General features: G+C 60.3%; 213 protein-coding genes, 4 tRNA genes and 3 pseudogenes (2 of these 220 only partly in view). 130 read left to right on the top strand and 90 right to left on the bottom strand.

The window, feature by feature from the left end; all coding sequences use genetic code 11:
* The 10 genes from K5K89_RS24225 to K5K89_RS24180 all read left to right on the top strand — a co-directional run.
* Window positions 1-253, top strand: partial view of a hypothetical protein gene (locus tag K5K89_RS24225; protein WP_093128354.1) — the 3' portion only. 35 nt of this gene lie to the left of the window's left edge; only the last 253 of its 288 coding nucleotides appear in the window; its start codon lies beyond the left edge, outside the window; its stop codon occupies window positions 251-253.
* A 176-nt stretch (window positions 254-429) separates the two neighbouring features.
* Entirely contained in the window at window positions 430-1,641 is a 1,212-nt protein-coding gene (locus tag K5K89_RS24220) for a methyl-accepting chemotaxis protein (protein ID WP_093128358.1), read from the top strand.
* Between the two features lie 9 nt (window positions 1,642-1,650).
* On the top strand, window positions 1,651-2,019 hold the full coding sequence (locus tag K5K89_RS24215) for a response regulator (protein ID WP_058423391.1): 369 nt from the start codon (window positions 1,651-1,653) through the stop codon (window positions 2,017-2,019).
* A 23-nt stretch (window positions 2,020-2,042) separates the two neighbouring features.
* Window positions 2,043-2,330, top strand: coding sequence for a lipid asymmetry maintenance protein MlaB (locus K5K89_RS24210; protein WP_058423390.1), 288 nt, complete (start codon window positions 2,043-2,045; stop codon window positions 2,328-2,330).
* 40 nt (window positions 2,331-2,370) lie between these two features.
* Entirely contained in the window at window positions 2,371-4,410 is a 2,040-nt protein-coding gene (locus tag K5K89_RS24205; RefSeq protein WP_222540390.1) for a chemotaxis protein CheA, read from the top strand.
* 29 nt (window positions 4,411-4,439) lie between these two features.
* Entirely contained in the window at window positions 4,440-6,098 is a 1,659-nt protein-coding gene (locus K5K89_RS24200; protein ID WP_093128366.1) for a methyl-accepting chemotaxis protein, read from the top strand.
* Window positions 6,099-6,137: 39 nt separating this feature from the next.
* Window positions 6,138-6,677, top strand: a complete 540-nt coding sequence (locus K5K89_RS24195) for a chemotaxis protein CheW (protein ID WP_058423387.1) — start codon at window positions 6,138-6,140, stop codon at window positions 6,675-6,677.
* A gap of 9 nt (window positions 6,678-6,686) precedes the next feature.
* Entirely contained in the window at window positions 6,687-7,496 is an 810-nt protein-coding gene (locus tag K5K89_RS24190; RefSeq protein WP_092249251.1) for a CheR family methyltransferase, read from the top strand.
* Entirely contained in the window at window positions 7,493-8,026 is a 534-nt protein-coding gene (gene cheD / locus K5K89_RS24185) for a chemoreceptor glutamine deamidase CheD (RefSeq protein WP_092249248.1), read from the top strand. The genes K5K89_RS24190 and cheD overlap by 4 nt, the downstream gene beginning before the upstream one ends.
* Window positions 7,989-9,065 (top strand): chemotaxis response regulator protein-glutamate methylesterase, encoded by a 1,077-nt coding sequence (locus tag K5K89_RS24180; protein ID WP_093128371.1) that lies wholly within the window; start codon window positions 7,989-7,991, stop codon window positions 9,063-9,065. The genes cheD and K5K89_RS24180 overlap by 38 nt, the downstream gene beginning before the upstream one ends.
* 219 nt (window positions 9,066-9,284) lie before the next feature.
* Here the strand turns inward: K5K89_RS24180 and K5K89_RS24175 are convergent, their stop codons facing one another.
* Window positions 9,285-9,536 (bottom strand): hypothetical protein, encoded by a 252-nt coding sequence (locus tag K5K89_RS24175; protein WP_222540389.1) that lies wholly within the window; start codon window positions 9,534-9,536, stop codon window positions 9,285-9,287.
* Between the two features lie 1,057 nt (window positions 9,537-10,593).
* On the opposite strand from K5K89_RS24175, the gene K5K89_RS24170 reads away from it, so the two are divergent.
* The 5 genes from K5K89_RS24170 (at window position 10,594) to K5K89_RS24150 (ending at window position 16,907) form a co-directional block, all read left to right on the top strand.
* Window positions 10,594-12,021, top strand: coding sequence for a hypothetical protein (locus K5K89_RS24170; protein ID WP_222540388.1), 1,428 nt, complete (start codon window positions 10,594-10,596; stop codon window positions 12,019-12,021).
* Window positions 12,022-12,428: 407 nt separating this feature from the next.
* On the top strand, window positions 12,429-13,169 hold the full coding sequence (locus K5K89_RS24165) for a DUF1353 domain-containing protein (protein ID WP_024072729.1): 741 nt from the start codon (window positions 12,429-12,431) through the stop codon (window positions 13,167-13,169).
* A 55-nt stretch (window positions 13,170-13,224) separates the two neighbouring features.
* Complete coding sequence (locus tag K5K89_RS28760) at window positions 13,225-13,776, top strand: hypothetical protein (RefSeq protein WP_257102735.1); 552 nt, start codon at window positions 13,225-13,227, stop codon at window positions 13,774-13,776.
* 714 nt (window positions 13,777-14,490) lie between these two features.
* The gene (locus K5K89_RS24155; RefSeq protein WP_222540387.1) at window positions 14,491-15,609 is read left to right on the top strand and encodes a nucleoid-associated protein; all 1,119 of its coding nucleotides are present in this window, start codon (window positions 14,491-14,493) and stop codon (window positions 15,607-15,609) included.
* 5 nt (window positions 15,610-15,614) lie between these two features.
* A complete protein-coding gene (locus tag K5K89_RS24150) occupies window positions 15,615-16,907 on the top strand; it encodes a hypothetical protein (protein WP_024072732.1) in 1,293 nt (430 codons plus the stop codon).
* A gap of 118 nt (window positions 16,908-17,025) precedes the next feature.
* Here K5K89_RS24150 and K5K89_RS24145 read toward each other — a convergent pair whose 3' ends face one another.
* From K5K89_RS24145 to K5K89_RS29085, 5 genes and pseudogenes are all read right to left on the bottom strand, one after another.
* A complete protein-coding gene (locus K5K89_RS24145) occupies window positions 17,026-17,235 on the bottom strand; it encodes a hypothetical protein (RefSeq protein WP_257102734.1) in 210 nt (69 codons plus the stop codon).
* A 62-nt stretch (window positions 17,236-17,297) separates the two neighbouring features.
* On the bottom strand, window positions 17,298-18,140 hold the full coding sequence (locus K5K89_RS24140) for a chromosome segregation protein SMC (RefSeq protein WP_222540386.1): 843 nt from the start codon (window positions 18,138-18,140) through the stop codon (window positions 17,298-17,300).
* A gap of 98 nt (window positions 18,141-18,238) precedes the next feature.
* A pseudogene (locus tag K5K89_RS24135) lies at window positions 18,239-19,189 on the bottom strand (DNA/RNA helicase, superfamily II protein); the annotation flags it as partial.
* A 166-nt stretch (window positions 19,190-19,355) separates the two neighbouring features.
* Window positions 19,356-20,180, bottom strand: coding sequence for an IS3 family transposase (locus tag K5K89_RS24130; RefSeq protein ID WP_409996326.1), 825 nt, complete (start codon window positions 20,178-20,180; stop codon window positions 19,356-19,358).
* Between the two features lie 8 nt (window positions 20,181-20,188).
* Complete coding sequence (locus K5K89_RS29085; RefSeq protein ID WP_014717988.1) at window positions 20,189-20,491, bottom strand: transposase; 303 nt, start codon at window positions 20,489-20,491, stop codon at window positions 20,189-20,191.
* Window positions 20,492-20,819: 328 nt separating this feature from the next.
* Between K5K89_RS29085 and K5K89_RS24125 the strand changes: the two genes are divergently transcribed.
* Window positions 20,820-21,128 carry a DUF3077 domain-containing protein gene (locus tag K5K89_RS24125; RefSeq protein WP_222540385.1) on the top strand — a complete coding sequence of 103 codons (309 nt, stop codon included), beginning with the start codon at window positions 20,820-20,822 and terminating at the stop codon, window positions 21,126-21,128.
* Window positions 21,129-21,292: 164 nt separating this feature from the next.
* Here K5K89_RS24125 and K5K89_RS24120 read toward each other — a convergent pair.
* Window positions 21,293-21,377 (bottom strand) — tRNA-Leu (locus tag K5K89_RS24120).
* 108 nt (window positions 21,378-21,485) lie between these two features.
* On the opposite strand from K5K89_RS24120, the gene queA reads away from it, so the two are divergent.
* From queA to K5K89_RS24090, 6 genes are all read left to right on the top strand, one after another.
* On the top strand, window positions 21,486-22,535 hold the full coding sequence (gene queA, locus K5K89_RS24115; RefSeq protein ID WP_222540384.1) for a tRNA preQ1(34) S-adenosylmethionine ribosyltransferase-isomerase QueA: 1,050 nt from the start codon (window positions 21,486-21,488) through the stop codon (window positions 22,533-22,535).
* A 5-nt stretch (window positions 22,536-22,540) separates the two neighbouring features.
* A complete protein-coding gene (tgt, locus tag K5K89_RS24110) occupies window positions 22,541-23,656 on the top strand; it encodes a tRNA guanosine(34) transglycosylase Tgt (RefSeq protein ID WP_003175976.1) in 1,116 nt (371 codons plus the stop codon).
* Window positions 23,657-23,699: 43 nt separating this feature from the next.
* The gene (gene yajC, locus K5K89_RS24105; RefSeq protein WP_003175975.1) at window positions 23,700-24,038 is read left to right on the top strand and encodes a preprotein translocase subunit YajC; all 339 of its coding nucleotides are present in this window, start codon (window positions 23,700-23,702) and stop codon (window positions 24,036-24,038) included.
* Window positions 24,039-24,100: 62 nt separating this feature from the next.
* Window positions 24,101-25,972, top strand: coding sequence for a protein translocase subunit SecD (secD, locus tag K5K89_RS24100; protein WP_071489243.1), 1,872 nt, complete (start codon window positions 24,101-24,103; stop codon window positions 25,970-25,972).
* Window positions 25,973-25,981: 9 nt separating this feature from the next.
* Entirely contained in the window at window positions 25,982-26,896 is a 915-nt protein-coding gene (gene secF / locus K5K89_RS24095; RefSeq protein ID WP_071489244.1) for a protein translocase subunit SecF, read from the top strand.
* Window positions 26,897-27,019: 123 nt separating this feature from the next.
* Window positions 27,020-27,562 (top strand): glycine zipper 2TM domain-containing protein, encoded by a 543-nt coding sequence (locus K5K89_RS24090; protein WP_015885750.1) that lies wholly within the window; start codon window positions 27,020-27,022, stop codon window positions 27,560-27,562.
* 224 nt (window positions 27,563-27,786) lie between these two features.
* Here K5K89_RS24090 and suhB read toward each other — a convergent pair whose 3' ends face one another.
* A complete protein-coding gene (gene suhB / locus K5K89_RS24085) occupies window positions 27,787-28,602 on the bottom strand; it encodes an inositol-phosphate phosphatase (RefSeq protein WP_003175971.1) in 816 nt (271 codons plus the stop codon).
* Window positions 28,603-28,747: 145 nt separating this feature from the next.
* Here suhB and trmJ point away from each other — a divergent pair, with 145 nt between their 5' ends.
* The 21 genes from trmJ (at window position 28,748) to K5K89_RS23980 (ending at window position 47,532) form a co-directional block, all read left to right on the top strand.
* Window positions 28,748-29,518, top strand: a complete 771-nt coding sequence (trmJ, locus tag K5K89_RS24080) for a tRNA (cytosine(32)/uridine(32)-2'-O)-methyltransferase TrmJ (protein ID WP_092249224.1) — start codon at window positions 28,748-28,750, stop codon at window positions 29,516-29,518.
* A 2-nt stretch (window positions 29,519-29,520) separates the two neighbouring features.
* Window positions 29,521-30,303, top strand: a complete 783-nt coding sequence (gene cysE, locus K5K89_RS24075) for a serine O-acetyltransferase (RefSeq protein WP_058423379.1) — start codon at window positions 29,521-29,523, stop codon at window positions 30,301-30,303.
* A gap of 281 nt (window positions 30,304-30,584) precedes the next feature.
* On the top strand, window positions 30,585-31,076 hold the full coding sequence (gene iscR, locus K5K89_RS24070) for a Fe-S cluster assembly transcriptional regulator IscR (RefSeq protein ID WP_003194020.1): 492 nt from the start codon (window positions 30,585-30,587) through the stop codon (window positions 31,074-31,076).
* Between the two features lie 50 nt (window positions 31,077-31,126).
* Window positions 31,127-32,341: an IscS subfamily cysteine desulfurase gene (locus tag K5K89_RS24065; protein WP_058423378.1), complete on the top strand. Its 1,215-nt coding sequence runs from the start codon at window positions 31,127-31,129 to the stop codon at window positions 32,339-32,341.
* A gap of 99 nt (window positions 32,342-32,440) precedes the next feature.
* Window positions 32,441-32,827, top strand: a complete 387-nt coding sequence (iscU, locus tag K5K89_RS24060) for a Fe-S cluster assembly scaffold IscU (protein WP_028617851.1) — start codon at window positions 32,441-32,443, stop codon at window positions 32,825-32,827.
* A gap of 28 nt (window positions 32,828-32,855) precedes the next feature.
* Window positions 32,856-33,179 carry an iron-sulfur cluster assembly protein IscA gene (gene iscA, locus K5K89_RS24055; RefSeq protein ID WP_003175963.1) on the top strand — a complete coding sequence of 108 codons (324 nt, stop codon included), beginning with the start codon at window positions 32,856-32,858 and terminating at the stop codon, window positions 33,177-33,179.
* Window positions 33,180-33,187: 8 nt separating this feature from the next.
* On the top strand, window positions 33,188-33,709 hold the full coding sequence (gene hscB, locus K5K89_RS24050) for a co-chaperone HscB (RefSeq protein ID WP_028617850.1): 522 nt from the start codon (window positions 33,188-33,190) through the stop codon (window positions 33,707-33,709).
* Window positions 33,710-33,762: 53 nt separating this feature from the next.
* Window positions 33,763-35,625 carry a Fe-S protein assembly chaperone HscA gene (gene hscA, locus K5K89_RS24045; RefSeq protein WP_222540383.1) on the top strand — a complete coding sequence of 621 codons (1,863 nt, stop codon included), beginning with the start codon at window positions 33,763-33,765 and terminating at the stop codon, window positions 35,623-35,625.
* A gap of 3 nt (window positions 35,626-35,628) precedes the next feature.
* A complete protein-coding gene (gene fdx, locus K5K89_RS24040; RefSeq protein WP_003175958.1) occupies window positions 35,629-35,970 on the top strand; it encodes an ISC system 2Fe-2S type ferredoxin in 342 nt (113 codons plus the stop codon).
* A gap of 14 nt (window positions 35,971-35,984) precedes the next feature.
* Window positions 35,985-36,185, top strand: a complete 201-nt coding sequence (gene iscX, locus K5K89_RS24035; protein WP_016977667.1) for a Fe-S cluster assembly protein IscX — start codon at window positions 35,985-35,987, stop codon at window positions 36,183-36,185.
* Between the two features lie 91 nt (window positions 36,186-36,276).
* Complete coding sequence (gene ndk, locus K5K89_RS24030) at window positions 36,277-36,702, top strand: nucleoside-diphosphate kinase (protein ID WP_003175956.1); 426 nt, start codon at window positions 36,277-36,279, stop codon at window positions 36,700-36,702.
* 29 nt (window positions 36,703-36,731) lie between these two features.
* Window positions 36,732-37,880, top strand: a complete 1,149-nt coding sequence (gene rlmN, locus K5K89_RS24025; protein WP_071489247.1) for a 23S rRNA (adenine(2503)-C(2))-methyltransferase RlmN — start codon at window positions 36,732-36,734, stop codon at window positions 37,878-37,880.
* A gap of 12 nt (window positions 37,881-37,892) precedes the next feature.
* On the top strand, window positions 37,893-38,651 hold the full coding sequence (pilW, locus tag K5K89_RS24020; RefSeq protein ID WP_222540382.1) for a type IV pilus biogenesis/stability protein PilW: 759 nt from the start codon (window positions 37,893-37,895) through the stop codon (window positions 38,649-38,651).
* On the top strand, window positions 38,651-39,622 hold the full coding sequence (locus K5K89_RS24015) for a helix-turn-helix domain-containing protein (protein WP_071489249.1): 972 nt from the start codon (window positions 38,651-38,653) through the stop codon (window positions 39,620-39,622). Before pilW ends, K5K89_RS24015 begins: the two co-directional genes overlap by 1 nt.
* A 2-nt stretch (window positions 39,623-39,624) precedes the next feature.
* Window positions 39,625-40,734 (top strand): flavodoxin-dependent (E)-4-hydroxy-3-methylbut-2-enyl-diphosphate synthase, encoded by a 1,110-nt coding sequence (gene ispG, locus K5K89_RS24010; RefSeq protein WP_071489250.1) that lies wholly within the window; start codon window positions 39,625-39,627, stop codon window positions 40,732-40,734.
* A gap of 21 nt (window positions 40,735-40,755) precedes the next feature.
* Window positions 40,756-42,045, top strand: coding sequence for a histidine--tRNA ligase (gene hisS / locus K5K89_RS24005; RefSeq protein ID WP_071489251.1), 1,290 nt, complete (start codon window positions 40,756-40,758; stop codon window positions 42,043-42,045).
* A gap of 41 nt (window positions 42,046-42,086) precedes the next feature.
* Window positions 42,087-42,728, top strand: coding sequence for a YfgM family protein (locus K5K89_RS24000; RefSeq protein ID WP_032890712.1), 642 nt, complete (start codon window positions 42,087-42,089; stop codon window positions 42,726-42,728).
* Window positions 42,721-43,872 (top strand): outer membrane protein assembly factor BamB, encoded by a 1,152-nt coding sequence (gene bamB / locus K5K89_RS23995; protein WP_071489252.1) that lies wholly within the window; start codon window positions 42,721-42,723, stop codon window positions 43,870-43,872. Before K5K89_RS24000 ends, bamB begins: the two co-directional genes overlap by 8 nt.
* Window positions 43,873-44,006: 134 nt before the next feature.
* Window positions 44,007-45,476, top strand: a complete 1,470-nt coding sequence (gene der / locus K5K89_RS23990) for a ribosome biogenesis GTPase Der (RefSeq protein ID WP_058423368.1) — start codon at window positions 44,007-44,009, stop codon at window positions 45,474-45,476.
* 128 nt (window positions 45,477-45,604) lie between these two features.
* A complete protein-coding gene (locus K5K89_RS23985; protein ID WP_092249203.1) occupies window positions 45,605-46,753 on the top strand; it encodes a pyridoxal phosphate-dependent aminotransferase in 1,149 nt (382 codons plus the stop codon).
* The gene (locus K5K89_RS23980) at window positions 46,741-47,532 is read left to right on the top strand and encodes an amidohydrolase (protein WP_071489517.1); all 792 of its coding nucleotides are present in this window, start codon (window positions 46,741-46,743) and stop codon (window positions 47,530-47,532) included. Before K5K89_RS23985 ends, K5K89_RS23980 begins: the two co-directional genes overlap by 13 nt.
* Before the next feature lie 164 nt (window positions 47,533-47,696).
* Here the strand turns inward: K5K89_RS23980 and leuA are convergent, their stop codons facing one another.
* The 4 genes from leuA to K5K89_RS23960 all read right to left on the bottom strand — a co-directional run bounded on the left by leuA (window position 47,697) and on the right by K5K89_RS23960 (window position 52,806).
* Window positions 47,697-49,376: a 2-isopropylmalate synthase gene (leuA, locus tag K5K89_RS23975; RefSeq protein WP_071489254.1), complete on the bottom strand. Its 1,680-nt coding sequence runs from the start codon at window positions 49,374-49,376 to the stop codon at window positions 47,697-47,699.
* A gap of 324 nt (window positions 49,377-49,700) precedes the next feature.
* Window positions 49,701-50,522 carry a M23 family metallopeptidase gene (locus K5K89_RS23970; RefSeq protein WP_222540381.1) on the bottom strand — a complete coding sequence of 274 codons (822 nt, stop codon included), beginning with the start codon at window positions 50,520-50,522 and terminating at the stop codon, window positions 49,701-49,703.
* A 3-nt stretch (window positions 50,523-50,525) separates the two neighbouring features.
* Window positions 50,526-51,905, bottom strand: coding sequence for an exodeoxyribonuclease VII large subunit (gene xseA, locus K5K89_RS23965; protein WP_093513878.1), 1,380 nt, complete (start codon window positions 51,903-51,905; stop codon window positions 50,526-50,528).
* Between the two features lie 10 nt (window positions 51,906-51,915).
* Window positions 51,916-52,806 (bottom strand): LysR family transcriptional regulator, encoded by an 891-nt coding sequence (locus K5K89_RS23960; protein ID WP_222540380.1) that lies wholly within the window; start codon window positions 52,804-52,806, stop codon window positions 51,916-51,918.
* Between the two features lie 99 nt (window positions 52,807-52,905).
* Between K5K89_RS23960 and K5K89_RS23955 the strand changes: the two genes are divergently transcribed.
* From K5K89_RS23955 to guaA, 4 genes are all read left to right on the top strand, one after another.
* Complete coding sequence (locus K5K89_RS23955) at window positions 52,906-53,673, top strand: sulfite exporter TauE/SafE family protein (protein WP_222540379.1); 768 nt, start codon at window positions 52,906-52,908, stop codon at window positions 53,671-53,673.
* 125 nt (window positions 53,674-53,798) lie between these two features.
* Window positions 53,799-54,347: a sugar ABC transporter ATPase gene (locus K5K89_RS23950; RefSeq protein WP_092249189.1), complete on the top strand. Its 549-nt coding sequence runs from the start codon at window positions 53,799-53,801 to the stop codon at window positions 54,345-54,347.
* Window positions 54,348-54,451: 104 nt separating this feature from the next.
* Window positions 54,452-55,921 (top strand): IMP dehydrogenase, encoded by a 1,470-nt coding sequence (gene guaB / locus K5K89_RS23945; RefSeq protein ID WP_010207937.1) that lies wholly within the window; start codon window positions 54,452-54,454, stop codon window positions 55,919-55,921.
* An 80-nt stretch (window positions 55,922-56,001) separates the two neighbouring features.
* Window positions 56,002-57,579, top strand: coding sequence for a glutamine-hydrolyzing GMP synthase (guaA, locus tag K5K89_RS23940; protein ID WP_092249186.1), 1,578 nt, complete (start codon window positions 56,002-56,004; stop codon window positions 57,577-57,579).
* Window positions 57,580-57,653: 74 nt separating this feature from the next.
* Here the strand turns inward: guaA and treR are convergent, their stop codons facing one another.
* The gene (gene treR / locus K5K89_RS23935) at window positions 57,654-58,358 is read right to left on the bottom strand and encodes a trehalose operon repressor (RefSeq protein WP_093513880.1); all 705 of its coding nucleotides are present in this window, start codon (window positions 58,356-58,358) and stop codon (window positions 57,654-57,656) included.
* A 237-nt stretch (window positions 58,359-58,595) separates the two neighbouring features.
* Between treR and treP the strand changes: the two genes are divergently transcribed.
* From treP to K5K89_RS23910, 5 genes are all read left to right on the top strand, one after another.
* Complete coding sequence (treP, locus tag K5K89_RS23930) at window positions 58,596-60,038, top strand: PTS system trehalose-specific EIIBC component (RefSeq protein WP_071489265.1); 1,443 nt, start codon at window positions 58,596-58,598, stop codon at window positions 60,036-60,038.
* 118 nt (window positions 60,039-60,156) lie between these two features.
* A complete protein-coding gene (gene treC / locus K5K89_RS23925; protein WP_071489266.1) occupies window positions 60,157-61,803 on the top strand; it encodes an alpha,alpha-phosphotrehalase in 1,647 nt (548 codons plus the stop codon).
* A 69-nt stretch (window positions 61,804-61,872) separates the two neighbouring features.
* Entirely contained in the window at window positions 61,873-63,093 is a 1,221-nt protein-coding gene (locus K5K89_RS23920) for a maltoporin (RefSeq protein ID WP_222540378.1), read from the top strand.
* 49 nt (window positions 63,094-63,142) lie between these two features.
* Window positions 63,143-65,659, top strand: coding sequence for a phosphoenolpyruvate--protein phosphotransferase (ptsP, locus tag K5K89_RS23915; protein WP_222540377.1), 2,517 nt, complete (start codon window positions 63,143-63,145; stop codon window positions 65,657-65,659).
* Window positions 65,660-65,661: 2 nt separating this feature from the next.
* Window positions 65,662-65,940 carry a PTS transporter subunit EIIB gene (locus K5K89_RS23910; protein ID WP_071489269.1) on the top strand — a complete coding sequence of 93 codons (279 nt, stop codon included), beginning with the start codon at window positions 65,662-65,664 and terminating at the stop codon, window positions 65,938-65,940.
* Between the two features lie 123 nt (window positions 65,941-66,063).
* Here the strand turns inward: K5K89_RS23910 and mltF are convergent, their stop codons facing one another.
* Window positions 66,064-67,524 (bottom strand): membrane-bound lytic murein transglycosylase MltF, encoded by a 1,461-nt coding sequence (mltF, locus tag K5K89_RS23905; RefSeq protein ID WP_071489270.1) that lies wholly within the window; start codon window positions 67,522-67,524, stop codon window positions 66,064-66,066.
* 287 nt (window positions 67,525-67,811) lie between these two features.
* Here mltF and purL point away from each other — a divergent pair, with 287 nt between their 5' ends.
* On the top strand, window positions 67,812-71,708 hold the full coding sequence (gene purL / locus K5K89_RS23900; protein WP_222540376.1) for a phosphoribosylformylglycinamidine synthase: 3,897 nt from the start codon (window positions 67,812-67,814) through the stop codon (window positions 71,706-71,708).
* Window positions 71,709-71,712: 4 nt separating this feature from the next.
* Window positions 71,713-72,024 carry an NGG1p interacting factor NIF3 gene (locus K5K89_RS23895; RefSeq protein ID WP_222540375.1) on the top strand — a complete coding sequence of 104 codons (312 nt, stop codon included), beginning with the start codon at window positions 71,713-71,715 and terminating at the stop codon, window positions 72,022-72,024.
* Window positions 72,025-72,197: 173 nt separating this feature from the next.
* Here K5K89_RS23895 and nagE read toward each other — a convergent pair whose 3' ends face one another.
* The 7 genes from nagE to K5K89_RS23860 all read right to left on the bottom strand — a co-directional run bounded on the left by nagE (window position 72,198) and on the right by K5K89_RS23860 (window position 80,683).
* Window positions 72,198-73,904 carry an N-acetylglucosamine-specific PTS transporter subunit IIBC gene (gene nagE, locus K5K89_RS23890; protein WP_222540374.1) on the bottom strand — a complete coding sequence of 569 codons (1,707 nt, stop codon included), beginning with the start codon at window positions 73,902-73,904 and terminating at the stop codon, window positions 72,198-72,200.
* A gap of 27 nt (window positions 73,905-73,931) precedes the next feature.
* Window positions 73,932-76,442 carry a phosphoenolpyruvate--protein phosphotransferase gene (gene ptsP / locus K5K89_RS23885; RefSeq protein WP_222540373.1) on the bottom strand — a complete coding sequence of 837 codons (2,511 nt, stop codon included), beginning with the start codon at window positions 76,440-76,442 and terminating at the stop codon, window positions 73,932-73,934.
* Window positions 76,443-76,471: 29 nt separating this feature from the next.
* Window positions 76,472-77,494 (bottom strand): SIS domain-containing protein, encoded by a 1,023-nt coding sequence (locus K5K89_RS23880; protein ID WP_092246726.1) that lies wholly within the window; start codon window positions 77,492-77,494, stop codon window positions 76,472-76,474.
* Complete coding sequence (gene nagA, locus K5K89_RS23875) at window positions 77,475-78,581, bottom strand: N-acetylglucosamine-6-phosphate deacetylase (RefSeq protein WP_222540372.1); 1,107 nt, start codon at window positions 78,579-78,581, stop codon at window positions 77,475-77,477. The genes K5K89_RS23880 and nagA overlap by 20 nt, the downstream gene beginning before the upstream one ends.
* A gap of 10 nt (window positions 78,582-78,591) precedes the next feature.
* Window positions 78,592-79,350: a GntR family transcriptional regulator gene (locus K5K89_RS23870; RefSeq protein WP_071489278.1), complete on the bottom strand. Its 759-nt coding sequence runs from the start codon at window positions 79,348-79,350 to the stop codon at window positions 78,592-78,594.
* A 263-nt stretch (window positions 79,351-79,613) separates the two neighbouring features.
* The gene (locus K5K89_RS23865; protein WP_071489279.1) at window positions 79,614-80,117 is read right to left on the bottom strand and encodes a murein L,D-transpeptidase family protein; all 504 of its coding nucleotides are present in this window, start codon (window positions 80,115-80,117) and stop codon (window positions 79,614-79,616) included.
* Between the two features lie 17 nt (window positions 80,118-80,134).
* The gene (locus K5K89_RS23860) at window positions 80,135-80,683 is read right to left on the bottom strand and encodes an NUDIX hydrolase (protein WP_071489280.1); all 549 of its coding nucleotides are present in this window, start codon (window positions 80,681-80,683) and stop codon (window positions 80,135-80,137) included.
* 149 nt (window positions 80,684-80,832) lie between these two features.
* Between K5K89_RS23860 and K5K89_RS23855 the strand changes: the two genes are divergently transcribed.
* From K5K89_RS23855 to purT, 5 genes are all read left to right on the top strand, one after another.
* On the top strand, window positions 80,833-81,435 hold the full coding sequence (locus K5K89_RS23855) for a CoA pyrophosphatase (RefSeq protein ID WP_071489281.1): 603 nt from the start codon (window positions 80,833-80,835) through the stop codon (window positions 81,433-81,435).
* A 36-nt stretch (window positions 81,436-81,471) separates the two neighbouring features.
* A complete protein-coding gene (locus K5K89_RS23850; RefSeq protein WP_222540371.1) occupies window positions 81,472-81,996 on the top strand; it encodes a gamma carbonic anhydrase family protein in 525 nt (174 codons plus the stop codon).
* Window positions 81,993-82,208, top strand: a complete 216-nt coding sequence (locus K5K89_RS23845; RefSeq protein WP_071489283.1) for a DUF1289 domain-containing protein — start codon at window positions 81,993-81,995, stop codon at window positions 82,206-82,208. Before K5K89_RS23850 ends, K5K89_RS23845 begins: the two co-directional genes overlap by 4 nt.
* A 162-nt stretch (window positions 82,209-82,370) precedes the next feature.
* Window positions 82,371-82,838: a VUT family protein gene (locus K5K89_RS23840; RefSeq protein WP_032890779.1), complete on the top strand. Its 468-nt coding sequence runs from the start codon at window positions 82,371-82,373 to the stop codon at window positions 82,836-82,838.
* 69 nt (window positions 82,839-82,907) lie between these two features.
* Window positions 82,908-84,089, top strand: coding sequence for a formate-dependent phosphoribosylglycinamide formyltransferase (purT, locus tag K5K89_RS23835; protein WP_065939222.1), 1,182 nt, complete (start codon window positions 82,908-82,910; stop codon window positions 84,087-84,089).
* A gap of 103 nt (window positions 84,090-84,192) precedes the next feature.
* On the opposite strand, the gene K5K89_RS23830 is transcribed toward purT, so the two are convergent.
* From K5K89_RS23830 to K5K89_RS23820, 3 genes are all read right to left on the bottom strand, one after another.
* Complete coding sequence (locus K5K89_RS23830; RefSeq protein ID WP_071489284.1) at window positions 84,193-85,506, bottom strand: MFS transporter; 1,314 nt, start codon at window positions 85,504-85,506, stop codon at window positions 84,193-84,195.
* Window positions 85,507-85,782: 276 nt separating this feature from the next.
* Window positions 85,783-87,021 carry a transporter associated domain-containing protein gene (locus tag K5K89_RS23825; RefSeq protein WP_071489285.1) on the bottom strand — a complete coding sequence of 413 codons (1,239 nt, stop codon included), beginning with the start codon at window positions 87,019-87,021 and terminating at the stop codon, window positions 85,783-85,785.
* A 12-nt stretch (window positions 87,022-87,033) separates the two neighbouring features.
* Window positions 87,034-87,846, bottom strand: coding sequence for an inner membrane protein YpjD (locus K5K89_RS23820; protein WP_071489286.1), 813 nt, complete (start codon window positions 87,844-87,846; stop codon window positions 87,034-87,036).
* Window positions 87,847-88,066: 220 nt separating this feature from the next.
* Between K5K89_RS23820 and ffh the strand changes: the two genes are divergently transcribed.
* The 9 genes from ffh to thrC all read left to right on the top strand — a co-directional run bounded on the left by ffh (window position 88,067) and on the right by thrC (window position 96,431).
* Window positions 88,067-89,443 (top strand): signal recognition particle protein, encoded by a 1,377-nt coding sequence (gene ffh / locus K5K89_RS23815; protein ID WP_003193965.1) that lies wholly within the window; start codon window positions 88,067-88,069, stop codon window positions 89,441-89,443.
* 251 nt (window positions 89,444-89,694) lie between these two features.
* Window positions 89,695-89,946 (top strand): 30S ribosomal protein S16, encoded by a 252-nt coding sequence (gene rpsP, locus K5K89_RS23810; RefSeq protein ID WP_003175899.1) that lies wholly within the window; start codon window positions 89,695-89,697, stop codon window positions 89,944-89,946.
* Between the two features lie 5 nt (window positions 89,947-89,951).
* Entirely contained in the window at window positions 89,952-90,488 is a 537-nt protein-coding gene (gene rimM / locus K5K89_RS23805) for a ribosome maturation factor RimM (RefSeq protein WP_053135622.1), read from the top strand.
* The gene (gene trmD, locus K5K89_RS23800) at window positions 90,470-91,243 is read left to right on the top strand and encodes a tRNA (guanosine(37)-N1)-methyltransferase TrmD (RefSeq protein WP_016971933.1); all 774 of its coding nucleotides are present in this window, start codon (window positions 90,470-90,472) and stop codon (window positions 91,241-91,243) included. The genes rimM and trmD overlap by 19 nt, the downstream gene beginning before the upstream one ends.
* Window positions 91,244-91,288: 45 nt before the next feature.
* Entirely contained in the window at window positions 91,289-91,639 is a 351-nt protein-coding gene (gene rplS, locus K5K89_RS23795) for a 50S ribosomal protein L19 (RefSeq protein ID WP_003175895.1), read from the top strand.
* A gap of 113 nt (window positions 91,640-91,752) precedes the next feature.
* Window positions 91,753-92,649: a site-specific tyrosine recombinase XerD gene (xerD, locus tag K5K89_RS23790; RefSeq protein WP_093125056.1), complete on the top strand. Its 897-nt coding sequence runs from the start codon at window positions 91,753-91,755 to the stop codon at window positions 92,647-92,649.
* 139 nt (window positions 92,650-92,788) lie between these two features.
* The gene (locus K5K89_RS23785) at window positions 92,789-93,520 is read left to right on the top strand and encodes a thioredoxin fold domain-containing protein (RefSeq protein WP_010207987.1); all 732 of its coding nucleotides are present in this window, start codon (window positions 92,789-92,791) and stop codon (window positions 93,518-93,520) included.
* Window positions 93,521-93,649: 129 nt separating this feature from the next.
* Window positions 93,650-94,954 carry a homoserine dehydrogenase gene (locus tag K5K89_RS23780; RefSeq protein ID WP_071489287.1) on the top strand — a complete coding sequence of 435 codons (1,305 nt, stop codon included), beginning with the start codon at window positions 93,650-93,652 and terminating at the stop codon, window positions 94,952-94,954.
* A gap of 67 nt (window positions 94,955-95,021) precedes the next feature.
* Window positions 95,022-96,431, top strand: coding sequence for a threonine synthase (gene thrC, locus K5K89_RS23775; protein ID WP_222540370.1), 1,410 nt, complete (start codon window positions 95,022-95,024; stop codon window positions 96,429-96,431).
* 88 nt (window positions 96,432-96,519) lie between these two features.
* Here the strand turns inward: thrC and K5K89_RS23770 are convergent, their stop codons facing one another.
* Window positions 96,520-96,720 carry a hypothetical protein gene (locus K5K89_RS23770; protein ID WP_043205840.1) on the bottom strand — a complete coding sequence of 67 codons (201 nt, stop codon included), beginning with the start codon at window positions 96,718-96,720 and terminating at the stop codon, window positions 96,520-96,522.
* A gap of 314 nt (window positions 96,721-97,034) precedes the next feature.
* On the opposite strand from K5K89_RS23770, the gene K5K89_RS23765 reads away from it, so the two are divergent.
* Entirely contained in the window at window positions 97,035-97,319 is a 285-nt protein-coding gene (locus tag K5K89_RS23765) for a DUF3509 domain-containing protein (RefSeq protein ID WP_071489289.1), read from the top strand.
* Window positions 97,320-97,545: 226 nt separating this feature from the next.
* Here K5K89_RS23765 and K5K89_RS23760 read toward each other — a convergent pair whose 3' ends face one another.
* Window positions 97,546-98,745 (bottom strand): CaiB/BaiF CoA transferase family protein, encoded by a 1,200-nt coding sequence (locus K5K89_RS23760; RefSeq protein ID WP_222540369.1) that lies wholly within the window; start codon window positions 98,743-98,745, stop codon window positions 97,546-97,548.
* A gap of 136 nt (window positions 98,746-98,881) precedes the next feature.
* Between K5K89_RS23760 and K5K89_RS23755 the strand changes: the two genes are divergently transcribed.
* Window positions 98,882-99,424, top strand: coding sequence for a YaeQ family protein (locus K5K89_RS23755; RefSeq protein ID WP_032858231.1), 543 nt, complete (start codon window positions 98,882-98,884; stop codon window positions 99,422-99,424).
* Between the two features lie 60 nt (window positions 99,425-99,484).
* Window positions 99,485-101,194, top strand: coding sequence for a single-stranded-DNA-specific exonuclease RecJ (gene recJ / locus K5K89_RS23750; RefSeq protein WP_222540368.1), 1,710 nt, complete (start codon window positions 99,485-99,487; stop codon window positions 101,192-101,194).
* Between the two features lie 77 nt (window positions 101,195-101,271).
* Here the strand turns inward: recJ and K5K89_RS23745 are convergent, their stop codons facing one another.
* The 4 genes from K5K89_RS23745 to K5K89_RS23730 all read right to left on the bottom strand — a co-directional run bounded on the left by K5K89_RS23745 (window position 101,272) and on the right by K5K89_RS23730 (window position 105,832).
* Window positions 101,272-102,552, bottom strand: a complete 1,281-nt coding sequence (locus K5K89_RS23745) for a virulence factor family protein (protein ID WP_071489292.1) — start codon at window positions 102,550-102,552, stop codon at window positions 101,272-101,274.
* Window positions 102,552-105,194: a bifunctional lysylphosphatidylglycerol flippase/synthetase MprF gene (gene mprF, locus K5K89_RS23740; RefSeq protein WP_071489293.1), complete on the bottom strand. Its 2,643-nt coding sequence runs from the start codon at window positions 105,192-105,194 to the stop codon at window positions 102,552-102,554. Before mprF ends, K5K89_RS23745 begins: the two co-directional genes overlap by 1 nt.
* A 279-nt stretch (window positions 105,195-105,473) precedes the next feature.
* A tRNA-Met gene (locus K5K89_RS23735) sits at window positions 105,474-105,550 on the bottom strand.
* A gap of 205 nt (window positions 105,551-105,755) precedes the next feature.
* A tRNA-Met gene (locus tag K5K89_RS23730) sits at window positions 105,756-105,832 on the bottom strand.
* A gap of 279 nt (window positions 105,833-106,111) precedes the next feature.
* Here K5K89_RS23730 and dinB point away from each other — a divergent pair.
* Window positions 106,112-107,170, top strand: coding sequence for a DNA polymerase IV (dinB, locus tag K5K89_RS23725; protein WP_222540367.1), 1,059 nt, complete (start codon window positions 106,112-106,114; stop codon window positions 107,168-107,170).
* Between the two features lie 130 nt (window positions 107,171-107,300).
* On the opposite strand, the gene K5K89_RS23720 is transcribed toward dinB, so the two are convergent.
* From K5K89_RS23720 to K5K89_RS23705, 4 genes are all read right to left on the bottom strand, one after another.
* Entirely contained in the window at window positions 107,301-108,254 is a 954-nt protein-coding gene (locus K5K89_RS23720) for a hypothetical protein (protein ID WP_222540366.1), read from the bottom strand.
* 20 nt (window positions 108,255-108,274) lie between these two features.
* The gene (locus K5K89_RS23715) at window positions 108,275-109,990 is read right to left on the bottom strand and encodes a proline--tRNA ligase (protein ID WP_071489295.1); all 1,716 of its coding nucleotides are present in this window, start codon (window positions 109,988-109,990) and stop codon (window positions 108,275-108,277) included.
* Window positions 109,991-110,172: 182 nt separating this feature from the next.
* A complete protein-coding gene (locus K5K89_RS23710; protein WP_071489296.1) occupies window positions 110,173-111,705 on the bottom strand; it encodes an AmpG family muropeptide MFS transporter in 1,533 nt (510 codons plus the stop codon).
* Window positions 111,706-111,748: 43 nt separating this feature from the next.
* The gene (locus K5K89_RS23705; RefSeq protein ID WP_071489297.1) at window positions 111,749-112,102 is read right to left on the bottom strand and encodes an MGMT family protein; all 354 of its coding nucleotides are present in this window, start codon (window positions 112,100-112,102) and stop codon (window positions 111,749-111,751) included.
* A gap of 154 nt (window positions 112,103-112,256) precedes the next feature.
* Between K5K89_RS23705 and K5K89_RS23700 the strand changes: the two genes are divergently transcribed.
* The 5 genes from K5K89_RS23700 to groL all read left to right on the top strand — a co-directional run bounded on the left by K5K89_RS23700 (window position 112,257) and on the right by groL (window position 116,883).
* On the top strand, window positions 112,257-113,264 hold the full coding sequence (locus K5K89_RS23700) for a DUF481 domain-containing protein (RefSeq protein ID WP_071489298.1): 1,008 nt from the start codon (window positions 112,257-112,259) through the stop codon (window positions 113,262-113,264).
* Between the two features lie 106 nt (window positions 113,265-113,370).
* Entirely contained in the window at window positions 113,371-114,102 is a 732-nt protein-coding gene (locus tag K5K89_RS23695) for a HugZ family protein (protein WP_071489299.1), read from the top strand.
* 66 nt (window positions 114,103-114,168) lie between these two features.
* A complete protein-coding gene (locus tag K5K89_RS23690; protein ID WP_016975517.1) occupies window positions 114,169-114,645 on the top strand; it encodes an FxsA family protein in 477 nt (158 codons plus the stop codon).
* 247 nt (window positions 114,646-114,892) lie between these two features.
* A complete protein-coding gene (locus tag K5K89_RS23685) occupies window positions 114,893-115,186 on the top strand; it encodes a co-chaperone GroES (RefSeq protein WP_003193940.1) in 294 nt (97 codons plus the stop codon).
* 50 nt (window positions 115,187-115,236) lie between these two features.
* Window positions 115,237-116,883, top strand: coding sequence for a chaperonin GroEL (gene groL, locus K5K89_RS23680; RefSeq protein WP_071489300.1), 1,647 nt, complete (start codon window positions 115,237-115,239; stop codon window positions 116,881-116,883).
* A gap of 75 nt (window positions 116,884-116,958) precedes the next feature.
* Here the strand turns inward: groL and K5K89_RS23675 are convergent, their stop codons facing one another.
* The 4 genes from K5K89_RS23675 to K5K89_RS23660 form a co-directional block, all read right to left on the bottom strand.
* Entirely contained in the window at window positions 116,959-117,306 is a 348-nt protein-coding gene (locus K5K89_RS23675) for a hypothetical protein (RefSeq protein ID WP_222540365.1), read from the bottom strand.
* Between the two features lie 120 nt (window positions 117,307-117,426).
* On the bottom strand, window positions 117,427-118,725 hold the full coding sequence (locus K5K89_RS23670) for an ATP-binding protein (protein ID WP_222540364.1): 1,299 nt from the start codon (window positions 118,723-118,725) through the stop codon (window positions 117,427-117,429).
* Entirely contained in the window at window positions 118,715-119,413 is a 699-nt protein-coding gene (locus K5K89_RS23665) for a response regulator transcription factor (protein WP_071489303.1), read from the bottom strand. Before K5K89_RS23665 ends, K5K89_RS23670 begins: the two co-directional genes overlap by 11 nt.
* A 77-nt stretch (window positions 119,414-119,490) precedes the next feature.
* Window positions 119,491-121,440 carry an LTA synthase family protein gene (locus K5K89_RS23660; protein WP_071489304.1) on the bottom strand — a complete coding sequence of 650 codons (1,950 nt, stop codon included), beginning with the start codon at window positions 121,438-121,440 and terminating at the stop codon, window positions 119,491-119,493.
* A gap of 200 nt (window positions 121,441-121,640) precedes the next feature.
* On the opposite strand from K5K89_RS23660, the gene colR reads away from it, so the two are divergent.
* The 5 genes from colR to K5K89_RS23635 all read left to right on the top strand — a co-directional run bounded on the left by colR (window position 121,641) and on the right by K5K89_RS23635 (window position 125,411).
* On the top strand, window positions 121,641-122,324 hold the full coding sequence (gene colR, locus K5K89_RS23655; protein ID WP_003175870.1) for a two-component system response regulator ColR: 684 nt from the start codon (window positions 121,641-121,643) through the stop codon (window positions 122,322-122,324).
* Window positions 122,314-123,594 carry a sensor histidine kinase gene (locus K5K89_RS23650; RefSeq protein ID WP_071489305.1) on the top strand — a complete coding sequence of 427 codons (1,281 nt, stop codon included), beginning with the start codon at window positions 122,314-122,316 and terminating at the stop codon, window positions 123,592-123,594. Before colR ends, K5K89_RS23650 begins: the two co-directional genes overlap by 11 nt.
* Before the next feature lie 188 nt (window positions 123,595-123,782).
* Window positions 123,783-124,463 (top strand): class I SAM-dependent methyltransferase, encoded by a 681-nt coding sequence (locus K5K89_RS23645; protein ID WP_071489306.1) that lies wholly within the window; start codon window positions 123,783-123,785, stop codon window positions 124,461-124,463.
* 4 nt (window positions 124,464-124,467) lie between these two features.
* On the top strand, window positions 124,468-125,187 hold the full coding sequence (locus tag K5K89_RS23640; protein ID WP_222540363.1) for a lipopolysaccharide kinase InaA family protein: 720 nt from the start codon (window positions 124,468-124,470) through the stop codon (window positions 125,185-125,187).
* Window positions 125,184-125,411 (top strand): hypothetical protein, encoded by a 228-nt coding sequence (locus K5K89_RS23635; protein WP_028617789.1) that lies wholly within the window; start codon window positions 125,184-125,186, stop codon window positions 125,409-125,411. Before K5K89_RS23640 ends, K5K89_RS23635 begins: the two co-directional genes overlap by 4 nt.
* A gap of 82 nt (window positions 125,412-125,493) precedes the next feature.
* On the opposite strand, the gene K5K89_RS23630 is transcribed toward K5K89_RS23635, so the two are convergent.
* Genes K5K89_RS23630 through K5K89_RS23620 form a run of 3 tightly spaced genes read right to left on the bottom strand, consistent with a single transcriptional unit; the run spans window position 125,494 to window position 129,117 of the window.
* Complete coding sequence (locus K5K89_RS23630; RefSeq protein ID WP_222541747.1) at window positions 125,494-126,591, bottom strand: DUF1513 domain-containing protein; 1,098 nt, start codon at window positions 126,589-126,591, stop codon at window positions 125,494-125,496.
* Window positions 126,592-126,593: 2 nt separating this feature from the next.
* Window positions 126,594-127,658: an imelysin family protein gene (locus K5K89_RS23625; protein ID WP_071489310.1), complete on the bottom strand. Its 1,065-nt coding sequence runs from the start codon at window positions 127,656-127,658 to the stop codon at window positions 126,594-126,596.
* A 31-nt stretch (window positions 127,659-127,689) separates the two neighbouring features.
* Window positions 127,690-129,117, bottom strand: a complete 1,428-nt coding sequence (locus K5K89_RS23620) for a di-heme oxidoredictase family protein (protein ID WP_071489311.1) — start codon at window positions 129,115-129,117, stop codon at window positions 127,690-127,692.
* 140 nt (window positions 129,118-129,257) lie between these two features.
* Between K5K89_RS23620 and K5K89_RS23615 the strand changes: the two genes are divergently transcribed.
* Window positions 129,258-129,821, top strand: a complete 564-nt coding sequence (locus K5K89_RS23615) for an NAD(P)H nitroreductase (RefSeq protein WP_222540362.1) — start codon at window positions 129,258-129,260, stop codon at window positions 129,819-129,821.
* Between the two features lie 63 nt (window positions 129,822-129,884).
* On the opposite strand, the gene K5K89_RS29080 is transcribed toward K5K89_RS23615, so the two are convergent.
* The 8 genes and pseudogenes from K5K89_RS29080 to gap all read right to left on the bottom strand — a co-directional run bounded on the left by K5K89_RS29080 (window position 129,885) and on the right by gap (window position 138,846).
* On the bottom strand, window positions 129,885-130,640 hold the full coding sequence (locus tag K5K89_RS29080) for a methyl-accepting chemotaxis protein (protein WP_370468593.1): 756 nt from the start codon (window positions 130,638-130,640) through the stop codon (window positions 129,885-129,887).
* Window positions 130,641-130,742: 102 nt separating this feature from the next.
* Window positions 130,743-131,750 (bottom strand): annotated as a pseudogene (locus tag K5K89_RS29075) (HAMP domain-containing protein); the annotation flags it as partial.
* A gap of 411 nt (window positions 131,751-132,161) precedes the next feature.
* Window positions 132,162-132,563, bottom strand: coding sequence for a YbaN family protein (locus K5K89_RS23605; protein WP_071489314.1), 402 nt, complete (start codon window positions 132,561-132,563; stop codon window positions 132,162-132,164).
* Between the two features lie 146 nt (window positions 132,564-132,709).
* Window positions 132,710-133,318 carry a biliverdin-producing heme oxygenase gene (locus K5K89_RS23600; protein ID WP_071489315.1) on the bottom strand — a complete coding sequence of 203 codons (609 nt, stop codon included), beginning with the start codon at window positions 133,316-133,318 and terminating at the stop codon, window positions 132,710-132,712.
* Window positions 133,319-133,451: 133 nt separating this feature from the next.
* Window positions 133,452-136,016, bottom strand: coding sequence for a TonB-dependent receptor (locus tag K5K89_RS23595; protein WP_222540361.1), 2,565 nt, complete (start codon window positions 136,014-136,016; stop codon window positions 133,452-133,454).
* 115 nt (window positions 136,017-136,131) lie between these two features.
* On the bottom strand, window positions 136,132-137,100 hold the full coding sequence (locus K5K89_RS23590; protein WP_222540360.1) for a FecR family protein: 969 nt from the start codon (window positions 137,098-137,100) through the stop codon (window positions 136,132-136,134).
* Between the two features lie 74 nt (window positions 137,101-137,174).
* Complete coding sequence (locus tag K5K89_RS23585; RefSeq protein ID WP_016975497.1) at window positions 137,175-137,693, bottom strand: RNA polymerase sigma factor; 519 nt, start codon at window positions 137,691-137,693, stop codon at window positions 137,175-137,177.
* 151 nt (window positions 137,694-137,844) lie between these two features.
* A complete protein-coding gene (gene gap, locus K5K89_RS23580; protein WP_058426789.1) occupies window positions 137,845-138,846 on the bottom strand; it encodes a type I glyceraldehyde-3-phosphate dehydrogenase in 1,002 nt (333 codons plus the stop codon).
* Between the two features lie 221 nt (window positions 138,847-139,067).
* On the opposite strand from gap, the gene edd reads away from it, so the two are divergent.
* The 4 genes from edd (at window position 139,068) to K5K89_RS23560 (ending at window position 144,140) form a co-directional block, all read left to right on the top strand.
* Window positions 139,068-140,894 carry a phosphogluconate dehydratase gene (gene edd / locus K5K89_RS23575; protein ID WP_222540359.1) on the top strand — a complete coding sequence of 609 codons (1,827 nt, stop codon included), beginning with the start codon at window positions 139,068-139,070 and terminating at the stop codon, window positions 140,892-140,894.
* Window positions 140,891-141,847 carry a glucokinase gene (locus K5K89_RS23570; RefSeq protein WP_071489321.1) on the top strand — a complete coding sequence of 319 codons (957 nt, stop codon included), beginning with the start codon at window positions 140,891-140,893 and terminating at the stop codon, window positions 141,845-141,847. The genes edd and K5K89_RS23570 overlap by 4 nt, the downstream gene beginning before the upstream one ends.
* A gap of 99 nt (window positions 141,848-141,946) precedes the next feature.
* Window positions 141,947-142,681, top strand: coding sequence for a response regulator (locus K5K89_RS23565; RefSeq protein WP_058423302.1), 735 nt, complete (start codon window positions 141,947-141,949; stop codon window positions 142,679-142,681).
* On the top strand, window positions 142,671-144,140 hold the full coding sequence (locus tag K5K89_RS23560) for an ATP-binding protein (protein ID WP_222540358.1): 1,470 nt from the start codon (window positions 142,671-142,673) through the stop codon (window positions 144,138-144,140). The genes K5K89_RS23565 and K5K89_RS23560 overlap by 11 nt, the downstream gene beginning before the upstream one ends.
* Before the next feature lie 60 nt (window positions 144,141-144,200).
* Here the strand turns inward: K5K89_RS23560 and K5K89_RS23555 are convergent, their stop codons facing one another.
* On the bottom strand, window positions 144,201-145,130 hold the full coding sequence (locus K5K89_RS23555) for an AraC family transcriptional regulator (protein ID WP_222540357.1): 930 nt from the start codon (window positions 145,128-145,130) through the stop codon (window positions 144,201-144,203).
* 327 nt (window positions 145,131-145,457) lie between these two features.
* Here K5K89_RS23555 and K5K89_RS23550 point away from each other — a divergent pair, with 327 nt between their 5' ends.
* Complete coding sequence (locus K5K89_RS23550; RefSeq protein WP_010208042.1) at window positions 145,458-145,799, top strand: antibiotic biosynthesis monooxygenase family protein; 342 nt, start codon at window positions 145,458-145,460, stop codon at window positions 145,797-145,799.
* A 9-nt stretch (window positions 145,800-145,808) separates the two neighbouring features.
* Window positions 145,809-146,087, top strand: coding sequence for a hypothetical protein (locus tag K5K89_RS23545; RefSeq protein ID WP_083351504.1), 279 nt, complete (start codon window positions 145,809-145,811; stop codon window positions 146,085-146,087).
* 125 nt (window positions 146,088-146,212) lie between these two features.
* Here K5K89_RS23545 and K5K89_RS23540 read toward each other — a convergent pair whose 3' ends face one another.
* A complete protein-coding gene (locus tag K5K89_RS23540) occupies window positions 146,213-146,845 on the bottom strand; it encodes a flavin reductase family protein (protein ID WP_092246825.1) in 633 nt (210 codons plus the stop codon).
* A gap of 160 nt (window positions 146,846-147,005) precedes the next feature.
* Here K5K89_RS23540 and K5K89_RS23535 point away from each other — a divergent pair, with 160 nt between their 5' ends.
* Window positions 147,006-147,761, top strand: coding sequence for a hypothetical protein (locus tag K5K89_RS23535; protein WP_071489326.1), 756 nt, complete (start codon window positions 147,006-147,008; stop codon window positions 147,759-147,761).
* A 53-nt stretch (window positions 147,762-147,814) separates the two neighbouring features.
* Here K5K89_RS23535 and K5K89_RS23530 read toward each other — a convergent pair whose 3' ends face one another.
* From K5K89_RS23530 to K5K89_RS23515, 4 genes are all read right to left on the bottom strand, one after another.
* Window positions 147,815-149,134, bottom strand: a complete 1,320-nt coding sequence (locus tag K5K89_RS23530) for an MFS transporter (RefSeq protein ID WP_071489327.1) — start codon at window positions 149,132-149,134, stop codon at window positions 147,815-147,817.
* A gap of 284 nt (window positions 149,135-149,418) precedes the next feature.
* Window positions 149,419-150,744, bottom strand: a complete 1,326-nt coding sequence (locus tag K5K89_RS23525) for a sigma-54-dependent transcriptional regulator (protein ID WP_222540356.1) — start codon at window positions 150,742-150,744, stop codon at window positions 149,419-149,421.
* On the bottom strand, window positions 150,738-152,504 hold the full coding sequence (locus K5K89_RS23520) for an ATP-binding protein (protein ID WP_071489329.1): 1,767 nt from the start codon (window positions 152,502-152,504) through the stop codon (window positions 150,738-150,740). The genes K5K89_RS23525 and K5K89_RS23520 overlap by 7 nt, the downstream gene beginning before the upstream one ends.
* A 195-nt stretch (window positions 152,505-152,699) precedes the next feature.
* Window positions 152,700-154,223 carry a fumarate hydratase gene (locus K5K89_RS23515; RefSeq protein ID WP_027605509.1) on the bottom strand — a complete coding sequence of 508 codons (1,524 nt, stop codon included), beginning with the start codon at window positions 154,221-154,223 and terminating at the stop codon, window positions 152,700-152,702.
* Window positions 154,224-154,439: 216 nt separating this feature from the next.
* Between K5K89_RS23515 and K5K89_RS23510 the strand changes: the two genes are divergently transcribed.
* Entirely contained in the window at window positions 154,440-155,372 is a 933-nt protein-coding gene (locus tag K5K89_RS23510) for an iron-sulfur-binding ferredoxin reductase (RefSeq protein ID WP_222540355.1), read from the top strand.
* Between the two features lie 30 nt (window positions 155,373-155,402).
* The gene (locus K5K89_RS23505) at window positions 155,403-156,152 is read left to right on the top strand and encodes an enoyl-CoA hydratase (protein WP_222540354.1); all 750 of its coding nucleotides are present in this window, start codon (window positions 155,403-155,405) and stop codon (window positions 156,150-156,152) included.
* Window positions 156,153-156,313: 161 nt separating this feature from the next.
* On the opposite strand, the gene pyk is transcribed toward K5K89_RS23505, so the two are convergent.
* Window positions 156,314-157,765 (bottom strand): pyruvate kinase, encoded by a 1,452-nt coding sequence (gene pyk / locus K5K89_RS23500; protein ID WP_071489332.1) that lies wholly within the window; start codon window positions 157,763-157,765, stop codon window positions 156,314-156,316.
* A 173-nt stretch (window positions 157,766-157,938) separates the two neighbouring features.
* Between pyk and K5K89_RS23495 the strand changes: the two genes are divergently transcribed.
* Entirely contained in the window at window positions 157,939-158,313 is a 375-nt protein-coding gene (locus K5K89_RS23495) for a hypothetical protein (protein ID WP_071489333.1), read from the top strand.
* A 224-nt stretch (window positions 158,314-158,537) separates the two neighbouring features.
* Window positions 158,538-158,897, top strand: a complete 360-nt coding sequence (locus tag K5K89_RS23490) for a PilZ domain-containing protein (RefSeq protein WP_071489334.1) — start codon at window positions 158,538-158,540, stop codon at window positions 158,895-158,897.
* A 76-nt stretch (window positions 158,898-158,973) separates the two neighbouring features.
* Here K5K89_RS23490 and K5K89_RS23485 read toward each other — a convergent pair whose 3' ends face one another.
* From K5K89_RS23485 to K5K89_RS23460, 6 genes are read right to left on the bottom strand one after another with little or no spacing between them, the layout of a single operon-like run.
* On the bottom strand, window positions 158,974-160,305 hold the full coding sequence (locus K5K89_RS23485) for a DUF58 domain-containing protein (RefSeq protein ID WP_222540353.1): 1,332 nt from the start codon (window positions 160,303-160,305) through the stop codon (window positions 158,974-158,976).
* A 7-nt stretch (window positions 160,306-160,312) separates the two neighbouring features.
* Entirely contained in the window at window positions 160,313-161,308 is a 996-nt protein-coding gene (locus K5K89_RS23480; protein WP_071489518.1) for an AAA family ATPase, read from the bottom strand.
* Entirely contained in the window at window positions 161,305-162,474 is a 1,170-nt protein-coding gene (locus tag K5K89_RS23475; protein ID WP_222540352.1) for a DUF4350 domain-containing protein, read from the bottom strand. The genes K5K89_RS23480 and K5K89_RS23475 overlap by 4 nt, the downstream gene beginning before the upstream one ends.
* Entirely contained in the window at window positions 162,471-164,000 is a 1,530-nt protein-coding gene (locus tag K5K89_RS23470) for a DUF4129 domain-containing protein (protein WP_222540351.1), read from the bottom strand. Before K5K89_RS23470 ends, K5K89_RS23475 begins: the two co-directional genes overlap by 4 nt.
* Window positions 163,987-164,967 carry a stage II sporulation protein M gene (locus K5K89_RS23465; RefSeq protein ID WP_071489373.1) on the bottom strand — a complete coding sequence of 327 codons (981 nt, stop codon included), beginning with the start codon at window positions 164,965-164,967 and terminating at the stop codon, window positions 163,987-163,989. Before K5K89_RS23465 ends, K5K89_RS23470 begins: the two co-directional genes overlap by 14 nt.
* A complete protein-coding gene (locus K5K89_RS23460; RefSeq protein WP_222540350.1) occupies window positions 164,964-165,656 on the bottom strand; it encodes an RDD family protein in 693 nt (230 codons plus the stop codon). Before K5K89_RS23460 ends, K5K89_RS23465 begins: the two co-directional genes overlap by 4 nt.
* Before the next feature lie 167 nt (window positions 165,657-165,823).
* Here K5K89_RS23460 and sbcB point away from each other — a divergent pair, with 167 nt between their 5' ends.
* On the top strand, window positions 165,824-167,251 hold the full coding sequence (gene sbcB, locus K5K89_RS23455) for an exodeoxyribonuclease I (RefSeq protein ID WP_222540349.1): 1,428 nt from the start codon (window positions 165,824-165,826) through the stop codon (window positions 167,249-167,251).
* 88 nt (window positions 167,252-167,339) lie between these two features.
* Here sbcB and mvaT read toward each other — a convergent pair whose 3' ends face one another.
* Window positions 167,340-167,714: a histone-like nucleoid-structuring protein MvaT gene (gene mvaT, locus K5K89_RS23450; protein WP_016970296.1), complete on the bottom strand. Its 375-nt coding sequence runs from the start codon at window positions 167,712-167,714 to the stop codon at window positions 167,340-167,342.
* A 351-nt stretch (window positions 167,715-168,065) separates the two neighbouring features.
* On the opposite strand from mvaT, the gene purU reads away from it, so the two are divergent.
* Together purU and K5K89_RS23440 are read left to right on the top strand one after the other, a co-directional pair.
* The gene (gene purU, locus K5K89_RS23445; protein WP_071489376.1) at window positions 168,066-168,914 is read left to right on the top strand and encodes a formyltetrahydrofolate deformylase; all 849 of its coding nucleotides are present in this window, start codon (window positions 168,066-168,068) and stop codon (window positions 168,912-168,914) included.
* Between the two features lie 86 nt (window positions 168,915-169,000).
* Window positions 169,001-169,171, top strand: coding sequence for a hypothetical protein (locus K5K89_RS23440; protein ID WP_165447918.1), 171 nt, complete (start codon window positions 169,001-169,003; stop codon window positions 169,169-169,171).
* Here K5K89_RS23440 and K5K89_RS29070 read toward each other — a convergent pair whose 3' ends face one another.
* Together K5K89_RS29070 and K5K89_RS29065 are read right to left on the bottom strand one after the other, a co-directional pair.
* Window positions 169,172-169,936 (bottom strand): methyl-accepting chemotaxis protein, encoded by a 765-nt coding sequence (locus K5K89_RS29070; RefSeq protein WP_371322068.1) that lies wholly within the window; start codon window positions 169,934-169,936, stop codon window positions 169,172-169,174.
* A 93-nt stretch (window positions 169,937-170,029) separates the two neighbouring features.
* Window positions 170,030-171,061, bottom strand: a pseudogene (locus K5K89_RS29065) (cache domain-containing protein); the annotation flags it as partial.
* A 204-nt stretch (window positions 171,062-171,265) separates the two neighbouring features.
* Here K5K89_RS29065 and K5K89_RS23430 point away from each other — a divergent pair.
* Window positions 171,266-172,744, top strand: coding sequence for a helicase HerA-like domain-containing protein (locus tag K5K89_RS23430; protein ID WP_222540347.1), 1,479 nt, complete (start codon window positions 171,266-171,268; stop codon window positions 172,742-172,744).
* Between the two features lie 4 nt (window positions 172,745-172,748).
* Here the strand turns inward: K5K89_RS23430 and K5K89_RS23425 are convergent, their stop codons facing one another.
* A complete protein-coding gene (locus tag K5K89_RS23425) occupies window positions 172,749-173,204 on the bottom strand; it encodes a DUF721 domain-containing protein (RefSeq protein WP_071489378.1) in 456 nt (151 codons plus the stop codon).
* 303 nt (window positions 173,205-173,507) lie between these two features.
* Between K5K89_RS23425 and secA the strand changes: the two genes are divergently transcribed.
* The 3 genes from secA (at window position 173,508) to K5K89_RS23410 (ending at window position 178,542) form a co-directional block, all read left to right on the top strand.
* On the top strand, window positions 173,508-176,243 hold the full coding sequence (secA, locus tag K5K89_RS23420; protein WP_071489379.1) for a preprotein translocase subunit SecA: 2,736 nt from the start codon (window positions 173,508-173,510) through the stop codon (window positions 176,241-176,243).
* Window positions 176,244-176,366: 123 nt separating this feature from the next.
* Window positions 176,367-177,584: a bifunctional glutamate N-acetyltransferase/amino-acid acetyltransferase ArgJ gene (argJ, locus tag K5K89_RS23415; RefSeq protein ID WP_071489380.1), complete on the top strand. Its 1,218-nt coding sequence runs from the start codon at window positions 176,367-176,369 to the stop codon at window positions 177,582-177,584.
* A 13-nt stretch (window positions 177,585-177,597) separates the two neighbouring features.
* The gene (locus K5K89_RS23410) at window positions 177,598-178,542 is read left to right on the top strand and encodes a Nudix family hydrolase (protein WP_071489381.1); all 945 of its coding nucleotides are present in this window, start codon (window positions 177,598-177,600) and stop codon (window positions 178,540-178,542) included.
* A 127-nt stretch (window positions 178,543-178,669) separates the two neighbouring features.
* On the opposite strand, the gene K5K89_RS23405 is transcribed toward K5K89_RS23410, so the two are convergent.
* From K5K89_RS23405 to K5K89_RS23395, 3 genes are read right to left on the bottom strand one after another with little or no spacing between them, the layout of a single operon-like run.
* Window positions 178,670-179,248 (bottom strand): cob(I)yrinic acid a,c-diamide adenosyltransferase, encoded by a 579-nt coding sequence (locus K5K89_RS23405; RefSeq protein ID WP_071489382.1) that lies wholly within the window; start codon window positions 179,246-179,248, stop codon window positions 178,670-178,672.
* A 2-nt stretch (window positions 179,249-179,250) separates the two neighbouring features.
* Window positions 179,251-181,287, bottom strand: coding sequence for a sensor histidine kinase (locus K5K89_RS23400; RefSeq protein WP_071489383.1), 2,037 nt, complete (start codon window positions 181,285-181,287; stop codon window positions 179,251-179,253).
* A gap of 46 nt (window positions 181,288-181,333) precedes the next feature.
* Window positions 181,334-182,251: a putative 2-dehydropantoate 2-reductase gene (locus tag K5K89_RS23395; RefSeq protein ID WP_222540346.1), complete on the bottom strand. Its 918-nt coding sequence runs from the start codon at window positions 182,249-182,251 to the stop codon at window positions 181,334-181,336.
* 123 nt (window positions 182,252-182,374) lie between these two features.
* Between K5K89_RS23395 and K5K89_RS23390 the strand changes: the two genes are divergently transcribed.
* A complete protein-coding gene (locus K5K89_RS23390) occupies window positions 182,375-182,860 on the top strand; it encodes a YajQ family cyclic di-GMP-binding protein (RefSeq protein WP_071489385.1) in 486 nt (161 codons plus the stop codon).
* A gap of 135 nt (window positions 182,861-182,995) precedes the next feature.
* Window positions 182,996-183,838 (top strand): mechanosensitive ion channel family protein, encoded by an 843-nt coding sequence (locus K5K89_RS23385; RefSeq protein WP_092246869.1) that lies wholly within the window; start codon window positions 182,996-182,998, stop codon window positions 183,836-183,838.
* A gap of 191 nt (window positions 183,839-184,029) precedes the next feature.
* Here K5K89_RS23385 and K5K89_RS23380 read toward each other — a convergent pair whose 3' ends face one another.
* On the bottom strand, window positions 184,030-185,310 hold the full coding sequence (locus K5K89_RS23380) for an OprD family porin (RefSeq protein ID WP_222540345.1): 1,281 nt from the start codon (window positions 185,308-185,310) through the stop codon (window positions 184,030-184,032).
* 745 nt (window positions 185,311-186,055) lie between these two features.
* Here K5K89_RS23380 and K5K89_RS23375 point away from each other — a divergent pair.
* Together K5K89_RS23375 and K5K89_RS23370 are read left to right on the top strand one after the other, a co-directional pair.
* Complete coding sequence (locus K5K89_RS23375) at window positions 186,056-186,481, top strand: HIT domain-containing protein (protein WP_071489388.1); 426 nt, start codon at window positions 186,056-186,058, stop codon at window positions 186,479-186,481.
* Between the two features lie 3 nt (window positions 186,482-186,484).
* Window positions 186,485-186,691 (top strand): SlyX family protein, encoded by a 207-nt coding sequence (locus K5K89_RS23370; RefSeq protein ID WP_015885618.1) that lies wholly within the window; start codon window positions 186,485-186,487, stop codon window positions 186,689-186,691.
* Window positions 186,692-186,759: 68 nt separating this feature from the next.
* On the opposite strand, the gene K5K89_RS28825 is transcribed toward K5K89_RS23370, so the two are convergent.
* The gene (locus K5K89_RS28825; protein WP_058423272.1) at window positions 186,760-187,362 is read right to left on the bottom strand and encodes a cold-shock protein; all 603 of its coding nucleotides are present in this window, start codon (window positions 187,360-187,362) and stop codon (window positions 186,760-186,762) included.
* A gap of 414 nt (window positions 187,363-187,776) precedes the next feature.
* Here K5K89_RS28825 and K5K89_RS23360 point away from each other — a divergent pair, with 414 nt between their 5' ends.
* From K5K89_RS23360 to nadA, 20 genes are all read left to right on the top strand, one after another.
* A complete protein-coding gene (locus K5K89_RS23360; RefSeq protein ID WP_003193874.1) occupies window positions 187,777-188,250 on the top strand; it encodes a Dps family protein in 474 nt (157 codons plus the stop codon).
* 180 nt (window positions 188,251-188,430) lie between these two features.
* Complete coding sequence (locus tag K5K89_RS23355) at window positions 188,431-188,775, top strand: ribbon-helix-helix domain-containing protein (protein WP_071489390.1); 345 nt, start codon at window positions 188,431-188,433, stop codon at window positions 188,773-188,775.
* Between the two features lie 163 nt (window positions 188,776-188,938).
* Window positions 188,939-189,160, top strand: coding sequence for an FmdB family zinc ribbon protein (locus K5K89_RS23350; RefSeq protein WP_003209804.1), 222 nt, complete (start codon window positions 188,939-188,941; stop codon window positions 189,158-189,160).
* Window positions 189,161-189,267: 107 nt separating this feature from the next.
* Window positions 189,268-191,043: an aspartate--tRNA ligase gene (gene aspS / locus K5K89_RS23345; RefSeq protein WP_071489391.1), complete on the top strand. Its 1,776-nt coding sequence runs from the start codon at window positions 189,268-189,270 to the stop codon at window positions 191,041-191,043.
* Between the two features lie 136 nt (window positions 191,044-191,179).
* Window positions 191,180-191,926: a YebC/PmpR family DNA-binding transcriptional regulator gene (locus tag K5K89_RS23340; RefSeq protein WP_071489392.1), complete on the top strand. Its 747-nt coding sequence runs from the start codon at window positions 191,180-191,182 to the stop codon at window positions 191,924-191,926.
* 157 nt (window positions 191,927-192,083) lie between these two features.
* Complete coding sequence (ruvC, locus tag K5K89_RS23335; RefSeq protein ID WP_016975450.1) at window positions 192,084-192,608, top strand: crossover junction endodeoxyribonuclease RuvC; 525 nt, start codon at window positions 192,084-192,086, stop codon at window positions 192,606-192,608.
* 66 nt (window positions 192,609-192,674) lie between these two features.
* Window positions 192,675-193,286 (top strand): Holliday junction branch migration protein RuvA, encoded by a 612-nt coding sequence (gene ruvA, locus K5K89_RS23330; protein WP_071489393.1) that lies wholly within the window; start codon window positions 192,675-192,677, stop codon window positions 193,284-193,286.
* Window positions 193,287-194,345 (top strand): Holliday junction branch migration DNA helicase RuvB, encoded by a 1,059-nt coding sequence (ruvB, locus tag K5K89_RS23325; RefSeq protein WP_003193867.1) that lies wholly within the window; start codon window positions 193,287-193,289, stop codon window positions 194,343-194,345. It abuts the gene before it with no gap.
* A 139-nt stretch (window positions 194,346-194,484) separates the two neighbouring features.
* A complete protein-coding gene (gene ybgC, locus K5K89_RS23320) occupies window positions 194,485-194,940 on the top strand; it encodes a tol-pal system-associated acyl-CoA thioesterase (RefSeq protein ID WP_025854760.1) in 456 nt (151 codons plus the stop codon).
* A gap of 1 nt (window position 194,941) precedes the next feature.
* Complete coding sequence (gene tolQ, locus K5K89_RS23315) at window positions 194,942-195,637, top strand: protein TolQ (protein WP_015885609.1); 696 nt, start codon at window positions 194,942-194,944, stop codon at window positions 195,635-195,637.
* Between the two features lie 23 nt (window positions 195,638-195,660).
* Window positions 195,661-196,113: a protein TolR gene (gene tolR, locus K5K89_RS23310; RefSeq protein ID WP_161793227.1), complete on the top strand. Its 453-nt coding sequence runs from the start codon at window positions 195,661-195,663 to the stop codon at window positions 196,111-196,113.
* Window positions 196,113-197,186, top strand: a complete 1,074-nt coding sequence (gene tolA, locus K5K89_RS23305; RefSeq protein ID WP_222540344.1) for a cell envelope integrity protein TolA — start codon at window positions 196,113-196,115, stop codon at window positions 197,184-197,186. The genes tolR and tolA overlap by 1 nt, the downstream gene beginning before the upstream one ends.
* 17 nt (window positions 197,187-197,203) lie before the next feature.
* Window positions 197,204-198,484, top strand: a complete 1,281-nt coding sequence (gene tolB / locus K5K89_RS23300; protein WP_071489395.1) for a Tol-Pal system beta propeller repeat protein TolB — start codon at window positions 197,204-197,206, stop codon at window positions 198,482-198,484.
* A gap of 55 nt (window positions 198,485-198,539) precedes the next feature.
* A complete protein-coding gene (pal, locus tag K5K89_RS23295; protein WP_003209827.1) occupies window positions 198,540-199,040 on the top strand; it encodes a peptidoglycan-associated lipoprotein Pal in 501 nt (166 codons plus the stop codon).
* Window positions 199,041-199,046: 6 nt separating this feature from the next.
* Complete coding sequence (gene ybgF, locus K5K89_RS23290) at window positions 199,047-199,877, top strand: tol-pal system protein YbgF (protein ID WP_058423266.1); 831 nt, start codon at window positions 199,047-199,049, stop codon at window positions 199,875-199,877.
* Between the two features lie 166 nt (window positions 199,878-200,043).
* The gene (gene queE / locus K5K89_RS23285) at window positions 200,044-200,691 is read left to right on the top strand and encodes a 7-carboxy-7-deazaguanine synthase QueE (protein WP_058423265.1); all 648 of its coding nucleotides are present in this window, start codon (window positions 200,044-200,046) and stop codon (window positions 200,689-200,691) included.
* Window positions 200,692-200,707: 16 nt separating this feature from the next.
* On the top strand, window positions 200,708-201,382 hold the full coding sequence (gene queC / locus K5K89_RS23280; RefSeq protein ID WP_071489524.1) for a 7-cyano-7-deazaguanine synthase QueC: 675 nt from the start codon (window positions 200,708-200,710) through the stop codon (window positions 201,380-201,382).
* Window positions 201,383-201,445: 63 nt separating this feature from the next.
* Window positions 201,446-201,521: transfer RNA gene (locus K5K89_RS23275), tRNA-Lys, on the top strand.
* Between the two features lie 317 nt (window positions 201,522-201,838).
* On the top strand, window positions 201,839-203,125 hold the full coding sequence (locus tag K5K89_RS23270) for an OmpP1/FadL family transporter (protein ID WP_092246886.1): 1,287 nt from the start codon (window positions 201,839-201,841) through the stop codon (window positions 203,123-203,125).
* A gap of 235 nt (window positions 203,126-203,360) precedes the next feature.
* The gene (gene nadA / locus K5K89_RS23265; protein ID WP_060754176.1) at window positions 203,361-204,419 is read left to right on the top strand and encodes a quinolinate synthase NadA; all 1,059 of its coding nucleotides are present in this window, start codon (window positions 203,361-203,363) and stop codon (window positions 204,417-204,419) included.
* 4 nt (window positions 204,420-204,423) lie between these two features.
* On the opposite strand, the gene K5K89_RS23260 is transcribed toward nadA, so the two are convergent.
* The 12 genes from K5K89_RS23260 to arcD (K5K89_RS23205) all read right to left on the bottom strand — a co-directional run bounded on the left by K5K89_RS23260 (window position 204,424) and on the right by arcD (K5K89_RS23205) (window position 218,741).
* A complete protein-coding gene (locus K5K89_RS23260; protein WP_071489399.1) occupies window positions 204,424-204,912 on the bottom strand; it encodes an RDD family protein in 489 nt (162 codons plus the stop codon).
* A 96-nt stretch (window positions 204,913-205,008) separates the two neighbouring features.
* Window positions 205,009-205,224: a cold-shock protein gene (locus tag K5K89_RS23255; RefSeq protein ID WP_071489400.1), complete on the bottom strand. Its 216-nt coding sequence runs from the start codon at window positions 205,222-205,224 to the stop codon at window positions 205,009-205,011.
* Between the two features lie 392 nt (window positions 205,225-205,616).
* Window positions 205,617-206,741 carry a glycine cleavage system aminomethyltransferase GcvT gene (gcvT, locus tag K5K89_RS23250; protein ID WP_222540343.1) on the bottom strand — a complete coding sequence of 375 codons (1,125 nt, stop codon included), beginning with the start codon at window positions 206,739-206,741 and terminating at the stop codon, window positions 205,617-205,619.
* 39 nt (window positions 206,742-206,780) lie between these two features.
* The gene (locus tag K5K89_RS23245) at window positions 206,781-208,157 is read right to left on the bottom strand and encodes an L-serine ammonia-lyase (protein ID WP_222540342.1); all 1,377 of its coding nucleotides are present in this window, start codon (window positions 208,155-208,157) and stop codon (window positions 206,781-206,783) included.
* A gap of 160 nt (window positions 208,158-208,317) precedes the next feature.
* A complete protein-coding gene (gcvP, locus tag K5K89_RS23240; RefSeq protein ID WP_222540341.1) occupies window positions 208,318-211,158 on the bottom strand; it encodes an aminomethyl-transferring glycine dehydrogenase in 2,841 nt (946 codons plus the stop codon).
* A 10-nt stretch (window positions 211,159-211,168) separates the two neighbouring features.
* Complete coding sequence (gcvH, locus tag K5K89_RS23235) at window positions 211,169-211,552, bottom strand: glycine cleavage system protein GcvH (RefSeq protein ID WP_010208126.1); 384 nt, start codon at window positions 211,550-211,552, stop codon at window positions 211,169-211,171.
* A 371-nt stretch (window positions 211,553-211,923) separates the two neighbouring features.
* Window positions 211,924-213,435: a sigma-54-dependent transcriptional regulator gene (locus K5K89_RS23230; RefSeq protein ID WP_071489404.1), complete on the bottom strand. Its 1,512-nt coding sequence runs from the start codon at window positions 213,433-213,435 to the stop codon at window positions 211,924-211,926.
* 111 nt (window positions 213,436-213,546) lie between these two features.
* Window positions 213,547-213,909 (bottom strand): DUF5064 family protein, encoded by a 363-nt coding sequence (locus K5K89_RS23225; protein ID WP_058423256.1) that lies wholly within the window; start codon window positions 213,907-213,909, stop codon window positions 213,547-213,549.
* Window positions 213,910-213,927: 18 nt separating this feature from the next.
* Window positions 213,928-214,857, bottom strand: coding sequence for a carbamate kinase (gene arcC, locus K5K89_RS23220; RefSeq protein WP_071489405.1), 930 nt, complete (start codon window positions 214,855-214,857; stop codon window positions 213,928-213,930).
* 156 nt (window positions 214,858-215,013) lie between these two features.
* Window positions 215,014-216,024, bottom strand: coding sequence for an ornithine carbamoyltransferase (locus tag K5K89_RS23215; protein ID WP_058423254.1), 1,011 nt, complete (start codon window positions 216,022-216,024; stop codon window positions 215,014-215,016).
* A gap of 12 nt (window positions 216,025-216,036) precedes the next feature.
* Complete coding sequence (arcA, locus tag K5K89_RS23210; RefSeq protein WP_071489406.1) at window positions 216,037-217,293, bottom strand: arginine deiminase; 1,257 nt, start codon at window positions 217,291-217,293, stop codon at window positions 216,037-216,039.
* 20 nt (window positions 217,294-217,313) lie between these two features.
* On the bottom strand, window positions 217,314-218,741 hold the full coding sequence (gene arcD / locus K5K89_RS23205; RefSeq protein WP_071489407.1) for an arginine-ornithine antiporter: 1,428 nt from the start codon (window positions 218,739-218,741) through the stop codon (window positions 217,314-217,316).
* Window positions 218,742-219,177: 436 nt separating this feature from the next.
* On the opposite strand from arcD (K5K89_RS23205), the gene arcD (K5K89_RS23200) reads away from it, so the two are divergent.
* Window positions 219,178-220,605, top strand: coding sequence for an arginine-ornithine antiporter (gene arcD, locus K5K89_RS23200; protein WP_071489408.1), 1,428 nt, complete (start codon window positions 219,178-219,180; stop codon window positions 220,603-220,605).
* Window positions 220,602-221,465: a DNA-3-methyladenine glycosylase family protein gene (locus K5K89_RS23195; RefSeq protein ID WP_222540340.1), complete on the top strand. Its 864-nt coding sequence runs from the start codon at window positions 220,602-220,604 to the stop codon at window positions 221,463-221,465. Before arcD (K5K89_RS23200) ends, K5K89_RS23195 begins: the two co-directional genes overlap by 4 nt.
* Window positions 221,466-221,580: 115 nt before the next feature.
* Here K5K89_RS23195 and K5K89_RS23190 read toward each other — a convergent pair whose 3' ends face one another.
* From K5K89_RS23190 to K5K89_RS23180, 3 genes are all read right to left on the bottom strand, one after another.
* Complete coding sequence (locus tag K5K89_RS23190) at window positions 221,581-222,930, bottom strand: CoA transferase (RefSeq protein WP_222540339.1); 1,350 nt, start codon at window positions 222,928-222,930, stop codon at window positions 221,581-221,583.
* A gap of 40 nt (window positions 222,931-222,970) precedes the next feature.
* On the bottom strand, window positions 222,971-224,314 hold the full coding sequence (locus tag K5K89_RS23185) for a sensor histidine kinase (RefSeq protein WP_092246915.1): 1,344 nt from the start codon (window positions 224,312-224,314) through the stop codon (window positions 222,971-222,973).
* Window positions 224,315-224,382: 68 nt separating this feature from the next.
* A complete protein-coding gene (locus tag K5K89_RS23180; RefSeq protein WP_071489412.1) occupies window positions 224,383-224,847 on the bottom strand; it encodes an LTXXQ domain protein in 465 nt (154 codons plus the stop codon).
* 357 nt (window positions 224,848-225,204) lie between these two features.
* Here K5K89_RS23180 and K5K89_RS23175 point away from each other — a divergent pair, with 357 nt between their 5' ends.
* Together K5K89_RS23175 and K5K89_RS23170 are read left to right on the top strand one after the other, a co-directional pair.
* Window positions 225,205-225,687, top strand: a complete 483-nt coding sequence (locus K5K89_RS23175; protein WP_071489413.1) for an ImmA/IrrE family metallo-endopeptidase — start codon at window positions 225,205-225,207, stop codon at window positions 225,685-225,687.
* Window positions 225,684-226,100: a hypothetical protein gene (locus tag K5K89_RS23170; RefSeq protein ID WP_071489414.1), complete on the top strand. Its 417-nt coding sequence runs from the start codon at window positions 225,684-225,686 to the stop codon at window positions 226,098-226,100. The genes K5K89_RS23175 and K5K89_RS23170 overlap by 4 nt, the downstream gene beginning before the upstream one ends.
* Before the next feature lie 57 nt (window positions 226,101-226,157).
* Here the strand turns inward: K5K89_RS23170 and K5K89_RS23165 are convergent, their stop codons facing one another.
* The 4 genes from K5K89_RS23165 to K5K89_RS23150 form a co-directional block, all read right to left on the bottom strand.
* Window positions 226,158-226,835, bottom strand: coding sequence for a response regulator transcription factor (locus K5K89_RS23165; protein WP_222540338.1), 678 nt, complete (start codon window positions 226,833-226,835; stop codon window positions 226,158-226,160).
* Between the two features lie 7 nt (window positions 226,836-226,842).
* Window positions 226,843-227,250: a translation initiation factor 2 gene (locus K5K89_RS23160; RefSeq protein WP_071489416.1), complete on the bottom strand. Its 408-nt coding sequence runs from the start codon at window positions 227,248-227,250 to the stop codon at window positions 226,843-226,845.
* A gap of 106 nt (window positions 227,251-227,356) precedes the next feature.
* Window positions 227,357-227,656, bottom strand: coding sequence for a YciI family protein (locus K5K89_RS23155; protein WP_071489417.1), 300 nt, complete (start codon window positions 227,654-227,656; stop codon window positions 227,357-227,359).
* 1 nt (window position 227,657) lies between these two features.
* On the bottom strand, window positions 227,658-228,254 hold the full coding sequence (locus K5K89_RS23150) for a septation protein A (protein WP_071489418.1): 597 nt from the start codon (window positions 228,252-228,254) through the stop codon (window positions 227,658-227,660).
* Window positions 228,255-228,341: 87 nt separating this feature from the next.
* On the opposite strand from K5K89_RS23150, the gene K5K89_RS23145 reads away from it, so the two are divergent.
* Window positions 228,342-228,763, top strand: the 5' end (the start) of a protein-coding gene (locus K5K89_RS23145) for a PHP domain-containing protein (protein WP_071489419.1). It continues 442 nt past the right edge of the window; the window shows 422 of its 864 coding nt (coding positions 1-422); it begins with the start codon at window positions 228,342-228,344; its stop codon lies beyond the right edge, outside the window.

Here is a 228,763-nt window from a genome sequence, read left to right as displayed (position 1 = left end):
GTTTACACCGGTGGCGATGGTGCTGCTATTGATGGGGCTGTGGCCCGACCCCAGCGTCAAACCCGGCAACACATCGCTGATGCAGGTGTTGCTCGGCTTCGGGGTGGGGTCAGCGATCAACACCCTGCTGGGCTTTGTACTGAACCGACAACCGCACGTCGATGGCGTGCGCCACCACTTCTTTTTCATGCCAATGCAATGGCCGGCGTTGGCGATCACGGTGGTCTGCGCGCTGATTGCCTTGTTGAAATAACCCTACCGGCCGCCCGGCAAGGGCGGCCTCAAGGAATGCCTGCCTCAGGTCCACGGGTCATTAACATATCGGTCATAAACCAGACGGAAGGCACTCAACAGACCTAAAGTTGAGGCGCTAGGGGCGGATAAACACTATGTCGTTTATATCCGCAACACTGTTCAAGGACCGAACTCATGCCCCAGCGCCTATCCAGCCGCATGCCCCTTCCCGTTTATCCTCGTTTCCGTTGGTTCGCCTTGATCCCGGTCGTGCCGGCCGTTTTGTGGATACTCGTGCAATCAACCTCGCCGGCCAATCTGCTGGCCTGCGCGGTACTGGTGGTGATCGGCCTCGGTGCCTGTGCCTGGAGCGCGGCTTCACAGCGCAACGCACTGCAGCGAGCGATTGCGCAGGCGCAGGCAGACCAGTCGAGTGCGCATGCACATGACGGCTTGGCCTCGCGTGCACAGCTCGATGAGGTATTGCTGGGTGCCATGCCCATCTGGGCCAAGCAGGTGGAAAGCTCGCGCCATCAGACCGAGGAAGCGATTGTGAGCCTGGTGAACCGTTTCACCGGGATCGCCACTCGCTTGGAGGAGACGGTACAAGCGTCGCAGCACGCGGCCGGCGAGCTGGACGGGCAGGCCGCTGACGGCGCGCTTGAGGTGCTGGCGCGCAGTGACAGCGAGTTGAGCCAGGTGATCAATTCGCTCAAGGCCACTCAAACCAGCCGTGACCAGACCCTGGCGCAGGTGCGCAGCCTGACCGCCTACACGGGCGAACTGCGTACCATGGCCGCTGATGTGGCAGCGATTGCCGCACAAACCAACCTGCTGGCCCTCAACGCGGCCATCGAAGCGGCGCGCGCCGGTGAGGCCGGTCGCGGCTTCGCGGTGGTGGCCGATGCGGTGCGCAGCCTGTCGAGCAAATCCAGTGAAACGGGCCAGCAGATGTCGGCCAAGGTCGACATCATCAACAACGCCATTACTCAATTGGTGCAGGCCGCGTCCAGCAGTGCCGACCAGGATAGCCATTCGGTGGCCGAGTCCGAAAACAGTATTCAAATGGTGCTCACACGCTTCCAGAACATCACTGGGCGCCTGGCCGAATCCGCCGATCTGCTCAAGCAGGAAAGCTACGGCATCCGCGATGAGATGACCGAGGTGTTGGTCAACCTGCAATTCCAGGACCGGGTCAGCCAGATCCTCAGTCACGTGCGCGACAACATGCACGCCCTGCATGACCATCTGCAACAGGCCAACCAGACCCCGGACCAGCCGCTGGCCATCGACGCCCGCCAATGGCTGGCGCGCATGGAAACCACCTATGCCACTGACGAGCAACGACGCCTCCATCGCGGCGAGGCGGCTGTGCAGTCGAATTCCCAAGACATCACTTTCTTTTAGGAGCACATCATGGCGAAGAATGTATTAGTGGTCGACGATTCCAGCAGCGTGCGCCAAGTGGTCGGCATCGCCTTGAAAAGCGCCGGTTACGACGTGATCGAGGCCAGCGACGGCAAGGACGCCCTGAACAAGCTGACCGGACAAAAAGTGCACCTGATCATCAGCGACGTGAACATGCCCAACATGGATGGCATCACCTTCGTCAAGGAGGTAAAGAAGCTGGCCAACTACAAGTTCACACCGATCATCATGCTGACCACCGAGTCTCAGGAATCGAAGAAGGCCGAAGGCCAGGCCGCGGGCGCCAAGGCGTGGGTGGTCAAGCCGTTCCAGCCGGCGCAAATGCTGGCGGCGGTCTCCAAATTGATCCTGCCCTGACACCCGGCGCCAGGGAGGCCACCATGCCGATCACTCACGAAACAATCGACGACACCGCCCATGTGGGCATCGACGGCGAACTCACGATCTACACCGTCGCTGAACTGGCGGGCGCGTTGTTGTCGCAGATGGGCGCGGCCCCGCGCCTGGAACTGGACCTGTCCCAGGTGACGGAAATGGACGGTGCCGGCCTGCAGTTGCTGGCCGTCATCCAGCGTGAAGCCGGCATTGCCGGTACCGCCTTGAGTGTGACCGGCCAGAGCCAGGCAGTCATGCAGGCGCTCCAACTGTGTCGCAGCGCCGCGCTTTAAGCGGCACTGTCCCGTTCATTGATCGACAAGGAAAGTCCAGGTGAGCATCAATCTCGATCAGGCACTGCAGACCTTCATCGTCGAGGCGCGCGAGCTGCTGCAGGCCATGGAGCAATCCCTGCTGCAGTTGGAAAGCGACCCCGGTGACCAGGATGCCATCGGCGCGATTTTCCGCGCCGCGCACACTATCAAGGGGTCCGCCGGGCTGTTCGGCCTCGCGTCGATCGTGGGGTTCACGCATATCGTCGAAGACGTTCTCGACCGCCTGCGCGATGGCAGTGTGGCGGTGGACGCGGCGTTGATCGCGCTGCTGCTCAAGTGCGGCGACCACATGCTTGAACTGATCGACGTGGTCGCCAGTCGTGGTGAGACGCCGACCCCGGCCGCGCTGGAGCGCGGTGAGACCTTGCGCGAGGCGCTGAGCGACTACCAGCCGCTGCGCACCGCCACCGCCGATGTCGTACCCGCTGCGGTGCACGACGACGGGGGGGCCGATGTGCTTTGGCATATTTCTCTGCGTTTCGGCGTGGACGTGTTCCGTAATGGCATGGACCCGCTGTCGTTCCTGCGCTACCTCGATACGCTGGGGCAAATGGTGCAGGTCACCACCCTGACCGACAGCATCCCCGCCCTGGAGCACTGGGACCCGGAAAGCTGCTACCTGGGCTTCGAGATCGACCTGCGTTCGACGGCCAGCCATGCCACGCTCAACGAAGTGTTCGACTTCGTGCGCGACGACTGTGACGTGCACATCCGCGCCGTCGACGAAACGCCCGAAAGCAGCGTCGCCATCGGCAGTGACCTGACCGCGCAAGTCGAGCCAGGCCTGGCCCCCGCGTCGCCCCAGCGCCAGCCAGCGAACAGCGAGGCGAAAACCCGCGACGGCAGTTATGTTCGGGTCAACGCCGACAAGCTCGACGAGTTGATCAACCTGGTCGGCGAATTGGTGATCGCCAGCGCCGGCGCAAGCCTGTTGGCGCGCTCCTGTAACAACGACCCGCTGCAGGAGGCCACCTCGACGGTGTCGGGGCTGGTGGAAGAGATCCTCGATGGTGCCCTGCACCTGCGCATGATCCCCATCGGCGACACGTTCAACCGCTTCCGCCGCGTGGTGCGCGATGTCAGCCAGGAACTGGGCAAGGACATCGAGCTGATCATCAGCGGCGCGGAGACCGAGCTGGACAAGACCGTGGTCGAGAAGATCGGCGACCCGCTGATGCACCTGCTGCGCAACGCCATGGACCACGGTATCGAAAGTGCCGATGCGCGACGTGCGGCGGGCAAGTCGAGCAAGGGCCATCTGAGCCTGAATGCCTACCACGACTCTGGAAGCATCGTCATCGAAATCGCCGACGACGGCGCCGGGCTCAACCGCGACCGCATTCTGGAAAAAGCCCAGGAACGCGGGCTGGTGGCCAGCGGCGCGGTGCTCACCGACCAGGAGGTCTACAACCTGATCTTCGAAGCGGGCTTCTCTACCGCCGAGGCCGTCACCAACCTCTCCGGGCGGGGCGTCGGCATGGACGTGGTCAAGCGCAATATCACGCTGTTGCGCGGCACCGTGGACCTCGACAGCCGCCCAGGCCAGGGCACGGTGGTGCGCATTCGCTTGCCGCTGACCCTGGCGATCATCAATGGCTTCCTGGTCGGCATCGACCAATCCACCTACGTGATTCCGCTGGACATGGTCCAGGAATGCGTCGAGCTGGATGAACGCCAGCGCCAGTCCAGCCGCGATCAGGGCTATCTGGACCTGCGTGGCGAGGTGCTGCCCCTGGTGGACCTGCGCGACCACTTCAGCCACGAAGGCCCGGCCGCGCGCCGTCAGAACGTGGTGGTGGTGCGCTATGCCGAGCACAAGGCCGGGCTGGTGGTCGATGACCTGCACGGCGAGTTCCAGACCGTGATCAAGCCCCTGGGCAAGCTGTTCGGCGCACTGCGCGGTATCAGTGGCTCGACCATTCTGGGCAGCGGCGCGGTGGCCTTGATCCTGGATGTACCGGCGCTACTCAATCAAATCGTACAACTGGAAGCCCGCACGGCCCAGGCGCCTCAGTCGCCACCGCTCGTCGCCCGCTGACGTCTTTGCAATTCCATGGAGGTTCCCCGATGAAATGGTTCTACGATCTTAAAATTTCCACCAAGCTGATCAGCTCGTTCCTGGTGGTCCTGGCCCTCACCGGGGCCATGGGCGCCTTCGCTATCCTTCAGCTCGGTGCCGTCAACCAGGCCGCCCAGGACATCAAGGGCAACTGGATGCCCTCCATGCGTGCCGCCGCAGGCATGCGTTTTTTTGCCGCCAACTATCGCTTGAAAGAAAACCGCCACATCGGTACCGAGATTCCCGAAGAAAAGGCCCAGGCCGAACGCGAAGCCGCCGAGGCGCGCCAGCAGTTCGAAACCCGCATGCAGACCTACGAGCAATTGCTGTCGAACGATGAAGATCGTCAACTCCTGCTTAGCGTGAAAAGCGCATGGGACGCCTACATTGCGAGCAGCAAGCAGGTCCTGGAGTTTTCCCGTCAGAACCAGGAAGCCCAGGCGCGCAGTTTGCTCCGGGGTGAATCCAAAGGGCATTTCGATGAGGTGACCAGCCGCCTGCAGAAAATGGTCGAGCTCAATGACGCCGGCGCCACTGCCGCGGGTGACAAGGGCTCGGCGCTGTATGAAAGCTCACGCGTGTCGATCATCGCGGTACTGGCCGCATCCCTGCTGATCGGTCTGGGCCTGGCGATATTCATCGCGCGGATCATTTCCCGGCCGTTGCGCCAGGCGGCGAGCGCCGCCGAGCAATTGGCCGAAGGCAACCTTAATGCGCACATCGAGCCAGGTGGCAAAGATGAAACCGGCATGGTGCTCAACGCCATGCGCAACATGGTCGGCAAGCTGGCCCATATCATCGGCGAAGTGCGTAACGCCTCCGATAACCTCGCCAGCGCCTCCGAACAAGTCAGCGCCACCGCGCAATCGATGAGCCAGGCCACCAGTGAACAGGCCGCCAGTGTCGAGGAAACCAGTGCGTCGGTCGAACAGATGAGCGCCAGCATCAACCAGAACACCGAAAACGCCAAGGTCACGGATGGCATGGCCAGCAAAGCGGCCAAGGAAGCCACCGAGGGCGGCGAATCGGTACAGCAGACGGTGGTGGCGATGAAGAAAATCGCCCAGCGCATCAGCATCATCGATGATATCGCTTACCAGACCAATCTGCTCGCGCTCAATGCCGCCATCGAGGCCGCCCGGGCCGGCGAGCACGGCAAGGGGTTCGCCGTGGTGGCCGCCGAAGTGCGCAAGCTGGCCGAACGCAGCCAGGTCGCCGCCCAGGAAATCGGCGAACTTTCTTCCAGCAGCGTGGAGATGGCCGAGAAAGCCGGCAAGTTGCTCGACGAAATGGTGCCTTCCATCAACAAGACGTCCGACCTGGTGCAGGAAATCAGCGCGGCGTCCGAAGAACAGGCCGCCGGTGTCGCGCAGATCAACACGGCGATGACCCAGCTCAACCAAGTGACCCAGCAAAACGCCTCAAGCAGTGAGGAACTGGCGGCCACGGCCGAAGAAATGAGCAGCCAGGCCGAGCAACTGCAACAGGCCATGAGTTTCTTCGTGCTGGATTCAGCGTCCAAGGCTGCGGTGCAAAGCACCGGCGTGGACAGCTCCGGCAGCACGCCCAACCGTCAACCGCCGCGCACTAAACCAACGCCGCCGCGCAAGGCGTTCGCCTACACCATGGCCAGTGCCCCGGACGAATCGGATTTCACCCGCTTCTGATCGCACGATCGATGCGGGCCTACAAGGGAGAGTAGTGACATGGGCGCAGTAATGACGACTCGGCAGACCGCGGTGGCGGTCGATGAGGATGCGCAGTACCTGACCTTCATGCTGGGCGGCGAAATGTTCGCCATCGGCATCCTGGGGATCAAGGAAATTATCGAATACGGCAGCCTGACCGTGGTGCCGATGATGCCCGCTTTCGTGCGCGGGGTGATCAACCTGCGCGGCGCAGTGGTGCCGGTGGTGGACTTGTCGGCGCGCTTTGGGCGGGCCAACTCGGCGATCACCCGGCGTTCCTGCGTGATCATCATCGAGGCGAGTACCGAGGACGGTCAGCCACAGGACATCGGGCTGCTGGTCGATACGGTATCTGCCGTGCAGGAGATCCCGGCCACGCAGATCGAACCGCCACCGAGTTTCGGTGCGCGCATTCGCGCCGATTTCATCAGTGGCATGGCCAAGGTCGAGGGCAAATTCGTGATCGTGCTGGAAGTGGACAAGGTGCTGTCCATCGACGAGATGTCCAGCCTGGCCGAGGCCGGCCAGGCGCCGGCCCCTGACCTCGACCTGCGTTGAGGCTCGATCATGTCAGACACCGTCTCCATCGACGATCATGAATTCGGTCAGTTCCAGACCTGGCTGTACCGGGCGGCCGGCATCAACCTGTCGCCCGCCAAGAAAGCCCTGGTGGCCGGGCGCCTGTTCAAGCGCCTCAAGCACTATGAGCTGCAGAGCTATGGTGAGTATTTCAAGCTGATCATGAATGACCAGCGCAAGGGCGAACTGCAGGTTGCGCTGGACTTGCTGACCACCAACGAAACCTATTTTTTTCGCGAGCCCAAGCACTTCGACTTCCTGCGTCAGCACGTGCTGCCCCAGGCCGCGCCGGGCCGGATGTTTCGCGTGTGGAGCGCGGCCAGTTCCACCGGCGAAGAGCCCTACAGCCTGGCGATGACCCTGGCCGAAAGCCTCGGCACCACGCCCTGGGAAGTGATCGGCTCGGACATCAGCTCCCAGGTACTGGCCAAGGCGCGCACGGGGCATTACTCAATGGAACGCATCGAGACATTGCCCCAGCCGCTGCTGGTCAAGTACTGCCTCAAGGGCATGGGGCGTCAGGAGGGCACCGTCCTGATCGACAAGACCTTGCGCAATCGCGTCAATTTTATCCAGGTCAACCTTAACGAAGCGCTGCCGGCGCTGGGGGAGTTCGAGGTGATTTTCCTGCGCAACGTGATGATTTATTTCGATCAGCAGACCAAGAGCCAGGTGGTCGCGCGTCTGTTGCCGCTGCTTAAACGCGGTGGTTATTTGATCATCAGTCACTCCGAAAGCCTCCACGGCGTCAATGACACCTTGAAGCTGGTGGCGCCGTCGATTTACCGCAAGCCATGAAAAAGCCTGTGGGTACGACCGAAGTGGTATTGGCGCCTGGCCAAGTCAGTTTTGCAACGCGGCCGACGCGCCTGCGGACCCTGCTCGGCTCCTGCGTGGCGATCACCTTTTGGCATCCGCAGCGGCTGATCGGCGGCATGTGTCACTTCATGCTGCCGGGGCGCCTGCGCAACCATCAGCCCCTCGATGGCCGGTATGCCGACGAAGCCCTGGAACTGCTGCTGCGTCACGCGCAAATCAATGGCACGCATGTACGGGATTACCAGGTCAAGCTGTTCGGCGGCGGCGAGATGTTTCCTGATCTGCAACGTCGTCTGCCGACGCAGGACGTCGCCAGCCTGAATATTCGCGCGGCGCTGGCCCTGGCCGAGCGTCATCACCTGCACCTGACCGCCCAGGACATGGGCAGTACCGGTTACCGCACGATCATGTTCGACCTGTGGAACGGCAACGTCTGGGTTCGGCACCAACCAATGGGAATACTTCAAGAAGATGCCTACCAAAAAAATCAGTGTGCTGCTGGTCGATGATTCGGCCGTGGTGCGCCAGGTACTGCTGGCGATTCTCAGCGATACGCCGGATATCCACGTCATGGGGGCGGCTTCCGACCCGATTTTCGCCATGGACAAACTGGCGCGGGAATGGCCGGACGTGATCGTGCTGGACGTCGAAATGCCGCGCATGGACGGCATCACGTTTCTCAAGAAAATCATGAGCGAGCGGCCAACGCCGGTGGTGATCTGCTCCTCGCTGACCCAGAAAGGCGCGGAAACCTCCCTGCAGGCGCTGTCGGCGGGCGCTGTGGAAATCATCACCAAGCCCTCAACCGGCCTGAAGAGTTTCCTGATTGAATCGGCGGCCGAGTTAGTGGCCGCGATCCGGGCCGCCGCAAACTCCAACGTCAGGAACCTGGGAAAACGCAGCGTCAGCCCGCCCTTGGTTCCAGCCAGCAAGCTCAGTGCCGATGCGATCCTGCCCGCCGCCAATGGCCATGCCATGGCCCAGACCACCGAGCGCATCGTCGCCATCGGCACCTCCACCGGCGGCACCCAAGCGCTGGAGGCCGTGCTGACGGCACTGCCGCGCGTGTGTCCGGGTATGGTGATCGTGCAGCACATGCCCGAGAAGTTCACCGCTTCGTTCGCCGAGCGCCTCAACAGCGTGTGCGAAATCGAAGTGCGCGAAGCGCGCAACAACGACCGTATCCTGCCTGGCCTGGCCCTGATCGCACCCGGCGGTAAGCACCTGATGGTCAACCGCAGCGGCGCCTATTACCACGCTCAGGTGATCGATGGACCGCTGGTCAACCGCCATCGCCCCTCCGTGGATGTGCTATTTCGCTCGGTGGCCCGCTACGCCGGCAGGAATGCCACCGGCATCATCATGACCGGCATGGGCGACGACGGCGCACGCGGGCTCAAGGAAATGCTCGAGGCCGGGGCCGCGACCGTCGCCCAGGACGAAGCCAGTTGCGTGGTGTTCGGCATGCCCAAGGAAGCCATCAAACTCAACGCCGCTCAGCGCATCATGGCGCTGGAGGATATTTATCGGGCGATCTTGCATAAGTGAGGGGGGAGGGGGAAGGGGCGGGTGTGTAGGTAGGTGAGTTGTTGTTGCGTCGACGAGCCACTTTTCTACAGGCGAAAAAAAAGACCTTGAATTTCAAGGTCTTTTTTTAAGATGGTGCCCGAGGGAGACTGGAGTCTTCTAGTAAACTCAAGGCCTCCAGAGAGGTTTGCTGTTTAGGGATACATGTAGGGATACACGATCTCTTTTGCTGGGCCTATTCTAATGTGCTTTCGCGGACCTCAGTAATCGGCTGAAGCTGGAAATTGCGAGGTGTATGTCATCTCGGGTATCTCCATCCCATTCCTCAACCGTTTCGAGCTCTGCTCGTAGCTTGGCAATACGGTGTTCGATCTCTTCGATTTCTGGGGCGCCACATTGCTGGGCGATTGCCTGCCAACGGTCATCAGAGATTTTTTCCTGTACAGATAAACCGGAGCGGGCATCTGCGATTAGCTTTTGGAGGTTACTCATCTGAGATCTCGGATCGGGTTACAGAAAAAGACGCCGGGGACCCTGACGATATCCTGATCATACGGGGTCAGAAACCCGCGGGATCGTGGTAGCGGCAGCCGTACCAGCTTACTGAAATTTCAACGTTGAAATTGAAAGGATCTTGAAGAGAAAAGTGCATCCTTACCGGATGTGTAACGGTCATGGGTTTCGTTCAGAATAGTGAACGATTGGCCTGGTCAACTCGGTCAACCAGTCAACTAACTTTGGAGCCCAGCCACTAACGAGATCCGGCGGGTTCTATGCCCCGTGTCTATCCGAAATGCCCAGGGTCCCCAGCGGCTTTCCGATTCATAGGGCAAATGCACTGGTGAACAGCTGTTCACCCGGTTCAACTGTTCACTAAGCTGGGCACCTTTCCGCTGCCACGATCACGCGGGTTTCCTACCCCGTGACAAACCAACATGCGCAGGGACCCCGCTGTCTAATCAAAGCCAAGAACATGATCGATCTCCTTTCGCTGGAGGAGCAATACTGATGGGGCTAGGGGGATACCCTAATAAAACCGTGTTACGGGTGTTACGGGTGTTACGATATTTATTAAGTATATGTTTTTAAATGATTTATTTTGCGTTACACAGCTGTGTTTCGTTTGCCGATAGACGTGTTACACGGCAAATAGGTGTTACATCAAGAACTGCTCTGCGAGGAGCGGCTTATGATGATTGGACTACAGTCTTTAACTTAGAAGGGCTGCTACCGGCCAAAAGCGGACTTTGATGGCGTGTTCGCTCAAGATAGCCTACGCAAGCTGGTACTGGCAGAATGCATCCACGTTTTGACAAGGACAGGTCCTATGCAAGTTACCAAGCAGTCGTCCCCCAGCTGGCACGCTTCACCCAGGTGCGAAACAATCCGCTTCGTCTGTCTTCACCGATAGTCCTGGCGATCGGGCCGTTTTCGCCGCGGAAGGCATCTGAATATGTAGCCAAGAGCTAGAAAACATTACAAGCAGCATGCTCTTGCATCACTACAGGACACCAAGCCAGCATCACCCGCTAACTGGAGGGAATCATCGATGAACAACCTAATTACAAAACCACAAATGCAGCTAGTTGATCCACAAGCACAGATGATCGTTGAGGTCCTGCAAAGCATTGGGCTCCCACATGACAATATTATTGCGTCCGCTGAAGACAGAGCCATTATTGGGCATAGCTTGCTGGCACTTATCGAGTCACTTCCTCCCGAAGCGAAGCAAGGAGCTAGATATCTCTCAAAATTTGTGGTGGGCGCAGGATTCGGTCTTTTCGATTACTCCCTCAATGCGATCTGGAATGAAGTAGTCCTAGACCTTCACAAAAAAGTCGTAGCTTACGGTCTTGATATATTCTACGACGCAGCTATTGGCGGGAAAAACAGAGAGTTTTATCAAACAGAGGAGGATCTTCGCTCCGTAAAAGATTCAACCCTACTTGATACCTGTCGTAAGCTTGAACTAATCAGCGAGACCACATCAAAAAAATTAAAGCATATGCTCGATATGCGAAATGACATAGGTATCTCGCACCCCACTAATTACACCATCAATGCTTACGAACTATTAGGCTGGCTAACAAACTGCATCAAAGACGTTCTGAAAGACCGACCTACAGAGTCTGCACTACAGGTTCAGGCATTTATTCAAAATTTACGCAGCTATACGCAACCATTAGACGCCGCCAATCTTGCAGGAATAATCGGAAAAATCAACGAGCTCGCTTCTCACCACTGCGGGAACGTACTGAGAACAATGTTTGGGATATACGTCGCTCAGGATACGGATCCACAGGTCCGAAAAAACATTTCACTTTTATCTGTATCTGTTTGGCAAGCGAGCAATGACGATTTCAAATACCGCTTAGGCTTAACATTAGAAGGATATAATACAAATCTTCACAAGGATAAATATGATCTCGGTGCTCAGTTTTTCCAAGTCGTCAACGGTAATGCCTTCCGCTCCAACGCAGAGCGGGCAATAATAGTTGATGGTTTGGTCGATACATTGCTAGAAAAACATCATGCTTGGGATAACTATCATCATGAAGCACCCGTAGCTGCCGAAATCATGTCGTATATCCACAACCAGCAAGATATCCTGCAAAACTTTGGCCCTAAACTCATAAAAACTTTTCTCATGTGCCGTATCGGGAATGGGCGAGCCTATTACAACGGAGTTTCACCAAGAGGTGCAGGGTATTACGACCAGCTTCTTGTTTTACTAGGCGACACGTGGGCTCCATCGGCACTGGTTGCTTTAACCTCCTACGAAATACAGCTTCAGCTAAGCCAAGAAGTTTGCAGAAAACAAGCATGCATCGCGCTAGAAAAGCTAAAATCAGGTGTAGTCAATCAGCGATTACTTGAATGCATCGACTTCCTCATCGCCAATCTGCCTGGTAATGGCAAAGCTCCACTTGATAGCCGGTTCAAGCAGCTGACTGCGGGATACCTAACTTGGTCATAATGCTGTGTCATAAAACCAGCGCACTCACCTAGATAAAGCAATTTCAAGCGTCTCAACACATCGATTGTGCTTTCGAGTCACCGGGAAAAGCCTCTCAATCCATTGAAAACTGGTGCGAGAGGCTTTTTTTTTTCCACCAGCACATGCGGGCTCCGATTTGGCATGGGTTGGTCTTGCCATAACTGTTTAACGACCGAATCTGTTCTACCATCTCTGATGGCCGAACATCGCAACACTGCGTCTGAAGTGATCATAAGTTCAGCGCCCGTTTTTGGCCGTGATCTGTCATTGTGCTAGGTGACTTTCTCGCCGCGAACATGGGGGGCTTGGACAAGATGACGGCCATTTACTACTGTCACCTCTTGAAAAGGTGATCTCTGCCAACGAACGCGTTCAAGGAGGGGCTAATGAAGTCAGCCATTGCGGCAGCTACGATCCTGCTTGCTGCCAGCGTGCAAGCACAAGACTGGGGAAGATTCTCGGAACCACTGAACGTGGAGCTTTTGAACGAAAAAAACCATGCCAGGCTCTTGATAGACTTCACATACAAGGGGCCGGGGCCGGAGGAACTTTTCTGGTTGGCGCCTAAGGACACTATCACTGACGGAGCTTCGATCCCTCGCGTTGCTTGGAGTGTAATAGGGGCGCCGTTCGAAGGTCAGTATCGAAAAGCCGCCATCATTCATGATGTCGCATGTGTGGAACGAACCAGGGATTGGCGAGCCACACATCGGGCGTTCTATACCGCCATGCGGGCTGCTGGTGTGGGTGAAACTCAGGCAAAGATCATGTACGCAGCGGTGTACCATTTCGGCCCTAGATGGGCAGAGCCGAAAAGCATAATGCTACCTCGCACTGAGGCGGCGTTGATTGCGCCGAAGCTGGAAAAGCTGAAAGCAGAACTTCCTGTTGGTATGGAGGCCGTTCTCGCAAGCGACGGAAGGCTCGTTTCGAGGACAATTTCAACTGGTTTGCTGAAGCGCGAGAAGGTGGAAGAAGTTGTAGGTGCGGTCTTCGAGGTACGCGTGGTCCAACCCTCATCATCAGAGGCAGAGTTCCAGCGGATGAAGGCTACGATTGAACAGAAGAACCTGAGTCTCGCAGAGATCGAAGATATCCAAGTCGCCGAACTGAGCGAAATCAGATAGCGTGGACCTGTGACGCTATGCACCGACGTTGTCCATTTATAGTTAGGCGCTAAATATGATCGAGTCCTATTACTGGCGCGCAGAGCTTAGAAATGATCTCATTTGGCTCCGCAAGAAACGTAAGTACAAACGCTGGTCTGAAAAACAGCATGTTCTCTATGAGAGAAAACTGATGATAGTTGCTTTCCAGGTTCGCTCGCTCCTGGAACGACCAAAAGTAAATGATCAAGCCCGCGGAACTTGCCTCCCAGTACTACGTTACAAAAAGATCGGAAATCGACCGTTTACTATCACGGGTGCGGGCTGGCCTGAAGAACGATTCGAAATGGAGCATCCGGAGCCTCATACCCTCTCTGCACTTGAGGTGTGCAACCAGCTAATTCATTACTACTGGATGCAAACAATTACTGAAGGTACATCCTTTGCATCGATGCTAGTTTTCTCAGACTATCAGCGGCATAAATGGGCATATGAGATTAGAATCGACGCTCTTTTGAGTTTCTTTGGTGTATTCTGTGAAGAGTCATCTGCGATAACTAGCGCCTCATTTAAGTGGTGCGACAAAAAGCAGGATTACTTACTGGTGGAAGCAAGCGGTCCTGGGTAACAACAGCCTAACAAATAGTTTAAACCGTTCGCTTCGCTTCACTTAACGGGACAGCCTGGAGCCCGTTCCTAAACGATCTCGTCTTGGCAGGCGATAGTTATTTGCTTTGCGCTCGTTTTTGCCTCTGTTGACCGGCCGCTTCTGGCCGATTCTGTTGAAAAAGTCGGACGCGGTTCTTAGGGCAGAAAAGTAAGCGCGTGAGATTGAAATCTTAAATGGTCGTACAAGTATTCGGACAAAGATTTCACGTAGCCGCGCGAAAAACAGGCTCCTACAACACTCAGATTCCGGGCAATCCGGGAGAACCGACTTTTGCAACAGAATCGGCCGATTGCTGCCCGTCACAAACGGCAAAAATCGGCCAAAAGCTACCACTCTGTCTCTGATAATCGCGACGAGTTATTCGCCTATTTCGACCGGCATAAGTCGTTGGCAGCGAGTAGCTTTTTTTGCATTTCGGCTCCATCCGCATGGGGTCAGATATCCCTGAGAAGCCCTTGGGATTCATGTGCTGACTGGTTAGCCAAGTCTGTGGCTGATGCTGCCTTCTGTCGAAAAGCACGCGGTGGGCAATTGCACTCTTGGCTGTTCATCCATACAGTAGTATGTGTGACTCGAATGCAAGGCCGAAAACAATCAGCTTGAGGCAGATTGACATCATGAGGTAAATTCGGTGACTTAACGAGGTTATTTGTCGAAAACAAGGAAGTATATATGGACGTAAAGGTAAATTTCGCGGTTGTTCATGAATTAATCAAAGAACAATTTAAAGATATTCAAAAATCCGATATTCGTGAGGTAGTGCTCAAGAAAGATAAGCCGGCTGTAAATAAGCTGATAATTGGTGCGACGTCTATTTACGGCAAGAAGAACAATGCTACTCACTACGGGATATTTGCAAAAAAGACCGTTAGTGATTTTCCTAAAGATTTTGATGCCTATTCAAAGATCGAGATTTCGGAAAAATCTTTTTTGGAGATTACTGAGTCGGCAATGGTAGAGCTTTTCGCCGCAGCAAAAAAAACGACAGCGTCTTCTGGTGGTTATATTTTGTTTGTAGATTACGAGAATAGCCAAGGGCGGTTCTTGCTAATTGCAATGCTTAAAAAGCGTGATGGTTTAAGGCTGAACGAGCACCTCGAACCTGAAGAGTTAATTGAGTTAGATCTGAGCAGCCTGTATCACGCAGCTCGCATTAATTTCAACAAATATAATGAGCACGCTGCAGCCGATGATGAGGCTAAACAGGAGCTAAACTACCTTAGCTTTTTGAGTCAAAGCGCAGGTCGGTCTGCTGCTGGATATTTTGTAACGGCGCTTGGATGTGCAGTAGGCACCGCTTCAGCAGCAGCCACAAAAAATCTTATTCTGGAGAGTGTAAAGTTTTTCAGAGAGCGTCCCAATCTCCGTGACAAGCGTATTCAGTTCAAGGATGAGGTTCTGAGGTACTTGGAGCGCCAACGAGACTCTGGACAATCTGTGAAACTGTCGGAAGTGGAGGCCATCGCTCGTCAGTTCTTTCCTGCGGAGATGGAAGGTGAGGCTGATGATTTAGCAAGTGAGTTTATAGGGCATCTAAATAGTGAGGCAGTAGGGATTCCCGTCGAGTTTCCTATTAGTAAAGCCACACTTGATAAGTACACCCATGTGGTCTATAAGGCAGACAACTGGCAGCTAAAATTTGATCGTAACTCTTTAGGTGAGGGGATTGATGCTGAAATTCGCTTTGTTGAAAAAGATCGCAAGCTAATCATCAACAACCTTTCTGAAAACGCTATCGAAGTTATACGTCAAGCTATTGCAGATAAGCGAGACTCAGCCGAGATAGAGTAAACGATATGGTGGATGTGCTTATATTTGCCGAGGCGTACCGGTCACTTGGACGTCCTGTGCTTGCAACGGGCAACGCTTTTGATTTCAGAGCGTCTTGTTTTGATCCTAAAATAAACACTGCAATTGAAGCATTGGCAATTTCTAAGACTGGACGGTTTGATGAATTAGTTGTTGATGGGCACGACATCAGTTCATCTGTTATGGAACTCCCTAAGCAGTGGTCCTCAATTGAGCTAACGTTCGTGCTTGATACTTCAGGAATGGTGCCGATTTTCAAAAACTTTGATCAGCTTATGGCTCGTTCAAAAAGCTTTGTGCGCGCGCAACTCCCAGAAGTCTTCTACCTTCTGGAGGAAGATATTCTTTCCTCGGAAGAACCGTTTGATAAACGGATAATAACTCTCCAATCATTATGTAGGCTTATTGTTTACTTGGCCGACCTGGCGCACTTTCATGATGAAAAGGAGTCCAGCGATGAATACAAGCTAGTATTCGTTGCAGAAGATATCGCCAAAGGCGAACGCGCCATAACACTTTATCCTTATTTGGATCGTGAGCTTCTAACTTTTGAGGTTGGAACAGACCTAGTCGACAGTCTTCAAATGAATAGCTTGGATAAGAGTCCGCATCTCTTTAAGGAACGGTCGATTTTTCGTGCGACTTTGATTGAGTATTTATCTGGGTATCACGGAGGAAAAGAGCGATTTAAAGCTTTAGTTGCCACTTGGTCGCAATTTTTGAGTTTGTATGGGAATAATCTTTCTACTTATCTTAGCGGCTTCTCTTTTCACAAGGCAAAACAAGAAGTGGCAGCCGCACAACTAACTATCGCGGATCAAATGTCAAAAGTGGTAAGTGATATTAGTGGGAAAATACTTGGCGTCCCGATTTCTTTGATTGCTGTTATTGCAATTTCAAAAGCCGATAATGCTTTGGAGAGCTCGATTCTAGTTGTGGGGATTTTAATGGCCTCTGCCTTATTGGCGGAGACTCTAGCTGCTCAAAAACTACAATATGACAGGATCAAGCATTCGCGCCTAATTTTGTTCTCATCCCATCAACAGAAATTAATTCAATATCCGACAGATCTTCGTAACTATATACACGAGTCTGTGGTTGCTCTAGTTGCGAATGAGACAAAGCTCAAGCGCTCGCTACTGATACTGCGATGTCTATCATGGTTTCCCGCGATGACTGCAGCAAGCGTGCATGCATATATCTATCGAAAGGATTTGACTGAGGGTGTGATGATGATTGCTAATTTTGCGTGCGGGGTAATTCATCGCTTTTGCGCATAGCCTTAAGCGGTCATAAGTCTAGGTCTGTCGTAGACCAGAAGTCAAAAAAATTCTGAAATTTTGGTTTGTAAGGATAGTATCTAGCGAAGCGGAAGCTGTTTAGGCTTCCACCTCTTCATTACCCGTTCTTTCTTTTCAGCTGGAGGCCAATGAAATCAAGCTCCGCCTTAATTGCATTAATCGTGAGCGTCTCAACTTTGGTGTCTTTGTTTTCTCTAACGTTGCGCTTTTTCATGCCAGCCAGGACGACAATTATCCCGTTTAAATGAAGCTTTCGGGCCTTCAGGTAATCAGGCATCTGTGCGCTGTTTTGTGGTGGTTTGTTCATGATTGGACCGATGGTAGGCCCGAAGCCACCAGCTCTCGCCGGTTGCTTCGGGGTAGGCTGGTTTAGGCAGCCAGCAGGTCATGCAGGCTGTGTTGGCGCGAGCGATCTGCGAGTTCTCGCCAGGTCCAGCTTCCAAAGTGCTCGCCCAGTTCAGGGATATCCAGCTTCATTAGTGCAACTGGGTCACGACTAATCAAGTTGCGTGCGGCCCACAGCTTGCCGCCGGTCTCCAGCAGTGTTTTGGCGGCCTCATTCCACTGTTCTTCCAGCACAGTGTTCGCCAGGTGGGCCGCTTTATTCTCGATCTCGGTGCGTTCCTTTTGTGCCTCAGTGGTATGCAGATCAATCGTCACCAGCTCTTGCTCCAGTGCGGTTATGAGCAGTTGTTGGCGGCGGTGATGCTCAACCGCGGCCGTGAGGTTTTTTGCTGCCTTTTGCGCTTCGGCGTTGGCCGCTTTCTCGCCCTCCACATCGCCCCAGGCGACAGCCTGTGCATAAGCGGTGGCCGCGTCCGTTTCAGCTTGTCGAGCCTTCGCTATGTCTTCCTGAGCGCTCTGACGTACTTGCAGCAACCGGGTCTCAATGCTGCTGCGCTTTTCGTTGAGTTCCACCTCGTCGGCTTTCCACGTCGCCATCGTGCTGATGTAGCCCACAGCCAAGCTCTCGCGATTCGCCAGTGTCTCAAGGCGATCAATCTTCTGGTTCAGTGTGCTGATCTCGAGATTTCGCGAGTCAATGCGTCTTTTGTGATCGTTGATTTCATCCTGCACGGCTCGTTGACGGCCCTGCTGGATAACCTCTGGGGTTTCCAGCGCCTCTTCGAAGGGAGCAAGGTCACCCTGAATGCTCTCCACTTCGAGGGACAGTTGGTCGCGGCGGTCTTTCAATTCTTGGATAGTGTTCATCTGGATTGTCTCTGGGTACTGCGGTTAATAGGGATGGTTGTCGAATGGCTGGCAAGGCCGTTAATGAGCCGGCGCTACCTCGATCAGCAGGCTCGCCGTCAGGCGGCCTTGGCCTCGCCTTCATCCGTTCCTGGAACGGTCTTCACCACGTAGCAGCGCTGGGGCCCTAACCCTGGCAGACGGATCAAGCTGTAGGCCTTGCCGTCACTACCCGGCTCAAGCACGCCGCGTTGCAGCAACTCCTTGTTCACCGCACTGATGTTCATGCCATTGAAGATCTCGGTCCTCCAGGCTTCAGGCAGTACGTAATAGGTGTTGGTGGTGTGCAGGGCGTCGCCCATGCCGTGTTCCAGCGTCTTGCGAAAGCCCAACCGATCAATCGTGCGAGGGCCGTGCTCATCGATCTTGGCGGCGGCAGATTCCCAGCGGGTGAAGCGGCTTTCTCCAAATCGCTCAATGACCTGGCGCAGCCGCGCCAAGATCGCATCACCCTCGAAGTTACCGGCGCCGCCACGTTCGGCCAGCCACGCGTGCAAACACACCCGTGCGGCGGTCGTGGCTGTGCCATCGGGCCAGCCGGTGACGCCGAAGGCGGTGGCCAACTCTCCGGCCGCTGCTGCAAGGCCAAAGCGAAGGGCGGCACGCTGAGCCTGACCACTGGCCGAGGCGGGCAGATTTTGGGTGATGAACTGTTCCACCGTGCGGCGAACGATCACCGACCACCTGAGCATTTCTTCAGGCGCGCACAGTGCGTGCAGGAAGGCGGTGAGGGGTGTGCCGTAGTATTTGGCTACACGGACCTTGAGCGCATCGGAGAATGCAGCAGCGTCCTCAAAACCGTTCAGCTCATCGAACATGCCGAGGCCTTTGCTCTTGTCAGCTGGCAGGGCGAGCATGCGAACTTCCATACCGGCTTTCAGCTTTTTGTTGACGTCTGCCATGTGCTGCGCCAACGTCTTCTCGCCCGTAGAGAGAAACAGCAAGCGCCACGCCTGCACGTAAGCAGGGTTTGTGCACGACTTTCCTCTTCCTAACGCCCGCAACCCTCCAGACTGGCCGCCGGAAATCTCTCGCCACAGATACTAACTTTCATCTCCAGGCGCTCCTGAGCTACTTTTTCTCCGTCGCTTCCAACCCAGCGACCGGACTTGAGAATCCGAGAAACAATAGGCGCATAGGTGAACTGGTCAAGTAATCTTGGACACCGATTAAGGTTCATGCCGCCAACCTTTCCTTCGCGACCGGCGACCGGTAGTCGTTGTAGCTGTGAGGCCTGCTGATGTTGTAGCGCGAGACATAGCGCTGCACATCTGCCCGGGCCTCATGCTCCAGTTTGTAGCCCGTTTCAGGAACCCACTCGGATTTCAAACTACCAAAGAAACGCTCCATCGGGGCGTTGTCCCAGCACTCGCCTTTACGGCTCATACTTTGCCTAAACCCATGCTTCACAAGCGCGTTTCGGAATTTATGGCTGGTGTACTGGCAACCTTGGTCAGAGTGAAACAACACATCCTCGGGATGGCCGCGTAGCTCAACTGCCATGCGTAGTGCCTCGCAGGTCAGGTTGGCATCCGAAATCATCGAGAACGACCAGCCTACGATCCTGCGAGCGTACAGATCCAGAACGGCGGCGAAGTACATCCAACGCTTGCCGACCTTGATGTACGTTACGTCGCCACACCACACCTGATTAACCGCCGTCACATCAAATTTCCGCTTGAGCACATGCGGCGCCACCAAGGCCTCCACGCCCGGCGACTTGTACTTATGGCGCCTGCGCTGACGACTAGCGATGCCAGCCTCGCGCATCAAATTGCGAGCCATGTAACGTCCGACACGATGTCCTTTGGCTTGCAGCTCCTTGGACAAGGTACGTGCGCCCGCCGACTCTCTCGACGCCTTGTGGTGCCTGACCAGCGCGGCTTTGAGCTTTTCCCGCTCAGGATTTGCTCTGCCCTGGCGCTGGCGCCAGGCATAGAAGCTGCTGCGGTTAACCCCGAACGCCCGGCAACACCTTTTAACGCCGTACTGCTCGTCCAGCTCATCGATCAGCGTGAATGATCTTTGGCGTCCAAAAGCAGGAGAGCACTGGCCTTTTTTAAGATTTCAATGTCCAGGTCTTTCTCCCTGAGCAGGGCTTTGAGTCTCTGGATCTCTCGTTGATCAGCGGTAATTGCCTTGGCTCCCACCGGAGTCGAGCCCAAGCGTTCTTTTTGCACTTGATCGACCCAACGGCGCAGAGCAGTAGGACCAATATCCAGGCTGGCACAGACCTCGGTAACCGGCTGACCTTCATCCAGCACCATGCTGGCAGCCTTGAGCTTGAACTCACTCGAATAAGATTTACGCATATCCAAACACCTCAGATTTGGGCGCTATCATAGCGCCCGATTGAAGTGTCCAAAATCATTAGGCCAGTTCAAGGCGCCACCATCCATTAGACTGTTGGCGCTTTTTTGTGCCCGCATGTCTGTGTCATGGTGGCTATGCGTGGGAGACCTTCGGGTCTGCCGGGTTCCTATTGTCCCGGTTTCTCAGCCCGCGCATAGCTGCCACCCATTCGCATGAGAAACGAACGTGGTAGCTCTCTACATTAGGAGCTTAAGCAATGAGCGTTTCTGATAGGTCGTACCCTCGCAATCCCACAACCCACACCTCCGCCCACTTGGGAGGTGCCCAATGATCAACCCACCTCTCAACAAAACCCTCGGCGTCATCACCTTCTCCAACTGCGGCAAACAGCCCAGCCTTCACCACCTATTCCGCGTCAATTCCGGCGTACCCATTCGCGATGCCCTTGAGCATGCCTCCGAGCTTCTCCATTGTTCAAAAATGCTGGCATTGGATGCAGCCATGGACAAAGGCGCAGATCGCTATGCCTGGGCGGCGCATTATTTGGGGGAAATGGCGAAGGCGGTGGTGGATGATTTGGCGAATGGGATGTTGCCGAATGGGGTGGCGGAGGAGGGGGATTCGGTTGAGGTATAGGCAGGTGGTTTGACGGTGTTGGGGCTGCCGCAATCGCAGGCAAGCCAGCTCCCACATTTGGACTGTGTTTCAGGTTGGAAGTGGGCGGTGGGGGATGAATCCGCTGGTGCCACTTTTCTACAGGCGAAAAAAAAGACCTTGAATTTCAAGGTCTTTTTTTAAGATGGTGCCCCGAGGGAGACTCGAACTCCCACTCCTTTCGAAAACGGATTTTGAATCCGCCGCGTCTACCAATTCCGCCATCAGGGCTCAATGGCGGCGAAGTATAGAGAGGTGATTACCGTTGGTCAATCACGTTTCATGGTCAATTTTGACTATTTCCGCTAGACTTCCCGGCCCTGCTAGACGAACCCCATCATGCGCGTTGCTGACTTTACTTTTGAGCTCCCTGATTCGCTGATCGCTCGCCACCCTTTGGCCGAGCGTCGCGCCAGTCGACTGCTGACCCTGGACGGGGTGAGCGGTGCCCTCGCACACCGTCAATTCACTGATTTGCTTGAGCATTTGCGCCCAGGCGACTTGATGGTGTTCAACAATACCCGGGTGATTCCGGCGCGGCTGTTTGGCCAGAAAGCCTCTGGCGGCAAGCTGGAAATCCTGGTGGAGCGGGTGCTGGACAACCATCGCGTGCTGGCCCATGTGCGCTCCAGCAAGTCGCCGAAACCGGGCTCTTCCATCCTCATTGATGGCGGTGGCGAAGCCGAGATGGTGGCGCGCCATGATGCGCTGTTCGAGCTCAAGTTCGCCGAAGAGGTGTTGCCGCTGCTGGAGCGTGTCGGCCATATGCCGTTGCCTCCTTATATAGACCGCCCCGACGAAGACTCGGACCGCGAGCGCTATCAGACGGTGTACTCCCAACGCCTGGGCGCCGTTGCCGCGCCGACGGCCGGGTTGCATTTCGACCAGCCGCTGCTGGATGCGATTGCGGCCAAGGGCGTCGAAACCGCCTATGTGACCCTGCACGTGGGGGCCGGGACGTTTCAGCCGGTGCGTGTGGATAACATCGAAGACCACCATATGCACAGCGAATGGCTGGAAGTCAGCCAGGACGTCGTGGATGCCGTGGCTGCGTGCAAGGCGCGTGGCGGGCGGGTGATCGCGGTGGGCACCACCAGCGTGCGCTCCCTGGAGAGTGCGGCGCGTGATGGCGTGCTCAAGCCGTTCAGCGGCGATACCGATATCTTTATCTACCCAGGTCGGCCGTTCCATGTGGTCGATTGCCTGGTCACCAACTTCCATTTGCCGGAATCCACGCTGTTGATGCTGGTGTCGGCATTTGCCGGTTACCCCGAGACCATGGCCGCTTATCAAGCCGCCATCGACAATGGGTACCGTTTTTTCAGCTACGGTGATGCGATGTTTATCACCCGTAACCCGGCGCCACGCGGCCCAGAGGAACAACTATGAGTCGTATGTCGTTTGAATTGCTCGCCACCGACGGTAAAGCCCGTCGTGGTCGCCTGACTTTCCCGCGCGGCACCGTCGAGACCCCGGCCTTCATGCCCGTGGGCACCTACGGCACCGTCAAGGGCATGCTGCCGCGTGACATCGTCGCCACCGGCGCCGAGATCATCCTCGGCAACACCTTCCACCTGTGGCTGCGCCCGGGCACGGAAGTGATCAAGAAGCACGGCGACCTGCATGACTTCATGAAGTGGCAGGGCCCGATCCTGACCGACTCGGGTGGTTTCCAGGTGTTCAGCCTGGGCGCCATGCGCAAGATCAAGGAAGAGGGCGTGACCTTCGCCTCGCCGGTTGACGGTTCCAAAGTGTTCATGGGCCCGGAAGAGTCGATGCAGGTGCAGCGCGACCTGGGTTCCGACATCGTGATGATTTTCGACGAGTGCACGCCGTACCCGGCAGACGAAGACGTCGCGCGGATTTCCATGGAGTTGTCGCTGCGTTGGGCCCAGCGCTCGAAGAACGCCCATGGCGACAATACGGCGGCGCTGTTCGGGATCGTCCAGGGCGGCATGCATGAAAGCCTGCGCAAGCGCTCGCTGGAAGGCCTCGACAAGATCGGCTTTGACGGCCTGGCCATCGGCGGTCTGTCGGTGGGCGAGCCCAAGCACGAGATGATCAAGGTGCTGGATTACCTGCCGGGCCTGATGCCCGCTGACAAACCTCGTTACCTTATGGGCGTTGGCAAACCGGAAGATCTCGTAGAGGGTGTGCGCCGCGGTGTGGACATGTTCGATTGCGTGATGCCAACCCGTAATGCCCGCAATGGGCATCTGTTCATCGATACAGGCGTGCTGAAGATCCGTAACGCGTTCCATCGCCATGATGATTCGCCGCTGGATCCCACCTGTGACTGCTACACCTGCCAGAACTTCTCCCGTGCTTATCTGCACCATCTGGACAAGTGCGGGGAAATGCTGGGTAGCATGTTGAATACCATCCACAATTTGCGTCACTACCAAGTCCTGATGGCTGGTTTGCGCGAGGCTATTCAACAGGGTACATTGGCCGCCTTCGTCGATGCCTTCTATGCCAAGCGCGGGCTCCCTGTGCCGCCCTTGGACTGAGTTTTCCGACCCTAAGATTCACTATTTGCAACTGGAGTGCTAAATGAGCTTTTTTATCTCTAACGCCATGGCTGATGCCGCTGCGCCTGCCGCTGCCGGTCCTATGGGCGGTGGTTTCGAGTGGATTTTCCTGGTCGGCTTCCTGGTCATCTTCTACCTGATGATCTGGCGTCCACAGGCCAAGCGCGCCAAAGAGCAGAAAAACCTGCTCGGCAGCCTGCAAAAAGGCGACGAAGTGGTGACCACTGGCGGCATCGCCGGCAAAATCACCAAGGTTTCCGATGCTTTCGTGGTCCTGGAAGTTTCCGACACCGTAGAAATGAAGTTCCAGAAGGGCGCCATCGCCGCCACGCTGCCAAAAGGCACGCTCAAAGCGATCTGAGTAACAACCTTTACCAATCGACGGGGCGCGCAAGGCGCCCCGCGTTATAAGCGGGCGGCGTGATGCTGAACAAATACCCTCTGTGGAAATACGTACTGATCCTGGCGGTGCTGGCGATCGGTTTTATTTATTCCGCTCCCAATCTCTATCCTGATGACCCGGCGATCCAGATCACTGGCGCCAGCACTTCGCTGCAGGTCAATCAGGCTGATCTGGAACGCGCGAGCAAAGCGCTCAACGACGCGGGTATCCAGGTCAAGGCGGCAACGTTGGCAGCTGGTGCGAAAGGCGGTTTGCTGCGCCTGACCAAGGCAGAAGACCAATTGCCGGCCAAGGATGTCGTGCGCAAGGCCATGGGTGACGACTATGTGGTCGCGCTCAACCTGGCACAGACCACGCCACAATGGCTGCGCAGCATTGGCGCGCACCCGATGAAGCTGGGCCTGGACTTGTCCGGTGGCGTGCACTTCCTGCTGGAAGTCGACATGGACAAAGCCCTCGACGCGCGCCTGAAAGTCTACGAAGGCGATGTGAAGAGCCTGCTGCGCAAAGAGAAGTTGCGTTATCGCAGCCTGCCGCAGATCAACGGCGCCATCCAGCTGGGCTTCTCTGACGAAGCATCCCGCGAACAGGCCCGTGCGCTGGTGCGCAAGAACTTCAACGATTTCGATATCGTACCGGCCGACCTCAATGGTCAGCCTGTACTGCGCCTGGCGATGACGCCAGCCAAGATCGCGGAAATCCGTGAATACTCCATCAAGCAGAACTTGACCACGGTGCGTAACCGCGTCAACGAGCTGGGTGTGGCCGAGCCGATCGTCCAGCGCCAGGGCGCCAACCGCATCGTGGTTGAACTGCCGGGCGTGCAGGACACGGCTGAAGCCAAGCGTATCCTGGGCAAGACCGCCAACCTGGAATTCCGTCTGGCGGCTGAGCCGGGTGCTACCCGCGCCACGGCCGAAGAGTTCGAATTCCGCGAAGGCAACCGTCCTCCTGCATTGATCGAGCGTGGCTTGATCATCACCGGTGACCAGGTCACCGACGCCAAGGCCGGTTTCGATTCGCAGCACGGTACGCCTGAAGTGAACATCCGTCTGGATGGCCATGGCGGCGACCTGATGAGCCGCGCCACGCGCAGCAACGTCGGTCGCAGCATGGCGGTGATCTTCATCGAGCAGCGCCCGGTCACCACTTACACCAAGCAAATGGTCGACGGCGTCGAGAAAGACGTACCGGTCCAGACCTTCAAGGAAGAGAAGAAGATCATCAGCCTGGCGACCATCCAGTCGCCGCTGGGGGCTCAATTCCGTATCACCGGCCTGAACGGCCAGGGTGAATCGTCTGAGCTGGCCCTGTTGCTGCGTGCCGGTGGCCTGGCGGCGCCGATGTACTTCGCTGAAGAGCGTACCATCGGCCCGAGCCTGGGTGCCGACAACATCACCAAGGGTATCGATGCAGCCTTGTGGGGCATGCTGTTCGTGTCGCTGTTCATCATCGCCATCTATCGCTTCTTCGGCATCATCGCCACCGTGGCCCTGGCGGGCAACATGGTGATGCTGCTGGCCCTGATGTCGCTGCTGGGCGCTACACTGACCCTGCCAGGTATCGCCGGTATCGTACTCACCATGGGTATGGCGGTAGACGCCAACGTACTGATCTTCTCGCGGATCCGTGAAGAGATCGCGGCAGGCATGACCGTACAGCGTGCAATCAACGAAGGTTTCGGCCGGGCATTTACCGCGATTCTCGACTCCAACCTGACCACGTTGCTGGTCGGCGGGATTCTCTTTGCCATGGGCACCGGCCCGGTCAAAGGTTTTGCGGTGACCATGTCCCTCGGTATCTTTACCTCGATGTTCACGGCCATCATGGTGACCCGCGCAATGGTCAACCTGATCTTTGGCGGGCGTGACTTCAAGAAGTTGTGGATTTAAGGGGCTGCCATGTTACGTACAATCAACTTCATGGGCGTTCGCAACGTTGCGTTCGGCGTCACCGTGCTCCTTACCGTTCTGGCGTTGTTCAGCTGGTTCCATAAGGGCCTGAACTACGGTCTGGACTTTACCGGCGGTACGCTCATCGAGCTGACCTACGAGAAGCCTGCCGACGTTACCCTGGTGCGCAACGAGCTGGTCAAGGCCGGCTATCACGAAGCCGTCGTGCAGAGCTTCGGTGCGACCACGGATCTGCTGGTGCGCATGCCGGGCGAAGACCCGCAACTGGGTCACCAGGTGGCGGAGGCCTTGCAGAAGGTCGGCGGCGACAACCCGGCATCGGTCAAGCGCGTCGAGTTCGTCGGCCCGCAAGTCGGTGAAGAACTGCGCGACCAGGGCGGCCTCGGCATGCTGATGGCGCTGGTCGGCATCATGATCTACCTGGCGTTCCGCTTTCAGTGGAAGTTCGGTGTCGGCGCGATTGTGTCGCTGATCCACGACGTGATCGTGACCGTGGGTATCCTGGCGTACTTCCAGGTGACCTTCGACCTGACCGTACTGGCGGCTGTGCTGGCGATCATCGGTTACTCGCTCAACGACACCATCGTGGTATTCGACCGGGTTCGTGAGAACTTCCGCGTACTGCGCAAGGCGTCGCTGATCGAGAACATCAACGTCTCCACCACGCAGACCCTGCTGCGCACCATGGCGACGTCGATCTCCACGCTGCTGGCGATTGCGGCGCTGATGATCTTCGGTGGCGACAACCTGTGGGGCTTCTCCCTGGCGCTGTTCATCGGCGTACTGGCGGGTACCTATTCCTCGATCTACATCGCCAACGTTGTGCTGATCTGGCTGAACCTCAACAGCGAAGACCTGATCCCTCCGGCCAGCACTGGCAAGGAGGTCGACGACCGTCCTTGATGGGCGCTTGTTGATCTGCTGTTACAAAGAAGGCACGAGTATTGAACTCGTGCCTTTTTTTTTGCTCCAAGGCTGGGTATAGCGCGGATCTTTCGATCCGTTTGTGATGGTCAGGAGGTTCACGTGAACAAGTCGTTACTGGTTGGTGCGGTATTGGGTGCTGTCGGTGTGACTGCCGGGGGTGCTGTTGCCACCTACAGCCTGGTAAAAAGCGGCCCTGAGTATGCGCAAGTGCTGGCAGTGCAGCCGGTGAAAACCCAGATCAAAACCCCGCGCGAGGTCTGCAAGGACGTCGCCGTGACCCGGCAGAAGCCGGTGCAGGATCAGCATCAGATCGTCGGCACTGTTGTAGGTGCGCTGGCCGGTGGCCTGCTCGGCAACCAGGTCGGTGGCGGTAATGGCAAGAAGCTGGCTACGGTAGCCGGTGCGGTGGGTGGCGGTTACGCCGGTAACAAGGTTCAGGAAGGTATGCAGAACCGCGATACCTACACCACCACGCAAACCCGTTGTAACACCGTCAACGACATCAGCGACAAGGTTGTCGGTTATGACGTGCGTTACACCTTGGATGGCAAGGAAGGCTCGGTGCGTATGGACCGTGATCCAGGCGGCCAGATTCCGGTCGACAAGGAAGGCCGCTTGGTGCTGGGCCAGAACCAGCAGTAATCTCAAGCCTGGTATAGATGCAAAAAATTATGTGAGTTCAAAATGTGGGAGGGGGCTTGCCCCCGATAGCGGTGGATCAGTCAGCTTGTTAGGTGCTGACCCACTGCAATCGGGGGCAAGCCCCCTCCCACAATTGATTTGTGTTGTTGCTGGAGTCGCGGCAAACCTCAAATCCCAGGCATAAAAAAAGCACCCCTTGGGGTGCTTTTTTTGTGCTCGCTCGCTTAACGCTTCAGCGAAGCCGGCAGGTGCGGCTGGATCGCCGTCAGTACTGCCTTGAAGCATTTGGTGTTGCCGGCAACCACGTGGCCTTTTTCAAGGAAGTCGTGGCCACCGGTGAAGTCGCTCACCAGGCCGCCTGCTTCCTGGATCAGCAGAGCGCCTGCCGCCATGTCCCACTCGGACAGGCCCGACTCCCAGAACGCATCAAAACGACCGGCGGCCACATAAGCCAGGTCCAGGCTTGCTGCGCCAGCGCGACGAATGCCGGCGGTCTGGCCAACCAGGGCGCGGAACATGCCCAGGTAGTTTTCCAGGTTGTCCATCTGGTCGTCACGGAACGGGAAGCCGGTACCCAGCAGGGCGCCGTCCAGGCTGGTGCGGCCGCTGACGCGCAGGCGACGACCGTTCAACTGGGCGCCACGGCCACGGCTGGCGGTGAATTCTTCCTGGCGGACGGGGTCGAGTACAACGGCGTGTTCCAGGCGACCACGGTACTTGCACGCGATGCTCACGGCAAAGTGCGGGATGCCGCGCAGGAAGTTGGTGGTGCCATCCAGTGGGTCGATGATCCACAGGTAGTCTTCGCCTTCGCCGCTGCCTTTATGCAGGCCGGTTTCTTCACCGAGGATGCCGTGGGTAGGGTAGGCCTTGCGCAGGGCGTCGATGATTTTCTGTTCGGCGGCGCGATCAACCTCGGATACGTAATCCTTGGCGTCTTTTTCGTCGACCTTGATGGTATCCAGGCGCTCGATGGAGCGGAAGATCAATTCACTGGCGCTGCGGGCGGCGCGCAGCGCGATATTCAGCATGGGCTGCATGGATGTGTCACCTAAGGTTGTTAAAGAAAGCCGAGCATTCTAGCAGAAACTTTCTTCAGGTGAAGGACGACGTTAGCTTTCATGGCATAACCTTAGGCTGTTCTGTAAGATTTGCTCCCCTTTCCCGTGTCCGAGAGCGCCTCCCTTGCTGCAAAACATTCGTGTCGTCCTGGTCAATACCAGTCATCCCGGCAACATCGGCGGGGTGGCGCGAGCCATGAAAAACATGGGGCTGACGCGCCTGGTGCTGGTCGACCCGCGCGTGTTCCCGCATCACGAGGCCGATGCCCGTGCATCCGGCGCCAATGACCTGCTTGAAAAAGCCCAGGTCGTCGCCACCTTGGAAGACGCCTTGGTCGGCTGCAATCTGGTGCTTGGTACCAGCGCCCGTGACCGTCGCATCCCCTGGCCACTGCTGGATCCGCGTGAGTGCGGCACCAAGGTGGTGGAAGAGGCCGCTGGTGGTGCTGAAATCGCCTTGGTGTTTGGTCGTGAAGACTCCGGTCTGACCAATGAAGAGCTGCAGCGATGTCATTACCACGTGCACATCCCATCAGACCCCGAGTTCAGCTCGCTGAACCTCGGGGCAGCGGTGCAGGTGTTGACTTACGAAGTGCGCATGGCCTGGCTGGCCGCTGCTGGCCAGCCGAGCAAGGTAGAGAAGGACGAGGTTGCCTCGACCAAAAGCGGCGAACTGGCCACTATGGACGAGCTGGAACGGTTTTATGAGCACCTGGAGCAAACCCTGGTGGCCATCGAATTCCTCGATCCGGAAAAACCACGGCACTTGATGGCGCGCCTGCGTCGCCTTTACGGACGCAGCTCGGTCAGCCGGGCGGAAATGAATATATTGCGTGGCATCCTCACGGAAACCCAGAAAGCGGCCCGTGGCGAGCTTCTTAAGCGGAAGGATTAAAAATGTTCGAGCGTCTGCGAGAAGATATCCAGAGTGTTTTCCACCGTGACCCGGCGGCGCGCAACGCCTTTGAAGTGCTGACCTGCTACCCGGGCATGCACGCCATCTGGATTCACCGCTTGTCCGGTGCCCTGTGGGGCATGGGCTGGAAATGGCTGGCGCGGCTGGTGTCGAACTTCGGTCGTTGGTTGACCGGGATTGAGATTCACCCGGGCGCCAAAGTCGGGCGCCGTTTCTTTATCGACCATGGTATGGGCATCGTGATTGGCGAGACCGCCGAAATTGGTGATGACGTCACCCTTTATCAGGGCGTGACCCTGGGCGGCACCAGTTGGAACAAAGGCAAGCGACACCCCACGCTGGGTGATGGCGTGGTGGTGGGGGCGGGCGCCAAGGTCCTCGGCCCTTTCACCGTCGGTGCGGGTGCCAAGGTCGGTTCCAATGCTGTCGTGACCAAGGCTGTGCCTCCGGGCGCGACCGTAGTCGGTATTCCAGGCCGGATCATCGTCAAGCCGGAAGCCGGCGACGAGCAGGAGGCCAAGCGCAAGGCCATGGCCGAGAAAATCGGTTTTGATGCTTATGGTGTCAGCGAGGACATGCCGGACCCGGTGGCGCGTGCGATCGGCCAGTTGCTGGATCACCTGCAAGCGGTGGACGGCAAGCTGGAGGGCATGTGCGGTGCGTTGAAGGATCTGGGTAGCCCCTATTGCGCCAAGGATCTGCCTGAGTTGCGCGAAGAAGACTTCGCCGAAATCAAGGACGAGGCTGCGTCCAAGGCCGGCTGAGGCCGTTCTGTGGGAGGGGGCCCCCGATAGCAATGTGTCAGTCACCACTTTCGTGGCTGGTACACCGCTATCGGGAGCAAGCTCCCTCCCACATTTTGGTCTCCGTTGATCCAGCGATCTCCATCCGCCCCTGTTCTCGCTGTTCGTCGTCGCCCCATCCTGCTATGATTCGCGCGCCCTTTTTACGGGTAATCCTGACTAAAGTACTAGGTCTTATAGTTGACTTAAATACTCGGGAATCGCATACTTGCTCCCATTCTGAAACACCTTGGTACTTGTCCATGAGACTGACTACAAAAGGCCGATACGCGGTGACCGCCATGCTCGACTTGGCTTTGCACGCGCAAACTGGGCCGGTGTCCCTGGCCGATATCTCTGAGCGCCAAGGCATTTCCCTGTCCTACCTCGAGCAACTGTTCGCCAAATTGCGTCGCAGCAACCTGGTTTCCAGTGTGCGTGGGCCGGGTGGTGGCTATCAGTTGTCCCGCGACATGCAGGGCATTCAGGTGGCCCAGGTGATCGACGCGGTCAACGAATCCGTCGACGCCACCAAATGCCAGGGGCTGGGTGATTGCCATGCCGGCGACACCTGCCTCACGCACCACTTGTGGTGTGACTTGAGCCTGCAGATCCATGAGTTTTTGAGTGGTATCAGCTTGGCTGATCTTGTGACTCGCCGTGAGGTGCAAGAAGTAGCCCAGCGTCAGGACCAGCGCCGTTGCAACACCAAGGCGCCGCGTCTGGACAAGATCGAAGCGTCCGCCGTCGAGTGACAGCCGAAGAGCTAACGGCGCGCCAGCCAGCCTGATTTAGGAGAAAGTCCATGAAATTGCCGATTTACCTTGATTACTCAGCGACCACCCCGGTTGATCCGCGTGTCGCGCAAAAGATGAGCGAATGCCTGCTGGTTGACGGAAACTTCGGCAACCCGGCCTCCCGTTCCCACGTGTTCGGCTGGAAGGCCGAGGAAGCGGTCGAGAACGCTCGTCGCCAGGTGGCTGACCTGGTGGGTGCAGACCCGCGTGAAATCGTCTGGACCTCCGGTGCCACCGAGTCCGACAACCTGGCTATCAAGGGCGCGGCGCATTTCTACGCGACCAAAGGCAAGCACCTGATCACCACCAAGATTGAGCACAAGGCTGTCCTCGACACCATGCGCCAACTGGAACGTGAAGGTTTCGAGGTCACCTACCTCGAGCCGACCACCGACGGTATCGTCACCCCGGCCATGATCGAAGCCGCGCTGCGTGAAGACACCATCCTGGTTTCCGTGATTCACGTGAACAACGAAATCGGCACCATCAACGACATCGCGGCCATCGGCGAGCTGACCCGTTCCAAGGGCATCCTGCTGCATGTCGACGCTGCCCAGTCCACCGGCAAGGTCGACATCGACCTGTCGAAACTGAAAGTCGACCTGATGTCGTTCTCGGCCCACAAGACCTACGGCCCCAAAGGCATCGGCGCCCTGTACGTGAGCCGCAAGCCACGTGTGCGCATCGAAGCCACCATGCACGGCGGCGGTCACGAGCGCGGCATGCGTTCGGGCACCCTGGCGACCCACCAGATCGTGGGCATGGGCGAAGCCTTCCGCGTGGCCAAGGAAGACATGGCCGCCGAAAACGTGCGCATCAAAGCGCTGAGCGACCGCTTCTACAAGCAGGTCGAAGGCCTTGAAGAGCTGTACATCAACGGCAGCATGACCGCCCGCGTACCGCACAACCTGAATTTGAGCTTCAACTACGTCGAAGGCGAGTCGCTGATCATGGCGCTCAAGGACCTGGCGGTTTCGTCCGGTTCGGCCTGCACCTCGGCGTCCCTTGAGCCTTCGTACGTACTGCGCGCCCTGGGCCGCAACGACGAACTGGCACACAGCTCGATCCGCTTTACGTTCGGCCGTTTCACCACCGAAGAGCAAGTCGACTACGCCGCGCAGAAAGTCTGCGAAGCCGTCAACAAGCTGCGCGTCCTGTCGCCGCTGTGGGACATGTACAAAGACGGTGTCGATATTTCCAAGATCGAGTGGGCGGCACACTAACTATAGAAGCCGCCACCGCAGCTCTGTAGGAACGTGGCGGAAAACGCAGGCGTTTCTACAGGGTTCCAGAGCGGCCCTGATGAGTGAGGATTCAGTACCATGGCTTACAGCGAAAAGGTCATCGACCACTACGAAAACCCGCGCAACGTCGGCAAGATGGACGCGGAAGATCCTGATGTCGGCACCGGCATGGTCGGCGCTCCGGCGTGCGGCGATGTGATGCGCCTGCAGATCAAGGTCAACGACGCTGGCGTTATCGAAGACGCCAAGTTCAAGACCTACGGTTGCGGTTCGGCTATCGCCTCCAGCTCCCTGGCGACCGAATGGATGAAAGGCAAGACCCTGGATGAGGCTGTCACTATCAGCAACACCCAGCTGGCCGAAGAGCTGGCCCTGCCGCCCGTGAAAATCCACTGCTCGGTACTCGCAGAAGACGCCATCAAGGCGGCCGTTCGCGACTACAAGCAGAAGAAAGGCTTGATCTAAGCATTTGGCGACGAGTAAGGAGTCAACGATGGCTATCAGCATGACAGAAGCGGCTGCGCAGCACATTCGCCGCTCCCTGAATGGGCGCGGTAAAGGTGAGGGGATTCGTCTGGGTGTTCGCACCACGGGCTGTTCCGGCCTTGCCTACGTGCTGGAGTTTGTCGATGAGGTGGTTGCGGAAGACCAGGTGTTCGAAAGTCACGGCGAGAAAGTGATTATCGACCCCAAGAGCCTGACCTACCTGGACGGCACCGAACTCGATTTCGTCAAGGAAGGGTTGAACGAAGGCTTCAAGTTCAACAACCCCAACGTACGCGGTGAATGTGGCTGCGGCGAAAGCTTCAACATCTGAGGCTATTCGTGGGTACTCCTTGTCATTTCGCTTTATTCGAGCTGCAGCCGAGCTTTCGGCTGGACCTTGAGCAGCTTGCCACGCGCTACCGAGAACTGGCGCGTGGCGTGCACCCGGACCGCTTCGCTGACGCTTCCGAGCGTGAGCAACGCCTGGCGCTGGAGCAATCGGCCAGCCTCAACGAAGCCTATCAGACGCTCAAAAGCCCCCCGAAACGCGCGCGCTACCTGCTCGCGATGAACGGTGGCGAGTTGCCGCTGGAAGTGACCGTGCATGATCCGGACTTCCTGATGCAGCAGATGCAGTGGCGCGAAGAACTCGAAGACTTGCAGGACGAGGCCGATCTGGCCGGTGTTGCAGTCTTCAAGCGTCGTCTGAAAACCGCCCAGGATGAGCTCAACGAAAGCTTCGCAGCCTGTTGGGATGATGCAGCGCAACGTGAGCAGGCCGAACGCCTGATGCGGCGCATGCAGTTCCTCGACAAGCTCACCTACGAAGTGCGCCAGCTAGAAGAGCGCCTCGACGATTAACCCCGTGTGCTGCCCGTGATGCACGCCTGATAGACAGATAAGACCTGATTACCATGGCCCTACTGCAAATCGCCGAACCCGGCCAAAGCCCTCAACCGCACCAGCGTCGCCTGGCGGTCGGGATTGACCTGGGCACCACCAATTCCCTGGTTGCTGCCTTGCGCAGTGGCCTGTCCGAGCCGTTGCCCGACGCTGATGGCCAGGTGATCCTGCCCTCTGCCGTGCGCTATCACGTTGATCGTACCGAAGTGGGTGAGTCGGCCAAGCTGGCGGCGTCTTCCGACCCTTTGAATACCGTACTGTCGGTCAAGCGCTTGATGGGTCGTGGTCTGTCCGACGTCAAGCAATTGGGCGACCAGCTGCCGTATCGCTTTGTCGGCGGTGAATCCCACATGCCGTTCATCGACACCGTCCAAGGCCCGAAAAGCCCTGTGGAAGTGTCGGCCGATATCCTCAAGGTACTGCGTCAGCGCGCGGAAAAGACCCTGGGCGGCGAACTGGTCGGCGCGGTGATCACCGTTCCGGCTTATTTCGATGATGCCCAGCGCCAAGCTACCAAGGATGCGGCCAAACTTGCCGGCCTGAACGTGCTGCGCCTGCTCAATGAGCCGACCGCGGCAGCCGTGGCCTATGGCCTGGACCAGCATGCCGAAGGCCTGGTTGCCATTTACGACCTGGGCGGTGGAACCTTTGATATATCGATTTTGCGCCTGACCGGGGGCGTCTTCGAAGTGCTGGCCACTGGTGGCGACAGCGCCCTGGGCGGCGACGACTTCGACCACGCCATTGCGGGTTGGATCATCGCCAGCGCCGGCTTGTCTGCCGACCTGGACCCGGGCGCGCAGCGCAACCTGCTGCAAACCGCTTGCGCCGCCAAAGAAGCGCTGACGGACTCCGCGTCTGTTGAAGTTTCCTACGGTAACTGGTCGGCCCAACTGACCCGCGAAGCCTTCGATGCGCTGATCGAGCCTATGGTCGCCCGCAGCCTGAAAGCCTGCCGCCGTGCCGTACGTGATTCCGGTATCGAACTGGAGGACGTGGGTGCAGTGGTCATGGTCGGTGGTTCCACCCGCGTACCACGCGTGCGTGAAGCCGTCGCCGAAGCCTTTGGCCGCCAGCCGCTGACTGAAATCGATCCGGACCAGGTGGTCGCCATCGGCGCCGCGATCCAGGCAGACACCCTGGCCGGTAATAAGCGCGATGGTGGCGAACTGCTGCTGCTCGACGTGATCCCGCTTTCCCTGGGGCTGGAAACCATGGGGGGGCTGATGGAGAAGGTGATACCACGCAACACCACCATCCCCGTCGCCCGTGCCCAGGATTTCACCACTTACAAAGATGGCCAGACGGCCATGATGATCCATGTGCTGCAAGGCGAGCGCGAGCTGATCAGTGACTGCCGCTCCCTGGCGCGCTTCGAATTGCGCGGCATTCCGGCGATGGTGGCTGGCGCGGCAAAGATTCGCGTGACCTTTCAGGTCGACGCCGACGGCCTGCTCAACGTCGCTGCGCGTGAGTTGGGTTCGGGTGTTGAAGCCAGCATCCAGGTCAAGCCGTCCTACGGCCTGACCGACGGCGAAATCGCCAAGATGCTCAAGGACTCGTTCCAGTATGCCGGTGACGACAAGGTCGCTCGCGTGCTGCGCGAGCAACAAGTGGATGCCCAGCGCCTGCTCGAAGCGGTGCAGGGTGCCCTTGATGCCGACGGCGAGCGCCTGCTGGATGCCGAAGAGCGCATGGTCATTGACCTGCAGATGCAGGAACTGGCCGAGCTGATGAAAGGCAGCGATGGCTACGCTATCGAGCAACAGACCAAGCGCCTGTCGCAAGTGACAGATGCCTTTGCCGCCCGCCGCATGGATCAGACGGTGAAAGCCGCACTGGCCGGGCGCAACCTGAATGAAATCGAGGAATAATCAATGCCGCAGGTCATTTTTCTGCCACACGCCGAGCATTGCCCGGACGGTATGGTCGTGGAGGCTGAGACCGGCAAGTCCATCCTCGAAGTTGCCCATGACAACCACATCGAGATCGAAAGTGCCTGCGGCGGTGTCTGCGCTTGCACCACCTGTCACTGCATCATCCGCGAGGGTTTCAATTCCCTGGAAGAAGCAGACGAGCTGGAAGAAGACTTTCTTGACCGTGCCTGGGGCCTTGAAGCGACTTCTCGCCTAAGCTGTCAGGCAAAGGTCGGCACGGAAGACATTACCGTCGAAATCCCGAAATATTCCCTCAACCATGCAGCCGAAGCGCCGCATTGATTCAAGGAAGTGTCATGAGTCTTAAATGGGTTGATGTGCAAGAGATCGCTATCCTGTTGGCCGATGCCAACCCGGATCTGGATCCTTACTCCCTGAACTTTGTAGCTTTGCGTGACATGGTCATGGCGCTGCCAGGGTTCGAAGATGAGCGTGATCGCGGTGGTGAGAAGGTCCTGGAGGCTATCCAGACTGCCTGGAAAGAAGAACAGGACTGACGCCTCCCTTACGCAGTTAGGCAATACCCAATAACCCGCGTATAATTCGCGGGTTTAATTTTTCGTAAATTACCGTTTCTGGAGTTACACCATGGCTGTTCAACGTACTTTCTCCATCATCAAGCCTGACGCTGTTGCAAAAAACGTCATCGGCGAGATCACCACTCGTTTCGAAAAAGCCGGCCTGAAGGTTGTAGCTTCGAAACTCAAGCAACTGTCCAAGGCTGAAGCTGAAGGCTTCTACGCTGAGCACAGCGCTCGTGGCTTCTTCGGCGACCTGGTTGCCTTCATGATCTCCGGTCCTGTTGTTGTTCAGGTTCTGGAAGGCGAAAACGCTATCGCTCTGAACCGTGAGCTGATGGGCGCTACCAACCCTAAAGAAGCCGCTGCCGGCACCATCCGTGCTGACTTCGCCGAGTCCATCGACGCCAACGCTGTACACGGTTCGGACTCCGAAGCCGCTGCTGCTCGCGAAATCTCGTACTTCTTCGCCGCTACTGAAGTAACCGCTCGCTAAGCATCGGCTTAAAGAGTGAGGGTGAATCCATGACGACATCGACTGTAAAAACCAACCTGCTGGGGCTGACCCAGCCGGAAATGGAGAAATTCTTCGACTCAATCGGGGAGAAGCGTTTCCGTGCCGGTCAGGTAATGAAATGGATTCACCACTTTGGCGTCGATGATTTCGACGCCATGACGAACGTCAGCAAGGCCCTGCGCGACAAGCTCAAGGCCATTGCCGAGGTGCGTGGTCCGGAAGTGGTCAGCGAGGACATCTCCAGCGACGGCACCCGTAAATGGGTGGTGCGCGTTGCGTCCGGCAGCTGTGTCGAGACCGTGTACATTCCCCAGGGCAAACGCGGCACCTTGTGCGTTTCGTCCCAGGCAGGCTGTGCCCTGGACTGCAGTTTCTGCTCCACCGGCAAGCAAGGCTTCAATAGCAACCTCACCGCCGCCGAAGTGATCGGCCAGGTGTGGATTGCCAACAAATCTTTTGGCAGCGTCCCGGCGACCGTCGACCGTGCCATCACCAACGTGGTGATGATGGGCATGGGTGAGCCGCTGCTGAACTTCGACAACGTGGTTTCGGCCATGCACCTGATGATGGACGACCTGGGCTACGGCATCTCCAAGCGCCGTGTAACCCTGTCCACCTCTGGCGTGGTGCCGATGATCGATGAGCTGTCCAAGCACATCGACGTCTCCCTGGCGTTGTCGCTGCACGCACCCAATGACGCATTGCGTAACCAATTGGTGCCAATCAACAAGAAGTATCCGCTTAAGATGCTGCTCGAATCTTGCCAGCGTTATATGTCGTCCCTGGGCGAAAAGCGCGTGCTGACCATCGAGTACACCTTGCTCAAGGACATCAATGACAAGGTTGAGCACGCGGTCGAGATGATCGAGTTGCTCAAGGACACCCCGTGCAAGATCAACCTGATTCCGTTCAACCCGTTTCCACATTCCGGCTACGAGCGGCCGAGCAACAACGCCATCCGTCGTTTCCAGGATCAACTGCACCAGGCCGGCTACAACGTCACCGTCCGCACCACCCGTGGTGAAGACATCGACGCCGCCTGTGGCCAATTGGTCGGGCAGGTGATGGACCGCACCCGCCGCAGCGAGCGCTATATCGCCGGACGCGAAGTGAACGCCGCCGACGATTTGCCGCTGATCGCTGTGAATCGAATCTGAGAGAGGATCTCTATGCCCTTGCGCCTTGCGCTGCTTTTGCTTTTTACCGGTCTTGCGGCCGGTTGTGTTTCATCGGGCCATGAAGGCCCTTTGCAAACCGGTAAAGGCCGTGATGAGGCGCGAGTTGCCTATGTGCAACTGGGCTTGGGTTACCTGCAACAAGGCATGAGCGAGCAGGCCAAGGTGCCGTTGAAGAAGGCCCTTGAGCTGGACAGCGACGACGCCGATGCCAATGCCGCACTGGCCCTGGTGTTCCAGGCCCAGGCCGAGCCTGAACTGGCTGACCGCTATTTCCACAAGGCCCTGGCCGCACGCCCTGCCGATCCGCGGCTGCTGAACAACTACGGCAGTTTCCTGTTTGCGCAGGAACGTTATGACCAGGCCGCCCTTTATTTCCAGCAAGCCAGCGTCGATACCCTCTATCCTGAGCGTTCGCGGGTGTTCGAGAACCTTGGGGTCACCTCGATCCGCCTCGGCCAGCGCGACAATGCTCGCCGGCAACTGGAAAAAGCCCTGCATTTGAACGGTCGTCAGCCTCGGGCATTGCTCGAAATGGCTGAGATATCCTTTGATGACAGGCATTATGTGCCGGCACGTGACTATTACGAGCGTTTTAGCCTGCTCAGCGGGCAAAATGCACGTAGTCTATTGCTCGGTGTGCGGCTGGCGACGGTTCATGAAGAACGCGACAAGGCCGCACGTTTTGGCCAACAACTTGAACGACTCTATCCCGGTACGCCGGAATATCAGCAATACCTGTCGGAGCAATGATGAAAGCGGCGCACCCGGAAGTTGTAGCAGCTAATCGCGTAAACCCAGGCGACACCTTGCGTCAGGCCCGCGAAAGCAATGGTTGGTCGCTGGCGGAAGTGGCCCTCAAGCTCAATTTGACCACTACATCCCTGGGCAACCTGGAAGCTGGCGCGTTCGATAAGCTGCCTGGGCATACCTTCGCCCGCGGCTATATCCGTGCCTACGCCAAGCTGCTGGGGATCGACCAGGCAGTTTTGGTCCAGGAATTCGACCAGTTCACCGGCACCGACTCCCAGGGCAGCAATGTGCATGGCTTGGGTCGCATCGAAGAACCGGTGCGGGTTTCCCACACTATTTTGCGAATTGTCAGCCTGCTGCTGCTGATCGCTGTCATTGGTGGCGGTTTTGTCTGGTGGCAAGACCAGACCTCCCAGCGCACCAAGGACCTGACCAGCAACGCCATGGAGCACGTCGAAGTCGAAAGCGCCGACGGCACCACCCAGATTCATCCGCTGGACGAGCCGGAAGACCAGGCTGTAGCAGAAGGCCAGGCCGCGCCTGAAGCGCCGCTTGCCACTGAGCAGCCTGCACCGGAAACCCCGCCTGCCGCGACCGCTGTCGCACCGGCTCCCGCAACGCCTGCAGCTCCGGCCCACACCCCGGCCGCTCCTGTACAGGCGCCAGCGACTCAGGCCCAGACCGCCCCGGCAGCGATTTCGCCACCTACCACCCCAGCGTTGATCGCCGGTGATGGCCGCGTACAGATTACCTTCGTCGCCGACTGCTGGACGCAAGTCACCGACGGCAATGGCAAAGTGCTGTTTAGCGGTCTGAAGCGTAAGGGAGATACGCTTGACCAGGGCGGCAAGCCTCCTTTGACGCTGCGTCTGGGCTTTGCCCGTGGCGCGCAAGTGGCCTACAACGGCCAGCCTGTGGACGTAGCGCCGTTCACCACCGGCGAGACCGCTCGCCTGAAGTTGGGACAATAGTCATGCACGGCGAATCTCCAATCAAACGTCGCGTATCGCGCAAAATCTGGGTCGGCTCGGTGCCGGTGGGTGGCGATGCCCCCATCGCCGTACAGAGCATGACCAACAGCGACACCAATGACGTGGCCGCCACCGTTGCCCAGATCAACCGCCTGGAAGCCGCTGGCGTGGACATCGTGCGCGTTTCCGTGCCGGACATGGACGCTGCCGAGGCCTTCGGTCGCATCAAGCAACAGGTCAAGGTGCCGTTGGTTGCCGACATTCACTTCGACCACAAGATCGCCTTGCGCGTGGCCGAGCTGGGCGTGGACTGCCTGCGTATCAACCCGGGCAACATCGGCAGCGAAGCCCGTGTGCGTGCGGTGGTGGATGCTGCTCGCGATCGCGGCATTCCGATCCGCATCGGCGTCAACGCCGGCTCCCTGGAAAAAGACCTGCAAAAGAAATACGGCGAGCCGACCCCGGCGGCGCTGGTTGAATCTGCGCTGCGCCACGTTGAACACCTTGAGCGCCTGAATTTCCAGGACTACAAGGTCAGCGTAAAGGCCTCCGACGTGTTCATGGCGGTAGAAGCCTACCGCCTGCTGGCCAAGGAGATCGTGCAGCCGTTGCACCTGGGTATCACTGAAGCCGGCGGTTTACGCTCAGGCACAGTGAAATCTGCGGTGGGTCTCGGTATGCTGCTCGCCGAAGGGATTGGCGATACTATCCGCATCTCCCTGGCGGCAGACCCCGTAGAGGAAGTGAAGGTCGGTTACGACATTCTCAAATCTCTGCGTTTGCGTTCCCGAGGCATCAACTTCATTGCCTGCCCGAGCTGCTCGCGGCAGAACTTCGACGTGGTGAAAACCATGAACGAACTGGAAGGACGCCTCGAAGACCTGCTGGTGCCGCTGGATGTTGCGGTGATCGGATGCGTGGTCAACGGTCCGGGTGAAGCCAAAGAGGCGCACATCGGCCTGACCGGCGGCTCACCGAACCTGATCTACATCGACGGCAAACCGTCGCATAAGTTGACGAATGACAATCTGGTGGATGATCTCGAAAGACTGATCCGCGAGAAAGCGGCCGAAAAGGTCGCGGCTGACGCAGCGCTGATCGCGCGCGGCTAAGAACGAATTTAAGGATTTGATGTGAGCAAGTCTCTGCAAGCCATTCGTGGCATGAACGACATCCTTCCGGAGCAGACGCCGCTGTGGCGCTACTTCGAGGGCACTGTTGCGCGCCTGCTGGATAACTACGGTTACAAGCAGATCCGCATGCCGATCGTCGAGTTCACCGAGCTGTTCAAGCGCTCCATCGGTGAAGTGACCGACATCGTCGAAAAAGAGATGTACACCTTTGAGGACCGCAACGGCGACTCCCTGACCCTGCGTCCGGAAGGCACTGCCGCGTGCGTGCGCGCCGTACTCGAACATGGCCTCACCGGTGGCGGCCAGCCACAGAAGCTGTGGTACATCGGCCCGATGTTCCGCCACGAGCGCCCGCAGAAAGGTCGCTATCGCCAGTTCCACCAGATCGGCCTGGAGGTGTTCAACCTCGACGGTCCGGACATCGACGCCGAGCTGATCGTGCTGACCTGGCGCCTGTGGGGCCTGCTGGGCATCCGCGACGCGGTCAAGCTTGAACTCAACAGCCTGGGCACCAGCGAGTCCCGGGGCCGCTATCGGGTGGCCCTGGTCGAGTACCTGTCCGCCCACCTGGACGAGTTGGACGAAGACAGCCAGCGCCGCCTGAAAACCAACCCGTTGCGCGTCCTCGATACCAAGAACGCCGACACCCAGGCCGTGCTGGTCAACGCGCCGAAAATGGCCGATTACCTGGACGACGAATCCCGCATTCACTTCGAGGGCCTCAAGGCTCGCCTGGAGGCAGCCGGTATTCCTTACGTCATCAATCCAAAGTTGGTGCGTGGCCTCGATTACTACAGCAAGACGGTCTTCGAGTGGGTCACCGACAAGCTTGGCGCCCAGGGCACCGTGTGTGCCGGTGGCCGCTACGACGGCCTGGTCGAGCAGATGGGCGGCAAGCCGACCACCGGTGTGGGTTTTGCCATGGGCATCGAGCGGCTGATCCTGCTGCTGGAAACCCTGGAGCAGGTCCCGGAAGAGATCTCCCGCCAGGTGGATGTGTACCTGTGCGCCTTTGGCGAGGCCGCTGAACTGGCTGCCCTGGCCCTGAGCGAACAAGTACGCGATCAACTGCCGAACCTGCGCCTGCAGGTCAACGCCGGCGCCGGCAGCTTCAAGAGCCAGTTCAAGAAGGCCGACAAGAGCGGTGCGCTGTATGCACTGATCCTCGGCGAAGACGAACTGGCCCAGCAAGTGATAGGTTTCAAACCCCTGCGTGGCCAGGGTGAGCAACAGAACATTGCCTTTGATGCGCTCGCTGCGCACTTGGCCACCTGCGTCGTGCAGGGTTGAAGCTGTCGAACAGCCGAATTTAGCGATTAAGGAGTATTGGGGTGTCGAGTACTGATGATGAGCAACTGGCCGAGTTCAAGGACTGGTGGCAGCGCAACGGCAAGCCCCTGGTTACTGGCGGTCTGCTGGCTTTAGTGGTGGTGTTCGGCTGGCAGGCCTGGACCAAGTATCAGGCCAACCAGTCCCAAGGCGCCTCGATCCTCTATCAGCAATTGCTGGAAACCACCCTGACGCCGGACGGCAAGCCCGATCCTGCGCAGGTTGCAGACCTGGCCGGTAAGCTGAAGAACGAATTCGGCGGTAGCACCTACGCCCAATACGGCAGCCTGTTCGTCGCGAAGGTCGCGGTCGACACCGGCAAGCTGGACGACGCCGCCGCTGAGTTGAAGGCCATCGCCGACAAGCCGACCAACCCGACCCTGGGTGAAATCGCACGTCAGCGCCTGGCCCAGGTACTGGCGGCACAGAACAAGGCTGACGAAGCACTCAAACTGCTCGACGGCGATGCTGACAAGGCATTTGTAGCCACTCGCGAAGAGCTCAAGGGCGACCTGTTGGTCCAATTGGGTCGTACCGACGAAGCCAATGCTGCGTACAAGAAAGCCAAGGCGGCGCTGTCTGATGAAGCGGCGGTCGGTGGCTTACAAATCAAGCTGGACGACTTGGCCAAAGGGGATGCGTGACGTGATCCGTTGGAAACATGCAGCATTGCTGGCTCTGGCCATTCTGGCCGCGGGTTGCAGCAGCAACAGTAAAAAAGAACTGCCGCCTGCGGAGCTGACCAGCTTCAAGGAAGAAGTGGTCCTGCAAAAGCAGTGGAGCCGCTCCATCGGTGACGGCCAGGGTGAAACCTACAACATGCTGGTACCGGCTATCGACGGTGAAAATATCGTCGCCGCCGACGTGACCGGCGTCGTCATTTCCATGGATCGCATGAACGGCGACGTGAAGTGGAAGAAAGACCTCGAAATTCCGGTATCCGGCGCCGTAGGCGTAGGTTACGGCATGGTCTTGCTCGGCACGCTCAAGGGCGAAGTCGTGGCGTTGGATTCCAGCACCGGTGAAGAGAAATGGCGCGCTCGCGTGACCAGTGAGGTGCTCGCACCGCCTGCCACCAACGGCGATATCGTCGTAGTGCAAACCCAGGACGACCGTGTGATCGGCCTCGACGCCAGCACCGGCGAACAGCGTTGGTTGTACGACAGCACCCCGGCGGTGCTGACGTTGCGTGGTACCAGTGGTCCGATTGTGACCAACAATCTGGCCGTTGCAGGCCTGTCGACCGGTAAAGTGGTCGCCCTGGATACCCAGAACGGCGTGCCGGCCTGGGAAACCCGTGTGGCCATCCCGCAAGGTCGTTCCGAACTGGACCGCGTGGTGGACATCGATGGCGGCCTGCTGCTGTCGGGTGAAACCCTCTACGTCGCCACTTACCAGGGCCGTGTTGCGGCACTGGACCTGCAGAGCGGCCGCGTCAACTGGCAGCGTGATGCTTCCAGCTACGCCGGTGTCGCCCAAGGGTTTGGCAGCGTCTATGTCAGCCTGGCGTCCGGCACCGTTGAAAGTGTCGACGAGCGTTCCACCACGGCACTGTGGAGCAACGATTCCCTGGCGCGCCGCCAGTTGTCGGCACCGGAAGTGTTCTCCAGTTATGTCGCGGTCGGCGACTTCGAAGGCTACCTGCACCTGTTGAGCCAGGTGGACGGTCGTTTCGTCGGTCGCGAGCGTATCGACAGCGACGGCCTGCGTGCGCGTCCGCTGGTGGTGGGTAACATGCTTTATGTGTATGGCAACAGCGGCAAGCTGGAAGCCCTGACCATCAAGTAAGAACCATGCTTGGGGTAATACCCAGGCGGCCCCGCTCAGGCGGGGCATGCGGCATTTGATTATGCTGCCCCGAGCACCAGCCGCTGCCCTGCAGCGGCTTTTGTATTTTCTGAAATAACGAAGTGGAGAGCCGCATGGTTCCCGTAATCGCCCTGGTGGGCCGACCTAACGTCGGCAAGTCCACCTTGTTCAACCGCCTGACCAGGACTCGCGACGCCATCGTCGGCGACTTGTCCGGTCTGACCCGTGATCGCCAATACGGTGAGGCAAAGTGGCAAGGGCGCTCCTACATTATCGTCGACACCGGTGGTATCTCCGGTGACGAGCATGGCATGGACGAAAAGATGGCCGAGCAGTCGCTGCTGGCCATTGAAGAAGCCGATGTCGTGTTGTTCCTGGTGGACGCCCGTGCGGGCTACACCGCTGCCGACCAGATGATTGGCGAGCACCTGCGCAAGCGTAACAAGCGTTCCTATCTGGTCGCGAACAAGATCGACAACATCGATCCTGAAGCTGCCCGTGCCGAATTCAGCCCGATGGGCCTGGGCGATGCGATCCCGGTCGCAGGTGCCCACGGTCGTGGTATCACCCAGATGCTGGAAATTGCCCTGCGCGATTTCCCCAAGGATGACGTCGAGGAGGAAGAGGGCGAAGAGGAAATCGTTGCCGAAGGTGAGGAAGCCAAGCGCATTCCTGGCCCGAGCGAAAAAGACGGTATCAAGATCGCTATCATCGGTCGTCCCAACGTCGGCAAGTCGACCCTGGTCAACCGCATGCTCGGTGAAGACCGGGTCATCGTCTATGACCAGCCCGGCACCACCCGCGACAGCATCTACATCCCGTTCGAACGTAACGAGGAAAAGTACACGCTGATCGATACCGCCGGTGTGCGCAAGCGCGGCAAGATCCACGAGGAAGTCGAAAAGTTCTCGGTGGTCAAAACCCTGCAGGCGATCAAAGACGCCAACGTGGTGATCTTCGTGATGGACGCCCGCGAGGGTGTGGTGGACCACGACCTCAACCTGCTGGGCTTTGCCCTGGAGGCCGGTCGTGCCCTGGTGATCGCGATCAACAAGTGGGACGGCATGACGCCGAGCGAGCGCGACTTCGTCAAGGTCGAGCTGCAACGTCGTCTGTTCTTCGTCGAGTTCGCCGACATCCACTTCATCTCGGCACTGCACGGCACCGGCGTGGGCAACCTTTACGCTTCCGTGCAGAACTCGTTCAAGTCTGCAGTGACCCGCTGGCCGACCAACCGCCTCACCCAGATCCTGGAAGATGCGGTTGGCGAGCACGCGCCGCCGATGGTCAACAACCGCCGGATCAAATTGCGTTACGCCCACTTGGGTGGTGCCAACCCGCCGATTATCGTGATTCACGGTAACCAGATCGAGAAGGTGCCGAAGTCCTATGTGCGTTACCTGGAAAACACCTACCGCCGTGTCTTGAAACTGGTCGGTACGCCGATCCGTATCGAGTTCAAGGGTGGCGAGAACCCATACGAAGGCAACAAGAACACACTGACTGACCGTCAGGTGAACAAGAAGCGTCGTTTGATGACTCACCACAAGAAGGCCGACAAGAAGCGCCGCGATAAGAAGTAACGACAGCTTCAAGTTGTTAGCTGCAAGAGAGGGCTCCTTTGGAGCCCTTTTTTGTGCCTGGTGGTTTGCCCCTTGACCTGCTTGCGGCTTGCAGCTTAAAACTTGCAGCTCACCCGAAGGGGGCTCCCATGATCACCAGCAAGCTGCCGAATGTCGGCACGACCATTTTCACCACCATGTCGCAACTCGCTGCCGAAACCGGTGCGCTGAACCTGTCCCAGGGCTTTCCGGACTTCAATGGCCCCCAGGGTCTGCTCGATGCGGTGGGCAAGCATATCGCTCTCGGGCACAACCAATACGCGCCCATGACCGGCCTGCCGGTGCTGCGCCAGCAGGTAGCCGCCAAGATCGCCCGTAGCTATGGCGCCACGGTCAATGCGGACACTGAAGTGACCATTACCCCTGGTGCTACCGAGGCGATCTTCTGTGCGATCCAGGCGGTGATTCGCCAGGGTGATGAAGTCATCGTGTTCGACCCCAGCTACGACAGCTACGAGCCTTCGGTGGAGCTGGCCGGCGGCCGTTGCGTGCACGTGCAACTGAGCCTGGATGGCTTCGCGCTGGACTTCGAGAAGATCAAGGCGGCGCTGTCACCGCGTACGCGGATGATCGTCCTCAATTCCCCACACAACCCGACCGGCGCGCTGATCAGCCGCGCCGAACTGGACCAGTTGGCCGAACTGATCCGCGACCGTGACATCTACCTGGTCAGCGATGAAGTCTACGAGCACCTGGTATTTGACGGTGTGCCCCACGTCAGTGTGCTGGCCCACGATGAGCTGTATCAGCGTGCGTTCGTGGTCAGTTCCTTCGGCAAGACTTACCACGTCACCGGTTGGAAAACCGGCTACGTCGTCGCGCCGCCGGCCCTCACCGCGGAACTGCGCAAGGTGCATCAATACGTCAATTTCTGTGGTGTAACCCCGCTGCAGTACGCATTGGCCGATTTCATGGCGGAACACCCGGAGCATGTCGACGAGTTGCCAGCGTTCTATCAGGCCAAGCGCGATCTGTTCTGCGACCTGCTGGCGCCATCGCGCTTCAGCTTTACCCCAGTGACCGGCACCTACTTCCAACTGGTGGATTACTCACAGATCCGCCCGGACCTGGATGACGTCGCCATGTCACTGTGGATGACCCGCGAGCATGGCGTGGCGACGATTCCGGTCTCGGTGTTCTACCAGACCCCACCCCAAGGCCAGCGCCTGGTGCGCCTGTGCTTTGCCAAACGCGAGGAAACGCTGCAACAAGCGGCTGAAAAACTATGCGTGATCTGAGTGCACTGCCGAACCTGAACATCGCCCTGGTCCAGACCAGCCTGGCCTGGCACGACCGCCAAGCGAACCTTGAGCACTTCGAGTTATTGTTGGAACAGGCGCAAGGTGCCGACCTGATCGTATTACCGGAGATGTTCACCACCGGTTTCTCCATGGAATCCGCGACCCTCGCCGAACCCGAGAACGGCCCGACCCACCGTTGGCTACAGGCACAGGCCGCGAAGTACAACGCCGTCATCACCGGTAGCGTGATCATCCAGGCTGCCGACGGCAGCCACCGCAACCGCCTGCTGTGGGCACGGCCGGATGGCGAGGTGTTGCATTACGACAAGCGCCACCTGTTCCGCATGGCCGGCGAGCACAACCACTACACCCCCGGTGAGCGCCAGGTGCAGTTCGAAGTGAAAGGCTGGCGTATTCGCCCGTTGATTTGCTACGACCTGCGCTTCCCGGTGTGGAGCCGTGATGCCCAGGACACCGACCTGCTGCTGTATACCGCCAACTGGCCGGGGGCACGGCGCTCGCACTGGAACCGACTGCTGCCGGCGCGGGCGATTGAAAACCTGTGCTATGTGGCGGCGGTGAATCGGGTGGGCACGGATGGGAAGGGCTTTGCCTACACCGGGGACAGCCAGGTGTTGGACTTCCAGGGCGAGACCCTGCTGAGTGCGGGGGAGGCGGATGGGGTGTTCCAGGTCAATCTGGATGCAGCAGAGCTGGCGGCGTACCGCACGCGGTTTCCGGCGAACCTGGATGCCGATACTTTCCAGTTTGTCTGACAGACCGCTATCGGGGGCAAGCCCCCTCCCACATTTTGAATGTATTCACAAATTAAAGTGTGGGAGGGGGCTTGCCCCCGATGAGGCCCTCACAGACCACAAAAAACCAAAAAAAAGGCCCCAGGACTCATATCCAGGGGCCTTTCACATTTTAAGCAGACGGCTTATGCCGCCTTCGCTGCCAACTGGCTCAACGAACGGTTCAGCGCGCTGAACAGCGCCTTGAAACTGGCCGTGGTGATGTTTTCATCAATGCCCACGCCATGTACCGGACGCTCACCGTTCACACGCAGTTCGATGTAGGCCGCCGCCTTGGCGTTGGTGCCCGCACCGATCGCATGTTCGTTGTAGTCCATGATCTCCACGCCAATCGGCAAGCCGGCCACCAACGCTTCCAGGGCGCCGTTGCCTTTGCCTTTCCAGTGCAGGTTGGTTTCGCCCTGGCCCTTGCCCGAGACTTCCACCTCGACAAAGCTGTTGCCGTTTTCTTCCTGCAGGCGATGGCTGACCAGCGCATACGGGGTGTTGGCTTGCAGGTATTCGCGCTGCAGCAAGGCGTAGATCTGCGGTGCAGTCATCTCAAGGCCCACGCGGTCGGTTTCGGCCTGTACCACCTGGCTGAATTCGATCTGCATGCGACGTGGCAAGCTGATGTCGTATTCCTGTTCCAGCAGGTAGGCGATGCCGCCTTTGCCCGACTGGCTGTTCACGCGAATCACAGCCTCGTAGCTGCGACCGATGTCGGCCGGGTCGATCGGCAGGTACGGCACTTCCCACAGCGCATCGTCTTTCTGCTGGGCGAAGCCCTTGCGGATCGCGTCCTGGTGAGAGCCGGAGAACGCGGTGTGCACCAGGTCGCCGACGTACGGGTGACGTGGGTGAACCTGAATCTGGTTGCACTCTTCGACGACTTTGCGCACGCCGTCGATGTCGGAGAAGTCCAGCTGCGGGTCGAGGCCCTGGGTGTACATGTTCAGTGCTACGGTGACCAGGTCGACGTTGCCGGTACGCTCGCCGTTGCCGAACAGGCAGCCTTCGACACGGTCGGCGCCGGCCATCAGGCCCAACTCGGTAGCCGCTACGCCGGTGCCACGGTCGTTGTGGGTGTGCAGGCTGATGATCACGCTGTCCCGACGGTTGATATGGCGACCGAACCACTCGATCTGGTCGGCATAGATGTTCGGCGTGGCGCACTCCACGGTGGCCGGCAGGTTGAGGATCATTTTGTGCTCAGGCGTCGGGTTCCACACCTCGATCACCGCGTCACAGACTTCCTTGGCGAATTCCAGCTCGGTGGCACTGAAAGTCTCCGGGGAGTATTCGAAGGTCCACTGGGTTTCCGGCTGCTGGGCGGCGTATTTGACGAACAACTTGGCCGCGTTGACCGCGATGGCCTTGATGCCTTCCTTGTCCTGGTTGAACACGATGCGGCGGAAGGACGGCGACGTGGCGTTGTACAGGTGCACGATGGCCTTCTTGGCACCGCGCAGGGATTCGAAGGTGCGTGCGATCAAGTCTTCACGGCCCTGGGTCAGCACCTGAATGGTGGTGTCCTCGGGGATGTGGCCGTCTTCGATCAGGGTGCGCACGAAGTCGAAGTCGGTTTGCGAGGCAGCGGGGAACGAGGCTTCGATTTCTTTCACGCCGACGGCGACCAGGGTCTTCCAGAAACGCAGCTTTTTCACTGCGTCCATCGGCTCGATCAGCGACTGATTGCCATCACGCAGGTCGGAGCTGCACCAGATCGGCGCTTCGGTGATGGTCTTCGATGGCCAGGTGCGGTCCGGGATATCGATGGTCGGGAACGCGCGGTACTTCGAAGACGGGTCTTTGAGCATGCTCATCGGGAAATCCTTTGTTGTAGGGGCCGAGAAAAGGCGGCCTGCCGTAGAACTGTTTTTAGGGATAAAACGTAAAGACGAGGCAGATCGATTCAGCCTGGCAGTCGTGCGCTGACGAGGCACAGGCTGCGGTGCTGGCGGAGCTGAATGAGGGTGTGAGAGGTTTTCATAGGCTCAACCCTAACTGCCGGGGTGAAAGATGGCAAGCAGTCGCTAAAAATTGAGAGAACTTCTGTTATTGACCTGTGAAACGAGATTTATTGCCTGAAGATGGTCTGGTGGCTGGATTTAATTGCGCGCCCGTTATCGAGTGCGCAATCGAGCCTTTCAGGGTTGGAACGCGCCGATAAAGATCGCCGGATCAACCCGCGCATCATTCAGGCTGACGTTCCAATGCATGTGCGGCCCGGTCGCCCGACCAGTCGAGCCGACCTTGCCCACCACTGCGCCGCGTGTGAGCTGATCGCCCACTTTCACGTCGATCTTCGACATGTGGCAGAACATGCTGATATAGCCCTGGCCATGGTCGACGAACACCGTGTTGCCATTGAAGAAGTAGTTGCCCACCAGAATCACTTTGCCATTGGCCGGCGTTTTGATCGGCGTACCGGCCGGTACGGCAAAGTCCAGGCCAGAATGGGGGTTGCGCTCTTCACCGTTGAAGAAACGCCGCACGCCAAACTTGCTCGACAGCGGCCCGTTCACCGGTTTGTCCAGCACCAGGTTGCTCGGCAGGTTAGGGCTGAAACTGCGGTAGGCCTTGAGCTGCACTGCCAATTCGCCTTCGATGCGCTTGAGCTGCGCCGGGTCAGGGTTTACCTGGCTATTGTTTTTCAGGGTGATGCGCTGTTCCGGGTACTTTTTGTAGCCGACGATAAACGGCAGGTTGCGCCCGCCGCTGCTGATGCGCTCATTGCCAGGCTTGACCGTCAACGGAATACCGACAATCGCCAGCCAGGTGTCCGCTTCTTTCACCACCAGTACCGGCTTGCCCTGGTACGTGGCTTTGGGCGCGGCAGCGGAAGGACCGAGTTCGACCACGGCAACCCCGCCAGGCACGGGCTTGTTGAGGGTGCGGGAAATGTAGCTGTCGGCCTGCGCGTTAAAGGCAAGGCACAGCAGCATCAACACACTGAAGAGACGTGGCATCGATCAATCCAATAACGAAAGGGTGACGGGTGTCAGGTGGTTGTCTTCCACCCGCACCTGCAATTGGCCCTCACCGAGGCGCGCGGTCAGGCGCTGGCCGGTGTGGGTCTGCGCGGCATTGCGAATGGCCTGGCCGCGCTCATCCAGGAGGATGCTGTAACCACGACCCAGTGTCGCCAACGGGCTGACCACATGCAGCGTCTGCATCTGGCTTTGCAGTTGCAGGCGCCGCGCCTTGAGGCCTTCGCGCATGGCGCGGGGCAGGCGTTCGGCGAGGCTGTCCAGGCGCTGGCGCAGCAGTGCCAGTTGGCGCCCCGGGTGTTGGCCGGCAAGGCGCGTTTCCAGGCGGATCAGGCGTTCACGGCGGGTATTGAGGTTGCGCTCGAAGGCGCGGCGCAGGCGCATGTCAAGGTCGTCCAGGCGCTGGGCTTGCTGGCGCAGGCGTTCGCCGGGGTGACGCAGGCGCCGGGCCATGCCTTCCAGGCGCAGGCGGTCGTGGCTCAGGCGATTACGCATCAGCAGCACCAGGCGGCGGTGCAGGTTTTCGACCTGGCGCACCAGGTGGCTGGCGTCTGGCGCGAGCAGTTCGGCTGCGGCGGAGGGCGTAGGAGCGCGCACGTCTGCCACGAAGTCGCTGATCGACACATCGGTCTCATGCCCGACGGCGCTGACGATCGGTGTGACGCAGGCGTCCACTGCACGGGCCACGGCTTCCTCGTTGAAGCACCAGAGGTCTTCCAGCGAGCCGCCGCCACGGGCCAGGATCAGCGCATCGAAGCCACGGGCATCCGCGAGTTTCAACGCGCGCACAATCTGCGGGATCGCTTCGCGGCCTTGCACGGCGGTGGGGATCAGGGTCAGTTCAATATTGGGCGCACGGCGACGGAACACACTGATGATGTCGCGGATCACCGCGCCGGTCGGCGAGCTGATAATGCCGATGCGTCGAGGGTGCGCCGGCAGCGGCACCTTGCGTTCGGCACTGAACAGGCCTTCGGCGCTGAGCTTTTCCTTCAGCGCATCGAACGCCAGGCGCAACGCCCCATCACCGGCCGGCTCCACGGTATCGAGGATCAGTTGGTAATCGCCCCGTCCCTCGAACAGCGAGACCTTGCCGCGCACTTTCACCGCCAGGCCATCCTTCAGCGCCTGGCGCACCCGCGCAGCGTTGTTGCGAAACAACGCGCAACGCACCTGGGCGCCGCTGTCCTTGAGAGTGAAATACACATGACCGGAAGCCGGGCGGGCGAGGTTGGAGATCTCGCCTTCGACCCAGATATTGGTGAACACGTCTTCCAGCAACACCCGCGCACGGCCGTTGAGCTGGCTGACAGTCAGGACTTCGCGGTCCAGGCCCAGACGGGCAAAAGGATCTTTAATCATGGGCGGCAGTTTATAGGCATTCGTGCAAGGTTTGGCAGAATTGCTCCACCAGCGCGTTCGGCGCCTGTGCGCAGGCCAACGCCACGGTGCTGAGGCAGTCCGGGTCGGCCAGGGGCAAAAAGTGCACGTTGGCGGGGGCGATGTCCTGCATGGATTTTGGTAACAAGGCAATACCGAAGCCCGCCTGGATCAGTTGCAGCTGGGTGGTCTTGCGCGACATCACTCGCGCGGCCTTGGGGAAAAATCCGGCACGCATGCACAACTCGGCTGACAGATAGCTCAAGCCGCCGCGCTGGGGATGGGGTATTGAAATAAACGCTTCGTCCTTCAATTGCCCTAGCTCGATGGGCGCCTGACTACGCGCTAACGCATGGTTGGGCGGTACGGCCAGCAACAGTTGCTCGTTATACAAAGGTAGCACCCGAACCCCCTCGCGCTGGCGCAGTACCGGCAAGCGCAGCACGCCCACCTCAAGGTGACCGTCGGCGATTTCTTCCAGCTGCGCTTCGGAGGACAGTTTGACGATATCCATCGACACCCCAGGGCAGCGTTCCAGCCAAGCGCTGATGCCCTGCAGCACAGGGCCGCTCATCGGCACAGTGCTCGAATGGCTCAGTCGCAGCGTGCCCAGTTCGCCATTGCCCACTTGGGTCGCCAGTTCGCTGGCCTTGAGTAGTTCACTCAGCAGGTTGCGGGCACGCGGATAGAAGGCCTCACCCGCGGCCGTAAGCCGCGGTTGACGTGCGGTGCGTTCGAACAACGGGGTTTTCAGCTGGGTCTCCAGTTCCTTGATCTGTCGGCTCAAGGCTGACTGCGCCACAAACAGGCGCTCGGCGGCGGCACTGAAGCTGCCGCTGTCGGCGATTTCGACGAAGTACCGCAGTTGGCGGGTGGATATCACGCGTCATGCCTTTTCGAGATAGGTAGAGGGTTTCGAAGATATTAGTCGCATCCCTCACCGATGGCTAAAGTGATGGCCATCTCTTGCAAGGAATACCCCATGAGCCCGGTTGAGCTGATGAGTCAGTGGTCGTTTGGCGGGATGGATTGGCTGGTGATCGGCCTGGGCATCGTCGTGGCCTATATCGTGTTCGGTATCGCGGGATTTGGCACCGCGTTGGTGGCGGGGCCGCTGCTGATCCTGTTCATGCCGTTGTCGAAGATCATCCCGCTGTTGGTGTTGCTGGATTTTGTCGCGGCGTTTGGCAACCTGCTGCAGTCGCGGCGCGATGTGAACAAGCCGGAGCTGCTGCGCTTGCTGCCGTGCATGGCGATTGGCTGCACACTTGGCGTGGTGTTTTTGCTCAACCTGCATTCGGACCTGTTGCTGTTGTTGATGGGCCTGTTTATCAGTGCCTATGCGATCTATAGCCTGGCGGTGAAGGCGCGGCCGACGCAGCTCGCTGCCGGGTGGTCAATACCCATGGGCACGGTGGGCGGATTGTTTGGTGCGTTGTTTGGCAGTGGCGGCTTTCTCTATGCGATCTATCTGAATAGCCGTCTCCCCAAAGACGCGGCGCGCGCCACCCAGAGTGCGTTGATCAGTTGCAGCACGGTGGTGCGCTTGAGCCTGTTCCTGATTGCCGGGGTGTACGCGGACCTGCCGCTGCTGATGTTGGCGCTGTGCCTGTTGCCGGCGATGGTCATGGGGCTGTGGTGTGGGCGCCGGTTGACGATGCGCATGTCGCGTGAGGCGTTTGTGCGGTTGGTGACGTGGTTGGTGCTGGCCAGCGGTATTGCATTGATCGGGCGGTATTTGAGTACTTGACCTGTTTTTTTCAGGGATTAAGCTGCCTGCCTTCACGGCCTCTTCGGGGGCAAGCCCTCACCCGCCCCAAAATGTGAGAGGGGGCTTGCCCCCGATGACGCCAGACGCCACACCGCAGGACTCCCATGAATTCCCAAAGCATCCTTGTCCCGAAAATCTCCACCTTGCCCGTCCACGAACCCCGCGCCCGGGCGATCGTGCGCTGGCTGGTGCGCAAGAACATCATCAAGGAAGAGCTGACCACCTGTGGCCGCACCGGCAACCGCATGGGCTACGCCCTGGCCGATGGCGCCCGCGCCGTGGTGCTTTACCCGCAGGCACTGCCGTTCAACGAGCCGATCAATGGCCTCGAGATCATCTACAAGCGCTGCATCTACACGCCGGCCAAGGGCTTTCTCGAAGAAGCCGGTTGCCCGCAATGCCGCAAGGAAGTCGGCGAAGCGCTGTTCGAAAGCCTGGAAGACTGGATGCCCGGCCACACTGACAACTTCACCTGCCCGCTGTGTGGGCATGAAGACGACATCAACGGGTTCCTGTTCCTGCAGGAGTGCGGGTTTTCCAACCTGGGATTTATCTTCAACAACTGGGCGGAGGCAGGGTTCAAGCAAAGTTTTATCGACGAATTCGCCGATTGGCTGGACCAGAAGATGAGTTGGGTCAAAGTCGAGTTGTAACCCTTCTATCAGTATTCCCAAGTTTGTCAGAGTTTTACATTGAGCCCGACAGGGTGCATGTATATAATGGCGCGCTTCCATTTTCCCGCTCGGGAGCCCCCGCGATGCTGCGTATCAGCCAAGAAGCTCTGACATTCGACGACATTCTCCTAGTGCCCGGTTATTCCGAGGTGCTTCCTAACGAAGTCAGTCTCAAGACCCGCCTAACCCGTGGCATCGAGCTGAATATTCCCCTGGTTTCCGCTGCCATGGACACCGTCACCGAAGCCCGTCTGGCCATCGCCATGGCTCAGGAAGGCGGCATCGGCATCATCCACAAGAACATGACCATCGAGCAGCAGGCTGCCGAAGTGCGCAAGGTCAAGCGTTACGAAGCCGGCGTGGTGAAAGATCCGATCACCATCGAAGCCGACGCCACCGTGCGCGACCTGTTCGACCTGACCCGCCTGCACAACATCTCCGGCGTTCCGGTACTGCACGATGGCGACCTGGTCGGCATCGTCACTTCCCGTGACGTACGTTTCGAGAACCGTCTTGAAGTCACCGTCCGTGAAGTGATGACGCCCAAAGAGCGTCTGGTCACTGTCAAGGAAGGCGCCGACAAGAACGATGTGCGCGAACTGCTGCACAAGCACCGCATCGAGCGCGTGCTGATCGTCGACGACAAATTCGCCCTCAAAGGCATGATGACCGTCAACGACATCGAAAAAGCCAAGGCTTACCCGCTGGCCAGCAAGGACGATCAAGGTCGTCTGCGCGTTGGCGCGGCGGTCGGCACCGGTAAAGACACCGGCGACCGTGTTTCGGCCCTGGTCGCTGCCGGCGTTGACGTGGTGGTGGTCGACACCGCCCACGGCCACTCCAAAGGCGTGATCGACCGCGTGCGTTGGGTCAAGCAGAACTTCCCTGAAGTTCAGGTGATCGGCGGCAACATCGCCACCGGCGCAGCCGCCAAGGCCCTGGCCGAAGCGGGCGCCGATGCGGTCAAGGTCGGTATCGGCCCTGGCTCGATCTGCACCACCCGTATCGTCGCCGGTGTCGGCGTGCCGCAAATCAGCGCCATCGCCAACGTCGCCGCAGCCCTTGAAGGCACCGGCGTTCCGTTGATCGCCGACGGCGGCATCCGTTTCTCCGGTGACCTGTCCAAGGCCATCGTAGCCGGTGCGTCCTGCGTGATGATGGGCTCGATGTTCGCCGGTACCGAAGAAGCGCCAGGCGAGATCGAACTGTTCCAGGGCCGTTCGTACAAGGCTTACCGTGGCATGGGTTCGCTGGGCGCCATGTCCCAGGCGCAAGGTTCTTCCGACCGTTACTTCCAGGACTCCTCGGCAGGCGCCGAGAAGCTCGTTCCGGAAGGCATCGAAGGCCGTGTGCCGTACAAGGGCACCCTGAGCGCGATCATCCATCAACTGATGGGCGGCCTGCGTTCCTCGATGGGCTACACCGGCAGCGCCGACATCGAAGAAATGCGCACCAAGCCAGAGTTCGTACGGATCACCGGCGCCGGCATGGCTGAATCCCATGTCCACGACGTGCAGATCACCAAGGAAGCGCCAAACTACCGCGTAGGTTGAGGCTTCCAGCAAAATGTTAAGTAACCGGGGCTGTTCTTCAGCCCCGAGTTGTTTCTGATTCATTAGACGAGACTGACTTCATGGCCCTCGACATTCACGCCCACCGCATCCTGATCCTCGATTTCGGTTCCCAGTACACCCAGCTGATCGCCCGCCGCGTGCGCGAAATCGGCGTGTACTGCGAACTGCATCCGTTCGACATGGACGACGAAGCGATCCGCGAATTCGCACCGAAAGGCGTCATCCTCGCCGGTGGCCCAGAGTCCGTGCACGAAGCCAACAGCCCGCGTTGCCCGCAAGCGGTATTCGACCTGGGCGTACCGGTCTTCGGTATCTGCTACGGCATGCAGACCATGGCCGAGCAACTGGGCGGCAAGGTTGAAGGTTCCGAGCTGCGTGAATTCGGTTATGCCCGTGTCGACGTGGTCGGCAAGAGCCGCCTGCTGGACGGCATCGAAGACCACGTCGACGCCGACGGCCTGTTCGGCCTCGACGTATGGATGAGCCATGGTGACAAGGTCACCAAAATGCCGCAGGACTTCCACATCCTGGCCAGCACCCCGAGCTGCCCGATCGCCGGCATGTTCAGCGACGAGCGCCGCTACTACGGCGTGCAGTTCCACCCGGAAGTGACCCACACCAAGCAAGGCGGCCGCATCCTGTCGCGCTTCATCCTCGACATCTGCGAGTGTGAGGCCCTGTGGACGCCGTCCAAGATTGCTGAAGATGCCATCGCCCAAGTGCGCGCCCAGGTCGGCACCGATAACGTCTTGCTCGGCCTGTCCGGCGGTGTTGACTCCTCCGTGGTCGCAGCCCTGCTGCACAAAGCCATCGGCGACCAGCTGACTTGCGTATTCGTCGACAACGGCCTGCTGCGCCTGCACGAAGGCGAGCAGGTGATGGCCATGTTCGCCGAGAACATGGGCGTCAAGGTGATCCGCGCCAACGCTGAAGATCAGTTCTTGAATAACCTGGCCGGCGAGTCCGACCCGGAGAAGAAGCGCAAGATCATCGGCCGCACCTTCATCGACGTGTTCGATGCCCAGTCCAGCAAATTGGACAACATCAAGTACCTCGCCCAGGGCACCATCTACCCCGACGTGATCGAGTCGGCCGGCGCCAAGAGCGGCAAGGCCCACGTGATCAAGTCCCACCACAACGTGGGTGGCCTGCCGGAGGAAATGAACCTCAAGCTGGTCGAACCGCTGCGCGAACTGTTCAAGGACGAAGTCCGCCGCTTGGGCCTGGAACTGGGCCTGCCGTACGACATGGTCTACCGCCACCCATTCCCGGGCCCGGGCCTGGGCGTGCGGATCCTCGGTGAAGTGAAGAAGGAATACGCCGACCTGCTGCGTCGCGCCGACCACATCTTCATCGAAGAACTGCGCAAGGCCGACTGGTACCACAAAGTCAGCCAGGCGTTCGTGGTGTTCCAGCCGGTGAAATCGGTTGGCGTGGTCGGTGACGGCCGTCGTTACGCATGGGTCGTGGCCCTGCGTGCGGTGGAAACCATCGACTTCATGACCGCCCGCTGGGCACACCTGCCGTACGAACTGCTGGAGACTGTCAGCGGCCGTATCATCAATGAGATCGAAGGCATCTCGCGCGTGACGTATGACGTATCGAGCAAGCCGCCGGCGACGATTGAGTGGGAGTGATCCTGCGGTAGCAGGTGAGCGTTGAATAACAAAACCCCGGTCATGTGCCGGGGTTTTGTGCTTTTGGTGTTTGTTTACCGCCGCGCAATATCCGAAAAATAAAACTTATCTAACGTATGCCGCGACTCGGTGTACTCGAACTGCCGCCCGTCCTGCAGAAATGTCTGGTTGCTCACCACGATCACATGGCTCTGGCCTTCGAGGTCCAGGTGGGTCTGGTCGTCTTTGCCGCGCGGCAGGGCTTCGATGGTGCGTTGCGCGTAGGCAATTTGCAGTTGCAAGGTCTGTTCGATAAACGCGTAGATCGACTGCTCGGCAATCGAGCGGTCCAGGCCGGGGATCACGTCGGCCACGAAGTGGTTGATGTCGAGGATCACCCGTTTGCCACCGATGCGCCGTACCCGTTTGATGCGGGTGATCAGGGTGCCGGGTTCGGCTTCGATGTGTTGCAGCAGTGAGCCTTCCAGTGGGAACTGAGTGAATTCGACCACTTCGGTGCGTACGTCGTCGCCCAGGTCGGCGTGGGTTTCGTGGAAGCTGACGATGCCGCCCAGCTGGAACTCGATCGGGTTGGGCGACAACACGAAGGTGCCCTTGCCGTGGATCTTTTGCGCAAACCCGCGCTCCTGCAACTGCTCGATGGCGCGACGCACGGTGCCTCGGCTGGCCTGGTAGCTGTCCATCAGTTCGGTTTCGGAGGGGAGGCGCGTGCCGCGTTGCAGGCGTTCAGTGGTGATGCTGGCAAGCAGATCCGTATAGATCTGGTTGTATTTGCTCATGGGGATGGCTCTTTGCCGGGGTTGCGGTCAAGGCAGGAACCTTAGTGGCAGAGAGGCGGTTTGTCCATTAGGCCCTTGGTTCATGCGGCTTGCAGCGACGCGCTGTCCTACAAAAGATAAACAATATGTAACTCGTACAGACGAGTTGTTGCTTTAACTCGTACAGACGAGTACTTTTGCCCTCGGCGTGCTGCCAATGACTGCCCCCAATAAAAAAAACCAAAGTGGAAACCAAGCATGAGCCACGACTATTCCAATATCGCCCGCGAGATTCTCGAGAACCTCGGGGGCAGCGACAACCTTGAGCAAGCTGCCCACTGTGTGACCCGTCTGCGCCTGGCGCTCAAGGACCCGAGCCTGGTCAACGGCAGCGCGCTGAACCAGGTGGATCTGGTCAAGGGCTCGTTCTTTACCGGCGGTCTGTTCCAGGTGGTAATCGGCCCCGGCGAAGTGGAGAAGGTCTACGCCGCCCTGCGTGAACAGACCGGCCTCGCCGCCGCGACCATCGCCGACGTGAAGAAGAAGGGCGCCGACAAGACCAACGCCATGCAGCGCCTGGTGCGGGTGTTCTCCGATGTGTTCATGCCGATCCTGCCCGCGCTGATCATCGCCGGCCTGTTGATGGGCGTGAACAACCTGATGGGCGCCAAGGGCATGTTCATCGAGGGCAAGACGCTGCTGGAGGCTTATCCGGACCTGGATGGCCTGTGGAGCCTGATCAACCTGATGGCCAACACCTCGTTCGTGTTCCTGCCGGCCCTGGTGGGCTGGTCGGCGGCCAAGCGGTTTGGCGGCAGCGAAATCCTCGGCATCGTGCTCGGCCTGATGCTGGTGCACCCGGACCTGCTCAACGCCTGGAACTACGGCAAGGCGGTGGCCGGTCTCGACGGCCAGAGCCTGCCGTACTTCGATATCTTCGGTTGGTTCAAGATTGAAAAAGTCGGTTACCAGGGGCAGATCCTGCCGATCCTGATGGCGGCCTACGTGATGAGCGTCATCGAGAAATGGCTGCGGGCGCGGGTGCCCAACGCGATTCAACTGCTGGTCGTGCCGATCACCACCATCGTTGTGACCGGCGTGCTGGCCCTGGCCATCATCGGCCCGGTGACCCGTCACCTCGGCATCCTGATCACCGAAGGCGTGGTCACCCTGTTTGACCTGGCGCCGATGGTCGGCGGGGCGATTTTCGGCCTGCTGTATGCGCCGCTGGTGATCACCGGCATGCACCACATGTTCCTCGCCGTGGACCTGCAACTGATCTCCACCCAGGGAGGCACTTTCATCTGGCCGATGATCGTCATGTCCAACCTGGCCCAGGGCAGCGCCGCGCTCGCGGTGTTCTACACCACCCGTAATGCACGGGACAAAAGCATGGCCTCGACCTCGGCGATTTCCGCGTACTTCGGCATCACTGAACCTGCGATGTTTGGCGTGAACCTGCGCTTCAAGTTCCCGTTCTATGCCGCGCTGCTCGGCTCGGCGCTGGGCAGCATTTTCCTGTCGCTGAACAAGGTGCAGGCGTCGGCCATCGGCGTCGGTGGCTTGCCTGGATTCATTTCGATCATTCCGCAGTACATCCCCAGCTTTGTGATCGGGATGGTCATCGCGATCGTGGTGCCGTTTGTCCTGACCTGTGCGTTGAGCATGAAAATTGTTCGGCCTGGATATCGCGTCGCCTGAACCATCGCAATCGGGGGCAAGCCCCCTCCCACATTGAAACGCATTTCAAATGTGGGAGGGGGCTTGCCCCCGATGAGGCCCTAAAGGCCTGCACAACAATCAACTGAAGGAGCCCACCATGCAAGACTGGCAACACTCGGTGATCTACCAGATCTACCCCAAAAGCTTCCACAGCCACGCGGGTAACGCCACCGGTGACCTGCTGGGCATCGTGGACAAGCTCGACTACCTCAAGTGGCTGGGTGTGGACTGCCTGTGGATCACCCCATTCCTGCGCTCGCCGCAACGCGACAACGGTTACGACATCAGCGACTACTACGCCATCGACCCCAGCTACGGGACCATGGCCGACTGCGACTTGCTGATCAGCGAAGCGGCCAAGCGCGGCATCAAGCTGATGCTCGACATCGTGGTCAACCACACCTCCATCGAGCACGAATGGTTCCAGCAGGCACGCAGCAGCCTGGACAATCCGTACCGCGACTTCTACATCTGGCGCGACCAGCCGAACAACTGGGAATCCAAGTTCGGCGGCTCGGCCTGGGAGTACGAGGCGCAAACCGGCCAGTACTTCCTGCACCTGTTCGACCACACCCAGGCCGACCTGAATTGGGACAACCCCAAGGTGCGCGCCGAGGTGTTCAAGCTGATGCGCTTCTGGCGCGACAAGGGCGTGGGCGGTTTCCGCCTGGATGTGATCAACCTGATCTCCAAGCCCGCCGATTTTCCCGAGGACACCAGCGACGGCCGCCGTTTCTACACCGACGGCCCGAACGTGCATGAATACCTGCAGGAAATGCACCGCGAAGTCTTCGAGGGGCATGACCTGATCAATGTCGGCGAGATGTCGTCCACCAGCCTCGAGCACTGCATTCGCTACTCCAATCCCGCGTCGAAAGAGCTGTCGATGACCTTCAACTTTCATCACCTGAAAGTCGATTACCCGAACCTGCAGAAGTGGGTGAAGGCTGACTTCGACTTCCTGCAGCTCAAGCAGATCTTCTCTGACTGGCAGCTGGGCATGCAGGCCGGTGGCGGCTGGAACGCGCTGTTCTGGTGTAACCACGACCAGCCGCGGGTGGTCTCGCGTTTCGGCAATGACGGTGAACATCGCGTGGTCTCGGCCAAGATGCTCGCCACCGCGCTGCACTTTCTCCAGGGCACGCCGTATGTGTACCAGGGCGAAGAACTGGGCATGACCAATCCGGGCTTTGACCGGATCGAGCAGTACCGCGATGTGGAGACCCTGAACATCTTCCGGCTCAAGCGTGATGCGGGGGAATCCGAGGCGTCGAGCATGGCGGCGATCATGCAGAAGTCCCGCGATAACGGCCGTACGCCGATGCAGTGGAATGCCGATAGGAATGCCGGTTTCAGCAGCGGTGAACCCTGGATCGGCATTCCGGCCAATGCCTCCATCATCAACGTCGAAAGCCAACGGGATGACCCCGAGTCCGTGCTGCATCACTACCGCGCGTTGATTGCGTTGCGCCGTCATGAACCGCTGATCCAGGAAGGTATTTATCGCGAGCTGCTGCAAGGCCACTCGCAAGTCTGGGCGTACCTGCGCGAAGGCCATGGCGAACGCCTGCTGGTGCTGAACAACTTCTACGGCACGCCCTGCGAAATCCAACTGCCGGACAACGTGATCAACCAGGCGACTGAACAACGCCTGCTGATCAGTAACTACCCCGACTGCCCGGCGCGAACGGGCACGGTTGCATTACGCCCTTACGAATCGTTCGTGCTGCACCTCAAGGACTGAGACCCGCTGTAACCCCGTGTGGGAGCACGGGGCGCTGCAAAAAACATAATAAAAATATCGGAGTGCTTTATGAAAACAACAATAAAGCTGGGCCTCGTTGCGTCTTGTCTAAGCCTGCCTCTTGGCGTTCAAGCCTTGGAATTTGCGGGTTACGTGCGCAGTGGCGCGGGGACGTCGACGGGCAATGGCCCACAGCAGTGTTTCCAATTACCCGGGGCGCAAACCAAATACCGTCTGGGCAACGAGTGCGAGCAGTACGCCGAACTGGAGTTGCGCCAGAACCTGCTCACCCTCGACGACGGCTCGGTGCTCAGCGTCGATGCCATGGCATCGCTCTACAACAAGTACGACCGCGCGCTGAAGTTCCAGGGCGAAAACAACGGCACCGCGCGCATGCCGCAGATGTATGCGCAGTGGTCCAACCTGCCAGCCCTTAATGGCGGTTCGCTGTGGGCCGGCCGGCGTTACTACAAACGTAACGACATCCATATCTCCGACTTCTACTACTGGAACCAGAGCGCCACGGGCGGTGGTATCGAGGACGTGCTGATCGGCGACCTCAAGTACAGCTATGCCATTTCCCGCAAGGACAACCTGTACCAGAAGGAATACGCCACCCGTCACGACTTCAACGTCGCGGGCTTCAAGACCAACCCCGGCGGCGAGCTGGAACTGGGCCTGAGCTACATCGAAAAAGCCGGCGGGCGCGACACCAACAGCGGTTGGGCGCTCACCGCGCAGCACGTGCAAAAACCTTTCCTGGGCGGCAAGAACAAGTTCGCCTTGCAGTACGGCGAAGGCCCCGGCACCGGCCTGGGTTACACCGGCAATACCTTCCTGGACAACAGCAGCAAAAGTTACCGCGCCGTGGAGTTTTTCGATTGGCAGGTGACCCCGCGTTTCGGTGGGCAGATCGAAGCGGTGTACCAGAAGGATATTCGTCCGGGCAGCCAGGACCAGACCTGGGTGTCCCTCGGTGTGCGTCCGGCGTACGCCATCAGCGAACAGTTCAAACTGGTCGCCGAGCTTGGGCATGATCAGGTCGAGGCTACGGGCGGGACGCGCAAACTGAGCAAATTCACCTTCGCTCCGACCTGGTCGCCCAAAGGCCCGGATTTCTGGGCGCGGCCGGAGGTGCGCTTGTACTACACCTATGCCACCTGGAACGAAGCGGCCAAACGTGCGGCGAATGAATTGGCGGCGGGGTCGGCGTTGTCCGATACCGGCTCGTATGGCACGGCGCGGCATGGGTCGAACGTTGGTGTGCAGGTTGAGTATTGGTGGAAGTGACCCTTCCTCCGCTCAATGATATCTACGGAACAAAACAACAGGTGAAGTCATGACCACAACTCAACCCCTGGAATTACTGGCGCCCTTGTCGGGTGTGCTGCTGGCGCTGGACAAGGTGCCCGACCCGGTCTTCTCCAGCCGCCTGATTGGCGATGGCTTGTGCATCGACCCCACGTCGCAGACCCTCTGCGCGCCATTGGCCGGGACGATCAGCAATATCCAGGACAGTGGTCATGCCGTCAGCATCACCGACGACAACGGCGTCCAGGTGCTCATGCACATTGGCCTGGACACTGTGAACCTGGCGGGCAAGGGCTTCACCCGGTTGGTGCAGGAAGGCCAGCGGGTGGAGGCCGGGCAGCCGTTGATCGAATTGGATGCCGACTACGTGGCGCTCCATGCGCGCAGTCTGCTGACCTTGATGCTGGTGGTCAGCGGCGAACCGTTCAGCGTGTTGGCCACCGATGGTGTGGAGGTCGGCCAGCCGTTGCTGCAGTTATCCCCAGGTGAAGCCGTTGGCGCAGTGGACGAGGAGGAGGGCGATGCGCTGTTCTCCAAGCCGTTGACCTTACCCAATGCCAACGGTTTGCACGCCCGGCCGGCGGCGGTGTTCGCCCAGGCGGCGAAGGGGTTCAAGGCGAGCATCTACCTGCACAAGCAAACCCAGAGCGCCAACGCCAAGTCGCTGGTGGCAATCATGGCGTTGCAAACGGTACGGGGCGACAGCTTGCAGGTGAGCGCCGCAGGGCAAGATGCCGAAGAGGCGATCAAGGCGCTGGTGGCCTTGTTGGCTGAAGGTTGTGGCGAGGTAATTGCGAGCGTTGCCGAGCCCGTCGAAATTCAGTCGTCGGCGACCGTGCTGCGGGGCGTGTGTGCATCGCCGGGTTCGGCGTTTGGCCAAGTCGTTCAAGTGACTGAGCCTGAACTGACCATCACTGAGCAAGGCACGGGGGAAGCCACCGAACGTGCTGCCTTGGCGCGTGGCCTGCTGGCTGCCACTGAGGCATTGCAGGCGTTACGGGACAAGGCTGCCGGCAGTGCCCAGGCCGAGATTTTCCGCGCTCACCAGGAATTGCTCGAAGACCCGACCTTGCTGGAACAAGCCCACCGTTTGTTGGCGGAGGGCAAGAGCGCCGCGTTTGCCTGGAACAGTGCCACGCTCGCGACCGCCAAGCTATTCCAGGGGCTGGGCAACGCGCTGATCGCCGAGCGCGCGGCAGACCTGGCCGATGTCGGCAAGCGTGTGCTGAAACTGATCCTGGGTATTCAGGACAACGCTTGGGACTTGCCGGAGCGCGCGATCCTGATCGCCGAGCAATTGACCCCTTCGCAGACGGCCAGCCTGGATACCCGCAAAGTGCTGGGGTTCGTCACCGTTGGCGGCGGCGCGACCAGCCATGTCGCCATCCTTGCCCGCGCCCTCGGCCTACCGGCCATTTGCGGTGTTCCAACCGAGGTGCTGGGGCTGGCCAATGGCAAACAGGTGTTGCTCGACGCCGACAAGGGCGAGCTGCACCTGGAGCCGGACCTGGCCGAAATCGAGCAACTGGACATTGCGCGCAAGCAACAGGCGCTCCGCCATCAGCGCGATGTGGCACAGGCGTCTTTGTCTGCCACCACCCGCGATGGCCATCACGTCGAAGTCACCGCCAACGTGGCCTCGTTGCAGGAGGTGGAGCAATCCCTGACCCTGGGTGGCGAAGGTGTCGGCCTTTTGCGCTCGGAATTCCTCTACCTGGATCGCAACCGCGCGCCAGGCCCCGATGAACAAGCGGCCACCTACACCGCCATCGCCCGTGCCCTGGGCACCGAGCGCAACCTGGTGGTGCGCACCCTGGACGTCGGCGGCGACAAGCCGTTGGCCTATGTGCCGATGGACGCCGAAACCAACCCGTTCCTCGGCCTGCGCGGTATCCGCCTGTGCCTGGAACGTCCTGAGCTGCTGCGCGAACAATTCCGTGCGATCCTCGCCAGCGCAGGCTTTGCGCGGCTGCACATCATGTTGCCGATGGTCAGCCTGCTATCGGAGCTGCACCTGGCCCGCAGGATTCTTGAAGAGGAAGCACTGGCGCTGGGGCTTACCGAGCTGCCGAAGCTGGGCATCATGATAGAAGTGCCGTCTGCCGCGCTGATGGCGGATGTGTTCTCGCCCCACGTGGACTTTTTCTCCATCGGCACCAACGACCTGACCCAATACACCCTGGCCATGGACCGCGACCACCCGCGCCTGGCCAACCAGGCCGATAGTTTCCACCCGGCGGTGCTGCGCCTGATCGCCACCACGGTCAAGGCCGCCCATGCCCATGGCAAGTGGGTGGGGGTGTGCGGTGCGCTGGCTTCCGAAGCGCTGGCCGTGCCGGTGCTGATCGGGCTGGGCGTGGACGAGTTGTCGGTCAGCGTGCCGTTGATCCCCACCATCAAGGCCACCGTGCGCGAACTGGACCTGGCCGACTGCCAGATCATCGCCCGCCAGGTACTGGGCCTGGAAGAAGCCGCCCAGGTGCGTGAGGCCTTGCGCCAATATCACGCAGCCACCGTTGAAACCTCACCTGTCATGGAGCTTTGAGCATGTTCGAGAAATTGCAGCGGGCGTTCTGGAAAGCCCTGACGCCGGATTTGATTGCCGAGACCGTAGCAACACCGACGCAGAGTCTATTGCCGGCCGAAGTAATCAGCGCGTTGGGCGGCGCGGACAACCTCAAAACGCAGCAGCGTGTGGCGCTGACGCGGGTGCGGGTGCAGTTGCAGGATGCGGGGCGGTTGGATGAGGTGGCGTTGAAGGCGGCCGGTGTCGCAGGGGTGATGGTGTTAACGGGCGGCGTAGTCCATCTGCTCACCGGTCTATAATCCAAATAGAGATCAAAATGTGGGAGGGGGCTTGCCCCCGATTGCAATGTATCTGTCAGCTTATTTGTAGCTGACACACCGCTATCGGGGGTAAGCCACCTCCCACCGGGTTTTGCTGTGTTCTTACAGCTGCGGGTTATCTTCCGGCGGCTTGGTCTTGTCGATACCCGGCACATGCAAGTTGCCTTCGACCACCTGGTTGCCCTCCAGCTGCGGCTGGGTCACCCAGGTGAGGATGTCGTAGTAACGCCGGATGTTCGCCACAAAGTGCACCGGCTCACCGCCTCGCGCATAGCCGTAGCGGGTCTTGCTGTACCACTGCTTCTGCGACAGGCGCGGCAGCATCTTTTTCACATCCAGCCACTTGTTCGGGTTCAGGCCTTCGCGCTTGGCCAGCGTGCGCGCATCCTCCAGGTGGCCGGTGCCAACGTTGTAGGCGGCGAGGGCGAACCAGGTGCGATCCGGTTCGGCGATGCTGTCGTCCAGTTCATCCTTGATCTTGGCCAGGTATTTGGCGCCGCCCATGATGCTTTGCTTGGGATCCAGGCGGTTGGACACGCCCATGGCCTGGGCGGTGTTCTGGGTCAGCATCATCAGGCCACGCACGCCGGTCTTGGAGGTGACGGCCGGCTGCCACAGCGATTCCTGATAGCCGATGGCGGCCAGCAGGCGCCAATCGACCTTTTCTTCCTTGGCATAGGCGCGGAAGTGTTTCTCGTACTTGGGTAAACGCTGCTGCAGATGCTGGGCGAAGGTGTAGGCACCCACATAGCCGAGCACGTCGACGTGCCCGTAGTAGCGGTCTTTAAGACGCTGCAACGTGCCGTTCTTCTCGACTTTATCCAGGTAACTGTTGATCTCGTTGAGCAGGCTGTTGTCATCACCGGCAGCGACAGCCCAGCTCTGGTTGCTGGCGTCGCCCAGGTCGAACGCCACGCGTACGTTGGGGAAGTACACCTGGTTCATCGCCACTTCGTTGGAGTCCACCAGGGTCAGATCGATTTGCCCCTCGTCCACCATGCGCAGCAGGTCGACTACCTCAACGGCGTCGGATTCTTCGTATTCAATTGCAGGATTCTGCTTCTTCAGCGCCGCCAATTGTTCGGCGTGGGTGCTGCCCTTGAGCACCATGATCTTCTTGCCCACCAGGTCCGCCGCGTTCGTCGGGCGGGACTGGCCATTGCGGTAGATGATCTGCGGAGTGACTTCCAGGTAAGGGTGGGAGAAACGTACCTGCGCCTTGCGCTGTTCGCTGCTGACCAGGCCGGCGGCGGCGAGGACCGGGCCGTTGGGTTTGCCCAGCTGGCCGAACAGGTCGTCGAGGTTGTCGGCGGTCTCGATTTCCAGCTTCACGCCCAGGTCGTCGGCGAAGCGCTTGACCAGTTCGTACTCGAAACCGGTTTCACCGTTGCGGTCCTGGAAATAAGTCGCCGGGCTGTTCCGGGTGATCACCCGCAAGACGCCATCCTCCTTGATTCGCTCGAGCGTGCTGGGTTTATCAACACAGGCGCTGAGCATCAGGAAGAGTCCGGTGGCGATGAGCCATTTGGCGCATCGCGGTCGCAAAGCCGTTGGGGAGAACATCTGCGCAGTATACGCAAACGGCCCACGGCGCCATATCTCGACAGCGTGGACGTTGTCTGCTAGCGCCGGCAAAACTGTGCTGCAACCCGCAGAAACGCGGCTTGGCGAGGGATTGTGACGGTTAAAATAACTGCGCCGAATGCCCCTCATGACCCGGCGAAAGGGGTGTAATCCGGCCAACTGACGTTCGGCGGCAGCCACCGGTAGCGTTTCGGGTGCCGTTGGCGGCGGTTTACGCTAGAATGCACGGCCTCAAAGCACACCCCCTTCCCGAGGCTGTCCCGAAGATGTTGATCCTGCGCGGCGCTCCTGCCCTTTCTGCCTTTCGCCACAGCAAACTCCTTGAGCAACTGAGCCAGAAGGTTCCAGCTGTTACAGGCCTGTACGCTGAATTTGCTCACTTCGCCGACGTTACCGGCGTGTTGAACGCCGACGAACAGCAAGTGCTCGCACGCCTTCTGAAGTACGGCCCAAGCGTTCCGGTCCAAGAGCCTGATGGCCGCTTGTTCCTGGTGCTGCCACGGTTCGGCACCATCTCGCCCTGGTCGAGCAAGGCCAGCGATATCGCCCGTAACTGCGGCCTGGAGAAAATCCAGCGTCTGGAGCGTGGTATCGCTTTCTACGTCGCGGGCCAGTTCAGCGATGCCGACGCCGAGCTGATCGCCAGCAGCCTGCACGACCGCATGACCCAGATCATCGTCAGCCAGCTGGAACAGGCTGCCGGCCTGTTCAGCCATGCCGAGCCCAAGCCGCTGACCGCGATTGACGTGCTCGGCGGTGGCCGCGCCGCCCTCGAGAAGGCCAACACCGAGCTGGGCCTGGCCCTGGCCGAAGACGAGATCGACTACCTGGTCAACGCCTTCAACGGCTTGAAGCGCAACCCGCACGACATCGAACTGATGATGTTCGCCCAGGCCAACTCCGAGCACTGCCGTCACAAGATCTTCAACGCCAGCTGGGACATCGACGGCGAAAGCCAGGAAAAAAGCCTGTTCGGCATGATCAAGAACACCTACGTGATGCACAGCGAAGGAGTTCTTTCTGCTTATAAGGACAACGCCTCGGTGATCGTCGGCTCCGTCGCCGGCCGTTTCTTCCCGGACCCTGAGACCCGCCAGTACGGTGCGGTCCAGGAGCCGGTGCACATCCTGATGAAGGTCGAGACCCACAACCACCCGACCGCGATTGCCCCGTTCCCGGGCGCAGCCACCGGTTCCGGCGGCGAAATTCGCGACGAAGGTGCTACCGGTCGCGGCGCCAAGCCCAAGGCGGGCCTCACCGGTTTCACCGTGTCCAACCTGCAGATCCCGGGTTTCGAACAGCCGTGGGAAGTGCCGTACGGCAAACCTGAGCGCATCGTCACTGCGCTGGACATCATGATCGAAGGCCCGCTGGGCGGCGCTGCGTTCAACAACGAATTCGGGCGTCCGGCGCTGACCGGTTACTTCCGGACCTTCGAACAATCCATCACCACCCCGCGTGGCGATGAAGTGCGCGGCTACCACAAGCCGATCATGTTGGCCGGCGGCATGGGCAACATCCGTGAAGAACACGTCAAGAAAGGCGAGATCCTGGTCGGCTCCAAGCTGATCGTGCTCGGCGGCCCGGCGATGCTGATCGGCCTCGGCGGCGGCGCGGCGTCCTCCATGGCCACCGGCACCAGCTCGGCAGACCTGGACTTCGCTTCGGTACAGCGCGAAAACCCGGAGATGGAACGCCGCTGCCAGGAAGTCATCGACCGTTGCTGGCAGTTGGGTGACAAGAACCCGATCAGCTTCATCCACGACGTTGGCGCGGGCGGTTTGTCCAATGCCTTCCCGGAACTGGTCAACGATGGCGACCGGGGTGGCCGCTTCGAACTGCGCAACATTCCAAACGACGAGCCGGGCATGGCCCCGCACGAAATCTGGAGCAACGAATCCCAGGAACGCTACGTACTGGCGGTTGGTGCAGAAGACTTCGCGCGCTTCCAGGCCATCTGCGAACGCGAGCGCTGCCCGTTTGCCGTGGTCGGCGAAGCCACTGCCGAACCGCAGCTTACCGTCACCGACAGCCACTTCGGCAACAGCCCGGTGGACATGCCGCTTGAAGTGCTGCTGGGCAAAGCCCCGCGCATGCACCGTTCGGCGGTACGTGAAGCCGAGCTGGGCGATGACTTCGACCCAAGCCAACTTGAACTGGCCGACAGCATCGAACGCGTGCTGCACCACCCGGCCGTGGCGAGCAAGAGCTTCCTGATCACCATCGGCGACCGCACCATCACCGGCCTTGTGGCCCGTGACCAGATGGTCGGCCCGTGGCAAGTGCCGGTGGCTGACGTTGCCGTCACCGCCACCAGCTTCGACGTCTACACCGGTGAAGCCATGGCCATGGGCGAACGTACGCCGCTGGCCCTGCTGGATGCGCCGGCGTCAGGCCGCATGGCCATCGGTGAAACCCTCACCAACATCGCCGCGTCGCGCATCGGCAAGCTGTCCGATATCAAGCTGTCGGCCAACTGGATGTCCGCTGCCGGCCACCCGGGTGAAGATGCGCGCCTGTACGACACCGTCAAGGCGGTCGGCATGGAACTGTGCCCTGAGCTGGGCATCACCATTCCGGTGGGCAAGGACTCCATGTCCATGGCCACCCGTTGGAACGAAGACGGCGTCGACAAGACAGTCACCTCGCCGCTGTCGCTGATCGTCACCGGTTTTGCACCGGTCACTGACATCCGCCAGACCCTGACCCCGCAACTGCGCATGGACAAGGGCACCACCGACCTGATCCTGATCGACCTGGGCCGTGGCCAGAACCGCATGGGCGCGTCGATCCTGGCGCAGACCCATGGCAAGCTCGGCAAGCAGGCTCCGGACGTCGATGACGCCGAGGACCTCAAAGCCTTCTTTGCCGTGATCCAGGGCCTCAACGCCGACGGTCACCTGCTGGCTTACCACGACCGTTCCGATGGCGGCTTGCTGACCAGCGTTGTCGAGATGGCCTTCGCCGGTCACTGTGGCCTGAATATCGTGCTCGACAGCGTTGCCGAGGATGCGTCCGAGATCAACGGCATCCTGTTCAACGAAGAGCTGGGCGCAGTGATCCAGGTTCGCCAGGACGCGACCCCGGACGTACTCGCCCAATTCAGCGCCGCCGGCCTGGACGACTGCGTGGCCGTGATCGGCCAGCCAATCAACAATGGCGAGATCAACATCTCGTTCAATGGCGACACGGTGTTTGCCGGCCAGCGCCGCTTGCTGCAACGCCAGTGGGCCGAGACCAGCTACCAGATCCAACGCCTGCGTGACAACGCCGACTGCGCCGAGCAGGAATTCGACGTGATCCTGGAAGAAGAGAATCCGGGCCTGAGCACCAAGCTCAGCTTCGACGTCAACCAGGACATCGCCGCGCCTTACATCAAGAAAGGCATTCGTCCACAGGTTGCCGTACTGCGTGAGCAGGGCGTCAACGGCCAGGTGGAAATGGCGGCGGCGTTCGATCGCGCCGGCTTCAATGCGATCGACGTGCACATGAGCGATATCCTCGCCGGTCGCGTTGACCTCAACGAGTTCAAAGGCCTGGTGGCCTGCGGCGGTTTCTCCTACGGCGACGTGCTGGGTGCCGGTGAAGGCTGGGCCAAGTCGGCCCTGTTCAACAGCCGTGCGCGCGATGCGTTCCAGGGCTTCTTCGAGCGCAACGACAGCTTTACCCTGGGTGTGTGCAACGGTTGCCAGATGATGTCCAACCTCAGCGAACTGATCCCGGGCAGCGAGTTCTGGCCGCACTTTGTGCGCAACCGTTCCGAGCAGTTCGAAGCCCGTGTTGCCATGGTGCAGGTGCAGGAGTCCAACTCGATCTTCCTGCAAGGCATGGCCGGTTCGCGCATGCCGATCGCCATTGCCCACGGTGAAGGCCATGCCGAGTTCGCCAGTGAAGAAGCCTTGCTTGAAGCTGACCTGTCCGGCACCGTCGCCCTGCGTTTCGTCGACAACCACGGCAAGGTCACCGAGACTTACCCGGCCAACCCGAACGGCTCGCCGCGCGGGATCACCGGCCTTACCAGCCGCGACGGTCGCGTGACCATCATGATGCCGCACCCGGAGCGTGTATTCCGCGCCGTGCAGAACTCGTGGCGTCCGGAAGAGTGGAACGAAGACGGCGCCTGGATGCGCATGTTCCGCAACGCCCGCGTGTGGGTGAACTGAGGCCGTGTACAAGCTCAGCTTCTTCGTGCCCGACAGCCACGTGGAGACGGTGAAAACCGCTGTCTTCGCCGCTGGCGGCGGGCGCATCGGCAACTACGACAGCTGCGCCTGGCAAGTGCTGGGCCAGGGCCAATTCCGCGCGTTGGACGGCAGTCAGCCGTTTACCGGGCAGGTGGGCCAGGTTGAAGTGGTTGAAGAGTGGAAGGTTGAGCTGGTGGTGGCGGATGAGTTGATTGTGGCGGTTGTGGCTGCGTTGAAGCTCAGTCACCCCTACGAGACACCGGCGTATGAGGTGTGGCAGTTGGCGGATTTTTGATTCGCACGCTGCAAAAACAAGAAACCCGCTGGGCCAGTTTGGCCAGCGGGTTTTTTGTCGGCTGTCAGGGCCTCATCGCGGGCAAGCCCGGCTCCCACATCTTGAATGTATTCACAGATAAAAATGTGGGAGCCGGGCTTGCCCGCGATGGGGGCTGTTCAGGCCAAGATTTGTTAGGCCCCAGCCCCAATCTGGCGACCGCTGACCAACCGCTCCAACGCGTCACCCAAGCCCGACGCTTTGTCACCAATCAACAAATGCCAAACACCGCTTTCCAGCTGGCTCACACCCTGGCAACCCAGAGCAGTCAGGTCAGCTTCAGACAACTCCGAGTCATCCCCTAACTCCACTCGCAACCGCGTCATAGCCACCGCTTCCAACTGGCGAACATTACCTCGGCCACCCAAGGCATTCAGCCATTTCTCAGCCTCTTGCATATTCACTGATACGGGCTTATCCACAGGCGCCGGTTGCACGGGCGCACTGGCAACAAACGAAGGCATGGCCAACCGAATCTCATCGGCAATGCTGTCTGCCATCGGCCCGACCACCACCTGCAAACTGCCGCCGTTACCTGGCCGTACGACCGCCATGGCACCCAGCGCTTTCAACTCCGCATCCACCGCCTTGTTGCGATCCACCATGTCCAACCGCAAGCGCGTGGTGCAGGCGCCGACACTCAGCAAATTCTGCGCACCACCCAAGGCCTGGATGTAGGCCGTGGCGCGCTGGTTATCTGTCATCACCTCAGCCGGCACCACCTGGATATCTTCACGGCCTGGCGTCTTCAGGTTGAACCGGCGAATGCAGTAGCTGAACACGCTGTAATAGACCAGCGCATACGCCAGGCCTACTGGGAACACCAGCCAGCCGTTGGTGGACTTGCCCCAGCCCAGCACCATGTCGATAAACCCACCGGAGAAGGTAAAGCCCAGGTGGATATTCAGCATATTGGTGACCGCCATCGACAGGCCGGTCAGCACCGCATGGATCAGGTACAAAAACGGCGCGAGGAACATGAAGGCGAATTCAATCGGCTCGGTCACCCCGGTCAGAAACGACGTCAGCGCCATCGACAGGAAAATCCCGCCCATCACTTTGCGCCGTTCCGGCAGCGCATTGCGGTACATCGCCAGACACGCCGCTGGCAGCCCGAACAGCATCACCGGGAACATACCGGTCATGAACTGGCCGCCTTTGGGGTCGCCAGCAAAATAACGGGTCAGGTCGCCGGTCACCACGGCACCGGTCACCGGGTCGGTGAAGGTGCCAAACACGAACCACGCCATATTGTTGAGGATGTGGTGCAGACCGGTGACGATCAGCAGGCGGTTGAACACGCCAAACACGAAGGCGCCCAGGCTGCCGCTCTCCATCAGCAACACGCCGAAGCTGTTGATGCCATGCTGGATCGGCGGCCAGATCAGGCCGAAGATCACACCCAGCGCGACCGCCGAGAACCCCGTGACAATCGGTACGAACCGTCGTCCACCAAAAAACGCCAGGTACTCCGGCAGCTTGATGTCCTTGAAGCGGTTATACAGCGCGCCTGCCATCAAACCACTGGCGATACCGGCGAGCATGCCCATGTTGATGGTCGAGTCCATCACCTTGAGCGTGGAAACCATCACCAGGTAACCAATCGCCCCGGCGAGACCCGCCGTGCCGTTGTTGTCGCGGGCGAAGCCCACGGCAATGCCGATGGCGAAGATCAGCGCCAGGTTGGCGAAGATCGCCTGCCCGGCGTCGTGCATCACCGCGATGTTCAAAAGATCGGTGTCGCCCAGGCGCAGCAACAGGCCGGCGATCGGCAGGATCGCGATCGGTAGCATCAGTGCACGGCCCAGGCGTTGCAGGCCTTCGATGAAATGTTGGTACATGGCGAGTCTCCTTTTTTCTTGTTGTTGTCAGCTCAGCGGCCAGTGGTATTGACAGGCTTGGCGAACGGCCTGGGCGCTGCTCAGGTCGAGCAGGCCCTGGCTCAGTTGCCGGCATTGCGCCGCGTCCAGGTGGCGGACGCGGTCCTTGATTTCTCCGATCTGCGGCGGGCTCACCGACAGCTCGCTGACCCCCAGGCCGACCAGTACCGGCGTGGCCAGCGGGTCGGAGGCGAGGGCGCCGCACACCCCGACCCAGCGCCCGTGTTGCGCCGCGCCTGCGCAGGTCTGGGCGATCAGCCGCAGCAGCGCCGGGTGCAGCGCATCAACGCGCGCGGCGAGGCCGGCGTGGTCGCGGTCCATGGCCAGGGTGTACTGGGACAGGTCATTGGTGCCGATGGACAGGAAGTCGGCATGTTTGGCCAACTGCTCGGCCATCAGCGCGGCGGCGGGCACTTCGATCATCACGCCCAGTTCGGGGCGCTGGGTCAGTTCCAACTCGGCGCACAACTCGTCCAGGCGCTGGCGAATCTGCAACAACTCATCCACCTCGCTGACCATCGGCAGCAGGATGCGGCAGCGCTTCAGCGGGCTGACTTGCAGCAGCGCCCGCAGTTGCTGGTCGAGCAGTTCCGGGCGCACGTGGGCCATGCGGATACCGCGCAGGCCCAGCACCGGGTTGGCCTCGACCGGCAGTGGCAGGTAGTCGAGTTGCTTGTCGCCGCCCACGTCGATGGTGCGGATGATCACCGACTTGTCGCCCATGGCATCGAGCACGGCCTGGTAGGCCTGGCGTTGTTCCTGTTCGTCCGGTGCGGTGCGACGGTCGACAAAGAGAAATTCGGTGCGCAGCAGGCCGACGCCATCGGCGCCATTTTCAAACGCCACCAAGGCTTCGGCGCTGGAGGCAACATTCGCCGCAACTTCGATGCTCACGCCATCGGCGGTGCGTGCCGGCTGCCGGGCCTGGGCCTGTTGTTGCTGGCGCCGCAGTTTCTGCGCATCGCGAATCTGGTGCACTTCGGCATGTCGCGCGTCGCTGGGGGCCAGTTCCAGGCGGCCGTTGGCGGCGTCGAGGACCACCCGTTGGCCCTGGGGCACGTCGAGGACTTCGGCGCCCAATGCCACCACACAGGGCAAGCCTTTACCACGGGCCAAAATAGCCACATGGGAGGTGGCACCGCCTTCGGCCATGCAGATGCCGGCGGCGTTTTGCGCGCTCAGTTGCAGCAGGTCGGATGGGGTCAGTTCGTGGGCGCTGACAATCGCCCCGGCGGGCAATTCGAAATGCCAGGCTTCACCCAGCAGCGCGCGCAGTACCCGTTGTTGCAAATCCCGCAGATCATTGGCGCGTTCGGCAAACAGCGGTTTGCCCAGGGCCAGTAACACGGCGCATTGCGCCTGGATCGCGTCGCGCCAGGCATGAGTGGCGGCGCTGCCCTGCTCGATGGCGCCGGTGGCGGCGTCCAGCAGGGTCGGGTCTTCCAGCAGGGCGAGGTGGGCGGCGAAGATGTCTTCTTCCTCGACGTTCTTGCGTTGGCGCGCATGATCCAGGGTGCTGCGTATTTCGCTGCGCACCTGCTCCAGGGCGGCGTCCAGGCGTTGCAGTTGCTCGTCGGCAGCATGCTTGCCGGTGTCTGCCGGCAGTTCGATACCGGTCAGGCGGAATAATGGCCCGCAGACCAGGCCCGGCGCGGCACACACGCCTTGCAACACACCCACTTCGGTATTGACCCGACGGGACGCGGCGGCCACCGGGGTGTGGTGTTCTTCCTTGACGACGGCTGACAAGGCCGCGATCACTGCCTGCACCGCCGCTTCGGCATCCCTGCCGCGACAGCTCACACGCACCTCATCCCCTTCACCGATACCCAGGCCCAGCAAACCGATCAGGCTGTCACACGAGGCGGTTTTATCGCCAAGGTGCAGCGAGGCCTGGCTGCTGAAACCCTGCGCAGCCTTGCGCACCAACGCCGCCGGGCGGGCATGTAAACCACCGCGATGGGTGATGCGTACGCGGGCGCTGGCTTCACCCGCCGAGTTATCCACAGGCGTCGACACCGACGCTGCCAAACGCGCCACGATCTGCAACAACGGCTCGCCGACCTTGACCGTTCTAGCCGCCACCGAGCGCAACTCGAAGCGCTCGCCATTGGTCAGGATGATCAGGCTGACCAGGCTCTTGCACTGGCGTGCAATGCGGTCCAGATCAAACTGCACCAGCGCCTGGCCCTTGCTTACCCGCGCGCCATCCTTCACCAGCAAGGCGAAGCCTTCGCCGTTCAGTTCCACCGTATCGATGCCCACATGCATCAACACTTCGGCACCGTTGTCAGCGCGGATCGTCAGCGCATGCCCGGTGCGGGCGACGTGGATGATCACGCCGTCACAGGGTGCATGCAGGCAGTCATTCAACGGGTCGATGGCAATGCCGTCGCCCATTGCGCCGCTGGCGAACACTTCGTCGGGAACGTTGCCCAGGGCCAGCACCGGTCCGCTGAGGGGGGCGCTGAGGGTCAGGTCATTATTGTTGTTGGACATGGGCACGGTACTCATCAGGAAAACGCCACTCAGTGAGTGCGGGTAACTTTGCTCAGGTGACGCGGCTGGTCCGGGTCCATGCCCCGGGCTTCGGCCAAACCTGCCGCCATCACGTAGAAACTCTGGATCGCCAGGATCGGGTCCAGGGTCGGATGTTCGGCGCGGCTCAGGGTCAGGTCACGCTCGGCGATATCGTCCGGCGCAGCCAGCAACACGCGGGCACCGCGTTGACGCATGTCGGCGGCCAGGCTCAACAGGCCGGCTTGCTCGGCGCCGCGCGGGGCGAACACCAGCAGGGGGTAGTTGTCGCCAATCAGTGCCATCGGCCCGTGACGTACCTCGGCGCTGCTGAAGGCTTCGGCCTGGATCGCCGAGGTTTCCTTGAGCTTGAGCGCCGCTTCCTGAGCGATGGCAAAACCGGCGCCTCGACCGATCACCATCAGTTGCTGGCAGTCGCGCAGGGCGTCGATAGCGACCGTCCAGTCCTGCCTGGCGGCGGCACGCAGTTCGTCCGGCAAGGCGCGGCAGGCTTGCAGCAAGTCGGCTTCCTGGTTCCAGTGGCCGATCAGCAACGCGCTGGCACTCAGTGTGGCGATAAAACTTTTGGTGGCGGCGACGCTTTGCTCCGGCCCGGCGCAGAGCGGCACGTGGAATTCGCAGGCGGCTTCCAGCGGTGAGTCTTCAGCGTTGACCAGCGAAATGCTCAGGGCGCCGCGTTTGCGCAGCAGGCGCAAGCTGTTGACCAGGTCCGGGCTTTGCCCCGACTGCGAGAAACCGAACGCCACTTGGCCGCTGACTTTCAACGGGGCTTGCAGCAGGGTCACCACCGACATTGGCAACGACGCCACCGGGATGCCCACGTGCTGCATGGCCAGGTAGGCGAAGTAGCTGGCGGCGTGATCCGAGCTGCCGCGGGCGATGGTCATCGCCACTTGCGGCGGCTGGCGGCGCAGGCGGCCGGCGACTTCCTCCAGCAGCGGGTCCAGGCGTTGCAATTGCGCCGACACGGCGTCGCAGGACGCCAGGGCCTCTTCAAGCATTTTTGAAGTCAATGGTTTCTCCTTCGACCATTACGTCGGTGAGTGTCAGGGAGCGGTCCAGGCGCACGCAGTCGGCAAAACTGCCGGGTTGCAGGCGGCCGCGCTCTTCCAGGCCCAGGTAGTCCGCAGGAAATTGCGACAGGCGTTGTGAGGCTTCGCTGACGGGCAGGCCGATCTTCACCAGGTTGCGCAGCGCCTGGTCCATGGTCAGCGTGCTGCCGGCCAGGGTGCCGTCGGCCAGGCGTACGCCGCCCAGGCATTTGGTCACGGTGTGGCTGCCCAGCTTGTATTCGCCATCGGGCATGCCGGCGGCGGCAGTGGAGTCGGTGACGCAGTAAAGGCATGGGATCGAACGCAGCGCCACGCGCATGGCGCCGGGGTGCACATGCAGCAAATCCGGGATCAATTCGGCGTACTTGGCGTGGGCCAGTGCGGCGCCGACGATGCCGGGCTCGCGGTGATGCAGCGGGCTCATGGCGTTGTACAAATGGGTGAAGCTGGTGGCGCCGGCAGCGAGGGCGGCGACGCCTTCTTCATAGCTGCCCAGGGTGTGGCCGATCTGCATGCGCACGCCGCGTTCGCTGAGGGCGCGGATCAGGCCATCATGCCCGGCGATCTCCGGGGCGATGGTGATCACGCGGATCGGCGCCAGGCGCAGGTAGGCTTCCACTTCGGCCATCAAGGCGGTGTGGGCAAAGTTGGGTTGGGCGCCGAGTTTTCCCGGATTGATGTAAGGCCCTTCCAGGTGCACACCCAGTACGCGGGCGCTGCCCGTCGGACGCCGTTCGCAGAAGGTGCCGAGCTGGCCGAGTACGCTTGAGATTTCATCCACCGGCGCAGTCATGGTCGTAGCCAGCAGAGAAGTCGTACCGAAACGCACGTGGGTGCGGGTGATGGTCTCGAAGGCATCGCTGCCTTCCATGATGTCCTTGCCACCGCCGCCGTGGACGTGCAGGTCGATAAAACCCGGCAGCAGGTAGGGCAGGTCGTTGTCAGCCGGGTCGCAAGGGATGCCTTCGATGGCGATCACCTTGCCGTGCTCGTGCACCAAGCGGCCGCGAATCCAGCCGTTGGGCGTGAGGATGTTGTCTTCGGACATGGGCAGTTCTCTAGAGTCGCAGTTCAGCGGAGTAGTCATGGCGGCGCAGCTCTGCGACGAAGTCGTAGTAGTCGTTGCGGCAGTAGGTGTCGGTGATTTCAATGGGTGTGTTGTCGGCGGTGTAGCCGACCCGGGTCATCAGCAGCATCGCGGTGCCGGGGGCGATGCCCACCAGCGCGGCGAACTCGTCGGAAGCGTTGATCGCCTGCACATGCTGCAGGGCGCGCACGATGGGTTTGCCAATGCTTTCGAGGTATTCGTACAGCGAATTGCCAATGCCTTGCGGGTGCGGCAGTACCGAGGCGGGCAGGGTGCTCATCTCAATCGCCATCACCGTGTCATCTGCCTTACGCAAGCGTTTGAGGCGTGCCACTTTATCGGCGGGCGAAAGGCCCAGGCGGATCATCTCTTCGTGGGTCGGCTGGGTCAGTTCTCGTTCCAGCCATTGGGAGCTGGGCACGAAACCCTTGAGCCGCAGCATCTCGCTGAACCCCGAAAGGCGCGACAGCGGCTGTTCCAAGCGTGGCGATATATAGGTGCCGGAGCCTTGATTGCGGCGGATCAGCCCTTGGGCAAACAACACTTCCAGCGCCTTGCGAGCGGTGACTCGCGAGATGCTCAATTGCTCGCTGAGGACGCGCTCCGAGGGCAGGGCCTGTTCGGAGGTCCACTGGCCGGCATGGATCGCTGCTTCCAGTTTGCGCGCCAATTGCAGGTACAGCGGCGTGGATTGTTTATCGTCGGGGCGCAGGGCCAGGATGGGGTTCATCTGTCAGGTTTCCGATGCGGTTATTGGAGTGTTGTCGCCCGGTATTGGCCGGAAATTAATACCACTTAAATACCATGTCAATGCAGCTAAAACGGTGCGAGCAGCGGTTTAAAGGCTCCACAATGAGGCCTGGTATGAAGTGGTATTAGAGAGGTCTTTCTCGCGCACAGAACGGCGCAGCCCGCGGGGGTGAACTGGTATTCACCGGCGGGCGCAGAGGGGGGCGGGATTTTTTTTCGAATTATTTTACGAACGGTACGAGATTACGGACGAATCTCGATCAGGGTGCCGTCCTTGACCAGGTTCCAGACTTCGCGCATGTCCACGTTGCGCATGCCGATGCAGCCGTCGGTCCAGTCCAGGGTATGGAACCACTGCTCCGGGTACTCTTCGCTGTCAGGCGTGCCGTGGATCATGATCATGCTGCCGGGCTTCACGCCTTCGCGGCGGGCGCGGGCGGCGTCGCTGATATTGGGGTAGGAGATGTGCATGGCCAGATTGAAGCGGTCGCTGGTCTTGCGCCAGTCGATCCAGTACAGGCCCTCTGGCGTGCGGCGGTCACCCTCGATCAGCTTGTGGCCCTTGGGGTTCTTGCCCAGGGAAATGCGGTAGGTCTTGAGCGGCTTGCCGTCGTTGATCAACTGCAACTGATGGGCGGACTTGAGCACCAGGACCTTTTCGACGGTCTTGCCGCCCAGGGTTTCCACGGTCGAGGCTGATGACAGGGTCGCGAACGACAGGCAGATAAGGGCAAGCAACCAACGCATTAAAACGGTATCCCTAGTCATGGAGCGGGCAACACCCGCGGCTCTACAGCCTCGCTGCGCACCGGGAAGGCCTGCTGCCGACGGTCAGCAAAAAAGTATTCGAGGGTACGCCCGACCGTGCGGAACGCCAGCTCGGACCAAGGGACGTCGGCTTCGTCGAACAACTGCACTTCCAGGCTTTCGGGGCCGGCGGCGAAGTCCAGGTCAAGCAGGTCGGCGCGGTAGAAAATATGCACCTGATTGATATGCGGCACGTCGATCAGGGTGTAGATGCTCAGGTTGTGCACGCGGGCGCAGGCTTCTTCCAGGGTTTCGCGCATGGCGGCCTGTTCCACGGTCTCGCCGTTTTCCATGAAGCCGGCGGGCAGCGTCCAGTAGCCCAGGCGCGGCTCGATGGCGCGGCGGCACAGCAGCACTTTATCGCCCCATACCGGCACGGTGCCGGCGACGATATTGGGGTTCTGGTAGTGGATGGTCGAGCAGTGATCACACACAAAGCGCAGGCGGCCGTCGCCTTCGGGGATGCGTTGGGTAACCGGTTTACCGCACTGGCTGCAGAAATTCATGCTGGGGTTCCTGGAAAGTGCGTCTATCTTGGCGTGACGGGCAGGGCGCTGCAACAAGTTGTCGTTTAGCGACACCGGGCGGGTTTTGGGGTTGGGCACCCGCGAGCTTTGGTGCATGATGCAAGGTAGCCAACAGACCGAGATGACTCATGCTGGACGAGCTACTTCGCCGGGTAAGCAACCACACCCCCCACACGCTTGAAACCGACGGGCGTTTCCCCGAGGCTGCGGTGCTGGTGCCGATTACCCGCAGTGACGAACCTGAGCTGATCCTGACCCTGCGCGCCAGTGGCCTGTCGACCCATGGTGGCGAAGTGGCCTTTCCGGGCGGGCGCCGCGACCCCGAAGACCCGGACCTGATCTTCACCGCGCTGCGCGAGGCCGAAGAAGAAATCGGCCTGCCGCCCGGGCTGGTCGAAGTGATCGGCCCGCTGAGCCCCTTGATCTCCCTGCATGGCATTCGGGTCACGCCGTATGTCGGCGTGATCCCCGATTACGTCGAGTACTTGGCCAACGATGCCGAGATTGCCGCGGTTTTCAGCGTGCCCTTGGACTTCTTCCGACAAGACCCACGCGAACATACCCACCGGATCGATTACCAGGGTCGCAGTTGGTACGTGCCCAGCTATCGGTTTGGCGAATACAAGATCTGGGGGCTGACGGCCATCATGATCGTCGAGCTGATCAATCTGCTCTATGACGATGCCAAGATCAGCCTGCACCAGCCACCCAAGAGCTTCATCAATACTTGAGCCATCGCTTGAATGGCAACGCCGTGAGGAAAAACCATGAAATACCGCCTGGGCGACACCCGCGTCGAGACTCATCCACAGAGCTGGGTGGCACCCAATGCCACGCTGGTGGGCAAGGTCAAGCTGGAGGAGGGCGCCAACGTGTGGTTCAACGCGGTGTTGCGCGGTGACAACGAACTGATCCTGATCGGCAAGAACAGCAACGTGCAGGACGGCAGCGTGATGCACACCGACATGGGCTACCCGTTGACCCTGGGCACCGGCGTGACCATTGGGCATAACGCCATGTTGCACGGCTGCACGGTGGACGATTACAGCCTGATCGGCATCAATGCGGTGATCCTCAACGGCGCCAAGATCGGCAAGCACTGCATCATCGGCGCCAATTCGCTGATCGGCGAAGGCAAGGAAATCCCCGATGGTTCGCTGGTGATGGGCTCGCCGGGCAAGGTGGTGCGTGAACTGACTGACGCGCAGAAACGCATGCTCGAAGCCAGCGCCGCGCACTATGTGCACAACGCACAGCGTTATGCGCGGGATCTGGTCGAGCAGGAAGAATGAATCCGATTGAACGCCCCGTTGCGTCGCCGTGCGTGAGCATTTGCGCGCTGGACGATGACGATATTTGCACCGGCTGCCAGCGTACGGTGGATGAGATTACGCGTTGGAGCCGCATGGATAACGCCGAGCGCCGGGTGGTGCTGGGGTTGTGCCATGAGCGGGCGGTGGCGAGTGGATTGGTGTTTATGGCCTCTAATAAATCCGGCGCCTGAACCAACGCTATCGGGGGCAAGCCCCCTCCCACAGTTGGCCGCGTTCAGTCTGTAGGAATGCAGTCAAAATGTGGGAGGGGGCTTGCCCCCGATAGGGCCATCCCAGACGACATATTTCAAAATGTGAAGTACCCTGTGCCCCTTGTTCACAGGTCCACTCCCATGCTCTTCCTGATCGCCTATATCAGCAGCGTCGTGCTGATCAACTTCGCCTTCTCCACCGCCCCGCACCTGGACGTCATCTGGTCCGCCTGGGGTGGCCTGGTCTTTATCCTGCGCGACATGGTGCAAACCCGCTTCGGCCATGGCGCAATCATCGCCATGCTGGCCGCGCTGGTGCTGTCGTATGTCACGTCCGACCCGGCCATCGCCCTGGCCAGCGCCACCGCGTTCGCGGTGTCCGAGTGCATCGACTGGCTGGTGTTCAGCATCACCAAGCGTCCGCTGCACGACCGCCTGTGGATCAGTTCGGCGTTGAGCATTCCCCTCGACACCTTTATCTTCTTCGGCCTGATCGGCGCGCTCACGCCGGCGGTAGTGGGTACTGCACTCGCGTCGAAGTTCGCCGGGGTCACGGTGGTGTGGCTGATCATGGCCTGGCGCATCCGCAAGCGGGCTGTCGCCAACTGAGGCCAATTCCTGCAGTTCATGTAAAATGCCGGCCTTTCTCCCAATGATCCGCTCCCCTGAGGACCTGAGATGACCCGAATCGGAACTCCATTGTCGCCAACCGCGACCCGCGTTTTGCTGTGTGGCTGCGGTGAGCTGGGCAAGGAAGTGGTAATCGAGCTGCAACGCCTGGGCGTTGAAGTGATTGCCGTGGATCGCTACGCCAACGCGCCGGCCATGCAGGTTGCGCACCGTAGCCACGTGATCAACATGCTCGACGGCGCCGCCCTGCGTGCGGTGATCGAGGCGGAAAAACCGCACTTCATCGTGCCGGAAATCGAAGCCATCGCGACCGCCACCCTGGTGGAGCTGGAAGCCGAAGGCTTCACCGTGATCCCGACCGCGCGCGCCACCTCGCTGACCATGAACCGCGAAGGCATCCGCCGCCTGGCCGCCGAAGAGTTGGACCTGCCAACCTCGCCGTACCACTTCGCCGATACCTTCGAAGACTACAGCAAGGCCGTGCAGGACCTGGGCTTCCCGTGCGTGGTCAAGCCGGTGATGAGTTCGTCGGGCAAGGGCCAGAGCCTGCTGCGCAGCGTCGATGACGTGCAGAAAGCCTGGGACTACGCCCAGGAAGGCGGCCGTGCAGGTAAAGGCCGTGTGATCATCGAAGGCTTTATCGACTTCGACTACGAAATCACCCTGCTGACCGTGCGTCACATCGGCGGCACCACCTTCTGCGCGCCTGTGGGCCATCGTCAGGAGAAGGGCGACTACCAGGAATCCTGGCAGCCACAGGCCATGAGCCCGATTGCCCTGGCGGAATCCGAGCGCGTTGCCAAGGCGGTGACCGAGGCCCTGGGTGGCCGTGGTCTGTTTGGCGTGGAGTTGTTCATCAAGGGGGATCAGGTGTGGTTCAGCGAAGTGTCGCCGCGCCCGCATGACACCGGTTTGGTGACCCTGATTTCCCAGGACCTGTCGCAGTTTGCGCTGCACGCGCGCGCCATCCTGGGCCTGCCGATCCCGTTGATCCGTCAGTTCGGGCCTTCGGCCTCGGCGGTGATCCTGGTGGAAGGGCAGTCGACCCAGACGGCGTTCGCCAACCTGGGCGCCGCGTTGAGCGAACCTGATACCGCGCTGCGCCTGTTCGGCAAGCCCGAAGTGAATGGCCAGCGCCGCATGGGCGTGGCGTTGGCGCGGGATGAGTCGATTGAAGCGGCCCGGGCCAAGGCGACCCGGGCTTCCCAGGCCGTGGTGGTAGAGCTCTAAAAGCATCGGGGGCAAGCCCCCTCCCACACTTGATCCAGTTCACAGAGTTAGATTTGTGAATACATTCAAATGTGGGAGGGGGCTTGCCCCCGATAGCGGTCTATCAGCCCACGCGATTCAAATCATTGTTCCGCGTCTCTTTCAGGCACAGCACCGCAATCAAGCTCAGCAACGCTGCCGCCGACACATACCCACCCACATAACTCAGCCCACCCATCGCCACCAGCTTGGTCGCGAAGAACGGCGCGGCAGATGCGCCCACAATCCCACCCAGGTTATACGCCGCCGAAGCGCCGGTATAACGCACGCGGGTCGGGAACAGTTCCGGCAGCAGCGCGCCCATCGGTGCGAACGTCACGCCCATCAGGAACAGCTCCAGCGCCAGGAACAGCGCCACTGCCCAGGTCGAACCGTGGGTCAGCAATGGCTCCATGGTAAAGCCCGACAGAATCGCCAGGATCGCGCCGACGATCAGCACCGGCTTGCGTCCGTAGCGGTCACTCGCCAGGGCCGCCAGCGGAGTCGCCAGCCCCATGAACAGCACCGCGAAGCACAGCAAGCCAAGGAAGGTCTCGCGGCTGTAGCCCAGGGTTGAAACGCCATAGCTCAGGGAAAACGCAGTGGTGATGTAAAACAGCGCATAGCACACCACCATCGACGCAGCGCCCAGCAACACCGGCAGCCAGTGCTGGCTGAACAGCTCCACCAACGGCACTTTGACCGGCGCTTGCTTGGCGACGGCGTTGGCGAACACCGGCGTTTCGTGCAGCTTCAGCCGCGCGTACAGGCCCACCATCACCAGCGCCGCGCTGAGGATGAACGGGATGCGCCAGCCCCAGCTGCGGAATTGCTCATCGCTGAGGCTCATGGCCAGGATCAGGAACAAGCCGTTGGCTGCCAGGAACCCGATCGAAGGGCCGAGCTGCGGGAACATGCCGAACCAGGCGCGTTTGCCCTTGGGCGCATTCTCGGTCGCCAACAGCGCCGCGCCGCCCCATTCGCCGCCCAGGCCCAGGCCCTGGCCGAAACGCAGTACGCACAACAGGATCGGCGCCCAGGCGCCGATGCTGTCATAACCCGGCAGCAAGCCGATCAGCGTGGTGCACACGCCCATCAGCAGCAGCGAGGCCACCAGGGTCGATTTGCGCCCGATACGGTCGCCAAAGTGGCCGAACAGCGCCGAGCCCAGTGGGCGGGCGATGAAGGCGATACCGAAGGTCAGGAATGACGCCAGCATCTGCGCGGTGCCGGAGGTCTGCGGGAAGAACACCGGGCCGATCACCAGCGCAGCAGCCGTGGCGTAGATATAGAAGTCGTAGAACTCGATGGCGGTGCCGACGATGCTCGCCGTGGCGACCCGTGCGGTCGAGTTGGTCGGGGCGGCAGCAGGTGCGGCCTCGTTGTAGGTGGTGCTCATGGCGATATCCCTGACGGTCAGTGCGCGTTTGGACGCGGATTATTATTGGTCGAACACCCATGGATCAGGGTTGTGCGCGGGGCGGCTCGGGATGGGAGCGAACACCGGTCAGACACTGTAAAGCGGTGCCTGGACGCGTTCAGTGCGGGTAGCACGCGGTCGGGCGGGGCTCTGGTAAGCCGCCCCGATTATAGGAAGGGGTTTGAACACACAACAAGTCAAAATGTGGGAGGGGCTAGCCCCTCCCACATTATTGGGTTGTGTTTTGTCTGGGAACTAAGCGGCGACCGGCATCCGGCTGGTATGCCAGATCAGCACCTTGCTCACCCGGTTGTCCTCGGTCTCGAGGATTTCCAGGCGGTAGCGGCCTATTTTCAGGCACACCGCGCAGTCAGGGATGGTCTCCAGCGCCTCGGTGACCAGGCCGTTGAGCGTCTTGGGGCCGTCGCTGGGCAGGTGCCAGTTCAGGCTCTTGTTCAATTCGCGGATCGAGGCGGCGCCGTCGATGATGTAGCGGCCATCCGGTTGCGCTTCGATATGCGGGTTGTCCGCACTCTGTTCGCTTTCGAATTCACCGACGATTTCTTCGAGGATATCTTCCAGGGTCACGATGCCGAGTACTTCGCCGTATTCATCCACCACCATGCCCAGGCGGCGCTGCTGTTTGTGGAAATTCAGCAGTTGCAGTTGCAGCGGAGTGCTTTCCGGGACGAAGTAAGGCTCGTGGCAGGCTGCGAGCAACGCCTCTTTGGTCAGGCTCGCGTCGGGCAACAGGTGCTGGATCTGCCGCGTGTTGAGCACGGCTTCGACCTGGTTGATATCACTGTGGAACACCGGCAGGCGCGTGCGCTGGGAGGTGCGCAACTGCTCGATGATCTCCTCGATCGAGTCATCCAGGTTGATGCCATCCACTTCGCTGCGGGGCACCAGGATGTCGTTGACGGTGATGTTGTCCAGAGCGTGGATGCCCGGCATGCCGGGGGTACGGCCTTCGGCGATCTCGGGCTCGGGTTCGTCATCATGGTCAGGCAGCGGTTCGTCGCTCTTCTTCACCACGCCGGTCTTGCGCGCGAACGGGCGCAGCAGCAACAGACTGATACCATTGAGCAGCCAGGCCAGGGGGTAGACAATTTTCAGTGGCACGCCCAGCAGCGTATTGCCGAAGCCCAGTACCGCTTGCGGATAGCGGGTGGCCAGGGCGCGGGGCAGGTAGTCGGCCAGGATCAACAGGATCGCGCAGGAGATCAGCCAGCCGAGCCACGGCCCGTTCTGCGCCCAGGCGTATATGGCCAGCAGCGTGCACAGGATGACCACGGCGGCGCGACACAGGCTGTTGCACAGGATCAGGCTGTTACGCGGAAAGCTCAGGCGGGTGGCCGCCTTGTCGCCCTGGCGTGTACCGGGGCGCAGGGCCAGCAAGTGTTGCTGGGCGGCTTCGATGGCAGTAAACAGCGCGGCCCATAACACCAGCAGGGCGATTACCGCGAGCATCGGCTCCAGGGGCAAGTTGTCCATGATCGCCGCCCGTCAGATATGCAGGATGTATTCGCGAACCAGCTTGCTGCCGAAATAGGCCAGCATCAGCAGGCAGAAACCGGCCAGGGTCCAGCGGATCGCCTTGTGCCCGCGCCAGCCGAGGCGGTTGCGGCCCCACAGCAGGACGCTGAACACGATCCAGGCCAGGCAGGCCAGCAGGGTCTTGTGCACCAGGTGCTGGGCGAACAGGTTTTCGAAGAACAGCCAGCCGGAGATCAGCGACAGCGAGAGCAAGGTCCAGCCGGCCCACAGGAAGCCGAACAGCAGGCTTTCCATGGTTTGCAGCGGCGGGAAGTTCTTGATCAGCCCGGACGGGTGCTTGTGCTTGAGCTGGTGGTCCTGCAGCAGCAGGAGCAAGGCCTGGAACACTGCGATGGTGAACATGCCATAGGCCAGGATCGACAGCAGGATGTGGGCGAGGATGCCCGGTTCTTCATCGATCACCGGCACCGTACCGGTAGGCGCGAATTGCGCCAGCAGCACCGTCAGCATGCCCAGCGGGAAGAGCAGTACCAGCAGGTTCTCGACCGGGATCCGGTAGCAGGCCATCAGTGTCAGCGCGATAACGGCTGCGGCGATCAGGCTGGCGGCGCTGAAAAAGTCCAGGGCCAGGCCGACCGGCGTCATCAAGTGCGTGAACAGGCTCGCGGCATGGGCGAGCAAGGCGAGGACACCAAGGCCTACCAACAGGCGTTTGTCCGCCTTGGTGCCCTGGGCCAGACGAGTGCCCTGATAGACGGTCGCAGCGGCGTACAAGATGGCGGCGGCGAGGCTGGGTAGCAAACTGGGTGACAAAGGGAGCATAAATCCTGTTAGGCAAGCCCGAAAGGCGCTGAGTTTGGCATACCCCCGCGCAACACGAAAGACTCCCGGGCCAGACAGCGGGTGTGCATGGACGCAGTCTTCGCTATAATCCCCGACCTGCCCACGCCGCAGGCTCGCCGAGCGCTGTTTTTAATAGCGATTTACCACAGCCTGGGCCGCCATTACCTCGGTCTATGAATAGGGCCTGAAAGGATCGCGCATGTTTGAAAATCTGACTGACCGTCTCTCGCAGACGCTGCGCCACGTTACCGGCAAGGCCAAGCTGACCGAGGACAATATTAAAGACACCCTGCGTGAAGTGCGCATGGCGTTGCTGGAAGCCGACGTGGCCTTGCCGGTGGTGAAAGACTTCGTCAACTCGGTCAAAGAGCGCGCGGTGGGCACCGAAGTGTCCCGCAGCCTGACCCCGGGCCAGGCGTTCGTGAAGATCGTCCAGGCCGAACTCGAAAGCCTGATGGGCGCGGCCAACGAAGACCTGAACCTCAGCGCCGTGCCGCCGGCCGTCGTCCTGATGGCGGGTCTGCAAGGTGCGGGCAAGACCACCACCGCCGGCAAGCTGGCGCGCTTCCTTAAAGAGCGCAAGAAGAAGTCTGTGATGGTGGTGTCGGCCGACGTGTACCGTCCGGCGGCCATCAAGCAGCTGGAAATGCTCGCAGGCGAAGTGGGCGTGACCTTCTTCCCGTCCGACCTGAGCCAGAAGCCGGTCGACATCGCCAACGCCGCCATTAAAGAAGCCAAGCTCAAGTTCATCGACGTGGTCATCGTCGATACCGCCGGTCGCCTGCACATCGATGAAGAGATGATGGGCGAGATCAAGGCGCTTCATGCCGCGATCAACCCGGTCGAGACCCTGTTCGTGGTCGACGCCATGACCGGCCAGGATGCGGCCAACACCGCCAAGGCCTTCGGCGACGCGTTGCCGCTGACCGGCGTGATCCTCACCAAGGTCGACGGCGACGCCCGTGGCGGTGCCGCGCTGTCGGTACGTGCCATCACCGGTAAGCCGATCAAGTTCATCGGTATGGGCGAGAAGAGCGAAGCGCTCGAACCGTTCCACCCGGAGCGTATCGCCTCGCGCATCCTCGGCATGGGCGACGTGCTCAGCCTGATCGAACAGGCCGAAGCCACCCTCGACAAGGACAAGGCCGACAAGCTGGCCAAGAAGCTGAAGAAGGGCAAGGGCTTCGACCTCGAAGACTTCCGCGATCAACTGCAACAGATGAAGAACATGGGCGGCCTCGGCGGCCTGATGGACAAGCTGCCGAACATCGGCGGTGTGAACCTGGCGCAGATGGGCAATGCCCAGGGCGCGGCAGAGAAGCAGTTCAAGCAGATGGAAGCCATCATCAACTCCATGACCCCGGCCGAGCGCCGCGACCCTGAACTGATCAGCGGTTCGCGCAAGCGTCGGATCGCCATGGGTTCCGGCACCCAGGTGCAGGACATCGGTCGCTTGATCAAGCAGCACAAGCAGATGCAGAAGATGATGAAGAAATTCTCCGCCAAGGGCGGTATGGCCAAGATGATGCGCGGCATGGGCGGCATGTTGCCCGGCGGTGGCATGCCCAAGATGTAAAGAATTCGAGCGGGGGCCCAGCTCCTGCTCCGACCCACAGGGATGTGGGATCTCCAGCAAACCCGCCGTTGGCGGGCGCTGACTCGCCGTTTTAACCGACGGCTCTATAGCAAATCTGGATGGCACGCTGATAGGCGCCGGAAAAAGACATTTGCAAAAGTCCGGATATTCCTTAGAATATGCGGCCTTTCGGGCACCTATGCCCGCTGTGCATTTAGATTTGCAGCACCGACTACAGGAACGATGTTCACATGCTAACAATCCGTCTTGCCCTTGGCGGCTCCAAAAAGCGCCCGTTTTACCACTTGACCGTAACCGACAGCCGCAACCCGCGCGACGGTTCGCACAAGGAACAGGTTGGTTTCTTCAACCCTGTTGCTCGTGGTCAAGAAGTTCGTCTGTCCGTGAACCAAGAGCGCGTAGCCTACTGGCTGAGCGTGGGTGCACAGCCATCCGAGCGCGTTGCAAAACTGTTGAAGGACTCGGCTAAGGCCGCAGCCTGAGCAATATGAACGCGACGCCAGCTGTTGCTGATGATTTGATCGTTATCGGCAAGATTTACTCGGTTCATGGCGTTCGCGGCGAAGTGAAGGTGTATTCCTTTACTGATCCGACTGAAAACCTGTTGCAGTACAAAACCTGGACGCTCAAGCGCGAGGGTAGTGTGAAACAGGTCGAGCTGGTCAGTGGACGCGGGAGCGACAAGTTCCTGGTCGCAAAGCTCAAGGGTCTTGATGATCGTGAAGAAGCTCGTCTTCTGGCCGGTTATGAGATCTGCGTGCCGCGCAACCTGTTCCCTGAATTGACCGACGGCGAGTACTACTGGTACCAGCTGGAAGGTCTGAAGGTTATTGATCAACTCGGGCAACTGTTCGGGAAAATCGATCATCTTCTGGAAACCGGCGCCAATGATGTAATGGTGGTCAAGCCTTGCGCTGGCAGCCTGGATGATCGCGAACGCCTGTTGCCGTATACCGAGCAATGTGTGTTGGCCGTCGACCTGGCAGCGGGCGAGATGAAGGTGGAATGGGACGCGGACTTCTAAGCGTGGCTAATTTGCGCATTGAAGTGATCAGTTTGTTTCCCGAGATGTTTTCCGCCATCAGCGAGTACGGCATCACCAGTCGGGCGGTGAAACAGGGGCTGTTGCAGCTTACCTGTTGGAACCCGCGAGACTACACGACGGATCGACATCACACTGTGGACGATCGCCCATTTGGCGGTGGCCCGGGCATGGTGATGAAGATCAAGCCCCTGGAAGACGCGTTGGTTCAGGCCAAGGCCGCCGCCGGGGAGAAGGCGAAGGTGATTTACCTGTCCCCTCAAGGCCGTCAGCTGAAACAGGCTGGGGTCCGCGAACTGGCGAATGAGGAAGCACTGATCCTGATTGCCGGTCGCTATGAAGGCATTGACGAGCGTTTTATTGAAGCTCATGTCGATGAAGAGTGGTCGATTGGGGACTATGTCCTGTCTGGTGGCGAGCTGCCGGCGATGGTCCTGATAGATGCGGTTACACGACTGCTGCCTGGAGCTTTAGGGCATGTGGACTCCGCGGAGGAAGATTCCTTCACGGATGGTTTGCTGGATTGCCCGCACTACACCCGACCGGAGGTGTATGCGGATCAGCGTGTTCCCGACGTATTGCTAAGTGGCAATCACGCACACATCCGGCGTTGGCGTTTACAGCAGTCCCTTGGTCGGACCTATGAACGACGCGCCGATCTTCTGGAAAGCCGCTCGCTTTCTGGAGAAGAGAAGAAGCTGCTCGAGGAATACATCCTCGCGCGGGACGATAGTTAACAACGTATCGATGGTAGGTCCATTGACTTACCTTAGGAGCACAGCATGACTAACAAAATCATCCTTGCACTCGAAGCAGAGCAGATGACCAAAGAGATCCCTACCTTTGCCCCGGGCGACACCATTGTCGTTCAGGTGAAAGTGAAGGAAGGCGACCGTTCGCGTCTGCAAGCGTTCGAAGGCGTGGTAATCGCCAAGCGTAACCGTGGTGTGAACAGTGCTTTCACTGTTCGTAAAATCTCCAACGGTGTTGGCGTAGAGCGTACTTTCCAGACCTACAGCCCGCAAATCGACAGCATGGCCGTCAAGCGTCGCGGTGACGTACGTAAAGCCAAGCTGTACTACCTGCGTGACCTGTCCGGTAAAGCAGCTCGCATCAAGGAAAAACTGGCTTAAGTCCAGCTTTCCGATGCAGAAAAAAGCAGCCTACGGGCTGCTTTTTTGTGCCTGCGATTTGAGGTCCGAGATAGGATGCCAGCAGCCTCTCCCACTTTTCTGTTCGAGCCCCTATGCCTGCCATTGACCACCCCCTGATCGACCGTTTCCTCGACGCCCTGTGGCTGGAAAAAGGCCTGTCGGACAATACCCGCCAGGCCTACCGCAGCGACCTGGCGCTGTTCAATGGCTGGTTGCAGGAGAAAAATCTCGAACTGATCAACGCCGGCCGCGAGCTGATTCTCGACCACTTGGCCTGGCGCCTGGAGCAGAACTACAAGCCACGCTCCACTGCGCGATTCCTCTCCGGCGTACGTGGTTTTTATCGCTATCTGCTGCGAGAAAAGCTGATCGCCCTCGACCCCACCCTGCAAGTCGATATGCCACAACTTGGCAGGCCATTGCCCAAATCCCTGTCGGAAGCCGACGTGGAGGCGTTGCTCGCCGCCCCCGACCTCAGCGAAGCCATCGGTCAGCGTGACCGCGCCATGCTCGAAGTGCTCTACGCCTGCGGCCTGCGGGTGACCGAGCTGATCAGCCTGACCCTGGAGCAGGTCAACCTGCGCCAGGGCGTGTTGCGGGTGATGGGCAAGGGCAGCAAGGAACGGCTGGTGCCGATGGGCGAGGAGGCGATTGTGTGGGTCGAGCGCTACATGCGCGATGCCCGCGGCGAACTGCTCGGTGGACGCCCCAGTGATGTGCTGTTCCCCAGCCTGCGTGGCGAACAGATGACTCGCCAGACCTTCTGGCACCGCATCAAGCACCAGGCCAAGGTCGCCGGGATCGGCAAGGCGCTGTCGCCGCACACACTGCGCCATGCATTCGCCACGCATTTGCTCAACCACGGTGCGGATTTGCGTGTGGTGCAGATGCTGCTCGGCCACAGCGACTTATCCACCACCCAGATCTACACCCACGTGGCGCGCGCGCGTTTGCAGGATATGCACGCCAAGCACCACCCGCGAGGCTGAAAACGTCCAATTTATCCGGCCGCGGGCTGCCCTGCGGCCCAACTGTGGTAGGCTTTGCCGGTTAGCAAAGGGGACGACCCAGACCTGTGTTTCCAAGCAGTGTTACTGCGCGTCCCTGCATCTGCCTTCAGGAGTTCCCATGCGCTTGACCCAGATTATTGCCGCCGCAGCCATTGCGTTGGTTTCCACCTTTGCCTTCGCCGATGACGCCGCCGAGCAGACCATCCGCAAGAGCCTGGCCAACCTGCAACTCGACACCCCGATCGAGAGCATCAGCGCCAGCCCGATGGCCGGCCTGTACGAAGTCAAGCTCAAGGGCAGCCGCGTGCTGTATGCCAGTGCCGATGGTCAGTACATCGTCCAGGGCTACCTGTTCCAGTTGAAGGACGGCAAGCCGGTCAACCTGACTGAAAAAGCCGAACGCCTGGGTGTTTCCAAGCTGATCAATGGCATTCCAGTGGCCGAGACCGTGGTGTACCCGGCTATCGGTGAGACCAAGACCCACATCACCGTGTTCACCGACACCACCTGCCCGTATTGCCACAAGCTGCACGCCGAAGTGCCTGCGCTGAACAAGCTGGGCGTGGAAGTACGCTACGTAGCGTTCCCGCGCCAGGGCCTGGGTTCGCCGGGTGACGAGCAGTTGCAAGCCGTATGGTGCTCGGCCGACAAAAAAGCGGCCATGGACAAGATGGTCGACGGCAAGGAAATCAAGGCTGCCAAATGCGCCAACCCGGTCTCCAAGCAGTTTGCCCTGGGCCAGTCCATCGGCGTCAACGGTACACCGGCCATCGTTTTGGCTGACGGCCAAGTGATTCCGGGCTATCAGCCGGCACCACAAGTTGCGAAACTGGCGCTGAGTGCCAAATAAACCAGCATCGTCGAACCTTTGGCGATCATGGCCTGTGGATAAGCCGACAGGCCACTAATTGAAAGCCGCAGTCGTGCGGCTGTTTTCCACGGCCGACCTCGCGTCGGCCGTTTCATGGGGAGTTCTTCAGTGAAACCGGTCAAAGTAGGCATCTGTGGATTAGGGACCGTCGGTGGCGGCACCTTCAACGTACTTCAGCGTAACGCTGAAGAAATTTCCCGCCGTGCAGGGCGTGGAATTGAAGTGGCACAAATTGCCACGCGTTCGCCAAAGCCTCAGTTCGAAACGACCGGTATTGCGATGACCAACGATGTCTTCGCCGTGGCCACCAACCCTGAAATCGATATCGTGATCGAACTGGTGGGCGGCTACACCGTGGCCCGCGAGTTGGTGCTCAAGGCCATCGAAAACGGCAAGCATGTGGTCACTGCCAACAAGGCACTGATCGCGGTGCACGGCAACGAAATCTTCGCCAAGGCCCGTGAGAAGGGCGTGATCGTGGCGTTCGAGGCTGCGGTGGCTGGTGGCATTCCGGTGATCAAGGCGATTCGTGAAGGCCTGTCCGCCAACCGCATCAACTGGGTGGCCGGCATCATCAACGGTACCGGCAACTTCATCCTCACCGAAATGCGCGAGAAGGGCCGCACCTTCGAAGACGTCCTCGCCGAAGCCCAGGCCCTGGGTTACGCCGAAGCCGACCCGACCTTCGACGTGGAAGGTATCGACGCCGCGCACAAGCTGACCATCCTGGCGTCCATCGCCTTTGGTATTCCGCTGCAGTTCGACAAGGCCTACACCGAAGGCATCACCAAGCTGACCACCGCCGACGTGAACTACGCCGAAGCCCTGGGTTATCGCATCAAGCACCTGGGCGTGGCGCGCAGCACGCCGGCCGGTATCGAACTGCGGGTACACCCGACGCTGATCCCGGCCGACCGCCTGATCGCCAACGTCAATGGCGTGATGAACGCGGTGATGGTCAACGGTGATGCGGCCGGTTCGACCCTGTTCTACGGCGCCGGTGCCGGTATGGAGCCCACCGCTTCGTCGGTGATCGCCGACCTGGTGGACGTGGTCCGCGCCATGACCAGCGACCCGGAAAACCGTGTACCGCACCTGGCGTTCCAGCCGGATTCGCTGTCGGCCCACCCGATCCTGCCGATCGAAGCCTGCGAAAGCGCCTACTACCTGCGCATCCAGGCCCAGGACCACCCGGGCGTATTGGCCCAGGTGGCGAGCATCCTGTCTGAGCGCGGTATCAATATCGAGTCGATCATGCAGAAGGAAGTCGAGGAGCAAAACGGCCAGGTGCCGATGATCTTGCTCACCCATCGCGTGCTCGAACAGCATATCAACGATGCCATCGCCGCCCTGGAAGCCTTGCAAGGCGTGGTCGGGCCGGTGGTGCGGATCCGCGTCGAACACCTGAACTAATGGTTTTGCGGCAAGGGCCCCGCAGGTTCGGCGGCCCTTGCTCAAGAATGCTCTAGAGGAGCCAGTCATGCGTTATATCAGCACCCGCGGCCAGGCACCGGCCCTGAATTTCGAAGACGTCCTGCTGGCAGGCCTTGCCACGGACGGCGGCCTGTACGTGCCGGAAAACCTGCCACGTTTCACCCAAGAGGAAATCGCATCCTGGGCTGGCCTGCCATACCACGAACTGGCGTTCCGCGTGATGCGCCCGTTCGTCACCGGCAGCATTCCGGACGCCGATTTCAAGAAGATCCTGGAAGAAACCTACGGCGTGTTTTCCCACAACGCCATTGCACCGCTACGCCAACTGAACGGCAACGAATGGGTCCTGGAGTTGTTCCACGGCCCGACCCTGGCGTTCAAGGACTTCGCCCTGCAACTGCTGGGTCGTCTGCTGGATTATGTGCTGGAGAAGCGCGGCGAGCGCGTGGTGATCATCGGCGCCACCTCCGGTGATACCGGTTCGGCGGCCATCGAAGGCTGCAAGCACTGCGAAAATGTCGACATCTTCATCCTGCACCCGCACAAGCGCGTGTCGGAAGTGCAGCGGCGCCAGATGACCACCATCTTTGGCGAGAACATCCATAACATCGCCATCGAAGGCAACTTCGATGACTGCCAGGAAATGGTCAAGAACAGCTTCGCCGACCAGAGCTTCCTGAAAGGCACGCGCCTGGTGGCGGTGAACTCGATCAACTGGGCGCGGATCATGGCCCAGATCGTCTACTACTTCCACGCCTCGCTACAGTTGGGCGGCCCTGCACGTTCAGTGTCTTTCTCGGTGCCGACCGGCAACTTCGGCGACATTTTCGCCGGCTACCTGGCGCGCAACATGGGCCTGCCGATCAACCAGTTGATCGTCGCCACCAACCGCAACGACATCCTGCACCGCTTCATGAGCGGTAACCAGTACGTCAAGGAAACGCTGCACGCGACCCTGTCGCCGTCCATGGACATCATGGTCTCGTCCAACTTCGAACGCCTGCTGTTCGACATGCACGGTCGCAACGGTGCGGCGATTGCCGGCTTGATGGACACTTTCAAGAGCGGCGGCGGTTTCAGCGTGGATGAAGAGCGCTGGACCGAAACCCGCAAGCTGTTCGACTCCCTGGCCGTGGACGACGCGCAGACCTGCGAAACCATCGCAGAAGTCTATGCCCAGACCGGCGAGCTGCTCGACCCACACACCGCCATCGGCGTGAAGGCCGCCCGCGAGTGCCGTCGCAGCCTGGATATCCCGATGGTCATCCTGGGCACCGCCCATCCGGTGAAATTCCCGGAAGCGGTGGAGAAGGCCGGTGTTGGCAAGGCGCTGGAGTTGCCGGCGCACCTGGCTGACCTGTTCGAGCGTGAAGAGCGTTGCACCGTGTTGGCCAATGACCTGAAGGCCGTGCAGGCGTTTGTGAGCCAGCATGGCAACCGGGGTAAGCCGTTGTAAGGCACACAGCGCAGACAAAAACGCCGCTTTCCCTTCCTTGGGTCAGCGGCGTTTTTCGTTTCTGGCAGGCCCCGTTTGGTACACGCAGCTACGTGAGTAGTTTCTGCACGATGGCCAAGACAGTGCTGAACGCCGTAAACATGGCCATGACGACACCCAATGGATACCAGAAATTCTCACGGGTTATCTTGTGGGTCTCGGCAGTGAGTTTGCGTTGCTCCGCATAAATGCGTGATATGTCGGCGTGAATCTTCTCTAGCGCCGCTTGCTCTTTGTCGTGTTCCAGCATCGTCTTTATCCTTCGCAGTAAGGGCCTTCTGACATGCGCTTTTATCTGCTTGGCAGCGTCACCAGCGCTCACCGAGTATAGGAACCACCTCTGATCTGACCCTTGGGCAAACCCCAAAACGACTTGCCATTGCGTAAGCAGTTATGTGCCGTCGTTTTTAGGTTGTCATGTTGCAAGCGCATGCTGGAATCCGTCACCCCCTGACGGCCCCATAAAGACGATAAAGCGAACTTTCCTACGTCACAAACAGTCACTTAGGATAGATGCAGCTCCCGTTGAAACGATTGTTCCCGAACTATTGAGTGGTGATCGAGATGGAAAGTATCAGCCTATTGCTCGAAGAAGCACTGAGCCCTTATCAGGTTACGCTGACCACCTCTGGTGTGCAGGACGAGTGCCTGGTAACCGTGAAGAATCCTGCTGGCGCCATCGTGGTCGAGCGTGACGTCGACCGCGCCCAATTGATGGACAAGCGCGTGCTGGTGGATGTGGTGGATTGTCTGCTGCGTGACATCAAAATTGCCGAAGGACGTCTGGAGCCTTCGGTCATCGCGGCCTTGCGCAACGCAGCCCTGACTCGCAACGCCACCGCCGCATGAAGAATTGTTTAACTATGGAAACTTCCTACAGCGCGACCGGTCAGACTTTGTAACAGCAAGAGCAAACATTGTGCTCCGGTGTTTGTGCCTTGCTGTACTGGTCTTTGTAGGCCACGTTTAACCCCAAAGTGTCTCCCCACGCTTTGGGGTTTCTTTTTGCCTGCGATTTGTCAGGCAAGTCATCTGGCACAGGGCATCTGGTGCCAAAGCCTGGCGGAATGGGACATCAGATCGCGCCTTCCTCGCGCAAGCGCACAATGGCGGCCGCGTCGTAGCCCAGGCCAGCGAGCACTACGCTGTTATGTTCACCCAGTTGCGGCCCCACCCATTCGCAACTGCCCGGCGTGTCCGACAGCTTGGGCACGATGCCCGGCATCTTGAATTCCTTGCCGCCGGGAAGCCGGGCCTTGAGGAACATCTCCCTGGCGAGGAATTGCGGGTCGCCCAACATGTCCTCGGCGCTGTAGATCCGGCTGGCAGGCACCTCGGCTTTGTTCAACAGGTCGACCACTTGGTCCAGCGGCAGCGAATTCACCCAACGATCTATCACCCCATACAGCTCGTCACGGCGGCCATCACGCCCGTCGTTGCTGGCCAGCACCGGATCGTTGGCCAAGTCCTCACGGCCAATGGCCGACATGAAGCGCTTGAAGATCGCATCACCGTTGGCGCCGATCTGCACATGCTTGCCGTCGGCGCTGGTGTGGATGGAGGAGGGTGTAATGCCGGGCATGATGTTGCCGGTGCGTTCGCGAATAAAGCCGAATACGTCGAACTCGGGGATCATGCTTTCCATCATGGCGAAGATGGCTTCGTACAGTGCCACATCCACCACCTGGCCCAGGCCACCGTTGACCTCGCGATGACGCAGCGCCATCAGCGCGCCGATCACTGCCCACAATGCGGCAATCGAATCGCCAATGGAAATGCCGGTGCGCACCGGCGGGCGGTCTTCGAAACCGGTGATGTAGCGCAGGCCGCCCATGGACTCGCCGACTGCACCAAACCCGGGTTGGTCTTTCATCGGTCCGGTCTGGCCGAAGCCGGAGAGACGCACCATCACCAGCTTGGGATTCAGCGCATGCAGGGTCTCCCAACTCAGGCCGAGTTTTTCCAGCACGCCGGGGCGGAAGTTTTCGATCAGGATGTCGGCGTCCGCCAACAGTTGCTTGAGAATGGCCAGGCCGTCCGGGTGCTTGAGGTTCAGCGTCAGCGACTGCTTGTTGCGCGCCTGCACGAACCACCACAGCGACGTGCCCTCGTACAGCTTGCGCCATTTGCGCAGCGGGTCGCCGCCGTCCGGCGATTCGACCTTGATCACCTCGGCGCCGAACTCCGCGCAGATTCGTGAGGCGAACGGGCCGGCGATCAGGGTGCCGAGTTCGATGACTTTCAGGCCGGCAAGTGGTTTGGCATTGAACGACATGAGGATCCTTGTCTGCGCAGGGCGGTGGTGTGATGCCTTTTAACATAGGCGAGCAGCCCAGGGCAGCGCAGGATTCGTTGATTGGCCTCCTCATCGGTTAGACTGGCCGCCTTTCCCTGTCTCTAGAAGCCCGTTCATGGCCCAGCCGTCCACGACCTACAAATTCGAACTCAACCTCACTGACCTTGACCGCTCGGTGTATGAGAGCGTCAAACAGACCATCGCCCGCCACCCGTCGGAAACCGAAGAGCGCATGACCGTGCGTCTGCTGGCCTACGCACTCTGGTACAACGAGCAGTTGTCGTTCGGGCGTGGCCTGTCAGACGTAGACGAACCAGCCCTGTGGGAAAAAAGCCTGGATGACCGGGTGTTGCACTGGATCGAAGTCGGCCAGCCCGATGCCGACCGCCTCACCTGGTGCTCGCGCCGCACCGAACGCACCAGCCTGCTGGCCTACGGCAGCTTGCGAGTGTGGGAAGGCAAGGTGGTGCCGGTGGCAAACAACCTGAAAAACGTACACATCGCCGCTGTGCCGCAGGAAGTCCTGGAGACCCTGGCCAAGGATATGCCCCGCGTGATCAAGTGGGATGTAATGATCAGCGAAGGCACGATCTTCGTCACCGACGACCGCGGCCAGCACGAAGTGCAGTTGCAGTGGTTGGTCGGCGAACGCGGTTGATTGAGTCGCCGCCGGTCACCTGTTTTATTTCCGTATCAGAAGAGAAGTTTTCGTCACCCCATGCGTATCGATCCCCGCCCGTTGCCTGCCGTCCTGCCGTTTCTCGGTGAATTGCCACCGCTGTTGACCCGCCTCTATGCTGCGCGCGGCGTGCAATCCGAGGCCGAGCTGGATAAAAGCCTGGCGCGGTTGATTCCCTATCAGCAGCTCAAGGGCATCGACGCGGCGGTGGACCTGTTGGTGACGGCGTTGGAGCAACGCCAGCGCATCCTCATTGTCGGTGACTTCGACGCCGACGGCGCCACCGCCAGCACCGTGGGCACCTTGGGCCTGCGCTTGCTCGGTGCGGCCCATGTCGATTACCTGGTGCCCAACCGTTTCGAATACGGCTATGGCCTGACCCCGGAAATCGTCGCGGTGGCCCTGCAGCGCGAGCCGCAGTTGCTGATCACCGTGGACAACGGCATCTCCAGCGTTGAAGGTGTGGCAGCTGCGAAGGCGGCGGGGTTGCAGGTGCTGGTGACCGACCACCACTTGCCCGGCGACGAGTTGCCGGCGGCAGATGCCATCGTCAACCCGAACCAGCCCGGCTGTGAATTCCCGAGCAAGGCGCTGGCCGGCGTGGGCGTGATCTTCTACGTGCTGATGGCCTTGCGTGCGCGCCTGCGCAGTATGGGCTGGTACGAGAACAAGCCACAGCCAAACATCGGCGAGTTGCTCGACCTGGTCGCCTTGGGCAGCGTCGCTGACGTGGTGCCCCTGGACGCCAACAACCGCATCCTGGTGCATCAGGGGCTGGAACGTATCCGCGCCGGTCGTGCACGGCCGGGGATCAAGGCGATCCTGGAAGTGGCCAAGCGCGACGCCGCGCGTATCACCTCCACCGACCTGGGGTTCATCCTCGGGCCGCGTTTGAACGCAGCCGGACGCTTGGATGACATGAGCCTGGGCATCGAGTGCCTGCTCACCACCAACGTGGCCGCGGCCCGTGAAATGGCCGCGCAACTGGACGGCATGAACCAGGACCGCAAATCCATCGAGCAAGGCATGCAGCGCGAGGCCCTGGCCCAGCTCAAGGACTTGCCGGTGGAGTCGATGCCCTACGGTTTGTGCCTGTTCGACCCGGAATGGCACCAAGGTGTGATCGGGATTCTGGCGTCGCGCATGAAAGAGCGCTATTTCCGCCCAACCATTGCCTTCGCCGACGCTGGCGACGGTTTGCTCAAGGGCTCTGGGCGCTCTGTGCAGGGTTTTCATATCCGTGACGCCCTGGCGGTGGTCGCCAGCCAGCATCCGAACCTGATCAGCAAATACGGCGGTCACGCCATGGCGGCAGGGCTGACATTGCCCGAGGAAAACTTCCCGTTGTTCGCCGAAGCCTTCGATGCCGAAGTGCGTCGGCAACTGCGCGAAGAAGACCTGACCGGGCGCCTGCTGTCTGATGGCACCCTGGCAGTGGAAGAGTTTCATCTGGAACTGGCCCGTGCGCTACGGCATGCCGGGCCGTGGGGGCAGCACTTCCCTGAGCCGTTGTTCCATGGCGTGTTTCAGTTGGTGGAGCAGCGCGTAGTGGGGGAGCGGCACCTGAAGGTCGTGCTCAAGAGCGAGTGCGGGTCGGTGAAGCTGGATGGCATTGCATTTGGCGTGGACCGTGAGGTCTGGCCGAACCCGACGGTGCGTTGGGTGGAATTGGCTTACAAGCTGGATGTGAACGAGTTTCGCGGGAATGAAACCGTGCAGTTGATGATCGCGCACATCGAGCCGCGTTAGATCTCACCAACACCACAAAACCAATGTGGGAGGGGGCAAAACCCCCTCCCACATTTTGATTTGTGTAAGGCTCGGGCTTATTCGGTTTTGGTTTGGTGCTTGACGATGATATCCACCAACCGCTTGGCCAGCGCCGGGTAGTTCTCATCGAAGTGATGCCCGCCTGGCAACTTGATGGCTTCACCTACAGCCGTCTTGTCTGTGCAGCCACTCTCGTCGACTTCTTCGGCGCCGTAGATGCACACCACTTTGTCAGCCGGCAGTTTGGCCATTTCCGGGCCTGTGGCCGCTTCTTTGCCCGCGTTGCCCAGCCAGCCTTCGACTTCAATCTCGAAGCTGCCAGTCCGTGCGAATGCCAGCAGGATGATTGCGTCCACACGCTGCTGCTCGTTCTCCGGCAGGCGGTTGTAGATGGCCGGCAGTACATCGGCACCGAACGAATAGCCGGTCAGTACGAAGCGCTTGGTGCCCCACTTCTGACGGTAGTGCTGCATCAGCTCGGTGAGGTCCTTGGCGCTTTGTTCCGGGGTCTTGTGCTGCCAGTAATAGCGCAGGGTGTCGATGCCCACCACCGGATAACCGATCTTGGCCATTTCACCGGCCACGTCACGGTCGAGGTCGCGCCAGCCGCCGTCGCCGGACAGGAACAGGGTGACAGTGTCCTTGGCCTGGCCGGCCGGTACTTCAACCACCGGTATTGCCAGGCCGCCATTGTCCGAGCCCACCAGTTGCTTGCGCAGCTCGTTGTTCAGCACTTGCGGGTAATGAATGTCGTAGTCGCTGATGCTGGTGGTGGCGCGCGGTGTGTCGCGTACGAAACTGGCGCTTTCATCGTCAGGGTTGTCGTTCCAGGCCACCAGCCAGTTGCCGTGGGCGGCGGTCTTCGGCAGTGGGTCCTTGCAGCCTTCCTGCACCAGGGCGAAGCCGACGGAGATGGCGTTGGCCTTGTCGTCGTTCTGGGTGGCCAGCCAGCGCCAGGCGAGGGCAGCGCCAGGGCCGATGCCGCTGACCAGTGTCGCCGGGCCCTTGAGCTGGGCCAGGGCGCCTTGCAGCGCTTGTTCCTGCAGCTTGCAGTCATCCTTGGGCAGGACCACCTGGACAATCTGCGCCTTGCCGCCTTGGCTCAGGGCAATCAACTGGCTGTCGGTCAGGGTTTCATCGGCCATTACGGCCACGGCCACGCGGGCTTTCGGCGTGCCGTTGGGGGTCACCCGGGTCATGACCGAACCGTCGGCCTGGGGCAGTTGCTCCAGCACCGGCTGAGGGGCAGGGCGGTTCCAGTACCAATAGCCGCCACCCAGGACCAGGGCGAGCAGCACTACAAAGGCCAATACATACCGCCAGGAGCGTCGAATCATCAGCGTTTCACCAATCCAGTCAAGCCGCCCGCGATCAGGGCGGCGGTATCGGCCAGTGCCACCAGCGGATCAAGTCCTGCGGGCACGGCCATGTAACGGGGTTCCCAGTCAGGCTGGAACTTGTCTTTGAAGCGGCGCAAACCTTGGAAGTTATACAGTTGCTCGCCACGGCGGAACACCATCGAGCCCAGGCGTTGGGTCAACGGGGCGCCGCGTCGTGGTTGCAGGCCCGACAACGGCACCATGCCGAGGCTGAAGCGGGCATAGCCGTGACTCTTATAATGTTGAATCAGGCCGACCATCATGAATTCCATGGTCAGCTTGGGCGCGTCCGGATGGGCGCGCATCAGGTCGAGACTGGCCAGGTCATGGTTGTAGGTCTCAAGCAGGTTGGCGAAGGCCACCGGGCGCCCTTCGAAGCGAATGATCGCGATGCGAAAGTGCTTGAGGTAGTCGTCGCTGAAGCGTCCCAGGGAAAAGCCTTTTTCCCGTACGTTCTTGCCGGTCAGCCAGGCATCGGAGATCACCTTGAGTTCGTCCATCGGCGCCGTGCCCGGTTCGCAGATCTCCAGGGACAGGCCATCCCGCGAGCCACGGTTCCAGGTGTAGCGCAGGTCCTTCATCTCTTTGCCCTTGGCTTCCAGGTCAAAGCGTTTGAGGTCGACACGGGCTTCTTCGCCCAGTTTGATCGCGGTGAGGCCGATGTCCATGTAGTACGGCAGGTTCTCCGCACGCACCTGGTAGAACACCGGGCGGGCGTGGTGGATGTCGCACAGGTCACGGAACTGCCAGATCATCTCGGCCCGTGGCTGGGTGGGGCCAATCGGGTCGTACAAGGCTACCAGGCTGCGGCCGCGACGGGCGTACATGAGGAAAGCTTCATCATTGGGGTGGAACAGCAGCGCCTTGTCGCCGGTGAGCGCCAGGCCGCCGTCAGGCTGGGAAGAGGCCATCAGGATCTTGCTGGCGCGCTCCAGTTCATCGGGTGTCGGCAGATGGATCACCGGGCGCGCAGTACGCAGCAGCCAGGTCAGGGACACGATCACCAGCAACACGGCGGCGCCCAGCAGCGAGCGCAGGCCACGTGGGGCGTTGGCGTCCAGGGTGAACTGCCACCACAGCTGATGGCTGTACGGGACATCCTGGTAAGCAAACAGCAGCAGCCAGATCGACGCCCCGAGTACGCAGACACTGGCCACCAGGTACAGCGGCGAGAAGGGCAGCTCGGTGAGGCGGCTGGCGCGATAGAACGAGCGTCGGAAGATCGCCAGCAGGATCGCGGTCATGGTCATCAGGCTGGCTTCTTCCCAGTCGAAGCCTTTGAGCAGCGAGAGCAGGGCGCCCACCAGCAGCAGCACCATGGTCAGCATCCAGGCGGCCGACAGGCGTCGACGCAGGCCCTGGGCCAACAACAGGCACAACACGCCGATCAGGCTGGCGCCAAAGTGCGAGGCGTCAATCAGGCGGTGAGGAATCAGGAAGCCGATGTTTTCCAGGCGTGAGTCGATTTCGGGCGTGGCGCCAGAGAACAGCAGGACCACGCCGGACAAAAAAACCAGGACGGCCAGTACCGGCGCTGCCAGCCCCGAGGCGACCCGCAGGCTTTGCTGGGTCTGGAACAGGCGCTGGGCTTCGTTGACCAGCAGGAACACGCAGGCGATCAGCAGAGGCAGCACCACGTAGATCATGCGGTACAGCAGCAGGGCGGCGGCCAGTGGCGCGGCGCCCAGTTTGTCGGCGAACGCCGCCAGCAGGATCGCTTCGAATACACCCACACCACCCGGTACATGGCTGAGTACACCGGCGGCCAGCGCCAGCAGGTACACGAGCAGGAAGGGGCCGAAGGGTGGCGCCTCCGGCAGCAGCATATAAAGGACGGTAGCGGCAGCGGCAACGTCCAGTGCGGTAATGATCAGTTGCAGGAAGGTCAGGCGACGGCCCGGCAGGCGCAAGGTGCGGCGGCCGGCTTTTACCAGCAGGTTGTCCGGGTAGGGCTGTTCCGGCAGGCGGCGGCGATAAATGCCGATGCACAAGACCGCCGACAACAGCAGCACCGCGCCAGCAATACCGCCCAGCACCGCTTGTGGCAAATGCAGGTAGGTTGATGCGGCGGGCAGGTTACTCAGTGTTGCCAATGCAGCCAGTGGCGGCAGGGCAGTGCCCAGCGCCAGGCTGGCGAACACGGTCATATGGGCGACTTCGGATGCACCGATGCCATGGCGTGCATATAAACGGTAGCGCACCGATCCGCCGGAAAGCATCGACAGACCAATGGCATTGCCAATCGCGAAGGCGGTGAAACCACCGAGGGCCAGGGTCTTGGCGGGCAGGTTCACGCCGGCATAGCGGGCGCCGGAGAACTCATAGCCTAATAGAATGACAAAACCGGCGACGGCTGCGGCAAACGCACCGAGCAGGGCTGGCTTGGGCACTTCCAGGATCGAGTCGTGGAGCGCGTAGAGGTCCAGCTCCAGCAGCAGGTGGCGGCAGGCGATCAGGGCGATGGCAAACAGCAATAAGGTGACGGCCAGCCCGATAGGCTGCCGATACTTGCTCACCAGATCCAGCCAACGCAAGCGGGTGGGTGTGATCGGTTGTTCTGCTGTGACAGTGTCTTGTGTTTCAGACGAGTTGGCGCGCATCAATCACCTCGTGGATTGTGCGCGACAGGATGGAGGTATCCAGCCAAGTTACCAATCCCTATGGACAAAATAATTACAAATATTAACGCGTATCGCCGGGGGCGGCGACTGCGGCCATTGGTCGTAGAGGGCAGCGCTTGAGCATTGAGCATAGCTTGCAATGAGATGGACTCTACAAACCGCGCGCGGTTTCATGAAAGATGCCATGCCATTGTTTCAGAAGAACTTTTTCACCGGATACAAAAAAGGCCACTCTTTCGAGTAGCCTTTCTTGATGTTTGGTTGCGGGAGCCGGATTTGAACCGACGACCTTCGGGTTATGAGCCCGACGAGCTACCAGACTGCTCCATCCCGCGTCTGTGGGCGGCATTCTACAGTCCAACGCCGAGGTGTCAACCGTTATCGGGCCGATGGGTCAAATAAGTGTGAATTGGCCTCTGAATGTTGGTCATGCACCGTAAGTGCGCGATGGCAAAGATTTTTTTGTCTTACAATTTTCGTACATGACAAAACAGGCACGCACAAAAAAGGCCACTCTTTCGAGTAGCCTTTCTTGATGTTTGGTTGCGGGAGCCGGATTTGAACCGACGACCTTCGGGTTATGAGCCCGACGAGCTACCAGACTGCTCCATCCCGCGTCTGTGTGTCGGCATTCTACAGAGGAACGCCGGTGTGTCAACCTGTGAATTAAAGAAAAGCGCTTGTGGTTCAATCGCTTAGCTCTCTATAAAGGCCCCTTGATACCCCTCGGGCCCAGTCTGGCCGAGGCTTTCAGCTCTATCGTAAGGGCAAATCCGATTGAGAAAATAAATTCATCCTGGAATTTTCCTACCGCTCAAGCGGAAGATTCAAACTACTGGTGCTATATACAGGTGTGAGTGCGATACTGGCCACCCGTAGGTAAACACCCCGTTTATATGACGCAGCGCAAAATCATCCACGTCGACTGTGATTGCTTCTACGCCGCCATCGAGATGCGCGATGACCCGAGCCTGGCGCAAAAACCGCTGGCGGTGGGCGGCTCGGCGGACCGGCGCGGGGTGATCGCCACCTGCAACTACGAGGCACGCGCCTATGGCGTGCGCTCGGCCATGTCGTCGCGACATGCCTTGAAGCTGTGCCCGGGCCTGACCATCGTCAAGCCGCGCATGGATGCCTATAAGGAAGCCTCCAAGGAAATCCAGACGATCTTTCGCGACTACACCGACCTGATCGAGCCGCTGTCGCTGGATGAGGCTTACCTGGATGTGTCCGACAGCCCGCACTTTGGCGGAAGCGCCACGCGCATCGCCCAGGACATTCGTCGCCGTGTCTCCAACCAACTGCATATCACCGTGTCCGCAGGCGTGGCGCCGAACAAGTTCCTGGCCAAGATCGCCAGCGACTGGAAGAAGCCCAACGGCCTGTTTGTGATTACCCCGGACCAGGTCGAAGATTTTGTCTCGCAGTTGCGGGTCAGCAAGTTGCACGGTGTGGGCAAGGTCACGGCCGATAAACTGGCACGCCTGGGCATTGAAGACTGCCTGCAACTGCGCGAGTGGAACAAGCTGGCGCTGGTGCGCGAATTCGGCAGTTTTGGCGAGCGGCTGTGGAGCCTGGCGCGTGGGATCGATGACCGTGTGGTGCAGAACGACAGTCGTCGGCAATCGATCAGTGTGGAAAATACCTACGATGTCGACCTGCCGGATCTCTCAAGCTGCCTGGCCAAACTCCCGGAGCTGATGGAAACCCTGGCCGGGCGCATGGCGCGCATCGACAGCAGTTACCGGGCCGGCAAGCCGTTCGTGAAGGTGAAGTTTCATGACTTTACCCAGACCACATTGGAGCAGGCGGGGGCAGGGCGGGACCTGGAGAGTTATCAACAGTTGCTGACGCAGGCGTTCAACCGGGGGGGGAAGCCGGTGCGCTTGTTGGGGATTGGGGTGCGCTTGCTGGATCTGAGTAACGGCAACGAGCAGCTCGAATTCTCCTGGTAAAAATGGGGAGCAAATTGTGGGAGGGGGGCTTGCCCCCGATAGCGGTGGGTCAGCCAGCCTATCTATAGCTGACCCGCTGCAATCGGGGGCAAGCCCCCTCCCACATTTGACCGCCAACAATTTGAGGGGCTCAGCGTGCTCCAGGATCTGCGACTAGCCGCCCCGCATCCTTGGTCAGCGCCTGCAGAAACTCTTGCTGCAACTCGGGATCATTGCGGGTCAGTTCGATCAGGCTCTGTTCCAGTTCGCTGGCTTCTTCTTCCAGGCCCAGTTCCGACAAGCGCTTGACCCGGTGCACCCACTGGCTGACTTCGTCGTCTTCCAAGTCGTCGTAGATCAGGCCGTGGGCTTCCAGCAACTTGCCGCGCAGGGTGCTGCTGATCGCCAGGGTCGAGTCCGAATGCACATCGTCCTGGCCATCTTCCACACTGATCTTCAAGGTCGTGACGCGGTTCAGGTCCTGCTCGGCAAATGGGCTGTCCAACAGGTTCAGGCGCAGGACGCCGTTGCGGTCGGTGGTCAACTCATGGGTCTGCTTGCCGGCGGTGACCTGCACCGGGCGTTCGCTCCAGGGCAGGCTCGAATACTCCACGCGCTTGTCGCGCTGGACTTCATCGATACCCGCCAGGTTCTGTTGCGCACGGCCGTGGGATTGCACGTTCATGAACGGGTTAAGGCCGTCCACGCCATAGATCAGCCAGTCATGGGTCATGCTGGTCGGCAGGTGGCCGAGGGCGAAGATATTCGCCACGTTGGCGCCCGCGCCCGCCACCAGGGCGACTGCACCCAAGGGCATCTCGTAGAGCTTGCGCCAGGGCTGGTAAGGGGTATAGCGGTCGTAACGACGGGTGACTTCGAACTCGGTGACCTCGAAGGTCTTCTGCTCGTGAATGCGAACCCGGCGTTGCGGCAGCTCCAGCACTTTGGGCTCGCCGACATCGATCTGCAGGCTGTGGTCGAGCAACTTACGCTCGACCCGCTCCTCGTGCTCACTGCGTTGCGACATCTGGTTGGCGCAGCCGCTGACCAGCAGGGCGCCGCACAAGGCGGCGCCCCCCAGGGCTCTGGTGTTTCGCTTGAACATGACTTCTCTTGATCTGGTTTTCAGCGACGAATACGCGCCTGGAGGAAAGACAGCACGTCAGCCACCGGCAACGGTTGGGCTTCGGCTTCGGTCCGGCTCTTGTATTCCAGATTGCCATCGGCCAGGCCGCGGTCACTGACCACGATCCGGTGCGGGATGCCAATCAGTTCCATGTCGGCGAACTTGATGCCCGGGCTGGTTTTCTTGTCCCGGTCATCCAGCAGCACTTCAAAACCAGCAGCCGTCAATTCGGCATAGAGCTTGTCGGTGGCTTCGCGCACTTGCTCGGTTTCATAACGCAGCGGCACCAGGGCGACCTGGAACGGCGCCAGGGCGTCACTCCAGATAATGCCTTTGTCATCGTTGTTCTGCTCGATGGCAGCGGCAACCACGCGGGATACGCCAATGCCGTAGCAGCCCATCTCCAGGGTGATCGGCTTGCCGTTCTCGCCCAGCACTTCGCACTTCATTGCCTTGCTGTACTTGTTGCCCAGCTGGAAGATGTGCCCGACTTCGATGCCGCGCTTGATTTCCAGGGTGCCCTTGCCGTCCGGGCTAGGGTCGCCGGCCACGACGTTACGCAGGTCGGCCACGGTCGGCACCGGCAGGTCACGTTCCCAGTTCACGCCGAAGTAGTGCTTGTCGTCGATGTTTGCGCCGATCCCGAAGTCGCTCATCAGCTCGACCGAACGGTCGATGATGATCGGCAGCGGCAGGTTCAGTGGGCCGAGCGAACCGGCACCGGCGCCAATGGCGTCGCGCAGTTCGGCGTCGGTGGCCATGACCAGCGGGCTGGCCACGCCAGGTTGGTTGGCGGCCTTGATTTCGTTGAGCTCGTGGTCGCCACGGATTACCAGGGCGATCAGCTTGCCTTCCTCCTCGGCGCGCACGATCAGGGTCTTGATGGTCTTTTCAATCGGCAGATTGAATTTCTCCACCAGGGCCGCGATGGTCTTGGTATCCGGCGTGTCCACCAGGCGCAGTTCTTCGGCCGGCGCCGGGCGGGATGTTTCCCGTGGCACGGCTTCGGCTTTCTCGATGTTCGCCGCGTAGTCGGAGCCGTTGCTGAACACGATGTCGTCTTCGCCGGACTCGGCCAGCACGTGGAATTCGTGGGAGCCGGCGCCGCCGATGGAGCCATTGTCGGCTTCAACTGGGCGGAACTTCAGGCCCAGGCGCGTGAACACGTTGCAGTAGGCCTGGTGCATGCGGTCGTAGGTGACCTGCAAGGACGCCTGGTCAGCGTGGAACGAATAGGCGTCCTTCATGATGAATTCGCGACCGCGCATCAAGCCGAAGCGTGGGCGGATTTCGTCACGGAACTTGGTCTGGATCTGATACAGGTTCAGCGGCAACTGCTTGTAGCTGCTCAGCTCGTTGCGCATCAGGTCGGTGATCACTTCTTCGTGGGTCGGGCCGGCGCAGAAATCCCGGCCATGGCGATCCTTGAAGCGCAGCAACTCCGGGCCGTACTCTTCCCAGCGCCCGGATTCCTGCCACAGTTCAGCCGGTTGGGTGCTCGGCATCAACACTTCCAGAGAGCCGGCGGCGTTCATTTCTTCACGAACGATGGCTTCGACCTTGCGCATCACCTTCAAGCCCATGGGCAGCCAGGTGTACAGGCCGGAGGCCAGTTTGCGGATCATGCCGGCGCGCAGCATCAGCTGATGGCTGATCACGACCGCGTCTGAAGGCGTTTCTTTCTGTGTGGCGAGCAAATATTGACTGGTACGCATGGTAGGCCGTTGTCGGTTGCTTGGACTTGAAATGACTTGGGATTGTACGGGCGCCGGCTGCTGGAGTACAGGCATCAGAACGCAGAGGGGTATGTGGGAGGCGGCTTGCCCCCGATAGCGGTGGATCAGTAACACATAAGCGCCTGACAACCTGCTATCGGGGGCAAGCCCCTCCCACATTGTCAGTCTTCGGTCGGCGGACTCAACCGCGCCCGCCGATTTTCCTGGAACCAGTGCAACGCGATCAGGAACAGCGTCGGCACGCCCAGCAGGCAGGTGATCAGGAAGAAATTGTGATACCCGAACTTCTCCACCATCACCCCCGAATACCCGCCGATCAGGCGTGGCAGCAACAGCATGATCGAGCTGAGCAGGGCATATTGGGTGGCGGAGAACTTGAGGTTGGTCAGGCTCGACAGGTACGCCACAAACGCCGAGGTCGCCAGCCCTGAGCTGAAGTTATCCAGGGAAATGGTGAAGATCAGCATCTGCAGGTCCGGGCCCATGTCGGCGAGCATCACGAACAGCAGGTTGGTGCCGGCCGACGCCACACCGCCGATGAACAGGATCGGCAGGATACCGAAGCGCACAATCAGCAGGCCGCCCATGCCTGCACCCAGCAGGGTCATGATCAGGCCGAAGATCTTGCTGACGCCGGCGATCTGGTCCTTGGTGAAGCCCTGGTCAATGTAGAACACGTTGGCCATCACGCCCATCACGGTGTCGGACATGCGATAGGTGGCGATCAGTCCCAACAACAGCAACGCTTGCCAGCGGTAACGCAGGATGAAGTCATTGACCGGTGTCAGCACCGGCGCCAGACCCCGGCGACCCATGGCCGACAGGCACAGCGACGTGAGGGTTATATAGAGGATGGCGCGCAGGAAGGCGCGGTCTTCCATCAGCAGATCCCACAGGCTCACGCCGTGGAATATCACGCTGCCGAAGTCGGTGTTGAACAACTGGGTAAACATTGCCGGTACCGATACCAGCAGCACGATCAGCACGAACACCGATGCCAGTTGGTGTACGAAGCTGTAGCGCCCGGCCTGCAACTGGGTGCGCAGTGGCACATCAGGTTCGCGCATGAACAGCGTGGTCAGCAGTGCCGGAATCATCAGCACGCCGAACAGTACGTAGGTGCCGGTCCAGGCCGAGTGCTTGTAGTTGAAACCGGTGGAGCCGAACCCTTCGGCAAAAAACAGTGCGCCTGCCGTGGCCAGCAGCGCGGCGATGCGATAACCGGACATGTAGCTGGCGGCCAGCGCAGCCTGGCGGCTGTCGTCGGCGATTTCCAGACGGTAGGCGTCGACCGCGATGTCCTGGGTGGCGGAGGCGAAAGCCACGATGACGGCGATAGCGATCAGCCAGGACAAGTGTTTCTGCGGGTCGCAGAAGCCCATGCCGATCAATCCGAGGATCACCAGCGACTGGGCCAGCACCAGCCAGGAACGGCGGCGTCCGAGTTTACCGAGCAGCGGCAGGCGCCATTGGTCGAGCAGCGGCGACCAGACCCATTTAAAGGCATACGCCAAACCGATCAGGCTCGCATAGCCGATGGTCTCGCGTGCCACACCGGCCTCGCGCAACCACACTGAAAGCGTCGAGAACACCAACATGTAAGGCAGGCCGGCGGCAAAGCCGAGCAACAACAGGACTAACGTCGAAGGGCTGGCATAGGCAGCGAGCGCGGCGCGCCAGGTTTTACGGGGCATGGGCTGGAGTCTGCCTCAGATTTGCGGAAACAAAGCGCGCACTCTAACCGCTGTGCTCTACCGGGCGCCAGCCATGGCGCTGAATATCCACGCGATTGTTGCGGACCATGACGCCTTCATCGCGCAAACGCGCCCGTTGTTCGTCACCCGAGGCACTGCCCACCGGCAGGCTTATCCGACCACCGGCACCCAGTACGCGGTGCCAGGGCAGCCGGGTGTCCTCGGGCAGTTGGCTCAACGTACGGCCCACCCAGCGTGCGGCACGGCCAAGGCCCGCCAGGTGAGCCAGCTCGCCGTAACTCACCACGCAGCCTTCGGGCACTTGCGCCAGCGTCAGGTAAAGAGCGGTACGACGCATCTCGGCGGGGCTTTGCGGCGACTCGGCAGGTTGATTCATTGAGCGGCTATCCGTTTAAATCGTCGGCATATTTGTAAGAAACGTCTGTAAACATCGCGATGAACATTGAACTCGACCTCGATACTTGAGTCAGTCCTAGCTATCTAACACGATAATGCCTCCTTTTCGCCAACCTTGAGCCCCATACCCGCTTATGTTGTCCAGAACCCTGCTGTGCCTCGCTGTTTTCAGTGCTTCCACGCCCTTGTTGGCCGACACCGTCTGGTTGAAGAACGGTGACCGCCTGACTGGCAAGATCAAAGTCTTCGATGGCGGCAAATTGCTGATCCAGACTGACTACGCCGGTGCCATCCCCGTGGACTGGAAGCAGGTGAAAACCCTGGAGAGCGACCAGGAGTTGCTGGTCAAGCAGGACGCCTACACCGGCGAGAAAGCCAAATCCCTGAAAGCAGCGGAGGATGGCAAGGTGGTGCTGGCCAACGGTGAAGCGCCCAAGACGGTGGACTTGGCAAGCATCCAGCAGATCATCAAGCCCAAGCCTGTGATCGAAGACCTGGTGTGGAAGGGCAATGTGGACATGGCGCTGGACTATAAACGCGCCGACAAAGACACCAACGACTACGACATCGATTTCAAGACCACCGCACGCCATGGTCAATGGCGCCATACCGGACAGGGCGAGTACAACCGCGAATTCCAGGACGATGTCACCACCACCGACAACTGGGCACTGGAATACGATCTCGACCGCTTCCTGACCGAACACTGGTTCTGGCAGGGGCGCTTGACCTACAAGCGTGACAAGGTTGAAGACCTCTCGCGCCAGCGCACCGTCGGTACCGGCCCTGGCTACCAGTTCTGGGACGATGAGCTGGGGGCGTTCTCCCTGGGCTCGCTGGTCAACCGCACCGACTATGAATACGCCGACGGCGGCAAGGACAACTTCTATTCCCTGGCCATGAAGTGGAACTACAACCGCTACCTGGTGGGCAAGACCGTCGAATTCTTCACCAATGGTGAGGTGGGCAAGCCTATCGACGGTCCTGCTGAGTACTCGCTGGATGCGGAAATGGGCCTGCGCTACAAAGTCACCGAGTGGGCCTCCCTCAACCTCAAGGCCGAGCGCGACGTGATCAGCGGCGACTCCGACAGCAGCCTGAGCAAGACCCGCTACACCGCGGGCTTCGGCGTGGCCTGGTAACACGGTCGAACAAAACCTGCTTGGCAACCTTTGCCGATAATGATTACCTTGCGTTGAGATCCATTCCCATATGCCATGGGCGGCTGAATACCCGAGGAGTCATACGTTGAGCGCACAGGTTGCCAAGAACGCCCGAGAGCTGTTGCTCAAGGAATACCGTGGGGCTCTCTCCACTTTGTCCAAAGCCATGCCCGGCTTCCCGTTCGGCTCGGTCGTACCGTATTGCCTCGACGATCAGGGTCGCCCGTTGATCCTGATCAGCCGTATCGCCCAGCACACCCACAACCTGCAGAAAGATCCCAAATGCTCTTTGCTGGTGGGGGAGCGCGAGGCCGATGATGTGCAGGCCGTCGGGCGCCTGACCTACCTGGCCGAAGCGGAAAAACTGGAGGAGGGCGACGCCATCGAGGCGGCGGCCGAGCGTTATTACCGCTACTTCCCGGATTCTGCCAACTACCACAAGGCCCACGACTTTGATTTCTGGGTTCTCAAGCCCGTACGCCACCGGTACATCGGTGGCTTTGGCGCGATTCACTGGGTCGACCAGTTGACCCTGGCCAACCCGTTCGCCGGCAAGGCCGAGCGCAGCATGATCGAGCACATGAACAGCGATCACGCCAAGGCCATTGCCCATTACGTCGATCTCAGCGGTTTGCCCACCTCCGAGCCCGCCCAATTGGCCGGCATCGACAGCGAAGGCATGCACCTGCGTGTCGGCCAATCCTTATATTGGTTGCCATTTGCGGAGCCTTGCAACACGCCGACACAAGTACGCGAAGCCCTGGTTTCATTGGCCCACGCCGAGGCCTGGCCGAAAAAAGCCAGCGCCGACGCTTGAATTCACGAAACGGCGACGTCATCTAAGGTGGACTGGCAAGGCATTCTTGCGTTGAGGAACCATTTGATGCGCCCTTTTTTATTGCTCTTTCTGCTGTTCCCGGTGTTGGAGCTGTTCGTATTCGTTCAAGTCAGCAGCGCGATCGGGTTTTTCCCGGCCCTGTTGCTGATCATTCTCGGCTCGATGCTCGGCGTCCTGGTGCTGCGCGTCGCCGGCCTGGCCACGGCGCTGCGTGCCCGTGAAAGCCTGAACCGTGGCGAGCTGCCCGCCCAGACCATGCTTGAAGGCCTGATGATGGCCCTGGCGGGTGGCCTGTTGATCCTGCCGGGCTTCATCAGCGATGTGGTCGGCCTGGTGATGCTGCTGCCGTTCACCCGCAAGCTGCTGGCCGGCAAGATGCGCCAGCGTGCCGAAGAGGCGGCGATTCGCCAGCGAGCTTTCGCCGACGACCTGCAACCCCGTGGCGGCCCCGCTCCGCGCCAGCCGCTGGGGCGTGAAGGGGATGTGATCGAAGGCGAGTTCGAACACCGCGACAGCAAATAACCGCTTCATTGGCACGGCACCTTCGGGTGCCGTGCTGCGTTTACCCGCAGGCAGACACAAAAAATTTCATCCCCGGCCCCTTGTAATAAGCATATGCGCCCTTATGTAACGGTCACCGCAAGGTTTCTGGTGGTGACACTGGACAGACTTCCGCGTTTCGCCCCGCGAACCGCGACCGGCACCGCCGGAATTTAACCCGCCGGAATTGATACCGGCCGATGAAAAACACAATTAGGAGAGATCGACAATGAAGCTTCGTCCTCTGCACGACCGCGTCGTAATCCGTCGCAGCGAAGAAGAAAAGAAAACCGCTGGCGGTATCGTTCTGCCAGGTTCGGCTGCTGAAAAAGCCAACCACGGTGTGATCGTCGCTGCGGGCCCAGGCAAGACCCTGGAGAACGGTGATGTACGCGCGCTGGCCGTGAAAGTGGGTGACAAGGTTGTTTTCGGCCCTTACTCCGGCAGCAACACAGTGAAAGTCGACGGCGAAGACCTGCTGGTTATGGCTGAGAACGAGATTCTCGCTGTTCTGGAAGACTGATTTCCCCGCTCATTTTCCCGTTACTCCAAAGTATTTAAGGAATATCGATCATGGCTGCTAAAGAAGTTAAATTCGGCGATTCCGCCCGCAAGAAAATGCTCACCGGTGTCAACGTCCTGGCTGACGCAGTAAAAGCGACCCTGGGCCCGAAAGGCCGTAACGTGATCATCGAGAAGAGCTTCGGCGCTCCGACCATCACCAAGGACGGCGTTTCCGTCGCAAAAGAAATCGAACTGGAAGACCGTTTCGAAAACATGGGCGCGCAGCTGGTCAAAGACGTTGCCTCCCGTGCCAACGATGACGCAGGCGACGGTACCACCACCGCGACCGTCCTGGCCCAGGCGATCGTCAACGAAGGCTACAAGGCCGTCGCTGCCGGCATGAACCCGATGGACCTCAAGCGCGGCATCGACAAGGCGACCATCGCCATCGTTGCCGAGCTGAAAAACCTGTCCAAGCCATGTGCCGACACCAAGGCTATCGCTCAGGTAGGCACCATCTCCGCCAACTCCGACAGCTCCATCGGTGACATCATTGCCCAAGCCATGGAAAAAGTCGGCAAGGAAGGCGTGATCACCGTGGAAGAAGGTTCGGGCCTGGAAAACGAACTGTCGGTTGTCGAAGGCATGCAGTTCGACCGTGGCTACCTGTCCCCGTACTTCGTCAACAAGCCGGAAACCATGGTTGCCGAGCTGGACAGCCCGCTGATCCTGCTGGTCGACAAGAAGATCTCCAACATCCGCGAACTGCTGCCAGTGCTGGAAGCCGTGGCCAAAGCCGGCCGCCCACTGCTGATCGTTTCCGAAGACGTTGAAGGCGAAGCCCTGGCGACGCTGGTTGTGAACAACATGCGTGGCATCGTTAAAGTCGCAGCCGTCAAGGCGCCAGGCTTTGGCGACCGTCGCAAGGCCATGCTGCAGGACATCGCCGTATTGACCGGCGGTACCGTTATCTCCGAAGAGATCGGTCTGAGCCTGGAAAGCGCCACCCTGGAACACCTCGGCAGTGCCAAGCGCGTGACCATTTCCAAAGAAAACACCACCATCGTTGACGGTGCTGGCGTTGAAGGCGACATCGAGTCCCGTATCGCTCAGATCCGTGCCCAGGTTGCCGAAACTTCCTCGGACTACGACCGTGAAAAACTGCAAGAGCGTCTGGCCAAGCTGTCCGGCGGCGTTGCAGTGATCAAGGTTGGCGCCGGTTCCGAAGTTGAAATGAAAGAGAAGAAGGCCCGCGTTGAAGACGCCCTGCACGCAACCCGCGCAGCCGTTGAAGAAGGCGTGGTACCTGGCGGTGGCGTTGCGCTGATCCGTGCTCTGGAAGCCCTGACCAACCTGACCGGCGACAACGCTGACCAGAACGTGGGTATCGCTGTGCTGCGTCGCGCTGTTGAAGCGCCGCTGCGTCAGATCGCTGCCAACTCCGGCGACGAGCCAAGCGTTGTAGTCAACGAAGTCAAGAACGGCAAAGGTAACTACGGTTACAACGCTGCGACTGGCGTCTACGGCGACATGATCGAAATGGGCATCCTGGATCCTACCAAGGTGACTCGTTCCGCGCTGCAAGCCGCAGCCTCCATCGGCGGTCTGATCCTGACCACCGAAGCTGCAATTGCCGACAAGCCTAAGGCTGAAGGCTCGGCTGGCGGCGGTATGCCAGACATGGGCGGCATGGGTGGCATGGGCGGCATGATGTAAGCCAGCCTTACCCGGCTCATAAAAAACCCCGCCTGCAGTGATGCAGGCGGGGTTTTTTTATGTCCGGTTGACCGCTCAACCCATGCCGCCGCGTCGCAACAGCTTCTTGAATGTCATCCCCCTGGCAAGCGCCGAGGGCACACGTGCAGCGGACCACGGTGCAGACGTATGGCCGAGCGGGCCTTGGGCAGACAGAGTCGCGGCTTTAGTGCGTGGCCTGGGTATGGGCCGCCGCCAGCGGCTGGACATGGTCACCTCGCCCAGCAGTTTAAGGGTGTGGGCGTCGTAGCCGGGCGACTTGATCGAACCAGTGAAGTCAGGCGCTGCGCGGCTCACGGCAGCCGCCTGACTGGCCAGCAGCGCGCTGGCGACGATACACAGCGATAGCATCAACGTGGATAAATGCTGTTTTGGGGGACGCATGAACGGGCTCTCCAACCGGGTCCAGAGGACGGGGACCCAGGGCGCAGGGGCAACCCTGGATCAGGTGGCGAGATTACGGAGAATGCCAACGGTTCACTGTCACAGGCTGTAACACGCAGGCTATTGAGGGCGCAGCGGCAGGATCAGGGTCAGGCGTGCCCCGCCCAACGGGCTGCGCGCCACCGACAACTCACCGCGATGCCATTGGCTGGCGCGTTTGGCCAGTGCCAGCCCGAGGCCGAAGCCGCCGGGGTCATCGCCGCCCATGGCCAGTCGCACAAACGGCTCGAATATCTTTTCGCGGTTTTCGGCGAGTATGCCGGGGCCGTCGTCGTCCACATGCAGCACCAGGTGCTGGTCATCCTGGTGGGCAGCACTGACGCTCACTTGGTCACGGGCGTAGGTGATGGCGTTGCTCAACAAGTTGCGCACGATCAAATGCAACAAGGCGCGGTCGCCGATCAATTGCAGGTCTGCCGGCTCGGTGTCCAGGCTCAGGCGCCGCTGATGCCCGTCGAGCAAGGCAAACTCCTGATGCAGCCAGTCACGGATAGGGATGGGCTCATGCTGCAGGTCGGCGGGTGCGCCCGCCATCCGGGCAAAGGCCAGGCTGGCGCGCACCAGGGCTTCAAGCTCTTCCACATCGGTTTGCAGGCGTTCCTGCAAGCGTATGCGCGTGGACGGGTCGTCGCTTTTGCCCAGCAGGGTCAAGGCAAAACGCATGCGTGCCAGCGGCGTGCGCAACTCATGGGAGACGGCCTGGGAAACCTCTCGGTGACGTTCGCTCATGGCGTTGATGTCGTGGGCATGTTGCTGCAAGGTCTGCAGCACGGGCGCCCATTCCTTGCCCATGGCTGGCAGCATCGCATTGGGCGTACGGGCCAGGGTGCCCAGGCAAACATCGAGTGCTTGCAGGTCGGCGCTACGCTGGCGGCGTGCGCGCAGACCGAACCACATCCACAGCACCAGCGGCAGACCGGCCACGCACGCGGTGATCCCATACACCGGGAATTGCAGCAGGTCCTTGACCTCGGCGGTTCCCCACATCGGGCCGAATTGGATCAGCGTTTTGTCGTCGAGCGGGAAATAGGTGATGTCTTCATCGCTGCTCTGCGCCGGTTGCTGGTGCTGAAGCATGATCAGCGCTTCGGGCGGCAGTTCGACCTCATCCAGGGTGACGAGCCGGATCGGGTACTGGAAGCGCGCGCGCAGTACCTCCATACGCGCTTCACGCTGGTCAGCCGGCAAGGCCTTGAGCTGCTCCGCCACCAGATAGCCCGGCCCGGCCATCAAGCGCAAAAAGCTGTATTCGCCGACAAACACCGAGGCATTGGCGCACAGCCACAGCAAATACAGGGTCAACGCGCCCCAGCCGGTGCCCGCGAGAATCGCCGTCCAGGGTCGCACTCTAGAGAACATGTCGGGCCTCTTGCGGTGTTTCGACAAACAGGTAGCCTTGGGCGGTGATGGTCTGGATCGTCACCGGGCAGCCCAGGCTCATCAGCTTTTTGCGCAGGCGCGACACGCGCATATCCACCGAGCGATTGAGCCCGTCGTACTCCAGGCCGCGCAGGCTTTGCAGGAGTTTTTCCCGGGTCAGCAACACCCCGCAGTGGCGGGCGAAGATCGCAAGCAATTCGAACTCGGCCACCGAGAACTGCAAGGGCACCTCATCGAGCCAGGCGAAATGGCAGTCGAGGTCCAATCGAAACGTGCCCCACTGGTAATACGCACGGGGTGCCTGGGGATGGCGACGTAGCAATGAGCGGATACGGGCCAGCAACAACAGCGGGTCGACCGGTTTGACCACGTAATCGTCCGCACCGACGTTGAACCCCGTCAGTTGCTCGGCGTTTTCGTCGAGTGCCGTCATCATCAGGATCAGGCCGGGGTACTGCTCGCGGATCTGTCGGCACAGGGTAAAACCGTCGATGCCGGGTAGCATCACATCCAGAATCAACAACGCCGGTTTTTCGTCGAGAATACGCTGGGCGGCACGGTCGCCACGGTGCTCCACCGCCACGCTGAAACCTTCGGCGCGCAGGAACTCCGCCGTCAGGGCGGCCAGTGGGCGGTCATCTTCGATCAGCAGCAGGGTGTCGGACATGAAAAGGCGTCGTCGCCGGAGAATGGGCGCAAGTGTTACGCCCTTGCCCCGCAGGAGGCAAGGGCCACGCGTGGCGATCAGCGGGCGCTGATGGCGGGTTCTGCGACCTTCGGCGCTTTCCAGCCCAGCAACTGCTGTTTGAAGCCATAGCTGGCGGCCTGGTAGTAGGTGATGGCGCGCAGGATCAGCGGGTCATCACTGCCCACCCGCAGCTCCTGGCTTTCACCCAGGGCCTGATCGTGGCGACGCAGGCCCTGGCGCGGGCTGAGGATCGCCAGGTCTTTACCGTCAAACAGCCCCAGGTGCTGGTAGTTGCCGACCACCACACGGGGTGGCAGTGGGTTGTCTTGCAGCAGGTTGCGACCGAAGAAGGTCGATTCGTAGCTCAGGTTGAGCAGGCCGAGCAAGGTGGGCGCCAGGTCGATCTGGCTGGCCAGTTGCGCGGTTTCCCGGGCGTCGACCAGCTTGGGGGCGTAGATGAATAGCGGTATCTGGTAGTTGCTGATGGGCAAGTCTTCTTTGCCCGCGCTGCCGGCAGTGTGGTCGGCGACAAACACGAAGATCGTGTTATCGAACCACGGCTTCTGGCGTGCCGCCTCCAGGAACTCACCGATGGCGTGGTCGGTGTACTTCACCGCACCGTCGCGGCCGTTACCGGATTTGATATCGATGCGCCCATCCGGGTACGTGTAGGGGCGATGGTTGGAGGTGGTCATCAGTTGCAGGAGGAACGGCTGCTGCTTGGCGTAGTCGGCATCGGCCAGTTTCAGGGTTTGTTTGTAGAGGTCTTCGTCGGCCATGCCCCAGGCGTTTTTAAATGAGATCTCCGATTCTGGCACGCTGCTCTGGTCGACGACCCGATAGCCGTTGCCGCTGAAGAACGCATTCATATTGTCGAAGTAGCCACGTCCGCCGTAGACGAACACGCTGTCGTAGCCGATGGCGGTGAGTTGCTGGCCCAGGCTGGCAAAGCCGCTTTCGCGGCCGATGCGCTTGACAATGGAGCGGCCCGGCGTGGGTGGGATCGCCAGGGTGATGGCCTCCAGGCCTCGGTCAGTGCGGGTGCCGGTGGCATAGAAATTATTGAAATACAGGCTTTGTTTGCGCAGCGCATCCAGGTTGGGCGTCAGGTTGCGCTCGTCGCCGTTGCTGCCCATGTATTTGGCGCTGAAGCTTTCGATGGTCACCAGCACGATATTGGGTGTGCGCAGCGTGCCGGGGTTATCGATGGCGCGGCGGATATCCAAGGGGTCCTTGTCGATGAAGCGAGCATTGGGCTCACTCAGTTCGGCGCGCAACTGTTTGGCGACAACGTCCGCGGGCAGGCTTTTATAGAACTGGGTGTAGTCCAGTTCGTTGTTACGGAACGCGGCGAAAAACTGATACGGGCCATTGCTCGCCAGTTCGTTCTTGTAGGCGTTGCCACCTTGGGCGCGTGGGCTGTCCTGGCTGATCAGTTGCAGGCTGAGGCCAGCAACCACCAACAGGCCCAGGGCATTGACCAGGCGACCCCGCATTGCCGGCAGCGGTGCATTCATCGCGGCGATGAACGGTCTGCGCAGAGCCAGGCTCAACACAACGGCGAGCATCGCCAGCAGGCTGAGCAGCTTGCCGATCGGGTAGGACTCCAGCAGGTTGTTCAACACCTCATCGGAGTACACCAGGTAATCGACGGCGATAAAGTTGAAGCGCACGCCGAATTCATCCCAGAACAACCATTCGGCGACCGAGGTGAACAGCATGGCGAACAGGCTGACGGTCAGTACCGCCTGCAGGAACCAGCGGTGACCGCGACGGCGCCAGAGGGCAGGTGGGCACAGCAGCAGATACAACCCCAGTGGCAGGGCGGCATAGGCCAGAAAGCCCAGGTCGTACAGCAGGCCCACGCCAAACACCGGCAGCAGGTTGCCACCGACTTCGTCCAGGTGAGTGATGAGCAGCACGCTGCGCGTGAGCAGGAAAACCAACAGCCAGGCACCGGTGACCAGCAGCAAATAGCGCATAGGCGCTGTTTTGAGAAACCCCATGTCCAACTTCCTTATATCGATGGGCGCGATCTTCGCCCTGACACTGTAGTCAGTTTGTGAAGCTATAGTGAAAAACTCGTTCGACTAATTAATCGGTTGAAAACCTTTATCGACGGCCCTTACGGGTCTATCCCTGAGCCACACTTGGCCTTAAGCTGCGCGAGCCAACACGGCCGTTACCGCGTACGGAGACACTGCCCATGCGAATTCTACTGGTTGAAGACAACCGCGATATTCTGGCCAACCTGGCCGACTACCTGGGGCTGAAGGGCTACACCGTGGACTGTGCGCAGGACGGTTTGTCGGGCCTGCACCTGGCCGCCACCGAGCATTACGACCTGATCGTGCTCGACATCATGCTGCCCGGCATCGATGGCTACACCCTGTGCAAACGCCTGCGTGAGGACGCCCGCCGCGATACGCCGGTGATCATGCTCACCGCCCGTGACCAACTCGATGACCGGTTGCAGGGCTTCAAGTCCGGCGCTGATGACTACCTGCTCAAGCCCTTTGCCCTGTCGGAACTGGCCGCACGTATCGAAGCCGTGCTGCGCCGTGCCCAGGGCGGCGGTCGCCGCGCCCTGCAGGTCGGTGACCTGAGCTACGACCTCGATACCCTGGAAGTCACCCGCGAAGGGCGCCTGCTCAAGCTCAACCCGGTCGGCCTGAAACTGCTGGCGGTGCTGATGCAGAAGAGCCCGCACGTGCTGCGCCGCGAAATTCTCGAAGAAGCCCTGTGGGGCGATGACTGCCCGGACAGTGACAGCCTGCGCAGCCACGTTCACCAATTGCGCCAAGTGATCGATAAACCTTTTGCCAAGCCGTTGCTGCAGACGGTGCACGGTGTGGGTTATCGCCTGGCCGAGGGTCGTGATGGAGTTTAAGCAAAGCCTTGCGCAACGGATCATCATCGCCTTTGCCTTGATGAGTGCGTTGGTGGCGGGGGCCTTCGCCATGGGTATCGTGGCGACGGTGCACCTGGTGGAAGAGAAGTTGATCTCGGCGGGCCTGGGCGGCGACTTGCAACGCCTGCTGCTGATGGACACCGTCGAGGACTGGCGGCACCGACCCGAGCCGGACCAGCTGTTTTATTTCAGTGGTGGCCCCGGCGACTTCGAGTTGCCCAAGGACCTGCGCCACCTTGAGCCCGGTTTCCATGAGGTATTCCGCGAGGCGCTGTCGTACCACGCCATGGTCGAAGTGGTCGACGGGCGGCGCTACGTACTGTTGCAGGACCAAAGCGATTTCGAAGAGCGCGAGCGCGTGTTGTTCGCCGTGGTGCTGGTGGGCTTTGTGCTCAGCCTGGCGCTGGCGGTGTTCCTCGGCTGGGTGTTGGCGCGCAAGGTAATGGCGCCGGTGGTGCGTCTGGCCCGTCAGGTGCGCCACCGTGACCAATTGCTCGGCCTGGCCCCGCCCTTGGCGCCGGATTACGCAGCGGATGAAGTGGGCGAGCTGGCGGTGGCGTTCGACGCCACATTGGGACGGCTGCGCCAGGCCCTGTCCCGTGAACAGCTGTTTACCAGCGACGTGAGCCATGAGCTGCGCACACCTTTGATGGTGTTGGCCAGCTCCTGCGAACTGCTGCTGGAAAACCCCGCCATCGATCAGCGCGGGCGCAACCAGGTGCTGCGCATTGCCCGGGCCTGCGAAGAAATGCGCGAACTGGTGCAGACCTTCCTGATGCTGGCCCGTGCCCAGCATGACGAAGCGGCAATGTCGCCCCAGGTCAGCCTGACGCAGGTGGCCGAAGATCTGCTCGGCATCTGGCGCGAGCCCATCGAGCACAAAGGCCTGGAACTGATCTACCAACCCGGCAACCCCTTGGATACACGCTATAACACCACCTTCCTGCATGCGGTGATGGGCAATCTGCTGCGCAATGCCCTGCACTACACCGAGCAGGGGTTTATCCGGCTGACCCTGGAACCGAGCGGATTTATCGTGGAAGACAGTGGTGTCGGTATCCCCGAGGACAAGCGCGAGGCAATGTTCGAGCCGTTCGTACGCGGCAGCGAGAAGCGCGGTGAGGGCCTGGGGTTGGGGTTGTCGCTGGTGCAGCGCATCTGCGAGAACCAGGGCTGGAGCGTCAGCCTCAGTACCATGGAGCCCAACGGCTGCCGCTTTCATGTGCAATTGAGTCAGGTCAACGCCTGACGCTAGCCCCTGCCGCTATCCTGCCAGACATCCCCGCAATTCGGCGAAGATGGCCCCATGCTATTGCGTGAGTCTGTAAAGTCTTGAAATGTATGGGGCTGGACAGGACAAGTTTTTCACAACGGGTTGACCAGTTACTCACAGTGCGCTGCTTAAGGTTGTAGGCATCAGCTACTGGAGATCCGTTGATGCCTACCCCGATCAAGCTCGAATTTTCCGAAAAGTACGACGACGAACACGCTCAGGAATATTTGCTCAAGCATCAAGACAATCTGGCGCGCCGGTTGTCCCACAAACGCGACGAGCAATTGGCCCGTGGCGCGCTGGCGATGGCGGGTGAGCCTGGCCTGGTGCTGGACTTGCCCTGCGGCGCCGGTCGTTTCTGGCCCCTGCTGGCGGAAAAGCCCAACCGCGTGATCATCGGCGCCGACAACTCGGCGTCCATGTTGAAGGTGGCAACGGTCGCCCAGCCCGCCGATGTGGTGAAACGGGTACGACCCTTGCAGACATCGGCCTTTGATATTGCTTTGCCAGATAACGCGGTCGACAGCATTTTCTGCATGCGACTGTTGCACCACATTGGTGATCCGGCGCATCGCATGGCGATATTGCGCGAGTTTCAACGCGTTACCCGTGACAGCGTGATTGTTTCGTTGTGGGTCGATGGCAATTTCAAGGCCTGGAAACGCAAGCGGCTCGAGCAGCAGCGTCGCAAGAAAGGTGAGCAGGAAGGTTACCAAAACAGATTTGTGTTACCGGCTGCTACTGTTGAAGCAGAGTTTGAGGAAGCCGGCTTCCGTGTCCAGGAGTCCCTGGACTTCATACCGCTCTATGCCATGTGGCGAGTGTACGTATTACGCAAGAGGTAACAGGATGGCAGTTGAGTGCGTAGCAGGCAGTCACGTAGCTCCCGAGGAACGATTCGAATATTTCTGGCGCCAGCAAGGCGAGTGGGTCGAAGAGCCCAACCGTCGCCGTGGTGGTGAAAGCGGTGTGCAGCGTGTGATCAGCCCCAACGGACGCTTGCTCTACAGCAAGCGCCAGACCGGGCACATCTACCGCAGTTGGCTGCATCCGTTTGGTCGCCCGACGGTGCTGCGTGAGCGCGATGCCCTCAAGGGCCTGCGTTTGTTGGACGTGCGTGTGCCGGAAATGGTGTTTTGCGAAGCGCGCCGCGACCCCGAGCACCAGTGGAAAGCGCTGCTGGTCACTGCGGCCCTCGACGGTTTCGACGAAATAGAGAACTGGTACGCCGCCGGTGGCCGCGAGAATTACGGCGAGCGGGTGCATGAGCGTGTGCTCCAGGAACTGGCCGGCACCCTGGCGCGCATGCACAAGGGTCGTTGGCAGCATGGCTGCCTCTACATCAAGCATATCTTTGTGCGAGTGACGGGCGAGGGTGATTCGGCCAACGTCGAAGTGGCGCTGCTGGACTTCGAGAAATGCCGCCAGCGCCTGACCGCTTATCGGGCCGCCTCCCATGACATGCTGCAATTGCGCCGCCATTCGTCGTGGAACGATGCCGACTGGAAGAAACTCAGCTACTTTTACGAGACGGCGTTTGGCAGCGCTATCAAGGGTTTAACCAGATGAAGCTAGAAATAGCACGAGGTCTGTTCCTGGTCGGGGCGCTGGGCGTTGCAGCCCTGGCGCTGGCGGCGTGGGAACAGCCTCGCACCCAGGTGCTCAGTGCAACGCAGGGTGGCGCGCAATGCCTGTTGCCGCGCGTTGCCAAGGCGAGCACGGCGGCCAAGCCCGATCATGAGTTGTTGCTGTTCATGTTTGGCATGTCTCAAGGCATGAGGCCGCAGAGTTGAAACGATTCAAACCCCTGGGAAAGGGCCTTGCGAAGCGGGGCCCTTTTTTTGTGGTCGTGGAAATGTTCTGGCAAAGGGGGCGTCAGATCATGTGCAGATGGTTATCCCAAAGCCCTGCCGGCAATTCCAGCGGCGTTGCCACCAACTGTTTCTGGCGACAATCGTAGAACCGGCAACGGCCCTGGCCCGAGGTCACGACAAACCCATCCTCCACGGCACCGACACCGGCGCAGTCGGGCAGCGGTCCGTCCAGGCGCAGCTCGCCGCTGTCCATGTTCCAGATAAAGAAGCGGTTGCCCCGTGGGGCAGTCAACGCCACCAGGCGCAATTCGCTGTGCACTGCGACGCTGGCGGTGTAGTGCCCCATCGCCTGCAACTGCTCGTCCGCCACCGGAAACGCCACGAATGGCTGCCCCGGACGCTTGATCGCCAGCAACTCGGAACGCTCCTGTGACGCCCCCATGAACTGCTGCCCGGTGAGGATGGTGCCATCGCTGGCGATCCCCATGTGCCGCACGCTGTTCATCTGCTGGCCGAGGGTTTCCTTGCTGATCAAGGTACCGTCGCGCTGCATCAGCACCAGGCTCGGTTGCATGGCGTCGAGGTTCATCTCCACGCGGCTTTCGGCTTCGGTACGAATGCCGCCGTTGGCCACCACCAGGGTCTCGCCGTCGGGCATCCACGACACCTGGTGCGGGCCGATGCCGTGGGTGGAGATCTCGCCGGTATGCACCAGCCGCTCGCCTTCGAAACGGTACACACCGAGCAGGCCACGGCCGGGGTCGGCTGTGTCGTTCTCGGTGGCGTACAGCCAGTCGCCGCTCTTGTGAATGACCGCGTGGCCATAGAAGTGGCGGTTGACCTGGGAGGTGATGGTTTGCAGCAGCGCGCCATCGCGCAGGTCGATCAGGTAACTCTCGGTGCCCGGGCGACGGGCGGCAAACAGCGCAATCGGCAGCGTCGGGTGGTTGATGATGTCGTGGCAGCGCTGGCCGACCTGGGTGGCAAATACCTGCCTGCCGTCCAGGCGGTAACCCACGGCGTAGTGCTTGCCGTCCGCATCATCCCGCGCCGAGAGCAGCAGCGGGCCCTTGTCTTTGCTTTTGAACAGCGTCCAGCCACCCAGTGTGAGAGCACTGAGCAGCACGCTGCCGATGGCCAAAGCCTGTCGCCTGAGCATCATCAGTCACCGTCGTTGGCGTTAAAGCCCAGTTGGATGCCCAGCGCCTTGGCCAGCTCGCCTTCGTGCAGGCGGTGGACGACGTTGAGGCTGTCATAGATATCGTTGAGCTGCTGGCGCCCGGCGTCGTCGTTCAACAGTTCATTGAGGGTGCGCTGGTTGCTGGCGAACAGTTTCAGCGACGCGGCATAGGCGGCGTCGATCTTGTCGGCCAACGGCTTCTGCTCGGACGGCAGCAGGCCACGCAGGCCTTTGTTGTCGACGCCGACCCATACGGTCTGGGCTGCCGCGAGGCTGGCTTCGAGGCTTTGCAGGGACGACTGGCTGCGCCATGCATCGGCCTGGAACGGCTGCGGGATACCCTTGGTCTGGCGGCCCATCGGCGTGCCGAGTTTTTTCTTCAGGGTGTCCAGTGCGGTGACCTGCACGCGCAGCAGATCGGCAATGGCTTCGTGGGAATCGGCGTAGCGCTGGTTCGGAAACTTGGTCATCTGCGCCAGCATGCCGTCGGTGCTGTTCCAGCTGGCCAGGATCTCCTCGGCCAGGGCCTTCTGACGGTCACCGATGGCGACCAGCAGCGGGCAGTAACGGGCCTTTTGTGCGTCGTCGGCGATGTCGGTCTTGGCGTCGTAGAGGATGTATTCGTAGGCGGACAGGCCTTGCACCACCACGCTGGACTTGGCCAGGGCGGCGCCGTCGATCTGCGGCTGGCTGGCGACCAGTTGCTCGACCTGGCGGCCGACCAGGTTCTTCTTGTCCGGCCAGAACTGCACCTGCCACGAACGGTTGCCCTCGGCCAGCGGCCCGATCAGCAGCGGTTGCAGCTCGGCCCAAGCCTTTTGTGCATGCAGGAAATCGGCACGCGCGGTGTCCAGGCTCTCCTTGCCCTGGCAGTAGGCCAGCGCGCTGACGGCCAGTTGGCGGTCGGCTTCGACCCAGCGGCTGTAGGTCGGCAGGATCACTTGCTTGGCGATGGCCGCAGAGGTCACTGCTTGCGGGTCTTGCGGCGAGCAGGCGCCAAGGGCGAGGGCGGCCAGGCTGGTGAACAACAACTTGGGACGGAACATGTCGAGCTCCCTTCTATAAGTGGGGCGAAGCTTATAAAGAATTCAGGAACGCCAGCAACGCTGCGCGCTGCTCGGCATTGAAGGACAACACATGCTGCTGCGCCGCTTGGGCTTCACCGCCATGCCACAGCACGGCTTCGAGCAGGTTGCGGGCGCGGCCGTCATGCAAGAACTGGGTATGGCCACTCACGGTTTGCGTCAGGCCAATGCCCCACAACGGCGGCGTGCGCCAGTCGCGGCCACCGGCCTTGAATTCTGTGCGGTTGTCGGCGAGGCCCGGTCCCATGTCGTGCAACAGCAGGTCGCTGTAGGGGCGGATCACCTGGTTGGCCAGTTCAGGTTCGGCAGCATTGGCGGCCGTGGTGAATGCAGGCGTGTGACAACCCTGGCAGCCGGCTTGATAGAACAGGTTTTTACCGGCCAGCACCTGCGGCGTGTTGACGCCACGGCGCGCCGGCACCGCCAGGTTGCGCGTGTAGAACAGCACCAGGCGCAGGATGTTGTCGCTGACTTCCGGCTCGCCATCGGGGCCATTGCCGTTGGGGGCCTGTTTGCAGGCGACTTGGGCATCGGTGCAGTCATCAAAGGGTCTCAGGGATGTGGTGAGGCCCATATCACCAGAGAACGCGTGAACATTTTGTTGATTGAGGTTGGGTTGCCCGGCTTTCCAGCCAAAACGCCCGAGCACGGTTTTTTGCTGGGCGTCGTCCCAGACCCAGTTGGCACGGCCGACGATGGCTTGCTTGTCGGCGGTCTTCGGGTCGGTGTTGCGCAGGATGTCGGCGTCGCTGATGGCTTCGAGCAGGCCCAGGCCGATCATCGGCGGCGCGATGCGTGCGGAAAAGCGCGTGTCGGGGTGCATCGGGCCGTAGCCAAGCTGGGTGATCTGCAGGTCGGGTTTACGCAACTCGACCACCGTGCCGTCCTTGAACGTCACGTTGACCGGCGTGTAATCGACCCGCACCTTGCCTTCCGGCGGCACGCCGGGCACGGCCATGTCCTGCAATTGCCCACCGTAGACCGGCTCGGGCACCACGCCCATCTGTTCGATGGCCTTGGCATAGGCGGGCGCATCCGGAATCGACAGGCGTACCAGCATCGACACCGCGTTGGGTGCATCGGGCAGCGGTGGGTGACCACGACCGTCTTTTATATGGCAGTTCTGGCAGGCGTTGGTGTTGAACAGCGGGCCGAGGCCATCCCGCGCCGTGGTGGTGGACGGTGCGATCACCCAGGGGCTGCGAAAGAAGCTGTTGCCGACGCTGAAATCCAGGCGGCGGGTGGGCGACAGGTTGGCCGAGGGCAGGGAAAACGCGTTCTGGTCGCGCTTGTTCACCGTCGCAGCACCGCCCGCCCGTGATTCACCCGGCTCGGCCTTGGTAAACCTGGGCGCGTCATCGCAGCCAGCCAGGCTCAAGGCCAGCAAGGCTGCGGACAGGCGAAAAAGCGAAGGGGACATCGAACTTCCTGAACCACGGCGGAAAATAAGGTCGCAAAGTCTAACAGGGCAGGGCGCAATGAATAAGAGCAATTATCGTTTGGTGGCATCCCGATTCATTCCCGCTAGAATGACCGCACATTTTTTTCTGGAGGTGGCCCATGCAGGCTCTCGACGCTTTGCTCAACCGTGTTTCCGTGCCGCGCCTGCTGGAACCGGCACCGACCCAGGAGCAGCGCGATGTGCTGTTTGCCGCCGCCATGCGTGCGCCCGACCACGGCCAACTGCGCCCTTGGCGTTTCCTCACGGTTGAAGGCGCTGCTCGCGAACAGATGGGCACCTTGTTGGCCGAAGCGGCCCGGCTGCAAGACGCCGATGCGCCACAGGCGGTGATCGACAAGGCCCAGAACGGCCCGTTGCGCGCGCCGTTGGTGGTGGTGGTGATTGCCCGTTTGCAGGAGCATTTCAAGGTGCCCAAGTCCGAGCAACTGCTGGCTGCTGCCTGTGCGGCTCATGGCATCCTGTTGGCGGCGTATGCCCAGGGGATTGGTGCGGTATGGCGCACCGGGGAATTGTCCTACTCGGCCCACGTGGCCAACGGCCTGGGGCTGACGGCGGATGAGGAAGTGATTGGATTCCTGTACCTGGGCACACCGCAGAACCCGCCGCGTACCGCTGCTAAAGAAGACCTGACGCAGTTTGTCAGTGCCTGGCCCGGTCTCTAAATCCCAAGTGATCAAACTGTGGGAGGGGGCTTGCCCCCTCCCACATTGGTTTTGTGGTGTTTCTTAAACCCTGAACTGATCCATCAACTTCATCTGCTGGCTGGCCAGTGCATTGAGTTGGCTGCTGATGGCCGCCGACTCGGTGGCCTGGCCGGTGAGGGTTTCGGTCACGGTACGGATCGCCGAGACGTTGCGGTTCACCTCTTCGGCCACGGCGCTCTGTTGTTCGGCGGCGCTGGCGATCTGCAGGTTCATGTCGCTGATCACGGTCACCGCATCGCTGATCTTGCCCAAGGCCTGCACCGCCTGATGGATCTGCCCGGCATTGCTCTGGGCCTGGCTCTGGCTGGAATGCATGGTCGCCACCACGCCACGGGTGCCGCTCTGGATGCGCTCGATCACCAGGCGGATTTCCTCCACCGAATCCTGGGTACGCTTGGCCAGGTTACGCACTTCGTCGGCTACCACCGCAAACCCTCGACCGCTTTCCCCGGCGCGTGCCGCTTCGATGGCGGCATTGAGGGCCAGCAGGTTGGTCTGCTCGGCAATGCTGCGGATCACTTCCAGCACTGAACCAATCTGTTCGCTGTTGACCGCCAGGGCTTCGACTTCGCCCACGGCCTTGCTGACTTCTTCGGCCAGGGTGGTGATGTCGCGGGTGCTCTGCTCGATGATCGACATGCCTTCACGCGCCGACTGGTCGGCACCGCGTGCCGCGCTGGCGGCATTGGACGCGCTGTTGGCGACGTCGTGGGCGGTGGCGCTCATTTCGTTGGACGCGGTGGCCACCTGGTCGATTTCGCGGAACTGCACCTGCATGCCTTCGCTGGTCTGGCGTGCGATGGCCGAAGACTGGTCTGCGGTGCCGCGTGCTTCGGTGATGCTTTGCTTGATCTGGGCGATGGTCGGTTGCAGCTTGTCGAGGAAACGGTTGAACCAGTTCACCAGTTCGCCCAGTTCATCCTTCTTGGCGTAGGCCAGGCGTTGGGTAAGGTCGCCGTCGCCGCTGGCGATGTCCTTGAGCATGGCGGCCACGCTGTTGATCGGCCGGGTCACGCCGGTAGCGGTCAGCCAGATCAATAGCAAACCGAGCAGGCCGGCGGCGGCGGCCACCAGCAGTGCCTTCAGGGTGCCTGCGGATTGGGCGTCGTCAAGCACCCGCTGCAACTTGACGTTGTCGGCGAGCATCACGGCTTTTGGCAGCTTGATCACCACGCCCCAGGATTTGGCGTCGGCAATCGGCTTGACCGGGTACACGGCGCGGATGGTGTCGTCCTGTTCGCGGATCATGCGGTTGTCACTGGCCAGCAACTGTACGATTTCCTTGCCCTCGGCGCCGAGGGTGTCGATCAGGTTCTTGCCGACCTTGGCCGGCTCGCCGCTGTAGGCGGCAATCAGGCCGGTACTGGAGAGAATCTCCAGGTGCGCTGCGCCGTTGAACAGGTCCTTCTGTGCAGCGTCGGCGGTTGCTTGCAGGGCGGTGAGGGCGATGTCGACACCGACGACGCCGATGAGTTTACCCCCCACGATCAGTGGCGAGGCGATGGTGGTCATCAGTACCTTTTTGCCGGCCACCGTATCTTCATAGGGTTCCAGCAGGCAGGTATTGCGGGTGTCCCGTGGGCAGGTGTACCAGATGTTGTAGGGCGTACCATTGAGGGTGAGGGTGGTCTTGTTCAGGTCTTCTTCGACCATGATGGTGTTCAAGCCTTCACCGCCGGCACGGCTCCAATAGCTGGAGAAGCGCCCTGTTTCGTTGGAGACGCGTGCCTTGTCATCGACGAACTCGCTGTCCTTGCCGTCGAGGCCGTTGGGTTCGAATGACAGCCAGAACCCCAGCACTTTGCTGTTGCGATCGAAGGTGGTTTTCAGGCTCTGGTTGATTTCTTCGCGCAGCGCGCCGGCTTCCAGGCCACGCTTGCTGGCCATGGTGCGCAAATCCTTGATCTGGTCGGCCAGCGCGGTCAGCGCCATCAGGCTGTCGCCGAAGGTTTTCTGCAACTGCACTGCTTGCTCGGCGGCCCTGGCTTGCAGCAGTTGTTCCACGCTGGCGGTGAGCATGCGCGAGCTGGAATCGCTGACCAACAGATCATTCTGGTTGGTGTTGTAGATATTGATGCCGACGACCAGTGCTATCACCCCCAACAGGCAAAGGCCGGACAGCAGCACGATTTTCAGGCGGATGGAGAGGGTGTTGAACATAGGCTCACTCGCGAATGGACTGGTGGGGATGCATGCAGCAGAGCCAAGTCCATTCAGCGCTATGTCTGAAACATCGGCGTCACAAATCAATTCATGAGAAAGAGGCGATGAGCGGTAGGAAAACACCTACACGCGGCGTCAGACAGGCGCTGCAAGCCTTTCCGGGCGTGACCAGATCCACAGGTTGCCCAGGCTCATTCCGGCAATGGCCAGGTAGATCGGCCAGCCGTGGTCGAGCATCACCAGCATCAGCATGGCGCACAGCAGCATGCTTACAGTGGCGCTGACTTTGGCTCGGCGAGCGATGATCTTGCCGTTGCGCCAGTTGAACAGGATCGGCCCGAACAGCCGGTGGTTCTCCAGCCAGGCGCTGAGGCGTGGCGAGCTTTTAGTGGCGGCCCAGGCGGCCAGCAGGATGAATTCGGTGGTGGGCAAACCCGGCACGACAATCGCGATCAACCCAATGCCCAGGCTGACATAGGCCAGCAGACCGAAGAGGATCCGGGCGATTTTCGAGGTGGATTGGGTTTTGCGGGTCATGGTTTATTTGTAACGTCGCGAAGTGAGCGCCAACTGTGGGAGGGGCTTGCCCCCGATGGGGATGTGTCAGCTAGAGAAGCGTTGACTGGCGCTCTGCTATCGGGGGCAAGCCCCCTCCCACAGTTGATGGCATTTCAATCTGGATGTCAGGCCAATTCAGGGGCGCTAGCGTACGCCTGTTCGAGCAAGACGGTGAAGCGTACAAACGCGTCGATCGCACCTTTTTCCACTGCGGCTTCCTCTTCGGCACTGAACTCCAGGGCGTCGAGGGTACGGGTGAAGCTTTTCCAGCCTTCGGCGCGACCACCGGCCGGCTCACCCAGGTGACGGGCACCGAAGGTTTCGCTCAGGCCCAGGCCCACGGCACGCTTGATCAGGAACGCAGCGCCCAGTTTGGAGCCTTCGGACACAAACAGCCAGCCCAGGGCTTCGGCCTTGCTCGGGTTTTTCACGGCGCCGGCGACCGGTGCAGGCACCTCGGTGTCCAGGTCGCCCAGGTCCAGTTTGGCGGCTTCGGCACGGCAACGCTCGGCCAGGTCCGGCACGATCTTGATCAGTTCGGCATCGTTGTACAGGGCCACCAGTTCCGATTGGAACAGGTACTGCGCCACCACGAAACGGGCGAAGTTGGCCCGGGTTTCAAACGGGGCGTGGGCCTTGACCAGTGCGTCGAGCTTGGTGTGCGGCTCGTTGGTGATCTGGTTCAGGCGTTGGGAGCGCAGGCTTGCGCGTTCTGCAGTAGGGGAAGCGGTCATGAAAAGTCCTTGAGAAGGGATGCGCCTGGGTGCCCGAAAGAGAGCTGTTATCAACTAGACGAACAAGAAGACGCGGCACAGTAAAAAATCCTCACCCCGTCGAAGAAATTTCAACGGGGTGAGTAGGGCGGTGCTAGATGTCCCAGATCACGTTGATCGCAAAGTTGCGGCCCGGCTGGGTCAGGCGGTCGAGGTTGGCCGGGCCGGTCACGGCGGCTTCGCCGACACTGTCGTAGCTGCGCACGTCATCCCAGTTCCAGTACTTCTTGTCGGTGAGGTTGTAGAGGCCGCCGTTGATGGTCACGTCGTGGGTGACTTTGTAGAAGGCGGTCAGGTCGACCACACCGAAGCCAGGGGTCTTGAAGGGGCCGCTGGTGTCGCCGTCCGGCGCGTGGAAGGTGGTGCTGTCGACGCGATCCTGCTTTTTCACCAGGGTCCAGCTCAACAGGCCACCGTAGTTGTCCTGGTCGTAGCCCAGGCCGAAGACCCCCTTGAGCGGGTTGACGCTGTTCAGCGGCTCGCCATTATCGTCGTTGCGGCCATAGGCATAGGACACCGAGCCCTGGGTGTAGAGACCTTGCGGCGCACCGAAGGCATCCAGGTTCAGGCGGCCCTTGGCTTCGGCGCCCTTGATGGTGGCGCGCTTGATGTTGATGGCCTGGAACTGTTCAAGACTGCCCCCGGCAACGGCGTTGTCTTCGTCGATAAAGTCGCGGTATTTGTTGTAAAACACGGCGATCTCGAAAGAGCCTTCGTCGAACTTGCCGCGAATCCCGGTTTCGACGCCTTTGCTGGTTTCTGGCTTGAGGTCGGGGTTCGGCTCGACGGTGTAGCCCAGGTTCAGGTTTTCAAAGCGGCCGTACAAGGCCTTGGCGGACGGCGTACGGAAACCTTCGGCGTACTGGCCGAACCAGGTGTATTGATCCGTCAGGGCGTACGTCAGGCCAAACTTGGGCGTCACACGGTGCCAGGTTTTTTCCTTGTCGCTCACCGGGTCCGCCCCTGTCGGGTTGACGGTGTTGAGAAATTCCTGGGTCAGCTTGGGTTTGAGCTGGGTGTAGTCGTAGCGCACGGCGGGCAGGAAGGTCCACTTGTCCCAGGTGATCTGGTCCTGTGCGAACAGCGAATACGTGTTGATGGTCGGGTCGGGGAAGTCGCTGGACTTCTTCACACTGTCGCTGGCCATCGGGCTGGGGGCACCGATGGCGGTGCACCCACTGCCGACGGCCACGCAGGTCGCGTTGCCCTCGCGCGAACCGGTGACTTTCTGCTGCTTGAGGGTGGTGCCGTAGGTCACCTGGTGGTCGGTTTCACCGAGGCTGAACGCCTTGTCGAGCTGGGCGTCGAAAATCCACTGTTTTTCCTGGTAGAGCGTGTCGCGGGTGCGCAGGACACGACGGCCTGACTGATAGATCTCGGCGGTGGTCTGGTCGGTCTTGGCGATCTGGTAATTGAGGCTGGTCTTGATGCGGTCGGCAATCGGCGACTCGAGGGCGAAGCTGTTTTCCAGGCCGAAACGTTCACGGGTAATGGTGTCGTTGCCACGACGATCACGGTAGAGGTTGAAGCCTCGGCCGCCGATGAACGGGCCGCCTACCGCGTTCTTCAGGTTGACGTCGCGATCGTCTTTGTACTTCTCGTAGGTCAGGCCCAAGCGGTTGTCATCGCCATAGTTCCAGCCGAGCTTGGCCAGGATGTTGGTGGTGCGCGCGTCCTCCGGGTTGGCGCCGGTGCGGGCCAGGCCGGTGGCGTTGTTGCCGTCGTAGGATTCGGTCTCGTGGCCATTGCGCTGGCTCAGGTGCAGCAAGCCATCGAAGTCCTGTACGCGGCCGGCGACGGTGCCGGAGGTCAGCCAGCTTTCGTCGGCGGAGCTGTAGCCGGTCTTGAGGCGGGCGCCGAAATCCTGGCCTGGCTTGATGATGTCGTCCGGGTCGAGGGTGAAGTAGCTCACGGCGCCACCGATGGCGCTGCTGCCGTACAGGGCGGAGGCCGGGCCGCGCAGGATCTCCACACGCTTGACGATCTCCGGGTCGACGTAGTTGCGACGGGTCTTGGCGTAGGGGCCGTTGAAAAAGTTGTCCGGCACTTCCACGCCGTCCACCTGGGTGAGGATGCGGTCGCCGTCGATACCGCGGATGTTGAAGCCGGCGTTACCGGAGCGGGTGCCCGCGCCGCCGACCGAGACGCCGGGCTCGTAGCGCACCAGTTCGCGGATGTTGTTGACGTTCTGGCGGTCCAGTTCTTCGCGATCCTGCACGCTGACGGTGCTCGGTACGCTGGTCACATCCTGCTCGTTACGGGTGGCGCTGATGGTCACCTGTTGCAGGTTGAGGGTGCCGCCCGCTGCGCGTTTTTCCAGGACGATGTTGTTGCTGCCCAGCTTGCGATAGCTCAGGTTGGTCCCCACCAACAGCCGGTCCAGGGCTTTTTCCGGCGACAACGGACCGCGTACGCCAGGGGATGACACACCCTGGGCCAGTTCCGCTGGCAGGCCGACCTGCCAGCCGGTCACGGCGGTAAAGGCGTTGAGTGCAGAGACCAGCGATTGCTGCTCGATGCTGAAGTTGTAGTTGCCGTGGCTGCGCGGAGCAGGCTCGGCGGCGGTGGCGTTCATCACTGGCGCACCGGCCAGCAGGATGGCCGCCGTCAGCAAGGACAGGACGGGCGAAGAGGACCGGCGGTTGAAGCAAGAGGACATCGAGAGCGCTCCGGGGTACGAATCTTATAGTTGCGAACCGAACCAAATAGGAATCAGTTGCATTGGCTAAGACGAGACGTACCAGTGCCAGCTATCGAGTAAAAATAATTCTCATTTAGTTGAGGATCACCAGCGCCGGGTATTCCGACAACTTGGCCGAGGTGATGTGGGCCAGCGAGCGCACCACATCCAGGGGCTGGTCGAGGCGGTAATTGCCGGTGACGGCGACGCTGGCGAGTTGGTCGTTGGTGTTGACGATCCAGCCAGGGTAATAGCGGCGCAGCTCGGCGAGCACTTCGCTCATGGGGCAGTTTTCGAAGATCAGCCGGCCTTGCACCCACGCCAGGTCCTTGTTGGCGTCCAGTCTGGCGGGCGAGCCGAAACCCTTGGGGCCGATGCGGATGCTTTCCCCGGCGCTCAGACGCACGCGGGCATCATTGAAGGTATTGCTCAGGTCGACATCGCCACGTTGCACCTGCACCTGTGCTTCGCCATTGAGGTAGCGCACGGCGAAGGCGGTATCGCGCACGCTGGCGCGCACGGGGCCGGCGTCGATTTCCAGGGGCAGGCCATGGTTGGGTTTGATTTCGAAAAACGCCTCGCCCTGGTACAGGCGAGCGATGCGCTGATGGTCCTTGATGCTGCTGGAAAACGCCGAATTGGTGTTGAGCAACACCTTTGAACCGTCGTCCAGTTGCAGGCGCTGGCGTTCGCCCACCACGGTGAGGTGATCGGCCTGCAGGCGCACCGGCAGGTTGCTGAAGCTGAATAGCCCGATCAGCAACACGGCGGCGGTGGCCAAAGGTTTCCAATGGGGTTTGATCCGCCGCCAGCCGCTGGGCTTGCGCGGTGCTGCCAGGGCGACGGCGGCGCTGTGCACTGGCGCGCCACCCCAGGCCGCCTGGGCCTTGGCGAAGGCGTGGACGTGGGCGTGATTGCTGGCCAGCCAGGCTTCGAATTCGGCCTGCTGCCCGGGCTGTGGGCACTGCAAGGCGATCAGCCAGTCGAGGGCTTGGTCCATGGCCGTGTCTTGCAACACCTCATGAGCCAGCTCGTGGGGGTGCAGTTTGTTCGGGTCCGTCACGGTGTTCCTCGGGTCTTCGCCACGTTCTATTCAACTTTCCTACAGCTTGAGTCGACGTTTCTGTCGGGTGAAGCTTAAGGCCGATCCAGCCGTTCGGCCACACCTACACAGATGGCCATGATCAACTTCAGTTCCTTTTGTACGGTGCTCAAGGACACTTCCAACTGATCGGCGATCTCCTGGTAACTGCAACCGTGCAGGCGGCTGAGGATGAAGATCTGCTGCTGGCGGGCGCTCAACTGGCCCAGGCTGACGCTCAAGGCCTCGAGCATTTGCTCGGCCTGGGTGGCATCTTCGGGCGTGCTGATGGGGGCGGCGACGCTTTGCAGGACGTCCAGCGGGACATCTTCCTGCAGCGTGCGTGCCTGGATCCTGCGCGCGCGCAGATGATCCAGCGCCAGGTTGCGCGCGGTCTGATAGACGAAGGGTTCAAGGTGATCGATCGGCCGCTCGCTGAGGGCCCGGGTGACGCGCAAGTAGGTTTCCTGCAACAGGTCCTCGGCGGTGCTGTGGTTATTGACCATCCGCTGCAAGGTGCGAAGCAGAATCACCCGTTGGGTGAGAAAGACGTGGTTGAAGCGAGATTGGCTCACAGTGCTACCAGACCGATTTGCAGTTAATGATAATGCTTATCATCAACTCAAATGGCAAGTGGCTATTTTCCTTATGCGCGACACAAACCAGTGTGGGAGGGGCAAGCCCCCTCCCACACAAGCCCCTTCACAAGGTCCCGCACAGCTCACATCACTCGGCGTTGCACAGCGCCAGGCAGTTATCCAGCATGCGGTTGGAGAAGCCCCACTCGTTGTCGTACCAGGCCAGCACTTTCAGCAATTTACCGCTGACCTTGGTGTGATTGGCATCGAAGATCGACGACAGCGGGTTGTGGTTGAAGTCACTGGAAACCAGCGGCAGGGTGTTATAGCCGAGGATCTTCGAGTGCTGGCTGGCTTCTTTGAGCAGCGCGTTGACTTCTTGCGCCGTGGCTTCTTTCTTCAGTTGTACGGTGAGGTCCACCAGCGACACGTTGATCACCGGCACCCGCACCGCCATGCCGGTCAGCTTGCCCGCCAGCTCCGGCAGCACCAGGCCTACCGCTTCGGCGGCGCCGGTCTTGCTCGGGATCATGTTCTGGGTGGCCGAACGCGCGCGGTACGGGTCGGTGTGGTAGACGTCGGTCAGGTTCTGGTCGTTGGTGTAGGCATGGATGGTGGTCATCAGGCCGCTCTCGATACCCAGCTCGCGGTGCAGTACTTGAGCCACAGGTGCCAGGCAGTTGGTGGTGCACGAGGCGTTGGAGATGATCTGGTGGGATTGACGCAGAATGTCATGGTTGACGCCGTAGACCACGGTGGCGTCCGCGCCCTTGGCCGGTGCCGAGATGATCACCTTGCGTGCGCCGGCGGTAATATGGGCGGCAGCCTTGTCACGGTCGGTGAACAGGCCGGTGCATTCGAACACCACGTCGATCTTGTGCGCGGCCCAGGGCAGGTCGGCCGGGTTGCGAATGGCACTGACGGCAATCCGGTCGCCATTGACGGTCAGGCTTTCCTGATCGTGGGCGACCTCTGCTTCGAAAGTGCCATGCACGGTGTCGTATTTGAGCAGGTGGGCATTGATCGAACTGTCGCCCAGATCATTGATGGCGACGATCTGCAAATCCTGGCGGTAGCCTTGGGTATACAGTGCGCGCAGGACATTACGGCCGATACGGCCAAAACCATTGATTGCGATACGAAGAGTCATTGGAAAGTGCCTGTCGTCGATTTGTTGTAAGAATTACAAGATTATTCGCATAAAAATAGAAAACAAGCCTTTTTAGTGGCAATATTTTGTTCAATCTACAACGAGTGACCTGAATCAACTGGTCCGATGATCCAAACGACTCCCTGCCATCCCATGCGCTGCGGGCGTTTGATCAGCATAGACACTCAGGTCGCCACATCCGTTAGCCTGGAGTTCTACACATGCATCCCCGCGTCCTTGAGGTCACCGAACGGCTTATCGCCCGCAGCCGCGCCACCCGCGAGGCTTACCTTGCGCTCATTCGCGGCGCAGCCAGCGACGGTCCGATGCGCGGCAAGCTGCAATGCGCCAACTTCGCCCACGGCGTGGCCGGTTGCGGCACTGAAGATAAAAATAGCCTGCGCATGATGAATGCCGCCAACGTGGCAATTGTTTCGTCATATAACGACATGCTCTCGGCGCACCAGCCGTACGAACATTTCCCTGAACAGATCAAGAAAGCCCTGCGTGAAGTCGGCTCGGTCGGCCAGTTCGCCGGCGGCACTCCCGCGATGTGCGACGGCGTGACCCAGGGCGAGCCCGGTATGGAACTGAGCCTGCTCAGCCGTGAAGTCATCGCCATGTCCACGGCGGTAGCGCTGTCCCACAACATGTTCGACGCGGCCTTGATGCTGGGCATCTGCGACAAGATCGTCCCCGGCCTGATGATGGGCGCGCTGCGCTACGGCCACCTGCCGATGATCTTCGTACCGGGCGGGCCGATGCCGTCGGGCATTTCCAACAAGCAGAAGGCCGATGTGCGCCAGCGCTATGCCGAAGGCAAGGCCACCCGCGAAGAGCTGCTGGAATCGGAGATGAGGTCCTACCACAGCCCCGGCACCTGCACCTTCTACGGCACCGCCAACACCAACCAGTTGCTGATGGAAGTCATGGGCCTGCACCTGCCGGGCGCCTCGTTCGTCAACCCGTACACGCCGCTGCGTGATGCGCTGACCCGCGAAGCCGCGCACCAGGTCACGCGCCTCACCAAGGCCAACGGCAACTTCACGCCGATCGGCGAGATCGTCGACGAGAAATCCATCGTCAACTCCATCATCGCGCTCAACGCCACCGGCGGCTCCACCAACCACACCCTGCACATGCCGGCCATCGCCATGTCGGCGGGCATCATCCTCACCTGGGACGACATGGCCGACCTTTCCGAGGTGGTGCCGACCCTGTCCCACGTGTATCCCAACGGCAAGGCCGATATCAACCACTTCCAGGCAGCGGGCGGCATGTCGTTCCTGATCCGTGAACTGCTCGAAGCCGGCCTGCTCCACGAAGACGTCAACACCGTGGCCGGCAAGGGCCTGAGCCGCTACACCCAGGAACCGTTCCTGGTGGACGGCGAGCTGATCTGGCGCGACGGTCCCATCGAGAGTCTCGACGAAAGCATCCTGCGCCCGGTGGCCCGTGCGTTCTCGCCCGAGGGCGGCCTGCGCGTGATGGAAGGCAACCTGGGGCGTGGCGTGATGAAAGTCTCGGCCGTGGCCCTCGAGCACCAGATTGTCGAAGCACCCGCCGTGGTGTTCCAGGACCAGCAGGACCTGGCCGATGCGTTCAAGGCCGGCCAGTTGGAAAAAGACTTCGTCGCCGTGATGCGCTTCCAGGGCCCGCGTTCCAATGGCATGCCGGAATTGCACAAGATGACGCCGTTCCTCGGTGTGTTGCAGGACCGTGGCTTCAAGGTCGCGCTGGTAACAGACGGGCGTATGTCGGGCGCGTCGGGTAAGATCCCCGCCGCGATTCACGTCAACCCCGAAGCCCAGAGCGGCGGGCCACTGGCGCGGGTGCAGGATGGCGATATCATTCGTGTGGATGGCGTGAAGGGCACCCTGGAGCTTAAGGTGGACGCCGAAGAATTTGCAGCGCGTGCGCCTGCCACGGGCCTGTTGGGTAACAACGTGGGGGCCGGTCGCGAGCTGTTTGCATTTATGCGCTTGGCCGCAAGCTCCGCAGAGCAGGGCGCCAGCGCCTTTACCTCTGCCTTGGAGACGCTTAAGTGAAGTTAGCGCTGGTCGGTGACATCGGGGGCACCAATGCCCGTTTTGCGTTGTGGCGGGATCAGGAACTGCATTCGATCCGCGTGCATGCCACGGCGGATCATTCCAGCCCTGAGGCCGCTATCAAGGTTTACCTCAAGGAGGAAGGCCTGGAGATCGGGGACATCGGCGCGGTGTGTCTTTCCGTCGCTGGTCCGGTGAGCGGAGATGAATTTAAATTCACCAACAACCACTGGCGCCTGAGCAAGACTGCGTTTTGCAAGACATTGCAGGTGGATGATCTGCTGTTGGTCAATGATTTCTCGGCCATGGCCCTGGGCATGACCCGCCTCAAGCCCGACGAATTCCGCGTGGTCTGCGAGGGCACGCCGGAGCCGTTGCGGCCTGCGGTGGTGATCGGTCCGGGCACCGGGCTGGGTGTCGGTACTTTGCTGGACCTGGGCGGTGGCCGTTTTGCGGCGCTGCCGGGGGAGGGCGGGCACGTCGACCTGCCGCTGAGCAGCCCACGGGAAACCCAGCTGTGGCAGCACATCTACACCGAGATCGGGCATGTCAGCGCTGAAACGGCTTTGAGCGGTGGCGGGCTGCCACGTCTGTACCGGGCGATCTGTGCGGTCGACGGCCATGCGCCGGTCCTGGAAACCCCTGAAGCCATCACGGCCGCCGGCCTGGCCGGTGACCCGGTGGCGATGGAAGTGTTGGACCAGTTCAGCATCTGGCTGGGCCGCGTAGCCGGTAACAATGTGCTGACCACCGGCGGACGCGGTGGTGTGTACATCGTGGGCGGGGTGATACCGAGGTTTGCCGACTTCTTTATCCACAGCGGTTTTGCCAGGAGCTTTGCTGACAAAGGCTGCATGAGCGACTATTTCAAGGGTATTCCGGTGTGGTTGGTGACCGCGCCGTATTCCGGATTGACCGGGGCTGGCGTCGCGTTGGAACAGGCTTTTGCATAGGGACTGATGGCCCTATCGGGGCAAACGCATTCCAATGTGGGAGGGGGCTTGCCCCCGATGAGGCCATCAATAACACCCCATAACAACAAGGAGGACCCCGTGAGCGTAATCAGTAAATCGATCCTCCTGGTCGATGACGACCAGGAAATCCGCGAATTGCTGCAGACCTACCTCAGTCGCGCCGGTTTCCAGGTGCGTGGGGTGCCGGATGGCGCGGGGTTCCGCCAGGCGATGAACGAGGCACCGTGCGACCTGGTCATCCTCGATGTGATGTTGCCGGACGAAGACGGTTTCAGCCTTTGCCGCTGGATCCGCCAGCACCCGCGCCAGGCGCAGGTGCCGATCATCATGCTCACCGCCAGTTCCGACGAGGCCGACCGCGTGATCGGCCTGGAGCTGGGCGCCGACGACTACATCGGCAAACCCTTCAGCCCTCGCGAGTTGCAAGCGCGGATCAAGGCCTTGTTGCGCCGTTGCCAGTTCGGCCAGGAGCGCAGCAGCGGCGGCGATGTGCTGGTATTCGATGAGTGGCGGCTGGATATGATCAGCCACCGTCTGTTCCATGTGGACGGCGAAGAAGTGATCCTCTCCGGCGCCGATTTTGCCCTGCTCAAATTGTTTCTCGACCACCCGCAGCAGATCCTCGACCGCGACACCATCGGCAACGCCACCCGGGGGCGTGATCTGATGCCGCTGGATCGCATCGTCGACATGGCTGTCAGCCGCCTGCGCCAACGCCTGCGCGACACCGAAAAGCCCCCTCGTCTGATCCGCACCGTGCGGGGCAGTGGTTATCAACTGGCAGCCAGCGTGGTTGCCGGCAATGTCCACTGAGCCGTTGACCGAACGCCGCCGGCGCTTCCCGGTACCGCGTTCGCTGCTGGGGCGCATGCTGCTGCTGACGCTGCTGGCGGTGCTGTTCGCCCAGGCGCTGTCCAGCGTGATCTGGGTCTCGCAATTGCGCGCCACCCAGCTCGAAGGCCTGGTCACCAGTGCCCGCAGCCTGGCGCATTCGATGACCGCCAGCGTGAGTTATTTTCGTTCGTTACCGGTGGCGTATCGGCCGCTGGTGCTCGATCAACTGCGCAGCATGGGTGGCACGCGTTTTGTGGTGACGCTCAATGATCGCCCGCTGGACATGGCCATCCTGCCGCAGACCCCGCGTAAACAGGCAGTGCTTGAAGCGGTGGATGAGGTGCTGAAGCAGACCCTGGGCGCCGATGTGCATATGTCGGTGGAGTTCGTCAGCGCCGAAGACCTGCGCATCTTCAATGCCGGCCTGAAACTCGATGAGCTGCCGCGTTCCTGGGCGCACTACGCGCTGACCCTGGAACCGGTGAACCCGCCGGTGCTGGTCACCCAGATCCAACTGGCCCAGGGCGAATGGCTGTACATCGCCTCGCTGTTGCCCGAGCCCTACACCAGCCTTGAAGAACAAGGCCTGCCGTCCCAGCAGGTGTGGTTTATCGTGCTGACCAGCAGTTTCCTGCTGCTGTTCATCGGCCTGCTGGTGCACTGGCAAAGCCGGCCGCTCAAGCGCTTGGCGCGGGCAGCGCGGGACATGTCCCTGGGCGCCGACGTGGAGCCGGTGGCCGAAGGTGGCGGCAGCGAAGTGGTGGAAGTGGGCCGTGCTTTCAACGCCATGCGTGAGCGCATCAGCCGCTACCTGACCGAGCGCAGTCAATTGTTCAGTGCGATTTCCCACGACTTGCGCACACCGATCACCCGCCTGCGCCTGCGCGTGGAACTGCTGGAAGACGAAAACCTGCAAACCAAGTTCGGCCGTGACCTGGATGAACTGGAGTTGCTGGTGAAGGGCGCGCTGCAATGCGTGAAAGACACGGATATCCACGAGAACATCGAGCCGGTGGACCTCAATCATGTGCTCGAATGCCTGGTGGAGCCTTACGTGGCACCCAACGGCAACGGCCGGGTCACGCTGGACGGTGCTGCCCTGGCGGCGTATCCGGGCAAGCCGCTGGCGCTCAAGCGCTGCATCGGCAACCTGATCGACAATGCCTTGAAGTATGGGCAGAACGCCCATCTGCACATCGAGGACGATGGCGCGGAGTTCGTCCTGCATGTGGACGACGAGGGGCCCGGCGTGCCGGAGCAGCGCCTGGAACAAGTCTTCGAGCCACACTTCCGCCTCGCCGGGCAGCAACAGGGTTACGGCTTGGGCCTGGGGATTGCGCGCAACATTGCGCACAGCCATGGCGGTGAAGTGAGTTTGCAGAATTTGCGTGAGGGTGGCTTGCGCGTGACCCTGCAGCTGCCGCGCGGATTAGACTGAACACAAGCGGTCCCAGTGTGGGAGGGGGCAAGCCCCTCCCACATGTTGATCGTCATTGGCTCAGATGCTCTGGCGCAACCGGGCCAGGTCACGCAACGGCGGTGCGCCAAACAATCGGCTGTATTCCCGGCTGAATTGCGATGGGCTTTCATACCCCACCCGATACCCTGCCGCCGATGCTTCCAACCCTTCGGCAATCATCAAGCGCCGTGCCTCCTGCAAGCGCAACTGCTTCTGGTATTGCAACGGGCTCATGGCGGTGATCGCCTTGAAACGGTGGTGCAAGGTCGAGACGCTCAGGTTCACTTCCTTGGCCAGGTCATCGATGCGCAGCGGTTGTTCGTAGTTGCCGTTCAACCACTTGATCGCCTGGCTGACCCGATGGCTCTGACTGTTGGCCACGGCGATTTCATACAGCCGATAGCCCTGCGGCCCACGCAATAATCGGTAAAGAATTTCGCGGTTGATCAACGGCGCGAGCATGGTGATGTCTTTCGGCGTATCCAACAGGCGTGCCAGTCGCAGTACGGCGTCCAACAGTTGGCCATCAATGCGGTCGACGTACATGCCGCGAGAAGTCGGGCGCGATGGCACGCCCATCGGGCCAGCCTCGGCAATCAGCGCCGTGAGCTGCGCCGGATCGATATTGATGCGCACTGACAGGTTCGGGTCCTGCGGCGTGGCATCGATGATCCGCCCGGCCACCGGCATCGCTACCGAGAACACCAGGTAGTTGAGCGGGTCGTAGGCAAAGATTTCGTCGGCCAGGCGTACTTCCTTGCTGCCACTGGCGAGGATGCACAGGGCCGGTTCCACCAGCACCGGCATGAAGTCGCGCGGGGTGTTGTGGCGGTTCAGAAACAGGGTGGTGATGGCCGTACCGTAGGAACCGTCCTCCCAGGTATGCCGGTGCACGATGCTGGCCAGTTCGGCGCGCTGTTTTTCCATCTCGGCGTCGAGGGGAATGGCTGTATGTTCGGGCGACGACATGGAACGTCCTCTACTGGCTACTTCGATGGGTTCAGCTTAGCGGCGGCTTTTCAAACAGTGTTACGTCGATTCTGCACAATCCTTGCCTGATCCTGCGATACATCGTGAATCAGGCAATCGCGGCACCTGTCATCTCCCTGAAACAAGGCCTCGGGCCATGGAATAAACCTCTGTGCCAGACGTCCCTCCTACGCTTCTCGCAGGATTGTGCAATAAGCCGACAGGAATTGACTAACCGCGCGCCGACTCGCGCCGTTATCTTTGATCCTGTGGCAACACGCCCTCACAGTGCTTGCCGAGCATCACTTCTCAACGGGAGAGTCGAACATGTCCACCCCCATTCCCGCGAGCCATATGGCCTTTATCCGCGCCCGCACCGGGTGCAGCACCGAACTCGGTGCACGCTTGAGCAGTTTGATCGAACCGGGCCGCCAGGCTCAGGGTTGCCTGCAGTTCTCGTTGCAGCATTCCCAGGTTGATCCTGATGTGTGGTTGATCTCCGGTTTCTGGAGCAGCGAGCAGGCGATGAGCGCCTACTTCAACTCCCCGGCGCTGATGATCTTCACCGAGCTGTTGAACGACATGGTCGTGCGCAGCATGGACTTCCAGACCTTCACCGATGCATCCGCCGCACACGCCTACGGCGAGTACCTGCAACTCGCCGGCTGAAGGTCTAGAATGGCCGACTTTCCATTGGCCAGGACCTGCAACATGGCACGTAAACAATTTGCCCACCACGAAGCCGTATCCGCCGTAGTACCGGGTGAAGGGGGCTACAGCGCCGCCGTTGCCGTCAAGGCACTGGATGGCATGGGCGCCCCGCAGTTTCACAAGATCCTTGACGGACAGACGTTCAAGACGGCCTCCGATGCTGACGATGCAGCCACTGTGCAGCTTGAACGGCTGACGGGTGTGGACGAAGAGGGTCAACTGACCTGGGCGAGCGCCGCCAACTGAGCAACACCGACAGTCCAATGTGGGAGGGGGCTTGCCCCCGATAGCGGCGTGTCATTCAACAAAGACGTTGAATGTGCCGATTGCCATCGGGGGCAAGCCCCCTCCCATGTTTTATTGTCTTTCAGTCAGGGTTTGCTGGCGCCTGGGCGATACATCCTGAACAGGGCTTCTGGCCCCAACTGAAAGTAATCCGCCGGTCCGCCACCGCGCAGGATCGGCTCGGCGGCGGCGGTATCGTAGATGCCATCCTTGAGCAGCCACTTGGCAATGTGCACCGCGACCACCTCGCCGAGCACCAGCCAGCTCGGCACCAATGCCTTGTCGGCACGTTGCAGCTGAATGATCTGCGTCACCTTGCATTCGAACGAGACCGGGCTTTCGCCCACCCGCGGCACACCAACGATCTTCGAGGCCACCGGCGTCAGGCCGGCCAATTCAAACTCGTTCACCTCAGGTGAGACGGCAGCACAGCTCTGGTTCATCTGCTCGGCCAACGGGCGGGTGGCCAGGTTCCACACAAACTCGCCGGTCTGTTCGATGTTGTTCAGGCTGTCTTTGCGCCCGACGCTGGAAAATCCAATGATCGGCGGAATGTAGTTGAACGCATTGAAAAAACTGTAGGGCGCCAGGTTCAGGTGACCTTCGTTGTCATGGGACGAGATCCAGCCGATCGGCCGTGGACCGACGATGGCATTGAACGGGTCGTGGGGCAGACCGTGGCCGTTGGCGGGTTCGTAGAAGTGGATATCGTCAGGCATGGCCGGGGTTCCTGCAGTGGTCGTCGATGAAGTGGCCATACTATGGAATTTTCATTCATCGCCCACCTATTTTTCACAGCTCCACCGTCAGTCTGCGCCCACTGTCGACAACCCAATAAGTCGGCCTATTGAGAGACTGAGCTTTGGAGCCTTCCCCCTTATGAATAAACTTCCTCAGATCACCCTGGCGTTCTGGGTCATGAAAATCTGCGCGACCACCTTGGGCGAAACCGCCGGGGATTTGCTGTCGATGACCCTGGATGTCGGTTATGCCATCAGTTCGATGATGCTGATCAGCGTGTTCCTGATCACCTTGGTGACGCAACTGCGCTCGAAAACCTATAACCCGGTGCTGTACTGGATCGTGATTCTGTCCACTAGCACCGCAGGCACCACGATGTCGGATTTCATGGACCGCACCTTGGGGCTGGGTTATGCCACGGGCTCCATGATCCTGATCGCGATCCTGATGATCATCTTCGCGTTGTGGCACCTCAGCGGCGATTCGCTGAACGTGAACAAGGTGCAGACCTTCCGGGGTGAGTTGTTCTACTGGATGGCCATCCTGTTCTCCAACACCTTGGGCACCGCGTTGGGCGATTTCCTGGCAGATGACTCCGGGCTGGGCTTTGCTGGCGGCGCCTTGTTGATCGGCTCGGCGATTGCGGCGGTGGTGGCACTCAAATACTTCACCAGGATTTCTTCGGTGCTGTTGTTCTGGGTGGCGTTTGTACTGACCCGGCCGTTCGGCGCGACCTTGGGTGACTTCCTTACCAAGCCCCATGAAAAGGGCGGGTTGGACTTCGGCACCATCGGTTCGTCGGCAGTGTTGGCGGCGGTGTTGGTGGTGATGATTGCGGGGGCGTCGTACGCGCAGCGGCGGTACGGACGTAAGACGATAGCTGAGTTGTCCTGATTCAACCTGTGGGAGGGTTTGCCCTCTCCCACAGGGTTGACTGCAACTGACGTTTAGTCGGTGGTAATGCGCGAGTGCTTGCGGGTGTCCTTCATGGTCACGTAGACCACCAGCGACACCGCGATGCACGCCGTCACGTACCAGTAATAACCGGTTTCCATGCCGATGCTCTTGAACCACAGCGCGATATATTCAGCGGTGCCGCCGAAGATCGACACCGTCAGCGCATACGGCAGGCCCACGCCCAGGGCGCGGATTTCGGTGGGGAACAGTTCGGCTTTCACCACGGCGTTGATCGAGGTGTAGCCGCTGACGATGATCAGCGCCGCCATGATCAGGAAGAACGCGCCCCACCAGGTCTGGATGGTATGCAGGGTGGTGAGGATCGGCACGGTGAACAGCGTACCGAGTATGCCGAAGGCGATCAGGATCGGCCGCCGGCCGATTTTATCCGACAGCCCGCCGACGATGGGTTGCAGGCACATGAACAGGAACAGCGTCGCCGCCGAGATGGTGGTGGAGTCGGAAATGCTCATGCCGACGGTGTTCACCAGGTACTTCTGCATGTAGGTGGTGTAGGTGTAGAACGCCAGCGTACCGCCCATGGTCAGGCCGACCACGGTCAGCAGTTCCTTGGGGTGGCGCATCAAGGTGCGCATTGCGCTTTCCTTGGCCTTTTCCTTTTTGGTGAACGACTCGGTTTCTTCCATGCCGCGCCGCAGGTACAGCGCAACCACTGCGCAGAGTGCGCCGATGGCGAACGGGATACGCCAGCCCCAGGCATACAGTTGCTCGGTGGTCAGCAGTTGTTGCAACACGATCAGCACCGCCAGGGCGATGAGCTGGCCGGAGATCAGCGTCACGTACTGGAAGCTGGAGTAGAAACCACGACGTTGCTTGGTCGCCATCTCGCTGAGGTAAGTGGCGGAGGTGCCGTATTCGCCGCCGACCGACAGCCCCTGCAGCAAGCGGGCAAATACCAGCAGGATCGGCGCACCGATACCGATGATTTCATAGCCCGGGCTCAGGGCAATCAGCAGCGAGCCGAAGCACATCAGGTAGACCGAGGCCATCAGGGCTTTTTTACGGCCGACCTTGTCGGCGTACAGGCCCATCAGCCAGCCACCGATCGGGCGCATCAGGAAGCCCACGGCGAAGATCGCGGCGGTGTTGAGCAGTTGGGCGGTGGTGTCGCCTTTGGGGAAGAAAGTCTTGGCGAAGTACAGCGAAAAAGCGGCGTAGACGTACCAGTCGTACCATTCGACCATGTTGCCGACAGAACCACTGAAAATCGATTTGATGCGGCTGGAGGTAGTGCGCTCTTTTGCCGGCGCGGCCGCCGACCCCAGAGGCAGGGCGTTGGAGTTATCCATTGAAGGATCCTTCATCTAGTTGTTTTTATGGAGCGGCGCGTGCGCAGCCTGGGTCGAGCTATAGCAGGAGCTGTGCCAGGTGTATGAAGGCCCGGAACAGAGGGGTTTGAGGATTTATTTGAGCGAAAAACCGCTGATGATTTGCAGGCGGTGGGCGGAAATCCGCTTATGGCTGTTGTCCTCATCGGGGGCAAGCCCCCTCCCACACTTGAATGTGTTCACAGATCAAAATGTGGGAGGGGGCTTGCCCCCGATAAGGCCTGGCAGTCAACGCAAAGGTTGGCCTAGAGAAACATCTCCCGCACCAACCCATGGCGCTGCATCTTCTCATTGAAGGTGCGCCGTGGCAGTTGCAGCTCGGCCAGTACCGCCTTGATATCGCCTTTGTGTCGGGTCAGCGCGGTTTTCAGGCAGTGGGCTTCGAAGGCCTCTTGCTGCGCGGCCAGGGACTGTCCGGCCTCGATGCCCTCCGGCTCCGGGTCGCCCAGGCCCAGCACCTGGCGTTCGGCGACGTTGGCCAACTCGCGCACGTTGCCCGGCCAGTCATGGCTGAGCAAGCGCCCCAACTGCGCGCCGCTCAATGGCTCGACGGTGCGGCCCAGGCGTTCGGCAGCACTTTGTGCAAAATGATCGAACAGCAACGGGATATCTTCGCGGCGCTCGCGCAGGGGCGGCAGGCGCAATTGCGCGACGTTCAATCGATACGCCAGGTCTTCGCGAAAGCGCCCGGCGCGGGCCTCTTCCAGCAGGTCCGGCTTGGTGGCGGCGATGATGCGCAGGTCCACGTGGATGCTCTGGTTGGAGCCCAGCCGCTCCAACTTCTGCTCCTGCAGCACACGCAGCAATTTCACCTGTTGGGCCAGCGGCATGCTTTCGATTTCATCGAGGAACAGCGTGCCGCCGTGGGCGTATTCCAGCTTGCCGATGCGCTTGCCCTGGGCGCCGGTGAACGCGCCGCTTTCGTGACCAAACAGCTCGGCCTCGAATAACTGTTCCGGGATCGCCGCGCAATTGAGCGCCACGAATGGCTTCTTCGCACGTGGACCAAAATCATGCAGGCAGCGCGCGACCATTTCCTTGCCACTGCCGGTCTCGCCACGGATCAGCACGTTGACCGGCAGACTCGCCAGGTCCAGCACCTGGCGGCGCAAGGTCTGCAAACCCCGGGACACGCCCAGCAGCGTCGATTCCAATTGCGCCCGGTGGTCGGCCTGCTGATGCAGGCGACGGTTTTCCAGGATCAAGCCACGTTTGTCCAGTGCACGGCGCAGGCTGTTGAGCAGGGCGTCGGGGCTGAAGGGTTTTTCGAGGAAGTCATAGGCGCCGTCGCGCATGGCTTCGACCGCCATCGGTACATCGCCATGGCCGGTGAGCAGGATCACCGGTAAATCGGCATCACGGCGCCGCACTTCAGCCAGCAGTTCCAGACCGCTGAGACCCGGCATGCGCACGTCGCTGAGGATTACGCCGGGAAAATCCCTGGGCAGCTGCGCCAGGCATTCTTCGGCGCGGCCGAACAACTGCACTTCAAAGCCTGACAGGCTCAACCATTGCTCGACGGCCGTGCGGATGCTGGCTTCGTCATCGACCACAATCACCGCGTTCAACATAGGTCGGGCGTCTCCAGCGCGATGGGCAAGGTCAGGGTAAAGACTGCGCCGTCGCCCCGGTTACCGGCGATCAGGCGACCGCCCAATTCGTGCACGATAGCGTAGGACACCGCCAGCCCCAAGCCGAGGCCGTCTCCCACCGGCTTGGTGGTGAAGAACGGGTCGAACACGCTGCTCAGGTGTTCTTCGGCAATCCCGCCGCCGCTGTCGCTGACCGTGAGTTGCCAGAGTTGCTGGTCGGCGTGCAGGCGGATTTCCAGGCGTTTGCGCGGTTTGTCGGCCATGGCGTCGAGGGCGTTGCGTAACAGATTGATCAGCACCTGTTCCAGGCGGATCGCATCACCGCGTACCCAGGCGGGGCGGGCCAGGTCCAGCACCACGCCGATGGCCTCATCGCGCAGGCGTGCGTCGAGCAGGTGCAGGGATTGGTCGACCACCGTGGCCAAGTCCAGGCGTTCGCGCAGGCCACTCGGGCTTTTGCGCGCGAAGGTCTTGAGGTGGCCGGTGAGCGCGGCCATGCGTGTGAGCATATCGTCCAGCGGCGTGAGGGCCTGGTAAGCGTCGTCAATGCGGCCGTGATCGAGCAGCAGGCGCAAGGTGGCCAACTGCATGCGCTGGGCGGTCAGTGGCTGGTTGATTTCGTGGGCGAGGGCGGCGGACATCTGCCCCAGCGCCGCCAATTTGGCCGATTGCACCAAGCCATCCTGGGCGGTGCGCAACGCCTGGGTGCGTTCTTCCACCAGTTGCTCAAGCTCCTCGCGACTGCGCTGGCGCAAGCGGGCCAGGCGCCAGCGTTGGGTCAGGAACAGCACCAGGAACACCAGCGCCAGCCAGGAACCGGCGGCAGCGAGCCCGGCGTTGCGTTGGTCCTCAAAGGCGAATTGGGGCTTGCGCAGCAGGTGCAGGGTCCAGCCTTCGGCTTTCAGGGGCAGCGATTCCCAGATGTAGTTGGCATTGCCATCCGGGCCGTTGACGCGCATCAGGTGGCTGTTTTCGTCAAAGCGCTGCAGGGTGTGGGTTTCCAGCGCCTGCAGTTGTTTTTTGTCGTATTGGCGGGTGGCTTTCAGCTCGGCAAGGTCGTTGGCCGATAACGGTCGCAGGTTGCGATAACGCCAGCCGGGCTGGTTGGCGATAAACACGATGCCGCGCGCATCGCTGACCAGCAGCAGGTCATTGCCCTGGGCCCATTCGCGTTCGAGCTCGGGGAACTCCAGCTTGACCACCATGGCGCCGAGGAACTGCTCGTGTTCATCCAGCACGGCGCTGGAGAGGAAATACCCTGGGATGCCGGTCGTCACCCCTACCGCATAAAAACGCCCGGTGCCCTGGCTCAGGGTTTGGCTGAAGTACGGCCGGAACGCGTAGTTATGGCCCACGTAACTGCTCGGCAGGTTCCAGTTGCTGGCGGCGACCGCCAGGCCGGTGCGATCCATCAATTCCAGGGTGGAGGATTGCGCGGCCCCATTGATGCGTTCGAGCTTGCGGTTGAGCACGTCCTGGGTGGCGGCGTCCAGCGGGCCTTTCAACGCGCTGATCATTTCCGAGTCCAGCGCCAGCACGGCGGGTAGCGCACGGTAGCGTTCGATCAGGGTGTGCAACGAGCTGGCATAGAGTGCAAGTTGCTGATTGGCACGGGCGGCATCGTCCACCAGGGCCTGGCGTTCAGCGTGGCGGGTGGCCAGGGCTGCGGCCAGCAGTGCGCCAGCGATGATCAGCAGGGAGTAGAAGGTCAGGCGCAGGGCGCGCGGGATCACGATCATACGGTGATGGGCAGGCACGGTAAGGGGAGTGCACCATAGCATGCACGACGTTCATGTTGGGGCAAGCCCGCTCGCCACAACAAGCCCAGTGGTCACAGAAAGCCCAGAGGTCACAACCGCCGCGTTTTCCACAGGCCATAAAAAAGGCGACCGGGCCATGGGCCGCAGTCGCCTTTATGTTTGGAGGGGAAGCGCTTACTGCACTTCTACCGCCAGGCTTTCACTGATCTTTTTCTGCCAGATGGCAGGACCGGTGATGTGCACGGACTCGCCCTTGCTGTCGACAGCAACGGTGACCGGCATGTCTTTCACGTCGAACTCGTAGATCGCTTCCATGCCCAGTTCGGCAAACGCGACAACACGCGACTTCTTGATGGCTTGCGCCACCAGGTAAGCAGCGCCGCCGACGGCCATCAGGTACACGGCCTTGTGGTCCTTGATCGCTTCGATCGCAGTCGGGCCGCGTTCGGATTTGCCGATCATGCCCAGCAGGCCGGTTTGTTCGAGGATCTGGCGAGTGAACTTGTCCATCCGCGTAGCGGTGGTCGGGCCTGCCGGGCCAACCACTTCTTCGCGCACCGGATCAACCGGCCCGACGTAGTAGATGAAGCGACCTTTCAGGTCCACCGGCAGGCTTTCGCCCTTGTTCAGCATCTCGACCATGCGTTTGTGCGCGGCGTCGCGACCGGTGAGCATCTTGCCGTTGAGCAACACGGTCTCGCCTGGTTTCCAGCTCTGCACTTCTTCCGGGGTCAGGGTGTCGAGGTTGACGCGACGGGCCGACGGGCCGGCTTCCCAGACGATTTCCGGGTAGGCATCCAACGGTGGCGCTTCCAGCGACGCCGGGCCCGAACCGTCGAGCACGAAGTGTGCGTGGCGGGTGGCGGCGCAGTTGGGGATCATGCACACCGGCAGTGACGCGGCGTGGGTCGGGTAGTCCATGATCTTCACGTCGAGCACGGTGGTCAGACCACCCAGGCCCTGGGCGCCGATGCCCAGTTGGTTGACCTTCTCGAACAGCTCCAGGCGCATTTCTTCGATACGGTTCTGCGGGCCGCGCTTTTTCAGCTCGTGGATGTCGATGGATTCCATCAACACTTCCTTGGCCATCACCGCAGCTTTCTCGGCGGTGCCGCCGATGCCGATACCCAGCATGCCCGGTGGGCACCAGCCGGCGCCCATGGTCGGAACGGTCTTGAGCACCCAGTCGACGATCGAGTCGGACGGGTTGAGCATGGCCATTTTCGACTTGTTCTCGGAGCCGCCACCCTTGGCCGCCACGTCCACTTCCACGGTGTTACCCGGGACGATGGAGTAGTGGATGACCGCCGGGGTGTTGTCCTTGGTGTTTTTGCGCGCGCCTGCCGGGTCGGCGAGGATGGATGCACGCAGGACGTTTTCCGGCAGGTTGTAGGCGCGACGCACGCCTTCGTTGATCATGTCGTCCAGGCCCATGGTGGCGCCATCCCAACGCACGTCCATGCCCACGCGCACGAACACGGTGACGATACCGGTGTCCTGGCAGATCGGACGATGGCCGGTGGCGCACATGCGCGAATTGATCAGGATCTGGGCGATGGAATCACGGGCTGCTGGCGATTCTTCGCGCAGGTAGGCTTCGTGCATGGCCTGGATGAAATCAACGGGGTGGTAGTAGGAAATGAATTGCAGGGCGTCGGCAACGCTCTGAATCAGGTCGTCTTGCTTGATCACGGTCATGAGTCGCGCTCCTCTATAAGGGAACATTCAATAAAGGTGGGCCCAGTGTTGCATCGGTCGGCTGGGGCCACCTTTCCAAGGCACGCCAAAGTGGTGCAGGCGCGACGCTAAAAAGGCGCGGCAGTATAACCCGGCACGGTGGCCGATACACCCGACTATGGTCAAACTGTCGCAGGCATGATTCCCTGTGCGCGCCCCTTGTGATTGAGTCCTTATATGCCTGAACTGTACGTCGGCGAACACCATTGGTCGGTAGCCCCCGGCAGCAACCTGCTGGATGCCTTGAACCTGGCGGGTGTGGCCGTGCCCTACAGTTGCCGCGCCGGCAGTTGCCATGCCTGCCTGGTGCGGTGCCAGGGCGAGGTCGAAGACAAGCAGCCCGAGGCCTTGAGCCCGGCGCAGCGCCAGGACGGCTGGCGGTTGGCCTGCCAGTGTCAGGTCAGCGGCGACCTGCGGGTCGAAACGTTTGACCCGACGCGTGACGGCTTGCCGGCCCAGGTGGTGGGTGTCGATTGGCTGAACCCGAACGTGCTGCGCCTGCGCCTGCAACCACAGCGAGGTTTGCGTTACCGGGCTGGGCAGCACCTGGTGTTGTGGGCCGGGCAAGTGGCGCGACCGTATTCCCTGGCGAGCTTGCCCCAGGAAGATCCATTCCTGGAGTTTCATCTCGATTGTCGCCTGCCCGGCGAATTCAGCGATCTTGCCCGGCAGTTGCAGGTGGGTGATCGACTGCGCCTGGGGGATTTGCGCGGCGGTGCGCTGCAATATGATCCGGACTGGCAAACACGGCCATTGTGGCTGCTGGCATCCGGCACTGGGTTGGGGCCCCTGTGGGGCGTGTTGCGTGAGGCGCTGCGCCAGGATCACCAGGGCGCCATCCGCGTCATTCACCTGGCCCATGATGCCGAAGGCCATTATCTGGCCGAGCCCTTGGCTGCGCTGGCTGCACAGCATCCCAACCTGTCGGTGGAACTGTGGACGGCGGCGCAGGTGGCCCAGGCATTGGCGCAACTGCGGCTTGTTTCGCGGCAAACGCTGGCCTTACTCTGCGGGCACCCGGCCAGCGTCGAGGCGTTTTCCAGGCGCCTGTTCCTGGCGGGATTGCCGCGTAATCAGCTGCTGGCCGATGTGTTCTTGCCCCGCGGTTGAGCGCTGAATGTTCCAGCCGCGAGATTTGCCATGACCGATGCCATCCAACAGTTGCGCGAACGCGGGGCGTTGATCCTGCAGTTCAATCGTCCCGACAAGAAGAACGCTCTGACCCGCGCCATGTACACGCAATTGGCCAATGCACTGGAGCACGCCGACGCGGATGCCGATATCCGCTGCGTGCTGATCCAGGGCAGCAGCGAGTGCTTCACGGCCGGCAACGACATCGGTGATTTTCTCGAACAGCCGCCCAGCGACCTCGACAGCCCACCGTTTCACTTCATGAAAAGCCTGCTCAACTGTCGAAAACCCGTAATTGCTGCGGTGGCGGGGTCTGCGGTGGGTATTGGTACAACCCTGCTACTGCATTGCGACCTGGTGTACATCAGCCGCGATGCGCGTTTGCGCATGCCGTTCGTCAACCTGGGGCTGTGCCCGGAGTTTGGCTCGAGCCTGATCTTGCCGAGGTTGCTGGGGCACGCAAAGGCCGCCGAATTGTTGCTGTTGGGTGAGGGATTTACCGGCGAACAGGCAGTGGCCTGGGGGCTTGCCACTGAAGCGCTGGGCAACGGCGAGGCGGCGCTGGCCAAGGCGCGGGAAGTGGCCGAACGGTTTGAGACCCTGGCGCCGGGTGCGGTGCAGGTGACCAAGCAGCTCATGAAAAGTGTGGATCGCGAGCAGTTGCGCCAGGTGATCGAGGAGGAGGGCGCCTTGTTCACCCAGCGGTTGAAGTCGCCGGAGGCGATTGCGGCGCTGTCCGCGTTTATCACCCGGCGATGAACGTGTGGTGGTTGATCGGGCTTCATCGGGGGCAAGCCCCCTCCCACCTTTGGTCGGCGGCGCGGTCAAGATGAGGTCCTTTGGCATCACACAACCGCTTCCCTGAAATGCAAAAAGCCCCGCCATTTTCATGGCGGGGCTTTTGTTTTTCAGCGTGTCACTCAGACCTGCGGGTCGCCCACGTGCAGGATCTTCATGCCATTGGTGCCACCGGTGGTGTGGTAGCTGTCGCCTTTGGTCAGGATGACCCAGTCGCCTTGCTCTACGACGCCGCGCTTGACCAACTCGTCGATTGCCTTCTGGCTGACTTCGTTCGGTGCCAGTGAAGCCGGATCAAACGGAACCGTGTACACGCCACGGAACAGCGCCGCGCGTGCCTGTGCTTCACGGTGCGGGGTGAACGCGTAGATCGGCACCGAGGAACGAATGCGCGACATGATCAAAGGCGTGTAGCCACTTTCGGTCAAGGCGATGATCGCCTTTACACCGGGGAAGTGGTTGGCGGTGTACATGGCGGCCAGGGCGATGCTCTGGTCGCAGCTTTCGAACTCTTTGCCAATACGGTGGCTGGAGGTCTTGCTGGTCGGGTGCTTTTCAGCGCCGAGGCAGATACGCGCCATGGCTTGCACGGCTTCCAGCGGGTACGGGCCGGCGGCGCTTTCAGCCGAGAGCATCACGGCGTCGGTGTAGTCGAGCACGGCGTTGGCCACGTCGGACACTTCGGCACGGGTCGGCATCGGATTCTGGATCATCGATTCCATCATCTGGGTTGCCACGATCACCGCTTTGTTGTGGCGGCGTGCGTGCAGGATGATCTTTTTCTGGATACCGATCAGCTCGGCGTCACCGATTTCCACGCCCAAGTCGCCACGGGCAACCATCACCGCGTCTGAAGCCTTGATCAGGCCGTCGAGGGTTTCGTCGTCGGCCACGGCTTCGGCGCGTTCGATTTTCGCCACCAGCCAGGCGGTACCGCCGGCTTCGTCGCGCAGTTTGCGAGCGTACTCCATGTCGGCGGCATCGCGCGGGAAGGACACGGCGAGGTAGTCCACTTCCATTTCGGCGGCGAGCTTGATGTCAGCCTTGTCTTTTTCCGTCAGGGCCGGTGCCGTCAAGCCACCGCCACGACGGTTGATGCCTTTGTGGTCGGACAGCGGGCCGCCGATGGTCACGGTGCAGATCAACTCGGTGCCGGTGGCGGTGTCGACGCGCATGACCACGCGGCCATCGTCCAGCAGCAGTTCGTCACCGACGCCGCAGTCCTTGACCAGGTCCGGGTAGTCAATACCCACGACTTGCTGGTTGCCTTCGGTCAGCGAGTGGCTGGTGGAGAAGGTGAAGGTGTCGCCGATTTTCAGCTCGATCCGCTTGTTGGCGAACTTGGCGATGCGGATTTTCGGACCTTGCAGGTCACCCAGCAGTGCCACGAAGCGGCCGTGCTTGGCAGCCAGGTCACGCACCAGCTTGGCGCGAGCCTTGTGCTCGTCCGGGGTGCCGTGGGAGAAGTTCAGACGGGCAACGTCCAAACCAGCCAGAATCAGCTGTTCGAGGACTTCCGGCGAGTTGCTGGCCGGGCCAAGGGTGGCGACGATTTTGGTACGACGGACGGACATGCACAGACTCCTGAGTTCAAGCGCTGAGGAAGGCTACTATGCTCTTTCGTTGTAGTCATTGTTCGTTTGCACTACTTATCGACGATTGCCTTGTTTTCGCTGCGGCTGGATACGAACATCCTTGAAGATTTTTAACGAGGGGTCGATACACTGCACAAGACAGGAGAACCCTCATGCGAATTTTGCTCATTGCTGCCCTGGCCGTCAGTGTTGTCGGCTGCACCCGTTGGTCGATGGACCACCATTTGAACAATGCCTACCGCGCCTACAAGGTCGGCGATTGCGAGCGTGTTACCCTGGAGTTGTCCCAGGTCGACCGTGAAAGCCGCACGCGCCGCTATGTGCAACCGGAGGTATCGATGTTGCGCGGGCAATGCCTTGAACGGCAGAAACTGTTCGTCGATGCGGTGCAGACCTATCAATTCATCATCAATCAGTACCCGTCGAGTGAGTACGCCTATCGTGCTCGTGCGAGGCTCGATACCTTGCAGCAGTTGGGGCATTACCGCGGTGCAAGTGTCGCCCAGCCGCGTCCCGCTTCATTGTGATGATAATCGCCATTTCATAACTGGCCTGTTGCCAGTCTTGGGCTATCCTTTGAATGTTCGTTTGTACAAGTTTCTATGCAAACGAATGTGGGCCCGGACTCGGTAGCTGTTCTGGCGACGGACTATTGCCCGTTGTCTTACCGAGATCCATGGAGAGCGGGTTTTATTACTCGTTCCGAATCACTGGCACGGCCGCGTTATGGCCACTGGATGGCGATCTCACCATGTTTACCGACCGACGGATCGAGCGGCATCAGCTACCTTACTTCCTGCAAGTGTTTAACCGTCTCACCGACAAGCCCATCGGTTTTTTGGGCAATGTTTCGGAAGACGGGCTGATGTTGATCAGCCAATTGCCCATGATGGTCGACGTGGATTTCGAGCTGCGCTTGAAGATTCCGGAGGCTGACGGCACCTTTTATCCCATTGATCTCACGGCTACCTGCCTGTGGAGCCACGAAGATATCAACCCGCAGCATTACGATTCCGGGTTCAGTGTGCTGCAGGCCCCGGAGGAGTATGGGCAATTGATCAACGTCTTGTTGCATTACTTCAGTTTTGACCCCTTGCAGGCTTCGGCCTAGCTACAACGCACTGTCGACCCGGTTCAGAGGGATTTACCTCTACCGTGGTCGAGTGTGGTTTTTCAGAACGCTTGTCTCAGAAAGCGCCGGCTTTCTTCCAGCCCAGGTAGCGTGTCACCAGTGCGGGGCCCAGCTCGGATGGCAAGGTGTCCAGGACGGATAAGCCATGTGCGGTCAGGCGGTCATGCAGCTCGTCCCGTGTGTTGAGGTAGTCGATAGTGCCGCTGTAGGCCAGGGCTTCGGGCAAGGTTTGCACGGGGGCTTGACGCAGTTGGTCGAGTACCTCCTCGCGCAAGCTGACCACCAGCACCTTATGTTGACGACTGATGCGTTTGACGGCCGTCAACAGGGCTTCATCGTCCTCGTCCCGCAGGTTGCTCACCACAATGACCAAGGCTCGACGCTTCTGCCGGGCCAGCAGTTGGCTTGCCGCCGCCTGATAATCGGCGATCCGTCGGGTGGTGTCCAGGTCGTACACCGCATTGAGCAACAGGTTCAACTGGCTAATGCCCTTGACCGGCGCCAGGTAGCGCGATTGGTCACCGGCAAAGGTGCACAGCCCCACGGCATCGCCCTGGCGCAAGGCAACATAGCTGAGCAGCAGGCACGCATTGAGGGCGTGGTCAAAATGAGACAGTTCGTCATCCTGGCTTCGCATGCGCCGGCCGCAATCAAGCATGAACACGATTTGTTGGTCGCGCTCATCCTGGTATTCACGGGCGATGGGGGTGCGTTGTCGGGCGGTGGCTTTCCAGTCGATCTGTCGCAGGCTGTCGCCTTCGCGAAACTCACGTAGTTGATGAAATTCCAGCCCCAGACCGCGCCTTTGACGTTGACGAACGCCCAATTGGCTCAGCCAGTTGTCCACACCCAGCAGTTGGGCGCCGTAGAGCCGAGCGAAATCCGGGTAGACGCGGGTGGAATCGCTCACTTCGATAAGGCGTCGTGCCGCCCACAGCCCCATAGGGCTGGGCAGATGTATTTCGCAACGACTGAAACTGAAATGCCCGCGCCGCAGGGGGCGAAGGCGGTAGCCCAGTTCGCTGCGTTCACCGGGATACAAGGTTATGGGTTGAGGCATGTTCTCCACGCTCAGCCCGTCGGGGGAATGATCGAATACCTGCACCGTCAGCGGCTGTGGGAAGTCGTGCTCCAGAGCCAGGCGGATTTCGCCCCAGCGTCCCAGCGCCAGGCTGCCGGGCATCTGCCGTTGTACATGCGGAGATGGACGGCGATGCAATCGTACGGCGTCCAGCATGGCCAACAGAAATAACGCCAGGAGTAATCCCCAAACGACTGAGTGCAAGGTGTCCGGTACTGTGAGCTGCAATGCTGCCGCAGTGCCCAGCAAAATGCCCAGACCCAGCAATGCGCCAAGCCAGTTCAACAGCAGACGGGTCGGTTTCATGGGCGAGTCACTGCCGGGGTGCCGGAATCTGATCCAACAACTGCCGGAGCACCTGGTCGACCTCCAGCCCATCGATATCCAGCTCTGGGGCGATACGTACGCGATGACGCAGTACTGCCAGGGCGCATCCCTTGATATCGTCCGGTGTTACAAATTCACCACCGCGCAACAAGGCGCGGGCACGGGCGCCGCGGACCAGGTCGATTGAGGCGCGCGGTCCTGCACCGATCGCCAGCCCTGGCCAGCTGCGTGTAGCGCGTGCCAGGCGCACGGCATAGTCGAGCACCTGTTCATCCAGGGCAAGGTCACTGGCAACCTGCTGCAGTTGCAGCACATCTTCGGCCTGCAATACGGTGCGCAATGGGTGTACAGCCAGCATGTCGGCCCGCGACGAGCGGGTGACTTCGCGCACCATCTCCAGTTCCTGCTGCGCGTCGGGGTAATCCATGCGCACCTTGAGCATGAAGCGATCCAGTTCCGCCTCCGGCAGGGGGTATGTGCCTTCCTGTTCGATGGGATTCTGGGTCGCCAACACCATGAACGGTTGGCCGATGGGCAGCGCCTCGCCTTCGAGGGTCACCTGCCGTTCCTGCATGGCCTCGAGCAAGGCTGCCTGGGTCTTGGCTGGAGCACGGTTGATTTCATCGGCCAGCAACAAGTGGGTGAACACCGGCCCCTTGCGCAGCTTGAACTGTTCGGTATGCAGGTCATACACGGCGTGGCCTGTGACGTCGCTGGGCATCAGGTCCGGGGTGAACTGGATACGCGCGAAATCGCCCTCGAAGCAGCGTGCCAGGGCGCGCACCAGCAAGGTTTTGCCCAGCCCTGGCACGCCTTCGAGCAGCACGTGGCCACCGGCGATCAGCGCGGTCAGGACGTCTTCGATCACCGAATCCTGGCCAATCACTGCCTTGCGCAACTCAGTGCGCAGGGCTTGGGCTTGCCCACTGGCGCGTTGCAGGGCTTCACTGGTCAAGGCAGTGGTGCTTGGGAAATCACTCATAAGGCATTCCTGAGGGTTTGCAGGCACGCCACCTGTCGGCTGAAATCGGCGCTGGAAAGCCGTTTTGCCGGGAGTGGGCCAAGGGCCTGGTTGATGACGTGAGAGGGTTGGCGCGTCAGGTGTTCAAGCACGCGGCGCTGTTCTGCGTTGTCGAGGCGTTCAAAACCGGGGTGGCGGCGTCGGGCCGCACGCAAGATATCGCGTTGCAAGGCCTGCAGCAGGGTGCCCTGGCCGCTGCGCCGCAGCAGGAAATCGGCACTGGCTTTCAGGTGTTCCTGCAATTGGCGACGCGCGGGGGATGCAGGGGCCCGAATCGGGCCTTGACGCACGCCGGCCCGCCAAAGTCCCAAGGCGACGAGGGCAGTGAGTGCCACCAGGGCTTGGGGGAAATACCGCATCAGCAAGGTGAACAGGTCGTCGAAGTCGCTGTTGAACAGCAAAGTCACGGCGGTGCCCTGGTTCAGGTACCACAGCAGCCAGGCGTTGTCGTGCTTGCCGATGTTCGGGGTTTTCCACAGGTCGCTGTCCGTGATCACTGTGACGCTGCCTTCCCCAAGGTCGAGCTGCATCAGGTGGCTGGCCCTTGCGCTGTTGGCGGAGAATTGAGCCAGGTGCTTGGGGTCGGTCAGGTTGAAATCTGTGTCGAAACTGAAATAAGCCGGTGCGGTTTCATTGTCGACATAGAGTTTGGTCAGGTCCCGGGCTTTCTTGCTTGAGGGCTTTTTGAGGGAAGTGGCAGGTTCTTCAGGTTCGTCACTCAGTGTCTGGTGAATCTGGAGGCGATCGAGCAGCAGGTCACCGCTTTTGCCAGTCTCTTCATCCCACAGCGCCTCGGCGACCAGCAACAGATGGCCGCCTGACCTGGCCCACTCCAGCAACTGTTCTACCTGGCGTGGCGACATATTACTGCGCTCGCCGAGCAGCAGTAGGCTGTTGCCCTTGGAGGGCAAGGTGTCCAGCTGTTTCAGGTTATACGCATGCTCTACGGTCAGGCCTTGTTGGCGCAGAAAGTGTTCGGCTGCCAGGTAAGGATTGGCCAGCGCCTCTGGCGAAGGACCACGATCTACCACTTCGTCATAGGGAGTCGCCTTGCTCCATACGTAGTAACCGCCCGCGCCAAGCAGGCACGCCAGTAATAACCCCACCCATCGTAATGGCCGATTCATGAATTGCTCCCTGGGCTGAACAGGGCGCGCCAATCACTGCATAGTTTCTGCTGGGCAGGCAGCGGAGGCAGGCGGTGACCATAAGCGAGGTTTTGCCAATGCCGGGTCAGTTCATCACTGAAGGCCAGCAGCTGTGGTTGCTGCAATTGGTGTACACGTGCCAGGACCTGGCCTTCGGTATCAGCGCTTTTCAATGGCAGGTTGAAATCATGCAATAACCGGCTGAGCAGGCCTCGATACAGCAGGGCGAGGGCTACCCTGGGTTGGGTGGCCCATAGCTGTTCGGCGGCTTCGGCAACGTCGTCGGGCAAGGTCTCGGTACCCAGTTCAAGACCGAACAATTGCGTGGGCAGCGGTTTGGCAACCTCTGTCTCACGCGGCCCGCGCCGGCTGACGAAGGTGTGCAACCAGTCTCGGTAACGCCACGCGAGCATGATCAGGCTGCCGATGAAAACGCCCCACAGTAGAACTTCCAAGCCTTGGGCGATGTGCTTGAAGGTATCGCTGTTGAGGTTGTCCAGCAGCGCCTTCAGCCAATCGGGAAGTCTGCCGTCACTGTGTGTTTTGTTTCTACCGGCTGGCTTTTCTTCGCCAAACCGATAACGGGTTACGGTTTCCGGGTTCTTGAAGGGCGGTTTGTCCAGCAGCGATTTGATGGATTGGCTCGCGCTCGGGGTACTCAGCGGTTTGGAGGGACTGGAAGCTTCGGCCATGACAGGAGGGCTGAGAGGCAGCAGCATCAGTCCGATCATCAATAACAACAGCGGGGCCACATTGCTCAGGCGCTGACGAAGGCGTCGGAAGACCAGCTCCAGGTCCCAGGCTTCCAATACGGTGCGACGATTAAGGTAGAGGCTGAAGCCGCAGGCGACATAGATGGGCTCCCAAAATATCAGCAGCAAGACATAGAATGCGTTGCCCAGGTGCTCCAGCCATAACCCTTCCGAACTTGTCGCCAATAACAGGCGCTGCCAGTCCCAATCCATCTCGAGGTTTTGTGGGATGAACAGATAGAACAGTGCCATGCAGCCGAACCACAGGCCTATTTCCAGGTGCATTCCGATGATGGTGAGCCAGCGCGCGGCTCCGGCATTGCGTTGCTGCAACACGCCCAGGCGTTTCTGGCGTGCCGGGCCGTCCAGGCCTTCGAGTTGGCTCACCGGCATTACAAAGCTGCGGCTCAGGCTCAGCCGTCGCCAGGTCAGGCTGGCCAGCAGTTGACCCTTGAGGAGGAGCGGCCACTGGCGCACAGCGTGCTTGATAGTGGGCGTTTCACCAAACAGGGCCTTGGACAAAATGTACAGCGGCAAGCGGTCGAAGGCCGGCTTGAGCCACCAGAACAGAAATATGGCGGTGGACGGATACTGCCACAGCAGGGCTGTAAGCAAGGCGAACACAGGTACGGTGACCAATGCCCAACTGCCCATCAATAGCACGCGATGCTCCCGTGCCATCAAGGCGCCAAGATCCATGGCTTCCCAGGCAGTACGCGGCCGGATGACCACGCTGGCATCAGTCAGGCGCATGGCGATTCCTTCCCGCAAAGCCTAGGTAAGTGCCCACCAGCAGCCACAGAACAGCGCCCACCAGGTATTTGACCCACGGGGTTATCACGGTGGTGGATGACCAATAAGCCTCGATGAACGCTGCGATCAGCAGGAAAATCATGACACCGCAGAGCATTTGCACGCTCTTGCGTGCAGCCAGCCGCAATGATTCACCACGGGTCAATTGTCCCGGAGCGATCAGTGCCCACCCCAACTGCAAGCCTGCGGCCCCGGCCAGGGCGATCGCGGTCAGTTCGAATGCGCCATGGCCGATGACGAATGACCAGAAGGTCTGGCCATAGCCGATCTCGGTCAGGTGACCGGAGACCGCACCGATGATGAGGCCGTTGAAAATCAGAAAGAACACGCTGCCCAGGCCGAACACTAAACCCGCGGCAAACGTCTGGAACGCGATACCGATGTTGTGCATCACGTAGTAGCCGAACATCATCCAGTCTTCGCTCGATGCTCGCTCGGCGGCGCGGCCCAGGCGGCTGGCATCAGGGTCGTACATGCCCTGCATCTCGGCCACCTGTTGCGGGCTGACGATGCTGTAGATCAGGTCGGGAAACAGGTAGACCAGCAGGGCAATACCCACCAGGCTGCCAAAGAACAGCAGGCTGGCGATCAGCACAAAACGCCACTGCTCCCGTACCAACCGAGGAAAATCGGCGAGTACAAAGCTCAGCGCATTCGCCGCCAGTTGGCTGCGATGACGGTAGAGTTGTTGGTGGCCGCGCAGGGCCAGTTGTTGCAATGGGTCTACCAGATAGCTGCTGTAGCCGCGTTCCTGGGCCAGGGCCAAATGCTGGCACAGGCGTCGATATTGATGAGGGAAATCGGCCACGTCACCGGCCTTGGCCTGGCCTTGCTCCAGCTGTGTGAGCTGCTCGGCGAAGGCTTGCCATTGGCGCTGGTGACGGCTTTCGAAAAGGCTCTGTTTCATGCTGGCCCCAGCAGGCCACGGGCCACGCCATTGAGTTGTTCCGCAGCGCGGGCGGGGGATACCTGCAAGGGGGCGGCAAGAATCGAGGCCAATTCGTGAACGCGCTCGGTGGACAGTTCCCCCTGGCGTTCCGCGAAACCAAGGATCGCCCGTTGTTCGCTCAAATCCAGGGCGAAGGGCAGGCGCAGGGCCGTCGCTTGAGGAATCCGGGGGCGTACCAGCGGCTGTTCACGGTAGATCACCAGAGTGCCGGCGGCCAGGTCGCCCAGGCGCTTGAAATGGGGGTGCTGCAGGCAACTGATCGCGCCGAGGCAGTAGCCGAACGGCAGCATGTCGACAAACCGCAGCAGGTTGCGGATCAGTGATGCGGACCAGCCAATCGGAGTGCCGTCATCTTGTACGACACGCAACCCCATGACCTGCTTGCCGGGTGAGCAACCCTGGTTGAGCACCTCGAACAGCACCATGTACCACCAACTGATCAGGAACAGCAGCAGCGCTCCCAGGCCGATACCGACGTTGCCAAGCAAGGCCAATGGCACCAGCAGAACGCCCATGACCACCGCGCGTACGCCCAGGTCGAAGGCAAAGGCGAGCACGCGCGGCACCAGGCCGGCCGGGCGCAGGGGCAGGTCGATGCCCTCCGGGGTCTCGATCTGGTAGCGGGTGTCCAATGGGGCTGACGGCATCGCGATCCTTGGCAGTGCAGAGTGGCTGGAAGACACGGATGCTAGCAGTGTCGGGGATGGAAGCAACCACTCAAGATTTTGCTGGATGTTTGTACAGTGTATTTGGTGCTGGTCGCGGACGCCTTCCAGCGCCTAGACTTTGTCGATCTTCAGTACAGGAACAGCCCGTGACCTCCATTTTCTGGTACGACTATGAAACCACCGGCATCAACCCGCGCAGCGATCGCCCTCTTCAGGTAGCCGGAATTCGTACCGACCTTGAACTCAACGAGATCGGCGCGCCGGTCAATCTCTATTGCAAGCCCAGCGACGATATCCTGCCGCACCCCATCGCCTGTGCGATCACTGGAATCACGCCCGCAATACTCGCGGAAAAAGGCTTGGCCGAGGCTGACTTCATGACTCGGGTGCACACTGAACTGGCCGTCCCGGGTACATGCGGCGCCGGTTACAACACGCTGCGGTTTGATGACGAGATGACGCGCTACAGCCTCTATCGAAATTTTTTCGACCCCTACGCACGAGAATGGCAGGGGGGTAACAGTCGCTGGGATTTGATCGACGTGGTTCGCACCGCCTACGCCCTGCGCCCGGAGGGCATCGAATGGCCGCAGCAGGATGGGCGTGTCACGCTCAAGCTGGAGCGGCTGACCGAAGCCAATGGTATCGACCATGGCCAGGCACACGATGCGTTATCCGATGTGCGTGCCACGATTGCATTGGCTCGGCTGGTACGTGAGAAACAGCCCAAGTTGTATGAATGGCTGTTTCAACTGCGCAGCAAGCAACGGGTGATGGACCAGGTGCGTCTGCTGCAGCCGATGGTGCATATTTCCGGGCGTTTTTCTGCCGAACGTCATTACCTGGGGGTGGTGCTGCCGCTTGCATGGCACCCGCGTAATCGCAATGCATTGATTGTCTGTGACCTTGGACTCGACCCGCAGGGGCTGCTGGACCTTGATGCCGATACCTTGCGCCAGCGTCTCTACACCCGCCGTGACGATCTGGCCGACGGTGAACTGCCGGTCCCCCTCAAATTGGTGCATATCAATCGCTGCCCCGTGGTGGCGCCCATGAATGTGCTGCGCGCAGAAGATCGTGAGCGTCTGCACTTGGACATGAGTATTTATCAGGAGCGGGCGCTGCGGCTAACTGACGCACAGGAACTTTGGCGCGATAAGTTGGCGGCCATTTACGCGCACGAAGACTTCACGCCGAGTTCGGACCCTGAGCAACAGCTTTACGACGGTTTTATCGGAGACCGTGACCGGCGTTTATGTGAACAAGTCCGAACGGCTGAGCCTGCGCAATTAGCGCGCCAGCAGTGGCCTTTTGATGACGAGCGTTTGCCTGAATTATTGTTCCGCTACCGAGCGCGCAACTTCCCCGATACGTTGAACAGCGAGGAGCAACTGCGCTGGAAACTTTTCTGTCAGCAACGTTTGTCGAGCCCGGAATGGGGCGCACCGAATACCCTTGAGGCGTTTGAACAGGCTCGGCGTGAGTTCGCTATAAGTGCTACACCGTTGCAGTCCCAGGTGCTGGAGCAATGGCAGGAGTATGCGGACTCTCTAGCAACCAGAATGAATCTGTAGTCGGTTTTGCAGACTATGCAGACAATAAAAAACGCCAGCAAGCTGGCGTTTTTTATGTGTAACGGCTCAGGCGCAAGCCTGGTGAGGCTTAGCCCAGCAGGGTAGCCCAACCTTCAACTACGTCACCGCCCCACTTGGCTTTCCACTCTTTCAGCGTTTTGTGGTTGCCACCTTTTGTTTCAATCACTTCGCCGTTGTGCGGGTTTTTGTACTGTTTGACTTTGCGGGCACGCTTGGTACCGGTAGTTTTTACGGCGCCGCGTGGAGCCTTAACTTTCGACTCTGGATCCAGCAGCGCAATGATGTCACGCAGGGATTTGGAGTATTCACCCATCAGGGCGCGCAATTTACCTTCGAATTCCAGCTCGGTTTGCAGTTTGTCGTCTTGGGACAGGTTCTTCAAACGGGCTTGCAGCTCTTTGATAGCTTCTTCGGTGGCACGGTATTCGTTGATCAGAGACATGTGGACTACCTTATGTAGAGCGCTGATTGACAGGGATAGTGGCCCAATAATAGTCAGGCGGTTTGCCCAAGTAAACATTTAAGGTCGCATTTATGTGAATTACTTTGAATGTTTGTAGCAATGCTATGCATTCGAGTTAATTACCAGGGCGTAGACCCTAAGATAAATCTGCTTGAAAAGCGGGAGCAGCCCTGGCGTGGCGCAACAGCCTCATATATGGAGTGGTAAAACCATAGGCTATTAAGGGACAAGGCTGTGGGCGATGATCAGAATAAACGTTAACGAGTACTGCAGTTTTCCTGCGCAATCGCTAGAATGGCGGCCTTTGCGAAGTTCTGGAGTTTTCCCCTAATGCGCACTTTTCGGCTGGTGATTGCTTGCCCGGACCGGGTCGGCATCGTTGCCAAAGTCAGTAACTTTCTGGCCTCCCACAACGGCTGGATCACCGAGGCGAGTCATCACTCGGACAATCTCAGCGGTTGGTTCTTCATGCGTCACGAGATTCGTGCCGATTCGCTGCCTTTTGGTCTTGATGCCTTCCGCGAAGCGTTTGCGCCGATCGCCGAAGAGTTTTCGATGACCTGGCACATCACCGACACCGAGCAGAAAAAACGCGTGGTGTTGATGGCCAGCCGCGAATCCCACTGCCTGGCCGATTTGCTGCACCGCTGGCACAGTGATGAACTGGACTGCGAGATCGCTTGCGTGATTTCCAACCACGACGACCTGCGCAGCATGGTCGAGTGGCATGGCATTCCGTATTACCACGTGCCGGTCAACCCGCAGGACAAGGAGCCGGCGTTCGCCGAGGTTTCCCGCCTGGTCAAGCAGCACGAGGCTGACGTTGTGGTGCTGGCGCGCTACATGCAGATCCTGCCGCCGGAACTGTGCCGCGAATACGCCGGCAAGGTGATCAACATTCACCACAGCTTCCTGCCGTCGTTCGTAGGGGCCAAGCCTTACCACCAGGCTTCCCTGCGGGGCGTGAAGTTGATCGGCGCGACTTGCCACTACGTCACCGAGGAGCTGGACGCCGGTCCGATCATCGAGCAGGACGTGGTGCGTGTCAGCCACAGCGACAGCATTGAAGACATGGTGCGTTTCGGTCGTGACGTCGAGAAGATGGTCCTGGCCCGAGGCCTGCGCTACCACCTGGAAGACCGCGTGCTGGTGCACGGCAACAAGACAGTGGTGTTCTGACCGACCTGTTGTGATTGAAGAATGAAGGGCCTGGGCGTTAAATCGTTCCAGGCCCTTTTTGTTTGCGCGCCTTTGAGGATTGAGCGATGAGTGATCCGTTGGACAAAGCCACGTCAAAAGCCCCCGCTACGTTGGGGGAGGGGTGTTTGAGTCGATATGACCCGGATGACCTGGACAGCGAGGACGGCACCGAATTTCCCGGTGCCGCCGAGTTGTGGGAGCAAGAGCAGGCCAGGTCCGAGCCTGAGGACTGCTGATCAAATCCGGAAACTACCGACCAATTGCTTCAACCGTGCCGCTTGTTGCTCAAGGTCGGCACATGCTCGCAGCGTGGATTGCAAGTTTTCCACCCCTTCCTGGTTGAGGGTGTTGATCTCGGTAATGTCCATGTTGATCGACTCCACCACTGAAGTCTGTTCCTCAGTCGCGGTGGCGACCGACTGGTTCATGCCGTCGATCTCGCCGATGCGCTGGGTCACGCTGTTCAGGCGTTCGCCTGCCAGGTTGGCGATGTCCACGCTGTCGAGGCTATGGCGCTGACTATCACTCATGGTACTGACCGAATCCCGGGCGCCGACTTGCAGTTCCTCGATCATCTTCTGCACTTGCTGCGCAGATTCCTGCGTGCGATGCGCCAGGTTGCGCACTTCATCGGCAACCACCGCAAACCCACGGCCCGCTTCCCCGGCACGTGCCGCTTCAATGGCAGCGTTTAACGCCAGCAGGTTGGTTTGCTGGGAAATACTGGTAATGACTTCGAGAATCTGGCCAATATTCACCGTCTTGCTGTTAAGCGCTTCGATATTGCTGCTGGAAGCGCTGATCATCGCTGACAGCTGATTCATCGCCTTGATATTGCGCTCGACCACTTGCTGGCCGTCCTCAGCCAGATGCCGCGCATCGCTGGCCTGATGGGACGCTTGCGCGGCATTGCGCGCAATTTCCTGGGCGGCTGCGCCCAATTCATTGATGGCGGCGGCGACACTGTTGGTACGGTTGGCCTGCTCGTCGGAGTTGACCATCGACGAGTTGGACGCGCTGACCACCCGCAGTGCTACCTCATTCACAAGTTCGGTGGCTGAGGACACCTCGCGGATCGACGTATGAATACGCTCCACGAAGCGGTTGAACGCGTTACCCAGTGTGCCGAACTCATCATGATTCTGGATGGTCAGGCGACGGGTCAGATCGCCTTCGCCATCGGCAATATCCTGCATGGCGCGGGTCATCACATGCAGCGGTTGCATCAATACGCGGATAAGCATGCCGAGCAGGGCAATGATGATCACCACGGCGATAACCGTGGCTATTACCGCCGAAGTGCGGAATTCGCTGAGCATGGCGAAGGATTTGTCTTTATCTACTGAAATACCGACGTACCAGTTCACCGAGGGCAGGCCCTTGATCGGTGTAAAGGTCACGATGTTGTCCTTGCCGTTGGCCTCGACTTCGCTGAAGTCAGGACTGATCTTCGGTGTATTTTTTGGATAAACGTCAGCCAGGGTTTTCATCACCAGGTTTTTGTCCGGGTGTACCAGTACCTTGCCATCGGCGCTGACCAGAAACGCGTAGCCCATGCCGCCGAAGTCCAGCGCGCCAATGTTATCCACCAGGGTTTGCAGGCTCAGGTCGCCACCCACTACGCCGATGCTCTGAGCGCCTCGAGTGCTGGGGGTAGCCACGGAGATGATCAATTTGCCGGTGGCCGCATCGATATAGGGTTCGGTCAGGGTTGAGCCGTTGCTGCTTTGGGCGCCCTTGTACCAGGGCCTCACACGCGGGTCGAAACCATCCGGCATCTTGGTGTCGGGGCGGATGGTAAAGGCGCCCTGACTGTCGCCGACGTAGGTCGCCATAAATGAGGACGTCAGGGTTTTCTGTTCCAACAGGCCGGCAACCGCAGACGGCTCGGGGTTGATGGCGATGTTTTGTGCGGCGTTTTCCACCAGCGCAATACGCCCGCTCAGCCAGGTTTGAATGTTGCTGGCGGTGACGTCGCCCATTTCATGCAGGTAGTTGTTGAGGTCGTCGCGAATGGCGTTGCGTTGCAGGTAGTCGTTGTAGAGGGTAAACAGCGCGAAAGCCGCGATGACGATAAGGGAGGCTGCAAGCAGGATTTTGTGGCTGAAGCGCAGATTTTTATTCATGGCTTGTAGGGTCCGCTAAGGTCTTAATATCCAAGGCGCGTCCTTGTGGGATGCGCAAAATGACAGCGTCAAAAAAGGTGTGATACTTCTTGTAGTAGCTCTGGTGGTCCAAGTAGGAACTATCTGACCTATTTTTAGACTTTGTGGGTCTCACATCTGCCTGTATCGACCTGGCGACACTAAAGATTAACCATGGGTGACGAAATGCCTGACTCCTCGCAACTGCTTATCGGTGCCGATCTTTCCGGCCAGCCCATCGCCCAGGCCATGCGGTTGGCCAATCGCCACGGGTTGATCGCCGGTGCCACCGGCACGGGCAAGACCGTTACATTGCAACGCCTGGCGGAAGCCTTCAGTGACGCCGGCGTGGCGGTGTTTGCCGCGGACATCAAAGGGGACCTTTGCGGCCTGGGCGCCGCAGCGAACCCGCAAGGCAAGGTCGCCGAGCGCATCGCCGGCATGCCTTTCCTGAACTACACGGCCAAGGCTTATCCGGTCACGCTGTGGGATATCCACGGGCAGTCCGGTCATCCATTGCGCACCACCATCAGCGAGATGGGCCCGTTGTTGCTCGGTAGTCTCCTGGAGCTCACTGACAGCCAACAGTCGGCGCTTTACGCAGCGTTCAAGGTGGCGGATCGTGAAGGCTTGCTGTTGCTGGACCTCAAGGACCTCAAGGCACTGCTTAATCACTTGCGCTATCACCCGGAATTACTGGGTGAAGACGCGGCGCTGATGACCACCGGATCCAGCCAGGCCCTCTTGCGGCGCCTGGCGGTGCTGGAGCAACAGGGCGCTGAAGCCTTGTTTGGCGAACCGGCCCTGCAGTTGGAAGACATCCTGCAACCCACCAGCGATGGGCGCGGGCACATCCATCTGCTGGACGCCAGCCGCCTGGTGCACGAGGCACCGAAGGTGTATGCGACGTTCCTGCTGTGGCTGTTGGCGGAGCTATTCGAGCAACTGCCCGAGCGTGGCGATGCAGACAAGCCGCTGCTTGCACTGTTTTTTGATGAAGCTCATTTGTTGTTCACCGATACGCCCAAGGCCTTGCAGGAGCGCCTGGAACAGGTGGTGCGGCTGATTCGCTCCAAAGGCGTCGGTGTGTATTTCGTCACTCAATCGCCAGGCGACCTGCCGGACAGCGTGTTGGCCCAACTCGGCCTGCGCATCCAGCATGGCTTGCGGGCGTTCACCACCAAGGAACAGAAATCCCTGCGCGCCGTAGCGGATGGGTTTCGGCCAAACCCTGCATTTGATGCCTTGTCGGTATTGACGGAACTGGGCACAGGTGAGGCCTTGGTGGGCACCTTGCAGGAAAAAGGCACGCCGGAAGTCGTCCAGCGCGTTTTGGTGGCACCGCCGCAATCACGGATAGGGCCGCTCAGCGAAGCCGAACGCGCCGCGTTGGTAGCCAGCTCGCCGCTGCAGGGGCGTTATGACAAGCCGATCGACCGGGAGTCCGCTTACGAAGTGCTGATGTCACGCAAGGCGCTTGGCCCGACCGAAGAAACCAGGCCGACCAACGACGAGCCGAGTTTCACCGACAGGGCCGGTGCATTTCTGGGCACCACGGCAGGCAAGGCGCTGAAATCGGCGATGCAGCAGGCCGCCAATCAGATGGGACGGCAACTGGTGCGTGGTTTGTTGGGATCGTTGCTAGGCGGCAGCAAGCGCAAATAGAGATTCAGGGTTTGGGCCTGGCGTGGGCTGCCAGCCGCTCAAGTGCAGCGCGCAAGGCGGGGTTACTGATCCCGTCGGCTGTTGCCTGAATGGTTTCGGCGGCATTCGTCGACAGGTCGTGAGTATGCTCCACCACGGCAGGCAGGGTGGTGGGCGGTTGTACCTTGAACTGGATGCGCGTCAGGCCGGCGAATTCATCAAAGGCCATCAATTGACGTTGCAGGCGTTTTTGCTGATAACGCAGACGTGTCGCCCAATGGCCATCTGTGACAATTAGCAGCAGGTTGCCTTCGCGCCAGGACGCTACGCGGCAGTGTTCGCGCGCGGCCGGTTGCAGCTGGCTTTCAAGCAGGCGTTGCAGGCGGCCCAGGCGTTGCGCATGGCCGAAGATGGCTTTCAGCGGCTTGGCATCACGAAGCAACACCGCAGGCGCGCGGGCTGGTGAGGGGCGAAATGCCATTATTGGACACCTTAAGTAACAGAGCTGCCATCTTAGCAGAAACCCCCCGTACGCCCCAGGCGCTGCATCCATGGGTTTTGTTCGTGAAATCAATCGGTAACTTCTGCGCTCCATGGGTTGAAGTTCCGGTAAAAGCCCTTATTTTAAACAAGCCCTCTCACCGCCCCATGCCAGCATCGGGGAACAACGCCACTTTCCTCACCCACGATTCCGGGTAGAATGCGCGTTCGCATGCGGCCGTGAGGGCTGCTCGGGCCACTCACGGTGCGCCCTCCATCCCTATGTGTGGAAGAACCTGCCGATATGTTTGCGCCTTTGTTAAAGAAACTTTTTGGAAGCAAGAATGAGCGCGAAGTCAAACGCATGCTCAAGACGGTGCAGCTGGTCAATGCCCTCGAAGAGCAGATGGTTGCCCTTTCGGACGAGCAATTGCGCGCCAAGACCCAAGAGTTCAAGGCCCGCATAGCCAAAGGTGAAACCCTCGACAAACTGCTTCCCGAAGCCTTTGCGGTCGCCCGTGAAGCCGGTAAGCGTGTCATGGGCATGCGCCACTTCGACGTCCAGTTGATCGGCGGCATGACCTTGCATGAAGGCATGATTGCCGAAATGCGCACCGGTGAAGGCAAGACCCTGGTGGCGACCCTGGGCGTTTACCTCAACGCACTGTCCGGTAAGGGCGTGCACGTGGTGACGGTGAACGACTACCTGGCTCGCCGCGACGCCAACTGGATGCGCCCGCTCTATGAATTCCTCGGCCTGACCGTCGGCGTGGTAACGCCGTTCCAGCCGCCGGAAGAGAAGCGCGCTGCCTATGCCGCCGACATCACCTACGGCACCAACAACGAATTCGGTTTCGACTACCTGCGCGACAACATGGCGTTCAGCATGGAAGAAAAATTCCAGCGCGAACTCAACTTTGCCGTGATCGACGAAGTCGACTCCATCCTCATCGACGAAGCCCGTACCCCGCTGATCATCTCCGGCCAGGCCGAAGACAGCTCGCGCCTGTATACCGAGATCAACAAGTTGATCCCGCGCCTGGAGCAGCACATCGAGGAAGTGGAAGGCGTGGTGACCAAAGAAGGCCACTTCACCATCGACGAGAAGACCCGCCAGGTCGAACTCAACGAAGCCGGTCACCAGTTCGTCGAAGAAATGCTGACCCAGATCGGCGAGCTGGCCGAGGGTGAAAGCCTGTACTCGGCGCACAACCTGGGCCTGTTGACCCATGTGTATGCCGGCCTGCGTGCCCACAAGCTGTTCCATCGCAACGTCGAGTACATCGTGCAGGACGGCCAGGTCGTGCTGGTCGACGAGCACACCGGCCGTACCATGCCGGGTCGCCGTCTGTCCGAAGGCCTGCACCAGGCCATCGAAGCGAAGGAACACCTCAACATCCAGGCTGAAAGCCAGACGTTGGCGTCCACCACCTTCCAGAACTACTTCCGTCTTTACAACAAACTGTCCGGCATGACCGGTACGGCCGACACCGAAGCGTTCGAATTCCACCAGATCTACGGTCTGTCGGTGGTGGTTATCCCGCCGAACAAGCCACTGGCGCGTAAGGACTACAACGACCTGGTGTTCCTGACCGCCGAAGAGAAGTACGCGGCGATCATCAACGACATCAAGGACGGCATGGCCAAGGGCCGTCCGATCCTGGTGGGTACCGCCACCATCGAGACTTCCGAGCATGTGTCCAACCTGCTCAACAAGGAAGGCATCGAGCACAAGGTCCTCAACGCCAAGTTCCACGAAAAAGAAGCCGAGATCATCGCCCAGGCCGGTCGTCCGGGCGCACTGACCATCGCCACCAACATGGCGGGTCGTGGTACCGACATCCTGTTGGGCGGCAACTGGGAAGTGGAAGTCGCGGCCCTGGACAACCCGAGCCCCGAGCAGATCGCCCAGATCAAGGCCGACTGGCAGAAGCGCCACCAGGCCGTGCTGGAATCCGGCGGCCTGCAGGTGATCGCTTCCGAGCGTCACGAATCGCGCCGTATCGACAACCAGCTGCGTGGCCGTGCCGGTCGCCAGGGTGACGCCGGTTCCAGCCGCTTCTACCTGTCCCTGGAAGACAGCCTGATGCGCATCTTCGCCTCGGACCGCGTGAAAAACTTCATGAAGGCCCTGGGCATGCAGTCCGGTGAAGCGATCGAGCACCGCATGGTGACCAACGCCATCGAGAAGGCGCAGCGCAAGGTTGAAGGCCGCAACTTCGATATTCGTAAGCAACTGCTCGAGTTCGATGACGTCAACAACGAACAGCGTAAAGTGATCTATCACATGCGTAACACGTTGCTGGCCGCCGACAACATTGGCGAGACCATCGCCGATTTCCGCCAGGACGTGCTCAACGCCACCGTCAGCGCACACATCCCGCCACAATCCCTGCCTGAGCAGTGGGATGTTGCCGGCCTGGAAGCAGCGTTGAAGAGCGACTTCGGTGTCGACTTGCCAGTCCAGCAGTGGTTGGACGAAGACGACCATCTTTACGAAGAAACCCTGCGCGAAAAACTGATGGCCGAATTGCTGGCCGCGTACAACGAGAAAGAAGAGCAGGCGAGTGCCGAAGCACTGCGCACCTTCGAGAAGCAAATCGTTCTGCGCGTGCTGGACGACCTGTGGAAAGACCACCTGTCGACCATGGACCACCTGCGTCACGGCATTCACCTGCGCGGTTACGCCCAGAAGAACCCGAAGCAGGAGTACAAGCGCGAGTCGTACACGCTGTTCTCCGAACTGCTGGATTCGATCAAGCGCGATTCCATCCGTGTGCTCTCCCACGTTCAGGTGCGTCGCGAAGACCCGATCGAGGAAGAAGCCCGCCTGCGTCAGGAAGCCGAGGCACTGGCTGCGCGCATGCAGTTCCAGCACGACGAAGCACCGGGCCTGGAAGCCCCTGAGGTATTGGGCGAAGAGATCGATGTGGCCCTGGCTCAAAGCCCGGTGCGCAACGAACAGAAGCTGGGTCGCAACGAGCTGTGCTGGTGCGGCTCGGGCAAGAAGTTCAAACACTGCCACGGCCAGATCGAATAAGATTTCCGCCTGACGCTGCAACACCCTGCGCCGCGACCGGCTCCTGCCGTCGCGGCGTTTTGCCATTAATTTCACCGTCGCTCACGACGGCACAGACATCACCCATTTTTAAGGAGCGCATTCATGGCTGTTGGTCTTGGTCCTTTGCCCACGTTGCACCCGGTTGCCGGTTTTGAACTCGGTATCGCTTCGGCCGGCATCAAGCGCCCGGGGCGCAAGGATGTGGTCGTGATGCGTTGCGCCGAAGGCTCGACCGTTGCTGGTGTGTTCACCCTCAACGCGTTCTGCGCCGCGCCGGTGATCCTGGCCAAGCAACGCGTGGCCGGTACCATCCGCTACCTGCTGACCAACACCGGTAATGCCAACGCTGGCACCGGCGAGCCAGGTCTGGTAGCGGCGGCGCGTACCTGCGCCAAGCTGGCCCAACTGACCGGCGTGGACGCCAGCCAAGTGCTGCCGTATTCCACCGGCGTGATCGGTGAGCCATTGCCCGTCGAAAAAATCGAAGGCGCGCTGCAAGCCGCATTGGACGACCTGTCTGTGGATAACTGGGCAGCCGCCGCCACCGGCATCATGACCACCGACACCCTGCCAAAAGGCGCCAGCCGCCAGTTCGTGCACGACGGCGTGACCGTCACCGTGACCGGCATCAGCAAGGGCGCGGGCATGATCCGTCCAAACATGGCCACCATGCTCGGCTACATCGCCACCGACGCCAAAGTCTCCCGCGACGTGCTGCACAGCCTGATCCTGGACGGCGCCAACAAGTCGTTCAACCGCATCACCATCGATGGCGACACTTCGACCAACGACTGCTGCATGCTGATCGCCACCGGCCAGGCCAACCTGCCGGAGATCACCGAGGCCAGCGGCCCGCTGTTCGCCGCGTTGAAGCAGGCGGTGTTTGAAGTGTGCATGGACGTGGCGCAGGCCATCGTGCGGGACGGCGAGGGCGCGACCAAGTTCGTGACGGTTGAAGTCAACGGCGGCGCTAACCACCAGGAATGCCTGGACGTGGGTTACACCGTGGCTCACTCGCCACTGATCAAGACCGCGCTGTTCGCCTCTGACCCGAACTGGGGCCGTATCCTGGCGGCCGTCGGCCGCGCCGGTGTGCCGGACCTGGACGTGAGCAAGATCGATGTGTTCCTGGGCGATGTGTGCATTGCCAGCCGTGGCGCCCGTGCTGAAACCTACACCGAAGCCCAGGGTTCGGCGGTGATGCAGCAGGAAGAAATCACCATCCGCATCGAGTTGGGTCGCGGCGAATGCAGCGAAACCATCTGGACCACCGATCTGTCCCACGAGTACGTGAAGATCAACGCGGAATACCGTACCTAAGAGGATAAGCGCGGTGAAACGAGTGCATGTAGCAGCAGCGGTGATCCGCGGTGTCGACGGCAAAATCCTGCTGGCGCGCCGCGCCGATACCCAGCATCAGGGCGGCCTCTGGGAGTTTCCCGGCGGCAAGGTGGAAGCCAATGAATCGGTAGCCGGCGCACTGTCCCGCGAATTGCAGGAAGAGCTGGGCATCCAGGTCACCACGGCGCGACCGCTGATCAAGGTGCAGCATGACTACCCGGACAAGCAGGTGTTACTGGATGTCTGGGAAGTCTCGGCTTTTACCGGTGAGCCCCATGGCGCCGAAGGGCAACCGCTGGAGTGGGTGGCCCCCCGGGATCTGCTCAACTACGAGTTCCCGGCGGCCAATGCACCGATCGTTGCGGCTGCGCGTTTACCTGCCGAGTACCTGATCACCCCGGGCGAACTGGAAACCCCGACGTTACTGCGGGGTATTCAGAAAGCCATTGCTGGCGGCATCAAGCTGGTGCAACTGCGCGCGCCCAACGGCTACGACCCCAAATACCGCGACCTTGCGGTGGATGCGGTGGGCCTGTGTGCGGGCAAGGCTCAGTTGATGCTCAAGGGGCCGTTTGAATGGCTGGGGGATTTTCCTGCGGCCGGTTGGCACATGACCTCGGCGCAATTGCGCAAATACGCCAGCAAGGGGCGCCCGTTGCCGAAGGATCGCTGGCTGGCTGCTTCCTGCCATAACGCTGAGGAATTGGCTCTGGCAGAAATGATGGACGTGGATTTTGTCACGCTGTCGCCGGTGCAACCGACCCAGACCCATCCTGATGCGCAGCCGTTGGGTTGGGAGCAGGCCGCAGAGCTGATCCGTGGGTTCAGCAAACCGGTGTTTCTGTTGGGCGGGGTTGGACCCGCCGAGCGGGAGAAGGCTTGGGAGGCCGGGGCCCAAGGTGTCGCAGGGATTCGCGCGTTCTGGCCTGAGATTTGAGGCTGTTCTGACCGGCCTTATCGGGGAGGCAAGCCCCCTCCCACATTCGACCGAGTTCTACCGTTGGAATGCGGTCAAATGTGGGAGCGGGCTTGCTTGCGAAGGCGTCAGATCAGGCGCTGGATAATCAGTGGGGTTTAGCGGCAGCCTGCCATAAAACCTCGGCCACGCCCTGGCGCCTTGCAATCACCCGCGCCGCCACAAACAGCAAATCCGACAACCGATTGATATACGCCAACCCCACCCCTTCCAACGGCTCGATCGCATTCAACTGCTGACACCGCCGCTCCGCACTGCGCGCCAGGCTGCGGCACATATGGGCCTGGGCGATCAACGCCGAGCCTCCGGGCAGGATGAAGTTCTCCAGCGGTCCCACTTCTTCATTCCAGCGGTCAATCGCCGCTTCCAGCCGGTCCACTTCCGCCGCATTCAACGCCTTGTACACCGGCATCGCCAACTCGCCCCCCAAGTCGAACAAGCGATGCTGGCAAGGCGTAAGCACCTCGATCACATCCTTCAGTTCCGGATGTTTGCCACTCTGTTCTTCCAGGCTGGCCAGTAACAAGCCCAACTGGCTGTTCAACGTATCAACCTCGCCAATGGCCTCCACCCGTGGGTGATCCTTGGGCACGCGGCGGCCGTCGCCCAGGCCGGTTTCGCCCTTGTCGCCGGTGCGGGTGTAGATTTTCGACAGGCGAAAGCCCATGTTCATTGCTCCAGTTGGGTGAGTTCGTAAGGCGGCAGCTGGCTGCCGGCCAGGGGTAAGCGCAAGGTAAAGCAGGTGCCCTGACCGAGGGTGGAGTGCACTTCCATCTGACCTTTGTGGTTGTTGGTGATGATGAAATACGACACCGACAGTCCAAGCCCGGTGCCCTGGCCGATTTCCTTGGTGGTGAAGAACGGCTCGAAGGTGCGTTTGCGCACGTTTTCGCTCATGCCGATGCCATTGTCTTCCACCTGGATCTCCGCCCACGGCGGGTTGAGGCGGGTGCGCAGGATGATGCGCCCCGGTTCGCTGTCGTCTTCACGCAGGTGGATGGCCTGGGCTGCGTTTTTCAGCAGGTTGAGCAGGACCTGTTCGAGTTCGTTGGCGGTGCCGGGCACCGGACCCAATTGGGGATCGAACTGGCGGATGATCGCCTGGCCCTTGAAGTCAAAGCCGATGGCCAGGTCGAAATCGTTACCGGCGATCTCCACCGCCTGGTCGATCAATGCTGGCAAGTCGCAAGGCGCCATCTGCCGATTGCTGCGGCGACTGAAACTGAGCATATGGGTGACGATCTTCGCCGCCCGCGCCCCGGCCTGCTGGATGCCGTCGAGCAACTGCGGCACTTCGCGGCTTTGCAGGTAGCGGTTGACGGTCTCCAGCTCGATACCCACCTGTTCCGCGTGTTCCAGGTTCTTCGGCAAGTCGGGGGACAAGCGGCGGCGGATGTTCTGCACGTTATGCAGGATCGCGCCCAGCGGGTTGTTGATCTCGTGGGCCATGCCGGCGGCCAGGCCGCCGACGGAGAGCATTTTCTCTGACTGCACCATCATTTCTTCCAGAGACAGGCGCTGGGTGATGTCATCGATGCGGATCACCACGCCACGTCCGGCACCGCCCATCAGCGGGTAAAACGTGAGGGCATAGTGCTTGGCTTCGTCGTCCTTGAACCAGGTGACGCGTTCGATGCGTTCCACCGTGTGTTGCTCGACCGCCGCCCTGATCTGCGGCAAGTAAGGCTTGAGCGGCTGGAAGGCCAGGTAGATCGGCTGATTCAGGGCTTCATCCAGGCGCGTGCCGGAGAGGGCGCTGGCTTCCTGGTTCCATTGGGTGACGTAGAGCTGTTCATCCAGGGCGATCAAGGCCGAGGGCATCGAGTCGATGATGCTGTTCAGGTAATTCTGGAAACCGGTGAGCTTTTTCTCGATCTTGCTGCGGACCTGGACTTCCAGCTCCAGCTTGCGGTTGGTGTGGCGCGTCTCCTCGGCCAAGCCTTGGGCCTGGTCGTACGCGGCCTGGGAGTCGTCCCGTGCACGCTTGAGCTGCTGCTCTCGGGCTTCGATGCGCGACAGCATGGTGTTGAAGGCTTCGGCCAGGCTGCCGATTTCATCGCGGTTACCGCGACCGGCACGCAGGGCGTAGTTCTCTTCGCGGGTGACCTGGCGCGACAGTTCTTCCAGCTCGTGGATCGGCCGGGTGATCAGGCGTTTGATCTGGCGGGCGATGACCAGCCACAACAGTACGCTGAAAATCAGGATGCCCAGGCTGGCTGTCAGCGTGCCGGTGTAGAACGCCACTGGCAGCTCGCTGCTGGCCACCAGCAGCAAATGCCCGGACGGTTGGCCGGCGCGAGGCAGGGTGATGACTTGGTTGCTGCGAAACTCGGTGACACGCCAGGCCTCGATATGCCGGTAGTTATCGGGAAGGTGCAGGCGGTCACCGTGTTGCATCTGCGCTAAACGGTTGCCGTCGCCGTCATACAGGGCGGCGGCGCGCAGCGGCGAATAGCTGGTCAGTTCATTGAGCAATGCGTCGGCCTTGGCCGGCGATTCGAGGGCCTCGGCGGCGAGCGCCGGGTTGGACACCAGGCGGCCGATGGCCTGCAAGGCCTGGGGCGCCATGCTTTCCTGGGAAATCCAGTAGGCGGCGCTGATAAAGGTCAGGTTGGCCACCAGCAGTACGGTGGTCAATAGCACCAGCAGGGCGGCCAGCAGTTTCTGCCCGACCGGTAGGTTTTCAAGACGCTGGCGCAGCGGCATCAGGGTTTTCCCAGGTGATAGACAGGCGGGCAGGGTAGCGCGTGGTTCAGTCGCGGGGCAATCCGCGTGCAAGCAACTGCTCGACCAGGCGCACTTGCAACTGTTGAAGGTGCGGCAGGTTCAGTTGGTGACGGGCAGCCGCCTGGCAAGCATAGCCCAATAGGTAGCTGATTTCGGTGCGGCGGCCGGCGGCCACGTCCTGGTACATGGAGGAGTAGTTCGCGGCGGTGGCCTGGATCACCCGTTCCACCTCGTGTTGCAGGTCCAGCGCGGCGTCGGGCTGGCCGCAGCATTCCAGCAGTTCGCCGAGTTCGGCGCACAGGGTGGCGACTTCGCACTGGTGGGCCTGTAGCTCGCCATTGCGGCACTGATACAGCACGGTCAGCGGGTTGATGGCGCAATTGAGCGCCAGTTTGCGCCAGAGCCGCGTGAGGATGTCGGTGCTCCAATCGTGGGGGATGCCGGCGGCGTGCAAGTCGTCGAGCCACAGCGGCGGGGTAGGGTGGCCCGCATCGCCCAGCCAGGTGTAGCCATGGCCGGCGAACACCACGCGCCAGTCGCCGTCGCGAAACGCGCCTTCGGTGCTGGAGGCGAAGATGCAGCGGGCCTGGGGCAGTTGCGCGGCGACGGCATCCTGGCTGCCCAGGCCGTTCTGTAACAGGATTAGTTCGGCGTCCAGTGCAAGGCGGTGTTGCAACTGTGCGACGGCGGCTTGAGCGTCGTAGGCTTTGCATGCCACCAGCAGGCGATGAATCGGCCCCGGACTGTCAGCTGTTTCGCCGATCACCGGGTAGGTGTGTTCTACACCTTGTTCCACCAGGGTCAGCCCCTTGGCTGCCTGATAACTGGCCAAGCGCGCTTCATCGCGCAGGATCAACCGTACGGGCACGCCAGCGCGCGCCAGGCGAGTGGCCCAAAGGGTGCCCAGGCTGCCGGCGCCGAGAATATGCCAGGTGGTCGACATCAGTTTTTGCTCCGTAGGGTCGCCCGCAGCGAACGGGACGAAAGAACCGCTATAATGCCCCGGCATTTTAGCTTGGGCGCGCTCCATCTCTACTGAGCCCGCCCCTTATATTGGAGATATGACATGCCTTCGTTCGACGTGGTATCCGAACTGGACAAACACGAAGTCACCAACGCCGTCGAGAACGCCGTCAAGGAGCTGGATCGCCGCTATGACTTGAAAGGCAAGGGCAGCTTCGAATTCAAGGAAAAAGAGCTGACCGTCAACCTGACCGCTGAAGCCGATTTCCAGCTGGAAGCGATGATCGAGATCCTCAAGCTGTCGCTGGTCAAGCGCAAGATCGATGTGCAGTGCCTTGAAGTCAAGGACGCCTACGCCTCCGGCAAACTGATGAAGCAGGAAGCCGTACTCAAGGAAGGCATCGACAAGGAGCTGGCGAAGAAGATCGTCGCCCACATCAAGGACGCCAAGCTGAAAGTCCAGGCCGCGATCCAGGGTGAACAGGTACGCGTTACCGGCAAGAAGCGTGACGACCTGCAAGAAGCCATCGCGGCCCTGCGCGCCAAGACCTTCGACATGCCGCTGCAGTTCAATAACTTCCGCGACTGATGGCACATTGGGGAACCTGTGGGCGTTTTTGACGTCCCACGCCCCACAACCTGCGCCTACTATTGAGCCCTCCGGGGCTCAATTGCATTTATGGCCACTCGATACGCCGAACATCCGGTAACCAGGAGAATGTAGATGGATTTCAATGCTGAAGTGGATCACCTGATCAAGACCTCAGAGTCGTGGCTGCCGATGATCATGGAATACGGCAGCCGGTTTTTGCTGGCGGTGGTCACCCTGGCCATCGGTTGGTGGCTGATCAACGTGTTGACCCACCGCGTGGGACGTTTGCTGGCAATGCGCAATGCCGACCTGGCCCTGCAACACTTCATTACCAGCCTGGCGAACATTGCGCTCAAAGTCATGCTGGTGGTCAACGTGGCCTCGATGATCGGCGTGGCAACCACCTCGTTCGTAGCCGCGATTGGTGCCGCCACCCTGGCCATCGGCCTGGCCTTGCAAGGCAGCCTGGCGAACTTTGCCGGCGGCGTGCTGATTCTGCTGTTCCGCCCGTTCCGCATTGGTGACTGGATCGAAGCCCAGGGCACCTCGGGTACCGTCGACAGCATCCAGATCTTCCACACCGTGCTGCGCACCGGCGACAACAAGACCGTGATCATCCCTAACGGCAGCCTGTCCAACGGCCTGATCACCAACACCAACCGCCAGCCGACCCGCAAGGTGGTGTTTGATGTGGGTGTGGACTATGAAGCCGACCTGCAGAAAGCCCGTGAAGTGCTGCTGGAGCTGGCGAAGGATCCGCGCGTACTGGCCGATCCGGCCGCCGTGGCGGTGGTTTCGACTTTGGGCGACAGTTCGATCACCGTTTCCCTGCGTTGCTGGACCAAGACGGCGGATTATTGGGATGTGATGTTCATGTTGAATGAACTGGCGCGTGACCGTTTGAAAGCGGCGGGGATTGATATTCCATTTCCGCAGCGGGTTATTCGTGTGATGCAGGAAACAGCTGCCAAGTAATTTGAGGTTATCGTCTTGAACTTGGCCGATAGGTCAGGTTCAAGGTGCAAGTGTTAATCTCGTTAGTTAGCTTGCTAGTTATTTCTGTGCTGAAACATTACAGCCATAAAAAAGCCGCTCCCTTGTTAAAAAAGGAGCGGCTTTTTATTTAAGGCCGAGGCCTTAAGTCATCGTTGTAATCAAACGATCAATTACAAGATGTTCAGCGGGTAGTTCGCGATCAGGCGCAGTTCGTCGATCGAAGGCGAACCGTAGTAAACGCCATCACCCGAACGATAAGTCGCTTGACGCAAACGCAGACTCAGGTTTTTTGCCGGGCCGCTTTGGATCACGTACTTGGCTTCGATATCGCGTTCCCACTCTTTACCGTTCGATGTGGTTGCGGTATTGGCGCCGCTACCGGTGACGTAACGAGTCATGAAGCTCAGGCCAGGAATGCCAAAGGTCGCCATGTTGATGTCGTAGCGAGCCTGATAGGACTTCTCGCCTTCGGCGTTGAAGTCGGAACGGGCGATGGAGTTGGCCAGGAATACCGTGCCGCCGCCGTCTACGCCGTAGCCGTAGTCGCCGTCGCCGGTGACTTTCTGGGCTGCCAGGGTAAAGGTGTGGGCACCGATGGTGTAAGCGCCCTGCAGGCTGAACGCACGGTTGTCGAGCTTGGTCGTGCCATCTTTCTCGGCACGTTGCAGGCCCGCACCATCGCTTTTGGTGTCGTAAATGTTGAAGTCCAAGGCGAAGGACTGATCGTCGCTCAGCGCATGGGTCCAGTTCAGGTTGCTGTAGTACTTGCGGAAGTAGTCTTCGGTTTTCGCGTAGTACAGGCTACCGGTGAACTCAGGGGTGAAGGAGTAGACGCCACCGACAAAGTCGGTTTTGGTCAGGCCCAGGCTGTCATGGTAGGTCTGGTTCTGCGCGATGCTGGAAGTGAAGTGACCGCCTTCCAGCTTCAGGCCCTTGATCTCGTTGCTGGTGATCGAGATACCTTGTGGCAGTTCTGGCAGCAAGCGGCTGTCGTCGGAAGCGAACACAGGAGCTGTGGTGTACTGGTCACCGATTTTCAGGACCGTATTGGAAATACGGAACTTAACGGCACCGCCGCCTTTGGAGTAGTCGTCCTGCGAACGACCATCGGAACCGGTTGGGAACAGGCCGGTTCCCGCACGACCCTTGCCGCTGTCGAGTTTGACGCCCAGCAGGCCGATCACGTCGACGCCGACGCCGATAGTACCCTGGGTGAAGCCCGACTCGTACAGGGCGTTGAAGCCCAGGCCGGTTTCTTCCGCACGACTTTTCGTGCCTGGACCCGACGGGTTATTGCGGAAGTCGCGGCTGAAGTACAGAGCGCGAGTATTGATGCTGAAAGTGCTGTCTTCAACAAAGCCCTTGGAATCGTCCTGGGCGGACGCCATTGCGAACTGCGAGGTGCCTGCTGAAACAGCCAGGGCGATCATGCTCCACTTCATCACGCGCATCGTGATTTGCTCCTTTGGTTTTAGGAAGAGTACTGCCGTCCCACCTGTATTTTTATCTGGGCGGCTCTTTCTTTTATGTGTCGGCGCAAAGTTATATCACGCAGACCCTATTGACGATACTTACCCATCTATCCTTTCAGCTTCTTTACGAGGCTGTCGTAAATTGCTAGCTCCATGTCGCAAATCCACAGTCCTGTTGTAACCGGACTGACAACTTCAATACTGTTTCCAAACCCTTTTCAAAGTTTGAACGCTTCCTTGATACGCATTGAAACGCTGCTGTTCTTTATCGCGAAACACCTGCTTCCAATCGGGTGTCGTTGCCGACGATGCAGGTGTCAATGCAACAAGCGTGCACAAAGCGGTAACCGAATGTCATTTTTTCGTGAAAACCGTTCCGCCCCTGTAAAAACCGCATAAGTACGGGCTTTTTACACCGTTTGGTTTGGGCTTGACGCGGCTGTGTTACCCCTGTTCGGTGGTACATAAAACCTGTGCGCGGGAAAAACGTTACCGGTTCACCCTCATGAGTGGGTAATTGGCGGATCCCTTTGAGGCACAAGTGGGTCATTTTGGTGCGTCCCGGTGAGGCCCGGTTTAGCGTAGCTCAAATATTCGACCGCCTCGAAAGAGTGCATGTTTTTTCATCACTGGCGCCGGCGCTTTCCTGCATTCGCCGTGAAGCCGTGCGCATTCGAAGGTATGCTGGGCGCCTGAACCTGACTTGCCGAACGGAGTGCCCGCGGTGTTCGCCCTAGATCAACGCCTGCAACAAGACACACTGGTCATCGGGGACTTCCCGCTGTGCCGCCTGCTGCTGTCCAATGACTCAAACTACCCGTGGTTCATCCTGGTGCCACGCATCAACGCTATCAGCGAAGTGTTTCAACTGGATGTCGCCGACCAGCAGCGTTTGTGGCAAGAGACGACTGCCCTGGCCCAGTTGCTGAATGAAGGCTTGGCCGCCGACAAGATGAACATCGGCGCCCTGGGCAATGTGGTCAGCCAATTGCACGTGCATGTGATCGTGCGCAAGCGCGACGATGCTGCCTGGCCGGCGCCGGTATGGGGCAAGCATCCGGCGCAGCCTTACACCGATGAGCAAGTCGCTGCCATCCGCGCCCGTCTGCGCGAGCTGTTGCCTGCCGACTTCATTTTCAACCAGGGCTGAATCATGGACCTGCAAGACCGCGTCACCGACCTGGAAAGCCGCCTGGCCTTCCAGGACGACACCATCGAGACCCTCAATGACATCCTCGTCACGCAGCAGCGTGCTGTAGAGCGCCTGCAATTGCAGATGACTGCGCTGCTCAAGCGCCAGGAAGAAATGGGCGGCCAATTCGAAACCTCCGAAGAAGAAGCGCCGCCGCCTCACTATTGATAGCCACGCATAAAAAAACCGCGACCCAGCCAGGCTGGATCGCGGTTTTTTTGCTGCGAACGCAGGTATCAGCGGCGCGGCAGTGCAGCGATCACGTCTTCGGCCTGCAGGCCTTTGTCGCGATTCATCACGGAGAACTCCACGCGCTGGCCTTCCACCAGGACGCGATGGCCTTCGCCGCGAATGGCCCGGAAGTGGACGAAAATATCGTCGCCCGAATCACGGGAAATAAAGCCGAAGCCTTTGGATGTGTTGAACCACTTGACGGTACCGGTATCCCGATTGGTCATGTCGTAGGTTTGCGACGAGGCCGCAGGGGACGAACGGTAGAAGCTGATGGCCAGGTGAAGAACGATGGCGACCACAGCGATCACCAGGCTGAGCAGGATGGCCGGGTGGCCGCCGACTTCAGGCATGGGTGCCAGGAGGGTGAGGGTTTGTACGACAACGGTCAGTACCAGCAGCGCGCTGACCAGGTTTTGCAGTTGATGTCGCGGGCCTTTGTTCCAGTAAGGGATCACCGGTGCCAGCGTCAGGTTAAGAAGGCCGAACATGGCCAGGTACAGAGCGTCGTGTTGTTCCAGATACGGCAGGCTTTCAGGCTGCAGGCTCGGGATAAAGGACAGCAGCAAAGCTGCAACGCCCGTTAGCAGGTGGACGATTTTCAACATTTTGATTAACTCACGTTAAGACGGATCACAAGGAAGAGCTGACTGGCACGGTTCGCTTCTGAACAATGGGAGGCGTTGGGCACGTGCGCGGGGTATCAGCCTATGTCGCTGCCGCAGAAAGTAACGGCGACGACACGCTGTCTATTTAACAGCAAAGGCTGTGCCTACTCAAATCAAGCATTTCGGGGTATTGCAAGGGCGATGGCATTTCTGCAGCAAACGCTTGTCCTAGACACGTGCAGGTTTTTCAAACGGCCAGCAGAGAAATTTCCTACCTGCCTCAAAGGCTTGGGCTGCCCCGGTCGGCAGGGCGCATCGGGGCGAATTGCCGCGCCGGGCTGCGCATCACCGGCACTCTTGCTAGAGTGGTCCTGCACCTGATCAATGAATGCTTGTCAATTGAAGGGGATAAACATGGCAATCGATATCGGTATCAGTGAAGAAGATCGTAAATCCATCGTCGACGGGCTTTCGCGACTGCTTTCCGATACCTATGTTCTGTATCTGAAAACCCACAACTTCCATTGGAACGTCACGGGCCCCATGTTCCGCACGCTGCACTTGATGTTCGAAGAGCAGTACAACGAACTGGCCCTGGCCGTGGACTCCATTGCCGAGCGTATCCGTGCCCTGGGTTTTCCTGCGCCGGGCGCCTACTCCATCTATGCCCGTCTTTCTTCCATCAAGGAAGAAGAGGGCGTGCCCAGTGCCGAAGAGATGATCAAGCAGTTGGTGGCTGGCCAGGAAGCGGTCACCCGCACCGCGCGCGGTATCTTCCCGCTGCTCGACAAGGTCAGCGATGAGCCGACGGCCGACCTGCTGACTCAGCGTATGCAGGTGCATGAGAAAACCGCGTGGATGCTGCGTTCCCTGCTTGAAAATCAGTAAACACTGGCCTTGAGTGGCGCCGCCCTGGCGCCGCTCGCTTGTTTCCGCGCATTTCCTGGCGTTGTCCTACGCCGATCAACTCCGCGTCTTCTGGCTGCTTGCCTCTCCCTGCTGTTTTATAGGGTGATTGCCCAATGGGATCACCCATGGGCGGTTGTTTGGCAATGGAGTGTCAGGTGTATGTCACGCGGAGTGGGTAATGGAGTGATGGAAACCGGTGGTTTCCATAGGATAAAGATCGACCCTTTTGCAAAAGGGTTCGATATGGGGCTGGCCAAGCCGCTGTCCCGGTCGGTGAGGCTCAATGGGTTTTCCACTTGCCTGCGACTGGAGCAGATCTATTGGAATATCCTCACGGAAATCGCCAGGATCAATGCCTGTTCAGTCAGTGCGTTGCTGTCTTATGTCGATCGAGAAGTACACTTGCGTTATGGCGGTGTGAAGAACTTCAGTGGGTTGGTCAGGGTGGTGTGCGTGGTTCATGTCCTCAAAGGGCGTTTTGACCCTGCGTGCTCACCAGGATAGCCACCGGGCTTCGGGGCCGGCCCTCCATCATGGCGGGCAGGGCCCTGGGCAGAATGCCGGCTGCGCTGCCTCGATTTACCAGATATAATCCCGCGCTTTGCTACGCATGCTGCGGACCCGTAGGGCAGGCGTGGCGCAGTAACGAAATCGCCGAGACATCGCCATGCCCATGTACGACTACCAATGTGCTTCCTGCGGTCATCAGTTGGAAGCCATTCAGAAGATCAGCGCAGCGCCGTTGGTCGATTGCCCAGCCTGCCAGGCGCCGGAGCTCAAGAAGATGTTGTCCATGCCGGGCTTCCGCTTGAGCGGCAACGGCTGGTACGAGACCGACTTCAAGACCGGCTCGAAGAAGAACCTGGCCGGCGGCGACAAAGCAGACTGAGTTGAACTCTACGCGCAGGCTCCTGCATTATCCGTCCCCTGCTTTAATGTACGGTGACGAGGCAGGCCTCCACCGAATTTCGAATTACGAGAAGTGAAACCACTACCATGATGCGCAGCCACTATTGCGGCCAACTGAACGAGACCCTGGAAGGTCAGGAAATCACCCTTTGCGGATGGGTTCACCGTCGCCGCGACCACGGCGGGGTGATCTTCCTCGATATCCGTGATCGTGATGGTCTGGCCCAGGTGGTGTTCGACCCGGATCGCGCCGAAAGCTTCGCCGCCGCCGACCGCGTGCGCAGCGAGTACGTCGTGAAGATCACCGGCAAGGTTCGCTTGCGTCCGGCGGGTGCCGTGAACAAGAACATGGCGTCCGGCGGCATCGAAGTGCTGGGCTATGAACTGGAAGTACTGAACGAGTCGGAAACCCCGCCGTTCCCACTCAACGAATACTCTGACGTGGGCGAAGAAACCCGCCTGCGCTATCGCTTCCTCGACCTGCGTCGTCCGGAAATGGCCGAGAAGCTGCGCCTGCGTTCGCGCATGACCACCAGCATCCGTCGTTTCCTCGACGAAAACGGCTTCCTCGACGTCGAAACCCCGATCCTGACCCGGGCCACCCCGGAAGGCGCGCGCGACTACCTGGTGCCTAGCCGTACCCACGCCGGTTCGTTCTTCGCCCTGCCGCAATCGCCTCAGCTGTTCAAGCAACTGCTGATGGTCGCGGGCTTCGACCGCTACTACCAGATCGCCAAGTGCTTCCGCGACGAAGACCTGCGCGCTGACCGCCAGCCTGAATTCACCCAGATCGACATCGAGACCAGCTTCCTCGATGAAAAAGAGATCATGGGCCTGACCGAACAGATGATCCGCAACCTGTTCAAGGAAGTGCTGGGGCTGGAATTCGGCGACTTCCCGCACATGACCTTCGAAGAAGCCATGCGCCGCTACGGTTCCGACAAGCCAGACCTGCGTAACCCGCTGGAACTGGTGGACGTGGCCGACCAACTCAAAGAAGTCGACTTCAAGGTGTTCAGCGGCCCGGCCAACGACCCTAAATGCCGCATCGCCGCCCTGCGCGTGCCTGGCGGCGCGAGCATGCCGCGCAAGCAGATCGACGACTACACCAAGTTCGTTGGCATCTACGGTGCCAAGGGCCTGGCGTATATCAAGGTCAACGAGCGCGCCAATGGCGTTGACGGCCTGCAATCGCCGATCGTGAAGAACATTCCGCTGGACAACCTGAACGCGATCCTCGATCGCGTCGGCGCAGTCGACGGCGACATCGTGTTCTTCGGCGCCGACAAGGCCAAGATCGTCAGCGAAGCCCTGGGCGCGCTGCGCATCAAGCTGGGTCACGACTTGAACCTGCTGACCTGCGAATGGGCCCCGATGTGGGTCGTTGACTTCCCGATGTTCGAAGAAAACGACGACGGTAGCTTCAGCGCCTTGCACCACCCGTTCACCGCGCCGAAATGCTCGCCGGCCGAACTGGAAGCCAACCCGGCTGGCGCGCTGTCCCGCGCGTATGACATGGTATTGAACGGTACCGAGCTGGGTGGCGGTTCGATCCGTATCCACCGCAAGGAGATGCAGCAAGCGGTGTTCCGCCTGTTGGGCATCAACGAAGCGGAACAGGAAGAGAAGTTCGGCTTCCTGCTCGACGCCCTGAAATACGGTGCGCCGCCCCATGGTGGCCTGGCGTTCGGCCTGGACCGCCTGGTGATGCTGATGACCGGCGCCCAGTCGATCCGTGAAGTGATCGCCTTCCCGAAAACCCAGAGCGCTGCGGACGTCATGACCCAGGCGCCAGGTGTGGTGGATGCCAAGGCATTGCGCGAGCTGCACATCCGTCTGCGCGAGACGCCGAAGGCTGAGTAAGGCTGCTGCGTGAAAGCGCACTGAGGTTTACGCAGTCAAAAAAGGCGCATCTTCGGATGCGCCTTTGCGTTACAAGGGTTGCATTCCGCCTGGGGCGGAATTGATAAGGTTTCTAGAGAATTTTTGGAGTTGTGTTATGGCTGGCCATTCCAAGTGGGCGAACATCAAGCACCGCAAAGAGCGTCAGGATGCCAAGAAAGGCAAGATTTTCACTAAATGGATCCGCGAGCTGACCGTTGCGGCCCGCCAGGGTGGGGGTGATCCAGGCTCCAACCCGCGTCTGCGCTTGGCGCTGGACAAGGCCCTTGGCGCGAACATGAGTCGCGACATCATCGACCGCGCCGTGGCCCGCGGTGCCGGCGCTGCCGATACCGACGACATGGTCGAGCTGAGCTACGAAGGCTATGGCCCGGGTGGCGTGGCCGTGATGGTCGAGTGCATGACCGACAACCGCAACCGTACTGCCGCCGCTGTGCGTCATGCATTCAGCAAATGTGGTGGCAACCTCGGCACTGACGGTTCGGTGGCCTACCTGTTCGAGCGCAAGGGGCAGATTACCTTCGCGCCGGGCACCGATGAAGATGCGCTGATGGAAGCGGCGATGGAGGCGGATGCCGACGACGTGGTGACCAACGAAGACGGTTCCATCGACGTGTTCACTTCGTTCGCCAGCTTCTATGCGGTGCGCAATGCCCTGGAAGCGGCCGGTTTCAAAGGTACCGACGCGGAAATCGTGATGCTGCCGACCACCAGCGCCGAGCTGGACCTGGACGGTGCGCAGAAAGTGCTGAAGATGCTGGATATGCTCGAAGACCTGGATGATGTGCAGAACGTGTATTCCAACGCCGACATCCCTGAGTCTGTAGCCGAACAGCTAGGCTGAAGGACGATGTAGATCAAAAAGTGGGAGGGGGCTTGCCCCCGATGACAGTGTGTCAGTTACGTATAAATCGACTGATTCACCGCTATCGGGGGCAAGCCCCCTCCCACATAGGGTCTTCTCTGTCTCAAAAAATGTGTTTACCCAACCCGCAGGCGTTATGACTTTAATCCTAGGTATCGACCCCGGTTCGCGCATCACCGGTTTTGGCGTGGTGCAACAGACCCCGCGTGGCTGCGTGTACGTGGCTTCGGGCTGCATCCGCACCGGCGCGGGCGAGTTGGCCGAGCGCCTGCAGATCGTTTATCGCGGCGTGCGTGAGGTGATCCAGACCTACGGGCCGGTGACCATGGGTATCGAAAAGGTGTTCATGGCAAAGAATGCCGACTCCGCGTTGAAGCTTGGCCAGGCCCGTGGCGCCGCCATCGTTGCCGGCGCCGAGGAGGGCATGGAAATCGCTGAGTACACCGCCACCCAGGTCAAACAGGCCGTGGTCGGCACCGGCGCGGCGAACAAAGAGCAGGTGCAGATGATGGTCATGCACATGCTCAAGCTCACTTCAAAACCGCAGATCGACGCCTCGGACGCCCTGGCTATTGCCATTTGCCATGCGCACACTCGCTCAAGTTTACTGCCTCACGGCCTGGGCACGGCACGCAGTCGTGGCGGGCGCCTGCGTCTCTGATAGCATCAGCGCAATCGTTATTTCCGGTCGGGCCTTGCTCTGACCCTAGCTTTAAGGATCTGAACCGTGATTGGACGCTTGCGCGGCACTCTGGCTGAGAAACAGCCGCCGCACCTGATTCTGGATGTAAATGGGTTGGGGTATGAGCTGGAAGTGCCCATGACCACCTTGTATCGCCTCCCGTCGGTCGGTGAGCCGATTACGCTGCATACTCACTTGGTGGTGCGTGAAGATGCGCAATTGCTCTATGGTTTCATTGGCAAGCGTGACCGTGACTTCTTCCGTGAACTCATCCGCCTGAATGGCGTAGGGCCGAAACTGGCCCTGGCGTTGATGTCGAGCCTGGAAGTGGATGAGCTGGTGCGTGCCGTTTCGGCCCAGGACACCTCGGCGCTGACCAAGGTGCCAGGCGTCGGCAAGAAGACCGCCGAGCGCCTGCTGGTGGAACTCAAGGACCGCTTCAAGGCCTGGGAGGTCGTACCGAGCATGTTCGCCCTTGTACCGAACCAGCCGGACATGCCGGCCAGCCAGGTGGCGAGCGCCGAGAGCGATGCGGTCAGCGCGCTGATTTCCCTGGGTTACAAACCCCAGGAAGCCAGCAAGGCCGTATCGGCCATCAAGGACAAGAACCTGAGCAGTGAAGACATGATCCGCCGCGCCCTGAAGGGAATGATTTAAGTGATTGAAGCTGATCGTCTGATTGCAGCCACCGGCCCGCGCGACCGTGAAGAGGTCCAGGACCGCGCCATCCGCCCCCTGAGCCTGGCCGAATACATTGGCCAGCCCACCGTGCGCGAGCAGATGGAATTGTTCATCCAGGCTGCGCGTGGGCGCAGTGAGTCCCTGGACCACACGCTGATCTTCGGCCCACCGGGCCTGGGCAAGACCACCCTGGCCAACATCATTGCCCAGGAAATGGGCGTATCGATCAAGTCCACCTCCGGCCCGGTGCTGGAACGTCCGGGTGACCTGGCGGCGTTGCTGACCAACCTTGAACCGCACGATGTGCTGTTTATCGACGAGATCCATCGGTTATCCCCGATCGTCGAAGAAGTGTTGTACCCGGCCATGGAAGACTTCCAGCTCGACATCATGATCGGCGAAGGCCCGGCTGCCCGCTCGATCAAGCTCGACCTGCCGCCGTTCACGCTGGTCGGCGCTACAACCCGCGCAGGGATGCTGACCAACCCACTGCGAGACCGTTTCGGCATTGTTCAACGTCTAGAGTTCTATAGCACGGCTGATCTGGCGACCATTGTCAGCCGTTCGGCGAGCATTCTCGGCTTGCCGCTGGACCCGGAAGGCGCGTTTGAAATCGCCCGTCGGGCCCGCGGCACGCCGCGGATCGCCAACCGCCTGCTGCGACGCGTGCGAGACTTTGCCGAGGTGCGGGCCAAGGGGCACATCACCAAGGCCGTGGCCGACCTGGCCTTGAACCTGCTGGACGTGGATGAGCACGGCTTCGATCACCAGGATCGACGTCTGCTCCTGACCATGATCGAGAAGTTCGACGGTGGCCCGGTGGGCGTCGACAGCCTGGCGGCGGCCATCAGTGAAGAGCGTCACACCATTGAGGATGTGCTGGAACCGTACCTGATCCAGCAGGGCTACATCATGCGCACGCCAAGGGGCAGGGTGGTGACGCGTCACGCCTATCTGCACTTTGGGTTAAACATTCCGTCACGATTGGGCGAGATGCCCGTAGTAGACGAATTCCTCGATGCAGTGGACGATTAAAAACCTATAGCCAGTCGATTTATCCGAGGTTTGTGCTGTCCTAGTGGCTGGTGTCGTCATTCAGTCGTTAGAAATGTTTCAGACAATGAAAAAACAGTTGCCCAGCCGGATTGGCAACCTGAGGAGTAAGCACTAGAGTATGCGCGCGCAAAACGGGGATCAGTCGTTCGCACATCGCTGTCGCGTTTATTACGAGGACACCGATGCCGGCGGCATCGTGTATTACGTCAACTACCTCAAGTTCATGGAGCGGGCTCGAACCGAGCGGCTACGGGAGCTGGGCTTTGCCCAATCCGAGCTGGCAGGGGAGGACCTGTTATTCGTCGTGCACTCCAGCGAGGCGCGGTATCACGCGCCGGCGCGGCTGGACGACGAATTGTTGGTCAGCGCTGAAGTAATCGAATTGAACCGTGTCAGCCTGCGTTTCAAGCAGCAGGTCAGGCGGGCAACGGATGCAACGCTGCTCTGTGAGGGGCAGTTCCTGGTGGCCTGTGTGCGCACCAATAGCTTGAAACCCCGGGCCATTCCCGAAGCTCTACGTGCGGCCTTTGCCGACGTAAGCGGCGCGGGTAAACAATCAAAGCAGGAGATTTAGCGTGGAACCTACCGTCGTCGACCATTCCTCCATGTGGAGCCTGGTCAGCAATGCCAGTGTTGTGGTTCAACTGGTCATGCTGACCCTGGTAGCCGCATCGGTTACCTCTTGGGTCATGATTTTTCAGCGCAGTAACCTGCTGCGTGCCGGTCGACGTGCCCTGGAGAGCTTTGAAGAGCGCTTCTGGTCGGGTATCGACCTGTCCAAGCTGTACCGCCAGGCCGGCAGCAACCCGGACCCGGACTCGGGCGTCGAGCAGATCTTCCGCGCCGGCTTCAAGGAATTCTCCCGTCTGCGCCAGCAGCCAGGCGTTGACCCGGAAGCGGTGATGGAAGGTGTGGCCCGTGCCATGCGCGTGGCCATTTCCCGCGAAGAAGAAAAGCTTGAGCAAAGCCTGCCGTTCCTCGCCACCGTCGGTTCCGTGAGCCCGTACATCGGTCTGTTCGGTACCGTGTGGGGGATCATGAACTCCTTCCGTGGCCTGGCCCAGGCTCAGCAAGCGACCCTGGCCACCGTGGCACCGGGTATCGCCGAGGCCCTGATCGCCACCGCGATCGGCCTGTTTGCCGCTATCCCCGCAGTAATCGCCTACAACCGCTTCGCTGCCACCAGCGAAACGTTGATCGGTCGTTACTACACCTTCGCCGACGAGTTCCAGGCGATCCTGCACCGTAAAGTGCACACCAGCGAAGAATAAGCAGGTAATTCCCAATGGCTTTAATCGCTCGAGCTCGCAAAAAGCGCAAGCCGGTCGCCGAGATGAACGTAGTGCCTTACATCGACGTGATGCTGGTGCTGCTGGTTATCTTCATGGTGACCGCGCCGATGCTCAACCAGGGCGTGAAGGTTGATTTGCCCAAGGTTTCCAGTGAAGCCTTGCCGCAAGACAACAACACTCAAGTCCTGACCATTTCGATCAAGGCTGACAAGACCTATTACTGGAATCTTGGCAGCGAAGTCGACACGCAGAAGCAGCAAGACAAGGCTCTCACCTTGCCTGCGATGACCGATGCGGTGACCAAGATCATTCGCTCCGGCAACGAAGGCGGCAAGCACACCCAGGTGTTCATCCGTGGCGACAAATCGGTCGACTACGGCTCCGTCATGGGCGCCATGGGCGGGCTGCAGAAGGCCGGCGTGGGTAACGTTGGCTTGATTACCGAGGCGCCCTGATGCAGCAACAGCGAGAGCCGTCCGCCTCGGAAAGCTACTTCTGGCCTAGCGTCTGGGCGATTGCGCTGCATGTCCTGGTGTTTGGCATGCTGTTCGTCAGCTTTGCCATGACCCCGGACCTGCCGCCAGCCAAGCCGATCGTGCAGGCGACCCTGTATCAGCTGAAATCGAAAAGTCAGGCCACCACCCAGACCAATCAGAAGATTGCGGGTGAGGCCCAGAAGTCGGCTGCGCGCCAGACTGAAGTCGAACAGATGGAACAGAAGAAGATCGAGCAGGAAGCGGTGAAGGCGGCTGCGGAACAAAAGAAAGAAGAGGCGGCTCAAAAGGCCGAGGAATCGAAAAAGGCTGACGAAGCCAAGAAGGCTGACGAGGCGAAAAAGGCTGATGAAGCCAAGAAAGCCGAGAAAGCTGCCGAAGCGAAAAAGGCCGAAGAGAAACAATTGGCTGATATAGCCAAGAAGAAATCTGAAGAAGAAGCCAAGAAGGCTGCCGAAGAAGAGGCCAAGAAAAAGGCCGCTGAAGACGCCAAGAAGAAAATAGTCGAAGACGCGAAGAAAAAAGCCGCCGAAGACGCCAAGAAAAAAGCTGAAGCAGACGAGGCGAAGAAAAAAGTCGCCGACGACGCGAAGAAGAAAGCTGCCGCCGACGCCCAGAAGAAAAAGGCCCAGGAAGCAGCGCGCAAATCCGCCGAAGAGAAGAAGGCCCAGGCCTTGGCAGATTTGCTCTCCGACACGCCGCAGCGTCAGCAAGCCTTGGCCGATGAACGTGGTGATGAAGTCGCGGGCAGTTTCGACGATCTGATTCGGGCACGGGCAGCGGAAGGCTGGACACGTCCACCTTCGGCGCGCAAAGGCATGACAGTAGTGCTGCAGATCGGCATGTTGCCGGACGGTACGGTGACTTCGGTCAGCGTGGCCAAGTCCAGTGGTGACGGTTCGTTCGACAGTTCGGCGGTTGCCGCAGTCAAGAACATTGGCCGGTTGACCGAGATGCAGGGAATGAAACCAAGCGACTTCGCTCCCTATCGTTCATTCAAGATGACATTCACACCTGAGGATCTAGCCTTGTGAGAAACCTTCTTCGAGGAATGCTTGTCGTTATTTGCTGTATGGCAGGGATAGCGGCGGCGGATGAAAAGAACATCCTGGTTACCAGCGGTAGTGATCGGGCCACTCCGATCGCAGTAGTACCGTTCGGCTGGCAGGGCGGCAGCGTGCTGCCGGACGACATGGCCCAGATCGTCAGTGATGACCTGCGCAACTCCGGCTATTACGCACCGATTCCAAAAGGCAACATGATCAGCCAGCCTACCCAGGCCAGCGAAGTCATTTTCCGTGACTGGAAAGCAGTGGGCGCGCAGTACCTGATGGTCGGCAATATCACGCCGGCCGGTGGTCGTCTGCAAATCACCTACGCCTTGTTCAACGTGGCGACCGAGCAGCAGGTCTTGACCGGCAGCGTCTCGGGCACGGCCGAGCAGATCCGCGACATGGCCCACTACATCTCGGACCAGTCGTTCGAAAAACTCACCGGTATCAAGGGGGCTTTCTCGACGCGTCTGCTGTATGTAACGGCTGAGCGTTTCTCCGTAGACAACACTCGTTACACCTTGCAGCGTTCGGACTACGACGGTGCTCGCGCTGTGACCTTGCTGCAATCCCGTGAGCCAATCCTGTCGCCGCGCTTCGCGCCGGACGGCAAGCGTATTGCCTACGTGTCTTTCGAGCAGAAGCGTCCGCGTATCTTCGTCCAGCACATTGATACTGGCCGTCGTGAGCAGATCACCAACTTCGAAGGCCTCAACGGTGCGCCGGCTTGGTCACCGGATGGTTCGCGCCTGGCGTTCGTGCTGTCTAAAGACGGCAACCCGGACATCTACGTGATGAACATGGCTTCACGCCAGATCACTCGCGCAACCAGCGGCCCAGGTATCAATACCGAACCGTTCTGGGGCAAGGATGGTTCGACCATCTACTTCACCTCTGACCGTGGCGGCAAGCCACAGGTCTATAAGGCGAATGTGAATGGTGGTGGTGCAGAGCGCGTTACTTTTATCGGTAACTACAACGCCAACCCTAAGCTTTCGGCTGATGAAAAGACGTTGGTTATGATTCACCGTCAGGATGGTTTCACTAATTTCCGGGTTGCGGCCCAGGATTTGCAGCGCGGAACCGTAAAAATCCTTACAGATACCAACCTTGATGAGTCAGCCACTGTTGCGCCCAACGGCACCATGGTAATCTACGCCACCCGCCAGCAGGGCCGGGGAGTCTTGATGCTCGTGTCCATTAATGGACGCGTAAGGCTCCCGCTTCCTACCGCACAAGGCGAAGTCAGAGAACCATCCTGGTCCCCTTACCTGAACTGACGCGGCGCTACAAAAAGATTTGCTTAACACACTGGGGTTCATTAGGAGTTTCACGATGGAAATGCTGAAGTTTGGTAAGTTTGCTGCTCTGGCTCTGGCTCTGTCCGTAGCCGTTGGTTGCTCGTCTAAAGGCGGCGACAATGCCGGTGAAGGCGCAGCTGTTGATCCAAACGCTGGTTACGGCGCTAACACTGGTGCGGTTGACGGCTCCCTGAGCGAAGAAGCTGCTCTGCGCGCTATCACCACTTTCTACTTCGAATACGACAGTTCGGACCTGAAACCAGAAGCCATGCGCGCTCTGGACGTTCACGCGAAGGACCTGAAAGCTAACGGCGCTCGCGTTGTTCTGGAAGGTAACACTGACGAACGTGGTACTCGTGAGTACAACATGGCACTGGGCGAGCGTCGTGCGAAAGCCGTTCAGCGCTACCTGGTACTGCAAGGTGTTGCTCCAGGCCAACTGGAACTGGTTTCCTACGGTAAAGAGCGTCCAGTTGCTACTGGCCACGACGAGCAGTCCTGGGCTCAAAACCGTCGCGTCGAACTGCGTAAGTAATTCGTCATGCGAACGTGCCGTCGTGCTCTGACTGTATTGGCTCTCAGCCTCGCACCGCTTGCTGTGTGGGCTGCGGTTCCTGTGGAAGATAGCAACTCTGGCTATAACAATAGCGGGAGCAGTTATCCGCCAGCGGGTTATGGCACGAACGGCGCCTATGCGGGGGGAGCGGCTACGTCCGCTCCCTCGGCACAGGGCGAACTGTTCAACCAGCTGCAACGCATGCAGGATCAAATCGCGCAGCAGCAAGGCGCTATTGAGGTACTGCAAAACCAGGTGAACCAGCTCAAGCAAGAAGGCCTGGAGCGTTACAAGGATCTTGATCAACGTATTGGAGCCGGCGTTCAACCTGCCGCAACTCCTGATAATTCTTCTGCCGGTGGCGCGCCTAGCGCTGCTGCCGGTGCAGCAGCAGGGGCGGCTGCCAGCCAAGCCCCTGCCGCGAGCAGCGAACCGGGTGATCCGGCGAAGGAAAAGCTGTATTACGATGCAGCCTTCGACCTGATCAAAGCCAAGGATTTCGACAAGGCCAGCCAGGCCTTTACCGCTTTCCTGCGTAAATACCCGAACAGCCAATACGCGGGCAACGCCCAGTACTGGTTAGGTGAAGTCAACCTGGCAAAGGGTGATCTACAGGGCGCGGGCCAGGCATTTGCCAAGGTCAGCCAGCTGTACCCCAAGCACGCCAAGGTGCCGGACTCGCTGTACAAACTCGCTGACGTAGAACGCCGCCTGGGTCATACCGACAAGGTCAAAGGTATTCTGCAACAGGTGGTGGCCCAGTATCCGGGGACTTCCGCTGCCCAGTTGGCCCAACGGGACTTGCAGCGCTTGTAAGCGATGTTTTACCCGTTTAGAAGAAACCCGCGCCTTGCGCGGGTTTTTTCGTTAGAATCCACGCCCTTTTATGAAACACGCTTTTTGGGGTCTACGCGTTGGCGGGGTCCCTCAAAGTGCCTGACGGAGGCGGACAGCCTGTTTAGCTGTTACGCCCGTGGCGACTATGCAAGACACATTACGTATTACCGAAGTTTTTTACTCGTTGCAGGGTGAAACGCGGACGGCGGGCCTGCCCACAGTATTTGTGCGCCTGACCGGTTGCCCCTTGCGTTGCCAGTACTGCGACAGCGCCTACGCCTTCAGTGGTGGCACGGTGCGCACCCTCGATGACATCCTGGAGCAGGTTGCCGGCTACAAGCCGCGCTACGTTTGTGTGACCGGCGGTGAGCCGCTGGCCCAGCCAAATGCCATCCCATTGCTCAAGCAGCTGTGTGACGCCGGTTACGAGGTCTCCCTGGAAACCAGTGGCGCCTTGGATATCTCTGCAGTTGACCCCCGCGTAAGCCGGGTAGTCGACCTCAAGACCCCCGATTCCAAGGAATCGCATCGCAACCGCTACGAGAACATCGAGCTGTTGACGGCCAACGACCAGGTCAAGTTCGTCATCTGTTCGCGTGACGACTACGACTGGGCGAACTCCAAGCTGATTCAATACGGGCTGGACCGCCGTGCAGGCGAAGTGCTGTTCTCACCAAGCCACCATGACCTGAATGCACGTGACCTCGCCGATTGGGTGGTTGCGGACAATCTGCCGGTGCGCCTGCAATTGCAGTTGCATAAATACCTTTGGAACGACGAGCCAGGACGCTGATATGACTGAACACACCATGGATCAAAAACGCGCGGTAATCCTGCTGTCCGGCGGCCTTGACTCCGCCACGGTGGTTGCCATGGCGCAGGCGCAAGGCTACAGCTGCTACACCATGAGCTTCGACTACGGCCAGCGTCACCGTGCCGAGTTGAACGCTGCGGCCCGCGTCGCCCGCGACATGGGCGTGGTCGAACACAAGGTGATTGGCCTGAACCTCAACGGCATCGGTGGCTCAGCACTGACCGACAGCAGCATCGATGTGCCAGAAACCCCCGGTGAAGGCATCCCGGTGACCTACGTGCCGGCACGTAACACGGTGTTCCTGTCCCTGGCGCTTGGCTGGGCAGAGGTGCTTCACGCTCGCGACATTTTCATCGGCGTCAACGCGGTGGATTATTCAGGTTACCCTGACTGTCGTCCGGAGTTCGTCGAGTCGTTCGAACGCATGGCCAACCTGGCGACAAAGGCCGGCGTAGAAGGGCAGGGCTTCCGTATCCTGGCGCCGCTGCAAAACCTGAGCAAGGCTGACATCGTGAAGGCAGGCGTAGGACTTGGCGTCGATTATTCGCTGACTGTTTCCTGCTACCAGGCAGACGATGACGGCCGTGCTTGTGGGAAATGCGACAGCTGCAGACTGCGTGCAGAAGGCTTCCAAGCCGCCGGAATTACTGACCCAACGCGTTATTTCTGATTTATTTCAAATAAGGTGTTGAATAATCCTTAGAAATCAGTATTATACGCGCCACCACACAGCGGGTCGTTAGCTCAGTTGGTAGAGCAGTTGGCTTTTAACCAATTGGTCGTAGGTTCGAATCCCACACGACCCACCATTTTTGGCGGTTTAGAAAATCCGGAAGGCCCACGCAAGTGAGGATTTCCGGGTTTTTTTTTGCCTGCCTGAAAACCCGACAGCCCCAGGCCAACGAAAAGCCTGGGGCTTTTTTGCATCTGCGCGAGGTTGATGCTATCGCCGAAACCCACGGGTCACAATCGGGTTTCAAGGTCATTACTGGGAACGAAAAAACAGGCAAAGTCTTTGAAATGCATAGAATTGTCCGACAATCCTGCGCATGAAAAACTCTTCATAAACCGGTCGCTCGAACGTTGGTAGCTTCCTCATCGCTGCCCCACAATTCGAGTCCTAATAATGAATAACAAAACTCTTAAAGGCGCCTTGGCGCTCGCCGTTTCCCTTGCCTCAACCCCGTTGTTCGCCGGTGGTTTCGCGCTCAATGAACAAAGCATCAGTTCAATGGGCACGGGCTACGCCGGTCGTTCCTCCTCCGCTGAAGACGCCAGCACGGTGTTCGGCAACCCCGCCGGCATGTCGCGTCTGAAACAGAATGAAGTCAGCCTCGGCGCGACTTACCTCGATGCCAAATCCAACATCAAGGACGCCAGTTCCTCGCAGTTCGGTGCCAACAACCCAGGCACCAATAAGGGCGACATGGTACCCGGCATTGCCGTGCCGATGGGCTACCTGGTCACGCCCATTGATGAGCACTGGGCGTTCGGCCTGGGTATCTACGCGCCGTTCGGCCTGGTGACCGACTATGAGCACAGCTTCCAGGGCAATGGCTTTGGCAACAAGAGCAAGGTCCAGGTCATCACCGTGCAGCCGACGGTCAGCTATGCCTTCAACGACAAAGTGTCGGTGGGCTTTGGCCCGACCTTCAATCGCATCAGTGGCGAGCTGGATTCCAATGTGCCGCTGGGTGGCGGAGCCGGCGAAAGCGTGAAGGTCAAAGGCGACGACAACGCCACCGGGTTCAATGCCGGTCTCCTGGTGCAGCCCCTTGAAAGCACGCGCATCGGTGTGACCTATCACTCGCAGGTGGTCTACCACCTCAGCGGCAAGACCCATGCGTCCGGTTTGATTTCCGATGCCTTCGACGGTGGGCCGCAAAAGTATGACGCCAGCCTGGATGTGACTACGCCCTCTTCGGTGGATTTCTCGGTAACCCATCAACTCAATGATGACTGGACCTTGTACCTCGGCAGCACCTACACCCGTTGGAGCCAGTTGAAGAAGATCACCATCAACAACGACGGGGTCTCCGACCTCACCGCTCAATTCGGTGGCCTGGGCTCGATCACCGAACAACAGCATTGGCATGACACTTGGTCCCATGCCATTGGTGCGGCCTATCGGGTCAACAAAGAACTCGTACTGCGGACCGGTTTCTCGGTGGACCAGACGCCTACCAACAACACCGACCGCTCCGTTCGAATTCCTACGGGGGACCGTACTGTTTTCAGCTTGGGTGCTGGCTGGACGCCCGTCGATAACCTGACCTTCGATGTGGCGTATTCCTACCTCAAGGAAGAACCGATCAAGGTGCGGCAGAACCTTTCCCAGGTTGGCCTGACTTACGATGCCAAATATGAAAACAGTGCCAACGGGTTTGGTGGCTCGGTGACTTACCGTTTTTGATAAAAAAACCGGCGGTAAATACGGGAAGCCCCATGTGGGGCTTCCCGTTTTTTTGCCCGACGCAGGCGAACACCAGATTAGGCTTTTGAAACCATTCGATATTCTGTAGCCTTGCCGAGCTTCACCTTAACCCGTGCTTGATGAACACAATCACTTCGTCCGGCGGCGCCCGAAGGGCTCCAGAGCCGGTGGTACACTCGACTTTCGCGCAACTGCGCCTGCAGGTCTTGCGAACATGACGCAAATTTCCGAACGCCTTCTGGTTCAAGCCCACCTCGACGCCAAGCAGCCCAAGGCCCTCAGCGCCGATGAAGAGGCGAGCCTGCGCACTGCCATCGCCGCCGAGCTCAAGGCTCAGGATGCGGTGCTGGTTGCCCACTTCTACTGTGACCCGGTGATCCAGGCCCTGGCCGAAGAAACCGGTGGCTGTGTCTCCGACTCCCTGGAAATGGCGCGCTTCGGCGCCGCTCACCCGGCCAAGACCGTGTTGGTTGCCGGTGTGCGTTTCATGGGCGAGACCGCCAAGATCCTCACCCCTGAAAAACGTATCCTCATGCCCACCCTGGAAGCCACCTGCTCCCTGGACCTGGGCTGCCCCGTCGATGAGTTCTCGGCGTTCTGCGACCAGCATCCCGAACGCACCGTGGTGGTGTATGCCAACACCTCGGCGGCGGTCAAAGCCCGGGCGGATTGGGTGGTGACGTCAAGCTGCGCGCTGGAGATCGTCGAAAGCCTGATGGACAACGGCGAGACGATCATCTGGGGGCCGGACAAACACCTGGGCACTTACATCCAGCGCCAGACCGGTGCCGATATGCTGCTGTGGGACGGCGCCTGCATCGTCCACGAAGAATTCAAATCCAAGCAGTTGGAAGACATGAAGGCGCTGTACCCGGATGCGGCCATCCTGGTGCATCCGGAATCGCCGACATCGGTGATCGAGCTGGCGGATGCCGTAGGCTCGACCAGCCAGCTGATTGCCGCGGCCCAACGCCTGCCGAATAAAACCTTTATCGTCGCCACCGACCGCGGCATCTTCTACAAGATGCAGCAACTGTGCCCGGACAAGGTCTTCGTCGAGGCGCCTACCGCCGGCAATGGTGCGGCGTGCCGCAGTTGCGCGCATTGTCCATGGATGGCAATGAACACGCTGGAGCGCACGTTGCAGTGCCTGCGTGAAGGCAGTAACGAGATATTCGTCGAGCCTTCGGTGATCCCGCAGGCTGTGCGTCCGCTCAAGCGCATGTTGGACTTTACCCAGGCCGCGCGCTTGAAGCTGGCGGGTAACGCCTGAGTCGCTACTTTTTCTGTTTGGGGATACGAACCAGCTGGCTGTCGGAATAGATGTCATGCCAGCTGCGTTTGCGTTTATCAAACAGCGACCAGATAAACCCCAGCCCTACGCACAACCACGACGCAATCGACACCACGAAGCGCAGCAACGCCTGCCACAGGCTGATCCGCGAGCCGTCAGCGTTCTGCACGCGTACGCCCCACACCTGCATGCCCAGGGTCTGGCCGGAATGAGTCCAGAACTTGGCGAAGAAGCCGAACAGCACAAATAAAAGGATCGTCGACAGCAACGGGTCGCCATCCAGCGCGCCGGATTCGGTGAGGGTGCGCATCCTGGCTTCACCAACAAACGCGATCCAGATCAGCTTGTAGATAAACGCGGTGACGATCAGCAGTGCGGTGCATAGCAGGAAATCATAGAACATCGCTGCCAGGCGACGGCCCAGGCCAACGGCGGGGAATTCGCCTTGCGGGCTCAGCAGGGGTTTCGACATGGCAGGGCTCTCTTATGAAAAAAAGCCATTTTACGAGCAAATGCACATAAAAAAGCCCCTGATGTCACCATCAGGGGCTTTTTGTCGCAGAAGAACTCAGTGGCTTTCTGCTTGTACTTCGTCAGCCTGCATGCCTTTCTGGCCTTGCACAGCAACGAATGTCACTTTCTGGCCTTCTTTCAGGCTCTTGAAGCCGTTGCCCTGAATAGCGCGGAAATGCACGAACAGATCCGGACCGCTTTCTGGAGTGATAAAACCAAACCCTTTCTCGTCGTTAAACCACTTGACGGTACCGCTCTGACGTTCAGCCATTTTCTTATTTCCTTGACGCTAAAAATTAATGACAGCCCCTTTCGCATGAAAGAGTACTGGGCTGGGTTGCAGGAAAGTAAGAGACGTCGAACGGGTTGTAGCGGACTTCTTCAGCTACTGCCCAGGTCCAGGTTCCAAGCGACCCATGCAAACACAGTGGGCAAACTCTACGCCAACTAATAGAGAAAAAACAAGCCCTGCCAAAAGCCCAGGTTTTGCTGGGGCTCATGACACTTTGTTGAACAGTGTGGAACTGACTTATTCGATAGAGTTGGTCACTTGTTATAGGTTGATCCCTCTATAAAAGACTATCGGAAGTGCACTGTTTTATGGCGGTTGCGTTACAGATTAGTGCACGTTAACGCAACCTCGTTACTTATAGAAACAGTCAATCAGCCACGATAGTAACGTTGTGGCACAAATGGCATTTTACTTACACGAAGTGGCACCTTTTTCCCACGCACCAGCGCGGAGACTTCGGTATCCAGTGCAATAAAAGCGCTGTCCAGGTAACCCATGGCGAGCGGGCCGCCGAGGGTCGGGCCGAAACCGCCGCTGCACACGCTGCCGATCACGGTGCCGTCTGCGTCGACAATTTCCGCGCCTTCACGCACGGGTGTGCGCTCCTGTGGCAGCAGGCCTACACGTTTGCGGCTCACGCCGGTTTGCTGCTGGGTGAAGATCTGGTCGGCGCCAGGGAAGCCACCGGCACGTGCACCGTCGGCACGGCGAGCCTTCGAGATAGCCCACAACAGGCTGGCCTCGATGGGGGTGGTGTCGGTGTTCATGTCGTGGCCGTAGAGGCACAAGCCGGCTTCCAGGCGCAACGAATCGCGGGCACCCAGGCCGATGGCCTGTACTTCGGTCTCGGCCAGCAGGCTGCGCGCCAGGCTTTCGGCATGGGCGGCAGGTACGGAGATTTCGAAGCCGTCTTCACCGGTGTAGCCCGAACGGCTGACATAGCAGTCCACGCCCAGCAGGCGCAGGGCGGCGAATTGCATGAAGGTCATCTTGGTGACTTCCGGTGCCAGGCGCGCCAGCACCTTGACCGCGGCCGGGCCCTGCAGCGCCAGCAACGCACGCTCTTCGAAGAGCGGCTCGATGGTGCACCGGTCGCCGATGTGTTGGCGCAGGTGCGCGAGGTCCTGATCCTTGCAGGCGGCATTGACCACCAGGAACAGTTCGTCGTTACCCAGGTTCGCCACCATCAGGTCATCGAGAATGCCGCCCTGCTCATTGGTGAACATCGCGTAGCGCTGCATGCCCACCGGCAGGTCGATGATGTCGACCGGCACCAGGGTTTCCAGGGCCTTGGCAGCGTTGGCGCCGGTGAGGCGGATCTGGCCCATGTGGGACACGTCGAACAAACCGGCTTGATCACGGGTGTGCAGGTGCTCCTTCATCACGCCCAGCGGGTATTGCACCGGCATGTCGTAGCCGGCGAAGGGCACCATGCGTGCGCCCAGTTCGAGGTGCAGGGCGTGCAGAGGGGTTTTCAACAGGGTTTCGGTGGACATATTCAGCTCCTGAAAAACGTGCTGGCGCGCTGTTAGGCGTCAGCACTCGATAATGTTGACCGCCAAACCGCCACGGGCGGTTTCCTTGTATTTGCTTTTCATGTCGGCGCCGGTCTGGCGCATGGTGCGGATCACTTTATCGAGGGACACAAAGTGCTGCCCATCGCCGCGCAAGGCCATGCGCACTGCGTTGATCGCCTTGACCGAGCCCATGGCATTACGCTCGATGCAGGGCACCTGCACCAGTCCGCCAATCGGGTCGCAGGTCAGGCCGAGGTTGTGTTCCATGCCGATTTCGGCGGCGTTTTCCACCTGGGACACGCTGCCGCCCAACACTTCACACAACGCACCGGCGGCCATGGAACAGGCCACGCCGACCTCGCCCTGGCAGCCGACTTCCGCGCCGGAGATCGAGGCGTTTTCCTTGTACAGAATGCCGATGGCGGCCGCCGTGAGCAGGAAGCGCACTACACCATCCTCATTCGCGCCGGGAATGAAGCGCATGTAGTAATGCAGCACCGCCGGCACAATCCCGGCCGCGCCATTGGTGGGCGCCGTGACCACGCGCCCGCCGTTGGCGTTTTCTTCGTTGACCGCCAGGGCGTAGAGGTTGACCCAATCGAGCACCGACAACGGATCGCGCAACGCCGACTCCGGGTTCTTGCACAACTGGCGATGCAGGGCCGCCGCGCGACGCTTGACCTTCAATCCACCGGGCAGAATCCCTTCGTTGCGGCAACCGGCGTCCACGCAGTCCTGCATCACCTGCCAGATCTTCAGCAGGCCGGCGCGGGTTTCCGCTTCCGGGCGCCAGGCGCTTTCATTGGTCAGCATCACCTGGCTGATGGACAGCCCATAGGTGGTGCAATGGCTCAGCAGGTCCTTGGCGTGCTTGAACGGGAAGGTCAGGGGGGTGGCGTCTTCGACAATCCGGTCGGCACCGGCGGCGTCTTCGTCCACCACAAAACCTCCGCCGACCGAGTAGTACTCGCGGCTGCGGATCTGGATATGGGCGGCGTCGAAGGCACGGAAAATCATGCCGTTGGGATGGTAGGCGAGGGGTTTGCGAATCATCGCCAGGTGTTCTTTCTCGTTGAACGCAATGCGGTGCTCACCGAGCAGGTTCAGGTGGCCGTCCTTGCGCATCTGCGCCAGGCGTGTTGCCACGTTTTCGGTATTCACAGTGTCCGGGTGTTCGCCTTCCAAGCCCAGCAGTACGGCTTTGTCGCTGCCGTGGCCTTTGCCGGTGGCGCCCAGCGACCCATAGAGTTCCACCTTGACGCAGGTGGTGGCGCTCAGCAGGTTGTCACGCTTGAGACCCTCGACGAATCGAGCGGCCGCACGCATCGGGCCGACGGTGTGGGAGCTGGAGGGGCCAATGCCAATCTTGAACAGGTCGAACACGCTAAGGGACATGGTTGTTCTCCGGTTTCTTATTATTTTCTGAAAGTTGACTCGATCTAGTGTGGGAGGGGGCTTGCCCCCGATGACAGTGTGTCAGTCAGCTTATCTGTGGCTGATGCACCGCAATCGGGGGCAAGCCCCCTCCCACATTTGTACCCAATGTATCCTTTGGTTATGCGTAGCTCTCGATCGACGGGCACGCACACACCAGATTTCGGTCACCAAACACGTTGTCGACACGCCCCACCGGCGGCCAGTACTTGCCTTCGATCAACGATGGCACTGGATACACCGCCTGTTCGCGGGTGTAGGGGTGGGTCCACTCACTTACCAGTTCAGCTGCGGTGTGGGGTGCGTTTTTCAGCGGGTTGTCGTCCTTGTCCAGCGTGCCGTTCTCCACTGCGCGGATTTCTTCGCGGATGGCGATCATGGCGTTGCAGAAACGGTCCAGTTCCTCCTTGGATTCGCTTTCGGTCGGCTCGATCATCAAGGTGCCGGCCACTGGGAACGACATGGTCGGCGCATGGAAGCCGAAGTCGATCAGGCGCTTGGCCACGTCATCCACGCTGATGCCGCTGCTGTCCTTCAGCGGGCGCAGATCCAGGATGCATTCGTGCGCCACCAGGCCGTTGCTGCCGGTGTACAGCACCGGGTAGTGCTCTTCCAGGCGACGGGAAATGTAGTTGGCATTCAGGATCGCCAATTGCGAAGCGCGCTTGAGGCCTGCGCCGCCCATCATGCTGATGTACATCCAGGTGATCGGCAGGATGCTCGCGCTGCCGAACGGCGCGGCGCACACCGCGCCTTCCTTGCGTTCCATGGCCGCGTGGCCGGGCAGGAACGGCGTGAGGTGCGACTTGACGCCAATCGGGCCGACGCCCGGGCCGCCACCGCCGTGGGGGATGCAGAAGGTCTTGTGCAGGTTCAGGTGGGACACGTCGCCGCCGAACTTGCCCGGGGCGCACAGGCCGACCATGGCGTTCATGTTGGCACCATCGATGTACACCTGGCCGCCGTTGTCGTGAATGATGCCGCAGATTTCGCGGATGCCTTCTTCGAACACGCCGTGGGTGGACGGGTAGGTGATCATCAAGGCCGCAAGGTGCTCGCGGTGCTCGATGGCCTTGGCGCGCAGGTCTTCGATGTCGACGTTGCCACGTGCGTCGCACGCGGTGACGACCACGCGCATGCCGGCCATGTTGGCGGTCGCCGGGTTGGTGCCGTGGGCCGATGACGGGATCAGGCAGATGTCGCGACGTTCCTCGCCACGGCTCTGGTGGTAGGCGCGAATGGCCAGGAGGCCGGCGTACTCACCCTGGGAACCGGCGTTCGGTTGCAGCGAGATCGCGTCGTAGCCGGTGGCCGCGCACAGCATGGCTTCCAGCTCGGTCGTCAATTGCAGGTAGCCGGCGCTTTGTTCGGCTGGGGCGAATGGGTGCAGTGCGCCGAATTCGGCCCAGGTCACCGGGATCATTTCGCTGGCGGCGTTGAGTTTCATGGTGCACGAGCCCAGCGGGATCATGGTGCGGTCCAGCGCCAGGTCCTTGTCGGCCAGTTTGCGCAGGTAGCGCATCAGCTCGGTTTCCGAGTGATAGCGGTTGAACACCGGGTGGCTGAGCACAGGCGACTGGCGCAGCAGGGCGGCAGGTAGGGTGCTGTCTACGCTGGCGTTGAAGGCCGGCAGTGACTTGCCGTCGGCGAAGATCGACCACAGGGCTTCGATATCGGCCTGTGTGGTGGTTTCGTCAACCGAAATACCCAGGCGCTCGGCGTCCACCACGCGCAGGTTGATGCTTTGTGCGCGGGCCGTGTCGTGCAGGGCGGCGGTCTTGGCGCCAGTGTTCAGGGTAATGGTATCGAAGAAGTTGGCTTGTTCGACGGTCAGGCCCAGGGCGGTCAAGCCCTTGGCCAGGATCGCCGTCAGCTGGTGCACGCGCCGGGCAATCTGGGTCAGGCCCTTAGGGCCGTGGTACACGGCGTACATGCTGGCGATGTTGGCCAGCAGCACCTGGGCGGTGCAGATGTTCGACGTGGCTTTCTCGCGACGGATATGTTGCTCACGGGTCTGCATGGCCAGGCGCAGGGCCGGCTTGCCGAAACGGTCGACGGACACGCCGACCAGACGGCCCGGCATGTCGCGCTTGAACGCATCCTTGGTGGAGAAGTACGCCGCATGCGGGCCACCAAAGCCCAGCGGCACGCCGAAGCGCTGCGCGCTGCCGATGGCCACGTCGGCGCCGAACTCACCCGGTGGGGTCAGCAGGGTCAGGGCCAGCAGGTCGGCGGCCACGGCCACCAGGGCATTGGCGGCGTGGAAGCGCTCGGTCAGTTCGCGGTAGTCGAACACGTCGCCGTTGCTGGCCGGGTATTGCAGCAGGGCGCCGAAGAATGGGCTGACGTCGGTCAGTTCACGCTCATCGCCGACGACCACGTCGATGCCCAGCGGTTCGGCACGGGTGCGCAGCACGTCGAGGGTTTGCGGGTGGCTGTGGATCGAGGCGAAGAAGGCGTTGCTGCTCTTGTTCTTGCTCAGGCGCTTGCAGAAGGTCATGGCTTCGGCGGCGGCGGTGGCTTCGTCGAGCAGGGAGGCGTTGGCGATCGGCAGGCCGGTGAGGTCGCTGATCAGGGTCTGAAAGTTCAGCAGCGCTTCCAGGCGGCCTTGGGAGATTTCGGGCTGGTACGGGGTGTAGGCGGTGTACCAGGCCGGGTTTTCCAGGAGGTTGCGCAGGATCGGCGACGGCGTGTGGCAGTTGTAGTAGCCCTGGCCGATGTAGGTCTTGAACAGTTGGTTCTTGCTGGCGATGGCCTTGATCTTGGCCAGGGCCTCGGCTTCGCTGAGGCCGTCTTCCAGGCCGAGCACGCTGGTGCCCTTGATGCTTTCCGGGATCACGCTGGCGCTCAGGGCTTCCAGGGAGTCAAAGCCCAGGCTGGCGAGCATCTGCTGCTCGTCTTCGTGGCGCGGGCCGATATGGCGGGCGATGAATTCGTTGGCGGTGGTGAGATTAACGGTCATGGCGCGCTCCTCAAGCTTCAGCGTTGGCTTTGATCAGGCGATCGTACGCGTCCTGATCCAACAGTTTAGCGACTGCCCCGGCATCGGCCGGTTTAAAGCGGAAGAACCAACCTTCGCCCATCGGGTCTTCGTTGACCAGTTCCGGGCTGCCGTCAAGCTTGTCGTTCACTTCGAGGACTTCCCCGTCCAGCGGCATGTACACGCCGCTGGCGGCCTTGACCGATTCCACGGTGGACGCTTCGGCGCCCTTGTCGTAGGCCTGCAACTCCGGCAGTTGCACGAAAACCACATCACCCAGCGCGTTCTGCGCAAAAGCGGTGATACCCACGGTGACGCTGCCGTCGGCTTCGGCGCGCAGCCATTCGTGATCTTCAGTGAAACGCAACTCGCTCATGGAAACTCCTCAGGGCCAGATTCGTCTGGTGGACGGGATTGGAATAATGGGGAGTTGCTTAGCAATATCGCGGCCAACGTGATTAAACCGTTGTAAATCAATAGCTTGATAAAATCGGTTATGAGGATATGCATGTTGGCTGTAGCGATTTCGCTACAGTTGGGCCTGTGAAAAAAAGCCTATGTGGATCAAAGCCTTGCATGGCGCGTAAAAAACAGGGTTGTAGCGATATCGTTACGCTGTAGCGCTTTCAGTACAGCGGATGTCGTTCTCAGACCAAAATCTGTAATGCGGTCGACGTTTGGAATGCTGCCAATGCGGGAGGGGGCAAGCCCCCTCCCGCATTTGACCTCTTCTAACGACCCAGCCAGTCAGGGCTTGCCGGTGGGAATGCCGTACTTGCGCAGACGATGGGCAATCGCCGTATGGGAAGTCTGCAAGCGGCTGGCCAGTTGGCGAGTCGAGGGGTAGCTGGTGTAGAGGGTTTCCAGCAGGTTGCGCTCGAAGTCTTCCACTGCCTGTTCCAGGCTGTCGATTTCGCCGTCGCTCTGGCGCGCCACCGAGGTGCCAGCGATGTCGAGGTCGCCGATGTCCACCAGGCTACTTTCGCAGATCGCTGCGGCGCGGAAGATCACGTTCTGCAACTGGCGTACGTTGCCCGGCCAGCGGTTGCCCAGCAGCGCCGGGTAAGTGCCGGGCGCCAGGCGGCAGACCGGGCGCTGGATCTGCGCACAGGCCTGCTGCATGAAATAGCGGGCCAGCAACAGGATGTCCTGGCCGCGTGCGCGTAGGGGCGGTACTTCGACGTTGAGCACGTTGAGGCGGTAGAACAGGTCTTCGCGGAAGGTGCCTTCGCTGACCATCTTCTCCAGGTCGCGGTGGGTGGCGCTGAGGATGCGCACATTGACCTTCACTTCACGGTCGCCACCGACACGCCGGAAGCTGCCGTCATTGAGAAAACGCAGCAGCTTGGCCTGCAAGTACGGCGACATCTCGCCGATCTCATCGAGGAACACCGTGCCCTGGTTGGCCAGTTCCATCAGCCCCGGCTTGCCACCGCGTTGCGCGCCGGTAAAGGCACCGGGCGCATAGCCGAACAGTTCACTCTCGGCGAGGTTTTCCGGTAGCGCCGCGCAGTTCAAGGCCAGGAACGGCGCACTGTGACGTGCACTGATGGCGTGACAGGCACGCGCCACCAATTCCTTGCCGGTGCCGGTCTCACCCTGGATCAACAGCGGCGCATCCAACGCCGCCACGCGCTGAGCGCGCGCCTTTAGGGTGCGGATCACCGGCGACTCGCCAAGCAGCGCGTCAAAGCCCTCCGCATGATCATGGTGCAGCGCCGACAGTTGTTCACCGATGCGGTTGGGTTGGTAGAGGGTGAGCAGGGCGCCCGCGTCAGTGATCGGCGTGGCGTCCAGCAGCAGGGTCTGACCGTTGACGCTGATCTCGCGCAGCGGCAAGCGAAAGCCCTGTTCCAGCAAGGTGTCCAGCAGCGTAGGGTCGTTGAACAGTTCGCTGATGCTTTCGCCGGCCGGTTCGCGGCCATACAGGGCAATCAGCGCCGGGTTCGCGAGCAGGATCTTGCCCGCGCTGTCCAGCGCCAGCACCGGGTCGGTCATGGCGGCCAGCAGGGCGTCGAGTTGCAGGTGACGGCGTTGGCCGGGGAGGATGTCCACCACGGTCACCGCCTGCACGCCGTGCACGCTGAACAGCGCGTCGCGCAGTTCTTCGAGCACATCGGCGCTGAGGGTCGGCGCGTCGATGTAGACGTTGGGCGGCACCATCTCCACCGCATCCAGATTGAGATTGCGCCCACCGAGCAGGGCCAGGACTTCCTGGGTAATGCCGACGCGGTCGATGAAGCTGACGTGGATACGCATGGGGCGCTAACGATTCTGGGGAGCTGGAGGCGGCAAGTATGCCTTGCAGATGTTGGAGATCAAAATGTGGGAGGGGGCAAGCCGCCTCCCACCGTTGAAGCTGAGTGACCTTTATTCCAGGTGTTCGGGTTTGATCGGGTCCCCGGCCTTCACATCCAATTGATGCCGCACATCCTCGAACATCAGGTCGTACTGCTTGTGCATCGAGCCGTTCAATACCGCAACCTTCGGCATCCCATACTTCTGCGCGATGTTCATCGCATGCCGCGCAAAGTCGAACGCCTGGTCCTTGGGCAGGAAGAACTCTTCCTTGAGGTCCTTGCCCTGCACCGAGCCATGCAGCTTGAACAGCATGCCCTTGCCCTCCTTTGGGTCCTGGCTGACTTCGTAGTCGATGCACAGGTTGTAGCTGTAGTCCTGGGCATTCAGTGCGTGACGTTCAACGTGCAAGTGACCGGGTTCAAAGGTGGCCATAGGCGTCTCTCCTCTACTTCACAGATAGGTGATGCCAGGTGTTGCCGTGCTGATGCGGGTGCCGGCGCTGCCCTGGACGATGGCTTCGATGTCCGAGAGTGAACCGATGACGGCGGTTTTGCCAGTCTTGCGGGCGAACTCGCAGGCCGCTTGCACCTTGGGGCCCATGGAACCGGCGGCGAAGCCGAGCTTTTCCATTTCGTCGGGATGGGCCTGGCCGATGGCTTTCTGGGTCGGCTTGCCGTAGTCGATGAAGGCCGCGTTGACGTCGGTGGCGATCACCAGCAAATCGGCGTCCAGTTGCGAGGCCAGCAGCGAAGAACACAGGTCTTTGTCGATCACGGCCTCAATCCCGCGCAGCTTGCCGTCTTCGCCATACATCGTCGGGATGCCGCCGCCGCCAGCGCAGATCACGATAGCGCTTTTTTCCAGCAGCCACTTGATCGGGCGGATTTCAAAAATGCGTTTGGGCCGTGGGCTGGCAACAACGCGACGGTACTTGTCACCATCCGGCGCAATGGCCCAGCCTTTTTCGGCGGCGAGTTTCTCCGCTTCGGCCTTGGAATACACCGGGCCGATGGGCTTGGTCGGGTTCTTGAAGGCAGGGTCCTTGGCGTCCACTTCCACTTGGGTGAGCAGGGTGGCGAAGGGCACCTCGAAGTCCAGCAGGTTGCCCAGTTCCTGTTCGATGATGTAGCCGATCATGCCTTCGGTCTCGGCGCCGAGCACGTCCAGCGGGTACGGTGACACCTGGGTGTAGGCCGCCGCCTGCAACGACAGCAGACCGACCTGCGGGCCATTGCCGTGGGCGATCACCAGCTCGTTGCCGGCATGGATCTTGGCGATCTGTTCGGTGGCGATGCGGATATTGGAGCGCTGGTTGTCCGCGGTCATGGGTTCACCACGGCGCAGGAGGGCGTTGCCGCCCAGGGCTACGACGATGCGCATACAAAATGTCCTTCTGAAAGTTCTGATGAAGGAACGCGGTCAATGTGGGAGCTGGCTTGCCTGCGATAGCATCACTGCAGCCTTCTTGACAGACCGAGGTGCCTGCATCGCGGGCAAGCCCGGCTCCCACGTTTGTCCTCATTGCCAACTAGAGGTTTAGATATCTGCGAGTGCCGACACCAGAATCGCCTTGATGGTATGCATGCGGTTTTCCGCCTGCTCGAACGCGATGTTGGCCGGCGACTCGAACACCTCTTCAGTCACCTCCACGCCATTGGCCAGGTTCGGGTACCGCGCGGCGATGTCCTTGCCCACCTTGGTTTCGCTGTTGTGAAACGCCGGCAGGCAGTGCATGAATTTCACCCGTGGGTTGCCCGAGGCTTTCATCATCTTGGCGTTGACCTGGTACGGCAGCAGTTGCTCGATGCGCTCGTCCCACGCTTCCACCGGCTCGCCCATGGAGACCCAGATATCGGTGTGGATGAAGTCCACGCCTTTCACTGCTTCCTTCGGGTCTTCAGTGATGGTGATGCGTGCGCCGCTTTCTTCGGCAAACGCCTGGCATTGCTTGATGAAGTCCGCGTGCGGCCACAGCGCTTTCGGTGCGCCGATGCGCACGTCCATGCCCAGCTTGGCGCCGATCATCAACAGCGAATTGCCCATGTTGTAGCGCGCGTCACCAAGGTAGGCGTAGCTGATGTCATGCAGCGGCTTGTCGCTGTGTTCGCGCATGGTCAGGGTGTCGGCGATCATTTGGGTCGGGTGGAATTCGGCGGTGAGGCCGTTGAACACCGGCACGCCGGCGAACTTGGCCAGCTCTTCGACGATTTCCTGCTCGAAGCCACGGTACTCGATCGCATCAAACATGCGGCCGAGCACGCGGGCGGTGTCTTTCATGCTTTCCTTGTGGCCGATCTGCGACGACACCGGGTCGATGTAGGTGACGTGGGCGCCCTGGTCATGGGCCGCGACTTCGAACGCGCAGCGGGTGCGGGTCGAGGTTTTTTCGAAGATCAGCGCGATGTTCTTGCCCTGCAGGTGCGGACGCTCGGTGCCGGTGTATTTGGCGCGCTTGAGGTCGCGTGAAAGGTCCAGCAGGTAGTGCAGTTCGCGGGTGGTGTGGTGCATCAGCGACAGCAGGCTGCGGTTGCGCATATTGAAAGCCATGATGGAATCTCCTTAATAGTCGATAGGGTCGCGGATGATCGGGCAGGTCATGCAGTGGCCGCCGCCACGCCCGCGGCCGAGTTCACCGGCGCTGATGGTGATGACTTCCACGCCGGCCTTGCGCAGCAGGGTGTTGGTGTAGGTATTGCGGTCGTAACCGATCACCACGCCAGGCTCCACGGCCACCACGTTGTTACCGTCATCCCACTGTTCGCGCTCGGCGGCGAAGCTGTTGCCGCCGGTCTCGACCACGCGCAGTGCCTTGAGGTTGAGGGCTGCGGCCACGGTTTCGAGGAAGTTGGTTTTCTCGCGTTGGATGTCGATGCCGTGCGGCTTGCTCTCATCCGGGCGCAGGGTGAACGGCACGATCTGGTTGACCACTTCGGGGAAGACGGTCACCAGGTCGCGGTCGCAGAAGCTGAACACGGTGTCCAGGTGCATCGCCGCGCGGGATTTCGGCAGGCCGGCGACGATCACGCGCTCCACCGCCTTGTTCTTGAACAGGTTGCGCGCCAGTTGGCCGATGGCCTGGTGGGATGAGCGCTCGCCCATGCCAATCAGTACCACGCCGTTGCCGATCGGCATCACGTCGCCGCCTTCCAGGGTGGAGGCGCCGTGCTCCTGGTCGGGGTCGCCGTACCAGATCTGGAAGTCCGCGTTGGTGAACTCGGGGTGGAATTTATAGATGGCCGAGGCCAGCAGGGTTTCCTGGCGTCGCGCCGGCCAGTACATCGGGTTCAGCGTCACGCCGCCGTAGATCCAGCAGGTGGTATCGCGGGTGAACTGGGTGTTGGGCAGCGGCGGCAGGATGAAGCTCGAATGCCCGAGGAAGTCGCGGAACATCTCGATGGTCTTGCCGCCGAAGCTGCTCGGCAGGTCGTCGGCCGACACGCCGCCAATCAGGTACTCGCTGATTTTGCGCGGCTCCAGGCTGCGCAGCCAGGAGCCGACTTCATCGACCAGGCCGAGGCCAACCGTGTTGGCGGTGATCTTGCGCTCCAGAATCCAGTCCAATGCTTCGGGGATGGCGACGATGTCGGTGAGCAGGTTGTGCATTTCCAGCACATCAATATCCCGCTCGCGCATCTTGGTGACGAAGTCGAAGTGATCGCGCTTGGCCTGGGCCACCCACAGCACGTCATCGAACAGCAGTTCATCGCAGTTGTTGGGGGTCAGCCGCTGGTGGGCCAAACCTGGGGAGCACACCATGACTTTGCGCAGTTTGCCGGCTTCGGAATGTACGCCGTACTTCACTTTTTCCGTGGTCATTACAGATCCTCCAGTCAGAATTACAGAGTCAGGAAGCCGTCGTAGAGGCCATAGGCAGCCACCAAGGCGCCAATGACTACTGCGGCGAAAATCAGCTTCTCGACGTTGGTGAAAATCGGTTTGCCCAGTTCATGCTTGGCCTTGGCGAACAGGATCACGCCGGGGGCATACAGCAGGGCGGAAAGCAGCAGGTATTTGACGCCGCCGGCGTAGAGCAGCCAGACCGCATAGACCAGCGCGATAGCGCCGATGAACAGGTCTTTCTTGCGCTCGGCAATGGCGTTTTCGTAAGTCTCGCCGCGTACCGCCAGCAGCAACGCGTAGGCCGCCGACCACAGGTAGGGCACCAGGATCATCGAGGTGGCGAGGTAGATCAGCGACAGGTAGGTGCTGGCGGAAAACAGCGTGATCACCAGGAATATCTGCACCATGGCGTTGGTCAGCCACAGGGCGTTGGCCGGTACGTGGTTGGCGTTCTCCTTGCGCAGGAACTCCGGCATGGTGTGGTCCTTGGCGGCGGCGAACATGATCTCCGCACACAGCAGCACCCACGACAGCAGTGCCCCCAGCAGCGAGATGATCAAACCGACGCTGATCAGCACCGCGCCCCAGTGGCCTACCACATGCTCCAGCACGGCGGCCATCGACGGGTTCTGCAGCTTGGCCAGTTCCGGCTGGGTCATGATCCCCAGGGACAGCACGTTCACCAGCATCAGGAACAGCAGCACGGTGATAAAGCCGATCACGGTGGCCTTGCCCACGTCGGAGCGTTTTTCCGCACGGGACGAGAAGATGCTCGCGCCTTCGATGCCGATGAACACCCACACGGTGACCAGCATCATGTTGCGCACCTGGTTCATCACACTGCCCAGGTCGGGGTTTTTCACGCCCCAGATGTCGGCGGTGAAGATGTCCAGCTTGAATGCGAACAGCGCGATCAGCACGAACAGCACCAGCGGCACGACCTTGGCGACGGTGGTCACCAGGTTGATGAACGCCGCTTCCTTGATCCCGCGCAGCACCAGGAAATGCACGGCCCACAGCAGCACCGAGGCACCGATCACCGCAGCCGGCGTGTTGCCTTCGCCGAAAATGGGGAAGAAGTAACCCAGGGTGCTGAACAGCAACACGAAGTAACCCACGTTGCCCAGCCACGCGCTGATCCAGTAACCCCAGGCGGACGAGAAACCCATGTAATCGCCGAAACCCGCCTTGGCGTAGGCGTACACGCCACCGTCGAGGTCGGGCTTGCGGTTGGCGAGGGTCTGGAACACAAAAGCGAGGGTCAACATGCCGATGGCGGTAATTACCCAACCAATCAATACCGCGCCGACATCGGCACTGGCGGCCATGTTTTGCGGCAGTGAAAAGATCCCGCCGCCAATCATCGAGCCCACGACAAGTGCAACCAGTGCGCCGAGTCGTAGTTTTCCGGGAGATTCAGACATCGCATAACTCCAATGCAGGAGAAGAGAGACCACAGAATAAATCCGTGCGCTAATCAAACAGCTGACTCAGATCACTTCATTGGCACATTCCATTGTGAATTAATGACTTAGGGTAGAAGTTCGTGGGCGATGCAAATCCTCGGGAAAGCTTGGCGCAGAGCCATCTATCCCTTTTTGATTAATCATTTGGCCAAGTCTATGGACGTTTGAAGCTAGTCCGTATTCCTGAATGTGCAAACTTTTTGAACGATGTTTTACGAAGTCTCAGCCCCGGGCGTATTTAAATTCTAAATACGCCTGAACGGGACGACCTGACATGCCATTGTGTTATGAGCTCGTCTGTTTTATCGCCTTCACTAATAACCGCTACACTCGCTGAGTTAATTAGCCGAGTGCACGGTTGTCAGCTCAAGTTGCTGTTCATTCAGGAGTGTTCATGTCTCAACCGGCCCAGAAACTGCGTCTTGGTGCCCTGATTGCCTTGGTGGTGGGGTCGATGATCGGCGGCGGGATTTTTTCCTTGCCGCAAAACATGGCCGCACGCGCCGAGGTGGGGGCCGTGTTGATCGGCTGGGCGATCACCGCGGTCGGCATGCTGACCCTGGCCTTCGTGTTCCAGACCCTGGCCAATCGCAAGCCCGAACTGGATTCGGGCGTGTATGCCTACGCCAAGGCCGGGTTTGGTGACTACATGGGGTTCTCCTCGGCCTGGGGCTACTGGATCAGCGCGTGGATGGGCAACGTCGGTTACTTCGTGTTGCTATTCAGTACCCTCGGCTACTTTTTCCCGGTGTTCGGCCAGGGCAACACGCCGGTGGCCATCGGCTGCGCATCATTGTTGCTGTGGGCCGTGCATTTCCTGGTGCTGCGCGGGATCAAGGAGGCAGCGTTCATCAACCAGATCACCACGGTGGCGAAGATCGTGCCGTTGCTGATGTTTATCGTGATCGCCGCCGTAGCGTTCAAGGCGGATATCTTCACTCGCGATATCTGGGGCCTGGGCAACCCGAATATGGGCAACGTGGTGGACCAGGTGCGCAACATGATGCTGGTCACCGTGTTTGTGTTTATCGGCATCGAGGGCGCCAGTGTGTACTCGGCGCGGGCCGAGAAACGCTCGGACGTGGGCCGCGCCACGGTGATCGGTTTTCTGGGCGTGCTGGCCCTGCTGGTGCTGGTGAATGTGTTGTCCCTGGGCATCATGAGCCAGCCGGAACTCGCGCAATTGCAAAACCCGTCCCTGGCCGGTGTGCTGGAGCATATCGTCGGCCCCTGGGGTGCGATGGCGATCAGCATCGGCCTGGCGGTGTCACTGCTCGGCGCCTTGTTGTCCTGGGCGCTGCTCTGTGCGGAAATCCTCTACGCCACGGCCCATGACAAGACCATGCCGGCGTTCCTGAAAAAGGAAAACGCCAACCAGGTGCCAGTCAACGCGCTGTGGCTGACCAATGTGATGATCCAGGTGTTCCTGGTGATCACGCTGTTTTCCCACAGTACCTACACCACCCTGATTTACCTGGCCTCGTCGATGATCCTGGTGCCCTACCTGTGGTCGGCGGCGTATGCCGTGTTATTGAGTGGGCGCGGCGAAACCTACGAAGATGCCCACGGCCAGCGCTTGAAGGACTTGCTGGTGGGCCTGATTGCACTCGGCTACGCCGTGTGGCTGCTCTACGCCGGGGGCTTGAAGTACCTGCTGCTGTCGGCGCTGTTGTATGCGCCGGGGGTGATCCTGTTTGCCCTCGCCAAGCGTGAGCAGCGCCAGCCCTTGTTTACCCACATGGAAAAAGGCATTTTCAGCTGTGTGATCACCGGCGCAGGGCTGGCGGCGTATGGGCTGTACAGCGGGGTATTGTCGTTGTGAGGCTGACGTATCAGCCGCCTTATGATTGGGCGGCGATGGTGGGTTTTCTGGCGGCGCGGGCGATTACGGGTATGGAGACCGTAGAGGCCGGCGTTTACCGGCGCAGCATCAGCGTGGGTGGCCGGCATGGCTGGCTCAGCGTCGCGCCGGGCGCGGGTGACTGGTTGGACGTTGCGGTGGATTTTCCGGAGGCGGCGGCGCTGCCCGAGATCGAGCGGCGCGTGCGCAACATGTTTGATCTGGATGCCGAGCCTCAACGGATCAACCCGCAATTGGCCACGGACCCCTTGATGGCGCAGTTGGTCGCGGCCCGTCCCGGCCTGCGTGTGCCGGGCACCTGGGACGGTCTGGAGTTGGCGATTCGTGCAGTGCTGGGCCAGCAGATTACGGTGGTGGCGGCGATTCGCCTGGCGGGCAAGTTGGTGGCGCAGTATGGCCAACTGCTGGAGACGCCGTACGCCGGTATCACCCATGTGTTCCCCGCGCCCGAGGTGCTGGCGGCGGCGGACCTGACCACCTTGGGCATGCCGAAGGCGCGTGGGCGGACCTTGTCCGGTGTCGCGCAGGCGCTCCTGGATGACCCTGAGGTGTTCGAACCCAAGGCCAGCCTCAAGGAAGGTGTGGCGCGCTTGGTGGCGTTGCCGGGGATTGGCGACTGGACCGCGCAGTACATCGCCATGCGCCAGATGCGTGAGGCGGATGCATTTGCGTCGGGGGATATCGGGTTGATCAATGCGCTGGCGGCGCTGGAAGGAGGGCCGGTGTCGGTGCGGCAGTTGCTGGCGCGGGCCGAGGCGTGGCGGCCGTTGCGGGCGTATGCAGCGCAGCATCTCTGGACGTCGTTGCAGCGCTCAGATTGATGGTGCCTGTACTGGCCTCATCGCAGGCAAGCCAGCTCCCACACCTGACCGAGTACATCCTTTGGAATGTGGTCAAAATGTGGGAGGGGGCTTGCCCCCGATGGCGATAGTCGAGTCACCACTGCGCTCGGTGTGAACCCAGTTCCCCAGCCGGCAGATCCCATTGCAACGGCGTGCCGCTGATAGTCACCGGCGGCAACAATCGATGCGCCTGGCCCCAGGCCGTCTGTTCCACTACCAGGCCTTGATCGCTCGGTTGCTCGGCCCGCAACGCCGGCTGCTCCGGCACTTGTCCGGCGTCCACCAGCAACTTCGCCGTACGCGCCAGCGACAACAGCGCCGACCCACCACGGCCGGATTTCAATCGCTCACTGAGTGCCTGAATCGCACTGGCCGCCATCAAATACCCGGTGGCGTGATCCAGCGCCTGCAATGGCAGCGGCACCGGTTTGTCCGCTTGTTTCCAGGCCATGCCCGCGGCGGCAATCCCGCTGCTCATCTGCACCAGGCTGTCGAAACCCCGGCGATTGCGCCACGGGCCGCTCCAGCCGTAGGCGTTGAGGCTCACGTCGATCAGGCCGGGGGCGAGGGTTTGCAGTTCACTGGCGCTGTAGCCCAGTTGTTCCAGGGCGTCGGCACGGTAACCGTGGAACACAATGTCGGCGTCTGTGAGCAGGCGTTCGAAAACCTCGCGGTCTGGGACGCTTCTCAAGTCCAGACGGGCGCAGCGTTTGCCCAGGGTCATTTCCGGCACCACGCCGGGTTCGTTCCAGGTCGGCGAGTCGATACGCAATACATCCGCACCCAACCCTGCGAGGAAGCGGCTGGCCACCGGGCCGGCCAGCACGCGGGTCAGGTCCAGCACCTTGAGGCCCGCCAGCGGCCGCGCCACCGAGCCGAGCCAGGGCTTTTTGACGGAGGTTGCAAAGGTCTGGCGCTGCACCAGGGCTTCGGCATTGACGGCCAGGCCCTGAGGGTGGGTTTGCCAGGCTTGCCAGGTACGCATCTGCGCGGCACAACCGCCTTCATCGACAATCGCCTGTTCCAGTTCGGCGGTATTCCAAGTGGCAACTTTGTTGGCCATCGCGATGCGATCAGCCACCTTGCCCAGTACCCGTTCGGCGGCGGCGCGGTGGTGGGGGGCGTTGGTGTGCAGGCGAATCCAGCCATCGGCGCTGGCGTAGTCACCGGCCACCGGGTCCCACAGCGGCGGGGTCTCCCAGCCTACCGGACGAATCGAAGACGAGAACCAGAAGGACGCGAGTCGCCGGTCTACGCTGACGCCGGGAAGGCGCCCGGTCTGTTGCTGGATCAGCTGGGCCACGGCCTGGCCGGCCGCACCGATACTGGCAACGGCCAGGTCCGTGACGGCAAAGGCCGAGGGCAGGGCGCCGGCTTCGGTGCTGGTCAGCGGCGTGCGCGGTAGATCGAGTGCGGCTTGGATGGGAGTCAACAGGTCAGTCATCAATGGCCCTCCTTGAGAGAAGGGCCACTATAGAAGATCATCAGGCCGGTGTGACAATCCCGGGTTCCAGCGGCAGGTCGATACTGGCGATAAAACCGCCTTGAGCGTGATTGGCCAGGAACAGGCTGCCACCATGGCGCTCGGCGGCGCGACGGGCAATCGCCAGGCCCAGGCCGTGACCTTGTGCGGTCTGGCCTGGGGCGCGGTAGAACGGTTCGCCCAATTGGCTCAGGTGTTCGGCGTCAACGCCGGGGCCGTGGTCGCGCACGCTGATCACAATATGCTCGCCGTGAAGGTGGGCGTGCAGCTCGATCGGCTGGCCCGGCGGGTTGAAGCGCTGGGCGTTGCGCAGCAGGTTGTCCACTGCCCGTTCGATCATGGTCGGCCACCCCTTGAGGTGCAGTTCGGGATCGGTGGTGAGCTGCACCACCTGGTCGGGCGCGCTGAGTTGGGCGTCCTTTTGCAGGGTCTTGAGCAACGGGTTGAGGTCGATCTCTTCGGCGCTGGCGTTATCGGCATCGACGCGGGCCAGCACCAGGATCTCGCTGATCAGTGCCTCCAGGCGATCACATTCGCGGGTCAGGCGAGGCCAGAGTTTTTCCCGTTCTTCGGGGCTGGCGCGTTCGGCCAGGGCCAGGGCGATGCGCAGGCGGGCCAGCGGCGAACGCAGTTCATGGGACACGTCGCGCAGCAACTGGCGCTGGCTGCCGATCAGGCTTTGCAGGCGCGCGCCCATGCGGTTGAAGTCGGTGGCCAGCACGCCGAATTCATCGCGTCGGTTGGCCAGCTGCGCCAGGCTGTTTTGCTGGTAGGTGGCTTGCCCCAGGTCATGCACGGCGCCGCGCAGTCGGCTCAAGGGGCGCGTGATGGACAGCGTCACGAACAGGCTGAACAGGGTCAGCACCACCAAGGCGATGACCAATGCGCTCAACGGCCATGTCAGGCTGCTGCGATGCCATTCGTCCAGTTCCGGGTGCGGGATGCGGTAGATCAACAGGTAAGTGTCGCCGGTCTTCTCACTGGTGTATTCAGCGGTCAGGCGGCGCCAGGGCAGGTGGCTGTCCTTGCTATCGTTCTGGCGGGCTTCAAAGGCGGCGGCGCGGCGGGGAAAGGTGCCGCGCACCACCGGCTCGCCGCTTTCGTTGAGCACCTGCACGTCGATGTGGTACTGGCGTTTGCGCTGTTGCAGCAAATCCTGGGCAGCGTCCTCACCCTGGGTTTCGTAGAGTTGGGTCCACTCTTCGGCCAGGTTGTTGAGGCCTGGGTGACGGCTGAGAATCCAGGCATCTTGATTGAGCATATGCCCAAGCAGGATCGACAACCCGGCAACCAAGGCGATGGCCAGCCAGAAACTGGCCAGGATGCGCCAGAACAATGAACGCACAGGAAACCCTCAAGCAGGAAAAGCCCAGTGGCGGGGGCCACTGGGCTGGGAGCGTTAACGCGGGGGCATTATTGCGCTTTTTGCGGCTGTTGCGCTTTCCAGGCCTGGAATTCCTTCCATTCGGCGCGGCGCTGTTCCTGCTGCTTGATGATCTCGTCGAATTTCTTCTGCTGGTCAGGCTTGAGTACGGCGCGGATATCCGCCTGGGTTTTCTGCTTGCCGGCGGCGATTTCGTCCTGCATGGCCTTCTGGTCAGCAGCCGGGAGCTTGTCCAGGTACTTCCTGGTCAGGTCCTTGCGAGCGTGCCACTGGTCGCCCATCAATTTGCGGATCTGCTCGCGCTGTTCCTTGCTCAGGTCCAGTTGGCTGAAGGGCCCGCCTTTGCCACGCGGACCGTGTTCGCCGCCGTGACCCGGGCCACCCATCATATGGCCTTCAGGGCCGCCCATCGGGCCTGGGCCTTCGGGCATTGCCGCCATGGCAACGGTCGGCAGGGCGGCGGCGAACATCAAAGCGATAAGGGTCTTGCGCATGGTGATTCTCCTGTCTCTATTCCGGTGAGTCCGGATGTGAGTAGATTAAGGCGATCAAGGTCAGCGGCGGTCAGGTGTGGGTAAAGCTTGGGTAAAGAGGGTTTTGGGCTGAGTTGACAAAACTGCCGATAGCTATAGGAAAAGAGGGGCTCACTCAATTGCTACAGCATGCCTTAAGGGAGTTGGCGTGTGGTTGCGATGACTGTATAAATGAACAGTTTTTTTCGATGGGGTCCTGAATGCTAAATATTTTTAACCTGTCAACTACAATTTGACGGGGTCTATCGACTTGTTCAGACTTCGATCTCATTTCTGACCCCGTCAAACTACCGTTCCAGCCATCTATAAGGAGGCCGCATGGAGTACCGAACTGCAGACGACGTCCTGCGTGCCCATTGGAATGGTCGGTTGCCGGTGAACCCGATAGCCATTGCCGAGGCAATGGCTATCGAGGTGAAGGCGCTTGCACCTTTTGAACCGGATACCTGGCGACCGAATGAAAGCGGCCATTACTCCTTCCGGGACGGCGCTCCGCTGATTACTTACAACTTCATGGATGCGCCGGTAAGGCAGCGTTTCACCATTGCGCACGAGATTGGTCACCATGTGCACGGAGACCTGGACGCACCTCGAGATACTTCCGAGCAGTTCAGTGCCAAATCCAGGGACCCGAAAGAGATCGCAGCCAATCGATTTGCCGCTGCTCTGTTGATGCCTGCCGCGCTGGTGAAACATATGGTGCTTGAGCAGCGCGTCACAGACATCGTAAAGCTGGCCAATGCTTTTGGTGTGTCGACGGCAGCAATGGAATTCAGGCTGAAGGCGATTGGGCTTTTATGATGGACACCAGCGACGACCTGGCGGGAGGGGAGGCTGATAATCCTGGCCTGATCAGCGACTATCTGCGCAGAGAGTCCTGGCGCTTCAGGTGGGAGAAGCGACTGACGACCGTCACCGTGGTATTGATCTTGTTGTTTTACGTAGCGCTGTTGGGCTTTGTCTTTTTGGGGAACATTCGCGTCTCGGTAGGCGCCTGGTATTTTTTCAGCGCCGTGCGTCCGCACAGTACGGGTGATATTCCGATCATCGTGGCCCTCTCAACCGTCCCGACCCTGCTGTTGATCGCGCTGCTACGGTATTTCCACCACCGGCCCAAATCTGATCCAGATGATTTGCAGGCACCACTGCCCATCAGTGTCGAAGCGGCGAAAGCGATCATCAAGGCGACGACCGATGCGATGAAAACCCCTTGAACAACAAGCCCAGCCTGCCAGCTGGGCTTTTTGCATCAGCACGGAACCCGCGTGTTTTTACAGGCTGTAGTAGTAACCCCGACTGCGCAACGCCACGATGCGTGGCCGTCCGTCCGGGTGCGGGCCGATTTTTTTGCGCAGGTTGCTCACGTGCATGTCCAGGCTGCGATCGTAAAGGGTCAACTTGCGACCCAGGGCGACCTGCGCCAGTTCCTGTTTGTCCAGCGGCTCGCCGGGCTGGCGCAGCAAGGCTTCCAGCAGGCGGCTTTCGGAGACGGTGAGGGAAAATTCCTGTTCATCGATGCTGACCACGCCGCGCACCGGGCTGAAACACAGGTCGCCCAATTCGAGCTGGGTGGACACGGCGGTCGGGTGGCTGCGGCGCAGCACGGCGCGCAGCCGGGCGGTAAGCTCGCGTGGGTCGCAGGGCTTGGCCAGGTAATCGTCGGCGCCCAGTTCCAGGCCGAGGATGCGGTCCAGCGGTTCGCCGCGTGCCGAGAGCATCAGCACCGGCAGCTCCGGGTGGTCGTTGCGCAATTGCTTGAGCAGTTCCAGGCCGCTGCCGTCGGGCAGCATCACGTCGAGTACCACCGCGGCCGGGGCGCTGTCAGCCAAGGCTTTGCGGGCGCTCAAGCCGTCATGGCAGGCACGCACCTGGAAGCCTTCCTGGCTCAACCAACTGGTCAGCAGCTCGCAGAGCTCCTGGTCATCATCTATCAGTAACAGCTCGCTCATGACTCACTCAATTTAGCCATTGTCGACGGCGACGGTGCCCACCGCTGGCGAAGATCCCGCACAGCAAGGCGATCAGCGCGACGGCCCCACCGGTGACGAACCATTGTTGCTGCTCGGTCAGCCATCGGGTCAAGGCGCCACCCTGTGTTTCTTTGAGTTGCTGGGCCAGGCGTTGGTTCTCTTGGCGAAGGCGACTCAGTTGGGCGCTTTCGCGGGTAGCCTCTACGTTTTGCAGTTGCTTGCTCAATTCTTCACGCTGGTGTTCGCTTTCTTTCAACCGCTGCTGCAACTCGGTGATCTGGGCGCCGGCACTCAAGGACAGAGGCGTGGAACTGCCGGTGTTCGAGGTTTCTTCAGCGTGGGCCGTAGCCCCGATCATTACCACTGCCAACAGACACAACTGACGTAAGCGCATCGGAACTCCTGATTCCACACGAATATTCAGAATGTTGTCGGCAGGTTACCGAGAATAATGAGCAATTAGGAGCGCGCCGAACCGATTAGGTTCGGCGTGGCCGTTATCAAGGCAGGACTTGCTTGAACGGCTTGATCACGACGTCGGCGTAAACGCCGGCAGCTACATAAGGATCAGCCTTGGCCCAGGCCTGGGCATCGGCCAGGGAGGCAAACTCGGCGACGATCAGGCTACCGGTGAAACCGGCGTCGCCTGGGTCGTTGCTGTCTACAGCAGGGTGTGGACCCGCCAGCACGATACGGCCTTCGGCCTGCAGCTGCTTGAGGCGTTCGACATGGGCCGGGCGCACGCTCAGGCGTTTTTCCAGCGAGTCGGCAACGTCGGTGGCAATGATGGCGTAGAGCATGTCAATCCTCGGTTTTCGGGGTGGTAGGGGCGACGTCATGCAGGTGGCGCGACAGGTAGATACCCTGGCCGACCAGGAACAGCACGGTCATGGCCAGGCTGCCGAAGACCTTGAAGTCGACCCAGTAGTCCTGGAAGGTAAAGGCCACGAACAGGTTGGCGGCGCCGCAGAACAGGAAAAACACGATCCACGCAACGTTCAAGCGTGTCCACACCGGATCCGGCAGGGTCAGCGCGTGTCCCATGATCCGCTTGATCAACAGGCGGTCACCGATGAAGTGGCTGCCGATAAAGACCAGGGCGAACAGCCAGTTCACCACCGGTGCTTTCCATTTGAGGAAGGTTTCGCTGTGGAACGCCAGGGTCAGGCCGCCGAATACCAGGCATGCGACCAGGGTGAGCCATTGGCTTTTTTCCAGCTTGCGCTGGGAGATGAAAATGGCGCCGTAGACGACGATAGAGCTGATGATCAGTACGGCGGTGGCGCTGTAGATGCCCCCGAACGAGAACGCATGACCGGCGATTTCGATGACCCTGGGGTCGAGCTTGGTAACGATGAAAAACAGCAACAGCGGGATGAAGTCGATGAATTGTTTCACAGTAAGAGCCAGAAGCTGGATGTGGCGGCATAATAACAAACATCCTTGGTAGCGAAAGCGCCAGCTGACTTGAGGTTACAGATCCCCGTGAATGTTGATTTGCACTGCCACAGCACGGCCTCCGACGGTGCCCTGGCGCCCGCGGTACTGGTTGCGCGTGCGTTTGAAAAAGGCGTGCGAGTCCTGGCGTTGACCGACCACGACACCCTCGAAGGCCTCGACGAAGCCCGGGAAGCCGCGCATGCCTTGGGCATGCAGTTGGTCAACGGTGTGGAATTGTCCTGCACCTGGGGCGGCGCCACCATTCATGTGCTCGGCTACGGTTTTGATCAAAAAGCCCCGCCTTTGGTTGAAGCCATCGCCCAACTGCACGATGGCCGCTGGCTGCGGTCCGAAGAAATAAGCCGCAAACTCGGCCTCAAAGGTATGTCCGGTGCCCTGGACGGCGCCCGCGCCATCCAGCAGGAACTGGGTGACAGCGGTAACGCACCGGCCCGGCCGCACTTTGC

This window comes from Pseudomonas sp. DR208 (assembly GCF_019823005.1).
GTDB classification, from domain to species: Bacteria; Pseudomonadota; Gammaproteobacteria; order Pseudomonadales; family Pseudomonadaceae; genus Aquipseudomonas; species Aquipseudomonas extremorientalis.
The sequence above is the reverse complement of the archived record's forward strand: the minus strand, read 5'-3'. Positions and strand labels throughout refer to the sequence as shown.

Bases quoted from the DNA above. Each gene is read 5' to 3' on its own strand.
- der (WP_058423368.1), top strand. From the start codon at position 44,007: ATGGTTCCCGTAATCGCCCTGGTGGGCCGACCTAACGTCGGCAAGTCC.
- fdx (WP_003175958.1), top strand. From the start codon at position 35,629: ATGCCGCAGGTCATTTTTCTGCCACACGCCGAGCATTGCCCGGACGGT.
- arcA (WP_071489406.1), bottom strand. From the start codon at position 217,293: ATGACCACGGAAAAAGTGAAGTACGGCGTACATTCCGAAGCCGGCAAA.
- gap (WP_058426789.1), bottom strand. From the start codon at position 138,846: ATGACTCTTCGTATCGCAATCAATGGTTTTGGCCGTATCGGCCGTAAT.
- ybgC (WP_025854760.1), top strand. From the start codon at position 194,485: ATGCGCGCGCAAAACGGGGATCAGTCGTTCGCACATCGCTGTCGCGTT.
- pyk (WP_071489332.1), bottom strand. From the start codon at position 157,765: ATGTCCGTCCGTCGTACCAAAATCGTCGCCACCCTTGGCCCGGCCAGC.
- K5K89_RS23175 (WP_071489413.1), top strand. From the start codon at position 225,205: ATGGAGTACCGAACTGCAGACGACGTCCTGCGTGCCCATTGGAATGGT.
- K5K89_RS23770 (WP_043205840.1), bottom strand. From the start codon at position 96,720: ATGCTGGAACACGACAAAGAGCAAGCGGCGCTAGAGAAGATTCACGCC.
- K5K89_RS23180 (WP_071489412.1), bottom strand. From the start codon at position 224,847: ATGCGCAAGACCCTTATCGCTTTGATGTTCGCCGCCGCCCTGCCGACC.
- K5K89_RS23385 (WP_092246869.1), top strand. From the start codon at position 182,996: ATGGATTTCAATGCTGAAGTGGATCACCTGATCAAGACCTCAGAGTCG.
- K5K89_RS23625 (WP_071489310.1), bottom strand. From the start codon at position 127,658: ATGTTCCGTCCCAAGTTGTTGTTCACCAGCCTGGCCGCCCTCGCCCTT.
- K5K89_RS23545 (WP_083351504.1), top strand. From the start codon at position 145,809: ATGGCCGACTTTCCATTGGCCAGGACCTGCAACATGGCACGTAAACAA.
- K5K89_RS24220 (WP_093128358.1), top strand. From the start codon at position 430: ATGCCCCAGCGCCTATCCAGCCGCATGCCCCTTCCCGTTTATCCTCGT.
- treR (WP_093513880.1), bottom strand. From the start codon at position 58,358: ATGAGCAAATACAACCAGATCTATACGGATCTGCTTGCCAGCATCACC.
- K5K89_RS24170 (WP_222540388.1), top strand. From the start codon at position 10,594: ATGAACAACCTAATTACAAAACCACAAATGCAGCTAGTTGATCCACAA.
- K5K89_RS23670 (WP_222540364.1), bottom strand. From the start codon at position 118,725: ATGTTCTCTAGAGTGCGACCCTGGACGGCGATTCTCGCGGGCACCGGC.
- K5K89_RS23470 (WP_222540351.1), bottom strand. From the start codon at position 164,000: ATGCGCCTGACTGATGCCAGCGTGGTCATCCGGCCGCGTACTGCCTGG.
- dinB (WP_222540367.1), top strand. From the start codon at position 106,112: ATGACGCAGCGCAAAATCATCCACGTCGACTGTGATTGCTTCTACGCC.
- suhB (WP_003175971.1), bottom strand. From the start codon at position 28,602: ATGCAGCCCATGCTGAATATCGCGCTGCGCGCCGCCCGCAGCGCCAGT.
- tgt (WP_003175976.1), top strand. From the start codon at position 22,541: ATGTCGTTTGAATTGCTCGCCACCGACGGTAAAGCCCGTCGTGGTCGC.
- K5K89_RS23165 (WP_222540338.1), bottom strand. From the start codon at position 226,835: ATGAGCGAGCTGTTACTGATAGATGATGACCAGGAGCTCTGCGAGCTG.
- rplS (WP_003175895.1), top strand. From the start codon at position 91,289: ATGACTAACAAAATCATCCTTGCACTCGAAGCAGAGCAGATGACCAAA.
- cheD (WP_092249248.1), top strand. From the start codon at position 7,493: ATGAAAAAGCCTGTGGGTACGACCGAAGTGGTATTGGCGCCTGGCCAA.
- K5K89_RS23620 (WP_071489311.1), bottom strand. From the start codon at position 129,117: ATGTCCCCTTCGCTTTTTCGCCTGTCCGCAGCCTTGCTGGCCTTGAGC.
- K5K89_RS23155 (WP_071489417.1), bottom strand. From the start codon at position 227,656: ATGCTCTACGCCATCATTGCCACCGACGTTGCCGACTCGCTGGAAAAA.
- K5K89_RS23360 (WP_003193874.1), top strand. From the start codon at position 187,777: ATGGCAATCGATATCGGTATCAGTGAAGAAGATCGTAAATCCATCGTC.
- K5K89_RS23630 (WP_222541747.1), bottom strand. From the start codon at position 126,591: ATGCTCAGGCGACAGGCTTTGGCCATCGGCAGCGTGCTGCTCAGTGCT.
- nadA (WP_060754176.1), top strand. From the start codon at position 203,361: ATGACGCAAATTTCCGAACGCCTTCTGGTTCAAGCCCACCTCGACGCC.
- K5K89_RS23920 (WP_222540378.1), top strand. From the start codon at position 61,873: ATGAAAACAACAATAAAGCTGGGCCTCGTTGCGTCTTGTCTAAGCCTG.
- iscA (WP_003175963.1), top strand. From the start codon at position 32,856: ATGGCTATCAGCATGACAGAAGCGGCTGCGCAGCACATTCGCCGCTCC.
- K5K89_RS23550 (WP_010208042.1), top strand. From the start codon at position 145,458: ATGTCCACCCCCATTCCCGCGAGCCATATGGCCTTTATCCGCGCCCGC.
- K5K89_RS23260 (WP_071489399.1), bottom strand. From the start codon at position 204,912: ATGTCGAAACCCCTGCTGAGCCCGCAAGGCGAATTCCCCGCCGTTGGC.
- ispG (WP_071489250.1), top strand. From the start codon at position 39,625: ATGCACGGCGAATCTCCAATCAAACGTCGCGTATCGCGCAAAATCTGG.
- ndk (WP_003175956.1), top strand. From the start codon at position 36,277: ATGGCTGTTCAACGTACTTTCTCCATCATCAAGCCTGACGCTGTTGCA.
- rimM (WP_053135622.1), top strand. From the start codon at position 89,952: ATGAACGCGACGCCAGCTGTTGCTGATGATTTGATCGTTATCGGCAAG.
- K5K89_RS23765 (WP_071489289.1), top strand. From the start codon at position 97,035: ATGGAAAGTATCAGCCTATTGCTCGAAGAAGCACTGAGCCCTTATCAG.
- K5K89_RS23215 (WP_058423254.1), bottom strand. From the start codon at position 216,024: ATGGCTTTCAATATGCGCAACCGCAGCCTGCTGTCGCTGATGCACCAC.
- K5K89_RS23690 (WP_016975517.1), top strand. From the start codon at position 114,169: ATGCGCCCTTTTTTATTGCTCTTTCTGCTGTTCCCGGTGTTGGAGCTG.
- K5K89_RS23460 (WP_222540350.1), bottom strand. From the start codon at position 165,656: ATGCCGTCAGCCCCATTGGACACCCGCTACCAGATCGAGACCCCGGAG.
- K5K89_RS23440 (WP_165447918.1), top strand. From the start codon at position 169,001: ATGAGTGATCCGTTGGACAAAGCCACGTCAAAAGCCCCCGCTACGTTG.
- nagE (WP_222540374.1), bottom strand. From the start codon at position 73,904: ATGTACCAACATTTCATCGAAGGCCTGCAACGCCTGGGCCGTGCACTG.
- treC (WP_071489266.1), top strand. From the start codon at position 60,157: ATGCAAGACTGGCAACACTCGGTGATCTACCAGATCTACCCCAAAAGC.
- K5K89_RS23350 (WP_003209804.1), top strand. From the start codon at position 188,939: ATGCCCATGTACGACTACCAATGTGCTTCCTGCGGTCATCAGTTGGAA.
- rpsP (WP_003175899.1), top strand. From the start codon at position 89,695: ATGCTAACAATCCGTCTTGCCCTTGGCGGCTCCAAAAAGCGCCCGTTT.
- queA (WP_222540384.1), top strand. From the start codon at position 21,486: ATGCGCGTTGCTGACTTTACTTTTGAGCTCCCTGATTCGCTGATCGCT.
- pal (WP_003209827.1), top strand. From the start codon at position 198,540: ATGGAAATGCTGAAGTTTGGTAAGTTTGCTGCTCTGGCTCTGGCTCTG.
- tolA (WP_222540344.1), top strand. From the start codon at position 196,113: ATGCAGCAACAGCGAGAGCCGTCCGCCTCGGAAAGCTACTTCTGGCCT.
- K5K89_RS23980 (WP_071489517.1), top strand. From the start codon at position 46,741: ATGCGTGATCTGAGTGCACTGCCGAACCTGAACATCGCCCTGGTCCAG.
- K5K89_RS23535 (WP_071489326.1), top strand. From the start codon at position 147,006: ATGAATAAACTTCCTCAGATCACCCTGGCGTTCTGGGTCATGAAAATC.
- mltF (WP_071489270.1), bottom strand. From the start codon at position 67,524: ATGTTCTCCCCAACGGCTTTGCGACCGCGATGCGCCAAATGGCTCATC.
- edd (WP_222540359.1), top strand. From the start codon at position 139,068: ATGCATCCCCGCGTCCTTGAGGTCACCGAACGGCTTATCGCCCGCAGC.
- argJ (WP_071489380.1), top strand. From the start codon at position 176,367: ATGGCTGTTGGTCTTGGTCCTTTGCCCACGTTGCACCCGGTTGCCGGT.
- K5K89_RS23475 (WP_222540352.1), bottom strand. From the start codon at position 162,474: ATGAATCGGCCATTACGATGGGTGGGGTTATTACTGGCGTGCCTGCTT.
- K5K89_RS24180 (WP_093128371.1), top strand. From the start codon at position 7,989: ATGCCTACCAAAAAAATCAGTGTGCTGCTGGTCGATGATTCGGCCGTG.
- guaB (WP_010207937.1), top strand. From the start codon at position 54,452: ATGCTGCGTATCAGCCAAGAAGCTCTGACATTCGACGACATTCTCCTA.
- K5K89_RS23855 (WP_071489281.1), top strand. From the start codon at position 80,833: ATGCTGGACGAGCTACTTCGCCGGGTAAGCAACCACACCCCCCACACG.
- K5K89_RS23380 (WP_222540345.1), bottom strand. From the start codon at position 185,310: ATGCGCGTGATGAAGTGGAGCATGATCGCCCTGGCTGTTTCAGCAGGC.
- rlmN (WP_071489247.1), top strand. From the start codon at position 36,732: ATGACGACATCGACTGTAAAAACCAACCTGCTGGGGCTGACCCAGCCG.
- gcvT (WP_222540343.1), bottom strand. From the start codon at position 206,741: ATGTCCACCGAAACCCTGTTGAAAACCCCTCTGCACGCCCTGCACCTC.
- K5K89_RS23715 (WP_071489295.1), bottom strand. From the start codon at position 109,990: ATGCGTACCAGTCAATATTTGCTCGCCACACAGAAAGAAACGCCTTCA.
- K5K89_RS23665 (WP_071489303.1), bottom strand. From the start codon at position 119,413: ATGTCCGACACCCTGCTGCTGATCGAAGATGACCGCCCACTGGCCGCC.
- K5K89_RS23675 (WP_222540365.1), bottom strand. From the start codon at position 117,306: ATGCGTCCCCCAAAACAGCATTTATCCACGTTGATGCTATCGCTGTGT.
- K5K89_RS24145 (WP_257102734.1), bottom strand. From the start codon at position 17,235: ATGAACAAACCACCACAAAACAGCGCACAGATGCCTGATTACCTGAAG.
- K5K89_RS23245 (WP_222540342.1), bottom strand. From the start codon at position 208,157: ATGTCCCTTAGCGTGTTCGACCTGTTCAAGATTGGCATTGGCCCCTCC.
- K5K89_RS23160 (WP_071489416.1), bottom strand. From the start codon at position 227,250: ATGCGCTTACGTCAGTTGTGTCTGTTGGCAGTGGTAATGATCGGGGCT.
- K5K89_RS28760 (WP_257102735.1), top strand. From the start codon at position 13,225: ATGATCGAGTCCTATTACTGGCGCGCAGAGCTTAGAAATGATCTCATT.
- K5K89_RS23635 (WP_028617789.1), top strand. From the start codon at position 125,184: ATGAAGCTAGAAATAGCACGAGGTCTGTTCCTGGTCGGGGCGCTGGGC.
- purU (WP_071489376.1), top strand. From the start codon at position 168,066: ATGCGCACTTTTCGGCTGGTGATTGCTTGCCCGGACCGGGTCGGCATC.
- K5K89_RS23225 (WP_058423256.1), bottom strand. From the start codon at position 213,909: ATGGCCACCTTTGAACCCGGTCACTTGCACGTTGAACGTCACGCACTG.
- thrC (WP_222540370.1), top strand. From the start codon at position 95,022: ATGCGTTATATCAGCACCCGCGGCCAGGCACCGGCCCTGAATTTCGAA.
- K5K89_RS23170 (WP_071489414.1), top strand. From the start codon at position 225,684: ATGATGGACACCAGCGACGACCTGGCGGGAGGGGAGGCTGATAATCCT.
- K5K89_RS23785 (WP_010207987.1), top strand. From the start codon at position 92,789: ATGCGCTTGACCCAGATTATTGCCGCCGCAGCCATTGCGTTGGTTTCC.
- K5K89_RS24150 (WP_024072732.1), top strand. From the start codon at position 15,615: ATGGTGGATGTGCTTATATTTGCCGAGGCGTACCGGTCACTTGGACGT.
- xerD (WP_093125056.1), top strand. From the start codon at position 91,753: ATGCCTGCCATTGACCACCCCCTGATCGACCGTTTCCTCGACGCCCTG.
- K5K89_RS23515 (WP_027605509.1), bottom strand. From the start codon at position 154,223: ATGACCGTGATCAAGCAAGACGACCTGATTCAGAGCGTTGCCGACGCC.
- K5K89_RS23340 (WP_071489392.1), top strand. From the start codon at position 191,180: ATGGCTGGCCATTCCAAGTGGGCGAACATCAAGCACCGCAAAGAGCGT.
- K5K89_RS23845 (WP_071489283.1), top strand. From the start codon at position 81,993: ATGAATCCGATTGAACGCCCCGTTGCGTCGCCGTGCGTGAGCATTTGC.
- trmD (WP_016971933.1), top strand. From the start codon at position 90,470: ATGGGACGCGGACTTCTAAGCGTGGCTAATTTGCGCATTGAAGTGATC.
- K5K89_RS23425 (WP_071489378.1), bottom strand. From the start codon at position 173,204: ATGGCATTTCGCCCCTCACCAGCCCGCGCGCCTGCGGTGTTGCTTCGT.
- K5K89_RS23390 (WP_071489385.1), top strand. From the start codon at position 182,375: ATGCCTTCGTTCGACGTGGTATCCGAACTGGACAAACACGAAGTCACC.
- colR (WP_003175870.1), top strand. From the start codon at position 121,641: ATGCGAATTCTACTGGTTGAAGACAACCGCGATATTCTGGCCAACCTG.
- queC (WP_071489524.1), top strand. From the start codon at position 200,708: ATGGATCAAAAACGCGCGGTAATCCTGCTGTCCGGCGGCCTTGACTCC.
- K5K89_RS23495 (WP_071489333.1), top strand. From the start codon at position 157,939: ATGCGAATTTTGCTCATTGCTGCCCTGGCCGTCAGTGTTGTCGGCTGC.
- K5K89_RS23640 (WP_222540363.1), top strand. From the start codon at position 124,468: ATGGCAGTTGAGTGCGTAGCAGGCAGTCACGTAGCTCCCGAGGAACGA.
- K5K89_RS23910 (WP_071489269.1), top strand. From the start codon at position 65,662: ATGTTCGAGAAATTGCAGCGGGCGTTCTGGAAAGCCCTGACGCCGGAT.
- K5K89_RS23560 (WP_222540358.1), top strand. From the start codon at position 142,671: ATGTCCACTGAGCCGTTGACCGAACGCCGCCGGCGCTTCCCGGTACCG.
- K5K89_RS23555 (WP_222540357.1), bottom strand. From the start codon at position 145,130: ATGTCGTCGCCCGAACATACAGCCATTCCCCTCGACGCCGAGATGGAA.
- K5K89_RS23490 (WP_071489334.1), top strand. From the start codon at position 158,538: ATGTTTACCGACCGACGGATCGAGCGGCATCAGCTACCTTACTTCCTG.
- K5K89_RS23605 (WP_071489314.1), bottom strand. From the start codon at position 132,563: ATGACCCGCAAAACCCAATCCACCTCGAAAATCGCCCGGATCCTCTTC.
- K5K89_RS23865 (WP_071489279.1), bottom strand. From the start codon at position 80,117: ATGCGTTGGTTGCTTGCCCTTATCTGCCTGTCGTTCGCGACCCTGTCA.
- ffh (WP_003193965.1), top strand. From the start codon at position 88,067: ATGTTTGAAAATCTGACTGACCGTCTCTCGCAGACGCTGCGCCACGTT.
- K5K89_RS23820 (WP_071489286.1), bottom strand. From the start codon at position 87,846: ATGCTCCCTTTGTCACCCAGTTTGCTACCCAGCCTCGCCGCCGCCATC.
- K5K89_RS23540 (WP_092246825.1), bottom strand. From the start codon at position 146,845: ATGCCTGACGATATCCACTTCTACGAACCCGCCAACGGCCACGGTCTG.
- K5K89_RS23600 (WP_071489315.1), bottom strand. From the start codon at position 133,318: ATGACCGCTTCCCCTACTGCAGAACGCGCAAGCCTGCGCTCCCAACGC.
- K5K89_RS23705 (WP_071489297.1), bottom strand. From the start codon at position 112,102: ATGAATCAACCTGCCGAGTCGCCGCAAAGCCCCGCCGAGATGCGTCGT.
- K5K89_RS23530 (WP_071489327.1), bottom strand. From the start codon at position 149,134: ATGGATAACTCCAACGCCCTGCCTCTGGGGTCGGCGGCCGCGCCGGCA.
- K5K89_RS23595 (WP_222540361.1), bottom strand. From the start codon at position 136,016: ATGTCCTCTTGCTTCAACCGCCGGTCCTCTTCGCCCGTCCTGTCCTTG.
- purL (WP_222540376.1), top strand. From the start codon at position 67,812: ATGTTGATCCTGCGCGGCGCTCCTGCCCTTTCTGCCTTTCGCCACAGC.
- K5K89_RS23615 (WP_222540362.1), top strand. From the start codon at position 129,258: ATGCAGGCTCTCGACGCTTTGCTCAACCGTGTTTCCGTGCCGCGCCTG.
- groL (WP_071489300.1), top strand. From the start codon at position 115,237: ATGGCTGCTAAAGAAGTTAAATTCGGCGATTCCGCCCGCAAGAAAATG.
- K5K89_RS23370 (WP_015885618.1), top strand. From the start codon at position 186,485: ATGGACCTGCAAGACCGCGTCACCGACCTGGAAAGCCGCCTGGCCTTC.
- K5K89_RS23660 (WP_071489304.1), bottom strand. From the start codon at position 121,440: ATGGGGTTTCTCAAAACAGCGCCTATGCGCTATTTGCTGCTGGTCACC.
- K5K89_RS24155 (WP_222540387.1), top strand. From the start codon at position 14,491: ATGGACGTAAAGGTAAATTTCGCGGTTGTTCATGAATTAATCAAAGAA.
- K5K89_RS23970 (WP_222540381.1), bottom strand. From the start codon at position 50,522: ATGCCACGTCTCTTCAGTGTGTTGATGCTGCTGTGCCTTGCCTTTAAC.
- arcD (WP_071489407.1), bottom strand. From the start codon at position 218,741: ATGTCTGAATCTCCCGGAAAACTACGACTCGGCGCACTGGTTGCACTT.
- K5K89_RS24065 (WP_058423378.1), top strand. From the start codon at position 31,127: ATGAAATTGCCGATTTACCTTGATTACTCAGCGACCACCCCGGTTGAT.
- K5K89_RS23650 (WP_071489305.1), top strand. From the start codon at position 122,314: ATGGAGTTTAAGCAAAGCCTTGCGCAACGGATCATCATCGCCTTTGCC.
- K5K89_RS23685 (WP_003193940.1), top strand. From the start codon at position 114,893: ATGAAGCTTCGTCCTCTGCACGACCGCGTCGTAATCCGTCGCAGCGAA.
- K5K89_RS23760 (WP_222540369.1), bottom strand. From the start codon at position 98,745: ATGTCGTTCAATGCCAAACCACTTGCCGGCCTGAAAGTCATCGAACTC.
- ybgF (WP_058423266.1), top strand. From the start codon at position 199,047: ATGCGAACGTGCCGTCGTGCTCTGACTGTATTGGCTCTCAGCCTCGCA.
- treP (WP_071489265.1), top strand. From the start codon at position 58,596: ATGAGCCACGACTATTCCAATATCGCCCGCGAGATTCTCGAGAACCTC.
- K5K89_RS23510 (WP_222540355.1), top strand. From the start codon at position 154,440: ATGCCTGAACTGTACGTCGGCGAACACCATTGGTCGGTAGCCCCCGGC.
- K5K89_RS23825 (WP_071489285.1), bottom strand. From the start codon at position 87,021: ATGGACAACTTGCCCCTGGAGCCGATGCTCGCGGTAATCGCCCTGCTG.
- K5K89_RS23755 (WP_032858231.1), top strand. From the start codon at position 98,882: ATGGCCCAGCCGTCCACGACCTACAAATTCGAACTCAACCTCACTGAC.
- K5K89_RS24015 (WP_071489249.1), top strand. From the start codon at position 38,651: ATGAAAGCGGCGCACCCGGAAGTTGTAGCAGCTAATCGCGTAAACCCA.
- guaA (WP_092249186.1), top strand. From the start codon at position 56,002: ATGGCCCTCGACATTCACGCCCACCGCATCCTGATCCTCGATTTCGGT.
- K5K89_RS23720 (WP_222540366.1), bottom strand. From the start codon at position 108,254: ATGTTCAAGCGAAACACCAGAGCCCTGGGGGGCGCCGCCTTGTGCGGC.
- K5K89_RS24200 (WP_093128366.1), top strand. From the start codon at position 4,440: ATGAAATGGTTCTACGATCTTAAAATTTCCACCAAGCTGATCAGCTCG.
- K5K89_RS23700 (WP_071489298.1), top strand. From the start codon at position 112,257: ATGTTGTCCAGAACCCTGCTGTGCCTCGCTGTTTTCAGTGCTTCCACG.
- secF (WP_071489244.1), top strand. From the start codon at position 25,982: ATGTTACGTACAATCAACTTCATGGGCGTTCGCAACGTTGCGTTCGGC.
- gcvH (WP_010208126.1), bottom strand. From the start codon at position 211,552: ATGAGCGAGTTGCGTTTCACTGAAGATCACGAATGGCTGCGCGCCGAA.
- bamB (WP_071489252.1), top strand. From the start codon at position 42,721: ATGCGTGACGTGATCCGTTGGAAACATGCAGCATTGCTGGCTCTGGCC.
- K5K89_RS23525 (WP_222540356.1), bottom strand. From the start codon at position 150,744: ATGTTGAACGCGGTGATTGTGGTCGATGACGAAGCCAGCATCCGCACG.
- ptsP (WP_222540373.1), bottom strand. From the start codon at position 76,442: ATGTCCAACAACAATAATGACCTGACCCTCAGCGCCCCCCTCAGCGGA.
- xseA (WP_093513878.1), bottom strand. From the start codon at position 51,905: ATGATTAAAGATCCTTTTGCCCGTCTGGGCCTGGACCGCGAAGTCCTG.
- K5K89_RS23850 (WP_222540371.1), top strand. From the start codon at position 81,472: ATGAAATACCGCCTGGGCGACACCCGCGTCGAGACTCATCCACAGAGC.
- ptsP (WP_222540377.1), top strand. From the start codon at position 63,143: ATGACCACAACTCAACCCCTGGAATTACTGGCGCCCTTGTCGGGTGTG.
- K5K89_RS24165 (WP_024072729.1), top strand. From the start codon at position 12,429: ATGAAGTCAGCCATTGCGGCAGCTACGATCCTGCTTGCTGCCAGCGTG.
- K5K89_RS23745 (WP_071489292.1), bottom strand. From the start codon at position 102,552: ATGATTCGACGCTCCTGGCGGTATGTATTGGCCTTTGTAGTGCTGCTC.
- iscR (WP_003194020.1), top strand. From the start codon at position 30,585: ATGAGACTGACTACAAAAGGCCGATACGCGGTGACCGCCATGCTCGAC.
- K5K89_RS29080 (WP_370468593.1), bottom strand. From the start codon at position 130,640: ATGCAGGTGCAGTTCCGCGAAATCGACCAGGTGGCCACCGCGTCCAAC.
- K5K89_RS23645 (WP_071489306.1), top strand. From the start codon at position 123,783: ATGCCTACCCCGATCAAGCTCGAATTTTCCGAAAAGTACGACGACGAA.
- cysE (WP_058423379.1), top strand. From the start codon at position 29,521: ATGTTCGAGCGTCTGCGAGAAGATATCCAGAGTGTTTTCCACCGTGAC.
- ruvC (WP_016975450.1), top strand. From the start codon at position 192,084: ATGACTTTAATCCTAGGTATCGACCCCGGTTCGCGCATCACCGGTTTT.
- mvaT (WP_016970296.1), bottom strand. From the start codon at position 167,714: ATGTCTCTGATCAACGAATACCGTGCCACCGAAGAAGCTATCAAAGAG.
- K5K89_RS23840 (WP_032890779.1), top strand. From the start codon at position 82,371: ATGCTCTTCCTGATCGCCTATATCAGCAGCGTCGTGCTGATCAACTTC.
- K5K89_RS24125 (WP_222540385.1), top strand. From the start codon at position 20,820: ATGATCAACCCACCTCTCAACAAAACCCTCGGCGTCATCACCTTCTCC.
- K5K89_RS24215 (WP_058423391.1), top strand. From the start codon at position 1,651: ATGGCGAAGAATGTATTAGTGGTCGACGATTCCAGCAGCGTGCGCCAA.
- K5K89_RS24140 (WP_222540386.1), bottom strand. From the start codon at position 18,140: ATGAACACTATCCAAGAATTGAAAGACCGCCGCGACCAACTGTCCCTC.
- K5K89_RS23985 (WP_092249203.1), top strand. From the start codon at position 45,605: ATGATCACCAGCAAGCTGCCGAATGTCGGCACGACCATTTTCACCACC.
- secD (WP_071489243.1), top strand. From the start codon at position 24,101: ATGCTGAACAAATACCCTCTGTGGAAATACGTACTGATCCTGGCGGTG.
- K5K89_RS23255 (WP_071489400.1), bottom strand. From the start codon at position 205,224: ATGGCTGAACGTCAGAGCGGTACCGTCAAGTGGTTTAACGACGAGAAA.
- K5K89_RS24175 (WP_222540389.1), bottom strand. From the start codon at position 9,536: ATGAGTAACCTCCAAAAGCTAATCGCAGATGCCCGCTCCGGTTTATCT.
- K5K89_RS24190 (WP_092249251.1), top strand. From the start codon at position 6,687: ATGTCAGACACCGTCTCCATCGACGATCATGAATTCGGTCAGTTCCAG.
- K5K89_RS23190 (WP_222540339.1), bottom strand. From the start codon at position 222,930: ATGACTGACCTGTTGACTCCCATCCAAGCCGCACTCGATCTACCGCGC.
- recJ (WP_222540368.1), top strand. From the start codon at position 99,485: ATGCGTATCGATCCCCGCCCGTTGCCTGCCGTCCTGCCGTTTCTCGGT.
- arcC (WP_071489405.1), bottom strand. From the start codon at position 214,857: ATGCGCATCGTCGTAGCCCTGGGCGGCAACGCCCTCCTGCGCCGTGGT.
- K5K89_RS28825 (WP_058423272.1), bottom strand. From the start codon at position 187,362: ATGTTGAAAATCGTCCACCTGCTAACGGGCGTTGCAGCTTTGCTGCTG.
- K5K89_RS29085 (WP_014717988.1), bottom strand. From the start codon at position 20,491: ATGCGTAAATCTTATTCGAGTGAGTTCAAGCTCAAGGCTGCCAGCATG.
- K5K89_RS23405 (WP_071489382.1), bottom strand. From the start codon at position 179,248: ATGGGCTTTCGCCTGTCGAAAATCTACACCCGCACCGGCGACAAGGGC.
- K5K89_RS23480 (WP_071489518.1), bottom strand. From the start codon at position 161,308: ATGAGTGATTTCCCAAGCACCACTGCCTTGACCAGTGAAGCCCTGCAA.
- K5K89_RS23870 (WP_071489278.1), bottom strand. From the start codon at position 79,350: ATGAACCCCATCCTGGCCCTGCGCCCCGACGATAAACAATCCACGCCG.
- K5K89_RS23505 (WP_222540354.1), top strand. From the start codon at position 155,403: ATGACCGATGCCATCCAACAGTTGCGCGAACGCGGGGCGTTGATCCTG.
- yajC (WP_003175975.1), top strand. From the start codon at position 23,700: ATGAGCTTTTTTATCTCTAACGCCATGGCTGATGCCGCTGCGCCTGCC.
- iscX (WP_016977667.1), top strand. From the start codon at position 35,985: ATGAGTCTTAAATGGGTTGATGTGCAAGAGATCGCTATCCTGTTGGCC.
- K5K89_RS23710 (WP_071489296.1), bottom strand. From the start codon at position 111,705: ATGCCCCGTAAAACCTGGCGCGCCGCGCTCGCTGCCTATGCCAGCCCT.
- K5K89_RS23955 (WP_222540379.1), top strand. From the start codon at position 52,906: ATGAGCCCGGTTGAGCTGATGAGTCAGTGGTCGTTTGGCGGGATGGAT.
- nagA (WP_222540372.1), bottom strand. From the start codon at position 78,581: ATGTCCGAAGACAACATCCTCACGCCCAACGGCTGGATTCGCGGCCGC.
- K5K89_RS23465 (WP_071489373.1), bottom strand. From the start codon at position 164,967: ATGAAACAGAGCCTTTTCGAAAGCCGTCACCAGCGCCAATGGCAAGCC.
- purT (WP_065939222.1), top strand. From the start codon at position 82,908: ATGACCCGAATCGGAACTCCATTGTCGCCAACCGCGACCCGCGTTTTG.
- K5K89_RS24195 (WP_058423387.1), top strand. From the start codon at position 6,138: ATGGGCGCAGTAATGACGACTCGGCAGACCGCGGTGGCGGTCGATGAG.
- K5K89_RS23485 (WP_222540353.1), bottom strand. From the start codon at position 160,305: ATGAAACCGACCCGTCTGCTGTTGAACTGGCTTGGCGCATTGCTGGGT.
- iscU (WP_028617851.1), top strand. From the start codon at position 32,441: ATGGCTTACAGCGAAAAGGTCATCGACCACTACGAAAACCCGCGCAAC.
- K5K89_RS23400 (WP_071489383.1), bottom strand. From the start codon at position 181,287: ATGCCGCTGCGCCAGCGTCTTGAAAACCTACCGGTCGGGCAGAAACTG.
- leuA (WP_071489254.1), bottom strand. From the start codon at position 49,376: ATGAGCATGCTCAAAGACCCGTCTTCGAAGTACCGCGCGTTCCCGACC.
- K5K89_RS23270 (WP_092246886.1), top strand. From the start codon at position 201,839: ATGAATAACAAAACTCTTAAAGGCGCCTTGGCGCTCGCCGTTTCCCTT.
- tolB (WP_071489395.1), top strand. From the start codon at position 197,204: ATGCTTGTCGTTATTTGCTGTATGGCAGGGATAGCGGCGGCGGATGAA.
- K5K89_RS29070 (WP_371322068.1), bottom strand. From the start codon at position 169,936: ATGGTCAACTCCGACGAGCAGGCCAACCGTACCAACAGTGTCGCCGCC.
- aspS (WP_071489391.1), top strand. From the start codon at position 189,268: ATGATGCGCAGCCACTATTGCGGCCAACTGAACGAGACCCTGGAAGGT.
- K5K89_RS23230 (WP_071489404.1), bottom strand. From the start codon at position 213,435: ATGCGTATCCACGTCAGCTTCATCGACCGCGTCGGCATTACCCAGGAA.
- arcD (WP_071489408.1), top strand. From the start codon at position 219,178: ATGTCTCAACCGGCCCAGAAACTGCGTCTTGGTGCCCTGATTGCCTTG.
- K5K89_RS23830 (WP_071489284.1), bottom strand. From the start codon at position 85,506: ATGAGCACCACCTACAACGAGGCCGCACCTGCTGCCGCCCCGACCAAC.
- queE (WP_058423265.1), top strand. From the start codon at position 200,044: ATGCAAGACACATTACGTATTACCGAAGTTTTTTACTCGTTGCAGGGT.
- mprF (WP_071489293.1), bottom strand. From the start codon at position 105,194: ATGCGCGCCAACTCGTCTGAAACACAAGACACTGTCACAGCAGAACAA.
- hscA (WP_222540383.1), top strand. From the start codon at position 33,763: ATGGCCCTACTGCAAATCGCCGAACCCGGCCAAAGCCCTCAACCGCAC.
- K5K89_RS24210 (WP_058423390.1), top strand. From the start codon at position 2,043: ATGCCGATCACTCACGAAACAATCGACGACACCGCCCATGTGGGCATC.
- K5K89_RS23355 (WP_071489390.1), top strand. From the start codon at position 188,431: ATGTCACGCGGAGTGGGTAATGGAGTGATGGAAACCGGTGGTTTCCAT.
- K5K89_RS23860 (WP_071489280.1), bottom strand. From the start codon at position 80,683: ATGAATTTCTGCAGCCAGTGCGGTAAACCGGTTACCCAACGCATCCCC.
- K5K89_RS23430 (WP_222540347.1), top strand. From the start codon at position 171,266: ATGCCTGACTCCTCGCAACTGCTTATCGGTGCCGATCTTTCCGGCCAG.
- pilW (WP_222540382.1), top strand. From the start codon at position 37,893: ATGCCCTTGCGCCTTGCGCTGCTTTTGCTTTTTACCGGTCTTGCGGCC.
- K5K89_RS23950 (WP_092249189.1), top strand. From the start codon at position 53,799: ATGAATTCCCAAAGCATCCTTGTCCCGAAAATCTCCACCTTGCCCGTC.
- secA (WP_071489379.1), top strand. From the start codon at position 173,508: ATGTTTGCGCCTTTGTTAAAGAAACTTTTTGGAAGCAAGAATGAGCGC.
- gcvP (WP_222540341.1), bottom strand. From the start codon at position 211,158: ATGACCGTTAATCTCACCACCGCCAACGAATTCATCGCCCGCCATATC.
- K5K89_RS23520 (WP_071489329.1), bottom strand. From the start codon at position 152,504: ATGATCGTGATCCCGCGCGCCCTGCGCCTGACCTTCTACTCCCTGCTG.
- K5K89_RS23395 (WP_222540346.1), bottom strand. From the start codon at position 182,251: ATGTCGACCACCTGGCATATTCTCGGCGCCGGCAGCCTGGGCACCCTT.